The organism is Aquirufa sp. HETE-40SA, from assembly GCF_054558635.1.
This window is the reverse complement of record NZ_JBPXKN010000001.1, coordinates 922,473-1,153,158: the sequence shown is the minus strand read 5'-3', so window position 1 is coordinate 1,153,158 and position 230,686 is coordinate 922,473. Positions and strand designations below refer to the sequence as shown.

Here is a 230,686-nt window from a genome sequence, read left to right as displayed (position 1 = left end):
AGGACGTGTCCGCCTGTAAAAAGACCTACTAATAAGCGATTAATGAGGCGTTCCTGGCCAATGACCACTTTGCCCATTTCGTCAATGACGGCCTGAATTTTTTCTCTCGAGTTCATATTACTGCAATTTCTTGTACCGAATACGTTTAGGCGTGGTATCCCCTAAGCGCTTCTTACGTGATTCTTCGTATTCTGAATAATTTCCTTCAAACCAAGTCACCTGAGAATCTCCTTCAAAGGCTAAAATGTGTGTCGCTATACGGTCTAAGAACCAACGGTCGTGGGAGATGACTACCGCACAACCCGCGAAGTTTTCTAGACCTTCTTCTAAAGCACGAAGCGTATTTACGTCCAAATCGTTGGTCGGCTCATCGAGCAATAATACGTTAGCGCCCTCCTTCAGCATCATCGCTAAGTGAACACGGTTACGCTCGCCACCAGAAAGCATACCGATTTTCTTCTCTTGATCTGCTCCGTTGAAATTGAATTTGCTGACATAGGCGCGTGCGTTTGATTGCTTGCCGCCTAGCATTACCCAATCATTGCCGTCAGAAATGGTTTCAAACACCGATTTCTCTGCTATTAATTGGTTGTGTTCTTGATCGACATAGGCTAATTTAACTGTTTCACCTACCTCAAAAGTACCCGCATCAGGTTGTAATTTATCCGTAATCAGATTAAATAAGGTCGTTTTGCCCGCACCGTTTGGCCCAATAATTCCGACAATACCAGCTGGAGGTAAAGAGAAACTTAGGTTTTCGTACAATAATTTGTCGCCAAATGATTTCGAAACGCCCTGTACCTCTATTACTTTATTTCCAAGACGAGGACCTGCTGGAATGAATAATTCCAACTTGTCTTCTTTCTGTCTGTTCTCTTCTGAAAGGAGTTTTTCGTACGCTCCAATACGTGCTTTGGACTTCGCCTGACGTGCTTTTGGCGCCATACGTACCCATTCTAACTCGCGCTGCAAGGTCTTTTGACGACGAGATTCCGTCTTCTCTTCTTGCGCTAAACGGTTTTGCTTTTGCTCTAACCAAGACGAATAGTTCCCTTTCCAAGGAATACCTTCGCCTCGATCTAATTCTAAAATCCAGCCTGCCACGTTATCTAGGAAGTATCTATCGTGGGTTACAGCGATCACGGTACCTTTATATTGACGTAAATGCTGCTCTAACCAATCTACGGATTCCGCATCCAAGTGGTTAGTCGGCTCATCTAATAAAAGGACATCCGGCTCTTGTAATAATAAGCGACAAAGCGCCACACGGCGTTTTTCACCCCCTGAAAGGGTGCTCACTAAGGCCTCAGACGGTGGACAACGCAAGGCATCCATCGCTTTTTCTAAACGCGTATCTAATTCCCAGGCATTGAAATGATCTAGTTTCTCTTGGACCTCACCTTGGCGCGCTAATAATTTATCAAAATCAGCATCTGGATCCCCAAAAGCTTCATTAATCTCATCGAACTCCTTTAACAGGTTCTTGATTTCAACCACCGCCTCTTCCACGACTTCGATCACCGTTTTGTTCGGATCTAATTGCGGTTCTTGCTCTAATAAACCTACCGTATAGCCAGGTGAAAACACCACATCACCGGTGTAGGATTTGTCGATTCCTGCGATGATACGTAGTAAAGTGGACTTTCCAGAGCCATTGAGACCCAAGACGCCAATTTTTGCCCCGTAGAAAAAGGACAAGTAAATATTTTTTATGATGGTCTTTTGAGGAGGGATGACTTTCGACACACGCTCCATCGAAAAGATGATAGTTTCGTTACTCATTAAATTTTATTTTTATACAACCCACAAATATCGCAATTTTTTAAATAAATTAGAGGTGTATTAAGATTAACGATTAACATTTGAGCCAAAGCACCTGCTTGAAGCTCTTTCTTTAAAACATATGAGCCAGCCTACATCAAACAAGTTTGGATTTTGCCGTGACGGCAAAGTTTTCATCAACGCCTATTTAAGCTATCCTGAGCGCGAAATCGGTTTCGTGCGTAATTCTGAAGAGGAAGCATTAGCCTATTTTGTGAAACGTTTTGACCTTGCAGTTAGCAAGGTGAAAGGTTTGTCTGCTGAAATCGAAGCGGCGCAAAACAAAGGTTCCTTTCTAACTAAAGTTTTGCAAATGCAAACCTACCTCATCGAGTTCGATGGATTAGGAGATTTCAAACCTTTGTTAGCAGAATTAGAGAAACACGAGGCTTATTTGAAAGAATTAATTCAGGCGAATCAGGTCAAAAATCTGGAAATCAAACGTGCCTTAATTCAAGATGCCAAAGAAATTTCAGAAGAAGAGGACGTAGTGGAATCGACAGATAAGTTGATGGAGGTGAAAATGAAGTGGGTGAAGACGGGTCCAGTTGACAAACAATTTCAAGATCAACTAACGGCTGAATTCCAAGAGGTGATGGATGCTTTCTTCTTGAAGCGTCGTGCCTATTTTGAAGATAAGAACCGCCAGATAGATGAGAAAATTTTAATCTTACAAGGATTTATAGATAATGTCCACCAACTGCGTAAGGCGGAGGATATAGATGATTCCGTCGTGAAAGTGAAAGAGATTCAGAAGGAATGGAAGAATGTGTTAGGGCTACCACCTAAGAAGCAATCGATGCTTTGGAAGAATTTCAAGAAGGCAAACGATATGTTCTTCGAGAAATATAACCGCATTAAGGGAATTGATTATAAACCACGTGTAGATCCGCGTGTTTTGGAATTAACGGCTATGACTGGCGATTTGGAATTAAGATTAAAAGATCAAGTTAATATCGTTGCAACGGCCGATTTAGCTAAAGCAAACCTTGTTAAGTGGAAAGAAATATCGGCTCAAGTGAAAAACATGGATCGCTCACTTGCCGAACGTTTCCGCACGATTTGTGATAAGATCTTCGAGATGAATTATTTGCTGCGTGTGATTTCCTATCGCCACGCGAACTTAAATGAGAAGCCACGTATTGAGCAGTTGAAGATTATGATCAACCAGATGGATTACATGGCGAAGAAAGAGAAAGGCGAACTCGAATCTTTCATCGCAGAATCGGAGGCGACTCGTATGATGGAGGATAAAATTACCTTGAGTAAAATCAATACCCAGAAACGCAAAATCTCCATGAAGGAGATTTTGTTGACGGGATTTAAAGAAGAATTAGACGTATTATTGAATTCGTAATCCGAGTTCGGTAGCGAATCCAGGAAAATCGAGACCATCGAAGGTGCCAGAAGACATCATCAATAGGTTTTGGTTTTCCTGATTTTGTTTTAACAGGATTTGCTTCAGCTCTTCTTGTTCACGTACCACTACTAAGTTTGGATGATTAAAGTACGTCTGGATCGTTTCCGCTTCTATTTTATCCATTCGCTTGATGGCGCGCGCATGCTCACTTAGGTAGATGATGGCTAAATCAGCATCCGCTAAGGTCTCTTTGTATTCTGGAAGAAAAGCGGGATTCAAACTACTAAACGTATGTAATTCAAGTGCAGCCACTAATTTTCGTTGTGGAAATTGTGCTTTCAAAGCCTGAGTGGTCGCTTTCACTTTTGAAGGAGCGTGGGCAAAATCTTTGTACAGCAATTGCGTATCGGATTCACCTACCCATTCTAAACGTTTCGCCGCTCCTTTGAAGGATTGAATAGCCGTATAGAATTCCGTTTCATTGACACCTAGTCGGGTACAGATATGCAAAGCGCCTTGTAAGTTTTTTAGGGTATGTTCGCCAAAAACCTGTAAACCATATTCCTTTCCATCGTTTCCTTTCAAGAAAGTTTGGCCATTTCTAATCACGGAATCGTGTGCTTCATAACCTTCTGATTGGCAATGTGCAGGGCAAGCCTCAGCGATCGCCTCTAAGGTTTTATCTGTTTTGTCGAAGAATAAATGACCCGCTTTAGGCATTTCTTTGACTAGCTTTTCAAATGCTTGCGTATACGAATCAAAAGTCGGGTACACATTGATATGATCCCAAGCGATGCCTGAAATCAAGGCAATGTGTGGTTGATATAAAAGGAATTTGGCTCTGCGATCGATGGGGGAGGCTAAATATTCATCGCCCTCGATGATCATAATGGGAGCATCCTTAATAGAGGCCATTAGGTCAAAACCCTCGATACGAGCACCTACTAAGTAGTCGAATTTCTTGTTTAAGGTCTTTAAAACGTGCAAAATCATGGAGGTGATACTCGTTTTACCGTGGCTACCGGCGATGACAATGCGCTGTTTGTTTTTGCTTTGTTCGTAGATGAAGGAAGGATAGGATTCGATTTTTAATCCTAATTCCTGTGCTCTTAAAAGTTCTGGATTGTCCGCACGTGCGTGCATTCCTAAAACAATGGTGTCTATGTCTGCGTTTATTTTCTCTGGGAACCAACCAAAATCGGCAGGTAAAAGGCCGTTTTTCTCCAAAAGGCTTTTGGAAGGTTCGTAGATTTCATCGTCTGAGCCCGTTATTTCGTGTCCTTGAGATAAAAGAGCTAGGGCTAAGTTGTGCATCGCGGCACCACCGATGGCGATAAAATGAATTTTGGACATAATAACTTAATAGGAATTTAGCTTGCAAAGTACATACTTTTATTGCAGTTTTGCACGTTTTTCCACAAACTCGAGGTGAACTCGGGTGCATTTAAACAGAAGGATGAAAAATTACATCGATCTAATTGACCAAACCATCGAGTTTCCTACTCGTGAGTTCAATATCAATGAGAACAATGAATTGTTGTTTAACAATGTGCCTTTAATGGAAATCATTAAGCAATACGGTACCCCTTTAAAGGTTTCATATCTGCCTAAAATTTCTGAACACATCGAGAATGCGAAGCTTCTCTTTAGAAATGCGATCAAAAAATACAATTACAAGGGGAATTATACCTATTGCTATTGTACTAAATCGTCTCATTTCTCTTTCATTTTAGAGGAAGTTTTGAAGCAAAATGTACACCTAGAAACCTCGAGCGCCTTTGATATTCCTATCATTCGCGACATGTACAACCAAGGGAAAATATCTAAATCGACCTACATTCTTTGCAATGGCTATAAGCAGCCGTTATATACCCAATACATTTCGGAGTTAATCAATGACGGCTTTAATTGCATTCCTGTTTTAGATAACTTGAAAGAGATCGATTTCTACGAGAAATCGGTGACGGCAGAAAAGGTGAATATCGCCATTCGCATCGCGACAGATGAAGAGCCTGATTTCGCATTCTATACCTCTCGTTTAGGAGTTCGTTATTCGGATGTTAACACCCTTTATAACGAAAAAATCAAGCCTAATCCACGTTTTAACTTGAAGATGTTACACTTCTTCATCAACACGGGGATAAAGGATTCTGCGTATTATTGGTCAGAATTGAGCCGTTTCGTTTACAAGTATTGCGAAATGAAAAAGATCTGTCCTGAATTAGATTCGATTGATTTAGGCGGAGGCTTACCTATTCAAACTTCCTTACAATTCAATTACGATTACCAAGCGATGGTGGATGAAATCGTTGAGTCTATTTCTTGGATTTGCAATAAAAATAACATTCCGGTTCCCAATATCTTTACCGAGTTTGGATCTTATACGGTAGGTGAAAGTGGAGCTGTTTTATATGAGATTATTGACCAAAAACTACAGAACGATAAGGAGCTTTGGTATATGATTGATGGTTCATTCATTACCCAATTACCTGACTCTTGGGGAATGAATCAGAAATACATTATGCTTCCAGTGAATAATTGGGGGATGCCTTATCAAAAGGTGAACCTTGGTGGTTTGACTTGTGATTCGATGGATTTCTATAATACGGAAGCGCATAGCTCTGACTTATACTTGCCTATTTTTGAGGAGGAATCTGAGCGTCAATACGTAGGTTTCTTCCACACAGGAGCCTATCAGGAATCATTAGGTGGTTATGGCGGAATTCAACATTGTTTGATTCCAGCGCCTAAACACGTGATCATAGATCGCCTAGAAGATGGTACGATTACAACACGTCTATTCTCTGAGGAGCAAAAAAGTGAACCCATGTTAGACATACTTGGTTATCAGCAAGTTGCAAAAACAGAAAAAAAAGAAGTATCTTTAAAAAATAAATTAACTTCTGTTCAATAATGAAAAAATGGGTTCTATTATTAGCGCTTGCTAGTACGATTGTCTCTTGTTCAAGACAAGCTAATTGCGCTGCTTACGGAATGACGCGTGCGAATACTATTCCTCCCAGTCAAAGGTTTTAGTCACCGCTTTCTTCCATTGCTTACGATAAAGTGTTCTTTTATCGGAATCCATCGCTGGTTTCCAAGTATGAGCGATACCCCAATTTTTTCGTAAATCATCCAAGTTTTCCCAATATCCTACCGCAAGTCCAGCCGCATAGGCTGCGCCTAGCGCCGTCGTTTCGATTATTTTAGGGCAAATTACTTCTTCTCCAATGATGTCTGATTGAAACTGCATCAGAAGCTGATTCACTACCATCCCACCATCTACTCGCAGCGAGGCAATCGGAATTCCAGCATCTTTTTCCATGGCTTCTAAAACTTCCCATGTTTGGAAAGCCGTTGCTTCAAGTGCCGCACGGGCGATATGTGATTTGTTAATAAATCGAGTTAAACCTACTAATGCCCCGCGAGCATCTTGTTTCCAATACGGTGCATACAATCCGGAGAAAGCAGGTACGAAATAACATCCGCCATTGTCGTCCACCAGTTTAGCTAATTTCTCGATATCTGGGCTATTTTTGATGATGCCTAAATTATCGCGTAACCATTGAACTAATGCCCCAGTAATCGCCACAGATCCCTCTAAGGCATAATGTACAGGTTCATTTCCTAATTGATAGGCTACGGTTGTTAATAGGCCAAATTGGGATGGAATAGCTTTCGTTCCGGTATTCATTAACAAGAAACAGCCGGTTCCATAGGTATTTTTACCTTGGCCCGGATCGAAACACGTTTGGCCTACTAAAGCCGCCTGCTGATCACCTAAGATACCTGCTAAAGGCACGCCGCCTAAAACCCCTTTGGCTTTCGCATAGACTAAAGAACTGGATTTAATCTCCGGAAGCATCGCTTTCGGGATGCTTAATACGTTAAGGATTTCATCATCCCAAACACAGGTTTGCAAGTCCATCAATTGGGTACGGCTGGCATTGGTCACATCGGTAATGTGAATTCCACCCTCTACTCCACCTGTTAAATGCCAGGCAATGAACGAATCCATCGTGCCAAAAAGTGCATCGCCTTTCTCTGCATCGGCACGTAATCCTTCAATATTATTTAATAGCCAGCGCAGTTTTAAGCCGCTGAAATAGGTGGCTAAGGGAAGTCCAGTTTTTGCTCTGAAGCGATCCATTCCGCCGTCTTTGGCTAATTCTGCGAGCTCAGATCCTACCCGTGTATCTTGCCAAACAATCGCATTATAATACGCCTTGCCCGTTTTTTTATTCCAAACTACGGTTGTCTCCCGCTGGTTCGTGATTCCTACTGCGGCTAAATCTTTCGCGGAAAGGTTCGCTTTTCCTAGCGCAAGTCCGATGACTTCTTGGGTATTTTTCCAAATTTCCTCCGAGTCATGCTCCACCCAGCCCGCTTGGGGGTAGATTTGCTTGTGCTCTTTTTGGCCAACAGAAATGATTTCTCCTGCCTTATTAAATATGATAAAACGAGAACTCGTGGTTCCCTGATCAATCGATCCTACGTACATAGTGTATTAGTTGAGGGTCAAAATATAAGCACCTAAAACAGCTCCCGCCGCTGGTCCTAACACCGGAATCCACGCATATTCCCAGCCTGAATCTCCTTTATTGGGTATGGGTAAAATAGCGTGCATGATCCGAGGGCCTAAATCACGAGCCGGATTAATCGCATAGCCTGTTGTTCCCCCTAATCCAAGGCCAACAGCCCAGACTAAAATTCCCACCAAGAAAGGCCCCAGACCTGTTTCAATCGTGGAGAAAGTACCTAATGCAACTACAGCTAGCGCAGAGGCAAAAGCTTCAGAAATGAAATTAAAGGGGGTGTTTTTAATAGCGGGATCAGTACAAAATGAAGCACGAATCGCCCCTTTATCCTCTGTTACATCATAATGAGGTTTGTAGTGCAACCAAACTAATAATTGGCCTAACATGGCACCTAAAAGCTGAGCCCCGATAAACGTAGGGAATAAGCTCCAATCACCCGATTTTACGCAACCTGCGATGGTCACGATGGGATTTAAGTGAGCGCCAGAACTGCCGAAATAGGTAGAAACATAGATAGCGATGGTTACGGCGAAGGCCCAGGCCGCAGCAATGGCTAATAAGCCTGTGCCACTTCCTTTTGTATCTTTTAATAACATATTGGCAACAACGCCATTTCCGAGGTATAATAGGGTAGCTGTTCCAGCGAGTTCGCCGATGAAAATAGATGACATAGGTTGAGGTTCAGATTTTTGGTTTTCCAAAACTATAAAATCTTCTCAATAAAAAAATTATCTTTGATTTCAATTTGATAATTCGACGATGCGTGAAGATTATTTAACCGGGGATTCAGAATCTTTGAACCCGCAAGAAAAGGAGTTTGATAAGGCCCTGCGGCCATTGAGCTTTTTGGATTTCTCGGGTCAAGGAAAAATCGTAGACAATCTGCAGATCTTTGTAGGTGCAGCAAAAGCACGCGAAGAGGCATTAGATCACGTTTTATTACACGGTCCTCCGGGATTAGGTAAGACCACCTTGTCACACATCATCGCTAATGAATTAGGCTCTAGCTTGAAAATTTCGTCTGGGCCAGTCCTCGATAAACCTTCTGATTTAGCGGGCTTGTTAACGAATTTACAGCCATATGACGTATTATTTATTGATGAAATTCACCGTTTGAACCCTATCGTGGAGGAATACTTGTATTCTGCGATGGAGGATTACAAGATTGATATCATGTTGGATTCTGGGCCTAATGCACGCAGTATTCAAATCGGTCTAAATCCATTTACCTTGATAGGCGCGACAACAAGAGCAGGTCTTTTGACCTCTCCATTACGTGCTCGTTTTGGGATTAATGCCCGGTTAGAATATTATGACGCTGCTTTATTGACCAAAATCGTGAAGCGTTCAGCTGCTATATTAGACATGCCTATTGATGAATCCGGTGCTTATGAAATCGCCCGACGTAGCCGTGGAACGCCGCGCATTGCGAATAATTTATTGCGTCGTACGCGCGACTTCGCCCAAATGAAAGGGGATGGATCCATCGACGTGAAGATCGCAGAGATTGCCTTAAATGCATTGGATGTAGATCAAAACGGTTTAGACGAGATGGACAACCGTATTCTATTAACCATTATTGAGAAATTCAAAGGTGGTCCCGTCGGCTTGACCACGATTGCTACGGCTTGTGGTGAGGAGGCTGAAACCATTGAAGAAGTATATGAACCATTTTTAATACAAGAAGGATTCTTGAAACGTACCTCTCGAGGTCGTGAGGCTACAGAAAAAGCATATCGCCATGTGGGGATTGCTCCAAGAGCCGAAACGGGATCTTTATTTTAATCTACACCTATGTTAAAAAGAAAATTATTCATCGCAGGAATGATGCTTGTTTCTGTGTCTGCTTTGGCCCAAATGAAATACCCTCAAACAAAGAAAATCGATCACGTCGACAACTACCATGGAACGCAAGTAGCAGATCCGTATCGCTGGTTAGAAGACGATAATAGCGAAGAAACAAAAGCATGGGTGAAGGCGCAAAACGAGGTAAGTTTTGGCTATTTAAACCAAATTCCACTTCGTGAGGAGTTCAAAAAGCGTATCGAAGCGCTTAGTAATTACGAGAAAATCTCTGCACCATCTCGCAAAGGCGAATGGTATTATTTCTATAAGAATTCTGGTTTGCAGAATCAATCGGTTCTTTATCGTCAAAAAGGCTTAAACGGAAAACCAGAGCAGGTTATCGATCCAAACACCTTATCTAAAGACGGCACAACTCGTCTAACGGTATTCTCTTTAAACAAAACAGGCAAATATGCCTGTGTAGGTTTAAGTCTGAGTGGCAGTGACTGGCAAACGTATTATGTACGTGATATGGACACAGGTAAAAACCTAGCAGATGAGTTGAGTTGGGTTAAGGTAAGCGGTGTGGCATGGAAAGGCAATGGCTTCTATTACTCGCGCTATCCAGACCCTGGAAAGGGAAAAGAGTTGAGTACGAAAAACGAGAACCACCAAGTATGGTTTCACACGGTGGGCACCCCGCAATCACAAGATCAATTGATCTATGAGGATCCTAAAAACCCGCAGCGATTCCACACGGTGAGTACTTCCGATGATGAGCGCTTTGCGTTCTTGACGATTTCCGATCGCGGAAAAGGTTTAGATGGCAATGCCTTGTGGATTATGGATGCGGCTAAGAAGGAAACGAAATTCAAAGCGATAGTAGCGGAGCCAGGTAAATACGATTTTAGCATCGTGGATAACGATGGCGATGTGTTGATTTTAGAAACCAATGAAGGGGCACCGAACAAGAAAATTGTCCGCGTGGATCCAATGCGTCCAGAAAAGGCAAATTGGAAAACCATCGTTACTGAAAAGCCTGAGCCCTTACAAGGAGTAAATACCGTGGGCAAACGTTTGTTCTTGAACTATTTGAAGGATGTAACCTCTCGCGTAATTAGCTACGATTACAACGGTAAAGAATTAGGTTCGGTTAGTTTACCAGGTTTAGGAAATGCCGGTGGATTTGGCGGAGAGAAGGAGGATAAATTTACCTTCTATACGTATTCTTCGTTCAATTTCCCTCCTACGATTTACCGCTATGATTTAGCGACAAACGCTTCAACTGTGTTCCAAAAACCTACGTTAGCTTTCGATCCATCGGATTATACCGTTATTCAAAAATTCTATCCGTCGAAAGACGGTACCCAAGTACCTATGTTCATTGTGAGCAAAAAGGGGATTCAGATGAACGGCAAAAACCCAACGATTCTGTATGGTTATGGTGGATTTAATATCAGTTCTACTCCTTCCTTTTCTGCGAGTTTGATTCCTTGGTTAGAAAAAGGAGGTATCTATGTGGTGGCGAATTTACGAGGCGGTAGTGAATATGGTGAGAAATGGCACGAAGCGGGTATGAAATTGAAAAAGCAAAATGTATTTGATGATTTCATTGCGGGAGCAGAATATTTGATACGCGAAAAATACACCTCACCTGCTTATTTAGCAGCTTCAGGTCGTTCGAATGGGGGCTTATTAGTGGGTGCAGCGATTAACCAGCGTCCAGATTTGTTTGCGGCTGCATTACCTGGTGTAGGAGTGATGGATATGTTACGTTTCCAAAAATTTACCATCGGTTGGAACTGGGTCGCAGATTACGGCAGCAGCGATAATGCAGATGAATTCAAAGCTTTGCATGCCTATTCGCCCTTGCATAATATCAAGGCGATGAACTATCCTGCCACGATGGTCTTTACATCCGATCACGATGACCGTGTGGTACCAGCTCACTCCTTCAAATATGCAGCAACACTTCAAGAGAAGAATACCGCTGCTAAGCCCATGATTATTCGGATAGATACGAATAGTGGTCATGGTTCTTCTAACACAGCGAAGTTGATTGAGCTGACGGCTGACTCCTATGCCTTTGTCCTCTACAACATGGGCAAGTAATAAAATAGAAAAAGCCTGGAAATAAATCTCCAGGCTTTTTCATTTTCAAACCTTAAGCGGATTATTTTACTTCTACTCTTCTAACGGCGCCGTCGTTTCCTTGCGTAACACGTAAGAAATAAATTCCAGCACTGGCTTTCTTTAAGTCAATTTGACCTAAATAGTCGCCTTGGAAATCTTTCACAGTTTCTGTAGCAATTTCTTTTCCGTTCACATCAGAAACTGCAATCGTTACATTTCCTTTTGCAGGAGCCTTAAAACGAACATTTAATTTGCCATTGAATGGTTGATTTTGTTTTCCTGAAAGACCTTGGATAGTTTTAGATCCATTTTCTTTCATCATTTTCCGTAAACCTTTCATTTTCATTCCTGGTCCACCACCCATAGGGCCATCCATTTCAAAGGAGAATTCCTTCGGCATTCCTTCTGGACCACCTTCTCCTCGAAAGATCATCACTTTAGGCTCATTTCCATGGGCTCCCGGAGCATTAGGGGCCATTCCTGGTCCACCTTTACGAATAATCACGCGCTTGTCAGCACCACCCTGAGGTCCTCCTTCGATTCTTTCGATGATGACATTGCCTGGCTGGTCTGAAATCGTTGAATGAGATTTATTTACATCAACGCGAATGATTTTCTTCTTTCCACCAGAAGCCGTTACATTAATGTCAAGTGAATCTGACATCTTTTTCAGCTCGGCATCTGCTTGATCTAAATCACTGAATTTTTTCTCAATGACGCGTTCTTTACCGTTTTCATTGATAACAATTTTAACAGTAGCTTCTTTCTTTTCTTGTGCAAAAGCGGTTGTTGACATGCAAACGGCTAAAGCGGTAATGAATAGGTATTTCATGAAATTTGGTTTTTGATCCGGTGCAAACTTACAAAAAGCCTTCGTATCGAAAATGTTAAAGAGTGTTAATGTGATGAGTGGCTGCTTTTTATCTCTTACATTTGCATTCAATTATTGACCCTATGTCGAAACGTAAAATTCGCTTATTGATTGCCTTGATGTCTTTTGCCCTATTAGGATTAATTGGGTTTCAAGCCTATTGGTTGCGTTTTATGTTAGAAACGAAGCAGGAGAATTTTGCTAAAGATGTCCGGAATAGTCTTGAGCAAGTAGTAAGAAAACTAGAAAAGCAGGAAATTTTAGTCATTGCTGAACGTCAAAAAAGGCTTGATGCCATCGCTGCAAATCCTCCCGTTAAACCTAAAAAGAAGGTTATTCCCTCTCCCGTAACAGAAAGTGCCTCTGCAGAAGAGCATCCTATCCTGTTACCTCCCCAGCAACAAGTCGTATTTGTTCAGAAATCATTCATGTTACCAAATGGGCAATTGGCTGAGGTAACGGAAGAATATACGGTGGATGAAGATCCGGAGGAAATGCGTCAACGCCTAAAGGCACAGGCTGCTATGAATCGGATGTTTAAGCGGGAACAAATGAAAGCGCTGCAAAAAATGAGACGTAGACCTGACCGTCAGAATCAGAGTCAAGAGGATAAAAATTCTCAGTCATTGAAAAAACTGGAAAAAGAGAAATCTGAGCGGGCAGATTTAGAGAAGGTTTTGAAGAAAACTCAGCTAGCGAAAGAGGTATTTTCTGACTTTTTATTCAAGGAAAGGCCGATTCTACAACGTCTCCAACCTGCCTACTTAGATAGTTTGATTCAAAAAGAATTGCATGATAAAGGAGTTTCGCTAGGCTACTCTTTTGGCATTCAAAATTCACCTAAATCATGGATTTACACCTCATCTCCTGAAATTAAGGACCAAAAGAAAGTATTTGAAGCGGATTTATTTCCAAATGATCTTCATCCATCTAAAAACGTCCTGAAAATTTATTTTCCAGATAGTGCTGCCTTTATTTGGCAAACGATGGGTCTTAGTTTAGCCGGGTCAGGTTTGTTATTGCTCGTGATGATCGGTTGTTTTTATTTTGCGGTTTTGACCATTTTACGTCAAAAGAAACTAGCCACAGTGAAGAATGATTTCATCAATAACATGACGCACGAGTTTAAGACGCCTATCACCTCGATTTCCTTAGCTACTCAGTTGTTACAAGAGGAATTGAAGCCGGGTAAAAATGAGTCGATGTTGCGTTATTTGGGCATTATTAAAGAAGAGAATACCCGCTTAGGACAGCAGGTGGAACGCGTTTTGCAGACTGCCCAAATGGAACGCGAAGAGATCACGCTCAAACGCAAGTCTGTAGATTTGGCAGCCTTAATACATCATGTAGCCGAGATAAATGGGCCATTGCTTGATTCTGTAAATGGAAGCTTAACCTTACATATAGCGGATTTACCAGCATCTATTTCACTCGATGAGGTACATATTTCCAATGTATTAAATAATTTATTAGATAATGCGGTGAAGTATAGCCCCTCCAATCCTCAAGTCGAAATCGAAGCCCGTCCGCAGGATCAAGGCATTTTAATAGCTGTGAAAGATCATGGAATGGGAATGCCGAAAGAAGCGCTTAACAATATTTTTGATGCCTTTTACCGCGTGCCTACTGGGAATGTACACAATGTGAAGGGCTTCGGTTTAGGACTAAGCTATGTGAGAAAAATAGTCGAAGCCCACGAAGGGAAAGTGACTGTAAAAAGTAAATTAGGAGAAGGAAGTACATTTGAAATCTATTTGCCCTATGTCTAAAACGCCGGAAATTTTAGTTGCGGAGGATGATCCTAATTTGGGATTGTTATTAACCGAATTCTTGAAAAAGAAAGGATATGCTGTTTCCTGGGCCCAAAATGGGGACGAAGCGCTTGATCTTTTCGTGAAGGGAAACTTCGATTTATGTCTGTTAGACGTGATGATGCCCAAGAAAGATGGTTTTTCTTTGGCAAAAGACATCAGAGCAAACCACCAACAAGTACCCATCATTTTCTTAACGGCGAAATCGATGGAGGAAGACACCTTGCATGGCTTCAAAGTAGGGGCAGATGATTATTTGACGAAGCCATTCTCCATGGAGGTGTTGGTAGCTCGAATGGAGGCTATTCTGCGCAGAAGTCATTCAGATAAGTCTGTGCCTAGTTTAGCGGACGAAATAGCCTTAGGAAATTACACCTACACTCCGGGTAAAATGCGTTTGAGCATCGGAGAAACAGAATTAAAGTTTACACCTAAAGAGAACGAATTAATGAAGCTTTTGTGCGAGAACCTAGGTCGTCCGGTTAGTCGCAGTTATGCATTGAAATTGATTTGGGGAGACGATACGTATTTCAACGCGAGAAGTATGGACGTCTACATGACCAAACTACGCAAGATGCTAAAAGAAGACCCTCGCGTCCAGCTGTTGAATCTGCACGGCGAGGGTTTTCGATTGAGTGTAGAAGGGCTTTAGTTAATGTGCGTAAAGCCGGTATAAGGAACAAGAGCCTCTGGAATCTTGATTCCGTCAGGTCCTTGGTTGTTTTCTAAGATAGACGCTACGATACGAGGTAGGGCCAAAGCCGATCCATTCAACGTGTGGCATAAGATCGATTTTCCATCGATTTTCGTTCTCAACTTCAAGCGATTCGCTTGGAAGGTTTCGAAGTTACTGACAGAACTTACCTCTAACCAACGGTTTTGGGCGCCTGACCAAGCTTCCATGTCATAGGTTAAGGCCGAAGCAAATCCCATATCTCCACCGCATAGACGCAAGACACGGTAGTGCAATCCTAGTTTTTGAAGTAATCCCTGAACGTGTAGCGACATTTCTTCTAGAGCCGCATACGAGTTTTCTGGCTTATGGATTTGAACAATTTCGATCTTGTCAAATTGATGCAAGCGGTTTAAGCCACGCACGTGTGCACCCCAGGATCCTGCTTCACGACGGAAACAAGGCGTATGGCCCACATTTTTAATCGGTAATTCTTTCTCATTGACGATGACATCACGGTATAAGTTCGTGATAGGCACTTCAGCCGTCGGAATTAAGAATAAGCCTTCCTCTTTAGTGACATACATTTGGCCTTCTTTATCCGGCAATTGTCCTGTCCCAAAACCCGAATCTTCATTAATCAAAATCGGAGGTTGAATCTCATAATAACCCGCTTTGATTGCTTCATCTAGAAAGAAATTAATTAATGCGCGTTGTAAACGAGCCCCTTTTCCCTTGTACACAGGGAATCCAGCCCCTGTAATTTTATTGCCTAAATCGAAATCGATGATATCGTATTTCTTGATCAAATCCCAGTGTGGCTCTGCGTCTGCTGGGAGCACTGGAACAGAACCCCAGGTCAAAACGACTTCATTGTCATCCGCCGTTTTGCCTTGTGGCACAGAGCTGTGGGGAAGGTTAGGCAGAGTGACTAATAAATCGGTTAACTCTTTCTCTGCGGCTTTTGCAGCCTCTTCCATTTCCTTAATCGATGCTTTTAAGGCAGACGTTTCAGCACGCTTGCCTTCGGCTAATTCTTTTTGGCCGGATTGCATTAATGCCCCGATTTCTTTCGCTGCTGCGTTTGATTTCTCTAAAGCGGATTCAGCTTGTTGCAAAAGAGCTTTGCGTTGATCATCTTGTGCGATCAATTTCGCGACGATTTCCGCAGCATTGGCAAAATGCTTCTTTTGTAAACCGGCGATCGTGGTTTCTTGATTCGCGCGAATAAAGGGTAAGGTTAACATAGCTCGGTTTTTAGAAAAGTCCTTCGTTTAATGCGTTTAATGCGTCATTCTTGTGGGAAGCATCCACTAATAAAGAGATGTTGTGCTCCGAAGCGCCATACGAAATCATTCGAATAGGAATTTTCTTGATCGCTTCTAATACCTTAATGGCAATGCCCTCTTTATCTGCCCAGAAATTACCCACGATGCAGATAATCACCTGGTTCATATCTGGATCTTCTAATTCTGCAAATTCACGTAATTCACTCATGATCGCATCTAAATGCGTCGTTTGGTCGATGGTCACACTGACAGAAACTTCTGAAGTCGTGATCATATCCACCGGCGTTTTGTATTTTTCAAACACTTCAAATACGCGTTTCAAGAAGCCATAGGCATTCAACATACGTGTCGAGTGAATGTATATCGCAGTAATATTATCCTTCGCGGCGATCGCTTTGATTTCTACATCAGTCGATTTTTCTGATATCAAAGTTCCAAAAGCACTCGGCTCCATCGTGTTCTTCAACCGTACTGGAACTCCTTTCAATTTTGCGGGCGTAATGGTGCTCGGGTGTAGAATCTTAGCGCCAAAATACGCTAATTCTGCCGCCTCAGCGAACGAAAGCTCGCGGATAGGAAACGTGTTCTTCACAATACGTGGATCGTTATTATGCATTCCATCGATGTCCGTCCAAATCTGGACTTCCTCCGCCTGAATCGCACCTCCAATAAGCGATGCTGTATAATCCGATCCACCACGCTTCAAGTTATCCACTTCACCAGTTGGGTTGCGGCAGATGAAACCTTGCGTAACAAAGATTTGCTTATCCTTTACGGGAGCTAAAACTGCCGCTAGTTTTTGTTCGATAACCTTTAAAATGGGTTCATTGTCTTCGTCGATCACCATGAAATCCAAGGCTGGTAACAAAGCGGAGCTGATGCCCTCTTCTTGCAAAAACGCTTCAAAAATTTGGGTGGAAAGCAATTCGCCTAAAGCGACCATTTCCTTTTCCTGCTTCACCGTGTATGGAGAAGTAGCGATTAGGCTATCAATGAATTCAAATTCTTTCGCTACAATCGCTTGGCCTTGACCAAGACCCGCAGGAGTGCTATATAATTCGGTTAAGAATTGATCGTAATGCGCGCGCAATTCGCTTGCTTTTGCCTTTGCTTCTGACAGATTACCCGCATTGAGTGATTCTGAAATCGATAGCAGGGTATTCGTACTGCCAGAAAGAGCAGAAAGTACCACGATTTTGGGTTGGCCATCTTCCGTAATTAATTGACGGATCGATTTCATTCTCTCGGGTTTTCCTACGGAGGTACCTCCAAATTTCCAAACTTGCATATGTTCTCGTATTATATTCCTAACATTTTGATGGCAGTAATGGCCGCCTCATCGCCTTTATTTCCATGTTTTCCGCCTGCACGATCCATCGCTTGTTCTTGCGTATTAGGTGTTAACACCCCAAAAATCACCGGCTTGTCATATTTCAAACTCACATTCGTAATCCCATCCGCTACTGCTTGGCAGATGAAATCAAAGTGTCTCGTTTCTCCTTGAATGACGCAGCCTAGACAAATGACTGCATCAATGTTCGCCTGTTGCGCCATCTTCTGAGCGCCTAGGCTTAATTCGAAACTACCAGGTACTTTGGCACTAATAATATTTTCTTCTTTTGCCCCGTACTTCAATAGCGTATCGTATGCACCTGTATACAAGGCGTGTGTCACGTCGGTATTCCATTCAGATACGACGATGGCAAAGGTTTTACCCGAGACATCCGGTAGATTATCCGTTGTAAAATCGCTTAAGTTTTTTAATGCTGAAGACATAAAAGGGGGTTAAAAAAACAAGGGATAAAAGCTCAAGCTCTTATCCCTCATCCTATAATCTGTTCTAAAAATTATTCAGAGATAGAGCTTTCTAAGATCGCTTTGTATTTCTTCGCAGGGATCGACTCAGCCGATTGACCGTATTTCTCTACGATGATGGAATACGTATCTACTGCTTCTTTCACTTGTTTATTTGCTTCGTAAGCGTTCGCTAATTTTAACAAATAGGTAGGAGTAAAGAATTTGTTCGGCTTATGCTCCGCTGCTTTCTTGTAGTAATCGATGGCATCAGCGAAAGATTTCTTTTCTGAATACGCATCCCCGATTAACGAGTAAGCACGTGCTTGAACTAATAAATCCGAGCTTGAGAAGTTTTTCAATTTCTCGATTGACTGATCAAATTTACCTTGCTTTAATAAGGTAATACCTAAATATAGATCAGCTAAGTTTTGTGTATTTCCACCAAACTCATCTGATACTTTCGCTAAATCTTTTGCTGCAGCCGCTAAAGAATCTGATTCAAAGGCGTAAACCGCTTTATATAACTTCTTTTCGCCTTCTGCGTCTTGTGTATTGGAATACCATTGGTATCCGAAATAAGCCGCAACAGCCAGAACTACAACTCCAAGGATTGTTGCTACGCTCGTTTTATTTTTGTCTACTAATTCAGTGACTTTAGAAACTTCTTGCTGAAGCGCTTCTGGGCTCTCAATAATTTCAATCGATTCTACTTTTTCTTTCTTTGCCATAAGGGTCATTAATTCGCTTGGCAGATTGTTATAGGTGCCAAAGGACTGCAAAATTATAAAATCTCTTTCATTTTTATCCATTTAAATGGAATCTTTTGCATTTTATTTTTCAAATTTGGGGTAAATAAACCTATATGTCCTTTAATCGCCCTGACCAACTCCTTAAACTCCATGAGTCTTTTGATATTTGTATCATAGGAGGAGGTGCGACAGGTGCTGGAGTTGCGCTAGATGCCATCTTGCGTGGTTATAAAGTGCTCTTAATTGAAAAGGGAGATTTTGCTAGTCAAACTTCCTCTAAATCGACCAAATTAGTCCATGGTGGCGTGCGCTACTTAGAACAAGCGGTTCGGAATTTGGATTGGCATCAATTTAAAATGGTCTATAAAGCCTTGCACGAACGCAAGACCTTACTTCAAAATGCCCCCCATTTAGCCCATCCTCTCGGTTTATTAACCCCTTGCTATACGCGCTGGGAACGCTGGTACTATCGAATCGGGATGTGGTTATATGATAAAATCTCTGGCAGTACGAACCTAAAATCTAGCCGCGGACTAAGTAAAAAAGAGATACAATCTGAATTTCCTTCCATTGAATCTCATCATTTGAGAGGGGGTGTATTGTATTATGATGGACAATTGAATGATGCACGTTATGCCTTAGCGATTTTAAAAGAGGCAGAGCGTTTAGGGGCCTGTGTTTTGAATTACGCGCGTTTGGATTCATTTGAATTAAGTACTAAGAGTCTAAAAATAAAGAAAGTACTTTTCTCTGACCTTCGGTCAGAAACCACCTACATAATTCCGGTGAAAGCGGTTGTAAATGCCACGGGGCCCTTTACGGATTCAGTTCGGGAGCTCGCAAATCCCCGTTTGAAACCTCGAATGAAGGTGAGTCGAGGGGCACATATCGTATTGCCTATTGAGTTTTGGCAAGGAGAAACCGCCTTATTGATTCCTAAAACGGATGACGGTCGGGTTATTTTTGTGATTCCTTGGCGCGGTTCAGTGCTGGTAGGGACGACCGATGACCCAGATATTCTTTCGGATAATCCAGTGATTTCGGAGGATGAAAAGGAGTATTTAGTTTCTTATTTCAACCGCTATTCAGCTAAGAAGGCATCTATAGCGGACATCAGTGCCACATTTGTAGGCCAAAGACCCCTCTTACAAGTCCAGCTCGATTCAGCGATGAATACGGATACTAAATCTTTAGTGCGCGATCACGAGGTGGAAGTGGACGGGCGGTCTAAACTAGTCAGTATTATGGGCGGCAAGTGGACGACTTATCGCGTAATGGCCTCAGATACATTGGATGTATTGGAAAAGGAAGTTTTGCATAGTGCAGCTAAACCTTGTTTGACAAAAGACCATTCGCTTGTCTCTCTCGCTTCATTGGAGTTACCTTCCGGTGTACCAGATGATATAGTCGCACACCTAAGTGAGCTTTATGGGCCTGCGGCAGGGGAAGTTTATGCTTATGGAGCGGATCGTTTGTTACCAGGCGAACCCTATCTTAACGGGGAATTGGAATACTTAAAGAAGCACGAAATGGCGGAAAAATGGGAGGATGTTTTGGCACGTCGCTGGGGTGTTTCCTTACGAGATGAATCCTTAGCGAAGAAACTGCAGGCCACAAAAAAAGAGGCTTTCGCCTCTTAATTTTAATATTCATCTTCATTAAAGAAGAAGTCGTCTTTTGTCGGATAATCCGGCCAAATTTCTTCAATACTTTCGAATGGTTGACCATCATCCTCTAATTCTTGTAAGTTTTCTACTACTTCCAAAGGAGATCCGGTACGGATTGCGAAGTCAATTAATTCATCTTTTGACGCTGGCCAAGGAGCGTCTTCTAAGTAGGAGGCAAGTTCTAGTGTCCAATACATAATTTATAGCTAATTTTTATTTCTAAATACACGGGGGTTTTTGTTAAATCTAAACCCTTCCTAAGTGCAAAAGTAAAATAAAAATGTATTTATGAAAGATTTATTTTTTAAATTTTCATTAATTATCAAAACCTTGATTTAACCCCGCTTTTATGCTCCCATCGACCCCTGTTTCAGTAGAAGTCTGTGCTTATTCTTTATTTTCTTGTCTCGCAGCAGATCGAGCGGGGGCACAACGGGTGGAACTTTGTGCTTCCCCTTGGGAAGGTGGAACTACACCAAGTGCTGGGTTAGTGGAACAAGCGCTAAACTTGACTACGCTAGAGATTCATGCGATGGTTCGTCCTCGAGGAGGGGATTTTGTTTACGACGACTCCGAAAAGCAAACAATGCTGGCAGAGGCTCGTTCCTTAATTGCGCAAGGGGTGCATGGAATTGTGATGGGGGCGTTAAAACCCAATGGTGATTTGGATGTCGAATTTATGCGAGAGTTTCGAGAAATAGCAGGTGACCGGGAGCTGACTTGTCACCGAGCAATTGACGTAGCAAGAGATCCGATTCAAGTGATGGAGGAATTAATAGCGCTTGGGTTTAATCGAATATTAACATCGGGAGGAAAAAATAAAGCTTTGGATGGAATAGAGAATCTAGCCAAATTAGTAGCGGCCTCTAAAGGACGAATTCAAATTATGGCCGGTAGTGGTGTGAATCCGGTAAATTGTTTAGAATTCGTTCAAATCGGCGTGGATGCAATTCACCTCAGTGCGAGAACAACGCGAAATTCACAAATGGAATACAGACGTCCAGGGATTTCAATGGGTGGAGTGGCGGAGATCTCTGAGTTCGAGGTAGCCTACTCGAGTGAAGAAATCATTCGAGCGGCTATCCTTAAAATTCAAGACTTATTCAGCAAATAAATCTGTCGTTTGCCATGCCTTTTCTGGCATAGTCGAAATGTCATACAATCCTACTTCGGTCCGTCTAAATGTAGGGATTTTAAATTCTGAATCAGAAACGCTACCGTTTTTGAATTGCTCAATCATCAAAGCAAAACGTGCTTCTTCTGAATCTGCAGATGCTGGTGTAGCGGATTCTATTTCGCCATCTAATTCAACGCTATCGCCAGGATTCAAGAATACAGGAGCGGCTTTTTTCACCATTTTACGCATTCCGCCATCCATTCCACTCGAATCTTGCTCAAAACCGGCAGCGATAACTGTTAAATATAAATCGTCACCCAATTCTTCATCCGTTGAGAATCCGAATTTTACCATATCTGCCTGCGCATCTATTCGCTCATTTAGGTATTCGATAATCGCATCTTTTTCCCAAATCAACAAATCCTTTTCGCTGCTTGTAGATACGGTCACTAAGATGCGTTTAGCCCCTTTGATTTCTTGTGAATTCAATAGAGGAGAGTTCAAAGCCTCGACGATAGCTGCCTTTGCCCTTTCTTCACCCTTACCTAAAGCTGAACTCATCATTGCCTGGCCAGCATTGGTTAACACCTTTTTCACGTCCATAAAGTCCGTGTTGATATCGCCTGGTTTAGCAATTACATCTACCACTGATTTTACCGCTTTTGCTAATACGTCATCTGCTTTTGCAAAGGCGTGTTTTACCGCTAAATCCTTGTAGTGTTCTGATATTTTATCGTTCATGATCACCAAAACCGTATCGCAATACGCCTTTAGTTCTTCAATTCCGTCTCTAGCATATTGGATTTTCTCTTTTCCTTCCCAATTATAGGGGAATGAAACAACCGCCACCGTTAATAAATCGCGGTCTCTAGCGATTTCTGCTACGACTGGTGCAGCCCCAGTACCCGTTCCACCACCCATACCTGCGGTGATGAAAACCATTTTAGTTTCGTTCGAAAGAACTGCTTTGATCTTCTCTTGACTTTCTTGAGCGGCCTGTTTTCCTACCTCTGGATCCGTTCCAGCTCCTAAACCTTGTTCGCCTAATTTAATCTTCGTGCGTACTGAATTCGAAGCCAAAGCCTGTGAATCCGTATTGCAAATGATCAAATCAGCCCCTTTGATTTTTAGGTTGTCCATGTGCTTCACCGCATTGGATCCGCCACCCCCAATTCCAATCACCTTGATGATAGATTTGAAAGATGTTTCAGGTACTACTTCGATTTGATGGTTAAAAAAGGAAGGATTTTGGCTACTCATAGGTCAATTAAAATTTTCTAAGACGTAAAAATAATAGAATTCTGCTAATATTTTAATTCCCCCAACGCCATTCGTTTCCTAATTCTAACTCATGGCGCAGGTTGTGCTTTATGAAGAATTCTTTTGTAGAATAGAAGTCTAATTTCTTAGCAGGAATTTGTTCTAGATTGCCTAGCGCATACAGAAGCATGGAAGTGTATTTCACCGTATTCTCCATCTCATTTTTATTCACTAAGCTGAAATCATCACAATTTGCATGGTAGCAATCTAACACACTGCGAGTTAAGCTTCCCATCGGATCGGCCGCTGGAATTCCTTCCATCAGGAAAGTCTGGTTGTCGGAATGCAAACCTGGAGCATTTACTAATTGATTGCCAAAAGCTCCATCAATTGCCTTGATTTGATCTCCAATAGATTTCAAAATCGGCATCATTTCATCACGACCACCACCATTAAAACCACGGACATTATTGGTCATATCTAGATTAATCATATATACTATTTCATCCAGTTCTCCTAGTTTTTTAGCCCGTTCCACATAAGCCTTAGAACCTAATAATCCTTCTTCCTCTCCCATAAAGGCAACGAATTCAATCGTTCGCTTGCTACTTAATCCTAACGCTTTAAAGGTTCTTGCTACGTCTAACACGGAGAATGAGCCAATTCCATTGTCAATCGCACCAGTCGCTAAATCCCAAGAATCTAGGTGTCCACCGATGATGATTTTCTCATTCCTTAATTTCGTGCTTGTTCCTTTTAGGGTGGCTACTACGTTTCGAGCTTTAATCGGTTTGCTTACATTATGCATTTCAATTAAACTCAAAAGACCGGGTTGGTCTTTCATCCAATTTCTGATCTCTGTCCCATTTTCTAAGGAAATACAAACCGCTGGAATCGAAATTAAATTTCCGGTAACGGAAGCCGTACCCGTTAATAACACCTGACCTTTGACGGTATTTACAAATATAACTCCCATGGCTCCGTGTTGAATCGCTAAAGCGGTCTTTTCAGAGCGGTGTAAATTTTTTGTTCCTGCTGCAGCCTCTAAAAGGCCAATGTTTGCTAATACGACTTTGCCTTTCACGTCTTTGCCAATGTAATCGGCATCAAGGCCATTACCGAGGTCCACTATGGTTCCTTTTATGTTTGCATCAACGGGCGTCATTGCCAAAGATACCACGGGCACTTCTCTGAAATCATCTGATTTAGGGGGGGCAATGGATAATGTGACTGTATCGCGAGCCCAGGCTTCAACTTGAAATCCTTGAAACTTTGTATCCTTGAAACCGTATTCTTTAAGTAAGCGAAAGGCATATTCTTCCGCTTTTTTCCCCTTTTCACTTCCGGTTAACCTATGTCCTATGGTCTTGCATGCATCTCCTAAAGTGCTATACGCTTTAGAGTGCAGCTCTACTTCCTCTTTAATTTTTTTGAAAACTTCTTTCCATTCTTCCTCTCCTTCCACAGGAGTAAATGAACTAGCGAAAAGGGTCACAGACAGTGCTAATATTCCAAGGGTCAATTTTCTCATAGGTAATTTTGAATTATCACTTTAAATGTAGGCCTTTTCCAAGAAAAACGCAATTAGCCTGACCAATTTTCACGATCTAAATTTCGGTAGGTGATGGCCTCAGCTACGTGTTTCGTCTGTATTGAAGACGAATAAGCTAGGTCTGCAATGGTTCTCGCCATTTTTAAAATTCGATCGTGAGCTCTTGCGGACAACTGCAGTTTTTCTATAGCGGTTTGAAGAAGAGTGGTTGAAGAGGGATCAAGCACACAAACTTGTTTGACTTGCTCAGAATTCATTTCGGCATTTGTTTGAATTTTCGCCAAATCAACAAAGCGATCCTTTTGCGTATTCCTAGCTTTAATTATGCGTTCTCGAATAAGAGCACTTGTTTCACTTGCCTGTTCATTAAACATTTCGGTGTATTTTAAGGGGAATACTTCTAGGTGCATATCGATTCGATCTAATAAGGGCCCTGAAATACGATGGAGGTAGCGATCTACTTGAAATGGTTTGCAGGTGCATGGTTTATCTGGGTGATGAAAGTAACCACAGGGGCAGGGGTTCATGGCAGAGATCAATAGAAAATTTGCCGGAAATTCCACTGTTCCGTGTGCGCGAGAGATGGGAACTTTTCGTTCTTCTAAAGGCTGTCTTAATAGCTCTAAAACGTGCCGTTGAAATTCTGGGAGTTCATCAAGGAACAATACTCCTTGGTGGGCTAGTGAAATTTCTCCAGGTTGTGGATTCGTCCGCCCACCTATTAATGCAGGAGCAGATATACTGTGGTGCAGGGCACGAAATGGTCTTTCGGTAATCAGTGGATTTTCTGAACTTAGCTTTCCCACGATAGAGTGAATTTGGGTTGTTTCGATGATCTCGCTGAGGTTCATCGGAGGCATGATGGATGGAATACGTTTTGCCATCATTGTTTTACCTGAACCAGGAGGACCCACTAGTATCAGGTTGTGCCCACCAGCCACAGCAATTTCAATCGCTCGTTTGTCTTTTTCTTGGCCTTTTATTTGGGAGAAATCGTCTTCATACGGTAGATTAACTTGCAAAGTGCTAGGTGCTTTCACCGTTGCTTGTTTTCTTCCATGCAAGAATCGAATGGTATCGCGTAAATTGACCATTCCATAAATGTCCAAACCATCTATCAAGGCGGCCTCTACAGCATTTTCTCGAGGAAGAATGAGGGATTTGATGCCTTGTTTTTTGGCCTCGATTGCCATAGAAAGGGCACCTTTAATGGGACGAATTTCTCCTGTTAAGGAAAGTTCTCCCATAATTAAATAGTCGGCAAGTCCGATCATTTTTGTCTGTTCAGACGCTTGCAATAATCCCAAGGCAATGGGGAGGTCGTAGCCGGAGCCTTCTTTGCGAATGTCTGCTGGGGCAAGGTTGATTACTACTTTTCTACGGGGAAAAAAATAACCGATTTGCTTAATGGCGGATTCGACGCGTTGAATGGATTCTTTAATGGTGGAATCGGGAAGACCCACCAGATAACATTTGGATCCTTGTCCTACGTGGGTTTCAATGGTGATAATGGAGGCGTGAATGCCTACGAGGGCACTGCCAAAAGTCTTTGCTAACATAGTGGTCGTTTAAGACACAATGTTAGGGGGAAAGAACCGTATTAAATATCAGTTAACTGAGTACCTTGAGAATTTACCAAGAACCTGGTTTTTACACCAAAAACCAATGGCTGGTTAGTAGGAATATGGCCCGCTGGAAAATCGAATGCAATAGGGTATGAAGTTCCCAAAGTATGTTCGGCCACTAACTCAAAAGCTGTTTTTCCAATCGTTAAACTCGCTTCTTGGCAATCTGTAAAGCCGCCCACGATGAGGCCCGCTAAGTTTTGGAAAAAGCCAGCGCGTTTTAATTGCAAAAGCATTCGATCTACATGGTATAATCGTTCACCCACTTCTTCAATAAATAAGATTTTACCGTCCGTCGATCCGAAAGTGGGGGAGCCCACTAAGTGGCATAAAAGCGATAAATTTCCGCCAATGATCTCCGCGGAGGCCTCACCTAAGCGGTTCAAAGGGTGCGCCGGAGCTGATACAGAAACCACACCCTCAAATAGCGCGGTATACAAGTTTTGCAAGGCGGATTCTCCGCCTTTTTGGCAAAAATTATGAGGCATAGGACCGTGAATACTGGCAAAACCTAAGCGATCAACCTCACATAAGAGGGCAGTAATGTCAGAGAAACCAACGATCCATTTGGGATTCGATTTAAAGCCCGAAAAATTCAATGAATCTAATAAACGGGACGACCCATATCCACCTCGAATCGGGAATATGGCCTTAATCGAAGGATCGTCCAGCATTTGCTGTAAATCCGATAAACGTTCCTCATCCGTGCCGCCTAAGCCAAAATGACGAGACAAGTAATTAGGCGCATTTCGCACCCGAAGCCCCCAGCTTTCGAGCACCTCGACACCCTGTTTCCAATTTTCCGTAGGAGGGAAAGAGGCAGGGGATAAAATGGCAACTTCGTCGCCAGGCTTTAAATACGGGGGGATGATCTGGGTCATAGCGTAAATATCTGCTTTTTTTTAGGATCCTCAAGGGCTAAATTTCGTAATATTGTAAAAATTCTTTCCTATCGCACCTGCAGATTTAAATCTTGTACATCCCATTTACAACCCGCATCCGGGCTGGGCGGAGGAATTACTACACTATTATACCTTATTTACAGACGCAATTCCGGCGGGGACGAGCATTCAGATGTATTTAGTGAATGATGGAAGTAAATCCGGGATTCGCCCAGCGGATATACGTTTATTATCTGAAAAAATGAGCGGATTTACGTATATCGATTCTGAAGTGAATCAGGGAAAAGGAGGCGCATTACGCGATGCTGTTCGCCTAACCACCGGTAAATGGGTCATTTATACAGATGCGGACTATCCTTATTTGATAGAAAATGCAGTGGAGATGTATCGCCTACTTTCTTCGGATGCCGCTGATATTGTAGTGGGGGTACGCGACGAGCAATATTATGATCAATTACCCTTGAGACGCAAGGTATTTTCTCTTTCGCTGAAGCTGATGAACTATTTGTTTTTCCCACAATTGAAAGTGAAAGACACGCAATCAGGCTTGAAAGGATTTAATCAAAAGGGAAAGGAGGTTTTCTTGAAAACTCAAATTTCTGCCTTTCTTTTTGATATGGAATTTTTGGTTTTGGCCTCTAAAAATCCGACTATTCGGATTCAATGGATTTATGTTCAAGCAAGAGAGGGAATTGTGTTTTCGACTATGCGGGCTAGGACGATTTTGACCGAGTTAGTCAATTTTACCTCCATCTTATTTAGCGGAAACCGATGAAAATGCGAAAAATGATGCCGATTCTAATCACGCTGGATGTAGAAGAATGTGATATTCCGTTGGAATATGGCTTTTCAATTCCATTAGAAGAGCAGCTGGCTATTTCCAAAGAAGGTGTAGCACATTTTATGCAGATCGTAGAGGAGGCCGGAGTCCCGGTAACTATTTTCTGTACGGGAGTTTATGCTGAGAATAATCCAGATTGGATAAAGTCCCTAAATCCAATTCACGAATTAGCTTCTCACGGCTATTTTCACGGGCATTTTGATGCATCTACAGACCTTAAAAACTCCAAGGATTTATTGGAAAAATTGAGCGGAAAACCAGTGAAAGGCTTCCGAATGGCACGAATGCAATATGTGGAAGAAGGCGAGATTTTGAAGGCAGGTTATAGCTACCATTCTTCCTTAAATCCCACCTGGATACCAGGGCGCTATGATCATCGAGACCAACCGACGAAACCCTTTTTTGAAAAAGGCTTATGGAATGTGCCTGCATCGGTGAGCCCTTGGCTACGTATTCCACTTTTTTGGCTTGCTTTTAAGAACTTTCCGCTGTGGATTTATGCTATTTTAGCGAAACGAACCTTGCGCAAACAGGGCTTTTTGAACATCTATTTTCACCCGTGGGAGTTTGCTGATTTAAGTAAATATCCCTTGCCTGCACATGTGAAAAGAGGTCATAATGGACCTTTACGTGATAAATTGCGCTCTTTTTTACATCAGATGAAAGGGGAGGGAGAGTTTACAACGATAGCAAAAATGGTAAAAAATGATGAATAAGAAATCCACCTTACTGGCAATCTGGGCTTTGGCGGGTTTAGTCACAGGTGCTAAACAGTTTCTTTTAAGCGCAGTAAGTTCTCATTACAATAATTTCCAGATATTCAAGGCAAGTTTTGGGCATTTCATTCATCGGATGCCCTTGTATTTAGAATACCCTAAGGAGTATTTTGATCTCTATTTATACGGTCCTATTTTCGCCATTTTGATGGCCCCGTTTTCTTTTTTGAGTGATGGGCCTAGTCTAATTTTATGGAATGTATTGAATTCGTTAGTCCTTTTTGTATCTCTATGGCATCTACCCCTAGTGGAAAACAAGCGTGGTGCCATCACCTGGATTGTGTTGAATTCATCCATAACAGCCCTGTTGAATACCCAATTTCACGCGCTATGTTTGGCCTTAATCATTTGGTCCTATATCTGCGTAGAGAAAAAAAAATATTTCTGGGCAACGCTTTGGATCGTTTTAGGGATCTATATTAAATTATACGGTGTGGTTGGATTAGCTTTTTTCTTTTTTGCCAAAGATCGCCTCCGTTTCGCCGCCTACTTCGTTTTCTGGATGTTTTTGATTGGATTTACCCCTTTGATTCTTGGAGGATTCAATTATGGTCTATCTACTTACCGCGATTGGATGGGTATTTTAGCGCACAAAAATGAATTAAATGAAAATATACAAAATATTCGTACAGATCTTTGCGTCATGGGAATGATGCGCCGCTGGACAGGCGACCCGAATATCTCGAATGCCTGGTTTATCATTCCATCCATGGTACTAAATGCATTTTTGTTTTTCCAAACAAAGAAATGGTCTGATCCTGAATTTAGACTCCGAATATTGGCGTTCGTGCTTTTATATATTGTGTTAGCAAGTACAGGAACTGAATCACCCACCTTGTTAATGGCTTTCCCAGCCGTAGGAATTTGGTTTGTTTTAGGAGAAAAAACGAAAGAAAGCTGGGCAATGTTGATCTTTACTTTATTCATTTCAAGTTTTACACCTACCGATCTATTCCCAGCCTATATAAGGAATGAATTTATCAATCCGTTTGCCCTGATGATATTACCTTTATTCGGTGTTTGGATCTGGTTAGCTTGGGATCTATTTAAAGGAAAACAACCTCAATGATGATGTCCTGCTGGGCGGTTTTATTCAATAGCTCAATCATTTTCTGTTTCGCCATTAAAAGCTCTTTCTTTAAGGGGGCGGAATCGATTCCTAAAAATAGTTTTTTATCCTTTATATAAATCTTGGTTGTTCTAGCAGCGATTGGTTTCCCCATAATTTCTTCCCAATGTGCCACGATATAGGTCTCGTCGAATTTATTCTGCAACTTATATACACGCAAAAGGGATTCGATTGCTTCTTTCAAGCTCATATTATCCTTGCTTCGAGTGGAAGCTCTAGGACCTTTTGGATTGAATGGTGAATCGATCATGCAGGATATTTTATCTGCCAAATTTAAGCCAAATAATTAGGTTAAATCAGGAAATTCTCCGCATTATTTAATTTTTTTTTGATTTTTTTTTAATTTAATAATCCCAAAATAGTACTCTAATTCTTTCGATAAATTGAAGAAAATATCAGATTAGTACAATAGTCCTATTTCTGTGACCTGCTAGGAACCCTACAATGATTATTTAAAGGATGAAAATTATATTAGAATTCTATTACTTTTGCCTTTAACGAAAAGGAAAGCGAAAGTCAAAACTATGAAAACTACGATCGCCGCATTTTCTACAAGTTTTATTAAAAAATAATTCTTTAACCCCAAATTACCAAACTAATGAGTACACAACAACCAAAGCCAGCTGCTAAGCCAGCTGCAACCGAAAAAAAATCTGGCGGTATTTCTGCAGGTTTAATTCTAATTGTCCTATTCGCTATTGCGATTGCAATTTACACCCTTGTCATGGGAGATGGATCTCACTTTGAAGGAGGAACGAATGAAGGACACCCACTTCCAGGTGACTACTTTGGTGTAGTTTACAAAGGTGGAGTTATCGTGCCAGTTTTGATGACTTGTTTCTTAACTGCATTAACATTCTCAATTGAGCGTATGATTACTATCGGTAAAGCAAAAGGAACTGGTGAAGTAAACGCATTCGTTCGTTCTATTCAATCTTCTTTAGATAAAGACGATGTAGAAGGTGCTTTGAAAGCTTGTGATAAGCAAAAAGGATCTGTAGGTAATGTTACATTAGCTGCCATCAAAAAATACAAGGCTTTAACAACTGATAAAGGTCTTGATAAAGAGCAAAAATTAGCTGCATTGAGCAAAGAAGTGGAAGAAGCTACTTCATTAGAATTGCCAATGTTAGAGAAAAACTTAACAATCATCGCAACATTAGCATCGGTATCAACTTTGATCGGTCTATTAGGAACGGTAATTGGTATGATTAAGGCCTTCGCGTCATTAGGTAACTCAGGTGGATCAACTGACTCATCAGCGTTAGCAAATGGTATCTCTGAAGCCCTAATCAACACAGCATTAGGTATCGGTACTTCAGCGATCTGTATCATTGCATACAACGTGTTTACAGCGAAAATTGATGAGTTAACTTATAGCATCGATGAAATCGGCTTAAGTGTTAACCAAAACTACGCTACGCATCACAATTAATATTTGAACCGATTTAGGGGCCTAGCCCTTTCATTCAATTTTATTCACAGTTCAAAAAAATAATTGTTATGCCAAAAGTTAAAGCCAAAAGACAAAGTGTCTCACTCGACATGACAGCGATGTGTGATGTGGCTTTTCTTCTATTGACGTTCTTCATGTTAACCGCGAAGTTCCGTCCAGAAGAGGCAGTTACAATCACACCACCATCATCAATTTCAGAGAAACCTTTGAATGTGAAAGATGGTATGCTAATGGTTAGTGTTTCACCAGAAGGTGGAGTTTATTTGGCAACTGATGATCAAATGGCAAGAGAGTTTATGTTAGAGCGTATGGCTAATCGCTATGGTGTCGCTATAACGGCTGAAATGAAGAAGAACTTTATGTCTTCGGAAATTGTAGGCTATCCTCTTGGAGCTATGCGTCAGGTGTTAAATATGAAACCTGCAGATGCTAAAAAGCTAAGTAAGGGAATTCCAATTGACTCATCTAATAACGAGCTTTCGTATTGGGTAGGTTATGCGAAATTGTCTAATCCAGAGTTGAAAGTTGCTATTAAAGGAGATCAAAATTCTAACTACAAAGTGTTTGCTGATATCATCGGTACTTTGCAGGCTCAGAACATCAATATCTTCCAATTAGTAACTGGACCGGAAAACAAACCGAAATAAATTTTCATTTTTAATTACGAAAAGAAATGGCAGAAATAGATAGCTCCGGTGGCGGGAAGAAAGGCGGAGGAAAGAAGCGCAGTAAGAAAATGTCGACCAAAATCGACATGACACCTATGGTGGACTTAGGCTTCCTTTTGATTACTTTCTTTATGTTAACTACAACGTTAGCAAAGCCCGTTACCATGCAATTAAACATGCCTGATAAAACGGATACAAAGGAAACATCACCAGTAAAATTATCGGAAACACTTACGGTGTGTCCAGATGAGAATAAGGTGTATTATTACCAAGGTATCCCTACTGAAGCAGGTACGGTAATGCAAGTTACTAACTATTCGGAAACAGGAATTCGCAAGGTTATCGCGGATCTGAAAGCGAAAGTGGGTAATAATTTTACTATCGTGATCAAGCCAACCAAAAATGCGAAGTATCGCAATATGATTGACATGCTTGATGAATGTGCGATTACTAATAACAAGCGTTATGCTTTATTAGAAATCGATCCGGATACGGAAGCATTGATTAAACGATCAGGAAAATAAGCTTATTAAATTAATTTTAAATTAAACGAATATTATGTCACAAGTAATAAGCCAAGATGCTACTTTGGATGATATTATCTTCAAAAACAAAAACCGTGAATTCGGAGCTTTTGTTTTAAGGAAGACGTATCCTAAAGTAATGAAGCGGTCCGTATTACTAGGCTCTGCACTCTTTGTCGGTGCTCTTTTGTTAGCAGCTTTCTGGAAACAGTTAACTGCAGCAGCGGAAGATAAGACTGAGGTGACTGCTGAAGTAATGAAATTGGACAAGCCTGCTCCACCTAAAAAGGTTGAGTTGCCTCCACCGCCGCCACCGCCACCACCCAAGGAAATCCCTAAGGTGACAACGACGAAATTCTTACCTCCAGAAATCAAGCATGATGAGGAAGTAACGAAGCCAGAACCTCCCCCTGAAGAGGTAAGAGGTAATACCGCATCTGAAACGGTGAAGGGTGAATCGGAGACGTATGAACCACCAGTAGATCCAGATGCGAAAGGAGCTGAGCCTGTTGAGCCTCCTAAGCCAGCTGAAGATGAAATCTTCACGGCAGTAGAGCAACAAGCTGAATTCCCTGGAGGTCCGGGTGCATGGGGACGTTTCTTACAGAAAACGTTAAAATACCCATCTGCTGCTCAGCGTGCAAACGTAGGTGGTAGAGTATTCGTATCATTCGTTGTAAATACGGACGGTTCAGTTCAAGACGTACAAGTTTTGAAAGGAGTTGGTTTCGGATGTGATGAGGAAGCTATTCGCGTAATTAAGGCTATGCCTAAATGGAATCCAGGAAAGCAATCTGGACGCGCGGTTAGATCTCGTTTTACTCAACCGATCACGTTCGTTTTATCTGAATAAGATATAAACGCTTAACCATAGACAGACCTGCTGAATGTATTTTTAGCAGGTCTGTTTTTTTAAAGAAAATGAAAAGACCTATTGCTATTTGGATTAATGTCGGATTTCGTTTGATCGTTGCCCTAGCCTATTTTCTTTTAGGTATGTATGTGGCGTTTTTTTCGGAGTTTGATTTAGGTACTAATTTTGGTGTACCTACCATTGTTTTGTTTGGATTACTATTTATGGTCTATGGCTTGTTTCGGATTTGGAAAGCCTATACCTATTATAACGCTACCGATGAAGATGATGAAGAATACCAGAAATATTAGTTTAGCTCTACTAATCGGGCTAATTTTTTTGCAGTGCTCTACCGATAAAAAGGAGACACCTAAGGATTCAGCCACAGTTGGGGAAATTACTCTCGGGGTAGATGAGTCTTTTGAGCCTTTGATGAAGGCTGAGAAGACGGCATTCGAGGAGCAGTATAAATACGCTAAAATCAAGTATAAGTTTAGTCCTGAGAATGAAGTTATCGCAGATATGCTGAATGACAAGATTCGTGGAGTGGTGGTTACACGTGATTTGACGGCCAAAGAAAAAGAAAATTTTACGCGTAAGTCGGTTACCTACCGAAGCTTTAATATCGCAGCGGATGGCATCGCTCTTTTAGCTAATAAGTCTAATACGGATACATTAATTACCTTAGCTGATTTAAGGGATTTAATGGTAGGGGCTTCATCCAAATATACGCTTGTAGTAGACAAAGCGAATTCAAGTAATTTAAAATTTTTATTAGACAAATTAAAGATTTCGAGTTCGGAGAAATTATATGTGGTGGCCGCTGGGTCTAATCCAGAAGTCATTAAACAGGTGAAAAGTGATCCGCGATCGATAGGTATTGTAGGATCTAATTGGATTAGTGATGGGGATAATCCCACCTCGCTTGGATTTATTAGATCCGTGCATGTGATGTCTGTAGCTGAAGGTAAGGGGATGCCTTATACTCAGCCTTTTGGCTATAATTTGGCCTTAAAAAAGTACCCTTTACGTCGTGAAATCAAATATATTTTGAAAGAAGCACATCAAGGCTTAGGAACTGGCTTCTTAAATTATGTATCTGGAGATTTGGGACAACTTATTGTATTAAAGGCGGGATTAATTCCTTTGACCCGACCTATCACGATTCGTACCTATCAAATCAATCAATAGTTTATTTTTATTTTGTGTAAAGTAGGGAAAATAGAAGATTGTTTTTATTTTTGTTGTTCTTACGAATTTAAAGTTAAGTGTATAAAATTGGACATTTCGGTGTTCGAGGCCTAGGAAATTTTTTGAAAGCTATTAATTAAAATAACAAAATGAAGAAAATGAAATCGTGGATATTGGCAGTCAGTTTATTGATCACCAATTTGGCAATGGGACAAACTATCGCAGACGGATTACACTTAATCGATCGCGATCAGCCTACTAGAGCTAAACAAGTTTTTGAAGGTTTAGTGACGGCTTCTCCAACTGGGGAAAACTATTATTATTTAGGTTACTACCATTTATCTCGTAGAGATTGGGCAGGAGCTGAAGATGCTTTCAAGAAAGGCTTGGTAGCAGATCCTAAAAACTATTTGAATCAAGTAGGTTTAGCATCGATTAAAGTAGGCCAAAATAAGGTAAATGAAGCGAAAGTAGATTTTGACCGTATTTTGACTGAAACGAAATATAAGAATGGAGATGTTCTTCACCGTATCGCTGAGGCGTATTCCATGTTCTATAAATTAGGGCGCGATCCAGAATTCAATGCGAATAACAACGACCCTGCTGAGGCTATTCGTTTAATCGACTTGATGTTAGAGAAAACGAAGAAGGGTCCGAATGCAGAACAGATGATCGTTCGTGGTGATGCCTTCCTGATTAAAAATGATGGTGGCAACGCGGTTTCTTCCTATGAGCAAGCTTTATTGCAAGATCCTAGAAACGTGAAAGCCAAGGTGAAAATCGGTACCGTGTTTTTACGTGGTAAAAACTACCGTGAGACACAAACTCGTTATAAAGAGGCGATTGACTTGGATTCAAACTTTGCGCCAGCACACAAGCGTTATGGGGAGTATTTAATCGTAGGTAGCCAATATAAAAATGCTTCTCGCTATTTCAGAAAGTATCTAGAGAAAGCAGAAGCTACTCCTGAAGTTACTTTGGAAACAGCTAAATTATTGTTCTTATCTCAAGATTATGAAGGGGCGATGAAATACACGGATGAGGCAGATAAGAAAGGAGTGAAAGACAATGATATTTACCGTATGCGTGGTTATTCTCATGTTGAAATGAAGAACTACCAACAAGGGATTGATAACTTGGAAGGTATGGTTCGTTCTGGTGTGAAGCCATATTATATGGATGATCTGTATTTTGGAAAAGGATATCAGGGTCTAGGGAAAGATTCTATTGCGTTAAATTATTTAGAGCGTGCTGCACCTCTTGACACTAATAATAACGTATATAATATCATACATGATATTCGCTACAAACAAAAGCGTTATAATGATGCTGCTTCTGCTGCATTGAAGGGTATTGAGTGGAAACAAAAGAAAAACCAAACAGTAGGATCCGGAGATTACTTCAAAGCTGCGATGGATTATTACTTTGTTGCTGCATTTACACCTAAAGCGGATACCTTGAATCGCCCATTAATAGCGATGAAGTCTGATACTTTGTTTGCAAAGGCGATCTCTGTGAATGACAAATGGCCTCCATTCTATTTGAATCGTGCACGTGCTAATAACTTAATTGATTATACAGGTACGAAGTGGTTAGGAGTTCCTTATTATGAGAAATTCTTAGAAACGGTAACTAAATTAAAAGAAGAAAAATCAACTGCTTTTAAAGAAGATAAAAATCAATTATTTGAAGCTTATAAATTCTTAGGGGGATATCACTTAACGGTGACGAAAGATGATGCTAAAGTGAGAGACTATTTCACCAAAGCTCAGGAGATAAAAGCGGATGACAAAGATGTCAACGATTATTTGAATCCTGCACCAGCAGCGGCTCCTAAAAAATAAGTAAAGATTAATCATCGGAAAAAGCTGCTCATTGGGCGGCTTTTTTCATTTACGCAAACAGTATGTCATACGCAATCATTACCGGAGGAAGTAAAGGGATAGGCAAAGAAATTGCCTTGCAATTAGCAGAAAGAGGGTATAACCTGTTATTAGTAGCTCGCAATTCGTATGAGCTTCAGCAGGTAAAAGAGGAGATTCAGAAGAAGTATTCTCTAGAGGTGGATTACCTAGTGGCAGACTTAGCGGATCCTACTGCTGTCAATACGCTCTATGAATGGGTGTTAGCGAAGCAGATTGATCTACGCATTTTGGTGAATAATGCAGGCTATGGTTTAGTGGGTGAATTTGAAAAATATTCGTTTGAGGAAACCCAAAAAATGATGCAAGTTAACATGAATGCTTTGGTGGAATCGTGTTACCGTTTCTATCCAATGCTTTCAGGAAAAGGCCAAGCTTACGTATTAAATATTGCGAGCTCGACAGCCTATCAGGCGATTCCTTTGATGAGTGTTTACGCAGCCTCTAAAGTATTCGTCTTGAACTTCTCCCGTGGCTTGTTTCACGAATGGAAAGCTAAAGGAATTACCGTTACAGCCGTCAGCCCTGGTGCCACTACTACGAATTTTAATGACCGAGCGAACTTGCCTGTAAAAGCTAGCAAGGCAGCTGAAAAAGTAACGATGACTCCGGCTGTGGTGGCCAAGTTAGCGGTGGATGGCATGTTTGCGAAAAAGCAAGAAGTCATTACCGGCTTAGTTAATAAATTAGGTGCTTTCTTAGCCTGGTTAGCTCCGAAAGCCCTTTCAGAAAAAATAGCTAAAGGAATTTACGAATAGTCTTTTCTTGGCTAATTCCATCAGAGATTAGCTTTAGTATATAAGTTCCAGTAGGGAAACGGGATATATCCCAATTCAATATCCTACTGGAATTTTTTATTTCAGTAGCATCTAACATTTCCCCTTTTAGATCGAAAAGATATAGCATCGCATTTTCTGTATCATACGCTATTTCAATGGTAAGCATACGGTTAGTTGGATTCGGGTAGGCGGTAAATTCGTAAACAGCAGGCCTTTCTACCAAATAGACATTAGAGTAGGGAGAATAGCAGGCAAGATTCTTATGCATCCATTTAGCTCGAACATAGAATTCTCGCCCTTCTGTGATCTTTCGAAAACTCAAACTGTCAGTGGATCTAGTTTTGTCAATAAGCCATTCCGATATGCCTATTGAATGTGCCTTGATAAAAAAGGCCCCCATTTTTTCTAGTCTGGGGGTAGGAGGATTAGGCCTTCTTTCAAGAGTTATGATATCTGAACGATAAAAACAGCCATTTTCTTCTAAGACATTTTGATACTCTCCTGAAGGTAATAGCCCTGTAATGGTCTTATCTTCAGAGTACAAGTGGTGATCCTTCTCCCAGCCAACAAAACGTACATTGGAATCAATTGTGAGGCTAAGAAATGCGCTATCCGCTTCGCAAATGTGGCTAGTAAATGATTTATCAACAACCGAACTAGGTTGCTTTAAAATTGGTAGATTCAACTGAATGGTGTCCGTCTGGCCATCATTGCAGAAGAAGGTATAATTTCCCCCAGATAAGATGAAATCTGCTAGAGGGGATTCGTGGCGTTTCGACGCATTTAATCCAGAGGTTTTCAGCGGGCAGCCATCAATTCGAATGCGGTAGTTATTCATCAGGCAATTTGTTTCAGTGCGTGAGGTTAGATGGTGAATGATCGGCCCATTTCGTACATAATTTACCAGAGTCGTATCTTTTATATAGCAGCCTAGTGAATCTGTAACGGTTCTATATAGGAATCCATTGGAGCTATAAGGGCCTAAAAGACTTTTGGCTGTAGAGGTGTAAGAGATTTTATAGGGTGGCGTTCCATTAAAGGTTTGGGCTTCAGGTAGAATGATCGTTCTTTCACCCGTTAACGAAATAGCTAAAAGGGGTAGGAGTTTCAGACGTGGTTTGATGCGAAAGATAACGGGTGTGCGGTCGCTCTCGCAGTCGTTGATTTTGACGGAAGCGAATCGAACTAGAATAGAATCTTTTGCGCTAGTATTATGAATCGCTTTCATGACTAATGCTGTGGCCGTACTCAAGTTCGATTTAGTTAACTCTGATTCATACCAGATATTGTCTAGCCCCCCACTGGCTTGCAATGTGATGGTGACATCTGAGCAAAAGTAAGTAGCTGAGGTGTTGATGGGTGGGGATGGAATAGTGAATAGGATTGTTTTTACCCCTGTAGACAAGGGTCCTTCGCAACCTGATTTGACACAGGATGCGCGAAAAATTGAACTATCGGATGCCACGAGTGGCAAACGACTACCTTCGCCCAGCTTTGCCCCAGAGGCATTATACCAATATGTTAATGATGGAGAACAGCCGGTGGCGTTTAGAGAGAAGGGTAGGCCTGTGCAGGCTGTGACGATTTTAACAACATGCGAGGGAGCCAGGGGTAAGGTTCTTACATTTAAACTAACTTCATTCGAAGCAAGGACACAAGTTCCAGTAGGATAGGTGGTGTGTCGTACAAATGCCTTTAGCTTAGCCCCATGAAGCAAGGGTTGAGCGATAATTGAATCCACTGGTAAGCCATTGAGTGTCCAGAAATACAAAGGGGAAAGGGGGACAAGCGCCTTTTCGCAAACGCTTATACTTGAGATGATGGGTGCTTTTCTAAGCACCAAAAGCACAGAATCAGAATAGCTAATACACTTATCTAACGTTATTTTTAAACGATAATAGGTTCCTGTGGGGTGTGTAGATCCCCCCGAAAGAAAGGAATAGCGTTTAGAACGCGCATTTGTGATGCTTGTATACTTCGTATCTGTGGGTCTACGCTTTTCCCATTGAAAGGTGCTACCTGAACTGGCAACAGTGAGTCGAATGGAATCTCCTTCGCAGCTAATTTGAGAAAGGGGTTGTGTGCTGATGGTCGCACATTGGGCGATGGAAAGGAAACTAGATAAAAGGAAAAAGAGCGTTTTCATGGCTCGAAATAGAGCAGAAAACGAGGGCAAAACAAGCCGGAGAAAATCAATATCAGGAAACCGATAAATAAAAAACGCAAACCACTCACAGGGAGCGATTTGCGTTTTTATAAAGAACTAGATAAACTTAGATATCGCAGATTTTCACTGCTTGCTCTAGGGATGCCATTTTGTCTTTGCGGGCTGGAACAAATTCTTGTCCAATGTAGCCCTTGTAGCCAGTATCGTAGATCGCTCGAACGATAGAGGCGTATTGTAATTCTTGTGTTTCGTCTATTTCGTTTCGACCAGGAACGCCGCCCGTATGGTAGTGGGAGATGTATGGATGATTTTTCTTGATAGTGGCAATTACGTCCCCTTCCATGATTTGCATGTGGTAGATATCGTAGAGTAATTTAAACTTATCAGAGCCTACCATCTCACAAAGTACAGCACCCCATTCGGTGTGATCTGCTTGGTAATCTTTATGATTCAGCTTAGAATTCAATAACTCCATAGAGATGGTAACATCGTGGCGCTCTGCCGTTTTCATAATGCGCTGAAGGCCTTTCTTGCAATTCATCAAACCTTGCTCATCACTCATTCCGTTCCTATTTCCTGAGAAGGTGATCAGGTTTTTAATGCCTGCCTTCGCTGCGCGTGGAATTAAATCCTCGTAGAAAGAAACTAGGGCATCGTGGTTAGCCACTTTATTGAAAAAATTGGTTAAGCCCATCCCATCCGGGTATTTACCCCAGCCAATCGCCGCTGTCATGTCGTGTTTTTTCAAAATGTCCCATTCTTCAGGACCTGTTAATTCGATAGACGTTAAGCCAATTTTTTTAGCATTAATGACTAATTCTTCAAAAGGGATATCTTGGTAACACCAGCGACAAGCGGAGTGATTTACCTTTCCTTTTAAGTCAAGTCCTACCTGTTTGTCTGCTTCTGTGAAACGATGGCCCATCATGCCAAGGCCAGCGAATCCTGCAGAGCTTTTCAGGATGTCTCTGCGGCTGAATTTGTTTTCCATAGGTTTAAATTTAATAGGTTTATTTTAGCAATTCGGTGACGAATTTTTCGCTGAGCTCAAATAGCACGCCCGGATAAACGCCGAGCAATATACTGATAAATCCTAGACCAAAAAGGCTAAGTAATTCTAATTTATTCAAATCGGGTAAAGACCATTCGGCATTTTTTAGGTAGGTTTTTCCCAAATAGATTTTTTGGAACGTCCATAATAGATAACCAGCGCCTAATAATAAGCCCAAAGCTCCGATAACGGCAATCCCTGGATGCACAAAAGGACTAGTGAAGGCGCCCATTAAGCTGAAGAATTCCCCGATAAATCCGGAGAATCCGGGTAGGCCTAAAGAGGCAAAAATGGCAATACCTGAGATAACCGTGAAGCGAGGCATCAAGGTTACTAAACCGGAATAGGAATCGATTTCACGGTTACCGGTGCGGGAATACAAGACGCCTACGATTAAAAACAACAAGGCAGATAAAACACCATGGGAGATGATTTGGAAGATAGCTCCTTGCCACCCTTCCGCTGTAAAGGCCGCGATTCCGAGTAACACAAAACCCATGTGGGATACGGAGGAATAGGCTACTAATTTCTTTAAATCCGTCATCGCTAAGGCATTATAAGCGCCATAAATGATGGATAGGGCACCTAATCCGGCTAAAATGTTAGCTGCCATTAAGGCTTCTATTTGGAAGAAAGGAATGGTAATTCGCAGCCAACCGTAGGCTCCTATTTTTAATAATACTCCGGCTAATAAGACAGAGATAGGGGTTGGTGCTTCCACGTGCGCATCGGGTAGCCAGGTGTGCAAAGGAACCATCGGTAATTTGATCGCGAATCCGATGAATAATAGCCAAAATCCCCACTCCCGAGCGCTCATTCCAGCTAATTGCCAGCCGGAACTGATGTGAAGAATGCTGGTGATTTGGCAATTTTTAAAATCCGCTAAAGCTTGCATATCGAAGCTGTGAACTAAAGAGGACGTCGCTAACTCTTGTGAAGAAATCAATTGCTGTACGGTTTTCAATGCCTCTACATTGAAGTCTTGTTCCGGTCGAATTAAGCCATTCAATAAAGCGGTTTCGTACGGATCCACGTAGGCAACGCCCATCCCCAACATCACGATTAGGATTAAAAGGGATCCTACTAGCGTGTAAAGAAAGAATTTTAAAGAGGCATAGTTTCTGCGCGGTCCACCCCAGATACCGATCAGGAAATACATCGGTAGTAACATGAATTCAAAGAAGACGTAGAAGAGGAAGAGGTCTTTGGCCATAAAACAACCCATGATTGAGGCATTCAGTAGCAAGACCAAGGCATAATAGCCGCCTACTTTTTCCTTTATTTCAGTCGAGTTCCAAAGCGCCACCCAGGTAATCAACCCCGTTAAAAGAATCAGGGAAATGCTTAATCCATCGATTCCGAGGGTATATTTCGACATAAATTGTCCCATTGACCCGAGAGAAATTGAGAACCAATGATGCGTTTCGTTGAATTGAAATAAGCCGGATATTTTGTCGAATGCGCTGTAGATATAGCCCAAAAGCGCTAATTGTAGCGTCGAAAGACCGATGGCGATGTTTCTCGCTTGCTCCTTTAATTGACCTAGTCCAAGCACCAAAGCACCAAGCAGGGGCAATCCAATCAAGAGCGATAATAGGGGTAAATTCGTCATTTAATAAATAGCGCGTAAAGTAAAAATAGGGCAAATGTCACAATAATCATAGTCCAATAGCTTTGGACTTTAGCTGATTGCCAGCGACTTAATAGTTTTCCAGTTCCTGCACTTAGGCTGGAGCTTCCCCCTACCAAAATACCATCCACGAGATGACGGTCTACCCAAGCTAGCAGGTGGGCAATAATCACTTGCAGAGCGGCAATCCCATTCACGAAGCGCTCAATGAATTGCGTTTCGAAAATCTGTGCAGAACTGCTCTTCCATCGAATAAAGCGGAATAGGGATGGCCAAAAGCGAGGTAAAAACTGGTAATTTCCGGCCGGAATCCAGTTTCTAGTTAAATACGCTCCGGCAATTCCTACCACCCAGCTCGCCCCTGTGATGTACAACCAAATCGAAGGAATTTGGTAGATGGCTACCTCAAAATGCTCTAATAAAGCCGATGCGTGAACCTCGATTGGATTCCAAGAAATCCAGGCGAAAAGACTCGCTACAACTAGAATACAGATAGGGAGCGCAAAATCGGTAGTCGAAGGACCTTCTTTTACTGGCCCTAGAAAAATCAAATAGAACTGGCGGCTGATGTAGAAACTAGTCAATACCATCCCGATGCCTAACATACCTAAAAGTTCAAAATGTTCGTTTGTGTACAAGAATCCTGCGATATTTTCTTTGCTGTAAAAACCGCCCGTAAGAGGTAATCCCATTAATCCTGCACCGAAAATCAAATAGGCCAAAGCCGCTATTGGCGCTTTCTTGCGCAGTCCGCCCATGTCGTTTAGGCTTTGGGAATGCACTGTGTGAATGACAGCGCCCGCCGCTAAAAAGAGGCCCGCTTTAAAGATTCCATGTGTCAATAAATGGAACAGTGAAGCATCAGAACCCATTCCCATCCACATTAAACCCAGCTGGGAAATGGTGGAATAGGCCAGCGTTTTTTTGATGTCGTTTTGGAAAATGGCGAAAATCGCTCCTGAAATAAAGGAAATTGCACCAATGATACCCATAAAAAGATGGGTCTCTGGACTCGTTATATCATATACTTGTACTCCCACAAAAACGCCTGCTGCCACCATGGTAGCCGCGTGGATCAAGGCAGAGGCTGGGGTAGGGCCTTCCATCGCATCGGGTAGCCAGGACATCAAGGGGAATTGAGCTGATTTTGCGATACCCCCTGTGATAATAGCTATACCGATCAGCGTAGGAGCGATGCCATTTATGTCAGAAAATTGCCACGTATTGAAATGTAATCCGAGAGCAATTAAGCCGAACAATAAGGCAATATCTCCCAGGCGGTTAATCAAAAAGGCTTTTTTAGCTGCTTGTGTTGCTTCATTTTTTTGATGCCAAAAACTAATTAACAAATACGAACACGCCCCCACAAGTTCCCAAGCTCCATAGAAAATGAGGATGGAATCCGCTACCAAAAGCAGGGTCATCGAGCCCACAAATAGATGCAAATACACGTAATATCTACCGAGAGAGGGGTCGTCTTTTAGGTACTTTTTTGAGAATAGTTGAACGCAAAAAGACACAATCGCCACTAGTCCCAAGACTAATTGCGAGGAGGCATTCGCCCAAAAACTGGCATTTATTTCTTTTCCTCCTAGTTGAAACCAGATGTAAGCGATTTTGAAATCAACGGAAGCTTGCGCACAAAAAAAGATAACTAAAAGGCTAAATACAGCCGAGAGGGAAATCGAAAAAAGGGGTTTGGGAAAAAGAGCTACCAAAAGCGCGGAGGCCCAAGGCAACAAGAGTACTCCAAGAAACAGGAGATTTAATCCCATATACTTTGTATAGATTTAGGGACAAATATACGGATTATCCACCACTCACAGGAGGAATTAGGGCAATTTCCATCGATTCCGATAGGATAAAATCAGGTTCAGGGAAGCGATGTTCTGCTGCAAGTCGCAAAGAGGGTAGATTTTCCAAAGCCGGATGCATCGAACGCAAGGTATGTAACATTTCTTCCACGGTGACTGAGCCCTCTGTTTTGATCGAAATCTTGGACGATTTTAATAAATCTCGGCAAATACCGAACAGCAATATGTGGTAGGTTGACATCGTTTTTTGTACCTTTGAATACTTTGAACAAATATATTGGATAATCCTCAGCTTTTAGATAATCACGGTCGCGAATTGACGTATTTACGTCTCGCGGTAACGGATCGTTGCAATCTGCGCTGCACCTATTGCATGCCGGCGGATGGGATTACTTATATGCCGGAACGGGAGTTAATGAGTTGGGAGGAGATGTTTCGGTTGACTCGCATTTTGCACGAAATGGGCATTAAAAAAGTCCGCATCACCGGTGGAGAGCCTTTTGTTCGGAATGGTTTGCTGGATTTTTTAACGAATTTAGCGGGCTTGAAAGACCTAGAAATCTGTTTAACAACGAACGGCGTGTTCATCGGTGAGTATTTAGGTGCGTTGAAAAAGCTTGGTGTACGCCACATTAATTTAAGCTTGGATTCAATTGACCGGGATCGCTTTCAGCAGATAACACGTCGTGATGATTTTGCCAAAGTCTATGCAAACCTTATTCGTTTAATTGAAGCTGGTTTTCAGGTCAAGATCAATGCGGTCGTGATGCAGGGCAAAAACGAGGAAGATATTATTGCTTTGACGGAGTTTGCACGCGAACATCCAGTTTCGGTTAGATTCATCGAAGAAATGCCATTTAACGGTTCCGGACTGGTAGAAGAGAAACTATTTTGGGATCATGCCCGTATTTTAGAGCGTATCCGCTCGCAATTTCCGGACTTAAAAGTGAGACCCTTTTTGTTCGGTGAAACGGCAAATACGTATGATATTCCTGGTTTTCAAGGCAATTTGGGTATTATCGCGGCCTTTACGCGTACGTTTTGCGGAAGCTGCAATCGTATTCGCTTAACGGCTAAAGGGCAAGTCAAGACTTGCCTGTACGATGATGGCGTTTTTAATATGAAGCCGTATCTTCGTAGCGAAGTGAGCGATGAGGAGGTGAAAGCACAATTTTTGACATTATTTAAATCGCGTCCGTTGGATGGATTTGAAGCAGAAAATAAACGACAAGGAGTCATCACCGAATCGATGACGACTATTGGAGGATAAATATGAGTGAATTATCAAACCTGATTGAGAAATTTTCTAGCCTACGCGTTCTCGTGATAGGCGATTTAATGGTGGATGCCTACACTTGGGGTAAGGTAAATCGCATATCACCAGAAGCTCCGGTTCCCGTGGTGAACGTGATCAAGCGGGAATCTCGCTTAGGCGGTGCCGGTAACGTGGTTTTAAATATCGCAAGCCTTGGTGCTAAACCCTATGTTTGCTCGGTCATTGGAGATGATTCAATAGGCGAAACCTTACAAGGAATTCTAAAAGAATCGGGATTATCAATTGATGGTATTATCGTAGAAAAAGGTCGTCCTACCACTGTTAAAGAACGTGTTATTGCCGGATCTCAACAATTGATACGAGTGGATTCGGAAACAGAAGCACCTATTTCAGCTGCATCTTCTAAAGCTTTATTGGAGCAAGTGAAAGCTTGGTTACCAGAAGTCGATGTGATTCTTTTTGAGGATTATGACAAAGGAGTTTTAAGTCAGGGGCTGATTCAAGAAATTATCACACTAGCTAAATCACGCCAAATCCCAACCGTCGTTGATCCTAAGAAAAAGAATTTTTTCGCCTACAGTGGCGCTACCTTATTTAAGCCAAATTTGAACGAATTACGGGATGGTTTAGGTTTAGAGGCAGCAGCTATCGCACCGGAAGCCATCGCAAAAACAGTGGCTGATTTCAAGGCTTCCCAATCTTTTACAGGTCTATTTGTGACGATGTCCGAACGCGGTGTGTATATGGATTATGCAGCAGATCAAATTCAAATTCCTGCACACATTCGCCAAATTGCCGATGTTTCAGGCGCCGGAGATACGGTAATTTCCATTGCTGCTTGCGCATTAGCCGCTGGTGGTTCTGCTAAGCAAATTGCAGAGCTCGCAAACTTAGGCGGAGGCTTAGTCTGCGAATCGCTAGGAGTGGTTCCGATTGATGTGGAATTGCTGAAGAGGGAAGCTGGAAAGATTTAATCTTCTATGCTTCAAACTCGATTCCCAAAACCCTAAATCAATCCAATTTTATTCGTGGGTCTATGTACCATACTAAATCCGTTATATAGAACTCTCCTGAATATATTCCGAAGGAAGTTAAGCTTCTTAGTTTACTAAAAGCATCCATTGTTGTACTTTTAAAGTCGGGCTCTTTTTGTGAATTCGCATTACCTTTTCCTGAGATAAAAGGGAGTATAATCCATTTGAAAAGTTTCGGGTCTGATGGTAAATTCCAACAAGTTTCTGACTGTTTAATAAACTTCATAACATGTTCTGCATCTGTTTTTTCCATTCCTCCCATATGCCTCAAATCAGTAATTTTCCCGTTTCCATTTAATTTAAAAACGAATAAATTAAAAGTTGGTCTATTACCCCACACTTTTAGATTGTGCGAAAAGTATTCGTAAAATTCACTTTGACCGCAACCATTGAATAAAAATTCGTTTTTAGGATTTTCTTGCGCTACCGTCTTGATGCTACTAGAGATCATCAAAAGAATAATCAGTAATTTAATTGCAATGTTTGCCATAATTTTGGTTTTTGTATTTCTGATCTGTATTGTAAACGTCCCATTCATTAACTCCTAATTCTTTTAATAAATAATCATAACAGTCTTTTTCCTTTTGAAGACCTAATAAAGCTAAAATTTTTGCGTCTTTCTCATCTGTCTTGTAAAGAGTATGTAAAAAGGCAGCTATTTCACTTACATATTCGTTTAACATTTCTTGGTGATCTGTGCTTGGGAACTTATTATTGATGTAGACATGTAAAAATTCATGAATAATTACCCGAGCGATGTATTCTTTGGAGGCATTTTTCAATACTGAAACATTCAAAGTTATCACATTGCCATCTACATATGCATTGCGACCTTTTAAATTAGTATCCAAATTTGCGGTATTTTCATTAATAATTACGGAGTATTTCAATCCTCGTTTCTCAAAGTCAATTTTTTGAATTATCTCTGAAATCTTACCGTAAACGTTATTGTTCTTAAGTTCTGCCAATACCTCGTTAAAGCAAGGAGTTTTCAATTGAGATTCAATTTCTGAGTAATTGTAGTCATTAAAATCTGAACTAGCTTGATTTCCACCTCCACCTCCAAAGCTATATTCTCCATCTTCCTTGTTTCCATAATAATCTAACATAGTAACGTACAAGTAAAGCCAACCACCTTCTTGATTTAATCGGGGTGCTGATACCGTGACTTCTCCGAGCATAGTTCCCATTAAAAAATGAATCATATCGATTTCTAAAGGAGATAAATTCATCTCTCGTATTCGAGCACCTTTGCCTTTCAGTATACGGTTTTTAGATTTATGCAGAAAGCCTGATTTTAACGTTTTGCCTTCGATAGATTGGATGATGATTTCCATATCAGTTTCATTAATGCGTCGATAGGATTTGTACCAGCCGTGGCGTTTGCCACCAAGCTCGAAAGTGATAAATTCCATAAAATCGGGGGAGCCGACTTGGATGGAGGTATTTTTGACCGGGGCAGAATAAGCGGAAACGCTGTCGAAAAGTTTAATCGGGATGGCTAAATCCCAGGCAATAAAGGAAGCACGACCTAGCGGGTCTACTTCGTGTGTCCAATCCTTTAATTCATGAATTGCGGAAGAAGTGGCTGGTGCAACAATGCTTTCTTTAGTGCAAGAAAGTAGGCAAAAAAGGCCTAAAATAAGGAATAGTTGTTTTTTATAGTGGTTTTTCATCGTTCTTGGTTTTATTGAACGATGTAATCTTACGGTTATCGATGGCCAATCACTATCAGTAAACTGATAATCAACTCACATTATCAGTTTACTGATAATTACCCCACCCAAGCCGTAAACTCAATTTCCACTTTATACTGTGGAGCGATCAAAGCAGAAATTTCATAAATCCCCGTTGTCGGTTTGATGTCTTTGAAGAAGTGCGAATGAGCGCGCGCGATGTCTCCATTTTTAGACATATCCGTCGTGAAAATACGGGTACGCACTACGTCTTTTAGGGATGATCCTGCTTCTTCTAAAACCATCGAGATGCGTTCGATGATGTTATAGGTTTGGGCATATAAATCGTCAGCCGTTATTTTTTCGCCATCCACCAGGGCAACTGTGCCGGAGATTTCTAACAAGTTTCCTGTTTTAACGGCGCGGCAGTAACCGAAGGTATCTTCGAAAGGGGAACCGCTGGAGATGTTAATTCTATTGCTCATTTTCTTTACTTATGTGCGTGATTTTTTGCCAAATTTCCGGCTTTGCATGCCTTACAACCTCACCTATGACGATGACTGCTGGATTGGTCAAGCCTTCTTTAGAAGCCATAGTGGCTAATTCTGCAGCCGAAGATACGCCAATGCGTTGGTTTTTCATCGTGCCATTTTGGATAATCGCGGCGGAGATGTCGCCTTTGCCCAGACTTTGGCATAAATCCGAAATCTCTTTTAATTTATTCATGCCCATCAAGATCACTAATGTCGCGGACGATTGCAATCCTAAGGTCAGGTCGGAAGTTAAAGAACCATCCGATTTCGTACCCGTCAATACCCAAAAGCTCTCGTTCACCCCTCGAATCGTCAAGGGTATTTCAGCTAACCCCGCAGCTGCGTAAGAGGAGGAAATGCCGGGAATATAATCTGTCAATAAACCGAATTCACGAGCGTATTCGATTTCTTCTTGACCACGGCCGAAGACAAAAGGATCACCGCCTTTCAAGCGAACCACGTGTCCTAGTGCATAGGCTTTCTCTATAATTAATTTATTAATTGCATCTTGCGAATGGCTGGAACCTGCGCGCTTGCCCACATAAATCTGCTCGCAGGTAGGAGTGCAGTGTTCTAATAAGGTCTTGTCGACTAAAGCATCGTATAAAACCGCTTGCGCAGACGCGATGGCTTTAATGGCCTTTAGGGTAATCAATTCTGGATCACCTGGGCCAGCACCTACCACCGTTAATTTCGGGTGAGGTTCTAAAGATCTGAAATGGCTTAAATTTTTCATACGATTAAGAGCGGGCTACTTTGGCGGATTGTAAAAAGGCATAAGCTTGAGCGGTGTAGCGAGATGCAAAACCTGCTGATGGTTCGTTTTGATTAATCTGTAAGACTAATTCAGCGAATGATGGTGCATCCACGGCAAAATCACCAGTTGCTACAAAGTTTTCATCGAACTTCGTGATGACGGATGTTTGGGTAGGTACCGAAATCGATTTATTTAATAGGAGTGCTTTCGCTGCAGAAATATACACGCTATAGGCGTGGTAGATCGCATCCGCGTAGCGTTTATCTTCTAAAGCGGCTGCCGTCCATTCGTATTTCTCGTCCGATTCGAATAATAAGGTCGCCACTAAGTCGATCACGACACCTGCGCATTCGCCCACACCGATTTCGGTGGCGAAGTTTTCTGAAGCACCCCAGTCGATGAAATCATCGTCCACAAGCGTGCTTAAATCTGCGATAGGCTTCAATAAATCGTAGAAATACTTCTCGCCTTGGCGATCATAATAGCTGTGGAAATATTCGTCCACCTGTGCGTTTTCTTCGAAGTTATTCAATAGAGTACGCAAGACTTGGGGACCTCTTTTGGAAGGAACTTTGATCACTTTATCGGCGATTTTTCCTTCGCCATTGCCTAAAGTCGCACCGCCCAATAACACCTGCAAGGCTGGTAAAACACGTTTGTCCGCAGCTTTCAAGGAAGATCCGTGGAATCCAATCGATGCCATACTGTGTTGGCCACAGGCGTTCATGCAACCAGAAATTTTGATCTTCATCGCGCTGTCGTGGATTAAGGACGGGAATTCCTCGCTGATGACGGCCTCTAATTTTGAGGTGATATTCGTCGAATCCGAAATCGCTAAATTACAGGTGTCCGTTCCCGGGCAAGCCGTGATGTTTGCGATGGAATTTGCCCCTGGAGCTGCTAATCCATGGGCGTCTAATACGGAATAGACATAGGCCAAATTCGCAGTGGGCACATATTTCAACATCAAACCTTGGTTAATCGTAATGCGAACATCATCGCCGATATATCCAGTTAAGGCTTCAATTAGGGAACGTGAGGTCACGCTTGAAATATTACCGTTCAGGATGCGCACATAGACCGCGTGGAATCCTTTTTGCTTTTGTTCAAAGGTATTGGTCGCTAACCAAGTAGCGTATTCTTCCGTAGATGGAGTAGTCGTAGAAGCTACTAACGTAGGCGCTTCCACCTCCCATGCCGTAGCTGATGGTATGTCGAAAGAGTGATTTTTCAACGCTTTCGTTTCTGCATTCACAAGATCCATGAATGCCTCAAAACCGATTTTTTGGATCAAGAATTTCATGCGTGCCTTGTGGCGGGAATTGCGTTCGCCGTGGCGATCGAAAACACGCAAAACAGATTCGATGAACGGGATTACTTCGTTTTCAGCAAGGAATTCGTGTGCTACGTGAGCTAGCATCGGTTGTGCGCCTAAGCCACCACCCACGACTACTTTAAAACCGCGAGCTCCATCCACGATTTTGGGAATAAAACCCAAATCATGTAAATAAGCTAAGGACGTATCTTCATCCGTATTTGAAAAAGAAATCTTGATTTTACGCCCCATCTCCTGACAGATCGGGTTACGCAAAAAGTAGCGAAATGCGGTATCCGCGTGCGGGCTTACATCGAATAATTCCTTCGGGTCAATTCCTGAAGTGGGAGAGGCAGTGATGTTACGCACCGTGTTTCCGCAAGCCTCTCGTAACGTGATATCATCCTGCTCTAATTTCGCCCAAAGTTCCGGCGTGCGGTCCAGTGACACATAGTGAATTTGTATATCTTGACGTGTAGTCAAATGCAGGTTCCCGGTCGAATATTCGTCTGAAATGTCCGAAATTCGCTTCCATTGGTGGAATTGAATCTTACCATAAGGCAATTTTATGCGGATCATTTGTACCCCCTGTTGGCGTTGTCCATAGACACCTCGTGCGAGACGAAGACTTCTGAATTTCTCCTCGTGTATCTCGCCAGCCTTGAATTGAGCGATTTTTTTCGCTAAATCTAGGATGTCTTTTTCTACAACCGGGTTTTCTATCTCAGAGCGGAAACTTTGCATAATTTATTCTTGACAAGTTTATAAAGTCTATATAATATATAGATTAGATGCAAATCTACGAAAATACCTTTTATTGCCAAAGAATTTTTATATTCGTTTTCATAAATCTTAAAACGATGAAAAAACTACTGACTATTCTTTTTTGTGCACTAGCACTTAGCCTAAACGCACAGATCGGGAAAGACCCGGCTGGCGTACAAGTTGTCAAGACAAAACACTCCATTACGATCGCTGGTAAGGTGATTAATTACACCGCCACTACCGGTTATATGCATATGAAGGCAGATACGGGTAAGGTTTTGGCCAAAATCTTCTTCACATATTATTCCAAAGACGACGAAGACGGTGCTAAGCGCCCAGTCACTTTCACCTTCAACGGTGGCCCAGGTTCAGCCTCTTTGTGGTTACACATGGGTGGCGTAGGTCCTAAACGCGTTGTCTTAAAAGACGACGGAACCGCAACTGCAGCCCCTTATTCTTATATCCCTAATGAATTTTCTTGGTTAGACAAGACGGATTTAGTCTTTATTGACCCTGTTTCCACTGGCTATTCCCGCGCCGTGGGTGAACCAGCGAGCAAATACCACGGATATGTAGAAGATATCAAATCTGTAGGTGATTTCGTTCGCAACTTCTTAGGTCGTTATGACCGTTGGGCATCGCCTAAATTCCTTGCAGGCGAAAGCTATGGAACAACTCGTGCCGCCGGATTATCTAAATTCTTGCAAGATGAGCACCGCATCTATATTAATGGTGTGATTTTGATTTCTGCAGTCTTGAATTTCGGGACAAACGACTACAATGTCGGAAACGATTTACCTCGTGCTTTATACATTCCTTCTTATACAGCTGCCGCTTGGTACCACAAAAAATTAGCTCCAGCCTTACTAGCTAGACCTATCGCAGACGTTTTAAAGGAATCGGAGCAATGGGCAATAGGACCTTATGCAACAGCTTTAATCAAAGGCGGTTGGATGTCTGAGGCAGAGAAATCAGCCATTGCTGAAAAAATGGCCTATTATACGGGTCTTTCCAAAGAATTGTGTTTACAATCGAACTTGCGTCTGGAGGAAAGCCGTTTCTATAAAGCCTTGCGCCGCGCAGATGGACTTTCGATTGGTCGTTTAGATGCTCGATTTACAGGTCGTAATTTGGACGATGCTGGTGAATTCGTGGATTTTGATCCCTCGTTTGCGAATATCGATGGACCATTCACTGCCACCATCAATGACTATTTATCGAGAGAATTGAAGTTCACGGAGGAGAAAGGCTACAACGTCTTTGGCGAAGTATACCCTTGGTCCTATAAAAACGTTCAAAACAAATACCTGAACGTCGCGGAAAGTCTTCGTGATGCGATGGCCAAAAATCCGAACCTCAAAGTCTACCTCGGCTGCGGCTACTACGATTTCGCAACTCCGTACTTCACGGCGGTCTACGACATCGAGCACATGTTCTTGCGTCCCGAACAACGCTCCCGCGTAGATATTAAATACTACGAATCAGGCCACATGTACTATATCCACAAACCATCCTTGATTCAATTCAAGAAGGATATCGATTCCTTTTTCGATTCGTCGAAATAATTTGCTATTTTTGCAACCCCACGGACTCATCTAGAGGGGTGTCCGAGTGGTTTAAGGAGCACGCTTGGAAAGCGTGTGTAGGTCTCAAGCTTACCGAGGGTTCGAATCCCTTCCCCTCTACAAAGCCTCTCAGCGTTAGCTGAGGGGCTTTGTTCATATGGGGCCGAGTAATGCGCTTGTGTAGTTAATCGGCCCCATATGCACAAAGCCTGTCACCATTCGCGAAGCGAATGGTGACAGGCTTTGTGCCAGATGCCCTGTGGGCTGACAGCGGAACGAAGTGGAGCTGTCACTCCCGACTTCAAATCTATAGTGACAGGCTTTGTGCTAGATGCCCTGCGGGCTGACAACGGAACGGAGTGGAGCTGTCACTCCCTTCTTGTAAATATCAAGTAACTGATAATCTGCCTCTTTCATTTTTAATCATGCTTTATCAAACCTAGCTTGTCAAGGGATTGATGGAATTCTGTTTTGGCACGGCCATTACATAATTTAATTTCCCCTTTCATAACTACGATAGCATTTATATTGTACATTTACAGCATAAATGCTACACACATGAAAAAGGAAATGAATGAACCTGTCATTTTTGATACGCGAAAGAGTATAAGACGCGCAAGAGTTGCTGAAGCTTCTACGCCGAAATGGCGATTCGTGTCTGAGGGGATTGAATATACCTGGCAGTCTACATTAGAAAGAGTGGGTATTATCCGAATGGGGGTTCCTTATTCGGCTATTGAAGTCATTAGTAAGCGCATTAACGTTCCGGTAAAATCAGTTTTAACTATGTTTGGCCTACCTCAAACCACCTACAATAAAAAAAGAAGAGAAAAATCACTGCTGAATGGTAGAGATAGTGAAGTCATTTTACTTCTGACGGAATTAGTTGATTATGGAATCGAAGTTTTTAATCAAGAAGAGTATAAATTTCAACGTTGGATGAAAAAGCCCAATTATTCGTTGGGAAATAATACACCAGAAAGTTTATTGGACTCTAACACAGGCATTCAAGAAGTTCGAAACTGTCTGAATCGAATTGAATTTGGAAATTTTGCCTAATGAAAGTATATCGAATTGAGCGGGAAAAATACCTAGATACCATATTGTCAGGTGGAGGTGCGTCCAGAATGGAAGGTTATCGATGGAATAGCTTAAACACTTCGGTAGTTTATACCTCTGCATCTCGAGCCCTTGCTACTCTAGAAGTTTCCGTTCACATTGATCTATCTGAAGATCTGCCGACAGATCGATTTTATGTTGAATTAGAGATTCCAGACGAAATAAAAATAGTAGAACTGAATGTAAATGATTTGCCTGAAAACTGGGACTCCAAACCACCTATTTTAGAAACTCAGTTTATAGGCGACGATTTTGTTGCGCTGAAATCAGCTGCTGTCCTAAAAGTACCGAGTAGTATTGTGCCTCCGGAATTTAATTACCTTATAAATCCTGCTCATCCTGATAGTGTTAAAATCAAGGTCCTCTCAGTAGAGGCGCTGGTATTTGATGGGAGAATGGTGAAGAAATAATTAAAGTAGATTAATCCTCCCAACTATTTCATTTTTAAACTTTTAAGTTCATATTTACCTCCATAAATATAAACCTATAAGTTAACATGAAAAACCTCTTCCTCCTCCTCCTAGTATTAAATTTCTCAGCCCATGCCCAATGGGTCGAATTATTAAATGGCCGCGACTTATCTGGCTGGAAAACCAGCGAGAATCCTAATTCATTCCAAGTGCAAAACGGCGAACTCGTTGTCGCAGGTCCTCGTGGCCACTTATTCTATGATGGTCCCGTAGGCAATCACAATTTCCAAAATTTCGAAGTAAAAGCACTCATCAAAACCTATCCTGGAGCAAACTCCGGATTATACGTATGTACTGCTTTCCTTGAAAATGATTGGCCTTCTCAAGGATACGAGGTACAAGTAAATAATTCTAATACCGATTGGCGTAGAACTGCTAGCCTTTATGGCATAATAGACACCGCGGAAAAATTAGTACACGATGAAGAGTGGTTCGAATTACATGTGAAAGTGGAAGGGAAGCACATCACGACCAAAATCAACGGTAGAACTGTAGTCGATTTTGAGGAGCCGGTAGGAAGAACAGATAAAAGACGAATTCAACCTGGAACTATTGCCATTCAGGCACACGATCCGAAGAGCAGGATCGCCTATAAAAGCGTTCAGGTAAAATTGAACTAAAAAAAAGAGGAGCTTAAAAAGGCTCCTCTTTTTTATTATCTAAACTATGGATTACAAATCCACTGCTTCACCATAAGCCGCTTCTGTCGCGCCTTTGAAGGCTTCTGACATCGTCGGGTGAGGGTGAACCGTTTTCATAATCTCGTAAGCCGTGCTTTCTAACTTGCGAACTACCACCGCTTCAGCGATCAATTCCGTTACGTTGTAACCGATCATGTGAGCGCCTAATAATTCACCGTATTTGGCATCATAAATAACTTTTACGAAACCATCACGAGCGCCGGCAGCCGTTGCTTTTCCAGACGCTACGAATGGGAATTTACCCACTTTGATATCGTAACCAGCTTCAATCGCTTTTTTCTCGGTCATACCGACTGAAGAAATTTCTGGGTTGCAATACGTACAACCTGGGATGTTTGTGTAGTCCAAAGCCTCTGTCTTGTGACCAGCCATTTTCTCTGCACAAATAATCGCTTCCGCTGAGGCAACGTGTGCCAAAGCTGGACCCGGAGTAATATCTCCAATCGCGAAATAACCTGGAATATTCGTTTCGTACCAAGCATTCACTGGAATACGACCTTTGTCTACGATAATACCTACTTCTTCTAGACCAATGTTCTCTAAATTACAGATCACACCTGCTGCTGAAAGAACGATATCGCATTGAATTTCTTGGTTACCCGTTGGAGTTTTGATGCTCACTTTGCAACCTTTTCCTTTCGTATCCACTGACTCCACGCTAGATGACGTCAAGATATCGATACCCATTTTCTTGTATTGCTTCGCTAATTCTTTTGAAACATCTTCATCCTCTACGGGAACGATGTTTGGCATGAATTCTACGATGGTTACTTTCGTTCCCATCGCCGCGTATACATAGGCAAATTCAACTCCGATCGCACCAGAACCGATCACGACCATCGAATCTGGACGTTTTTCTAAGCTCATCGCCTTGCGGTATTCGATCACTTTTTCGCCATCGATTGGCACATTAGGCAATGCACGAGCGCGAGCACCCGTCGCGATCATGATATTTTTTCCTTCGTAAACGGTTTTCTTCCCGTCTGCATCAGTTACTTCGACTTTCTTACCAGGTTGGATTTTTCCAAAACCCATAATCACGTCAATCTTGTTTTTCTTCATCAAAAACTGAACGCCTTTGCTCATGCTATCCGCCACGCCACGAGAACGGGAAATAACCGCAGAGAAATCAGCTTCAGCGCCTTTTACGGTAATTCCGTAATCAGCCGCGTGCTTGATGTACTCGAAAACTTGGGCAGATTTCAAAAGGGCTTTGGTAGGAATACATCCCCAGTTTAGGCAAATACCACCTAAGGATTCTTTCTCTACAATTGCACATTTTAAACCTAATTGAGAAGCTCGGATAGCTGCTACATAACCCCCTGGGCCTGAGCCTACCACGATCAAATCGTATTGTTGCGCCATTTTATTGCTTGATTTAAATGAATGAGGCCGCAATTTAGCACAAAATCGGGTATATTTGCACTTTATTAAGTAGAAAAACACATGACTAGAGACAGGTTCAATGACCTGAAAGCCAGAATAGAGGCTTTAAGGAGGTATCTTTGACTACGATCACAAGAAATATTTAATCTCTGAACTAGAGACGGTTACCTTAGATCCCGAATTTTGGAATAATCCAGACAAGGCAGAAAGCACGATGCGCGAGATGCGTGGGCTGAAGTTTTGGACGGATGGGTTCGATAAACTCGCGAATGCGCAAGGCGATTTAGAAACCATTTGGGAATTTTACGAAATGGGTGAAGCCACCGAGGCGGAAGTGGATGCAGAAGGCGAGAAGCTGGAGGCAAACCTGGAGGCTTTGGAATTCCGCAAAATGATGTCTGACGAAGGCGATAACATGAGCGCCGTCTTAGAAATCAATGCGGGAGCAGGTGGAACCGAATCCCAAGACTGGGCCGCCATGTTATTGCGCATGTACCACATGTGGGCAGAAAAGAACGGCTTCAAAGTGCGTTTAGTGGATGAAAATCCAGGGGATGTTGCAGGAATCAAATCCGTTACCATCGAGGTGGATGGCGAATTTGCCTATGGTAATTTAAAATCTGAAAACGGTGTGCACCGCTTAGTGCGTATTTCCCCTTTCGACTCGAACGCGCGTCGTCACACGTCGTTTGCCTCGGTCTACATCTGTCCTTTAGCGGATGATACCATCGAAATTGAAATCAATCCAGCGGACATCGATTGGGATACTTTCCGTTCCGGTGGTGCAGGAGGCCAAAACGTGAACAAAGTCGAAACAGCCGTTCGTTTGACCCACAAACCTTCTGGAATCATCATCGCTTGCCAGCAAGAACGCTCGCAATTAATGAACAAAGAGGTAGCATTGCGCCTATTGAAGTCTAAATTATACCAAATCGAAATCGATAAACGCAACGCCGCGCGCGCAGAAGTGGAAGCAGGCAAGAAGAAAATCGAGTGGGGTTCGCAGATTAGATCCTATGTATTAGACGATCGTCGCGTGAAAGATCACCGCACGAATTACCAAACATCGAATACGGATGCAGTATTAGACGGGGAGATTAATGAGTTTATTAAGGCGTATTTGATGGAGAACTAGTCCAAAGTCCGGAGTCGATAGTCCGAAGTCGATAGTCACTAGTCCGGAGTCTAACGTCCGGAGGAGTTGTTAGGCTTTGTCAGACGATTCTTCTACTACCGCGGCTTCGGTTTCTGCTTCCAATGACGCTAGGTAATCTACTAGTAAATCTTTGGCATAGGAAAGAGCAAGCGCAAGGGCGTAGGATTTAATGGCATCACCCACGATTGAACCTTTTTTCTTGGAACCAGAGAAGGTCGAATATAAGAGGTAAGCGCCGGCTACTATGCCACCAGCGATTAACATCTGGTTTCCGATTTTTTTGTATTCAGTAACCGTCTCTGTTAATTTCTCCTGAATCTCAGCTGCCTGGCTTTCTAATTCTTCTCTTTTCTCTTTATTCTGACTCATTTTCGCGTGGTTTTAAGGATAAGAAAAGAACGAAACTAGCTAGGCCAATGATGCCAGCCATGATGAAATAACCGATAAAACGGCTCTCTAGAGCTTGGTTGATCCACTCAGAACCTCCTAAAAGAAGGAAAAATAGGGTAATTGCGAAACCAGCTGCCACTAAAACAAGTTTGAAAATTCGAACAAGAATCTCCTCCAGTTTTTCCTGAATATCTAACTTGATGATCTCAAATTGAGTCTTGAGATAGTCAGTAATCAATTCAACTAGACGATTGTTTTCGAACAAACCCATTTTATTTTTGCTTTAACTTCGCTTCAATCGAGTGTTGTGTGTGCGGTACTAAGCGTAAACGTTCTTTGGAAATCAACTTTCCAGAATCGATACATACGCCGTAAGTGCCGTTTTTAATGCGCATTAGTGCATTTTCTAGATTAACTGCAAACTTTTGTTGACGAACAGCTAATTGGTTTAAGTTTTCTTTTTCCGCAGTATCAGCTCCATCTTCCATTACTTTCGAGTTTCCGGAAGTTGCGTCTGTTCCTGTGTCGTTTTTCTTACTTAACGCTTCTCTTAAATATTTTAATTCTGCTTGGGTGTCTTCTAACTTCTCTTTGATAATCTGCTCAAACTCCTTTAATTCTTCGGCAGAGTATCTTTGTTTTTCTTCGTTCGCCATAATCTAAAATATGATTTTTTGTAATAGGGCACAAATATAATTAGCTCGATTGGAATAAGGTAATATAACGGATAAAATCTCAGACAATTTTTTTATTCCCTGTTTTTCAGGGGTTTAAGCCAGTCTAGGTAGCCTTTTAGGGCTAAAATAATAAAGACCAAATAGAGGGCAGCTGTTCCCCATAATTCTTTCGTGGCATACATTCCTACATAGGCGATATCGACTATAATCCAGACGAGCCAGTTTTCGATTTTACGCTGTGTCGCTAGCCAAGTGCCGTAAATGCTCATGCCAGTTAAACTCGCATCTAAAAAAGGAAAGCTGACAGACGGGAAATAGTTTACATGTAGATAGCCAGACCCCATTCCAAAAACTAAAGCTACGGCTAAACCTGCCGTAAGTTGCTGAAGTGTCGCTCTTTCCGGTTTCCAATTTTGCTCTGAGTGGGACCAAGTCCACCAGCCATAGATCGCCATTAAAATAAAGAATCCCTGCAATTCCATGTCAGAATAGAGCCCATTTTGCCAAAAAACAAATCCATAAAGTCCTGAGGCCAGGATATTGCAAATCCATGCCGAGCTTTTCTTAGCCATACTAAGAAACACACCGGCTAACGAGGCTATTATGGCTAAGATTTCGACTAGGCTCATCTTTTGTTGTTTTTCTGGTAAAAGGCACAGAAATGGGTGATGTCACATTTCGCACATTGCGGAGTTCTAGCTAAACAGATGTAGCGACCGTGCAAAATCAACCAATGGTGAGCCGTCGCGATCACCTCGTCTGGCAAATTTTTAATCAAAGCCATTTCTACTTTCAATGGAGTATTCGCGGTCTTAGGAACTAGTCCCAGTCGTTGAGATACTCGAAAAACATGGGTGTCTACCGCCATCGCGGGTTGGTTGTAAATAACCGAGGCAATAACGTTCGCGGTTTTTCTTCCCACACCCGGTAAACTTTGCAAGTCTTCCATCGTTTCAGGCACTTCGCCAGCGAATTGGTCGGTGATTTTTTGGCCTAAACCTAACAGGTGTTTGGCCTTATTATTCGGATAGGAGACGGAGCGGATATAGGAGAAAATTTCTTCTACGCTCGAATCTGCGAGAGATTTAGCGTCAGGAAAACGTTTGAAAAGGGCAGGAGTAACTTGATTGATGCGCTTATCGGTGCATTGGGCAGATAAAACCACCGCCACTAATAATTCGAAGGGGTTCGAATAATGCAATTCGGTTTCCGCCTCAGGAAATCGCGTTGAAAAATGATCCACAAACGCCTGAAATCGTTCTTTCTTTATCATTATAATCCCTTAGATATCGACCAAACCCAATTTATTACAAGCAATACAATCAAAATTACTGCCACCACTGGCTGTCGAAATTTTTCCTCTAGCCAAAGATACATCCGAAATACCCGATCACCACGCGTAAATAGGTCAAAAATGACAAGAGTGGGTAATAACATGGCTGCCCCTACGATAATTCCAAGCGGGTTTCCATGAGTGAAATCTCCCAGGATAAAGCGCGTCGTTCCGCAAGCGGGACAAGGAATTCCAGTGAGTGTTTTGAAAAAACAGGTAAAGCCGATGCCCGTCCACAAATAAATAAATCCAGCAGAGCAGGCAATCAAGATTGTTCTGTAGAGCTGCTGGCGGGTCATTAGACTAAATAGGCTTGTAATCTGGTAAAGTTTCTGGCGCGGGTTGCGTCCATAATAAAAAACCAATCGATGATTGCCCAGATCCCTATTCCCCCGCAGGTAAGTAATTTGGCAATACCTAATCCCGTATCTCCGATGAGGAATCGATCAATCCCTAAGCTGCCACCCACAATGGAGACGATCAAGCTAAGAACGGGGTCTTTAATTTGCACATGCTGTAATATAATCCATTGGGAGTCATCAAGGGCAAGCAGTTTCTCTCGAATATAGGACAATTGATGCGTTTCGAAACTCTTCCCATGTGTCATAATAAATAGGTCAACTTTAGATGCTTCCATTCGTTTGATTAGTTTTTTGCTAAAATTAGCGAGATTTTTTGAATAAAAAAGCCCCTAGTGTGCTAGGGGCTTTTTACTCTTACGAGCATGTTCGAGAATTTTCTCAAGGCTCCTTTCGGAGGGCTCAGTATAAGCCAAATTCAGCAAGTTTTGGACCTGTTTTAAACGAGTAAGTTCTTGCTTCTCGTCTTCATTTAATGTTTGCTGGAACCCTATTTCAGGCTCATAAAGGTGTTTAATCAGGTCATTCGGGGTAGAGTTTTTTGTCATAGGCAAGGTTTTGTTTCTCTAACATTTTTCGCAGGTTAATGAGCGCATAACGCATGCGCCCTAGTGCGGTATTGATACTAACGTTGGTTAAATCGGCAATTTCTTGGAAGCTTAATTCTTCGTAATGGCGCATCACGAGTACTTCGCGCTGCTCATCAGGAAGCTTTTTTATTAAGTCCTTGATATTAACGATCGAATCTTCTTTTAATTGTTTTTCCTCTGAACTTTCTTCAGAAAATTGAAAACTGTTCCAAAGGGGCGATCCATCGTCTAATACAATTTTAGGATATCGCTTCTCTTTTCGGAAGTGGTCAATGGCCATATTGTGCGCGATGCGCACAATCCAGGGAAGAAATTTGCCTTCTTCATTATACTTGCCTTGGTTGATGACGTCCAAAGCTTTGATATAGGTTTCCTGTAAAAGATCTTCCGCCACGTAGCGGTCCTTCACAATTAAATAAATGGTCGTGAATACTTTAGATTTGCTACGGTTAAGTAGCGTTTCGAACGATTTAGAATCACCTTGGATGTAGGCAGAAATTAACGCTGCATCATTAACGGGTATTTTGCTCATAAAAAAGTAAAATGGTTAATGTAGAGATTTATCTCATGCAGTAGGGTCTAAATGGGCGAATTGGTTGCTTTTGTTTGCGCAAATTAGATAAATCTTTTTTACATCCAAAATTTTAGTTGATTTTGAATAAATTTCGATCACAAAATTTGGAAGCTCATTTAAATCCTTAATTTTGGATTCCTAAACTTCAAAAAAAATGAAAAATCTACGTTTTATTATGTCAGCTTTGGCCCTGACTTGTTTGGCCTTTGTTTCTACTGCTCAAAAAGCCGCTGATTATGCGGGTGAATACACCATGAGCGATAATCCTTATGTTAAAGTCTTGAAATTAGCTGACAAAGAAGGAAAATTAATTATGTCTGCGGAAGGATTTCCTGATACAGAATTAACAGCTGGTTCTAAGCCAGACGCATTTGTTTTAGGTGGAATGGGAGGCGATATTACATTTACACGTGTAGCCGGTGCCGTAACAAAATTGAAAATTGAAGCACAAGGTCAAACTTTAGAAGGTGTTAAGGCTGGTGCTGCGGTTGCGTCTGCTTCTTCTGGTGGGATTGCTGATTATGCAGCTACCTTTAAGATGGCTGACAACGAATATGTGAAGAAAATGATTGTTGTCGCTAAAGACGGTAAATTGATGATTTCATCAGATGCTAATCCTTCTGAAGCAGCTGTTTTAACACCAGCATCTACAGCAGATACCTTTGCTACTTCATTACAAGGTTATGAGGCGGAGATCACTTTTGGCCGCGCGGCTGGAAAAGTAAAAACGATCAAATTATCAGTAGCTGGTGGTGCAGTAGTATTAACTGGAGATGTAGAGTAATTTATTCTCCATTCATAAAAAAAGGGCTTCGTTGTATAACGAAGCCCTTTTTTTATTTCAATTGTCTGCGGTAGAGTTGAATCGTATTCTCTAAGCCGTAATACAAGGCATCGCATATGAGCGCGTGTCCGATGGAGACTTCGTCCAAAGGATTTACGTTTGCTTGGAAAAAGGCTAAATTCTCTAAACTTAAATCATGACCAGCGTTAATGCCTAATCCTAATTGATGAGCCCTAAAGGCTGCTTTTCGATAAGAAGCAACCGCTTGCGTCGGATTCGTAGGGAAATCATTCGCATACGGTTCCGTGTATAATTCAATGCGATCAGTGCCTGTTGTGGCAGCGGCTTCGACCATTTCTAAAACAGGGTCCACGAAAATGGAGGTGCGAATGCCGGCTTCCTTAAAGGGAGCAATCAGTCGCTTCAATAATTCTTGGTGTTGAATGGTGTCCCAGCCGTGGTTGGAGGTGATTTGGCCTAAAGCATCAGGCACTAAGGTCACTTGCGCTGGCTTAACGGCTAATACCAATTCCACAAATGAGGCTTCCATCGGATTCCCCTCGATATTAAACTCCGTCGTCACCTTCTCTTTCAAGGCGTACACATCCGCGTAGCGAATATGACGTTCATCTGGACGCGGGTGAACCGTAATACCCTGTGCACCAAAGCGTTCGCAATCTAACGCCACCTGGATCAAATCCGGGTTATTACCACCTCGCGAGTTACGCAAGGTGGCAATTTTATTAATATTGACGCTGAGTCTAGTCATTAGATCAATTTGTGTGCCGCTAAGTATTCTGCGATTTGAACCGCATTCGTAGCTGCACCTTTACGCAAGTTATCAGCCACGATCCAAAGGTTCAAAGAGTTCTTTTGAGAATTATCGCGGCGGATACGTCCTACAAAAACCTCATCTTTTCCGTGTGCCGTGATCGGCATTGGATACACTAAGTTCTTCGGATCGTCTTGAACAATGATTCCTTCTTCTTTTTCTAAGATCGCACGAACTTCCGCTAAATCGAAATCGTTTTCGAACTCGATGTTCACCGCTTCCGAGTGTCCACCGATCGTAGGGATACGAACCGTCGTGGCAGTTACCTTGATGGAGTCGTCCATCATGATTTTGTTCGTCTCTAAAATCATCTTCATCTCCTCTTTCGTGTATCCATTTTCTAAGAAAACGTCGATTTGAGGAAGAACGTTTAAGTCGATTTTGTATGGATATACTTTCGCGTAATCCGTCTTTCCTGCGCGCTCATCGAATAATTGATCGACAGCCGCTTTACCCGTTCCTGTTACGGATTGGTATGTAGAAACGACTACACGTTTGATTTTGTATTTTTTGTGCAAGGGATTTAACACGACTACCATTTGGATGGTCGAGCAATTCGGATTTGCAATAATTTTATCGTCTGGAGTTAAAGTGCTCGCGTTGATTTCCGGAACGACTAATTTCTTAGTAGGGTCCATACGCCAAGCAGAGGAGTTGTCCACTACGGTGATGCCGGCCGCCGCAAATTTGGGAGCCATCTCTAATGAACTGCTTCCACCTGCAGAGAAAATTGCCACGTTTGGTTTCATCGAAATCGCTGTTTCGTAACCTACTACCGTGAAGTCTTGGCCCTTAAAATTTACCTTTTTACCGATCGAACGCTCGGATGCTACCGGGATTAACTCCGTAACTGGAAAATTTCTTTCCGCTAATACTTTCAAAATTTCTCCGCCTACTAGTCCAGTGGCGCCTACAACTGCAACTTTCATTCTATTTATTTTATAATGGATATGTGATTCCTACTGATACTCCTGTTTGCCCCGAAGAGCTTAATTTTAGGCCCATTTGAGCCTTACTTAATTCATTATATCGTTTTAACGCTTTGTTGAAGTGTCTATTACTCACGGTTCCGATGTAGACGTTTGCTAACGCCACGCCGCCCACCGCTGACCAGTAAAAGCCCTCTGATATGCTTCCTTTACTCAAATAAGTAGAAAAAGCGAACACAGTAGAGAAACCGGCTAACCAGCCAGAAAGTTTACGTTGACGTTTGAATTTTAAGAATTCGACGTTGACTTCTGGGTCTCTGGCCTCCATTAAGGGTATTTGTAAGGCCAAAGGATGATCAATCAACTGCCTGTCATACATAAATCTCCTCGTCCAAACCCCTTGCACCTCTTCAATGGGAATTAATTTCTTCTCCTGCGCCATAGCGCTGCCTGTGGCGATTAGTAAAAAGAAAAGTAAGCTCCTGATTTTCAAAGTAAAGCTGGGATTTTAGCCCACAAAATTAGGGCTTAAAATGGGGAATCGAAAGGAAAATTAGCGAAAATCGTACATTTTCGCCGGGCAAATGGCGATATCTAGCGGGATATCATGACTTTCAACGTCTTCAATCAGGTCCACAGGATCGGAAAGGCTGATGCCTATTTTAAGGCAATCTGGCCTGCAATTCAAAAGGTAGCGATCATAAAAGCCTTTGCCGTAGCCTACTCGGTTGCCATTTAGATCAAATGCCACTAAGGGCAAAAGGACAATATCGAAATCGGTCGGTTTGACAACGGTGCCGTCCACCGGTTCAGGAATGCCCCAATCTGAGATAGCGAATTCTGCCGCCAGTACCATTTCCATCGTGCCAGTTGCGGCCGAAATGACGCGCGGAAAAGCGAAATTTCCTTTTAGCGAATCTAAACTAATCTCATTCCGGTGGGGGATGGCTTTGAAGCTGGCGATGGTTTTGCCGGTTGTTAATAAATAAGTCAAGGTTTCGATGACGCGCTGGGAGCGCTCACGGAATTCTTTTTCTGTAAGTTCTGTGCGCTGCGCCAACACTATTTTTCGAATCTCGGCCTTCTTCATATTCAAACCTAGTTAATTGCGTTCGGAATACAAATCTTCACGTGAGATGTTCCGTATAATTTTGTATTTTTGCCTCAATTTTGCCAATTTTTTCATTTTAACCCCACACGTCTGTGAGCTTTAAGGAATACAAAAATTTAGATTACGCCGCTTTGGCAGATGAAATTCTAGATTTCTGGAACGCGAATAACATCTTTGAAAAGTCGATCTCTACCAGAGAGGGACAGCCTACGTTTACGTTTTTTGAAGGACCTCCTTCTGCGAACGGAACGCCGGGTATTCACCACGTGATGGCGCGGGCGATTAAGGATATTTTCTGCCGCTACCAAACCCTAAAAGGAAAGCAGGTAAAGCGTAAAGGGGGCTGGGACACACACGGTTTGCCGGTGGAATTACAGGTAGAGAAAGAATTAGGTATTACGAAAGAAGATATTGGCAAGACGATTTCGGTCGAAGAATATAACAAAAAGTGCCGCGAGACGGTGATGAAATTCACCGATCAATGGAATAGTTTGACGGAGAAAATGGGTTACTGGGTGGATCTTGAAAACCCCTATGTGACCTACCAAGCGAACTATATTGAGAGCGTTTGGAACTTATTGAAGCGTTTATACGATCAAGGTTTATTATACAAAGGTTATACGATTCAACCGTATTCGCCAGCGGCAGGAACGGGTCTTTCGTCCCACGAATTGAATCAACCTGGTTGCTACCGCGATGTGAAGGATACGTCCTTGACGGCGCAATTTAAGGCGATCAAGAACGCGAAATCCGAGTTTTTATTTAAGGCGTCAGGCGATACGCCAGTCTATTTATTGGCTTGGACGACTACGCCATGGACTTTGCCTTCGAACACCGCTTTGACGGCTGGAAAGAATATTGCATATGTATTGGTGAAGACCTTTAATCCGTACACCTACGTGCCGGTTAATGTGGTTTTGGCCAAAGACTTAGTCAAAAACTACTTCCAAGCAGCCGCTGAAAACGGCGACTTTGCAGCGTACGAAGCGGCAGAGAAAAAGCCACAAGCGATTCCATTTGAGATCGTTGCGACTTGCAAAGGATCTGAATTAGAGGGAGTAGAATACGAACAATTAATGCCCTATGTGCAGCCATCGGCGCCTGCGTTCCGCGTGATTTTAGGGGACTTTGTGACAACAGAAGACGGAACGGGTATGGTGCACACGGCACCAACTTTTGGAGCAGATGACTTTAGAGTGGCTGCCCAAAACAACATTCCAGCGCTTTTAATTACCGACGAAAACGGCAAAGAAGTGCCATTGGTGAATCGCCAGGGTCGTTTTGTGGCGCAGGTCACGGATTACGCTTTGGAACCCGTAAAAGAAGCTTATTTAACGGACGAAGAGAAAGAGGCAGAGCGCGTGAAGCAAGGCCGCGACAAGTATTTGTCAGTGGATGAGCGTATTGCGATTCAATTAAAGACCGAAAATAAAGCGTTTAACGTACAGAAATTTGATCACCCGTATCCACACTGCTGGAGAACGGATAAGCCGGTCTTGTATTATCCATTGGATTCTTGGTTCATCAAGACGACGGCAGTAAAAGATAAATTAATCGCCTTAAACAAGACGATTCAGTGGAAACCGGAGTCGACTGGAACGGGTCGTTTCGGGAACTGGTTAGAGAATTTAGTGGACTGGAATTTGTCTCGTTCTCGCTATTGGGGAACGCCGTTGCCTATTTGGCGGACGGAAGATGGTGCAGAGGAAATCTGTATCGGTTCGTTAGAGCAATTGAAAACGGAGATCGAGAAGGCGCAGGCTTCTGGGACTCTGACGGACGTTCAGACAAAAGGAAACGCAGCTTTTTTAAAGGCCTTAGCCGCTGGAGAAGCAGATTTGCACCGTCCATTTGTGGATGAGGTATTCTTGCTTTCAGCGACAGGAAATGTGTTAACGAGGGAATTGGATTTGATCGACGTTTGGTTCGATTCAGGTGCGATGCCGTTTGCGCAGTGGCATTATCCATTCGAAAATCAAGATGTATTTAAGCAGAGTTATCCAGCGGATTTCATCTCAGAAGGGGTGGATCAAACGCGTGGTTGGTTCTTTACGCTGCACGCGATTTCGAGCATGGTGGAAGATTCTGTGGCGTTCAAGAATGTCGTTTCGACGGGATTGGTTTTGGACAAAAACGGAAACAAGATGTCCAAACGCCTAGGCAACGCCATCGATCCATTCGAGACCTTGAAAGCCTACGGAGCAGATCCGACGCGTTGGTATATGATTACGAATGCGCAGCCTTGGGATAATTTAAAGTTTGATTTAGCTGGGATTACGGAGGTGCGCAACAAGTTCTTTGGCACACTGACGAATACCTATAATTTCTTTGCTCTTTATGCTAATCTCGATGGATTCGTTCCAGCAGGAATTAAAGAGGAGGATTTAACGGAATTAGACCGTTGGATTCTCTCTAAATTAATGAATTTGATCGCGGAGGTGGATGAGGCTTTCGAGACCTATGAGCCTACGAAGGCAGGTCGCGCGATCCAAGATTTCGTTTGTGATCACTTGTCAAACTGGTATGTTCGTTTGTCACGCCGTCGCTTCTGGAATCCGGAAACGGCGAATCAGGCGATCAACGTGGATAAACAAGCGGCTTACGAGACTTTATACCACTGTTTAGAGACGGTGGCGCAATTAATGTCGCCTATCGCGCCGTTCTACGGAGAATGGTTGTACAAGAATTTGACGGGCAAAGAATCGGTTCACTTGACGCATTTCGCGAAGGTAAATCCGAGCCTACAAAACCCGGCATTAGAAACGTCGATGGAATTAGCTCAAGGTATTTGTTCGCTGGTTCACTCGATTCGCAAGGTACACCGCCTGAAAGTGCGTCAGCCTTTAGCGCAAGTATTAGTGCCGGTATTGCAAGAGTCCGTAAGAGACCAAATCCGTCGCGTGGAAGACCTGATCAAATCAGAGGTGAACGTGAAGCAAGTCAATTATTTAAATGACGCGTCTGGGGTATTGAATAAGAAAGTGAAACCTAATTTCAAGGCTTTAGGACCAAAATTCGGGAAAGATATGAAAGTGGTCGCGGAGGCCATCACGGGAATGTCATCGGAGGATTTAGCCTCGATCGAGTCAGCTGGATCTGCTAAGATTCAAGGATTTGAGATCGCATTAGCGGACATTGAAATCTTGACAGAAGATATGCCGGGTTATTTGACGGCCAGCGAGGGTGGATTGACGATTGCGTTAGACAATACTTTAACGCCGGAATTAGTTCGCGAGGGGAACGCAAGAGAATTCGTGAATCGTATCCAAAACTTGCGTAAAGATTCTGGTTTCGATGTGACAGACAAAATAAATATCCAAGTGCAGCGTTCGGACGAAGAATGGACGGCCAGCTTGAACGAATTCAAAGCCTATATCTCGCAGGAGGTGCAAGCCTTGAGTTTGGAGTGGGTGGAATCAGCCTCAACGGAACTTACTTTTGAGGAATCTAATCTGTTCGTGAATGTCACGGTAGCCTAAAATGATGAAAAAACTCACCTGCTTACTATTCTTGCTGTGTGGGTTTTTTCGTGTTTCTGCGCAATCCGAAGAGCTGATGGTGGACGGGATGCGGGCGTATATGAAGGAGGATTTTGGCGAAGCTATTTTGGTTTTCGAGAAACTCGCTAAAGTGCAGACGCAGGAACCGGCGGTCTTTTATTATTTGGCCAAAAGCTATCTGTCCGACAAACAACTCACTTCAGCTCGTACAAATGCAGAGAAGGCGCACCTATTATCGCCCTATTCGTTCGATTATGGTCTTTTATATGGAGACTTACTTTTAGCGAACAAAGAATACAAAAAGGCGTTGGAATGCTTCGAAAAATTGCTTTCCTACGATGATCATCGCTTCGATGCGGAACCTGATATGATCCGGGTGAAGCAATTCGTCTTTTTATCAAAAGGAGATGAGGCGAAAGAAACGGCTGATAAAAATGCCTATTATTTGAAAGCGGCTGATTTAGGTCCTGTTCAAGAAGAACTTTGGGTGCGCATCATACAACTAGACTGGGAATTAAATCGAAAAGAGGCCGTGGTCGAACACGCCTTAGAGGCTTTAGACAATTACCCTCGAATGGCTCCCTGGGTGTATCCGATTTTAGGAGATGCTTACCAAGCTTTAGGAAATAATTCCGCTTCAGATGCGGCCTTCGAAAAAGCATTAGCGGCTAATCCAAAAGACGATCATGTACTGAATAATTACAGCTATTTCTTATCCATCAGAAAGGAAAAGTTAGCGTTAGCAGATTCATTATCTGCGCGGCTGGTCAAAGACCATCCGAACAACGGAACCTATTTAGATACCCGTGCTTGGGTGTTGTATGAACTTAAACGCTATCCGGAAGCGCGCATTGCAATGGAAGCTGCTTTAAAAGACAAAGAAAATGTATCGGCCACGTTGTGGGAACACTACGGAGATGTACTTTTTCGTTTGAAATTTGTAGATAAAGCGATCGAGGCGTGGAAAGAAGCTTTACGGGTAGATCCAGCTCGTGAAACTGTAGATAAAAAGATTCGATTGCGTCAAATTCCCGAAAATTGAGCTATTTTTGTTTCCAAAACTCCTCCTTATGCGGATTCTGTTTAGTCTTGTACTGCTGTTTCTTTTAGGCGCCTGCGCTCCTAAGCTTACAGTGGCTACGATTCAGACTCCTAAGGCTGACAGCATTCGGGTAGATACCATTCCAGCCGCGGTTCCAGCCCCAGCTGCTCCTATCGAAAGCGTAGATCAACAATCAGCTTCTGATGATTTGACTTTCAACTATTTGAAAGCAAAATCAAAGGTGGTTTGGAAGACGAAAGATAATTCAGATACCTATATCGTGGATATCCGGATGAAGAAGGATAGCATTATCTGGGCAAATATTTCCGTTTCGATGATCTCTGGTGCAGCCGTTTTATTTACGAAAGAACGCGTTCAATTTTACCATAAGATTAATAACGAATACACGAATCTAACCTACGATAGTTTAAGTACGAGTTTAGGATTTAAGGTCAACTATGATTTGATTCAAAATATGATTGTAGGAAACCAACCCTACAAGAAAAATAATACCCGACGCGTGGTTCGCGAGAATGAAAATTTCTTAGTGAAACAGCAAGAGGGTCACGTAGAGGTTAATAACTGGGTAGGGCCTAATCGGAAATTAAAGAAATTGTCTGTGAGTGATCTTCCATCATCCAACAAAATGACCTTAGATTATGAGGATTTTGCGAATTTGAATTCTGCAATTTTCCCCTTCTCTAGTTCAATCACCTTAGATGTAAAGAACAAAGAAAATCAGGTGAATCAGACCTTAATTACAATTAAATATTCTAAAGTGGAGTTGTTAGATACCCCTTTGGAATTCCCTTTTAAAGTACCAGCCAAACTATTAAAGCCTTGAAATACCTTTTACTATTATTTACGTTCCTATTATCCAGCTCATCTTTCGCGCAGACTGACAAGAAAGCTGCTTTAGAACAGCAGAAGAAAGATAATTTATCTAAAATTAAGGAACTTAATACGATTATCTCTAGAACTTCGAAGAAGAAAAAAGCGTCCTTAGGTAAGCTTAACGTCTTGAAAGAGCAGATCGGTGTGCAGAAAAAACAGATCACTGTCCTGGAGCAAAATCAACAAATTCTAGCAGAGGAGGCACAAAAATTACGAAATGAGGGCGATGTGTTAAAGGCAAAATTAGAGCGTTTAAAAAAGCAGTATGCCTTGATGATCTATGAGGCCCAAAAAACGTCGTCTGTCTATAATAAGATGAGCTTTCTGTTACTCTCCAATGATATTGGGCAGTTTGTTCGCCGTTTTGATTACCTACGTCATTATTCATCCAATCGCAAAAAGCAAGCAGATTTGATCTTTAAAACCCGTCAGGATTTAATGACTAAAGAGCAGAAAGTGGTTTATAAAAAGCAGGAGGAGAAAAAAGTGCTCGTAGAGAAGGAGGGGGAGAAGAAGAAGTTAGAGGTATTAAAGACTAAAGAAGATAAGGTAGTTACGGTTTTAACACAGCAAGAAAAAAAGTTAAAGACGGAACTAGAGCGTAAAAAATTAGCCGTTCGCAAATTGGATAATTTAATTGCGGGAATCGTGCAGCGAGAGATCCAAAAAAGTATTGAAAGGGAGCGCAAGCTTCGTCAAGCACGTCAGGTGAAGAAAGCAGAGGTAGTAAAACCTGCCTTACCAGAAATAAAGAAGGGGGAGGCGACGAAGATTGCGGCTGAGACAAAATCAGATACTAAATCTGAAAAGAAAGACGCACCTAAAGAAGAGAAAAAAGCGACTGTTGCAGAAGTGAAGAAGCCGAAAGCTGAGCCAGCACCCGCGGAAGAGAAGAAGATCGAAAACAACACCTATTATATGAACGCCGACGAGGCGAAACTTGCAAGTTCCTTCGCTGCTTTACGAGGTCGTATGCCGTTCCCAGTTCCGTCTGGTTTTATTTCGGATCACTTTGGGGTGCACAAACATCCACTTTTAAAGGGAGTGATGATCAATAATAATGGGATAGATATTCAAACTTCTCCTGGTTCGCCTGTACACTCCGTTTATGATGGAGTGGTGCAATCCGTTGTGAATATACCAGGCATCAATATGGTAGTGGCGATTCAGCACGGTGATTATTTTACCGTTTATAGCAAGCTTGCTAATGTTTCAGTTAGTGTGGGAACGCGCGTGAGAACAGGTCAAAGAATCGGTTCTGTTGCTTCAGATGATGATGGGACGGCAGAGATTAACTTCCAGGTTTGGAAAAATACGGTACGCCAAAACCCTGAATCCTGGCTTCGCCGCTAAAATTTGTAGCCCACTTTTAAGCTGATATTGCGTCCTTGATCATCCGCGTAATACCGGAAACGGTTGAGGTAATCTCGGTAAGCTGTATTTAGCGCATTAGTAACTCGAAGCCCTATTTCCACTTTTCCCACATTTACCCCTCCGTTCAGGTTAACCAAGAAATAGCCAGCCGGTGGTTCAGAATAGTCTGTGCCAGCCGCCACCCGGGTTTGAGTAGAAACTTGGGTAACACCCCCGCTCAAATAGGCGTTATTCTTATTAAATCCATAACGTACGGTATAGTCAAATCGATCCGCCGGAATACCTACTAAGTAGGTCGTATTGCGTGTATCAAAGGCGCGAACTAGGCTCGTTTTTTGTTGAATGGACCAATGCGCATTCACGGTGTAGGATGTCTGAAAATCAATTCCTTGAAAACGCGCATCTACTTGTTGGTAGCTAAAAATAGGGAACACACCCCGAACAGTTGTTGCGTAACGGGCAATTCCATCCACCACTTCTGGTTTCAGGTAAATAAAATTTTGGATGTGGTTCGTGTACAAACCCAACTCTATTTCCCAATTTTCTTGCTTATAATTTGTGCTCAAACTTACGTTATAGGCTGTCTCCCCCGCTAATGTAGGATCCCCTACCTCGAAGGCGCCTGCCCCATGGTGGACCCCATTCGAGTAAAGTTCATTTCCTCCCGGAGCGCGGAAAGCGCGCGAAAGGGTAAGTTGCGATTCTGTTCTGTTATTCCAATGATGCGTCAATCCTAAGCTGCCCGATAGCCCTTGGAAGGTTTGCATTTCTCGAAGAATGGTAGACGAAAAATTAGTTTGCGGTCGGTAAGTTTCGATGACCCTCCAATCATAGCGGAGGCCCGATTCAAACTCCCATTTTTCGGTCACTCGCCTTTCCATCACAAAAACGCCCTTGTTTTGTAAGCTAAAGTTGGGCAGTAAACTAGTGGTTAAGTTAGGGCTTAGCACACTTTTTCCTGAGGTTAAATTCGTTTGATCCAAGAAGGTAATCCCCGCTTTTGCTTTCCATTTTTTCGCGGTGTTGGTTTCATCGAAGAGTAATTCACCGCTCCATGTATTTAAATTGAAACGTAGGGTATTAATATTCTTACCCGCTCTCAAGACATCAAGCTCCCATCTTTCATCGGATTGGGTTGCTAGGGTGGCGATAAAACTACTATTGTTTGGAAGAGAATAATGCCCTTTTAATTTAGCTAAATCATGCCAAACATCTTGATTAGGGCGATTAATGCCTCGTATAAAATCAGTTGGAGTAAAGGCAGCTAAGGGTCTTTTTAAGGCGATTGAGCGTTCTAAGTCGGAAATATTCCCAATGTGAGATCCCTCGTAAATACCGATTACACTGTGGAAACGGCTGAAAAAGAACTCGGCTCCCCCTCTTTTAGCGGAATAACCGAGGGCACCTGAAAAATTCTCCTCTTTGATTCCTGTATTACTTAAATAATAATCAGCTGTTTGAATATTACCAGCCTCTTTAAAAGTCCCTTGCAAGCGCCAACCCCATCCCTTCAACCGAGGCAAACCACCTTCTAGCATGCCTGAAATCACCCCTTGTCTGCCATTAGTGAAATAAATGCTTTCTAGGTTACCTTTAATTCCAGCTGTGTCAGGTAGCGCGTTAGGTTCCAGGAGAATAATTCCGCCAATGGCATCCCCACCGTAGCGCAAGCCCGCAGGACCTTTAATCACTTGGATTCTTTTAGAGACGAAGGGGTCGATTTCAGGCGCATGTTCGCTACCCCAGTTTTGGCCTTCTTGTCTGACGCCTTGATTTAAAACAACAACTCTAGTTGAATGCAATCCATGGATAATGGGCTTAGAAACCGTACTTCCCGTTTGCAAACTTTGTACCCCAGGTAAGCCCTTCAGCATTTCGCCTAACGAAAGGCCATCCCGTTGCGAGCGTTCTTCAGCAGTTAATTCTGACTTTAATTGAGACGTAATTTCATGTTTATGACCTTGGACAAGAACCTCTTGTAAATGCTCATCATGCGTAGACAAAAGAAAGTCTTCTTGATGTTCATCCTCTAGGTTAATGGTGGTTTCTATAGGATCGAAACTCGCCATCTGGCAAATGATGGTGTATTTACCAGGACAAAGGTCCTTGATGACGAAAGCTCCTTTTGCATCTGATATGGTCGCTTTATTTGTTCCTTTGATATAAACATACGCCCCTGGGACTTTTTCTTTATTCTCCTTTGAAGCGACTACACCCTTTAATGTACAGCGGCAATTCGTTTGCGCGAAGTCATTGAAAGGAAGGAATGCGAGAAGAATTAAAAGGTATTTCATAAGACAAATAGGGTTTAAAGATAGGTTAAATCCACCTTTTAACCGAATCTTCTTTGACCTAAACGATTAACCCCCTTCCTCAGTCGATGAATGCCCTAATCAAGGCTATAAAAATTTTGTTTAATCTTTTTTAAATTTTTTTAAACAAATTATTTGTTTTGTTTAATCTTTTTATAAATTTGTTGAACAAAACAGATGATCAATATGACAGCTCTTGAGTTTACTTACCAAATAGGCACTTTTTCAAAGTTTTTACGCCCTTTCGCGCTTCGTTTGACGAAGGATGGAGATGATGCAAACGACCTAGTGCAAGATACTTTAGTAAAGGCTTTCACAAATCGTGACAAATACCAAGATGGTACTAACCTGAAAGCTTGGTTATTCACGATCATGAAGAACACCTTCATCACGCAATACCAACGCATGGTGCGCCGCAATACGTTCATCGATACAACTGATAATCTGCATTATATTAATTCGATGGAGTCGCTGCAAGAAAACAATGCGGTGAATTCTTTCATCAGTGAAGATATTCAATCTGCCTTAGCAAAAATTGATTCTATGTACCGCGTGCCCTTTATGTTGTATTTTGAAGGGTTTAAATACCATGAGATTGCGGAAGAATTAGACCTGCCTATCGGTACGGTTAAAAATAGAATTTTTATGGCGAGAAGGGATTTAAAAAACTATCTCCACATGTATGCTTAATGGTTAGTTAATAGGTTTTGATTAGTTTTTTGGTTAACAGAAGGAAGTTAAAAAGTCAGATTTTATCTGGCTTTTTCTTTTTAGGCATTGGGCCAAAAGAAGAATCGGTATATTTGTTAAATTAGAAGAAATTATGAAAAAAGTAGTCGTCATAGGAGCAGGTTTTTCTGGACTTTCAGCTGCAACAGAATTAGCCACGAAAGGATATGATGTCCAAATTTTGGAGAAAAATGATCATGCAGGTGGTCGCGCCCGTGTTTTTCAATCTAATGGTTTCACGTTTGATATGGGTCCATCCTGGTACTGGATGCCGGATATTTTTGAGACGTATTTTGGTCGTTTTGGTAAAAAGCCCTCTGATTATTACGATTTAGTTCGCTTGGATCCCTCTTATTCGGTGATTTTATCCGAAACTGAAACTATCGATTTGCCAGCAAATTACGCTGATTTGAAAAAACTTTTTGAATCCTACGAAGCGGGTGCTGGGGCTCAGTTAGATTCCTTCATGGAGCAAGCGGCCTATAAATACAAAGTAGGAATTCAGAATTTTGTTTGGAAACCTTCTAGAAAAATCACCGAATTTTTAAGCTTAAAATTACTAGTGGATGCTTTACGAATCGATGTGTTCACGTCATTCTATAAGCATATTCGCAAATTCTTTACATCGCCTACCTTATTGAAATTGATGGAATTCCCCATCCTATTCTTGGGCGCGATTTCTGAAAATACGCCTGCGATGTATTCGCTGATGAATTACGCTGAAATCAAATTAGGTACTTGGTATCCCATGGGAGGTATGCACCACATCGTGAAAGGGATGGTGGCATTGGCAGAAGAGAAGGGAGTAAAGATTAGCTATAATGCGGAAGTACAAGGCTTTGAGATCAAGAACGGTAAAGTTTATGGAGTTAAAACGGCACAAGGCTTAATTGTGGCAGATGCTTTCGTGGCAGGTGCAGATTACCACCACGTGGAAGAGTTGCTAGGAGATGGCTTACGTAATTATGATGAAGCTTATTGGGATAAGCGCGTTATGGCGCCTTCATCGCTACTTTTTTACCTCGGAATCTCGAAACGCTTGCCTAATCTAAAGCACCACAATTTATTTTTTGACCGTGATTTTACCGTGCATTCGCACGAAATTTATACGGATCCTTCTTGGCCATCTGATCCACTTTTTTATGCTTCAGCGCCTTCGGTTACAGATCCGTCTGTCGCGCCAGAGGGATGTGAAAATGTCTTTTTATTGATACCAGTTGCACCTGATTTGGAAGATACAGAAGAGGGAAGAGAGAAGTATTTTGAGCAATTAATGGATCGTTTAGAGGCGCATTGTGGTGTTTCCATTCGCGATTCCATTGTGTACAAGCGTTCGTATGCTCACCGAGATTTTAAGTCTGATTACCATGCTTACAAGGGGAATGCTTATGGATTAGCCAATACGCTGATGCAGACGGCGATTTTGAAACCTACATTGAAAAATAAGCACTTGGATAATATGTATTACACTGGACAATTAACGGTTCCAGGCCCGGGTGTACCTCCATCCTTGATTTCGGGGATTGTGGTAGCGACTGAAGTTGATAAAGAATTAAAAGGATAATATGGATTTATATTTACAAGTTTCTCTTGCCTCGAGTAAGTTGTTGACGAAGGCCTATTCGACGTCTTTTTCATTAGGGATTAGAACTCTTGATGAAAAAGTGCATGATGCCATTTATGCCGTTTATGGTTTTGTTCGTTTAGCTGATGAGATTGTGGATACCTTTCACGATCAAGACAAGGCAGCTTTATTACAGCGCTTTCGCGAGGATACCTACCGTGCGATGGAAGAAAAAATTAGCTTAAATCCCATTCTTCATTCCTTTCAATGGGCGGTGAATAAATTCGGAATTGAACGGGAGTTAATTGATGCATTTCTGTATTCCATGGAGTTAGATTTGACTAAAAGGGATTACAGTCCAGCCGAATATAAGCAATACATTTATGGATCAGCCGAAGTGGTGGGTTTGATGTGCTTGCGCGTTTTCTGTGATGGAAATCCAGCCGAATATGCCTCTTTGAGGGATGACGCCTGCGCCTTAGGTTCAGCCTTCCAAAAAATCAACTTCCTCCGCGACATTCGCTCCGATTATGATGAACGCGGTCGCGTTTATTTCCCAGGTGTCGATTTTACGACATTTACGGATGCCGAGAAAAAAGAAATTGAAGCGGATATTCAATTAGATTTTGATGCTGGATTGCGCGGAATTCACCGTTTGCCTGCCGTCGCACGCAAAGGCTGCTTGTTAGCCTATGAATATTATATACGACTTTTTGAAAAAATTAAATCCTTGCCTGCATCGCGAATTAAAGAAGAGCGAATTCGAGTGGCTGACTGGGAGAAGATGTTTATTTATTTCCAATTAGCCTTACGTAAGTAACGTGGAATTAGTTGCCTTGCTAGCCATTATGGCTTTTCTATACGCCTCCGTAGGACACGGTGGCGCCAGCGGCTACCTGGCTGTGATGGCACTTTTTGCTATTGCACCTCCTGTCATGAAGCAAACGGCTTTATTGCTGAACCTCGGAGTTTCGCTCATGTCCTTTATCGCCTTCTACAGACAAGGCTATTTTAAGTGGACGTTGTTTTGGCCCTTCGCGCTCGGTTCTATTCCGGCAGCTTATCTAGGCGCCAGTATTCCTTTAGCAGATTCCACGTATAAGCAGATTTTAGGGGCATGCCTTTTTTTAGCAGTTATTAGAATGTTGCTTACCTTAAAAGAGTCGGAACCGCGTAAGCTAAATCTAGGAATGGGGGTTTTAGCCGGGGCAGCGATTGGTATACTATCCGGAATGATCGGCATCGGGGGAGGAATCATACTGAGTCCACTTTTATTGCTTTTCCGTTGGGCTTCGTTAAAAGAAGCGGCAGCCGTTTCAGCCCTGTTTATTTTTGTGAATTCCGTTTCTGGTTTAGCCGGGTTGAAAACCTGGATTCCGATTGATCAATCTCAAATGATGTATTGGTTAGCGGCGTCCTTAGTTGGAGGTTTTTTAGGAGCACGTTGGGGAGCATCCATTGCTTCGAATGCAAAGGTGAAATGGATTTTGGCTTTAGTACTTGTTATTGCATCGTTAAAATTGTGGTTTGTTTAAAAGAGTATGATAGAAAACGTAAATCAGGATACGGGCTTTGGGGATAAAACCTCGGATATGGGTGGCCGAATGGTCAACAAGGACGGAACTTTTAATATCAAACGAATAGGAATCAGTGTACGAGATCGTGCTAGTGGGTACCAGAGTATGTTGACGATGCCGCGTTGGCGATTCTTAGCCATAATTTTTATCTTCTATTTCTTAATCAACTGCTTTTTTACGGCCTTATATTGGCTCGCTGGACCTTCGGGTCTAGAAGGGGTGGAGAAGGTTAAGTTTTGGGGAAGAATTAAGGAATTGTTCTTTTTTTCTACACAGACCTTTACGACGGTGGGATATGGCCGAGTGAATCCGGTAGGAGAGTTAACGAACTGGATTGCGGCAATTGAATCATTATAATCGGATTTCTTTCTTTTGCCATCGCTGCGGGTCTATTGTATGGTCGGTTTTCTCGCCCCAGGTCCTTTATTCGGTTTTCAGAAAGTATGGTTTTTGCAAATTACCGACAGGGTAAGGCCTTTATGTTTCGCTTGGTTTGCTACAAGGATGACCACTTGCTAACGAATGCGGAAGTGAAATTGAATGCTCGAATTGTGACGAAGAACCAGGGTTATCAATTCTTTAATTTGAAATTAGAGCGGAGTCACGTGGACAGTTTGGTGTTAAACTGGACGGTAGTTCATCCGATTGATGAGGATTCCCCTTTTTATGGATTGTCCCAAAAAGAAATAGTGAACCTCCAACCCGAAATTTCTGCTTATCTGACAGGATTTGATGAAGTCTATTCTAGCGTCGTTGTGGCCCGAGTGTCCTATGCGATCAAAGACTTTAAGTTTGGCTTTAGATTTTTACCCATGTATTTCAGCCGAAACCAGCGGACTGAACTAGATCTTGCTAAATTAAACTTGATCGATCAAGAATAAAAAAAGCCCCGATCACTCGGGGCTTTTCAATTTAATTTTTCGATCCAGTAACCGCTCCAGCTTTCTCTTTTGCGTTCTTGGCTTCTTGCATCGGGTTAGCCCCTCCGCTATACGTTCTGCCCTGCATCTTGAATAACTGCACCTTGGTAGGTTGAGCCGGTTCACGAGGGAATGCGTTGTCCTCTGTATCGATGTCTGCGATTTCGTAGAATGGATCTAATGTCCATTTCACTACTTTCTTCGAAGTAGGAATGATTTTCTTCGCCGTCACATCGTTCAAGCGCCAAACCTCCGCCGGGAAGCGTAACACTTCATCTGTGCCATCTTCGTAGCTCAATCGAACAATCACTGGCATGGGTAAACCACCTTTGTTCTTGAAGTTAACCACGTAGAAGTTTTTTCCCTCTGTAACTAATTTTTTCTCGTCCTCATTCAAGGACGCCATATAGTCTTGGTATTTCTTCTTGTCTGCTTCCGTAGGAGCGAAACGATCGTAGGTATTGTAGAAGTCCGTCATATCTGGATTTTCCTCCACTACCGTACGCTTGATATCTGTTTTATTGCGAATAGATGACATTGTTTTGCCTTTCGCCTCTGCTACCGCCTTATCTCCTGCCTTTTTGATCGCTGGATCTTGGGTATCTATACCGAACCATTCCACCGTCTCAATCGACTGATTCACCGGCTCCGTTCCATAGAACCAACCTCTCCAGAACCAATCTAAATCCACGCCTGACGCATCTTCTAAGGTACGGAAGAAGTCAGCTGGATAAGGTTGCTTGAATGCCCAACGGCGTGCATATTCTTTAAAGGCATAATCGAATAATTCGCGTCCCATGATCGTTTCACGAAGGATGTTCAACGCCGCAGCTGGTTTGGCATAAGCATTATTTCCAAAATCCATGATATTCTCCGAGTTCGCCATGATAGGCACTTGGTTCTTCGAATCTAAACGCATGTAGGGAACAATGCTTTGTGCCTCTCCGCGACGTGCTGGAAAGTTGCGATCCCATTCTTGCTCGGCTAAGTATTGGCAGAAGGTATTTAAACCCTCATCCATCCAAGACCATTGACGCTCGTCTGAGTTCACAATCATAGGGAAGAAGTTATGTCCTACCTCGTGGATAATTACCCCAATCATTCCGTTTTTCACATTCTCGGTGTAGGTGCCATCTGGTTCTGGACGACCGCCATTAAAGGAAATCATTGGATATTCCATTCCACCACCTGCTGTAGAGTGACAAGAAATGGCCACTGGATACGGGTAAGCGATGGTTCTCTTCGAATACGATCGAAGGGTGTGTGCCACGACCATGGTCGAATATTTACCCCAAAGTGGATTACCTTCCTTCGAATAGTACGACATTGCCCATACTTTTTTGCCTTCTACATCGACTTGCATGGCATCCCAAATGAATTTACGCGATGCCGTGAAAGCAAAGTCACGTACGTTATCAGCCTTGTAAACCCATGTTTTCTTTCCAGTAGGAACGCTTTTCTCAGCTTTGATCGCTTCGTCTTGGGTTACGATTTCCACCGGGCGAGTCGCCGTTTTTGCTTGCTCCCAACGCTTCAATTGAGTAGCTGTCAATACTTGGTTCGGGTTTAATAGTTCACCACCGGCCCCTACGACAATGTCATTAGGCGCTGTGATCGCTACTTTGTAATTCCCAAAATTCAACGTGAATTCCCCTTGGCCCATAAATTGCTTATGCTGCCAGCCATACACGTCATTGTAAACAGCTAAGCGTGGGAACCAGTGTGCGATGAAATAATTGGCAATGTTTTCTTTGCCTAATACTTCATAGCCAGAACGGCCATAATAAGCCGTGATCAAATAATTCCAATCGATGCCAAAGCTCAAGGACGCACCCGATTTCAAAGGAGTAGGTAAGTCAATACGCATCATTGTTTGGTTGATCGTGTGACGTAATGGGTTACCTTTTGCATCTTTCACGGCAGTGATTTTATAGCCGTAATCTTTCGGATCTGTTAATTCTTGGAAAGCACCTGCACTGATGCCATTCTTGATTTCCCCCGTCTTGGTTGTTTTACCTGGTGCATTTTTCTCAAATAGATTTTGGTCTAATTGAATCCATAAGTAAGGCAAATCATCCGGAGAATTATTGTAATAGGTAATCGTCTCTGATCCGATGATCTTACGGTTGATGTCGTCTAATTCGACTTTGATATCATAATCTGCGCGTTGTTGCCAGTAGTCCTTGCCTGGAGAACCACTCGCGGTTCTGTAGGAATTGGGCGTGGGCAAAGTCGATTCCAATTGCTCGAATCGGTTATTTGCGTTATACGAAGTTTGTGCTTTCGCGGGTAACAGAAGAACTGTTAGCGCTACTAAATGGAGTAGTTTTTTAAGCATGTTGAAAAGGTTATTTTTTGCAAAATAGTGATTTTTTAGGAAAAAAACAGCTGTGCTAATCTGTGCTAAATTATATTTGTAAATAATAGGATGATTATGTAGTTTTGGAACATTCAAAAAATAAAGCAGTCTATCTTATGAGCGTAATCATTGGTCAAAAAGAATATTTCAAAGGCATTGGTCAAATCAAGTTTGAAGGTGCAGAGTCAGATAACCCTTTAGCTTTCCGTTATTATGACGAGAATCGCATCGTTGCTGGTAAGAGCATGAAGGAGCATCTTCGTTTTGCCATTGCCTATTGGCATTCTTTCTGTGGCAATGGAGCAGATCCTTTTGGACCTGGTACGCACCATTATCCTTGGGATGTGGCGAGTGATGCGCGTCAGCGTGCGGCCGATAAAGCCGATGCTGCTTTTGAATTCATCACGAAGATGGGTGCTCCTTACTATTGTTTCCACGATGTGGATGCGATTGACGGGCATAATGATCCGAAGGAATTTGGTGATCGCGTGAAATTCATCACGGATATTTTTGCCAAAAAACAAGCAGAAAGCGGTGTAAAACTTTTGTGGGGAACGGCGAACTTGTTCTCAAATGAGCGTTACATGAACGGCGCATCTACGAACCCGAATTTTGAAGTAGTGGCTCACGCAGGTGCTCAATTAAAAGGTGCAATCGATGCAACCATCACCTTAGGAGGAGAAGGCTATGTGTTCTGGGGAGGTCGCGAAGGCTACATGAGCTTATTGAATACGAACATGAAATTAGAGCGCGAAAATTTCGCTCGCATGTTGCATACTTGTGTAGAATATGCACGCCGCAATGGTTTCAAAGGTAAATTTTTCATCGAACCTAAGCCTTGTGAGCCTACGAAACACCAATACGATTACGATGCGGCAACGGTGATTGGTTTCTTACGCGAGTTCGATTTATTATCGGAATTTGGCCTAAACCTAGAAGTAAACCACGCTACTTTAGCTGGACACACCTTTGCACACGAATGCCAAGTGGCTTCAGACGCTGGTATGTTAGCGTCTATCGATGCGAACCGCGGAGATACGCAAAACGGCTGGGATACGGATCAATTCCCGACGGACATTTACGAATGGGCGGAGGCGATGTCAATCATCTTGAAGCAAGGTGGATTAGCGGGTGGTGGAATTAACTTTGACGCGAAACGTCGTCGTAATTCAACCGATATGGCTGATTTATTCTATGCGCACATCGGTGGTATGGATACGATTGCTCGTTCTTTATTGATCGCTGAGAAAATCGCGAAACATGGCGAGATGGATCGCTTGAAAGCGGAGCGTTATGCGAGTTTTATCTCGGGTAAAGGAGCGGATTATGCGGCGGGTAAATTGAAATTAGAAGATTTATACAAAATCGCAATCGAGGTAGGCGAGCCTGCACAGATCTCTGGCAAGCAAGAATACTTAGAGAATTTGTTAGGCCGTTTTGTTTAAAAATACGTAATTCGGGGAATGAAAAGATGTTTTTTACTCCTTCTGTTATTTACCTCTAGATTTATAGCGACAGCAGGGTCATCCGATGATCCTGCTGTTTTTTCTACCGCTAAGCCCTGGGCTTATTGGTGGTGGCCAGGGAGTGCGGTGACCGAGAAAGGAATCACGCATAATCTGGAGAATTTTAAGAAAGCTGGTTTTGGCGGTCTCCACATCATTCCCATCTACGGGGCTAAGGGCTCAGAAGCCTTATTTCAAAATTATTTAAGTTCAGGCTGGCAAGCGAAATTCTTCTTTACTTTGAAAGAGGCGAAGCGTTTAGGACTAGGAATCGATATGACGATGGGGACGGGTTGGCCTTTGGGCGGACCTACGATCACAGAGAAAGAGGCAGCAAAAAAATACCAATTCGTGGATGGCGTATTTACGACAGGTTTAACCGGCCAAAAAGTCAAACGCGCCGCTCCCGGCGGAGAGGGACTCGTCCTCGATCACTTCGATATGAAGGCCTTTGCCAAATACAGCCACACCTTTGTTCCCCTTTTAAAGAAGTCTCATTCCCCTTTGAGAGCCATCTATAATGACTCTTACGAGGCCTATGGATCGAATTATACGCCGGATTTATTTCCCGCTTTTCAGCGATTAAACGGTTATGATCTGCGCAAACACTTCGATGTGTTAGCTAAGAAGAAGGCGGAGTCAGAAGAAGAAAATCAGATTTTTGCGGATTACCACCGGACGATGTCGACCTTGTTGCAGCGCAATTTTGTCTTGCCTTTCGATCATTGGATTAATTCCATGGGCTTTACCTCTCGAAATCAAGCACATGGTTCGCCCGGTAATTTGTTAGATATTTATTCAGCGGCAGATATTCCGGAGGCGGAGTTTTTTGGTTCGAAACCTTTCGATATCCCAGGCTACCGCGTGGATCCGGAATATGATTCCACCACATTTGGGATTCCAGATATTCGTGCGTTGAAGCTGGCGAGCTCGGCAGCGAATTTGACAGGGAAGAAATTGGTTTCGGCGGAAACGGCGACTTGGCTAGGCAATCACTTCAAAGTTTCGATCGCTCAAGTGAAGCCGGTGTTAGACCAGGTTTTTGTGGGAGGTGTGAATCATGTCTTTTTCCATGGCGCAACCTATTCTCCACCTGAGGTTGCTTGGCCGGGGTGGTTATTTTATGCGAGTACGAACTTTAATCCCCAAAGTCATTTTTGGGAGGCGATGCCCGCATTGAATAAATACATTGAAAATGTGCAGACGATGCTGCAGGCAAATCCGACGGATAGCGATGCCTTACTGTATTTCCCGATGGAGGATGTTTGGCATGCAAACAACGGATCAGGTAAATTACATACGCTGGAATTGCACGCGAATAGCCGGGAATGGTTGAAGAATACCTCTTTTGGGCAGTGGGCGGGGTTATTACAAGACAAGGGATTCTCGGTGGATTATATCTCGGATGAATTAATGTCTGATTTGGAATTGACGCCTGGTAAAACCTTTAAAACGCGCTCAGGTGGTAATTACAAAGTCTTGTTAATTCCGGCGGCACATTATATTTCGGTGGAGACCTTAGAGCGTCTGGCGAAATGGGTAAAACAAGGTTATCCAGTTTATTTCTTGGAACATTTGCCACTCCATTTGAATACGTTTCATCAGACGAAAGAGGCCAAAGAACGTTGGGAGTCTGCCCGCAGCGCCTTATTAATGCGCGTACTTTCAGACCCAGCAGATCAGCTTACTCGTTTAGGAGTTTCTACCGAGCCAATCGCTACTAAAGGATTATCTTTTATTCGAAAGAAGACTCCGAATGGCGCCGCCTATTTTATAACCAATCTACATTCTCGTTTCACCGAAGGAAAAATTTCCTTGAAGAAGCTTTCAGGTAATGTAGAGATTTGGGATCCACTAACGGATTCGAAAACCTATAGTAAAAAAGGATCAGATGTCTGGCTATCCTTAGCACCGGGTCAAAGTGTGATTATTCAGCCTGTGGCTAAAATTCCTTCTTTAGTGGTGCCACCAGCTCTTAAAGTTAAAACAGAAATCGAACCTACCAATCTGCGCGTTCAGATAGATTCTAAAACGATAGCATTGCCAGATTTCAACTATTATACCTCGCTAGATACATCGTTGGCTGCCACCCCATCTGCCAGGTATACGTTCGACTTAAAATTGTCACCCGATCAAATCGCTAACGCGAAAGTACTTCATCTAGCAGAATTGAGCGATATGGCGAAGGTTCGAATCAATGGGAAAGACATCGGGATGATCTGGTCACTTCCTTTCCAACTCGCCATTCCAGTCGGAATTTTGCAGGAGCAAAATCAAGTGGAGATAGAAGTGGTTTCGAATTCAGCGAACCGTATTCGGAAGATGGATCAAAAGGGAATGATTTGGAAGAATTTCTATGAGATCAATTTTGTGGATATTCGCTATAAGCCTTTTGATGCCTCTAAATGGGCAATCGAGGAGGGGGGAATGAAAGGCAAACTTTATTTTACGAATCGATGAATCCCTTTGTTAAAGCGATAACAGAAGCCTTACGCGATCTTGGGGATGCTGATAATGCCTTTTGGATGCGCAAATACATGCGGGAAAAATACCCTTTTCTGGGGGTGAAAAAACCAGAGCGTCACGAGGTTTTTAAGGCCTTGTACAAGCAATACGGATCTTCTGAAGATTGGTTTGAAATATCCAAAGAACTATTTGCGATGCCGGAACGCGAGTTTCAATATGTCGCCATGGAGTATGTGAAAAAGGCCAAAAAATCATGGGACTCTCGATTACCTTCTTTGTTCGAAGAATGGGTAGGCGAGGAGTCTTGGTGGGATGTGGTGGACTTTTTAGCGCCACAAATTTTAGGCCCTTATTTCCTGCAATTCCCTGCCGAAAGAGACCTTTGGATAAACAGGTGGATGAATTCTGGGAACTTCTGGTTGCAGCGCGTATGCTTAGTTTTTTCTCTAGGGTATAAAGACAAAACGGATACTGTTTTGCTGGCGAAAACCATTCAAGCACTGAGTTCTTCCAAGGAATTTTTCATCCAAAAAGCGATCGGTTGGGCGCTAAGACAATATGCGCGAACGGATGCGGAATGGGTGTTGGATTTTGTCGAGAATAATGCGTTGGCCCCGCTGAGTAAACGCGAGGCCTTGAAGCATTTGTAACTATCTCTTCTTTTTAATGATCGCCAGTTCGTGCGCCGTGTCATAATACGAGCGCAGGTTCGACCAATCGAACGTGTCCGCAATGCTTTCCACGCGGTTACGCTGGGTGATTCGATCACGCTGGGATTGCTGTACGAATTTGAACAACAGATTCGCTAATTGCTCCGCCGCTTCTTGGTACGATTGCGTCTTGCGATTCACTACGCTCACGCCCCATTGTTCGTAATCGCGCATAATCTGCATCATATAATCGCCAAAACCCGAAAGATCCGACGTCACCGTAGGTACCCCGCGCGCCATACATTCGAGTGGAGTATAACCCCAAGGCTCATAATAGCTTGGGAAAACGCCCAAATGGCAACCGCGCACGAATTGGCCATAATCTAAACCGAAAAGCGGATTCGTAGATACGATGAAGTCCGGGTGGTAGACCACTTTGACCTTATCATCAGGGTTATTCAATAGATTCGTCCGGTGTAAATTCCGAATGATATCGTCTTCTTGCTTTAATAGGTGCGTCACGACTTTAGGACGTGCCTTCGTCTTCCAGGTTTGCACCGTTCTGCGCAAACGCATCCGCCAATACTCATCCACGAAGGCATTTAAATCAGGCAACTGCAGATCGCTGGATGATGCGGAGGCCTTGAATAAATGTTCGCCCACCTGCTTCTCAATCGCGTGGCAGTTCTCTCTGATTTCATCCAAAACCGCGCGGGAATGCAATACTTCAGGGTCGATCGAATGATACGGTTGTTTTGTCACAAAGAACATCACGACTGTTTTCTTCGAACCTGCCTCTTTCATCTTGCGATTCAAAATCGCCAAGGCATCCAAGGTAATATCGTATCCCTTATTCGAATACTCGAAACGTCCGGAGGTAAATAGGTATAAGGTTTGGTCTAGGTCAAAGGGTTGGCTTTGGAAGAAGTGTCCCATCACGAAGTTCGAGATGCTCTCTTTGTATTTTGAGTGCAAGTTTTGGTGTTCGTGCAAGGCGGCAAAACGCTGGATATTTAAGCCGTTTGGCAAAATTAATTCTGGAATGCGGCCTAAGAAATACTGGCATTCTTTGGCGGTAATATCGCTGACGGTGGTTAGCACATCTGCTTTTTGGGCCGCGGCGCGCTCGAAACACGCCTGTGCCTCGATACCATAATGCTTCGCCTCTTTGTGCCAGTCGAAGTTCTCGATGACGTCATAGAAATTAGGCACATTGCCGGCTAAATAGCGGCCTAGCATCGTCGCGTGCGTGGTGAACACGGTCGAGATTTTAACCTTGTCTTTCTTCAAATCCGGCAAGCCAGTAGACGCCATCCACTCGTGGAAATGCGCCACTAGTTGCGTTTTATTTTTATTTTCTTCAGCCACCTCGGTTAATAGGAGGCGAATCATCTCCCCAAAAACAATCGTTTGGTCCACTAAATCCTCTACTCCTAAGGTCGAAATCTTGTGGTTATCCCAAATACGTCCTTTGATCGCATTGACTTCTGGTAACAAGGTTTCCAGTTCAAAAAGTACGATTTTTGGTTTTCCGGTGATCAACCAATAACCATAATGAATACCTAAACCTTTCTGGCGCAAGCTGATAATCGCACGACCCAGTGGCGTTTCATCCGTGACTGGCATAGGTTCAAATTCTGCGGAAGCCGTTTGGGGGAAATAGGGACCTAATAAGGCATAATCGTCGCCCCATTTTTCGACCATAGATGGTACTTTGGTCCTAATTACCGTGTAAATTCCACCCACCTGATTACAGGTTTCCCATGCAATTTCAAACAAATATTTTTTCTTCTCTGCTGCCATAAAAATTACATGTAGGACGCGCTTTCAATGACTTGCGTTTTCCCGTTTTTAGTAATGGTGTAATTAAATCCTTTTTGGATGGCGTATGCGCCATATTCTCCTTTTTTATTGAGGGCCAAATACCCGATTTGGAATTCCTTGTATTTATAGCGTTTAACGATGCGCATCACGGCTTCTTCACAGGCTTTTTGAGGGGACATGCCCTGTCTCATTAATTCGACAATTAAGAAAGAGCCCAAGGTCTTCATCACGAATTCCCCTAATCCTGTTGCACAAGCTCCACCTACCTCATCATCACAAAAAACGGCTCCACCAATAATAGGGGAGTCGCCTACACGACCATGCATTTTGAAAGCCAAGCCACTCGTGGTGCAAGCACCGGCGATTTCGCCCGCTTTTCCAATGCCTAATAAACCAATGGTATCGTGTCTTTCAATATTAATAACAGGCTCGTATTTGGATTCTTTCTTCCACTCTTCCCAGGCTTTTTTTGAGGTCTCCGTTAATAGATTCTCCACTTTAAATCCTTGGTCTTTAGCGAATTTTAAAGCGCCTGCGCCAGATAGCATCACATGTGGTGTTTTCTCCATCACGGCTCTCGCGACTGAAATGGGGTGCATGATGCCCTCAAGAAAGGTAACTGATCCGGCATTGCCTAAATGGTCCATGATGCAGGCATCTAAGGTAACATGGCCATCGCGGTCTGGATAACCTCCATAACCCACTGAAGTGTCGTTTGGATCTGCCTCAGGAATGCGTGCACCGGCTTCGACGCCATCGAGCGCTTTGCCTGTTTCCATCAATTTATTCCAACCTGCGATGGTCGCTTTTTCGTTTTTCCAAGTGGCAATAATCAGTGGCTCAGTAGTTTTTGCCTGGGCAGTGGCTCCTAAGCTAGCGCCTAAAAGGGTGGAGGTTTGAAGGAAGGTGCGTCTTTTCATATAGCTTTAAAGATAATTTATTTGGGCTTAATGGAACTATTTTGTAAAATTGTCTTTCTAAAATAGAAAAAAATCTTCGCATATTTCATTAATCTCCCTCTATTTCATCAATGAAAATTATTAAATCTGCTTTTCCCTTGGTAATCGCCCTGTTTTTAACCTATGCGATGAATCAAAGCTGGGGAACTATTCCTCCTATCGGTAAAATATTTAGTCCTTTCCATGGCTTTTGGATGAACGCCGAAAGTCCAGAATCAGGGGAGCCTACAGAAGAGACCTTGCAAATTGATGGCCTACATCAACCCGTTCAAGTCGTGTATGACGAAATGGGGGTGCCACACGTTTTTGCACAGGATGATCATGACCTTTATTTGGCACAAGGTTATTTGACGGCCAAAGACCGTTTATGGCAAATGGAGTTCCAAACACATTTCGCTGGAGGTCGCATTTCCGAGATCGTCGGTGAAAAAGGAATGGCATCTGATCAATTCCAACGCAGAATGGGTTCCGTTTATGGTGCGGAAAAATCCTTCGAAGGAATGAAACAAGATCCTGCTGCAAAAATGGCGCTAGAAGCCTATTCAGCTGGGGTAAATGCCTACATCGGATCTTTGTCAGAACGTCAGTTACCTTTAGAATACAAACTATTAAACTACCGTCCAGAACCTTGGACGCCTATCAAGAGCGCCTTGTTCTTGAAGAATATGTCCTTCGTATTAGCTTCAGGAACGGACGATTTGAAGATGACAAACATCTTGCGCAAATATGGCCGCGAGGTAGCAGAAGACTTATTTCCAAACTATCCTTTCCAAGAAAGCCCCATCATTCCGGTAGGCTCTCCTGTTGATTTCAAACCTGTGCCTATTCCAGCTGCACCGGCTAACTTTACAGGTTTAGGCAGCTCGATGACTACCCCAGAAAAAGATCCGAATATCGGTTCAAATAACTGGGCGGTTTCCGGAAACAAAACGGTTTCGGGTTTACCTATTTTAGCGAATGACCCGCACTTGACCTTGTCATTGCCTTCGATTTGGTACCAAATGCAATTAGTCGCTCCAGGCGTAAATGTGTATGGTTCGACCATGCCAGGAACGCCTAACGTCATCATTGGATTCAATAAAAATGTGGCTTGGGGTGTAACGAACGTGGGTTCTGACGTTTTGGACTGGTACCAAGTGAAATTCAAAGACGCCTCGAAACAGGAATATTGGCACGATGGCAAATGGAAGAAAACGACCATGCGCATCGAAACCTTTAAGATCAAAGGCAAGAAAGATATGGTCGATACCATCTTCTTCACACACCACGGTCCGGTAGTCTATTTATCACACGAAAAACCATTCCGTTCAAATATTCCGGTAGGCCACGCTTTGCGTTGGATCGCACACGAGAAGTCACAAGAATTAACGACTTTCTACCAGCTTAACCGCGCGAAAAATTACGAGGACTACAAAAAGGCCTTGACATTCTACTCAGCGCCAGCTCAAAACTTCGTTTTTGCTAGTAATGAAGGCGATATCGCTTTATGGGTGAATGGTAAGTTTCCATTGAAATCGAAATTGCAAGGAAAGTATTTATTAGACGGGACTAACGCGGCGGCTGATTGGCAAGGATTTATCCCGCAGGCCCATAATCCGCATGTGAAGAATCCGGAACGTGGATTCGTGAGTTCAGCGAATCAATTCTCAACGGACCCCTCTTATCCGTATTATTTAGGTTGGCAATATGCGCCGTCTGAGCGTGGTCGTCGCATCAATGAGCGTCTGGCGGTGATGGAAAAAATCACGATGGATTCCTTACGAGGTCTCCAAAACGACAACTTCAACATCCGTGCCCGCGAATTACTGCCTCTGCTTTTCGCTCAAGTGAAATCACCTACTGCGGTTCAATCGAAAGCATTAGCTGCCTTGAAATCTTGGAATCTAGTGAATAGCCCTGAGTCCGTGGGAGCCACTATTTTTGAAAACTGGGTAATGACTTTGCAGAACTGCCTTTGGGATGATGAATTCTCAACGGATGAAAAGGCTCCTATGAGTCGTCCATCCATGGATCGCACCATTCAATTGATTAAATCGGAACCTGCAGCCCGCTGGTGGGATGATACGAAGACGCCGGCTAAGGAGTCGATGTCTGATATCGTTATGAAGTCATTGCAAGTGAATGTGGATACCTTGGTGAAACAACACGGTCCGCAGGGTCCTGAGTGGGCATGGTACAAACACAAGCAAACCGGAGTTCGTCACTTGATCCCTGGAATGGATGCCTTATCTCGCCTAAATATCCCGATTGGTGGGGGAGGAACCATTGTCAATGCAACTACAACGAAGACGGGGCCTTCATGGCGTCTAGTGGTGGAACTTTCGAAAGAGGGCAAGCCAAAAGCATATGGCGTTTATCCGGGAGGTCAGTCGGGTAATCCGGGTAGTAGTCATTACGATGATTTAATTGATACCTGGGCCAAAGGAGAGCTAAAACCACTCTTGTACCTAGAATCACCGGATCAAAAATCGAATCGTTTACGTAAGAAAATCACTTTATCGAAATAAGCTATGAGCAAATTAATCTATAGTATCATTTTAATCGTTATAGGCGCTTTGGTGGGTATTTACCTTCCTTGGTATGCCATGGGTGTGGCTTTTGGGCTAGTGGCCTTTGTATTGAATATGCCGTTAAAGTCGAGTTTTTTGACCGGATTTGTCGCCGGCTTTTTACTTTGGGTGATATCGGCGTTTTTGCTTGATATGCAGCATCCAAGTACCTTGCCCGGCCGAATGGCTCAGGTTTTCCCTTTGAAAGGAAATGTATTTGCTTTATTTATGCTCACTGGTGTACTGGGGGGCTTGTTTAGTGGTATTTGGACTTGGGCCGGAGCCAGATTAAGACAGAATAAATAATTTTTTAGGACAAACGATACAGACCTTGTATATTTGCCGACAATCCAATTTATAAAAATAATACACGTGAAAAATTTACCTTACGCTTGGTTGGGCGTTTTAACCATCGCAATTGCTTTCTTATTTTATCAAAATTCAAACTCTGCATCTACAGGATTAGGGGCTTCGGCTGCTGATGGTAGACGTATCGTATTTGTAAACTCTGATTCGTTGTTGACGAATTATCAATTTTACAAAGACGCTCAAAAAGAGTTTGAGAACAAAGGATACCGTTTGCAAGTTGATTTAGGCCAAAAAGAGCAAGCTCTTCAAGGTGAACTGCAAGCTATTCAACAACGCGCATCTGCTATGACTCAAGCTGAATTACAAGCAGCGGATATGACATTGAAAAAGAAAGGTGCTGAATTGCAACAATATTCTCAACAAAAGCAGGCTGAGTTAGGTCAAGAGCAAGCAAAGAAAAACGAAGAGTTGTATAACAACATTCGTGATTATATCACTAAAACAAACAAGACTAATAAATATGAGTTCGTTTTAGGTTACTCTAAAGTAGGTGGCGGAATTTTATTTGCTGATCCTTCTGTAGATGTGACTACCAAAATCATCGATGGCTTGAACAAAGAGTACGCCGCAACGAAAGGCGACAAAAAAGAAGATAAATAGTAGCTTTTAGCTACATTTGGCCACGCAGCGTTTCGCTGTGTGGCTTTTTTTTATTCCAATGGCAAAAGAGAAAATCCAAAAGACTGTTGAAATCAAGAACCGTAGGGCATCCTTTGAATATGCATTCATCGATACCTTCACGGCTGGCTTGGTTTTAATGGGTACGGAAATCAAATCCATTCGCCAAGGGAAGGCTAATTTAACGGACGCCTATTGCGTATTCTTTCAAGACGAACTATTCGTTCGCAATATGCACATCTCGGCCTACGACGAAGGAACTCATTATAACCATGAGCCACTGCGCGACCGTAAATTATTATTATCCAAACGCGAGCTAGGTAAATTACAGAAGGAGTTAAAGAACGTAGGTTTGACGATTATTCCTACCCGTCTTTTTATTTCTGACAAAGGCTATGCGAAATTAAATATCGCCCTTTCTAAAGGGAAGAAGACTTTCGATAAACGAGATGATATTAAGGAGAAAGATGTGAAGCGCGATATGGATCGCTCCTTGTCTTAATTAGGCCTTATTCCTGATTTTCTTAACGATCGTTACTGCTGCCATAATCACGATGGCGAAGATCACAAATCCACCCAAACCATACATCCAGTCTAGGGTATTTTTAGCCACCACTAAGAAAACAACCGCGACTAATAGAATCGTCGCAATTTCATTATACAGTCTCAATTGGGTTCCCGACAGCACAAAATTTCCCTGTCTGAATTGAAGAATTAAATACCGGCAAACAAAATGGTAAACCGTAATGGCTACCACGAATCCTAATTTCAAATGCAACCAGCCTTGAGATCCAAAGCTACTCATCCAGGCCACATAAATCAAGGATAAACCCGTGATCCAGGTCAATAACATCGCCGGAATCATAATCGCATTTAATAGGATCTTTTCCATCTTCTCGAATTGCTTCGTTAGAATACCTTTTTCTGGTTCATCCTTCTCTTGTGCCTCAGCGTGGTAGACTAACAATCGGGGAAGGTAGAATAAGCCAGCAAACCAGCTAACAACGAATATGATATGGATGGATTTTAAGACCGTGTAGCTCATATTAGGCTTGGTAACGCTTGAACAAACTATTGACTTTCATCTGGATCACCCCAAAAATCGCTTCTTTAAAGATATTGGCAGACATCTTACTCGTTCCTTTGGTCCGATCCGTAAAGATGATAGGTACTTCTACGAGTTTGAAGCCATATTTCCAGGTAGTGAATTTCATCTCCACTTGAAAGGCATAACCGATGAATTTGATTTGGTCCAAAGGTAAGGTGGCTAAGGTATTTCTGCGGTAGCAAACGAATCCTGCCGTAGCATCTTGTACTTTCATTCCAGTTATGAAACGAACATAAAAGCCAGCGAAATAGGACATCAATACACGACTCATGGGCCAATTGACCACATTTACACCTTTGATATAGCGAGATCCGATAGACATGTCTCCGTTTCCTGCTTCTTCTTCCGGCAAGTTTTCCTCTTTTAACTCTGCGGGTGTCGCGCAGGCTTTGAACAGGTGAATTAAATCATCCGGGTTATGAGAGAAGTCCGCATCCATCTCAAAGATGAAGTCATAGCCTTTAGATAGGGCGATTTTAAAGCCCTCGATATAGGCGGTGCCTAAGCCTAATTTACCTTTTCGCTCTAGTAGGTGAATGCGTCCTTGATTTGCTATTTGAAGGCGTTTTACTTCCTGCGCTGTTCCGTCAGGAGAACCATCATCCACGATTAAGACATCAAAAACAGGATCTAAGCTCAAGACCTTCAAAAGGATAGCTTCGATGTTTTCAATCTCGTTGTAGGTGGGGATAATGACTATCCGTTTGTTCATTTAGCTATTGTTAGGATGGCGAAAGCAGTCGATCGTGTGATCGTTCACTAATCCAGCCGCCTGCATCAACGCATAACAAATGGTAGGGCCGACAAATCGGAATCCATTCTTCTTAAGAGATTTGCTCAAAAGGACAGAAATTTCTGTGCTAGCGGGTAATTCTCCGTGATGGGCAAAGTGGTTTAGGATAGGCGTATGGCCCACAAACTCCCAAATATATTGGTTAAAGCTACCAAATTTTTCCTGAATTTTAATAAAAGCCTGCGCATTCGTTCGAACGGCGCTGATTTTTAGGCGGTTTCTAATGATTAGCTCGTTTTGCATTTGTGCTTCGAGTTCTTCATTCGACCAGGTTGCAAGGGAGTGGTAGTCGAATTGCGCGAAGGCTTCTCTGAAGGCTTCGCGTCGCTTCAAAATGGTGATCCACGAGAGGCCAGCTTGAAAGCCTTCAAGGATGAGGAGCTCAAAAAGCGCGTCATCGCGGTGTTCCGGATTACCCCATTCTAGGTCGTGGTAGGTTTGGTATAATTCGTCTGAACCACACCAGCGGCAGCGTATTTTTGTGTCCATAATTCGGGTTTCTTTTTACAAAATAGGAGAATATATTTCGAATCTTTGGCCCAACAAATTGATAAAATAGAAATTGAACTAACTTTGTAGTAGCGAAAGGTTCTGCGCCGCTTCGAACGGCGTTGATTAATAGGGAATTTGGTGTAAATCCGAAACTGTCCCCGCAACTGTAAATTTTCAAAAAGCTTTTCAATCTAGGGTCACTGGCGTCGCTGGGAAGGCCGAAAAGCAAGGGAAATGAGTCAGGAGACCTGCCTTTTACTATTCTTGACCTTGTTTTACGGAGGATGATCCGAGGTCGAGCGTTCGATTACCTTTTTATTTCACAGGCCTGAAAGGGCAAAAAAACATGTTAAACGTAGTATTAGTTGCGGTAAGCTGCTTTGCGGCAGTGAGCAGTGGACAGTGGACAGTGGACAGTGGACTGTCGTCCTTGGACAGTGGACAGTCGTCCTTAGTCCGTAGTCCGGAGGGAATGAGTCCGGAGGGTTCATCCACCATTTACCATTCACTATTTAGCAGTGGACAGTGGACAGTGGGCAGTGGGCAGGGAAAAATCTCCTCTCTACAATCTACCATCTCTACTCTATACTCTCCTCTCTCTACTCTAAAAAGAGATTCCACGCTCGCGGACGTCACTATCTCCGCGCCCAAGTACCCAGAAAAACTGGCTCGCTCGGGGAAAGTGGTTTCGGTCATTTCGGCCGAAATGATCCAGGCCAATCAGGGGAAAAGTCTAGGTGAATTACTCCAGCAAAGTGTAGGTGTCGCAGTAGTAGGCGCGCGCAGCGCGCCGGGGACGAATCAGGAGATTTATGTGAGGGGTGCGAATACAGGTCATGTGCTCTTATTAATGGATGGTTTTCCTTTGAATGATCCGTCGCATATTTCATCGGTGATGGATTGGAACTTGATTTCTTTGGCAAACATCGAACGCATTGAAATCCTTAAAGGAGGCCAATCTACGCTGTATGGTTCTGATGCGATGGCTGCGGTCATCAATTTAGTGACGAAGAAAAACGCAAAAGGAATAAATGTCGTACTTCAAGGTGGTGGATTAGGGACACATCAAGAACAAATTTCTTGGTCGACAACACTGGGAAAAAACCAGATCCAATTACAGGCCCAAAATTATGCGACAGATGGTTTTTCTTCGGCTAAAATCGCCCAGGGAAAAGCGGAAGACGATGGATTTAAGCAGCAAAGTTGGGGATTGAAATGGGGTCGTGATATGGGTAAATTTGGCAATTTAGATTTCTCTCATGCGTCACAACTGTATCGTGGGAATTTAGATAATGGTCCCTTTGTCGATGACCGAGATTATACATCGGAGGCCGTAAGTCATTCGTTCAGAGCGCAATACCAGGTAAATAAATTCACAGTTCGTGCCTTTCAAGACCTGATTCACCGGGAGTTTCGCAACGATTCAACCGACGTAGCCGCGAATGCTTATTCTAAATTTAGTCTTTCGAGTTATGCAGGTTTAAATCAAGGATTGGAAGCTTTTTTGAAGATTCCAGTAAAAGAAAATGCCACTTTATTAGTAGGTTCTGAATATAGACGCCAAAAAACGGAACAAAGCGATTTTTCGATAAGCGACTATGGCCCTTATGCGTCGCCTGATTTAACGGAGAAGCAAAAGACCCAGCAGATTATGGGAACATACGCTACTTTTCAGCAGAGCTGGGGTAAATTCGGTTACGAGGTGGGGGCGCGATGGAATGCGCAGTCATCTTTTGGAAACTATTTTACCTATAATCTGAATCCGTATTGGGCTATTTCACAGACAGCGAAATTCTTTGGCAATTATTATACCAGTTTCAAAACGCCTTCAATCTATCAATTAGCCTCTCCCTATGGTAATCTAGATTTGCAACCTGAGCAGGGAAAAACGATCGAATTTGGGGTTGAAAAGAAGTTGAAAGCGTGGAAGATTCGCGCCGTAGCCTTTGAAAATCAAGTCAATCAGGGTATTGTTTTTCAGTCGATGGATGTGGAACCTTATGGTAAATACCAAAATGTGTCTCAGCAGAAAACGCAAGGAATTGAGTTTGAAATCGGGTTTCAATCTGCAAAATTCCAAGCGGATTTCAACTATACCTATTTGAAGGGAGAGATGATCGATCGCGATTCCACCTATTCTTCTTTGATTCGCCGCCCTTCGAACGCTTGGAATCTAAACATGCAAGCAAAGATTTCGAAGAAATGGTCTGCAGGATTAACGAATCAATTTGTAGGCCAAAGAACGGACTACTTCTACGACGAGTCCACCTATTCCGTTCAACCGAATCCCATGTCAGCGTATGTATGGACTGACATTTCGGTTCATTACCAAATCAATTCGAAATGGAAGGTTTCAGCTGTGTTAAAAAATGCGCTGAATCAAGAAATCATGGAGATTACGGGGTATAGTGGGCAACCGAGGAACTTACAAATTTCCCTACTGGGAAATTTGTAGAGTAGAGATTATAGAGTAGAGATTATAGAGTAGAGATAAGATTTTGAGATTTTTATCTCTACTCTATACTCTCTTATCTCTACTCTACTTTATGGCTTAAATTTCTCATACACATCCTTCCCCGACACTGGATCTTTGCCAAAAAGCTCAATATAGTTTACCGAAGTCATAAACTTTGAATCGTCTACACTGACGAATACGCGCTTTAATATTTGCATTTTTCCATTGATGGGAAACAAAGCGATGGGATTCCCAGCCGCGTCTTGCTTGACCATAAACTTGCGTTTTCTGTAGGCTAAGAAATGACCTTCGTAGGAATTAGGTGCTCCAGAGACAGCTGTGGTATATAATCCGTAGGCTAATGTGCGCTGAATAGTGGTTAGTTCCTCTTTTTGGCCTCTCTCCCCAAAACGATACCAATACGTATGCACCGGATCTTTTGCATTCAACTTTCCTGCCAATAGGTTCGCATCATAGACCACCACATTTGCATTTGTACTTCGTTGAATGAAGAACAATCGATTAGGAGAATCCGGAGGAACGGGGAAGCGGTCACCGCCTAGGCCATAAAAAGTGATGAAAAGAAGGAGGGACGCTAATTTCATTTGGGGATAATTTGAAACGCAAATAACGAAAAAAATCGCAATCTGTTTTGGGTTAAAGACGCTATAATGCATCAAATACTTTGATTTTCTAAAATTATGCGTATCTTTGTGGAGAATTTAAGGAAAAGAAGAGGGGTTTTGATCCCTCTTTTTGTTTTCATACCCTAAAGGAAGATGGATTTAACGAGTAAACTGAAAGATTGGACACTGGATTACATCGGCGAAGGCCCCTTGTTATTAGTGGATTTTTCGGTGTCTCAAGGGACGAAAAGAACTTTAATAACCATTTTAGTTGATACCATTGAAGGGGTGACAATCGATCAATGCGCTTTAATGAGCCGTAAATTAGCTCATTTCATTGAAGAGGGCGTGCTGATCGAAGAAGCCTATAATTTAGAAGTGTCTTCGCCGGGTTTGGACTTTCCATTAAGCCAAGGCTGGCAATTTCAGAAGAACATAGGCCGCAAGGTGAAGGTTTGGATGAAAAATAAAGAGGCAGAAAATGTAGAAGGGACGTTGGTTTCTAATACAGACGAAGCGGTGGAAATCTTAACAGAGAAGACCGTCAAGCATAGAAAAATCGTTGCGAAAGAGGCCACTTGGTTTCCGTTAGCAGAGGTAGATAAAATAAAAGTACAAGTGTCATTTCAATAAACAAAGAAGAGATAGCAATGAACAGTGTTGAATTAATTTCGTCATTTTCAGACTTTGCTCGGGAGAAAAACATTGACAAACCGACGATGATCGCGGTTTTGGAAGAGGTTTTTCGTACGATGATTCGCAAGAAATTCGGGGCAGACGAAAATTTTAATGTCATTATCAATGCCGAAAGCGGCGACTTAGAGATGTGGCGTAGCCGCGAGATCGTAGACGATAACTCAGAAGATATCTGGGATTTTGACAAAATACCTTTGAGCGAAGCGAAGTTAATCGAGCCCGATTTCGAAATCGGTGAAGAGGTAGCTGAGCTAGTGAAATTAGAGGATTTCGGTCGTCGTGTTGTTCAAACCGCTCGTCAAACATTGATCCAAAAGATCAAGGATATTGAAAAAGAAGGTTTGTACGAAAAATACAAAGACTTAGTAGGTGAATTAGTGACTTCAGAGGTATACCAAATCTTAGGTCGCGAATTAATCTTATTAGATAGCGAAGACAATGAATTAGTGTTGCCTAAGACGGAAATGATTTCTAAAGATCGTTTCAAGAAAGGGGAGACTATTAAGGCCATCATTCACAAAGTGGAAATGGCAAATGGTACACCACGTATCATTTTATCTCGTGTTTCTCCGGTATTCTTAGAGCGTTTATTCGAACAAGAAATTCCTGAGATCTACGATGGTACGATTACCATTCGTAAGATTGTTCGTGAACCAGGTGAGCGTGCGAAAGTGGCGGTAGAGTCATTTGATGACCGCATCGATCCAGTAGGAGCTTGCGTAGGAATGAAAGGTTCTCGTATTCACGGTATCGTTCGTGAATTACAAAACGAAAATATTGACGTGATTAACTTCACTGATAATTTAGAATTATTAGTGGCGCGTACGTTAAGCCCAGCGAAATTAAACTCAATGGCGATTGACAAAGAGCGTCGTCGTATTTCGGTTTATTTAAATTCAGATCAGGTTTCTATGGCGATTGGTCGTGGAGGTCAAAACATCAAATTAGCCGGTAAATTAGTAGGTTACGAAATCGATGTGTTCCGTGATGTACCTAAGGATGAGCTAGATGATGAGGATGTGGAATTGACAGAATTCTCTAACGAAATTGAGGCTTGGATTTTAGAGGAGCTTCACAAAATAGGTTTAGATACAGCGAAACAAGTTTTGGCCTTATCTAAAGAAGAGTTAGAGCGTAGAACGGAATTAGAAGAAGGTACGATCGATGAGATCCTAGCGGTATTGCGTTCTGAGTTTGAGTAGTTTATTAAAATAAAAAGAATTTAGTTTTTTGTAATTTTTATGGCAGAAGAAAAAACAATGCGGTTGAGCCTTGTAGCAAAGCAAATAAACGTGGGAACGTCTACGATCCTACAGTTTCTCTCTGCGAAAGGTCACAAAATTGACAATAACCCCAACGCCAAACTGAACTTTGAGCAGTTGACTTTGTTAGCGAAGGAATATGGTGCGAACCATATTTTGGAATCCTCTGTAGAGGCTCCTAAGCCAGCTCCAGCGCCAGAACCGGTAGCTGTTGCACCTACACCAGCGCCAGCTCCAGAGCCAGTGGTGGAGAAGCCAGCTCCAGTTGTGGAGGCTCCTAAAGCGTCAGAAGCACCAGCTCCAGTAGTCGAGGCTCCAGCTGAGGAAAAGCAAGTGGGATTGAAGATTTTGGGAAAAATCGAATTGGATAAAAAGGGTAATCCTGTTGCCCCTAAATCAGAAAAAGCGCCTGAACCTGTTCCAGCACCGGCTCCTAAGCCTGAGCCAGTAGCTGAAAAGCCTGCATCTGCGCCTAAACCAGTTGAACCAGCTCCAGTAGTGGAAGAGGTGGTGGAAGATATCGAGTTAATCGAAGCACGTGGAGAAACCCTGAAAGGATTAACCGTTCTAGGTAAAATAGAATTGCCTGCGGCAGGTGATCGCGGAAATAATGCGAAACACAAGCGCAAGCGTATCATCAAAGAGGAGAAAAAACCAGCCCCATCTGTTCCTGGAACAGGAGGCAAACCTGGAGATAAGAAAGATTTCAATAAGAAACCAGCTCCGGGTGCTAAACCAGCACCGAAAGGAGAATTGTCTGATAAAGACATCCAAGAGCAAATCAAAGCCACCATGGCTCGCTTGCAAGGTGCGACTAATAAGCAAAGTTTCGGAGCTGATAAGCGTCGGGAGAAGCGTAAAGGTCGTGCAGAAGCAGAAGAGGCTCGTATGATGGCAGAAGATGAGGAGGCAAAAGTATTGAAGGTGACGGAATTTATTTCGGCATCGGATTTGGCTTCCTTAATGGATGTATCCGTGAACGAGGTAATCTCGGCTTGTATGAGCTTGGGGATGTTCGTTTCGATTAACCAACGTTTGGACGCGGAAGCCATTACAGTGATCGCCGATGAGTTTGGTTTCGAAGTAAGCTTCGTTTCTGCCGAAGAGGAAATCGATGTTGCTGAAGTAGAAGTAGAGGATTCTCCAGAAGATTTATTGCCTCGTGCGCCTATCGTTACCATTATGGGTCACGTCGATCACGGTAAAACTTCCTTACTAGATTATATTCGTCGTGCCAAAGTAGCGGCAGGTGAAGCGGGTGGTATTACCCAGCACATCGGTGCCTACTCTGTAGAGACTAAATCTGGCAAGAAAGTTACTTTCCTAGATACACCAGGTCACGAAGCCTTTACTGCCATGCGTGCTCGTGGTGCAAAAGTAACCGATATCGTTATTATCGTTATTGCTGCGGATGACTCTGTCATGCCTCAGACGAAGGAAGCCATCAATCACTCAATGGTCGCTGGTGTGCCAATCGTATTCGCGTTCTCTAAAGTCGATAAAGACGGTGCCAATGCGGACAAAGTACGTGAGGAATTAGCTACCATGAATATGTTAGTAGAGGATTGGGGTGGTAAATACCAATGTCAAGAAATCTCTTCTAAGTCTGGTCTAGGTATCGATGACTTGTTAGAAAAAGTATTATTAGAAGCTGAGATGCTTGAATTAACGGCTAATCCGAACAAGAAAGCCGTAGGTTCAGTAATCGAGGCTGAATTAGATAAAGGACGTGGTTATGTAACTACCTTGTTAGTTCAGGCGGGTACATTAAACGTAGGAGACATGATGTTAGCAGGTGATAATTACGGTCGTGTAAAAGCGATGTTTGACCACCATGGTAACAAAATCAAAAAAGCAGGTCCATCTACTCCAGTTCAAGTGTTAGGTCTGAATGGTGCACCGCAAGCGGGTGATAAATTACTTTGCCTAGAGAATGAGCGTGAAGCGCGTGAAATCGCTAACAAGCGCGAGCAGATTCTTCGTGAACAAACCTTGCGTACACGTAAGCACATTACCTTGGAGGAAATTGGTCGTCGTAAGGCTATCGGAACTTTCCGTGAATTGAACGTGATTGTGAAAGGTGACGTGGATGGTTCAGTAGAGGCCCTTTCGGATTCCTTAATGAAGTTATCAACGGAAGAAGTACAGGTTCGTATTATTCACAAAGGGGTAGGGCAGGTTTCCGAATCCGATGTGGCTCTAGCGTCTACTTCAGATGCCGTTATCATCGCTTTCCAAGTTCGCCCTTCTCAAAACGCTCGCCGTTTAGCAGAAACAGAACAGATCGAAATCCGTAACTATTCGATCATCTACCAAGCGATTGACGAAATTAAGGCAGCGATGGAAGGTCTATTAGCTCCTTCATTTGAAGAAGTAATCACATCGAACATCGAAATCCGTGACGTGTTTAAGATTACCAAAATCGGTACCGTCGCTGGTTGCTACGTATTAGATGGTACGGTTAAACGTGCGAACAAGATTCGTGTCATTCGTGATTTCGTCGTGGTACACGATGGAGAAATCTCAGCTTTGAAACGTTTTAAAGATGATGTTGCGGAGGTCAAATTCGGTTACGAGTGCGGTCTATCTGTCAAAAACTTCAACGATTTAGAAGTAGGAGATATGTTAGAGTGTTATGAAATGAAGGAAGTGAAGAGAACATTAAAATAACAAAAGCCCCGGAAGGGGCTTTGTTTTTTTAATAGAGTAGAGATAAGAGAGTATAGAGTAAAGATTAAAGCACAGAGAATAATTTAGTTATCCCTTTGGGATAAATTTTTCAGGTGCTTGCTTACCATTTTCTACGATTTTAAATCGCATTTCAGTGTCTAGCTGAAAAATAACTTAAAAAGGGGAGCATTTGCTCCCCTTTTTTAATGTCCTATAAGTAAAAAACATTTCTGGATGCATCCCCGAAGGGGATACCAACTTTATTCTCTCTAATCTAAACCTCTTCCCTGCGGACTAGCGCTGTTTACTAGGTGTTGTTAAAATTTAGGACATGCTAAACTTCTGCTGAGACTTTTATCGTATTTATTAGGGAATAAATTAAATCCAAACACATAAGATAAAGTGATTTCATGGGCTCCTCCAGAAGGAGCTAGTTTGGATAAGGTGAAATCGTAGGAATATCCGATGGCGAATTTATCCTTTCTAAAGCCAATTAAACCCGTCATGGACTCCCGAGTATCCAGTTTTTCGGTACTAGGCAAAGCAATTGGAAAATTTCGATACCAAAAGCCTATTACTAAGGGTGCGATAGTTAAATACGTCCCCACATCTAATTGACTAAACATTCCCTGTTTTTTGAATTGAATGATGGGGCTAATACTTTTCTCGTAGTTTAAGGCATTCTCTGGATCATTACCTTCGTAGCTTGAATTTCCTAAAGCTATTTTGGTTCCCATTTGTACGCTTAATCTCATGTCAAGAGGTGAAATGGAATTGTTAACTAAAGATTGATTAGGTTGGTTTAGGTGGTGTGCACTGACACCAATCCAGTGTTTTCCAGAATATAACATGGATCCTACGGATAAATCAACATAGGAGGGGTTGGTGAAATTGGGTGTTTTGGGGATAATATCGTTCGATGAGGCATCAATTCCCCCAGATCCTAAATATCCGGTTAATTGATCCCCGAAAACCAAGTTTTCTGGAGATAAGCTTCTGTTAACGTAGGCTCCTTGCATTCCCATGGATAAAGAATAATTCTCTGTTAATGAGATATGATAGGCATATTGCAACGCAAAGCTACTTGTCGTTAAGGCTGAAAACTGAGAATCAGAAGTGATTAATAAGCCGAGTCCACTTTTGTATTTTTGTATACCAATATCAACGGACATAGCGGAAAATTGGTAATTGCTCGTTAAATTAGGCCATTGATTGCGGTGCATTAAATTAACGTTCACATTGTTAGAAATTCCGGCGAAGGCTGGATTCATGTTTAACGGTAATGCATAGTTCTGAGTTACCTGGGGATCTTGCGAATACCCCATAAATGGAATGAAAACAGCTAGAGTGAAAATATGCAGTAGTCTCATTTTTTGAATACCTTTCAAGGTAACTCATGAGCAGGCAATTTACGTTCAAGTCGTATGAAAAACAATTTTTGGCAATTTAAAATAATGAACAGAAAAACCTTTATCACCTTTTTATTGCTTTTCTGCTCTTGGAGTTTAACAGCACAAGATATTGTCATTCGAAATACTTGTATTACTAAATGTGCCTATTGCAGTGATTCGACTTCGGTGGATTCTACCGTTTTTGAATATACCAAGCCGCTTGCGTCGCCAACCAGTGTCAAATTTAATTGGGTGTTTCGAAAGGCGGGTTCTGATAATAGTTATTCAACAGTTCTTGGCAGTACAGATAAGCGATCAGGTAGGTTCAAATTTTGTGAAAAAGGGGATTACGCAGTTGACCTATACCTGAATGGAAGTGTTATTTATTCAAAGTATAAATTTAAGATTGGTTTTGTAGCACCGATTGTCTTGGGTCAAGATAGCACGAAGGTGGATACCACGATTTGTAAAGATGAAATAATCACTTTACGAGTTAAAAATCCGTTAGCCTCTTACTCATATTTATGGTATCCGAAAGGCGAGACGACTGATTTTATTTCGGTAAACAAGTCGGGTTGTTATTCGGTCAAAGTGACGGATGCTAACTCTGGGTGTAGTTCAGAGGGTAATTTGGAGGTTATAGTTTGCGGGGAAATTCCTCCTCCAGCATCTCCGCCTGACAATACCTGGTATTTTGGTGAAAAGGCCGGTCTCAATTTTGGTCAAGCGGGGACACCCTCTCCTAAAGCGGGTAATCCGATGCCTATTACAGCTGAAGCCATCGCTAAAATCAATGATATAAAAAATAATATACTGCTGTTCTCTGATGGGAAAAAGGTGTATGATGCGAAATTCAATGACCTTATCCCAGGTAAAAATTTAGCAGCAGAAGCTAATTCGCAAGGCTTGGTGATCATTCCCAAACCGACATGCAAAGGATGCCAATCAGAATATTATGTAATTTATACGAAGCAAAATAGTTTGAAAGAGAGGCAAATCTTTCAATCGACCATAGATTTTAAATTGAATGGGGGTAAAGGAGGGATGAGCGTGGAAGGCTCAATGCTTTCGACAACGAATACATCGACTAGAATGGTTTCAATGCCATTGGCAGAAAATGCCTCTCTATTATTTACTCAAGACCTGGGAAGTGGCAATATTCGTTCATTTAAAGTTTCGAGTACAGGAATATCTGCTCCTATTGAGAGTAAATCACCCACAGGATTTACTGCAGCTAGTCTTTCTAACCCCTCCACCATGAAAGTGAGTCCTAATAAGCAGTGGTTAGCGGTAGCAATGGCAGGGGTTACCGTGAACAAAATTGAATTATATTCAGTGGATTCACTTTCGGGAAAAGTAAAACATAAGGTGTCCATTTCGCTGGGTTCATCCACCAAACAGCAGGTGTATGGACTTGATTTTTCCAAGAACAGTAAGCTGATCTATGCCTCTTTGAAAGGAGTAGGAGTAGCGGATACGTCCTCGATTGTACAATTGGATATTTCAGCCACTGATTCTACAACCTATGAGGCGACAAGAAAAACAGTTCCGGGTTCAAAAATAGTAAAAAAAATAGGAGCTATTCAGCCGGATCCGGTGAATGGTACTGATCTTTATGTGGCGATTTTGGACCAAACTTCTTTAGGTAAGATCACAGCGATTGACGGGGTAGTAGGGACTCCATCTGGAGCCAGTTTTACTTTGAGCGGAGCGGCACTTCCAGCGGGGTCTAAAAGTAAACTTGGTTTACCCGCATCCTATTCGATTACGTCGACGGATGGAAAAGGAATTTCGATTCAGCAATCCTGCTTTGGTTTGAATTATTCCTATAAATTGACGGGAAAACTATGTGATCCAATTGAGAACACGAAAGTGATTTGGAATATTTACAAGACAACTTTAAATCCTGTAAGAAATGCAAACGGTACTATTGTGCCGCTAAATCCAGCAACTACTCAATTGTTTACTTTTACTGGCGATAGTGTTAATTATGCATTTAAGGATAATGGAACCTATGTGGTTACTGCCAAAGTTTCTAATAAGTGTGTAACTGATTCTCTATTAGACGCACAGAAATTCGAGATAGATTTACTAAAGCCATTTTATTTAGCACCAGAATTTAGTGTGATTTGCAAGAATTTGACAGAAATTAAAGCAGATACCTTGCCAGCCATTTCAGGGTTAACCTACTTTTGGAACACAAAAGAGACTACCGATAAAATTTCGGTCCCTAAACCTGGAGGGGCATTTGATTTAACCATTACGGATCCAGCAAGTGGGTGCAGTTTGACTAAATCAACGAAAGTTAATTTTTTAACTAATAGCCTGTTTGACACTCCTAAAGATTTATTTATTTGTGATGATAATGTAAATGCCGCGGCGTTTAAGGAAAATGTCACTTTTGTTGAATTGAAATTACCTGTGCCTGCCTCCAGTTTAAAATCGATTGATTGGGCTGGAATTCCAAGTGCTGCGAACCAGGATAAGGTGCAAGTTTCAAAGTCTGGTACCTATGTATGTACTATAATTGATCGAGATGATTGTGTATTAAATGTTAGCTTTATTGTCAAAGATAAATGTGCACCTATCATGCAAGTTCCTTCTGCTTTCACTCCGAATGACGATGGTAATAATGATTATTTTAGACCCGTTGGCAATTTTGAAGCTGTATCTTCTGGGACTGCTACCGTAGTAAAACCTCGAACGGTAATTGAATCGTTTGAAATCTTTAACCGCTGGGGTGAGATGATTTACTCCACTAGCGCAATAGACTCCTCTTGGCTGGGTTGGGATGGGAAAATCAACGGGATTAAAGTTCCACAAAACACCTATGCCTATCGATTAAAGTATACTTCTATCGATATTCCAGAATTAGGAGTGATGGAATTAAGGGGAACGGTGGTTATAGCCTATTAATAGGCTCTAACTTCGATACCTTTCATGAAGTTGACGAAGGCCTTATTCACCACTTGATTACCACCAGGTGTAGGGAAGTTACCAGTGAAATACCAATCACCTAAGTGGTCAGGACAAGCGACATTTAAGTTCGCTACTGTTTGGTATACAATCGAAAGTTCAGCTTTTAAACCTTTAGGACGAACGATCTCCGCAATTTTGTCTGAGATTTCTTCATCTGTGAAAGGGGCATATATGGCTTTTACAAAGTTTTCTTGCTCGGCAGTCCCAATTTCTAGCGCATTTAAGCATCGTAAATTCACCTCATCTAATATGTTCTCTAATCCGCGTTCTTGCAATAAGGCTAATGCCGCACGGAAGGCAACAAATTCCTTCATTTTCGACATATCGATACCGTAGCAATCTGGGTAGCGAATTTGAGGAGCGGAGGAAACGATAACTATTTTCTTAGGGGATAATTTATCCAATAATTTCAGGATACTTTTTTCTAATGTTGTTCCGCGAACGATGGAGTCATCAATGATGACCACTGAATCTACCTCTTTATTGATTACCTCGTAGGTCGTGTCATATACGTGTGCGACCATGTCATCACGCTGATCATCCGAGGTGATAAACGTACGCACTTTCACGTCTTTAGAGATGAGTTTTTCGACGCGTGGACGGAAGGTTAATAGCTCTTCTAATTCTTCTTCGAACAGGATGCCATCCATGATGGCTTTTTTTCTTTCTTTGGCCAAATGGTCTTCTAGGCCATCAATCATTCCAAGGAACGCCGTTTCTGCGGTGTTAGGAATGTAGGAGAATACGGTATTTTTCAGGTCATGATGCACCTCGGCTAAAATCTGAGGGATCAATAACTGCCCTAATTTCTTGCGCTCGTGGTAGATATCTGGATCGGATCCGCGAGAGAAATAGATGCGCTCGAAAGAGCATGATTTTTGTTCTAGGCGGTCGATAAATGGAACCTCTTTGACTTCGCCTTGAATATCAATAATTAAGGCATGGCCCGGTGTGATTTCTTTTATTTGATCGTAGGCGCAGTTAAAAGAAGTCTTGATGGCCTGTTTTTCAGAAGCCACTACCGCCACTTCTTCATCCACATAATAATAGGCTGGACGAATTCCGGCAGGGTCACGCGCCACGAAAGAGGCACCATAACCAGTCATTCCGACCATCGCATATCCTCCGTCAAAATCCTTGCATGAACGCTCTAAAACTCGTTTCAAGTCAATTTCTTGGGCGATGATATCGGATAATTCTGGGTTCTCGTATTGGTCTTTATACTTGCCAAATTGGCGTTGATTCTCTTCATCTAAAAAGTGGCCGATTTTTTCCATCACGGTAACCGTGTCCACTTTTTCTTTCGGGTGCTGACCTAGCGAAACTAATTTATCGAACAAATCGTCTACATTGGTCATATTGAAATTACCTGCCATTACGAGGTTACGGCTTCTCCAGTTGTTTTGACGCAACATGGGATGGCAGTTTTCGATCTCGTTTTGGCCGTGCGTTCCATAGCGTAAGTGGCCTAAAAGTACTTCGCCGGTAAAAGCCACATTTTCTTGCCACCACGCTGCGTCGTGAACGGCATCTATGCCTGTTTCTTTGGAGACTTGTTTAGCTAGTTTTTGTGCTTTAGCGAATTTCTTGTTGATTTTTCCAAAAATATCTGCCACTGCTTGCGGCTCTACTGAACGGTATCTGGAAATGTAACGGTGCCCTGGTTTTACGTTGATTTTGATGTTTGCCACCCCGGCTCCATCTTGTCCTCTGTTGACTTGCTTCTCCATCATCAGATAAAGTTTGCTCAGTCCGTAAGTAGGTGTTTTGTATTTGTCTAAGTAGTGCTGAAAAGGCTTTCGTAGGCGGATGAGGGCAATTCCGCATTCGTGCTTAATAGAATCAGACATGGAAACGTGGGGCTATTTTAAAAATCAAGTCCAAAATTAGCCAAAATAAATGACCAACAAGCTGATTTTTTTAATTTTTTATCGACTATTTCCAAAGGTTCGTTAAGACCGATGGAAACAAGATAGATGCGATCAAAATCGCTGTTAAAATTCCGTAAGAGTAGATTTCGATTGAGGATAAATCAGCCCAAAGAGTCGTTTTTTCACTAGCTTTTTTGAAATAGAGCTGGAATGGAATCTTTAAATAATAAAAGAGTGAAATCGCCGTCACTAAAATCGCAACAATCAGTAAAACGAGTAGGCCGATGGAGGTCGTCACCTCATAATTGGACCATAATAAACTGAAGTAGGTTATTTTCGCAATAAAGGTTCCGGCTGGGGGAAGCCCTACTAAAGCGATTAGTCCAGTAAGTAAGAAAAACGCGGGCAATGGCTTCGAAGTACCTAAACCCGCAAAATCAGTCACTTCGTCCGCGGCCATTTCGTCGATCAGATAGAAAACCAATAAGCTGGCAATGCTATACAAGAACCCATAGAAAAGAATCGCATCAAGCGCCTGAATGGGTTGGAAGAACCAAGCCATCGCAAGGAAACCGCCGTGCGCGATGCTGGAATAGGCGAGCAGACGCTTGGTTTTGTTTTGGCCTAAAGCCCCTAGATTTCCTACTAACAATGTCAGAATCGCCAATACCGCTAATTCATTTACAAATGAAACTGGCAAAGTGGGTAGCAGACGTATCCCCACGAAAGCAATGGCTAACTTAGGCGCGGTCGAAATCCAAGTCATCCAGGAGGCCGGTAAATTCTCCATCACATCCGGATTCCAGGGATGAAAGGGTGCCCATGACATTTTGAACAACAATCCCACCGCAAAAAGCCCTAGAGCGAATCCGCGTAAATAGGGATCGGCTACGGAAATTCCCCGAGAGAAATCCACGCTCGTGAAATCCAGTGTGCCCGTTAATCCATATAGCAATGAAATGCCATAAATGAACAAGGCTGAGGAACCTAAGCCGAATAAAACATAAGGCAAACTGGCCCGAGAGGACTCTTTTCGAAGGCTGACTAACACATAGGTACCCATCGACATAAATTCGATGGATAAGAATAGGCTTAGCGCATTCGAGCTCATGCTGCTTAACAAAGCACCGAGTAAAATGGATAGAAATCCGGTCAATTCTTCAAAGGTGAGGGATTTTTTATGAATTTGGTTCATCAAAATGAGTAGAAATCCAATCCCTAAAATAAGGGTATTGATGGCATCTGAACCTAAATTTGCCTCAAATAAACCTGCTGCAAATGATCCCGTTAATCCTAATTCAGTGCGTTGAAAACTGAGAGATAAGGCTAATAGAAGGGGAATTTGGCAGGTGAAATAACGCCATGAAGTACTAAATTTCTCCGTTTTACCGTGTAAAAATAACTCAATGAATAAGCTAAAAAGAATCGTTCCAGCTATGATCAATTCAGGAATCGCCAGGTGTAATCCGGCCGTGATGGACTGGATTCTTTCCGCGAGCTGAGTGATGTTTGAGAACGAAGACATGGATAAAATTACAGTTTTTGGCTCAAATAGTGAGCGGTTGGGTTGTTTTTCAGGCCTTTCATCTCTTCGGGAGTGCCTTGGAATGTAATATAGCCCCCGTTTTCGCCTCCTTCCGGCCCTAAATCAATGATGTGATCCGCACATTTAATGACTTCCATGTTATGCTCGATAATCACGACAGAATCCCCTTGTTCCACGAGGTCATTCATCGCCTTTAACAGCTTTTTGATGTCGTGGAAGTGAAGTCCTGTGGTGGGTTCGTCGAAAATAAATAAGGTCTTGCCCTTGTTGGGGTTCCCTTTACCTAAAAAGCTGGCCAATTTCACGCGCTGCGCTTCCCCACCAGATAGGGAGTTCGACGATTGCCCTAGTTTAATATAGCCTAAGCCCACTTGGAACAGCGGGTCAATCTTATCGGCAATCCGCAGTTGTTTCTCGCGGAAGAACTCCACCGCCTCTTCAACGGTTAAGTCTAAAATTTCCGATATATTTTTATCTTGGAATTTGACGTCCAAAATTTCCTGCTTAAAGCGGGATCCTCCACAAGATTCGCATGGCAGTTTGATGTCTGCCATGAATTGCATTTCGATGGTGATTTCCCCCTCGCCTTGGCAAACCTCGCAGCGTCCGCCTTCTACGTTGAAGGAGAAATGTGCAGGTTTGTAGCCGCGGGTTTTAGCGACTGGTAATTCGGAATACAAGGCTCTGATAGCATCGTATGCCTTAATATAGGTCACGGGATTCGAACGAGATGATTTTCCAATTGGCTGCTGGTCGACCATTTCGATGCTCGCAATTTTGTTTGTACTTCCCTTAATTTCGCGGAATCGCCCCGTCTCTTCGGTGCCTTGTTGCAATAAACGAAGCATCGCTGGATACAAAATTTTACGTATTAAGGTCGATTTCCCAGAGCCGCTGACACCTGTAACTACCGTCATGATGCCTAAAGGAATCGCGACGTCTACATTCTTTAAATTATTTTCGGAGGCTCCTGTTATTTCGATCTGAGCTAATGCTTTGCGTCTGAAATAAGGTACTTCGATTCGGTCTTCTCCAGTTAAAAAGCGCAAGGTGTGACTATCGGTTTTTTTATCTGCCAAAGCCTCTTTTAAATTCCCCTGAAAGATCAAGTTTCCACCATGACGGCCAGCTTCTGGTCCGATGTCGATGATTTGGTCCGCAGCCCGCATCACTTCCTCCTCATGCTCTACCACGATGACCGTGTTCCCCATGTTTTTTAACATCTCTAATACCGAGATTAAGCGTTCAGTATCTCGAGGGTGCAAACCGATGCTCGGTTCATCTAAAATATACATCGAACCTACCAAAGCGCTGCCTAGGGAAGTCGCTAATTTAATCCGTTGAAATTCACCACCAGAAAGGGTAGAACTAAGACGGTTTAAGGTTAAATACCCTAAACCTACGCGATCCATGTACTCGAGGCGGTTATTGATCTCGATTAAAATGCGTTTCGATACCTTTTGGTCATGTTCGTTCAGCTGCAGGTTTTCAAAGAAAGCCTTCGTTTTAGACAAAGGCCAAAGCACCAAATCGACAAGCGAGGTCCCCGCTATTTTTACATAGCTAGCATCCATCCGCAAGCGTGAACCCTGGCATTCTGGGCAATTCGTTTTGCCGCGGTAACGCGATAACATCACGCGGTATTGGATTTTATACGTCTCTTTCTCTAAGTGATCGAAGAAATTAGTCAGCCCCGCAAAATATTTATTTCCGGTCCACAATAACTTCTTTTCTGCTGAAGTTAAATCTTTATAGGGACGGTGAATAGGGAAGTCAAATTGTATTCCATTGCGCAACAAGGGGCTTAGCCACTCGCTCATACGCTCACTGCGCCAAGGTGCGATCGCACCCTCATAAATGGAAAGATCGTGATCTGGGAAAACTAAATCTGGATCTAAACCCAGTACTTTGCCATAGCCCTCACAATTTTTGCAAGCACCGTAGGGATTATTGAAGGAGAATAGGTTTAAGCTAGGTTCCTCAAAAACCATCCCATCCAATTCGAATTTATTCGAAAATACATCTCTCTTTCGACCTTCTATTTCAATCCAGCAAACACCTTCTCCTTCGAAATAGGCTGTCTGAACGGAATCTCCCACACGGAATTGAGTCTCTTCGTCGTCTTTTTTAGAGACTAAACGGTCGATCAAAATCGCTATTTCGGAAGGTTTCTTCGCCAGCTTTTGTAGTTGCGCTGGGTCTTCTATTAATTCCTCTAAAGCAATAATTTCCTCTTGGAATTTTAACCTAGAGTAGCCTTTCTGAATGAGTAATTGACATTCGTTTTCGAGACTACGCTCTATATTATGTACTAACGGGGCTAGTATAAGGACTTTCTTGCCATCGTTTTTAGCAATAAAATCCACTATCTGGGATACCGAATCTTTGCGCACCTCCTGTCCGGAGACGGGGGAAATGGTGCGGCCGATGCGGGCAAAAAGTAATTTTAAATAATCGTAAATCTCTGTGGTGGTACCTACAGTCGAACGCGGGTTCTTTGTATTCACCTTTTGTTCGATCGCGATGGCTGGCGAAACACCTTTGATGTAGTCAACGGCTGGCTTTTCCATTCGGCCTAAGAACTGACGGGCGTAGCTGTTAAGGCTTTCTACATACATTCTTTGGCCCTCCGCAAATAAAGTGTCAAAAGCTAAAGAGGACTTACCTGATCCCGACAAACCTGTAATAACAACTAATTGGTTTCGCGGAATTGCCACATCTACTCCCTTCAAATTGTGTACGCGCGCACCTTTAATGATGATATGCGTTTTCGGATCACAATTTTCGATGTTATGCTTAGACTGTGGGGTGTTCATTTTACAAAAATATCCTTTAATTTTGGTAATCAATTTAAGCCAAATGAAAAAACTACTATTATTCTTTTCGCTCCTTACTTTTGGAGGAATTTCGGAGGTCTTCGCTCAAGAACCTGTGGTTATCAAAGAGGAGGGCGCAGAAGGAGATTTAGATGCTGAAATAGATGTGCGAGAATTACCTTTTCGCCAACGATTGAATTTTGGCGGGGGTGTCAGTGGTTTAAGTTTTGGAAACCCGACCAGTATTGGAATCTCACCAATGGTAGGATATTCTTTAACGAATAACTCGATAGTGGGTGTAGGTCTGACCTATCAATATTATGCGATTGGTAATTATTCAAGCAATCTACTTGGTGAGCGGATTTTCTTTCGGCAACAAGTGCCTGCGTTAAGTCAAGTTATAGGTCAGGCCTATTTAACGGGGCAAGTGGAGAATTATACCAACATTTCAGATAATTCAGGGTCCTCTTATTCAAATCCGGTCTTGATTGGTGTTGGATTAGGCTCTAAAATAGGGTTGAATTTTAATATCATGTACGACCTAAATTATTCCCCAGGTCGCTCTCCTTATGGCTCAGCACTGGTTGTCCAAATCGGTGGATTTTTCTTTTAAAATTTAAAACAATTTTACCCCTTTATCAGTCTTGTATATCAGGTAGAATTTCTTAATTTCGAGTTCAATTTAAATTTTTATGTCAACGATAGCAGTAGAACCCTTATTGGTTGAGGATCCCAACCGTTTTGTGCTTTTCCCGATTAAGCACGATGATATTTGGCAATTTTATAAGAAGGCGGAAGCGTCTTTTTGGACAGCTGAAGAGATCGATTTATCTCAAGATTTAGCGGATTGGAAAAAGATGAACGATGGTGAGCGTCACTTCGTTTCACACGTTTTAGCATTCTTCGCTGCATCGGATGGTATCGTAAATGAAAATTTAGCGAATAACTTCTTGAAAGAAGTACAATATGCAGAGGCGAAATGTTTCTATGGTTTCCAAATTATGATGGAAAACATTCACTCAGAAACCTATTCTCTTTTAATCGACACCTATATTAATGATCCTAAAGAAAAGGACCACCTTTTACGTGCGATTGAGACAATCGATTGCGTAAAGAAGAAGGCGGACTGGGCTTTGAAGTGGATCGAATCAGATAATTTCGTAGAGCGTTTGATTTCATTCGCAGCAGTCGAAGGTATTTTCTTCTCTGGTTCATTCTGTTCTATTTTCTGGTTAAAGAAACGTGGTTTAATGCCAGGTCTTTCGTTCTCGAATGAGTTGATTTCCCGTGATGAAGGTTTACACTGTGACTTCGCGTGTTTATTGTATGCAGATCACATTAAGAATCAATTACCTCAAGAGAGGATCTACGAAATCATTTTAGATGCGGTAGAGATCGAAAAAGAATTCGTTACCGTAGCTTTACCCGTTTCATTGATTGGTATGAATGCTGAAATGATGTGTCAATACATTGATTTCGTAGCAGACCGTTTATTGGTTTCTTTGGGATGCAAGAAGCACTACAACGCGACGAATCCATTCGACTTTATGGAGATGATCTCTTTACAAGGCAAGACAAATTTCTTCGAGAAGCGTGTGGCTGAATACCAAAAATCAGGTGTCATGTCTGATAAGGATTCAATGTCTTTCTCGTTAGATGAAGATTTTTAAAATCTTTAATACATAGGAAAAGGCCTCGATGTAGATCGGGGCTTTTTTTATGGCAAACGCTTATGGCCAACGTTCCAGGATCATGGGCAACACGAGACCGATGGTGATGCCTGAGATGACTTGTATATAGGCCTTTTGTTTCCAATTAAACACGTGAATTGATAGGATGGAGGAGGTAAGGACTATGGCGACTACGACTAATTGGCCTATTTCTAGGCCGATATTGAAGGCTAAGAGGGGAGCGAAAATCGAGCTTTCTGCGCCCAGCAAGCTTTGTAAATAATTGGAGAACCCTAAGCCATGGATCAATCCAAAAAAAGCAACCACGCCGTACTTATAACGTTGCTCGGTCTGAATCAAATTACTAATTGCCGCCACTAAAATCGTACAAGGGATCAAGAATTCTACCCAAGCACTATTTACCTGGATTAGGTGAAGCGTCGCTAAAGCCAGGGTAATTGAATGTCCCAGCGTGAAGGCTGTTACTAGCCAAAGCAGCTTTTTATAATCTGTCACCACATAAACGCAAGTCAGCGAGAGGATAAACAAAAGGTGGTCTAAAGCGGCCCAATTTAGGATATGCCCTAGTCCTAAAGAAAAGTAGACAGAAAAATTGCTCACAGCTCGTTGTTTATTGGCCAAAAATAGGGATATTCAAAGAGAAAATGGTAGACTTATTCTATGAAATTTGATTACATCATTGTGGGAGCCGGTACGGCGGGTTGTGTTTTGGCGCATCGATTATCCGAAAATCCCCTTAACCAGGTGCTTTTAATCGAAGCGGGAGGTGATTTTCGAGATCCTCGTATTTCGATGCCATCAGCTTATTCCTTGTTGAATCACACCTATTTGAATTGGAATTTTTTCACTGAACCTCAGCCACATTTAGGAGGTCGTCGCTTATATCAACCACGTGGTAAAACCGTAGGGGGAAGTTCTGCGATTAATTGCATGGCCTACATTCGTGGGAATAAAGCGGATTATGACACTTGGGCTGCTTGGGGATGTGCAGGATGGTCCTATCAGGATGTCTTGCCTTATTTCAAGATGTCAGAGGATAACGAAGATTTTCAGAATGAATACCATGGCAGCGGTGGCTTGCACCGCGTGGCAAAGAATCGCCATTTGACGATTTTTGGGGATGCATTTATTGAAGGCTGCGCCACAGTGGGGATCCCTTCGAATCCAGATTTTAATGGAGCGAAACAAGTGGGAGCCGGATTGTTTCAATTCAATATACAAGATGGAGAAAGGGCCTCTGGGGCGAAGGCCTTCATTCAGCCAGCACTTTCAAGAAAAAATTTACATATTCAAACCTCTTTTCAGGTAGCATCATTGGTGTTGCAAGGAGAAAAGGTGACGGGATTGAAAGGCTATAAATTGGGCTCTAAAAAGCCCCTTGAATTCGAAGCGTCCGAAGTTATTTTATCTGCGGGGGCATTTCAAAGTCCGCAAATCTTGCAACTATCCGGCATCGGCGATACGGCAGAATTGAAAGCCCATGGAATCGACTGCCGCCTTGATCTGAAAGGCGTGGGTAAGAATTTATCTGATCACTTGTTTGTGAATATGAACGCGCAGGCTAGTACAAAGGGACAGTCCTATAATGTGGCTTTAGGGGTGAAAAACTTTGTCGATTATACCTTGCATAAAAAAGGTCCGTTATCTTCGAGCCCTTTAGAAGCGGCTGCTTTTTTTGATTCAGTCAATCAATCGGATGTCCCGGACTTGCAATTTCATTTCTCCTCTGCTTGGTCAGCGGATATGTACGATTATAGTAAAATGCCATTAAGTGACGGCTTTACTATCTTACCTACTTTATTAAAACCGAAGAGCAGAGGAACAGTGAGCCTTCGATCTGACCGTTTCGATGATGCGCCGGTTATCGATCCCCGTTATTTGTCAGCCGCTGAAGACCGAGAAACATTGAAAAGGGGAATGCGAATTGCCAGAGATATTGTATTGTCTTCGGCTTTTGATGGATTGAGAAAAGGTTCAGAATTAAATTTTCCGGCAGGGGAATGGACCGAGGAATTAATGCAAGAGCATATGGAACAAGCCACAGAATGCGTGTACCATCCGGTAGGGACCTGCAAGATGGGGACGGATGCGGAGGCGGTTTGTGATCCAGCGACTCTGCGCGTCAGAGGTTTGCAAGGTTTACGTGTGGCGGATGCATCCATCATGCCGGATGTGATTTCGGGGAATACGAATTCTGCGGTGGTGATGATTGCGGAGAAGGCGGCAGATTTAATTTTGAGTAAATAAATGATGCGAAAGCGTTTTAATTAAAAATAAACTATGAAAAAGATATTTATGCTACTTGTGCTGTTGGCACCGATGGTAGGTTTTGCCCAAAACGAAGAATCGCTTAAAGAAGCGGAATTAAACCGTTTTAAGTTGATGGTGGCGAAGGATAAGGCTGGTCTAGAGTCTGTTTTACATAAAGATTTAGTGTATTCCCATTCAAGTGGTGTTCAAGATTCGAAAGACAGTTATATCGGTTCGATTCTCACAGGAAAATCCAGTTACTTGTCCATCACACCGGAGGAATTGCAACACCGTGTATATGGGAAAACAGGGATTAATACTGGTATTATTGTAATTCAGCAGCAAGCAGCTGATGGTACGCTAACACCTTTACGACTTCGTTTCACTGATGTTTTCGTGTACGTAGACAAGCGTTGGCAAATGGTTTCTTGGCAGTCGACTAAATTAGTCCCTGCGCAAAAGCCCTAATTTTCTCGTAGATATACGCTAAATCCTCGTCTTCGATACAATAGGGGGCGAGGATGTAGATGGTATTTCCTAAAGGGCGCATCAAAATGCCTTGCCCTAAGAAGTATCGGTATATATCATCCCGGATGGAGTGTAAATAGCCGTCTGTTTCTCCCGTTTCTACTTCCATGGCCAGAATGGTGCCGTGAATTCGTACATTTTTTAGAATTGAATGATTTTTCAGCGTGGCTGCGAAAGCACGATGACGAGATTCCACACGCACAATTGACGCCCAGGTTTCTTCTTTTTCCATTAAATCCATACTCGCATTGGCCGCAGCACAGGCTAATGGATTTGCTGTGAACGAGTGTGAATGGAACATCATTTTTCGGCGATCATCCGATAGGAAGGATTGAAATATTTTTTCGCTGCAAAGGGTTAAACCCATGGCCATCATGCCGCCGGTTAGGCCTTTGGAGAAACAGACAATGTCCGGTTTTTCTGCCAAATAATCCATCGCAAACCACTTCCCCGTACGACCGAATCCGGTCATGATCTCATCTGCGATGCAGAACATCCCTTTTTCGTGTGCCAACCGAATTAATGAATCCAATGTGGATGCCTCGTACATTTTCATTCCACCAGCACCTTGAATCAAAGGCTCAAAGATGAAAGCCGCATAGTCGTCTGAGTTTAAAGAGGACATAGCAGCTAGGCAGGCTTCAGCGTCTTGAGGACTTAGAAGGAATTCCACCTCGAAAAGCATATCCTGAAACGGGTCATTGAAGGAGCTTGGAGCCCCTAAACTCATCGCCCCAAAGGTATCCCCGTGGTAGGCATCCGCAAAAGCGAGGATTTTTCTACGCTTTGTATTTCCTTGGTTGTGGAAGTATTGCAAAGCCATTTTGATGGCAACCTCCACGGCAGTGGATCCATTATCTGAGAAGAAAACGCGTTCGAAATTAGGCGGCAAATGACTCAATAAGCGTTCTGAAAGTCGAACCGCTGGTTCGTGGGTAAAGCCCGCGAAGATGACTTGTTCGAGCTGTAGGGCTTGTTCGTATACTTTTTGGGCTAAATACGGATGCCCGTGGCCGTGTGTATTCACCCACCAAGACGAAATCGCGTCAATGTATTTTTTACCCTCTGTGTCAAATAAGTGTGCGCCTTTCCCACTTGCAATCGGAATCGAAATAGGTTCGATTTGGTGTTGCGTGAAGGGGTGCCAAATGACTGCCGCATCCCGAGAAGACAAATTCGAATTAGACATGGATTTTATGAGCATACGAAGCGATTACCGCTTCATTGATTTCTGATTCTGTATGGACGCGCAAAATAAGGGGTAAACCGGTATGGTTCAAAATAAACTTTTCACCTGATCGATTTTCAGGTCCATTGAACACGATTCCGGCCATTGGAATTCCGTGTTGCTTTAAAATCTCATAGCTTAAAATCGTATGATTGATGCTGCCTAAATAGTTTTTGCTGACTAAAATGACAGGTAATTGCAGGTGTTTAATTAAGTCTAGATTCGTCTCTTGATCATTCAATGGCACCATAATTCCACCGGCTAGTTCGACGATTAGGGTCTGATCCGTAGGTATTTTAAATGCTTCAAGTTTAATGGTAATGCCATCGATTTCTGCTGCACTGTGGGGTGAAAGAGGTTGGGATAAGGCATAGGTGGAAGGATGTACGGTGGCCGATGGAACCCAGTTGTTGATCCAATAAGCATCTCCCGTGGCAAAATCCCCTGATTGAACGGGTTTCCAATAATCCGCTTTTAATCCTGCCGTTAAGATGGCAGAAACGACTGTTTTGCCAATTTCAGTCCCTATTCCGGCGACGATAAATTGTTTCATTCGAGTGTTTTTATTAGTGATTCTATTTTTTCCTTGGTGTGATTTGCACTGATTGTGATGCGTATGCGTTCTTTACCTTTCGCTACTGTGGGGAAAACGATGGGTTTGATGGCGAATTCGCTGGCAGAGGCTGCTTTTGCGCGCACGGCTTCGTTTCCGGTCACGAAAAAAGTTTGGATGGCGGTTTGGCTATCGCCCCAGGCGTCAGAATGGCAGTTTGCGCGAAAGAAAGCGATGTTTTCTTGTAGTTTTTTTCTGGCCTCGTTTTGGGAAGGTAAATAGTGCAAGGTGCTTAAAAGCGCTGAAACGTGTGCCGGCGTGGGTGCGGTGGAATAGATGAAGGGTCTAGCGAAGTTCACGAGGTATTCTTTGAGGGCTGATGACCCTAGGACTACCGCTCCTGCATTGCCCCAGGCTTTCCCGAACGTGATTACTCGAGCAAAAATGTCCTCGCAAAGCCCCAACTCATACACTAAACCTTGTCCTTCAGGACCATAAACTCCACCAGAATGCGCCTCATCCACGATGAGCTCGGCCTGGTATTTGTTTTTCAATGCAACTAATTCCGATAGTGGAGCCACATCGCCATCCATCGAATAAACCGATTCTACGACGATCCATTTCCGGGTTTTGGCGGGGTATTGATCTAAAAGATGAACTAAGTCATCTAGGTTATTGTGCTTGAAGATGCGTCGTTCTGCTTTAGAAAGACGTAAACCATCTATTAAACTCGCGTGTAAAAGTTTATCGCAAAATATGACGTCGCCTTCTTGTGGCAAGGAGGAGATCAAACCAATGTTTGCGTCGTAGCCTGAACTAAACAGCAAAGCAGCTTCTGATCCGTGAAAGGCGGCGCATTCTTTTTCGAATTGTTCAATTAAGGCAGAGTGTCCTGAAATGAGTCGAGATCCGGTAGCCCCATTTTTGCGCCATTCGCCAGGCAAAGCCTCAAAATCGCGTGCAATAGACACTTCTAGAATGGGGTCACCTGCTAATCCGAGGTAATCATTAGAGCAGAAATCCGTGCGGCCATCCAGCACGGATAATTGCCTGAATAAGCCCTCTTTACGACGGGACTCCAAAAGGTCAATAAGCTGCTGCTGAATGTTTTCCATAAATTATTGTGTTGCAAAACTACGAAATAATCGCTGTGGACGTGTATTTTATCATTTAATTGATTTTGAAGCCCAAATTTTGGCCTAAAACCTTGACAATTCCCCGCTAATACCGTAGTATTGCATGTCGATTCTGACAATTCAACGAGTAAACGTCCCTTAATTTTCTCATTTGGCAAACATTCTGACAGAGATGTCTGTTGTCAATCTTAATTAATCATTCCCCCTTTATGGAAGATAAGCCTATCAAAAGAGTAAAAAAAGCACAAGTAGAAGAATCATCATCAAACGAAAGACCTAAGCGTCAACGAATTAAGAAGAGCAACGAAGAAGCCCCTTTGTTACCTATGGGAACACAAGCGGAAGTGGAAACGGCTGCAGAAGCGCCTATCGAATACAAAGAAGTGGCTGCTCCAGAAGAATTCTTAGTAGATACGTCCTTCATTACCAGCACAGAAAACACAAAAGACGAGGTTTCTCCTACGGATGCGCCTGTCGATGTTGATAAATTACCTAAGGAAGAGGCGCCAGCACCGGTCCACCACCACAATAAACACCGTTCGAATTACAATCAAGTCATCAAGGAATTAGATGGTTTGATCGAAAACGAGGGGGTTTTAGAGATTATGCAAGAGGGCGGTTACGGATTTATGCGTTCGTCTGATTACAATTACTTGGCTTCTCCAGATGATATTTATGTGTCGCCATCTCAGATCAAAATGTTTGGTTTGAAGACGGGAGACACCATTTTAGGAAAGATTCGTCCACCTAAAGAGGGAGAGAAGTATTTCGCTTTATTAAAAGTGGAATCAGTGAATGGAAAGACGACGGATGAGATTCGTGACCGGATCAATTTTGAATATTTGACGCCTTTGTTCCCAGAGGAAAAGTTGAACTTGTCATCGACGCCGGATAATTATTCGACGCGTATATTGGACTTGTTTGCGCCTATCGGTAAGGGCCAAAGGGGTATGATTGTTGCCCAGCCTAAAACGGGTAAAACGGTTTTATTGAAAGACATCGCCAACGCGATTTCCCGTAACCACCCAGAGGTATATTTGATCATTTTATTGATCGATGAGCGTCCGGAGGAGGTAACGGATATGCAGCGTTCTGTGCGTGCAGAAGTAATTTCATCTACTTTCGATGAGCAGGCAGAGCGTCACGTAAAGGTGGCTAACCTGGTTTTAGAGAAAGCCAAAAGAATGGTGGAATGCGGCCACGATGTCGTTATACTATTAGATTCGATCACACGTCTTGCACGTGCTTACAATACGGTGGTTCCATCTTCCGGTAAGATATTATCAGGTGGTGTGGATGCCAATGCGCTACACAAGCCGAAGCGTTTCTTCGGAGCAGCGCGTAACGTCGAAAATGGCGGATCTTTAACCATCATCGCAACAGCCTTGATTGAAACGGGATCGAAAATGGACGAAGTAATCTTTGAGGAATTCAAAGGAACGGGTAACATGGAATTACAATTAGATCGCAAGTTAGCGAACCGCCGAATCTATCCATCAATCGATGTGACGGCTTCAGGAACGCGTCGCGAGGATCTATTGATGGATCCAGCCGTTCTACAGCGTGTTTGGATCTTGCGTAAGCACATGTCCGACATGAACTCGGTAGAGGCGATGGAATTCTTGCAACAGCAAATGAAAGGAACGAGGAACAATGAAGAGTTCTTGGTATCCATGAATAGATAGGATGTCAGCCAGTTTGGTTCATTGGGCACGGAAGCCCAATGAAGCGCTGCCAGACAATCGCTTAATAGCCCAGAAAAACTTTGTCGATGATGCTGCAAGCTTGATCCATCTCCGCACCGGTGATGGTGAGGGGAGGAGCTAAACGGATTTTATTGCCGTGTGTTGGTTTCGCCAATAAGCCCTTTTTCATCAGATCTAAACAGATCTCCCAAGCCACTTTGCTGTCTTCATCGGTGTCTATTTCGATAGCACAAAGAAGACCTTTCCCTCTAACGGATTTAATCAAAGCGGTTTTATCCCGCAAACTTTCTAAGAAGGTCAACAACTGCAAACCTCGTACTTTAGCATTTTCGACTAAATCTTCGTCTTCGATAATATCGATGGCTACGGTCGCGACTGCACAAGCTAATGGATTGCCGCCATACGTCGAACCATGTTCGCCTGGTTTGATGGTGAGCATAATCTCGTCGTTGCAGAGCACTGCTGAGACTGGCATAAATCCACCCGAAAGTGCTTTGCCTAACAACAAAATATCTGGATGCACTAATTCGTGGTGGCAGGCTAACCAGGCTCCTGTGCGCCCTAAACCTGTTTGGATCTCATCTGCAATGAAAAGAACCCGGTGTTTTTTGCATAAAGCAGCTGCTTTTTTCAAATACCCCGGCGACGGAATAACGACCCCAGCTTCGCCCTGAATGGGTTCCACCATAAATGCGGCCACGTGAGGGTTTTGTAATTTCTCTTCTAAAGCGGCTAAGTCATTGTAGGGAATACGACTAAAACCTGGAACAAACGGTCCGAAGTTGTGATAAGAGGATGGATCGTTCGAGGATGAAACCGCAGCGATCGTTCTCCCCCAAAAATTCCCTTCTGCAAATATAATTTCCGCTTGATTCGCCGGAACGCCTTTTACCTCATAAGCCCATTTGCGGGCTAATTTGATGGCAGATTCTCCGGCCTCCACGCCCGTATTCATTAACAGAACTTTTTCGTAGCCGAATTTCTCTGCTAATTTCTTCTCCGTCGAACCTAAAAGATTCGTATGAAAGGCACGGGAACTGAGTGTTAAACGTGATGCCTGATCCGAAATAGCTTTGACTAAACGAGGATGGCAATGTCCTTGATTTACCGCACTATAGGCAGATAGAAAATCCAGGTACTTTTTCCCCGTTACGTCATACACATGCACTCCCTCGCCGCGTTCTAAAACGACAGGCAATGGATGGTAATTATGTGCCCCAAACTCAGATTCTATATCAATGTACTCTTGTGGGGTCATAGTAATTCGTAAATTCCTGCTACCCCTTGTCCACCGCCTACGCAGGCCGTGACCATACCGTATTTTTGGTTGCGCAGGCGCATTTCGTTGAATAATTGGATGGATAATTTAGCCCCAGAACATCCCAGTGGATGGCCTAAAGCAATGGCCCCGCCGTTCACATTCACGATAGTTGGATCGATTTCGAGGGTTTTCATGACCGCCAAAGACTGCGCCGCAAACGCCTCGTTCAATTCAATTTGTTGGATATCTTTCAGCGTTAAACCCGCTTTTTTCAAGGCGATGGGAATCGCTTCTACCGGACCAATTCCCATCAAACTAGGTTCAACCCCCGCTGTCGCGTAGGAAACCATCCGAGCGATAGGCTCTAAATGTAGTTCTTTGACTAATTTCTCTGAAACGACTAAAACGAAAGCCGCTCCATCAGAAGTTTGGGACGCATTACCCGCGGTAACGGTTCCGCCCATCGCGAATGCCGGTTTTAATTTACCTAAAGCTTCGATGGTTGTATCTGCACGTGGACCCTCGTCTTGTGACACGGTCCAGCTGCGGGATTGTTTCTTACCTGATTTGGGATCGAAATAATTCTCCGTTACTTCCACGGGAACGATTTGAGACGTGAATTTTCCGGCTTTTTGTGCTTCTAATGCCTTCATATGAGAAGCAAAAGAGAACGCATCTTGCTCATCGCGCGTCACGTTGTATTTCTTACTTACTTCCTCCGCCGTCAGACCCATTCCGATGTAATAATCAGGATGTTCGTTCGCGATTCCGTAGTTCAAAACCGTTTTGTGGCCCATCATTGGTAACATCGTCATCGATTCAGTTCCGCCCGCAATGACGCAATCGGCCATTCCGGAAGCCACTTTAGCGGAGGCCAAAGCAATCGCTTCTAAACCAGAACCGCAATAACGGTTGATGATGAAACCAGGAACGTTCTTCGGTAATGATAAAAGGGAAATGTAGCGCGCCATTTGCATCCCTTGCTCGGCTTCAGGAATGGCGTTGCCCACGATCAAATCGTCGACACGTGCCGGATCTAAATTAGGCACTTGCTTCATCAAATGTTTAATGACTTCCGCCGCTAAATCATCTGGACGCATCGTTCTGAAACCTCCTCTTTTGGCTTTTGCAACTGCTGTGCGGTAACCTGCTATGATATATGCATTCATCTTCGTACGATTTAATTTCTGAGTGGTTTACCGCCACCTAATAAACTTTGGATTCTGTCCATGGTCTTTTTCTCGCCACATAGTGAAAGGAAAGCCTCTCTTTCTAGGTCGAGTAAATACGTTTCGCTCACGACTTGCGGAGCGTCTAAATCGCCACCGCAGATCGCATAGGCTAATTTATTCGCAATTAAGGCGTCGTGTTCTGAGATGTAACGTCCCATTAACATGCCTTTGATGCCTGCTTTGAATAGGGCTAAACCTTGTTTTCCCTCCACCCAGACATCGTTGCGTCTCGCTTTTTGGACATAGCCTGCGTCTGCTAAGGCCAAAGCCTCTCTTTTCGCCTCCGATATCACTTGATTGCGATTCAACACGATGCGATCCTGAGCGCGTAAATAATTCATCTCTCTAGCCTCGTGAGCTGAAGTACTCACCCGCGCCGTTGCGATATTCATAAAGGCCTCTTGCAAACGATTCAACTCCACATCGCCTGCGCGACGTGCATCGCCCATCCGCAACGCCATCTCTTTCGTTCCACCACCCGCAGGAATCAAACCGACACCCACTTCCACTAGACCCATATATAATTCCGCGTGAGCGACAATCTTGTCCGCATGTAAGTTGATCTCGCAACCACCACCCAATGCTAAAGTATGCGGCGCTACCACTACCGGAATACCAGAGTAGCGCACGCGCATCATGGTTTCTTGGAAGGTAGCGATCATCGTATTGATGTCATCAAATTTTTGTTCCATCGCGAACATGAACAACATCCCTAGATTCGCACCTGCAGAGAATGCCTCGTTTGACTCATTTCCGATCACTAAACCTTGGAAATCTTTTTCCGCCGTCGCGATTGCCTCTTGGATGCCTTCCAGCACCCCTTGGCCCATCGTGTTCATTTTCGAGTGGAATTCCAAGCCTAAAATGCCATCGCCTAAATCCACGATGTGCATATCATCATTTGATGAAACCGTCTTCGTAGGTTTTAGGATCTGCAAATTGATTTGTTTCTCTGCTCCTGCAATTGCTTGGTATTTCTTAGTCGCAATGTCGTAGAATAAACGCTTACCACCTTCCACTTTGTAGAATGAAGTATGGCCTGCGGCTACCATCTCGGTTACCCAAGCTGCCGGTGCTAGACCTTCTGTCTTCATTAATTCGATACCATTCACTACACCGATAGCATCCCAGGTTTCGAAAATTCCCATTTCCCAGCCAAAACCCGCGCAAATCGCTTGGTCAATTTTGACTAAATCATCAGCGATTTCTGGAATGCGATTCGACGCATAACGGAATCCATCGAGGATGGTTTTGCGGTAGAACTCACCGGCTAAATCTTTTCCTGCTAATAAAAGCGCGAAGCGATCAGCTAGGTTATCGATCGCTTTCGAGCGATCTAATGTTTCAAAGTTTACGCGTTCAGCCGCGCGGTACTCAAACGTATGTAGATCCAGGCTCAGGATGACCGTCTTGCCTTTTTCGTCTTTAGTCTTCTTATAAAATCCTTGACCCGTTTTATCGCCCAGCCATTTGTTTTCCATCAAACGCTGTAACATCACCGGTAGGTTGAAAATATCTTTGCTTTCGTCGTTTACGAGCGCTGCTTTCAAATTGTTCGCTACGTGAACGGTGGTGTCTAAACCGACTACATCCGAAAGACGGAAGGTGCCAGATTTAGGACGACCTACGACTTTGGACGTCAATTTATCGACTTGCTCCACTGTTAAGCCTAATTCCTCTACGACTTTCATCGTCTGCATCATCGAATAAACGCCGATGCGGTTCGCGATAAAGGCTGGCGTGTCTTTACAAAGAACGGCCGTTTTACCTAATTCGGTTTCGCCGTAGCCTAACAAGAATTCGATAATCGCTTTGTCCGTTTTAGGACCCGGAATCACTTCGAATAAACGTAGGTAGCGAGGAGGGTTGAAGAAATGGGTTCCGCAGAAATGCTTTTGGAAATCTTCACTTCTGCCTTCTGACATCAAATGAATCGGAATACCTGATGTATTCGAGGTGACTAAAGTGCCCGGCGTGCGGAACTTCTCTACCTTTTCGTAGAGCGATTGTTTGATGGCTAGGTTTTCTAAGACTACCTCCATGATCCAGTCCGCTGAACTGATTTCAGATAAGTTGTCATCGAAGTTGCCTAGCTTAATGTTATTCGCAAAGCCAGCTGCGTAGAGCGATGCGGGCTTTGCTTTTATAGTTTGTTGAAATGCTGCGTTGACGATTCGGTTGCGTACCGAAGGGTGTTCTAAACGAAGACCTTTGGCCTCTTCCTCTGGGCTCAAAGTCTGTGGTGCAATGTCCAATAGAAGGACCTGAACCCCAATATTTGCGAAATGACAGGCTATTCTGGAGCCCATAATTCCCGAGCCTAAAATGGCTACTTTTTTAATGGCACGATTCATATCTACGTTTTTAAATCTCGATGCGTAAATATAAATAAAAGGAATTATGTTATGCAAGCATACTAAATTTTATTTGCATTAAAAAAGGCGATCCCTAGGGACCGCCTTCCATGTAACGCGTAACGTAAAATTACATATAACTCTCCATCGGTTCGCAAGCGCAAACCAAGTTGCGATCTCCATAGGCGGAGTCAATGCGAGAAACCGTAGGCCAAAACTTATTCGCCTTCACATACGCCAGCGGGAATACCGCTTTCTCGCGTGAGTATGGACGATCCCAATCGCCTAATAAAACAGCCGATTGTGTGTGAGGCGCGTGCTTTAACACGTTGTTTGCTTTGTCCGCTTTGCCTTCTTCGATCTCGCGAATCTCAGCACGAATGCTCAAAAGCGCATCGCAGAAACGATCTAACTCGTCTTTGTTCTCAGACTCTGTAGGCTCGATCATTAAGGTTCCAGCTACCGGGAATGAAAGGGTAGGAGCGTGGAAACCATAATCCATTAAACGTTTCGCTATATCCTCTGCCTCTACGCCAGCGGATAATTTGAACGGACGGCAATCCACGATCATCTCGTGTGCGCAACGTCCTTGTGAACCGGTATATAGGATAGGGAATTCTTTTTCCAAACGCGCCTTGATGTAGTTCGCGTTTAAGATTGCCGTTTCTGTCGCAGTCGTTAATCCTTTGCCGCCCATCATCGCGATGTAAGCGTAAGAGATCGCCAAAATGCTAGCAGATCCCACTGGTGCCGCAGAAACCGCACCCGAAGTTCCGTCATGAACGTGACCTGGTAAGAAAGGAACTAATTGTGGCGCTACGCCGATAGGTCCCATGCCTGGGCCACCACCCCCGTGAGGGATACAGAAAGTTTTGTGCAAGTTCAAGTGACAAACGTCTGCTCCGATGCGCGCAGGGGAGGTTAAACCTACCTGTGCATTCATGTTCGCGCCGTCCATATAGACTTGACCACCATTTTCGTGAATGATTTCACAAATCTCTTGGATGGTTTCCTCGAATACCCCGTGGGTACTTGGGTAGGTCACCATTAAGCAAGAGAGGTTGTCTTTGTGTTCCAAAGCTTTGGCCTTCAAATCAGCCACGTCAATATTTCCGTTCGCATCGCAAGGGGAAACAATCACCTTCATTCCAGCCATAACAGCTGAAGCCGGGTTCGTTCCGTGTGCAGAAGACGGGATGATCGCAATGTTACGGTGGTGATCGCCACGAGATGCATGGTACGCACGAATAGTCATCAAACCAGCGTATTCGCCTTGTGCTCCCGAGTTCGGTTGCATCGACATTTTCGCGAAACCAGTGATCTCACATAGCCACTCATTTAAATCAGCAACTAATTGCTGGTAGCCTTTCGTCTGAGAAACCGGTGCAAATGGGTGAATCTTGCCTAGTTCTGGCCAAGTCACCGGAATCATTTCCGTCGTTGCATTCAATTTCATCGTACAAGAACCCAAAGAGATCATCGAATGAACCATCGATAAATCTTTTGACTCTAATGATTTCAAATAACGCAACATTCCGTGCTCGGAATGGTATTTATTGAAGACGCTGTGCGTTAAGAAAGTCGAGCTACGAGTTAACGCTGCAGGGATCGCCCAAGTAACGTTTTTCTCTGAAGTTTTCGCGCCTTTCAAAGTCTCGAAGAACGAGATAATTTCGATTACGTCAGCTTCTTGAGTCGTCTCATCCAAAGAGATGCTCGTCGTAGTCGCCGTATAACGTAAGTTGCGTTCTGCTTTTTCTGCTAAAACTCGCAAGTCCGTCGTCTGCGCTCCCGTCTGAATCGTCAGCGTATCGAAGTGGTTCGTGTTTTCTAAGGTAAATCCTAGTTTGCGTAAGTTAACCGCCAATAATTCCGTCAAGCCGTATACTTTTTCGGCGATTTTCTTCAAGCCGGTTGGGCCGTGGTAGATCGCGTAGGAAGCCGCCATGATGGAAAGCAATACCTGTGCCGTACAGATGTTAGAGGTTGCTTTTTCGCGGCGAATGTGTTGTTCACGTGTTTGAAGCGCCATACGTAAAGCACGGTTTCCTTCTGCATCCACCGAAACACCGATGATACGTCCTGGAATATTACGCTTGTATTTTTCTTTCGTTGCGAAGAAGCCGGCGTGTGGTCCACCAAAGCCCATCGGTACCCCGAAGCGCTGAGAAACACCCACGACCGCATCTGCTCCCATTTCACCTGGAGGCGTTAATAAAGTCAGGGCTAATAAATCCGCTGCAACTACTACTTGTAAGCCGTTTTCTTTCGCTGCTGCAATTAACGCGCTATAATCAAATACCTCGCCGTTCGAAGCAGGGTATTGTAACATCATTCCGTAGAAACGCGCGTCCGTCACATCGAAAGTGCGGTGGTCGCCCACGACGATTTCGATACCAATAGGTTCAGCCCGCGTTTTTAATAAGTCGATCGTTTGTGGAAGGCAAAGTTCAGAAACGAAATAAGCCTCAGCTTGATTGCGTTCTGCTGGACGTTGGCCATATAACATTGTCATGGCTTCTGCTGCCGCCGTTCCTTCATCTAAAAGGGACGCGTTCGCTAATTCCATGCCCGTTAAGTCGATGATCATCGTTTGGTAGTTCAATAACATTTCCAAACGACCTTGGGCGATTTCTGCTTGGTAAGGCGTGTAGGCCGTGTACCAAGAAGGATTTTCTAAAATGTTTCTCAAAATGACCGTCGGCACAATCGTGTCCGAGTAACCTAAACCGATGTGTGATTTGAGGATCTGGTTTTGGCCCATTACTGCTTTAAAATCACGCAAGAAAGCGAATTCTGATTTCGGCTCTGGCAAACGAAGCCCTTGAGCTAAGCGGATTTTTTCAGGAACAGTTTGTTGAATTAGTGTCTCTAAGCTGTCTACGCCGATGGTTTTTAACATGGCAGCTATATCTGCTGCTTCTGCATTGTTGTGGCGTAAAGAAAAGTCTTCCTGATAAGTGTAATTTGGGGTCATGAATGTTGATAATTTGGATTAGAAAATCGCCACAAATTTAATCTTTTTTTAGCGATTTATTTTTAGATTCTTAACTTCGCTATCTTAAATTTTGTTTCAACAAATGAAAAAAACTAACATCTACGTTTTAGGGCTATTTTTAGCGGCTAAATTAATCCCGATGAGCGCGATCGCTCAGGGAGATCCAGTTCCTTACGCGCTGTCCATCAGAGCGGATGATCTGAAAAAACACTTGACTTTTATCGCTTCGGATAGCTTGAAAGGTCGTAATACGGGTTCGGCGGAACAATTAGTGGCCGCAAACTATATTGCAGACTCCTTTAAGAAATCAGGCATTGCGCCAGTGAATGGGTCTTATTTCCAAAAAGTGGACCTAGTGAACCGTGCTTGGACGAACGTTTTTATTTCTGCCAAAGGAAAGAAATACGAATACCTAGTCGACATGATGGCGAGTGCTTTAGCGCCAGTGGCTGCTAATTCAAAATTCCCAATGGTATTTGCTGGCTTTGGAGTACAGCAAGGTGGCTACACGGATTTTGACAAATTAAATGCCAAAGGAAAAATGGTTTTAGCGTTCGAAGGCGAGGCTAAAGATGCCGCTGGCAATTACGTACTCTCTGGTTCGAAAAATCCATCTATTTTCGGGAAAGGCGATGGCTGGAAAGAAAAATTAAAGCGCGCGCAAGCGGCTGGAGCGAAAGGTTTGATCTTGATCGCGGATCGCGATACGAAAACTTTTGGCAATCAAGTACGACAACGTCAAGCGATGATGAAACGTTTTGGAAACGAGCGTATGGCCTTTGCAGATGCAGCATCTGCAGCAAACGAAGCACCTGTTTTGGTCATCTCATCGGAGGCTGCAGCTGAAATCTTAGGAACAACGGAGGCAGAACTTTTAGCTTACAAGGCTACTTTAGCGTCTGAGAAAAAATCAGTTTCGTCTAAATTCAAAGCAGCTCCCATCGAAGTAACCATCGAGAGAACAGAAAAGCCAGTCGATACCTACAATGTGGTGGGCTACTTAGAAGGTACAGATAAGAAAGAAGAATTGGTTGTTTTAACAGCTCACTACGATCACATCGGAGTATCTGCAGACGGCCAAATCAACAACGGCGCAAATGATGATGGTTCAGGAACAGTAACGGTAATGGAATTAGCGGAGGCTTTTGGTAAAGCAGCAGCGGAAGGAAAGCGTCCACGCCGTAGTATCTTATTTATGACCGTAACAGGCGAAGAAAAAGGGTTGTTAGGTTCTGAGTGGTACGCAAATCACCCTTTATTCCCATTAAAGAACACAGTTGTAGATTTAAATACAGATATGACTGGTCGTTATGATGACGAGCACAAAGGCAAGCCAGATTATATTTACGAGATCGGTTCTGATAAATTATCTTCTCAATTACGCGAGGTGTTAATCGAGCAAAACAAGAAGCACGTAGGTTTAGAATTAGACTTCCGTTTTAATGACCCGAACGATCCGAACCGTTTCTACTACCGCTCAGATCACTACAACTTTGCTAAATTCGGTATCCCAGTGGCCTTCTTCTTCAACGGAGTTCACGACGATTACCACATGCCAGGTGATGAGGTAGATAAGATTGAATTTGACCAAATCCAAAAAGTAGGTCGCCTAGTGTTCTACATGGCTTGGGAAATAGCAAATAGAGAGCAGCGATTGGTGGTGGACTCTAACAAACCATAAAGCACAAAGTTGGAATAAAAAAGGGGACCGAGGTCCCCTTTTTTATGTATTCAGAAATGTTTCATAAACGTATCCCCGCAGGAGATTCCGTCTTTATTCTCTAACTCTTTTAGAGTTCAAAGCACAAAGAATAAAGCACAAAGTTTGTATAAAAAAAGGGACCTCGGTCCCCTTTTTTATGTATTCAGAAATGTTTCATAAACGTATCCCCGCAGGGGATTCCATCTTTATTCTTTATGCTTTATGCTCTATGCTTTAATCTTATCGTTTATTCTCTATGCTTTAATCCTATCGTTTATTCTTTGTGCTTTATTCTTTAATTCCTCTAATTTTTCTCTAAAGGATATCGCGCGCATTTTTGCCTCCTGAATAAACTCATTCTCCTTCACCTCACCGATCACCGCATCCAGTTCTTCCGCATTGCCGAACATCGCTAAGCGGAACGGATCTTCGTAATCTTTTGAACGAGATCGTTCGATGCCTGCAGTTAAGAAATCAGCTGTGGCGATGGCGCGATCAATCCACGCTGGGATATTCTCGAAAGCATGCGGATTTATTTGCAATAAACCATTTAACGCATTTTCGAATTTCTGATCCGGGTATAGCGTCGCTTGTTTTTCGTAGAATTCGTGCACTTGTTTCCAACGCGTGATTTTGCCTGATTTGACATTTTCTTTCATCTCCTGGATGACGCCAGATGGAATTAATTGCCCACCTAGATTTTCCCAAACTTGAATCGCTGTGGCATTTTTTAATGTTGCTTGCAATAAATCGGAAGGAGAAGCAGATGGGTGACGCTCGGAAGTGGCTAACCATTCTTTGGCCGCGTGATAATATAATAGATCGTGGAAGATCTGATACGCTTTATGGGCCTTAGCGATGCGCGTTCTGCGTTTCGTGTTTTCGATTCCAGTTGCATAAACCGCTAAAGGATTCGAAGCGTTCGCTGGATCATTTAACCAGGCTTTGCCATCTCCACCGCCTAGCGAGTCAGAAACCCATTTCTCTAATAAGTTGATCCCTTGCAAGATTTCCGACACCGTATCTGGCGCTAAGAAATCAAATTCGAGCAACATGTCTTTGTCGGTTCTTTGGTCCCTGGCTGCGAATTTCCACGCATTGCGGGCTAGAGCGTACATGTTATATTGGAACCAATAGCCGGCGATGATCAATAATCCGCCTTCCGTATCATCGTTTCCGATTAAAGAGAAGGGTAGTGGATTGTGGATTTCGCCCGGGTAGTTTCCTTTTGAAATCAAGTTAAAAGAGGCGAATTTTGAGTTGTGTTTTAGGGCCACGGATAAGCCAGGCCAAAATCCACGTCCCGCCTGCAATTCCCCATCTGCTCCACGCGAATTATGGTTCGAACCTAGGGTAGCGCCGGCGGCCATATTACTTTGCCCTTTCACGATCGCCGCGCACAAGAACGAGTTATTGTGGTGTTGTTCGTGTGCTGGGAAAATAAGTGCGTTTAAAACTTCACAACAAGAGATGGTCGAGTTACTTCCTAAGAAGGAGTTGATCAAACGCGCGCCGTATTTCAGTTGCGAGTGGGCTGCTAAAATAAAACGAACTGCTTTTACGCCGTAGAAAATACGGCAGCCTTCGTGGATGATACCGTTCACGATTTCGCAGCCTTCGCCTATTTGGGTGGAGGCCTCTGCGTTCGAGATGATGGTTAAGTTCTTTAATTTATTCGCGCCTTTGATATAGGTATCGGTACCCATGTTGACATCCTTGATGATCCCGGTATTTTTGATGACGGTCCGGTCGCCGATTTGGCCATAGAATCCGCGTTTAGACGAGAATTCCTGAATGGTCATTTCTTTGTATTTTGCTTGCAATAAACTATCATCGCGGTCTTGGGTCCATAAGAATGCATCGGCTGGCTTCATGCCTACGAACGGAATGACTTTGCGGCCTCCATTTTCGTTGCCTAATTCCATCCAAATTCGGATGCGCTCTTCTTCGCCTTTCTTTACGATACCATTACCAAATTTCGCCGTCGCTGTGGTCGCTAATTCGTTCACTTGGAGGATCATTACCTCGTTCCCGATTTGGTAATGAGACAATAAATTCACGCGGTCGATGGCCACATTATCACCAAAATCGCAGGAGATCAAGGTACTATTATAAAGACCGACCGGCATACGCAGGTTTTTGAATTCTAGGTAGCAACTCTCTAAAATACCGATGCGATTCACACCAAAAAAACGGCAATTCTTCACCAAATACGGATTAAATCCCTCTTTCACCCACACATCTTTCCAGTTCTCCGCCTCGTTCAGGTTAGCCTCCAGGATACTGATTTCACGCGGTGCAAGAAGCCGATAAACTTCTAAGTCGAGGTTGGAGTTGCGGTGGTCGAATTCGCTTTGGCCCTCTTCTAAGAAAGCAGGCGTTACGAAATCGAATCCGAGTTTTGAAAGGGGTTTTTTATCAATTCTATTCATATTTCATAAAATTCAAGCGGCAGGTCATCCGGGTCCGCGATGAACGTAAATCGCTTTCCAGTGAATTCATCGATGCGAATGGGCTCCGAGGAAATGCCTTTTTTGGTTAATTCCCTCACTGTAAAATCCAGGTCGTTTACCTGAAAAGCCAAATGCCGTAAACCACAACTTTCGGGCCTTGACGGGCGAGCTGGAGGGTGAGGGAAAGAAAATAATTCAATCACATAGTGATCATTCAGCGCTAAATCCAATTTGTAGGAATCGCGCTCCTCACGATACACTTCTCGAATAATTTCAAGACCTAAATCCTGTGTGTAAAAAGCCTTAGATCGCGCATAATCCGAGCAGATGATGGCAATGTGGTGCACGCTATGTAATCCTAATGAACTCATTTTTTGATAGAAACAGCAATTTTAGAGTCTGCGGTTCCATAATAAAGAAACCATTTCCCTTTGTAGGGGACTAAACCTTCCACGAAACAAACTTCGTTCACTTCGCCTACTTTCTCATAGGGTCGATTAGGCCAAATAAACGGCTCATTTGTTCTCGCTATCACCTTATAAGGCTTCTGTGCATCGAACAATACTTGACCTGCGGAATAGGCGGATTTAGGGAAACGAGTCTCATTGTAATTTTCCGCATTCATACTGTTATAGATTAATACGATTCCTTCTTTACGCAGCAGCGCGTAGGGTCCAGGTTCTACTAGCCGGCTATCAAAATAGCCCGCACGAGGCTTTAAAACAGATAATCGAACTGAATTTTCTGCATTTTCCAAGATATCCCAATGACGTAAATCCTTCGAAGTCGCTAGGAATAAATCGGTATCACCGTAATACATGTAAAAGAGTCCGTTGATTTTTTTCGCCAAAATTTTTGCTCCGTTTTGAACAGAAACGATCGCCCCTGATTTAGACCAGGTATTTAAATATTTTTCTGAGGTAAATAAGGGTCCGATTTTTTCCCATGTTTTTAAATCTTTCGAAAATGCGCCACAAAGTCTCGCAAACTTTCCGTCATAAGAAGTATAGGTTAAGAAATAACCTCCATCTTCTGTTTCTACGATGCGGGGATCTTCAATGCCACCCGGCCATTCAAAACCGCGGAAAGCATCATTTGAAGGGAATAAAATGGGTTCTGGATTCTTTTTGAAATGAATACCATCTTCGCTGGTCGCTAAACCGATGCGGGAAGTGCCTAATGAGTCTTGGGCACGGTATAAGAGATGAACGAGGCCATCACGTACGATTGCCGTGGGATTTAATACGTTTTTATTTTCCCAGCCGACCATTTTGTTCGCTATCGGATCTTGAAAACGCGCTTGTAGGGAAGGTGAAAGAATTGGATTCTGGGAGTCAGCTTTTATGAATCCCGTCATCTGCCAGTTTTGGGCTGAAGCTGAAATAGCTCCACCAAGTAATATCCAAACAAGTAAGTGCTTCATATTATTTCGATTTAGAAATCTAAATTACGAAAAAAGAATGAAAGCCACCGGTAATAAAGTACAAGAAAGAAGCTCTAGTCTTTGAAGATCTTGTCTTCGATTCCTTGATTGATGAGGTAGTTCGTTAATGATAAACGAATTTGACCCGTTTTGCGCGTATTTACAGGAGCTACCGCTGTACGATTAATGTCGACTACGACACCTTTGGGAATCTTGAATTTTTTCACATCCACGGTGATATTCATTTCTGAAGGCAGACCAAAGGCTTTTTCACTCCCATAAACATAGGTAGAAAGCACTGTCCCGTTAGTGCGGGACGTAATTTGAGATTTTAAAATCAAGTCGAGGGTAGGGTCGACCCAGATTTTTGCCAAAACTATTTCGCCTGAATCATCGGTGGGTAGCAACGCGATGGATTCGGTTTTTACGCCATCGATGACCTCAAATCCAGTAAATAAAGCGTTGTAAGCAGACTTATTGCGTAGTAAGGCAGTCAAGTCGGTGAAACCTTTTTTGGGCAAAATAGCAATTCCCTTTGTGATCATCCGGAATTTTTCTGGCTGCTTAAAATAGATGGTCGCCTTTGCTGGCATAATCTTAATCAAGGGAATATCGGATTTTATCTGAGCTTCGACGCGGTAATCGCGCACCTTGTTCATCTTCGCCAACACCTGTATAACGGTCTTGTTCGCATCCTGTCCAAACATGGAAAAAGAAAGAAATAGTAAAATTACGCGAATCATGATTGGATATCTTTTCGGTGGAATGTATAAAGCGAGACGGAAATCAACACCACATTGTGTGCGACTAAAACGACGCAAGAACGTAGGATGTCAGAAACGGGCAACGGATCCTCGAAAAAGGAGCGCCAAGACGCCATGTGAGTTGTAAACAGATACGGTTTAATCGGATCGAAAACGCGAACATCCAAAGTACCTATAATAGTAAACAACAAGATAACTGACATCGTTGCCACGATAGGTCCGATCGAATTATCGGTAAAACAAGATAAGCAAATAGACAAGGAACTGACCGTAAATAGCGCTAAAAAAGCCACAGCAAATCCACCCAAATACCGCCAATTCACATCCGTTTCCTGCAAAATCACTAATCCATCTGAATTCAACACCATCATATCTCCCGTCCCAAACAATAATTTTCCTACTATTACAGACATCACACCCATCCACAAAATAACAATCAAGGTATAAATGCCTCCAGCAATGAATTTAGATAATAGCAGTTGAACGCGGGAAATCGGCTTCGTTGCTAGCATTCGAATGGTTCCCATCGCTGCTTCACCTGAAACTAAGTCGCCGGTTACCAACGCAACTAGAAGTGGAATTTGGACTAATAACATCTGCAATATGATGAAGGCAACTAAATTGCCATTCAACACGTTGCCTTCAAAAGTTAACGTCTGCTCGAAAGAGGCGGTAACAAAGGAGATAATCGACATTCCATCTGCCTTCAAGGCAAATTGAATGACGCCCACTAACACCGTAATCGCGGCTAGGCCTAAATAGGACCGTGGCTTCAGCGCAATCTTAATAATTTCGTTGTGTATGCTGTTGAATAGGATCATTGGTTCACGATTTTAATGAAATAACCCTCCAGCGTTCTTTTCGCCTCCAGGCTATATATTTCGATGTTTTTATCGACAAGAAATTTAGTTAACTGCGGAATCTCTGATTTTTCAATGGGAAATTGAACGGCTGTATCTCCTATTGTATCCCATAAAAGAGACGGCTTCCAGTCTAATAACGCATTTTTAGCCGCCTGAATCGGACTAGCTTCTAGGCGTAAAATCAGATTTTCGCCATTCATCAAATCACTCACATTTCCTTCCACAATCGATCGCCCTTTGTTTATGATGACCATTCGATTGCAGATCAGTTCGATTTCTGCCAAATTATGAGAAGACAACAATACCGTTTTATGCTGCTCATTTTTTAATCGCAAGATCAAATTCCGTATGTCAATGATGCCTTGTGGATCTAATCCAGTCGTAGGTTCGTCCAATATAATCAGATCGGGATTATGTAAAAGTGTCTGCGCAATTCCCAATCGCTGTTTCATCCCATGTGAAAAACCAGCAAATTTATCCCTCTCACGTCCACCTAAGCCCACAAAATCTAACATTTTGTAGATTTCTTGCTTGGTGGAGGGCTTTCCCGAAATGCGAGAGAAGATCTCCAGATTTCGGTAAGCGGATAAATATTTGTAGAAATCAGGTTTTTCGATAATACTTCCGATGCGGCCTAGAATGGATTCTCGGTGAGTGGAAATTGATTCACCAAAAATTTCAATCGTCCCACTGTCCGGCGTAATCAACGAATTAAGGCACCGTATGCTTGTGCTTTTACCAGCGCCATTGGGCCCTAAAAAGCCAAATACATCCCCTTTATATACACTAAAGCTGACATCATGAATGGCTTGAAAGGAACCAAATTTTTTCGAAAGGTGGCGTACCTCAATAATTTTTTCAGGCATATTTTATTAACAACCAAAAATGGGGAAAAGTTTTAGTTTTAATGAATGAATGTGAGGTGCAGAAGATTTCCTCTCACTTAGCAAAAATAACCTTCGGTTTTGCCTTGTGAAATAATAATAATTAGACCATTAACATAAGATTAACTAATAATTATTATTAAAAAAAATATAAAAAAAATTATATCGATTTGTATAATAACTAACAAAATATTTTTAATATTGTTCTCGTTAAACTTTGTCTGATAGTCTCTATTGGGCAAATGTTTAATTTTCACTCAAACCTTTTATTTATATGAAAAACAATTTCTACGTAAGCAGAGTGGTCTTTCTACTGGCTTTGATGCTCACCATGTCATTGGTGGCATTTGGCCAAGACCGAAAAGTTTCGGGAACCGTTTCAGACGCCAAAGGCGGAGGAATTCCCGGAGTATCTGTAGTGATCAAGGGTACAACTACCGGTACCACTACAGATGTTAATGGAGCTTTCTCCGTTAATGTAAAGAGCGGAAATGCCGAATTAGTAATCACTTCGGTAGGTTATGTTTCCCAATCTATCGCGGTTGGAAATCGCTCATCCATTGCCATTACACTTGTTGAGGATGTAAGTCAACTAAGTGAAGTTGTAGTAACTGGTTACACTTCTCAACGTAAAAAAGACATTACGGGAGCGGTAGCGGTAGTAAGTGCAAAAGAACTTACTGCATTACCTGCAGCATCCGTAACGCAAATGTTACAAGGACGTGCATCCGGTGTTACAGTTGGTAATGATAACTCTCCAGGTGGTGGAACGATGGTTCGTGTGCGTGGATTTGGATCTACTAACAATAACTCACCTTTATATGTTATTGATGGAGTGCCTACTCAGGGTACGCTAAACCAAATTAACCCGAATGATATTGAGTCGATGCAGGTATTGAAAGATGCGTCTGCGGCTTCTATCTATGGTGCGCGTGCGGCGAATGGTGTTGTCATCATCACAACTAAGCGTGGTGGTGAAGGCGAGCCTAAGATTAATTTTGACATGTATACAGGTACTCAACAAATTGGTAAAACGTTGAATTTGATGAATACCAAAGAGTTAGGTCAATACTATTATGAGTCACAAATTGGTGCTGGTAAAGCTCCTGGAACATCTCCTTCGGCGCAATACCGTTTCGGTGCGGATGGTTCTCAGACCATTGCGGATTATATCTATCCTAACATTTATGGAGCATTGCCTTCTAACATTACCTACACTAATGATATTGCGGATCCTAACTTAGGTAAGACTGCTTTCAACATTACAAAGGCTAACAAAGAAGGAACAGATTGGCAGCGTGAGATTTTTGGTTCTGCTAGAATCTCTAGTTATCAATTAGGAGCAACTGGTGGTTCGAAGAATGGTAAATATGCTATATCAGGAAGTTATTTCGATCAAGAGGGTATTCTGAAATATACAGGTTACAAGCGTTACTCTGTTCGTGCAAATACAGAATTCAAAAAGGGAGCCATTACCTTCGGAGAGAACGTTACTGTAGCCTATGAAGAGCGTATTGGTATTCCTTCTGGAAACAATAGTGAGTCTAACCCGATAATGTTCGCAGTTCGTATTCAACCTATCATCCCAGTGTTTGACATTACGGGTGGACCTAAAGCTTTAGGTGGTTCAAATTTATCTGACTTAAATGGTTTTGCCGGTCCACGTGGTCCTAACTTGGGTAATGCACCTAATCCTTTAGCCCGCCAATGGAGAGAGAAAGATAACCCAATAACATCAACTCGTATCTTCGGTAACGTATTCGCAGAAGTTGAAATCATGAAAGATTTAAAAGCTCGTACTAGCCTTGGATTTGAATACAACAACTATAATCAGTCTGCTTTTTTCAACCGCGATATCGAAGCAGCTGAGGCGCGTAATACAAATAGCTTAACGGTGTCAAACAGCTATGATAAAGCAGTTACTTGGTATAACACCTTGAATTACGCAAAAAAGTTAGGTGATCATGATATTAACTTATTAGTAGGTACAGAATCAGTATCTACTTATGGATTTGGTTTCAGTGCTCAGCGAAGCACCTTCGCTTTTGATGATCCATCTTATCGTTATTTGAATATGGGTTCAGCAGCAGGTCTTACCAACGCGGGATCAGGAGCAACCATTACTGCATTATTTTCTCAATTCGGAAAATTAAATTATTCGTACAAGGATTTTTTATTAGCGGACTTTACGCTACGTAGAGATGGTTCTTCTCGTTTCTCACCAGCTTACCGTTATGGAGTTTTCCCTGCATTCTCAGTGGGAGCTCGTCTATCGGAATTAGCGTTTATGAAAGAATTGACATTCTTAAACGATTTAAAAGTTCGTGGTGGATGGGGTAAAACGGGTAATCAGTTGATTCCAAACGTTTATAATGCGTACACATTGTTTACACCAGATCCGAACAACAATGCCTATGACATTGGTGGAGCGGGTAATGCAATTACCTCTGGTTTTGATATCGCGCAATTTGGTAATCCAAATGGCCGTTGGGAAACAAACACATCCACGAACATCGGTTTAGATGCAAGTTTACTAAATAACAAATTGGATATTGCTTTCGATTGGTATACACGTACCACATCCGATATGTTAACGCAAGTACCTATTCCAAGATCATCTGGAACGGCAAGTATCCCTTATGTCAATATTGGGGAAGTTAATAATACGGGTATCGATTTAAACGTATCCTATAGAGATCAAATTGGTCAATTAAGATACGCTATCTCGGGACAAATTAGCCAGTACACGAACAATGTAGTGAAGTTGAATGACGACCCTAAGGCTTCGATCTTTGGATTTACAACACGTCTACCAGCTATTTCACTAACGAGAGCTGGATTGCCTATTGCTAGTTTCTTCGGCTATGTAGTGGAAGGAGTACTTAAGAATGATGCAGAGGCTGCAGCAGCTACGCAAATTCCTGGTTACACTCGCGCTGGTGTTTTCAAATTTAAAGATATCAGTGGTCCAGATGGAGTACCTGATGGCAAAATTAATGCGTCAGATAGAACTGTTATTGGTAATCCTCACCCAGACTTTACGTATGGTTTGAACCTTAATTTAGGGTATAAAAATTGGGATTTCACTGTATTTGCTCAAGGGGTTCAAGGGAATGAAATCTTTAATTACTTGAAGTACTGGACAGACTTTAATACATTCCAAGGAAACCGTTCGACAGATATGTTGTATAACTCTTGGAAGAAACAAGGGGATGATGCTCAATTGCCTCGCTTGAATGCTAATGATACCTTCAGTCAGCAAATTTCAACTTATTTTGTTGAAGATGGTTCATACATGCGTATTAAGAACGTTCAGTTAACTTACAGTGTACCTACTAGTGTGTTAAAGAAGATCAAGTTAAGTTCGATGCAAATTTATGTTCAAGGACAAAACCTATTGACTTTAACTAAATACAAAGGTTTAGATCCAGATATCAACATTAGAAATTCAGGGGCTGATAACCAAGATATTCATATGGGTATTGATGAGGGAGCCTTCCCTGTAGCTAAATCTTACAACATAGGTTTAAGAGTAGGATTTTAATTAATTATAATTTGAAATAAATCAGATAAAAAATGAAAAAGTTAATCATATTCGCATTAGTTGCGACAGTTGGAATAAACTTTTCTTGTTCAGAGTCGTTTCTCGAGGTAGAACCTCAAGGAGCCGCATCTCTAACATCTCTGTCTAATAAAAGTGGAGTAAATGCAACCTTAATTGGGGCTTATTCTTTATTAGATGGAGTGGGTGCAGGAAATACAGGACGTCAATCCACCATTTCAAACTACGTTTTTGGTGGTATTACATCTGGTGATGCTGTAAAAGGTACTGATGCTGGTGATCAGCCAGAGCAAAGCTTTATTGAGCAATTCACTTGGTTTGCGGAAAACACCTATTTTAATGGTAAGTGGCAACACACGTACGATGGTATAGCTCGTGCGAATGAAGCAATTTTATTATCTAGAAGTGCTGAGGTGAAGGACATGACTGCCGCAGAGAAAACTCAGGTAGAAGCGGAAGCACGTTTCTTGCGTGGGCACTACCATTTCGAAGGAAAGAAGATGTGGAACATGATTCCCTATGTAGACGAAAAAACCTACAACCGGGAGGATCCTAATTCTACAAAAGTTGCAAATGATAAAGATATTTGGCCTAACATAGAGGCAGATTTCGATTTTGCTATGAAAAATCTTCCAGCGACGCAATCTCAAAAAGGAAGAGCTACGAAGTGGGCTGCTATGGCATATCTTGCCAAAGCGTATATGTTTCAAAGGAAATTTAGCTTAGCTAAGCCTCTATTGGAGGATATTTTAAATAATTCTGGTAAAAAGCTGGTTGATTACCACGACAACTACAGAAATACGACGAACAATAATGCGGAGTCTATTTTTGAAGTTCAATTTTCTGTGAACGATGGTTCTACAGGTAATAATGGTAACGCAGGAGATAACTTAAACTGGCCATATAGTGCAACTGCTCCTGGTCGTGGATGTTGCGGATTTTATCAGCCTTCACAAAACCTCGTGAATGCATTTAAAACTACCGCTGAGGGACTTCCAATGATTGGTAGTGATAAAGCAGGTCTTAAAGACACATATAATGAGGTAGATTTACCGAACGATCAAGGTGTTATTGCTTCAGCTGCTTTTACATTAGATGTATCCGCACCAGTGGATCCAAGACTAGATTGGACTGTAGGACGTCGTGGTGTAAACTTCTTAGATTGGGGTAAAATGCCAGGTTCGACATGGATTCGTGATCAAAATTATGCAGGTCCTTATACCGGAAAAAAATGGATGTATTATGTAGCAGATGAAGGAAGTTCGACTCACTCTACAAGCCGTCGTTCGGTAAATAATAATTACCGTCTTTTTAAATTGTCAATGGTAATTTTATGGTTAGCTGAGATTGAAGCAGAAGCGAATAATCTAGCGAAAGCGGAAGAATATGTAAATATGATTCGTAACCGTGCAAAAACGAGTAAAGTCCAAGACGCATCCGTAAACTATAGTGTTAATCCTTACCCAGCTGGTACCTTTGCATCTAAAGGTAAAGATTATGCGCTAAATGCTGTTTACATGGAAAATCGTTTAGAATTTGCCATGGAAGGTCACCGCTTCTTCGATTTAGTTCGTTGGGGAATTGCAGCTGATTTCTTAAACAAGATGTACATTCCTAAGGAGTCGGTATCAGGTATAGACTTAACTGGAAGAACTATTTCTAAAAGAGGTTATTTAGCTGGTAAAGCATTTGACCCGAAAAAGAATAATTATTTCCCTCTTCCAATCGATGAGATTTTAAACTCACAAAAAGGAGGGAAAGCTACTCTTAAGCAAAATGAGGGTTATTAATAGCTAGTATTTTTTTAAAAAAGTCAGGACTGAGAGGTCCTGACTTTTTTGTTTTATCGGTATATTAGCAATTGCCATAGATTTTGTTCGTCGATTTAAAGAATTGGAAAGGTCAGAAATTCGAAATAAAATTGTAAAGTTAAAGGAAACACTCTAAAATTTAATTGATGCGTCCACTGCGCTATTTAACCCCTTATTTCTTGTTTATATTAGCTTATTTCGCATTTGCAAAGAGTGGTTTCTATTGTTGGATACCCTTAGTCTATCTTTTTTTTGTGATTCCTATTTGTGAATTATTCATAGTGCCTAATTCGGATAATCTATCAGAAGAGCAGGAGAAGGCGGCTAAATCAAATCTATTTTTTGATTTGGTCTTATGGTTAACCGTTCCCATGCAATTAGGAGCCTTGTATTTGTTTTTAACTAGTTTAAATCAGGGACTTTCTATTTTTGATACGGCTGGTCGAGTGGTAACGATGGGTTTGTTGTGTGGGACTTTTGGAATTAATGCGGCGCATGAGTTAGGTCATCGGGTAACTAAATTTGAGCAATTTCTTGCCAAAGTTCTATTGCTTACCAGCCTCTATATGCACTTTTTTATTGAACACAATAAAGGACATCATAAACATGTTGCTACGTCAGAGGATCCAAGTACGGCCTTTTATAGGCAGAATTTATACGCTTTTTTGATTCAAACTTTTACAGGAACGCAACGAAAGGCTTGGCAGATCGCCATTGCAGAATCGAAAAACAAAATTTTCAATGAGATGGCCTTATTTCAGGTGATTCAATTTACTCTATTAGGACTTATTTATTATACGTTCGGAGGCTTTGTTCTTGCTTGCTTTGTGGTTGCTGCCTTTATAGGAGCAGCCCTATTAGAAACGGTGAATTACATCGAACATTATGGATTGCAACGAAAACAAGCAAAGACTTCCTATGAGCGTGTGAAACCAGCTCATAGCTGGAACAGTAATCATGTACTAGGACGCTTAACGTTGTTCGAATTGAGCAGACATAGTGATCATCATTATTTGGCCTCTAGAAAGTACCAAATTCTGCGTCACATGGACAATGCTCCCCAAATGCCTACCGGATATCCAGGAATGATATTACTCGCCCTTATTCCCCCTCTTTGGTTTAAGGTGATGCATAAACAAATGGAGGTTTATGCCATTATTCCTTAGATTTAATGACTACTTCTTATTTAATTCTTGAATAAGTGCCTTTAGTTCATTCATTTCCTTGAAATTCACCTTTTGGGTCTTAATAAAAGCAATTGCTTTTTCTGCATCAGTACCAAATACTTCTTTCAGTATTTTTTCTTTGTTTTTCAAAAGATAAACCTTTCCATCAATTGCTACGAAAACATCTTGTTCGTCTTGAAAAACCTTTGCTGCTTGTGCACCATAGGTTGCCGATGGATCATCTGTCATGACTTTGTAAGGATGAAAAAGTAAGGAGTATTTACCCTTTTCTATAACCTGAACAAATCGCTTCTTTTTAATCGTAGGCACTTCGTATTCTGAAGTAAATTCAATCAATTCACCAGAGGAAGAGGAGGAGTAAGTAAATTTGGATAATTTGTCTGGTCCATAGGAAAATTGACCTCCATCTATTTTATACTCCAAATTATTTGAATAAGCATTTAAAGCAATTTGTAGTCCCTCTACTTTAAGTCCATTATTCAAGTATAAGACACCTTTTTTAAAGTCTTCTAAATAGGCTGAACCTTTAACGCCTATGTAGGGATTTGCTGTAATGGGCATACCTGTACCATTGTCACGTAGAATAGCCATTTGACCATATGACACAATAGGAGATACTCCAAGAAGAATAAAGAGGATTAATTTTTTCATCAGTTGTTGTAGATAAAAAGACCGGATAAATCCGGTCTTTTTAATCATTAAAATTTAACTAAACAAAATTATCGAGTAATTCGAAGTTGAACTTTGTTGTAATTTGAGTTATAGCCAATCTCATCGTTTCCATCAATTTGAAGCAAAAGATCAACCGAACCGCCAACTTTACCCGTGTTGAGTACATTGACAGTTAAAGTGCCAAAACTACTACCTTTAGGGATTGTTAATTTCCCTGTCATGGTGTAGTCTTTACCACTTACTGCTGTGGTACCTGAAGCAACAGCAGAGTATATTATAATTTCGTCAGATGCTCTATGTGCACCTACAAGATTTACACGAAGGTTAACGGTACCTACCGTATTAGTTACTGTAATTCTAGGATACGTTACACCTGCTGCAGGCGCACGTTCCACGGCATCTTGAAACTCTACTACACTTCCTTCCCATTTAGGGTAGTTTTGTTCAATGCAGGAAGAGGATACAAGGACTAAGGCCAATAAGTATAATAAATATTTTTTTTTCATGATTTCAGATTTTAATAGCCTTTGTTTTGTTTAATATTAGGATTACCATCCACTTCGCGCTGAGGAAGTGCTGGCAAAATCTTGAAATCTTCAAACGGCAAATTTACCGCTGGTGTTGTCTTCACGATTGCTCTTCCATAACGTTTTAAGTCAAAGAAACGTTGACCTTCAAATGCAAACTCTTTGAATCTTTCTAAAAGAATTTCCTCTAAAAGTGCATTTCCAGCCAATTCTACTGCAGGTAAACCTCTTAAAGCTTTGAATGCATTTAATTCAGTCAAGGAAGCAGATTCATTCTTTAATTGGTAATTAGCTTCTGCTCTATTCAAGTGCATTTCTGACTTACGAATCACAGGTACATTGTCTGCATAGGCAAAACCTGATTTAGCCATAAACTTAGTACATTCGATTTGACGACCAGCACCTCTAACTGTATTACCTGTAGTATACAATTGCGCTCTAATGTCAGCATTTCTAGTTACATCCCAGTTATTGTTGTCTGTAGCTGGCGTACCAGTCTGCAAAGCATCTAAACCAAAGAATCCTCTAACTGTAGTGTTTGGAATAAAATCACCCCATCCACCTTGAGAGTTTTTGTTTGTAAGACTCAAGATAGCAGTATAAGTTGACTGTAAAGACTCGTTCACCCCAATTGATTCTTCCGCTAAAGCAAAACGTACTTCAAACATTGATTCAGGATTTACTGGAGCTCTCCATCCATTAACATAGGCAGTACCAGAGGTAACAGTACCTACGTTACTTGCTAAAGCAAGAGCAGATTCTGAAACTACCTTAGACCAATCTCCTCTATACAAAGCGACACGAGACAATAGGGCAGAAGCTGCTGCTCCAGAACCGTATTGTACGCCTCTTCCTGCAGGAACTAATTTTTTAACATCCTCTAGATCCGTATATATCTGTGCATATACTGCATCGATAGTTGATCTTGCAGTTTTACGAGTTAAGGCCTCTCCAGATGTGATTACTCCCTCTAATACAACTGGAATACCTCCTTGATCGATTACACCAGGTTGGTAGATAGCAGTAGGCATGTAAGAGAAAACTTTTACTAAGTCGAAATAGTATAAAGCTCTTAAGAACTTAGCTTCTCCTTCCCAACGAGCCTTCTGAGCCTCTGATGCACCTTCAACGTTACTAACAGCAGCTAGAATTAGGTTAGCCTCATTGATGGCACCATAACTATTCTGCCAAAATGCTGCAGTGAAATGAGATCCTGGTTGGTTATTGTTTTCACCAATTAAACGACCAGAGTTACTTGTAGTTTGTCCTACATCAGCTAATGCATCAGATACGGCTAACAAATCACGGCCGTAGTTACGCGCATTCCTTAATTTAGAGTATACTGAATTAAGCGCAGCGTTCATCGCGTCAGGCGTATTTAAAGCTCCATTTGCATCTATTGATTGTTTAGGATCTACCTGAAGTAAACTATCGCAAGAACTTAATAGGAGAGATCCTACTAAGGCAAGAGATAAGTAAAATTTAGTAATTAATTTCATATTTTTTTCCTTTTATAGATTAGAATCCGATTTGAACTCCTAGTGTATAGCTTTTAGTTAAAGGAATAGCACCTGTACCTGCTCCTGTAAACTCTGGATCATATCCTGGATAATCTGTGTAGGTCCATAAGTTAACTCCTTGAAGGTAAATGCGTGCACGAGTAAGACCGATTTTATTGATTAGGCTAGGCTGGAAGCTGTAGGCTAATGTCAATTGTGAAAGTCGAATAAAGTCAGTCTTTAATAATGCTGCATCACCTGAGTTTCTGCTTGCACCTCTCACTTCATTACCGCCATTAGTTGTTACATTTCTTGGAATATCCGTGATTTGACCAGGTTTAGTCCAAGCTCTATTGTTTACTTCACGAAGCGCATTTAAAGTTAATCTGGTTCCGTTTTCTCTCAAGAAACCGTATTGTCCATCAGAGGTAACTCCACCATATTCGTATACAAAGAAGGTAGTTAATTCTAAACCTTTATAGGAGAAGGTGTTGTTCAAACCACCAAAGATCGTAGCAAGAGTAGAACCGCGGTAAACTCTGTCTGCCGCTAAAGGCAAATAGGTAATTCTACGATTGATATCGTACCACATTGGACGACCAGTAGCCGGGTTAACACCTGCGTATTGCGCTGCAAAGAAAGCTCCTTCACCGCTTCTACCTACTGGCTGACCTACTGCAATACCAGGGTTTGCCGGTAAGAATGATAAACCATCATATAATTTCACAATTTGGTTCTTGATTTGAGAGAAGTTGAAACTAGTATTCCAACGGAAACCAGCATTATCTACGTTAACTGTTGATACTTCAACTTCAATACCTTTATTCTGAAGTTCACCTACGTTATTAGAAATACCACTGAAACCATTTGTCCAAAGAATGGGCTGGCTCAATAATAACTCCTTTGTTCTACGATCAAATAAGTCAACCGAACCCGTGATTCTGTTGTCAAAGAATCCAAAGTCCACACCAACGTTTGTTGTATTATTCGTTTCCCATCCAAGGTCTAAATTAGCAAGTGAGGAAGGTAAAATACCTGCACTTCCTGAATAGTTACCACCGCCACCGTAAAGACCTCTTGCATCGAAGTTTCCGATTTGATCATTACCAGTTAAACCGTAAGAAGCTCTTAACTTCATTTCCGAAATGAGTTTTGAATCCTTAAGGAAATCTTCTTCTGCTACACTCCATCCTAAGCGAATAGATGGGAATAAACCATATTGGTTATTCGCTCCGAATCGAGAGGATCCGTCATAACGAGCTGTAAGAGTTGCTAAATACTTCTTTTTGTAATCATAGTTAACAGAAGTAAATGCAGAAGCTCTTCTATACCCTGTCCAGAAACCCGTAATTGATTCTGGGGTAGCAGCTGATTGAATGGTTCTAAACTGGAAGGTAGGGAAACCTATACCTGCTCCAGAGATTCCTTCTCTTACTTCAGATAAATATTCTACACCTAATAGAGCAGAAATATTGTGAACTGCATTGAAAGATTTATTCCAGTTTAATGTTTGCGTCGTGATGAAACGAGTTCTCCAGTCAGACTGAACCGAACTTCTACCGATCACACCTGCTCCATCTGGAGTACGTGGATCACGGTAATTATCTCCTTGTAGTAAACGATAATCTAAACCAAATAAAGAACGGAAAGTCAGGTTATTTGCAATTTTATAGTTAGTAATTAAATTACCTACTACCGTATTTGTACGTTGCAAACCTGAGTTATATGCGTTAACTAATACGATATTCTGTCCTAATACTCCGGCAATGGCCGTATTGTAAGTGCCGTTTTCGTTGTAGATTGGATTGTGTGGTAGTACAGCAGTCGCAGAGAAAGCAGGGTTTCCTAGAAATGCACCTTCGACCGCGAATGGGACATTTTGTGTAAAGGTAGAAAGGTTAATATTGGTCTCTACGCTCAAACGCTTCGTTGCTTGATGCGTCAATGCAACTCTAACTGTTCCTCTTTCAAAGTCCACAGGCTTAAATGAGGACTCTTGGTAGTTGTATGATCCGGATAATAGGAAAGTAGTTTTATCATCTCCTCCTGAAATATTCATCTCATAGTTTTGAAGTCTACCTGTTCCCATCACTTCACGCTGCCAATCGTAATTAGGCAAAGCTAAACCAATAGCGTCTAAAGCTGGTCTAGTAAGGGTTGCCCAGTTAGATGGAAGGCGTCCCATATTACTCAATGCATTTGCTTCTGGTAAAGTATTTCCAGAATTTATAAAAGCATCTCTACGCATTCCATACCACTCAGAACCCGTAAGTACATCTAGGTACTTCATTGGTTGAGTTTCTCCAGAGAAGGCATTTAATTCAAACTTAGCCTTACCTTTCTTTCCTTTTTTAGTAGTAATGATAACTACCCCGTTAGCCGCTTGAGAACCATAGATGGCAGCAGAAGCAGCATCTTTTAAGATCTCCATAGACTCGATATCATTCGGGTTCAAGAAAGCAAGTGGGTTAGATTGGGTGAATGAAGCGTTAGAGGTGTTATTTAATTGAACACCATCTACGATAAATAAGGGTTCATTACCTGCAGTAATAGATCCCACACCACGAATACGGATATTTACCGAACCACCTGGTAGACCGTTAGACGATCTAACTTGTACCCCTGACGCACGTCCTTGTAGGGCACGGTCAAAAGATTGTAATGGTAAGTTTTGAATAGAAGATCCTTTAACAGAAGATACTGCACCCGTCACTTCACGTTTCGTTTGCGTACCGTATCCCGTTACGACCACCTCATTCAAGGCTGTGTTATCAGTTTCCAAACCCAAGTTTATGATGGATCGGCTTCCAACATTCACTTCTTGAGCAATTAGACCAACAGATCTGAATACTAACACACTTTTTCCAGTAGGAACGTTAATGGAATATTTACCATTTAAATCGGTGGTAGTACCCACAGTCGTACCTTTAACAAGAACTGATGCACCTGGTACACCCATTCGATTTTCTACAGAAGTAACTGTACCGGTAACCACACGCCCTTGTGCAAATGCAACCGCATTAGCCATCAGCAATGTGAGACCTAGGAGTAAAATTTTCCTCATATTTATTAAAATTTTGTTTATGGCCCATTATTTACGAAATCTTGGGACGTTAACTCAAGTGATTTTTTGAGTTATTCATCTCAAATGCATTAACTCGTTGAGGGATAATGCATTTAAATCAAAACTATGGGCTGTTGATTTGGTGCAAGTTAAAAGTTTTTTTATTTGAATTCCACAATTAGGTATATTTTTTTTAACATTAATTAACATGGGCTTAACGTAGACTACTTAGGAAAAACCTATGGATCAACATATCCCTTTCAGAGTTTCAATTAATTATAAAATTCACTTTAAGTCAATTCAGTTTGTTTATTTAAAAGGACATCAGCGTTTCAAGTGATGGGGGCTAAAAAACTTGAAAAAATAAAAAAGGCCATCCAAAATTCTTGGATGGCCTTTTAAAGGTGACTATTTATCTTAATTAGTTCAAGAACTCATCAAAAGTTAAACTTACATAGTACATAGTACCTACCGTAGGGTTACCCCATGCTTGTCTGTATCCATCACTATTAAACAAGTTAGATCCTCCAATTTTCATGTTAGACTTCAAAGCCTTCATTTTTAAGCTCACTTGAGCATCGAAAGTTCCGAATGCAGGCATCTTAGATAATTGGAACGTAGAAACATCTGCATTTACGAAGGAAGACTGCCAAGCAAATTCACCCTGCCATCTGTAAGACATAGAGAAACCAATGTTCTTTACAATCTCACGGTTTGCGAAGTTCAATACATAGCGATATTCAGGAGTGTTGAAAGAAGGTTGGAAACCAGTTGCAGTCAACTTCTCTAAGTCACGAAGTTTATTGTAAGAAACGTTACCACCAATAGTGTAGTTTTTAGGTAAACGGTAATCCAATCCTAATGCCCATCCATAAGATTCGATAGTCTCTGTTCTATTAACTGGCATTGAATAGATACTTCTTGTACTTGAATTCAATAGGTTAAGACCTAAAGTAGAAGCAGGGCTAGTTGCGATGTAGTTTTTGTCTTGTACCAAAACTTGACCACCTATGAAGTTTTCAAAGCTATTGAAATAACCATAAGCATCAACCAAAAGTTTGTTAGCGAACAATCCCTTGTAACCTAACTCATAAGATTTAACAATTTCGGGCTTAAATTCTTCCGCTTTAAATGGTACCAATAATGCTTTATTTGCAGTTGCTGCGTTAACAGGGACCAATTGAGCAGCAATTGTCGGTACAATCGTAGGAACTAAAGCTGCGATAGCTGCAGGAGCCTGAGCTGCCGGAATCAAGCCTTCTACCACTTGCTGAGTTATAATGCTAGTAGCTTGTGTGATAGCTAACTGAGTTGCTTGCGCAATAGAAGCTTGATAAACAGGTGAAGAAGGCTGAGTGGCAGATAAAACAGCACCACCAAATTTAGTTACTGTAGCCAGTGTATATGCTGGGTTTGTAGAAAACTTGTAACGATCTCTAAAGAAAGGTAAACCACCAATTAAACGTGCCTGAGGAGTTACCAAATCAATGAATAGATCTTGGGTTGTAGGCATACGGAATCCAGTTTGGAAAGAAGCTCTAAAGTTGTGCGCTCCTTCTGTGAATACAGCGGATACACGCGGAGAAACTTGTCCTTTAAATCTTTCTTTCTTATCGTAACGAGCAGAAGCTGTCAATCTAAGCTTATCATTGAATAATGATTTTGCACCTTGAATATAAGCACCATGCTCGTTGTTAGTGAACTCTTTACCATTATCATCTGTAGCAAAAAGAGTCTTATCAGAATTCAATTCGAATACTCTAAAGTTTGCGCCTACGACAAAATCTGCCCATTTGATTTCTTTCAATTGGTAAGAACCCTCTACGTGGTACAAGTTAGTTTTATCCACAAATTTAGCGCCTACGCCAGTTGCATTACCTGGAATAGGAAGGTTTACAACGTTATTCTTTGCAGCCTCGAATTCTGGAGTTCCAGGCATTAGTCTACCTTGGTCAGCAAATTTTCTTGCTGCGGCGTGAGCTAAAATCTCGTCTAACCCACCTGCTCTCGCTTGAGCAAATGCACCTACGTATTGTGGGAACCAAAGGGTACTCGGTTTCCATGCTTCGTTAATACCTTGAGCGGCAATACCTACGGCAAAGGCGTCACCAGAACGCTCTTGTGTAGTGTAAGCTCTTAAGAACCAGTTAGCTCCTTTCAATTCAGCTTTGATTTGGCTTAATTGGAAGTTAGCGATGGAGTAACGATCTGCACCTGTATAAACTGTAGTTCCAAAACCATAGTTACCTTGGATGATAGCTTCCACACGGTCATTGATTCGATAATGAAGGGCTGCATTAAACTTCAACGATTTAGTGCCATAATCGGCTAAATCTGATTCAGCATATCCCGTTCTTGAAAGAGCAGTTTGTGGAATTAAAGGAAGGACTGCAGCTGGTAAAGCACCCGCTTTAACCATGCTTTCAGCTGTTGAGTACATATTAACGTTAGTTTCGTCACCATATACGTTAACACCATTGTATCCTGGATTAGAAACACGCGTGCCATATGCGATTCTGTTACCATTCAATAAAGATTGGTCTCTGAAATCGTTTGCTTGCCAATCATCTGCTTTTAAATAAGATACGTTCGCTTTAAAGGCAACCTTATTGCTAAATGCCTTGGCAAATCTAGCACTGAAATCATAGAAACCTGTTTGTGCAGTGGTTCTATCTTTTTGATCCATCAAGCCAGATCTCACATTAACAGAAAGACCTTGGTACAAGAAAGGACTTTTTGAATTCATCAAAAGGATACCATTAATGGCATTAGGTCCATAAAGTGCAGAAGCGGCTCCCGGAAGCAATTCAACGCTTTCTAAATCCAATTCAGGAATACCTACAATGTTACCCACTGAGAAGTTTAAACCTGGAGCTTGATTATCCATACCATCAATCAGTTGTACCGTTCTCACGTTACCGTTGGCGTTAAAGCCTCTTGTATTAAATGATTTAAAGGTCAAAGACTGTGTACTCATTTCTACTCCTTTCAAGTTATTTAAAGCATCATAGAAGCTAGCTTGAGGGACATTGCGAATGGCAAGGATATTCATTTTTTCAACAGAGACTGGAGATCTAAGAATACTTTCTTCCACTCTTGAGGCTGAAACTACTACGTCTTGTCCTAAAACGGAGGTCTCTGTTAGTTCAACTGAAAGAGAAGACATTCCTCTTGTTATTTCGACTTCTTTCGTTCCGAAACCAACCATGGAGAAAACTAACGTAAATGGAGCATCTTGGTTAACTTTCAAGGAATACTTACCTGTTAGGTCTGAAATTGTTCCAGTTACTTTTCCCTTAACTTGGATGTTCACCCCTAGTAAAGTTTCCTTCGTGTTTGCATCTGTGACTGTACCTGAGATGGTAGTCTGAGCAAGTGAAACAGTAGATCCCAATAAAAGGAATACAACCACTGAAAGCACTGAACTCCAGATTTTTCTGGTAAAATTTTTCATATTCTGAATTTAGTAAATTGTTAATATGGTTTTTAAATAAAGTTGAATACAATCCAAATTTTTCGAAATTTAAAGGAAAATGATAACTTTCTATACTTTTTATGAAAAAAAATCTCAAAAATTGAACTTTATTGAGATAGGGCTATTTAGGACTCGTACTAAGAACTAAACGAATGAATAATGGTCGTTGAATAGGGGAATATCCTTACTAATGGATTCAAACAAGCAAATTCAATGAATAGTTGTGGCTATAGTAAGGTGTATTAAAGTCAAAATTTGGCCTCAAATTTAAAATTTATAAAAAAATAGTTAACAGCTATGTTATGTTTTCATTAAAAATTATAAAATTTGTTGTTTGAAAAATAATTTGATCATTTAGTTCCCGAATTAAATCAAGTATACCTTTGAAATTATTTTTTAATTATAAATCAAACTTTATCAAATCAAAAATTATGAAGCTAAATTTACTAAAGAATTTGCTTGCCCTGTTTGTACTCTTAATGAGTGTAAGTACAGCGATGTCTCAGGGAGTTACTACTTCTGGTATCACCGGAACTATAACTGAACCTAACGGACAACCACTTTTAGGTGCAAGCGTAGTTGTTACTCACCTCCCTTCAGGTACGCGCTATGGTGCAGTATCTAATTCGGAGGGTAAGTATTCAATTCCCGGTATGCGTGTGGGGGGGCCTTACAAGTTAGCGGCTTCCTTCATTGGATTTTCTACGAAAGAAGTAGACGGGTTGAATCTTTCTCTTGGAACGTTCTCTAACTTGAACATCACGCTTAAAGAGGACGGAAAAGTGCTTTCTGAAGTGGTAGTAAGTGCGAATCAAAACAGCTTATTCTCAAGTGAGCGTACGGGTGCAAGCACTGCCATTGACAACAGAACGCTTAACAAGCTTCCGACTATCTCAAGAAGTATTAACGACTTCACTAGATTATCTCCACAATCCAATGGGCAGTCTTTTGCAGGTCAAGATTCTAGATTAAATAACATCACTGTTGATGGTTCTTACTTTAACAACTCATTTGGATTAGGTTCTGGCTCTAACCCAGGTGGTAGAACAGGTGTATCTCCTATCTCTTTAGACGCGATCGAGCAAATTTCGGTAAACGTGGCTCCGTATGACGTGAGACAAGGTAACTTTACAGGAGCTGGTGTCAATACCGTAACTCGTTCTGGTACGAACGAATTTTCTGGTTCAGCTTATTATTTCACACGAAATAACGACAACGTAGGTAAAATTGCTGGTGAAAATCGTTTCGATCCAGGTACTTTTAATTACAATCAAGTAGGATTCCGTGTAGGAGGTCCTATTATTAAAAATAAATTATTCTTCTTTGCTTCATTTGAAGATGAGAAAGAGTCGAGACCAGGTACAACTTGGAAAGCTAATTCAGGAACTGATCCTATCACTGGTAACGTAACACGTGTTTTAGCATCTGATCTTGATGGATTAAGCTCTTATCTAAAAAGCAAGTTTAATTACGAAACAGGTCCTTACCAAGGATATGACAACTTAACAGTAGGTACTAAGTTTTTGGTTAAGTTAGACTACAATATTAATGATAAGAACAAGTTAAGTTTGAGATACAACCACTTAAATTCATCTACTGATGTGTTGATGTCTGGTTCTTCTTCTTTAGGTTTCGGTAACCGTAACTTTAGATCAGAAGCATTGAACTTCCAAAACTCTAACTATAGCATCATGGAGAACATTCGTTCTCTAGTAGCTGAATTGAATTCACGTATCGGTTCAAACGTATCCAATAATTTAATTGTTGGTTATACTTACCAAGATGAAAGCCGCGGTGAGAAGGGAACTTTCTTCCCAATGGTGGATATCTTGAACGCTGGTTCTACTTACACTTCTTTTGGATTTGAGCCTTTCACTCCGAATAACGAGTTGAGATACAAGACATTCCAAGTTCAAGATAACCTACAGATCTTCAAAGGAAACCATACATTCACGACAGGATTTAGTTATGAAAACTACCAGTCTGAAAATATTTTCTTCCCTGGTTCACAGTCTGTATATGTGTACAACTCTTTGGCTGATTTCTACAAGGATGCGGATAATTTCCTTGCTAATGGTAACAGTGTTGCCTCTGGCGTTAACTTGAGAAGATTCCAGGTTCGTTGGAATAATATTCCGGGATCAGATAAGCCAGTACAGCCTTTGGAAGTAAACTATGGTGGTGTATTCATTCAAGATGAATGGCAGGCTAGACCTAATTTGAAGCTTACGGCAGGTTTAAGAGTAGATGTTCCTATCTTCGAGCAGACTGCACTTAGAAACACAGCAATGGAAAGTTACTATTTCAGAACACCTGCTTCTGCTTATGTAAACTATAGAACAGATGCACTTCCAGAAGCTAACCTGTTGTGGTCTCCACGTGTAGGATTTAACTGGGATGTGTTTAATGATCAAAAGACTCAGGTTAGAGGTGGATCAGGTATATTTACTGGTCGTCCTGCTTATGTTTGGATTTCTAACCAAGTGGGTAACAATGGTATCTTAACAGGATTTGAGCAGTTAGACAACACGCTAGTGAGACCTTTCAACCCAGATCCTAATAAGTACAAGCCTTCTACAGTAACAGGTGCACCTGCTTCTTCATATGAGCTTGCCTTGACTGAGACGAACTTCAAGTTCCCTCAAGTTTGGAGAACAAACATCGCGGTTGATCAGCAATTACCTGGTGGTATTATCGCTACAGGTGAATTTATCTACAACCAAGATGTGAACGGGGTAGCTTACTTCAACGCTAACTTACCAGTGGCTGGTAGTCAGTTCGCAGGGAAAGACAATCGTTACAGATGGACTTCTAACCGAATCAATGCTAATATTCCGAATGCAGTAACTTTGTCTAATCAGGCAGTTGGTAACTCATGGGTAGCTTCATTCTCTTTAGAAAGACCATTTACGAATGGATTATTCTTGAAGTCAGCTTATAGCTATGGAGAATCTAAAAACACAGTGGATCCAGGATCAATTGCTTCAGGTACTTGGTTCGGAAACCCGGTGACTACGGATCCAAACAATCCTGGTCTTGCTAACTCAGCGAACTTCATGGGACACAGAGTTTTTGCTATTGCTTCTTACTCTAAAGACTTCTTTAAGATTGGAAATACGTCTGTATCTCTTTTCTGGGAAGGTAGAACACTCGGTAATGCTAGTTACGTAGTTGGAGGAGATTTAAATGGCGACGGTGGTACTGCTAACGATTTGATCTACATTCCTGCTACTAAAGCAGAAATGAACTTCCAATCATTCACAGCTAGCGGTAAGACCTTCACTCCTGCGCAGCAAGCGGATGCTTGGGAAGCGTATATTCAACAAGATGAGTACTTGAGCGCTAATAGAGGTAAATATGCTCAAAGAGGTGCCGTGATTATGCCAATGGTATTCCGTGCTGACCTTTCATTTGCTCAGCAATTGTTTACTAACATCGGTGGTAAGAGAAATACCTTGGAATTCCGTGTTGATATTCTTAACGTAGGTAATTTGATTGATGCTGACTACGGTGTAGGTAAGACTTTCAATACAACTCAGCCTCTTGTAACAGGAACACCTGTTGTTAGTGCAGATGGCAGACCTCAGTATAGAATGAGAAACCTTGGTGCTAACTTAGTTACTGAAACTTACAGAGCTACTGCTGGCGTTTCTGACGTTTGGAGAATGCAGTTTGGTTTGAGATATATCTTTAACTAATACTGAATCTAGTTAATAAAAAAAGCGTCTCGGTGATTACCGAGACGCTTTTTTTATGTGTTGATGTTAAGGGATTCTAGCCAAAATCCGGACATGATTATTCCACCGTCACACTCTTAGCTAAATTCCTCGGCTTATCCACATCTAACCCTCTCAATACTCCAATGTAGTAAGAAAGGATCTGCGTAGGAATGACAGAGATAAGTGGAGCTAATAATTCATCTACTTCAGGAACCACCATTACGTGATCAGCCATGTCGCGAATTTGGGTATCGCCTTCTGAAATGACTGCGATCACCATTCCTTTGCGTGCTTTTATCTCTTGGATGTTAGAGACGATTTTCTCGTAATAAGCATCTTTCGTTGCGATGAATAAAACCGGTAGGTTTTCGTCTACTAAAGCGATAGGTCCGTGCTTCATTTCTGCCGCTGGATAACCTTCCGCGTGGATGTAGGAAATCTCTTTTAGTTTCAAAGCGCCTTCTAGAGCCACAGGGAAATTGTATCCACGACCTAGGAATAAGAAGTCACGTGCTTCAGCGTAATGCTTCGCTACTTCTTTAATGGATTCGTGTGTTTCTAAAACGGCTTTTACCTTTTCCGGGATTAAAGCTAATTCGGCCAAATATCGGTTGTATTCTGCTTCAGTGACCGTTTTCTTCTCACGACCAATTTTGATGGCCATCATAGCTAAAACCGTTAGTTGTGCCGTAAACGCTTTCGTGCTTGCGACGCCAATTTCTGGCCCAGCGTGTGTGTACGCGCCGGAGTGAGATAAGCGGGCAATGGATGATCCTACCGCGTTCACTACCCCAAAAATAAAGGCACCCGCCTCTTTCGCTTTTTCGATGGCTACGAGCGTGTCAGCTGTTTCACCACTTTGGGAAATAGCAATTAATACATCGCCTGCTCCCACGACTGGATTTCTATATCGGAATTCTGAGGCGTATTCTACCTCTACAGGGATGCGGCAAAGGGTTTCTATCATGTATTCGGCGACTAAACCGGCGTGCCAGCTTGTGCCGCAAGCTACTATGATGATTCGTTTTGCTTGAGAGAAAACGGACATGTGCTCTTCCACGCCTGCAAGCGTCAAAGTTAAGTTTTCCATGTCCAAACGGCCACGTAAACAATCTGTTAAGCTGCCGGGTTGGTCAAAAATTTCTTTCAACATGAAATGGTCGAATCCGCCCTTTTCGATTTGGGCTAATTCCATGTCTAATTGTTGGATATAAGGCGTAATAGGCTCATTTCCTAAGTTCTTCAGAATGATCTCATCTGGAGAAATGATGGCTAATTCGTAGTCATTAACGTAGATTACCTTTTTTGTGTATTCGATAATAGGAGAAGCGTCAGAGGCTAAGAAATGCTCGCCATCGCCTACACCGATTACTAAAGGAGAACCTTTACGGGCTGCGATTAAGCGATTAGGGAAGCCTTCTTCCATGACGATGATCACATAAGCACCTACGACGCGTTTTAAAGCGATACGCATCGCCTCTTCTAGGGATGACTTGTTGTTGATTTGGATGTCTTCAATGAAGTTTACCAAAACCTCCGTATCGGTCTCACTTTTAAAAGTGTAGCCTTTTTGTACTAATTCTTGCTTTAATGAACCATAGTTCTCGATAATCCCATTATGTACTAAGGTCAATCGTCCGCTATTTGAAGTGTGTGGATGTGCATTTGCATCGGAAGGTTCTCCGTGGGTTGCCCAACGGGTGTGACCGATACCTACTGTCGCTTTTGAAATGATTTCCTCATCCCAAGCTTCCAGTTCCGCTACCCGGCCTTTTTTCTTAAATGTGTTCACCATATCACCGAATAATGCAATACCTGAACTATCATATCCACGGTATTCTAAGCGCTTTAAGCCCTTTAAAATAACGGGAAATGCTGGCTGTTTTCCGATGTAAGCTACGATTCCACACATAAAATATAAAATTTATTTTTGTATTATTTAAATAATCTACTTTTAGGGAGCTGTACCCTATTTTTATCAGTAAATATCTCATATTTGAATAATAATACCAAATTTATCGGACATATTTTACTTATTGGTTAATCAACTTAATAGGATTCTTCCGGGATGATTCCTGTGTGTCACGTTTTTTGCCTATTTTCGTTCTAAAGCTAGCCATGCTAGTCTATCATTCACTAATTATACATTTATGAAAAAAGTCCTTTTTTTAGGCCTCCTTTTTTGTGCCTCATTCTCCCTGATCTCTCAAGATTTACGCGTTGAACCACTGAATTGGTGGGTGGGAATGAAGAACCCAAATTTACAATTATTGATCAAAGGAAAAGACCTAAGTGGTGGCGTAGTTACGTCAACCAAGAAGGGATTGACGGTAAAAAAAGTAACGAATGGCGATAGCCCGAATTACTTATTTGTGGATTTAATTGTAGAGGCGGGAGCGCAGGCAGGAACGTATCCGTTGGTGATCAAAAAGAACGGAAACGTAATTCATACGATCAATTATAGCCTAGACGCGCGTGCGAAAAACTCCGCGAATCGTCCGTCTTATTCTACGAAGGATGTGATCTATTTAATTACGCCTGATCGCTTTGCGAATGGCAATCCGGGAAATGATAAAGTGGCTGGAATGCGGGAGATGTCTCTAAATAGAGCTGCCTTGTATGATCGCCATGGAGGAGATTTACGTGGGATTTTAGATCATTTGGACTACATAAAAAATATGGGTTTTACTGCTATTTGGAATATGCCTGAAGTAGAGAATGACCAAACCATGGAAAGCTATCATGGATATGGGATTACAGATCACTATAAGATTGATCGTCGTTTTGGGACGAATGAAGACTACCGTGAATTGGGGATGAAGACCCAGGCGAATGGGATGTATTTGATTAAGGATATTATATTGAATCACTGTGGAAATGGCCATTGGTGGATGGACGATAAGCCTTTCAAGGATTGGATTAATTTTGGTGGAAAATTCACCTCAACGACACACCGCCGCGAGACCGTTCAAGACCCGCATGTTTCGAAATACGATGCGAAATTGCAGACAGAAGGTTGGTTCGTTCCTGCCATGCCTGATTTGAATCAGAAAAATCCGTTTATGCAGCAATATATTATCCAAAATACCATTTGGTGGATTGAATACGCACATTTAGGCGGTCTACGCATCGATACCTACCCGTATTCAACGAAGGAATTTGCGACGATGTGGTCAGATGCTGTTTTAGCAGAATATCCGAACTTAAATATGGTAGGGGAGGAGTGGTCATCGAATCCGATTATCACCTCTTACTGGCAACGCGGAAAAGTGAACCGCGATGGCTATAAATCGTCTTTGCCAGCCTTAATGGACTTTCCTTTGCAAAATGCAATTTCAGAGGCGATGAATGAAAATGATAAAGAATGGGGTAAGGGATTGAACAAAATCTACAGCGCTATTTCGAATGATTTAGTCTACGCGGATCCAGATAATCTAGTTGTTTTCATGGATAACCACGATATGTCACGCGTTTACACGCAGGTAAAACACGATCAGGCTTTATTAAAGATGGCTATGACGTATATTTTCACCACTCGCGGGATTCCGCAGGTATTTTACGGCACAGAAATTTTGATGTCTAACCCGAAATCAAACGAGCATGGTGAGATTCGCGGGGACTTCCCAGGCGGCTGGGCTGGAGATGTGAAGAACGCCTTTACAGGAGCAAATATGACGGCCGACGAGAAGGCGACGCAGGATTTCTTCAAGAAGATGTTGAACTGGAGAAAAGGTTCTGAAGCGATTCATAAGGGCAAATTGTTGCATTTTGGACCGGAGAATTCGGGTGAAGGAAATGGCGTTTATGTGTATTTCCGATATACAGATAAGGCCAAAGTGATGGTGGTTCTAAATAAGAACGCAGATGCACGTGCCATCGACTTAAGTCATTACGAAGAAATTTTGCCAGCGGGGGCAAAGGCGCATAATGTGATGGAATCGTCTGATGTCGTTTTCGGGAAATCACTGAGCGTTCCGGGTAAAACCGCTCAGATTTTTGAAATAAAGGAATAATGAAAAAACTCGCCTTTTTTCTATTTTTCGCCAGCCCAGTATTGGCTCAAACAAAAACAGATCTGTCTGGAGCTGCTAACCTATTTGATTTAACTTTCACGACGCAGGAATTAGATACGCTTTATTCGGATGTGGTTGATAATCTGGCAAATTACAAGGCGATGCACTCAATTTCATTGAATAATAGTGTGCCTTTGAGTCTTTGGCAAAATCCGAAATTGCCCGGAATGAAATTTGATCAAACCCAGCGCCCGGTAGTGTGGCCAGCGGTGAAAGCGACGCTGCCTAAAAATCGCAATGATCTAGCTTTTTATTCCATCGATCAATTAGCGCATCTAATCAAGACCAAGCAAATCACTTCGGTCAAATTAACCTCTTTTTTTATAGAGCGAATCAAGAAACACGGAGAGACCTTGCAATGCGTGATTAGCATTCAGGAGGATTTGGCACTGGCTCAGGCGCGTCAGGCAGATCAGGATATAGCGAGTGGTAAATACCGAGGCTTATTGCATGGGATTCCATACGGTTTGAAGGATTTGTTTGCCGTTAAAGGAACAAAAACGACTTGGGGCGCCGCTCCATACAAGGATCAGGTGATCAACGAAGATGCCTACGTGTATACAAAATTGAAGGAAGCAGGGGCTGTTTTAGTCGCCAAATTCACCTTAGGCGCCCTAGCGATGGGGGATTATTGGTACGGTGGTAGAACAAAAAATCCGTGGAATCTAAGCTTTGGATCATCCGGATCTTCTGCAGGCTCCGCCTCGGCTACGGTTGCTGGATTAGTCCCTTTTGCCATCGGAACAGAAACGTGGGGTAGTATTGTTTCTCCCGCGACCACTTGTGGAGCTACGGGATTACGGCCTACTTTTGGGAGTATTTCTCGCTCAGGTGCGATGGCTTTAAGTTATTCGTTGGATAAAGTAGGACCTATCTGTCGTTCTGCGAATGACGCCGCGATCGTTTTTCATTATTTGCACGGGTCAGATGGAAAGGATTTGGCAGCTGTAAACATGCCCTTTAATTACCAGGCAAATCGCCCAGTGAAAGGAATGAAGATTGCCTATGCGAAAAATTATTTTGACAAAATCAAAGACACAACCCGTAGTGAATGGAAAGTCTTGGCTGATTTGAAGAAACAAGGTGTTCAATTAATTCCGGTCGATTTCCCAGATGAAAATGTCTACAAAGTAAACATCATGGATGTGGTAATAGGGGCTGAGTGTGCGGCGCAATTCGATGAGATGACGCGTAAAAATATCGATGATCAGCTTACCCGCCAAACCAAATACGACTGGCCTAATCAATTCAGAACCGCTCGTTTTGTTCCTGCAGTCGAATACATCAACGCCCAACGTCACCGGTATTTGTTAATGCAAGAGGTAAATAAAGTCGTTTCTCAATACGATGCGATTATTTGTCCATCACGTGGAGGCGGTAATCAATCTGCTATTACGAATTTAACGGGTCATCCGGTGGTCTGTGTTCCTACCGGTTTTGATGCGAAAAACAGTTTGCCTACGGGTATCTCATTCGTTGGTAAATTATATGATGAGGGCACTTTATTACGTATTGCTCAATTTTATCAGGATCATACTCGTTTCGAGGAAGTACATCCAGAAAAATTCTTGAATTGATTGATGTATAGTAGTTTATACATTTTTTATTTCTAATATTGGGACAAATAAACCTATAAAACTATTGAATCATGAGCATCTCCAGACGTAGCTTTTTAGAAAAAAGCGCCTTAGCATCTAGTTTTTATATAGTTCCTCGCCATGTTTTGGGAGGAAAAGGATTTTTAGCACCCAGCGATAAATTAATCGTTGCGGGTATTGGAGTAGGAGGTAAAGGGAAATCGGATTTGAAAAAATTCTATGAAAGTGGGAAAGCAGAAATTGCTTTTTTATGCGACGTAGATGATCGTCAAGCAAAGGATTCCGTTGCAGCCTATCCGAAAGCAAAATATTACAAAGATTGGCGTAAGCTAATGGAGGTGGAATCGAAAAATTTCGATGCGGTTTCTGTTTCAACGCCTGATCATAACCACGCGGTTCAAGCGATGGCAGCCATGCAACTGGGCAAACACGTGTACGTTCAAAAACCGATGACACACGATATTTATGAAGCGCGCATGCTAACGGCTGCCGCTGATAAATACAAAGTCGTGACGCAAATGGGTAACCAGGGTTCCTCTGGGGATGGTGTTCGTCAATTAGTGGAATGGTTCGATGCAGGAATTATAGGGGATGTGCATACGGTCCAAATTTGGACAAATCGTCCTATCTGGCCACAAGGGATTCCTTGGTCTACCGCGAAGCCACCGGTTCCAGCGGGATTAGACTGGGATTTATGGTTAGGAACGGCACCTTATAAGGATTATGTAGATAATTTGATTCCCGGCTCATGGAGAGGTTGGTGGGATTATGGAACAGGTGCCCTAGGTGATTTAGGTTGCCATTTAATGGAAGCTCCTTTCCGCGTTTTAGGACTTAAATATGCGTCTGATGTGCAGGCAAGTGTGGGTAGTGTCTTTACGGCTTTTGGCCAAAGAGGGGTATTCCCTGACAGCTGCCCTCCATCGAGTCATGCCACGTTAACGTTCCCGAAGACGTCTAAAACGAAAGGACCAGTAACCATGCATTGGATGGACGGTGGTATTAAACCAGAGCGCCCAGAAGAATTAGGTCCGGATGAAATGTTTGGTGATGGAAACTCAGGTATTCTATTTATCGGTACGAAAGGTAAAATGATGGCCAGCGAATATGCAGCTAATCCACGTTTATTACCTCTTTCTAGAAATCAAGAGGTGAAGGTGAAGCAAAAATTAGAACGTGTACCTGGCAGTGCAGAAGGTCACTATGCCCAGTGGGTAGAAGGTGCGATTGCTGGTTACGGAAATAAGCAAATGAGTTCTTCATTTGAAATGGCTGGACCATTAACGGAAGCGATCTTGATGGCGAATCTAGCGATTCGTGTAGCAGATATGCCTTTCCCTCGTACTACTGGAAGGGGAAATCATTATCCTGGGTCGAATACGAAATTGCTGTGGGACAATGAGAACATGCGCGTGACGAATTTCGATGCGGCAAATCAATTTGTTAAACGCACGTATCGAGAGGGTTGGAGTTTAGGCGTTTAGGCTAACCTAGTTTATCTGCGTATAAAATGACTAAAATGCCGCATGCGTACATGCGGCATTTTATTTTTCCTCTCTTTTTCAGTTTTCGCTCAGGAACCTGATTTTCACTATAAAGCCTTTTCGATCAAAGTGGACTCTGTCAGCTCAGGTGTGGAGGTGCAGAAAATTCAAGCTTTAGCAGCAGTTGAAAAAGATCCTGGGAAACAAGCCCTTCTTAAAAAAGCGTTAAAAGACTACCTCTGGCTCGATGGATTGCGCAAGAATCGCAAGGTGATTTTAGTTAATATTCCTGCAGCCCAACTGCGGGTTTTTGAAGATGTGAAGGAAGTCTTGCAGATGCGTGTGATTTTAGGTAAAAAGAAAAGTCCAACGCGTACCTTACTCAGCAAAGTAGATGAATTGACCATACATCCTTATTGGTTTGTCACACCCCGCATGGCGCGCGTAGAGCTGCTACCTAAGATTAAGCGAAATCTAGCATTTTTAGATAACAATCAGATTCAAGTATTAAATTCAAATTACCGGGTGATTGATCCCAATTCAATCGATTGGTCAGGTTTAAACAAGCATAATTTCCCTTATATTTTGCGCCAAAACAGCGGAGAAAACAATGCCTTAGGTGCTTTAAAATTCCATTTCAACAATCCCTATAGCCTCTATTTGCACGACACAGATTCGAAGAAATTGTTCAAATAGCCCCAGCGTTTTTACAGCCACGGCTGTATCCGTATAGAAAAGCCCAAAGAACTAGCTCGATTATTGCTAGGCGAAAATCACATCGCACTAGACACTGTCAAATTCAATCACCACATTAAGAACCCTAAGCCTTTGGCATTAAAAGCAAAGGAGGAATATATTCTCGTAATCTGGTATTCTCTAGTGGATTTTGACATACGAGGGGAGCTGGTGTATTTCAAAGATGTTTATCGGTAGTCGTCCTGCGGACTTAGTCATCGCTGCGCGATTTAGTCGTCCTGCGGACTTAGTCAAGTAGTCTTGTTTTACCTAGATGGTTAATTATATCGGATGCTACGAGGCTTGATTTTGATTGTGTTTCAATGGCGATGTCCGCTGCTAATCCATGCACATATACCGCTAAGCAAGCCGCATCTGCATTTTCATATCCTTGGGCGCAAAGAGCTGCCGTGATCCCTGTCAAGACATCACCAGATCCGGCTGTCGCCATTCCGTCATTTCCCGTTGTATTGACGAATTGTTGACCAGACGGAAGTGTAACCAAGGTAGGCGAGGATTTTAAAATAAGGTTAGTGGAATGAGCATGCGAAAAGGCAAAACTTTGCTGCTCACTATTTCCAGAGAATTTTTGAATACGGGCAAACTCCCCTACATGCGGTGTCAAAATATGGCGCTCATTTAACAGATTCAATAAATCTGGATGGAGCCCCAAAATACTCAGCGCATCGGCGTCGATGACTAAAGGACCCACATAGTTTAGCAAAAGATACCTCAAATTGTAGATAGCCTCCTCTGAAAAACCGATGCCAGGTCCGATTGCGATAGCATCAAAATGACTAAGGTCTAAATCAGTTATGGCGGCCGTCGTATACATGATTTCTGGATTCCCTGTTAACAAGGCAGATAAACCCTCTACTGGAATCTTAGCTGTTACTAATCCACATCCGGCATGTAAGGCTGCTCTAGCACACAGAATACCAGAACCGACCTTACCCGGACTTCCTGCAATAATAAGTACATGCCCGAACGTTTTTTTATGGCCCTTTAATAGCCGGTGTTTAGTATGGGTAGTAACCCAGTTATTGTCGATTTGATTCATAGCCTCAAGCTATTCATTTTTGACTAAGTAAACTATCTCTCATCATTAGTATAACAGGTTCTTGCTGTTTCCAAATAAAGTACACAACGATTTTGCTCAAAAGAGGGGTTTATTAGCAGCTAATGGTTGCTTTTGATCAAATTTTCAAAAGACAGTATAGCACACTTATTACTAGAAAAAATGCCAAAAAAATGTATATAATTTTAGAAAATAACAATTTTGTTATATATTTGAACACAATTTGGTAATAATTATAGTACCAATTATTAAATATATGTTTCATTTTAAAAACTAAGAAAGGAGGGCACTTAGAATTATTTAATTAAAAGATTAACCATTTTTCACATTTTCTAACAAAAAACAATTTTATGAAAAACAAATTACTAACTCAACTGCTGGGTGTATTTGCTGTATTGGTTCTGTTTCTTGGGAGTCATGCTGCAGCCGCTCAAGGAAACAAGATCACGGGTAAAGTCGTTGCTGCAAAAGATGGCGATGGCATTCCAGGTGCTTCTGTTATCGTTAAAGGTTCTAAATCTGGTGTTGCATCAGATGCCAATGGTAACTTTACTATTTCTGCTGAGAGTAACAGTGTTTTAACTGTTTCTTCAGTAGGTTTCGCTTCACAAGACGTTAAATTAGGTTCTCAAACCTCAATTACAGTTCGTTTAGCTGAAGAAAGTTCTACTTTAAATGAAGTTGTTGTAACAGGTTACGGTTCTCAATCTAAAAGAGCTATTACTGGTGCAGTAACAACAGTAGACGCAAAAGATTTACAAGCTGTTCCAGCAACTACTTTCGCTCAACAATTACAAGGTCGTGCTTCTGGTGTGACTATCGTAAATGATGCAACTCCAGGTGGTAACGCAACAGTACGTATTCGTGGTTTTGGTACAATCGGTAACAATGATCCTTTATATGTTATTGATGGAACTCCTACTGAAAACCAAGGTAATTTAAACCCAAATGACATTGAGACTATCCAAATCTTGAAAGATGCTTCTGCTTCTTCTATTTATGGTTCTCGTGCAGCGAATGGTGTTGTTATCATCACAACTAAAAAAGGAAAAACAGGTGCACCGAAAATTACTTTCAGTTCATACTATGGAACTCAAAATGTTGCGAATGATGTTCAATCATTAAATGCTAAAGAATTAGGACAATATTTATACTTAGCTGATAAATATGCTGGAAAGACACCATCCCACGGTCAATATACTTTTGGATCGAATGGTGAAGTTTCTATCCCTGATTATGTATTCCCAAGTGCTGGAAAAGCGGGTTCTGCTGGTGTAGATCCTAAATTATATTCATTAACTCCTGACAATATTTATGCAATTACTAAAGCTGCAGATACGTATTGGTGGGGTGCTATGACTCAATCTGCTCCTATCATGAACTACCAATTGAGCGCAAGCGGTGCTACAGAAAATAGCAAGTATGCTTTATCATTAGGTATGTTTAGTCAAGATGGTGTAGTTAAGTTCATTGGTTACGATCGTTATACTTTACGTTCTAACACAGAGTTTTCTGCGATAAACAAAAGATTGCGTGTAGGTGAAAACTTTACAGTAGCTATTGATAACCGTAAAGGTGGTTTCGGTAACAACGAAGAGCAAAATGCTGTTTCTGGTTCTTACAAGCACCATCCTTTATTGCCAATTTATGATATTGCTGGTAACTTCGCTGGTAGCCGTGGTGCTAACTTAGGTAACAACTCTAACCCATACGCTACTTTAGCGCGTGAGGCTGATAACAGACGTTACGGTATGAGAGCATTCGGTAACGTTTATGCTGAATTTGATATCGTTGCAGGAATTACTGCTAAAACTAGTTTTGGTATCGATGCTACAACTAGCAATGGTAAATACTTAGGACGTGCTAACCCAGAATACGTAGAAGGTAGCTTCAATAACGGTTCTACTTCTAATACAAGCTACGATTACCAATGGGTATGGCAAAATACGCTATCATACACTAAGACATTCAATGATGTTCACAAAATTGATGCTTATGTAGGTTTAGAGTCAATCAAAGCGTTTGGAGAATATTTTGGAGCAGGTCGTAATGGGTATGCTTTCGAAATTCCTTCGATTATGGGTTATTTAGATCTAGGAGATCCTACAAGAGTTTCTAACTATGGTAGCGTAGGTAATGATTATACATTATCTTCTCAATTCGGTAAATTTAACTATGCTTATGGAGACAAATATTTATTCCAAGCAATCGTTAGAAATGACGCATCGTCTAGATTCTTGTCAGCTTCTCGTAATGCACTTTTCCCTGCATTCTCTTTAGGATGGCGTTTATCAGAAGAAAGTTTCATGAAAGATCAACTTACTTTTGTTAATGACTTGAAATTACGTTTCGGTTGGGGTAAGACAGGTAACCAAAAAATTGGTAACTACAATGCTTACACTACTTACCGTTCAAACATTTTCAATGCTGGTTATCCAATCGATGGTTCTCAAACTACTCCAGCAATTGGTTATGATGCTAATGCATTTGGTAACCCTAATGCTAAGTGGGAAACTACAACTTCAACTAACTTCGGTTTAGATGCTGCTTTGTTAGACAACCATTTAACAGTTGAATTGGATGTTTGGAATCGTGTAACATCTGATATGTTATTCACAACACCTATTACTTTCACTGCAGGTGATGCTAGAGCTCCGGCTTTCAACGTAGGTCAAATGACTAACAAAGGAGTTGACTTAGGAATTAGCTACAAAAATTCAGTAGGTGATTTACGTTACGCTATTTCAGGTAACTTATCTACTTACACAAATAATGTAGATAAATTAGATGCATCTCCTAATACGCGTTTCTTCGGATATGGTTCTCGTGTTCCTGCTGTTACATTAACTCAAGCTGGTTTACCACTTTCTTCTTTCTACGGATACAAAGTTTTAGGCATCTTCCAATCTGACGAAGAAGCTAAAGCTTGGGCTCCATATGAAAATTACAATAAAGCGGGTAAATTCAAATATGCTGATATCAATGGTGATAATAAAATTACTGATGCTGACCGTACGATCATCGGTTCACCTCACCCTGAATTCACATATGGTTTAAATTTGAACTTAGGCTATAAAGCATTTGAATTAACAGTATTTGCTAACGGATCTCAAGGTAATGATATCTTTAACTATACTCGTTTCTTCTCTGATTTCAATTCATTCCAAGGAAACCGTTCTAAGCGTGCATTATATGAGGCTTGGCAACCAACTAACAAAGGTGGTACTGTGCCTATCATGGATGCTAACGACCAAGTATCAAGCCGTCCTTCAAGCTATTTCTTAGAAGATGGTTCATACTTACGTATCAAGAATGTTCAATTAACGTATAATTTACCTCGTTCTCTAGGTAAGAAATTTGGTTTAGACAATGCTCAAATTTATGTACAAGCACAAAATTTAGCAACGTTTACGAATTATTCAGGACTTAACCCTGAAATCCAAACTGGAGCTGATAATACAATTGGTTTTGATGGTGGTTATATGCCTGTATCAAGAACTTTTATTTTAGGTCTTAACCTTGGATTTTAATTAGTAATTCACTGTTATACAGTTTATTATAAAGTTTGAACATTGTTAAATTTTTAATAAAAACAAAAATATGAAACGCAATAATATTTTAAAAATGTTCTTGTCAGCTGGTATCGTGTTAGGAATTGCTACAGCATGTAGCGATGAATTCTTAACTCTTCAGCCGCAAGCTCAGTATAGCCCAGCAGCCTTGCAAACGGCTAAGGGTGTTGAAGGAGTACTTATAGGTGCTTATTCTATGCTTGATGGTCAAGGTTTAGATGGCCAAGCTCCTTGGGAGAATGATATCCAAAGCTGGGTATTTGGTGGTTTAACTTCAGATGATGCTTACAAAGGAACAGATGCGGGTGATCAACCGGAGCAATCTTTCCTTGAGACTTGGGATTTCCAAGCAACGAACGGACACATTAAGAACAAATACAGAGGTTTGTTCAAAGGTGCTGCTCGTGCTAACGATGCGATCAATACATTGAAGAGTGTAAAGGATATCTCTCCTGATCGTGCTGCTCAAATCAAAGCTGAAGCTCAATTCTTAAGAGCATTGTTTCATTTCGAAGCTAAGAAAATGTTTAAAAACATTCCTTACATTGATGATGCAATCTTTGATTTGAATGATCTTCAATCAACTAAAGTTCCAGTTGATCCTCAAGCTTGGACTAAAATTGAGAACGACTTAAAGGCTGCTGCTGCTGTATTACCAGACAAGCAATCTCAAGTGGGTCGTCCTACTAAGTGGGCTGCTAAAGCTTTATTAGCTAAGGCATACATGTTCCAAGGTTGGAATATTGCTACTGGTGCTGCTAATGCTGCTAAGTTAGGCGAAGCAAAAACAGTATTAGAAGAAATCGTTAACAGTGGTAGATTCAAATTGGTAGATCTTTACAGAGATAACCATGATGCTAGCACTCGTAACAACGCTGAATCAATTTTTGAAATTCAGTACGCTTCTTCTTCAGCTAATGCTGATGCTGCTAACGCTGGTGTGGGTCTTGCTCACCCTTATGCTTCACCTTGGGGATGTTGTGGTTTTTACCAGCCGTCTCAAAACTTGGTTAACGCACACAAGACTGAAAATGGTTTACCAATGTTAGATACATTCAATAACAGCGATGTTAAGAATGATCAAGGTGTAAAAATTGATGCTGATTACACTCCTTACGAAGGTGAATTAGATCCACGTTTAGATCATAATGTTGGTCGTAGAGGTATCCTATTTATTGATTACAAAATCCACAACTTGGATTTCATCCGTGATCAAACTTATGCAGGACCATACTCACCTAAGAAACACATTCCATCTAAAGCATTTACTGGAATCAATGGTTGGGGTAACTTAACATCTAACAACTATAGAATCTTGCGTTATAGCATGATCTTATTATGGTTAGCTGAGGTTGAGGTTGAAATCGGTAGTTTAGAGAAAGCACGTGCATTGGTTAATCAAATCAGAACTCGTGCCGCTAATCCAGCTGGTTTCGTTCAAAAAGCTACTCAAGGTGCAACTCGTGATGCATACAAGTTAGAGTTCACTGCAAGTGGTGCTCCAGTTCCAGCTGCAAATTATGTAATCAAAAATTACACAGCTCCATGGTCTGATCAAGCGGTTGCTCGTAAAGCAGTTCGTTTTGAGACACGTCTTGAATTTGCTATGGAAGGTCACCGTTTCTTTGACTTACAAAGATGGGGAATTGCAGCAGAGGTGTTGAATGCTTACAATGCTGTTGAAGCAACTAAGCGTGTATACAAGAAAGGTGCTACTTTCGTAAAAGGTAAGCACGAGTTCTTCCCTCTTCCTCAAGAGGCAATTGACCAATCTGAGAAAGATGGAAAACCAACATTAGTACAAGATCCTTCTTACAAATAGTATTTAAGGAAATTTGCTAAATTTTAAAGAACAGAGATGGCGTTTGCTGTCTCTGTTCTTTTTTTTTGCTATTTTTAGTAAATAATTCAGTCCATTTATGAAATTCAATTCCTCCTACATTAGTCTTTATTTTATTTTGTTTTGTGGTTTTTTACAAAGCTGTCAAAGTCAAGAAGATAGTTTATTTACTGAGCTCTCAGTTGATGAAACAGGTATTCAGTTTTCGAATAGAATTACTGAAAATGATACGATGAACATTCTCACATTTGAATATGTCTATAATGGGGGTGGTGTGGCATTAGGGGACTTTAATAATGATCAAAAAGTAGATATTTACTTTACTGGTAATCAGGTCGCTAATCGGTTGTACCTGAATGAAGGTGTCGATAAAAATAATCAACTGAAGTTTAAGGATGTTACTAAACAGGCTAATGTGGCTGGTGAAGGTAAATGGAATTCTGGGGTTGCTTTGGTAGATATTAATAATGATCATTTGCTTGATATTTATGTCTGTGCTACCGTTAAGAAAGTAGGAAAGGAAAGGGCTAATATTCTTTATGTTAACCAAGGATTGGATAAACAAGGTGTTCCTAGTTTTAAGAATATGGCGGAGGAATATGGTATAGCCGATACGACTCATACCACCAATGCGAATTTTTTTGATTACGATAATGATGGCGATTTAGATCTTTATGTGGTGGTCGATGAGATGGCCGATATTCATTATCCTAATATGTATCATCCTAAGGTGAAAGATGGCTCTTCTAGATTAACCGACAGATTATATCGAAATGATTATGACCCTAAAACGCGACATGCCCATTTTACAGATGTCTCCAAAGAAGAGGGTATATTGATTGAAGGTTTTGGCCTAGGAATCAATATTACAGATATTAATCAAGATGGTTGGAAAGATATCTATGTGACGAATGATTACCTCAGCAATGATTTAATGTACATTAATCAGCACAAAAATGGTAAGCATACGGGTTTTATCGACCAAGCTGATCTCTATTTTAAGCATACCTCTCATTCTGCAATGGGAAATGATGTCAATGACATCAATAATGATGGTTTAGTGGATATTATGGCGGTTGATATGATGGCTGCGGATAACTACCGTAAAAAAATGCTAACAATGGCCAATAATTATCAAACGTATCAAAATAACGACAAGTTTGGTTATGTTTATCAGTTTCCCAGAAATACGCTGCAGTTAAATCGAGGAAAAGACCCGAAAACAGGTATTCCAGCGTTTAGTGAAATCGGTCTGTTTGCGGGTGTTGCTGAAACAGATTGGAGTTGGACGCCTATGGTAACTGATTTCGATAACGATGGACTTCGGGATATGATTATAACGAATGGTTTTCCCAAAGATATTACAGAACAAGATTTCATGGTTTATCGTGCTGAAAGGGGCAATTTTGCCGAGCCAAAATACCTTTTAGAGGTGATTTCTTCTGTAAAAATTCCGAATTATGCCTTTAGAAATACGGGTAACGTAGGTTTTGAAGATGTTTCTCAAAAATGGGGAATTAAAAATCCTAGTTTTTCCAATGGAGCAGCTTATGCTGATTTAGACAATGATGGAGATTTAGATTATGTGGTTAATAATATCAATGATTCAGCCTCTGTTTACCGGAATAATGCCATGCAACTTGCACCGGATAAAAGCCATTTTCTGCGTGTTCAACTGAAGGGTTCCGATCAAAATATTCAGGGAATTGGGGCAAGCATACAAATTAAATACAATAAAAATCAGCTTCAATTTTATGAATTTACACCCTACAGGGGCTATTTGTCTACTATTGAATCTATTGCGCATTTTGGTTTAGGTGAGACAAAAGAGATAGATGAATTAAAAATTAGTTGGCCAAATGGCAAGCAACAAATTTTGAGGCATCTGAAAGCTAATCAGGTAATTACCTTAGAAGAAAAAAATGCACAATCTTATGCGCCGATTTCTGGCAACTCCACTACTTTATTCACAGAAGTTAGCGATCAATTGAACCTACTGTATCAGCACATTGAAGACGATGCGATTGATTACAATAATCAAAAATTGTTACCTCATAAATTCTCTCAACAAGGCCCTTGTCTTGCCGTAGGAGATGTTAATGGGGATTTAATCGAAGATGTGTTCATTGGCGGCTCTAGTAAGCATAAAGGTAATTTTTTAATTCAAGACAAGAATGGAAACTTCAAGTCTATGGATCTACTTTCTGGTAAGGATGGCTTTGCTAAAAGTCAAGAAGACATGGGTGCATTGCTTTTTGATGTGGATAATGATCGCGATTTAGATTTATACTTAGTAAGTGGTAGTAATGAATTACCCTTGTTGGATCCAGGTTACCAGGATCGAATATTCATCAATGATGGCAAAGGGCATTTTACAGAAAATAATTCCATTTTGCCCGCATTTGCTAAAAGTGGTTCCTGTGTGAAAGCAGTTGATTTTGACCACGATGGTGACCTTGATTTGTTTGTGGGTAATAGAGTCGAACCTGGTTTTTACCCGAGACCTGTGAGTAGCTATCTATTGAGAAACGAATTTCCAAAATTGAAATTTACGGATGTGACTAATCAGATCGCACCTGAATTAAATAAAATCGGGTTGATCTCTGATGCTTTATGGTCAGATACGGATAATGATGGATGGCAAGATTTGATTTTGGCTGGGGAATGGATGCCAATTAAAATCTTTAAAAATGAGAAAGGTAAATTCAAATCGATTCAATCGACTGGAATTGAACACAAATCGGGATGGTGGAATAGTTTAGCTGCTGGCGATTTTGACAATGATGGCGATATGGATTATGTGGCTGGGAATTTAGGCCAAAACACGTTGCATCGGGCAAGTGATGACACACCAACCAAAATATACGCGGCAGATTTCAATGGAGATGGTACTTTTGATGCCATTCCAACGGTATATTTTAAAGACCAAAAAGGAAAGAAAAAAGAATTTCCCTTCAATACGAGAGACGATTTGGCTAAACAATTTATACAGATTAGAAAAAGATTTGATAACTATGCTAAATTTTCCGTCGCAGGTATAAATGATGTGTTAACCAAGGAGGAATTGGGTAAAGCCTTGGTTTTAGAAGCTAATTGGATGAACTCTAGTTATATAGAAAATCTAGGTAAAGGGAAATTCAGAATTTTCGCCTTACCTCGATTAGCCCAAGTTTCACCTGTTTTAGCGATCCAAGTTCAAGATTTTGATGAAGATGGCAATTTGGACATGGTATTAAGTGGAAATGATTACGGCAATGAAATAAGCACAGGTCGATTAGATGCATCTAAAGGTCTGTTTTTGAAGGGTAATGGTCAAGGGAAATTTAGAGAGATTCAGTTAGGGCAAAGTGGTTTGAATTTTGACGGTGATAGTAAAGCATTGGTCAAAATCAAGTCGAGTAAAGGAAATTTGCTTTTAATGAATTCACAAAATCTCGGGCCTTTAAAAACTTACGCTTTGAATAAACGCGCTAAAGATTTTTTAGTAGATAAAGAGGAGTTTTCGGCCATACTAACATTAAAGAATGGCAAGAAAAGAAGAGAGGAATTTCCTTTAGGTAACACACACATGTCGCAAAATAGCCAAAGAATGTGGCTGAATGGCAGTATTCTGCAAGCGGAAATGTTTAATCAAAAGCTAAAACGGACGAGAAGCTTATCTAATTTGTAGTTAACAATTCTGAGTTCGGTGAAATATTCACAATGGCATTTCGAAAGGTTGTTGTCCCATCTTCTTTGACAAACAAAGCATAGCGTCCCTTGTTTGAAACTATTTAGCCTTTAGGAATACAGTAGACTTGAGTATTTTTGGGTAAAATAATATTGTTATGAAAAATAAATTAGCTGCTGCATTCGCTTTACTTCTACTTATCCATTTGAATGGGTTTGCACAAAATTCATCTACTGATTTTTTGAATAATTACTTTTTCAAACAGGTTCCATTGATTAATTACACATTCAAATTTGAATTAGCGAAAGTTATAATCGGTAATACTACATTTACCACTTATGATAATTATGAGGAAAGTAATAGGCGTAGTGGGGTAGCTAGTTTGCCTGAAATTTTAGACGTTGAAGATTTTACATTTTATGGGGTGAAGTCTAATTTTAAAATTCAAGATACTACTCGATTTAATCAGTTAGTAACCGCCAATACAAAGGAATGGTTTAATGCCAAAATGCCTAAAGTAGAGGTTTTGAAAAATAAGTTGTTGACCATTTCTTACCCCGACTCTACAGAAGAGTCTTTTTTATTAAATGTAAAACAACCTTCCATAGAGGATGACAATAATAATAAAAGAAAAGTATTACAAATGTAATTAGCCAATGAAGAGGTGAAGGCTGATGGTACTAATAATACGGCTAGGGATATTGTTTGGCGTTTTTTTGTTATTTATAATGACTGTTATTTGGCTTTAAGTAAGAAGCAATTAGAAAGACTAAAGGTTAGTATACTTTCTTCATCGGAAGGAGTTTTACTTTTAACAAATGATGGAGAAGAGGAATTAGTATCTCAGCAGAATTTTACTTACCATGAGGAAAGTAAAACATCTGGCAATGGATTGTATATTGGCAGAGATAAAGATTCATTTATGGACGCAGGTTATTATATTGATCCTGATAATATGATCTTTTTATTCAAGCTTAAACAAAACTAATTATCAAAAAAAAAGGCTTCCCAACATAAGGAAGCCTTTTTTATTAATGGAGTAGCCCCGGAAGGAATCGAACCTTCATCTTAGGTACCGGAAACCTACATTCTATCCATTGAACTACGGAGCCAGGGCTGTAAAATTACGAATACTTCTCTAAAGTCTTGACCAGGACATTGAAATCTTTTGGGTAGGGTGCTTCGACCGTGATTGGGTCGCCATTCAGTAAGTTAAAGGACAAACTGTGTGCATGCAACGCAACACGGCGCATGACTGGTAGTTCTTCTGTGTCTTTTTTCAAATGGAAATTGCGTTTCAAATCAGAAAGGTAGATCTCGGGTCCGCCGTACATCGCATCAGAAACAATAGGTGCTTTAAGGCAGGTGAGGTGGATGCGGATTTGGTGCATGCGACCGGTGATGGGCATGCATTCTACCAAGGTATATCCTCGGAATACTTTCAAAGTTCGGAACCAGGTTTCGGCGTGTTTTCCTTTGGCCCGATCGATCACCACTTTTCCGTCTTTTAAAGGCAATATGGGTAAGTTCACCAAAAAGCCATCCCAGTCCTGCATGCCCTCCACGACCGCATGGTAGCGTTTCGCCGTTTCGCGGTGCTCGAATTGCATCGAGATGTGGCGGTAGGCCTCGGGATTTTTCGCGATCACTAATGCCCCAGATGTTTCTTTGTCCAAACGGTGTCCCACCTGCGCATCAGACGAATATTCCTTCGCTAAACGCAAGATGGCAGGCGCTAGATCATCCTTCCGCTCATCCAGCGTCGAAATGCCAGAGGGCTTGTTAATCACAATAAAATCAGCATCTTCGAAAAGGATGGAATCGGTAAATTTGTATTTCATATGTTTCGCCGTTTCACGGCTTAGTCGTCAGTTGTTAGTGGGCAGTCAATAGTCACTAGTCGATAGTCCGGAGGAAATGAGTCCGCAGGGCATAATCTCTACTCTTTGCTCTATAATCTTTACTCTATTTTTATTCTTTGTGCTTTATGATCTATGCTTTAAATCTACACTCTCTACTCTCTTATCTCTAATCTAAAAATTTTGGAAAAATATCGTCATAACGATATTTTTCCAAAATTTTCCCACGGCGAATCCCCTAACCTCTCCGCACCAGGCGAATCCGCTAACGTCTCATTCGCCAGCAAAGCAAATAAAACTGCCTCTTTTGCCGCCGAAGGCATTCCTAGCTCATCGCTTTCGCAAACGCGGAAAGGAAGAAGCTCGGTTAAACGGGCCATAATCACAGGGTTTTTGCTGCCACCACCACTGACGTAAACGGTACCATCAATACCAGATGGAATATAGGTTTTCATGGCGAGGGCAATGCTTTGGGCGGTGAATTCCGTTAAGTTCGCGACTAAATCAGCTGGGCTGATGGAGGCGTGAACAATGTCTAAATTAAAGTATTCGGGGCCGGTGCTTTTAGGGAATGAATCCTTGAAAAAGCTCAGGCTCATGAGTTCGGCTAAAATTCCAGCGTCGATTTTTCCGGAAAGGGCGATGACTCCATTATCGTCATACGCTTGATTGAAATAGCGGCGAACTGCAGCGTCGATCAAGGTATTTCCTGGGCCGGTGTCAGTCACTAAAATGCCAGCTGGATCTCCCGATGCAGGCAAATAGGTAAAGTTTCCGATGCCGCCTATATTTAATAAAATCCGATGTTCCCCTTTTTTCGAGAATAAGAAATAATCACCGAACATCGCCAAAGGAGCTCCTTCTCCACCGGCTGCCACATGTTTTTGGCGGAAGTCGGAAAGGGTAATGATGCCCGTTAACAAGGCGATGTGATCTCCGTCGCCTATTTGCAAGGTCGAATGCGGGAGTTTGCCTGTTCTATCAGGTCGGTGCATGACGGTTTGGCCGTGGGAGGCAATCGCGTCTACCTCGGAAGGTTTCACACCCCAGCCAGCTAAAACTTCTAAAATGAGCGAAGCGTGCAAACGTCCAATTTGCGCGTTAAGTGTGGAAAGGGTAGGGAAATGAATGTTTTCTTTGGCAAAAACCGAACGAATCGATTCCTTGAAATCGGCCGGATAAGGGCGGGTATCGTAGTGCAAAATCTCGTACGAAGTATCCAGCCCAAAACCGGTGAAGCGAACTAAAGCTAAATCCAAACCATCCAAGGACGTACCCGACATGAGACCTAAAATGGTCCGAGTAGGGGCTTTGGAAATTTGATACAATTGTTCGATCCTAGGATTCATACTTCAAAGCTACGAATAATTCTTTTTACCATCGATTCGCCGTATATTTGTTGTTCAACATTTCAATTTATGGCATTAGACGTAATCATCGTAGGCGGCGGCATCGTGGGCCTAGCAACGGCGCATCGCTTATTAGAGGCGAGACCTGATCTTCATATCGCTTTGTTTGAGAAAGAAAGCATGGTCTCTATGCACCAAACAGGCAATAATTCTGGCGTGATTCATTCCGGATTGTATTACAAACCGGGTTCTTTGAAGGCCAAGAATTGTATTGAGGGTTACCATCAATTGATTGATTATTGCACGAAAGAGAACATTCCATTCGAATTAACGGGTAAAATCGTCGTCGCAACGACGAACGATCAGCGCGTGCAATTGGAGAATTTGTACCAAAGAGGTCAACAAAACGGCCTGGATGGATTGAAAAAAATGAGCCTAGCAGAAATGCGCGAATACGAGCCGCATGTTACGGGTGTAGAAGGGATGTTCGTTCCTCAAACGGGAATCGTGGATTACCGAGCAGTCGCTGCAAAATTAGCCGTAGGAACCCAAATCAAGGGTTGTGAAATGCACCTAGGTGAGCAAGTGATTGATATCAAGAAAGGTTTGACCTTCTCGATCGTGGAGACGACGAAGTCAGTCTACGAAGCAAAATTAGTAATCAACTGTGCCGGACTTTACTCGGATAAAGTGGCGCAGATGACCCAAAAAGAACCTCTGGACGTACGCATCGTGCCGTTCCGCGGGGAATACTTCAAGTTAAGAAAAGAGAAAGAATACTTAGTCAAGAACCTGATTTATCCGGTGCCAGATCCGAACTTCCCGTTCTTAGGCGTTCACTTCACTCGTATGATGAAAGGAGGCGTGGAGGCGGGGCCGAATGCGGTTTTGGCCTTTAAGAAAGAGGGTTACAAGAAATTAGGGATAGATGCGAAGGAGCTTTGGGAAACCTTAACCTGGCCAGGATTCCAAAAAGTAGCTATGAAATACTGGGAAACTGGTTTAGGTGAAATGTACCGAAGCTTCTCGAAAGAGGCCTTCACGAAAGCCTTACAAGTATTAATCCCAGAGATTCAAATCAACGATTTAGTCGAAGGCGGGGCGGGTGTTCGTGCTCAGGCTTGCGATAGAAATGGCGGTTTATTAGATGATTTCTCGATCGTAGAAGACGCGAAAGTAATTAATGTATTAAATGCGCCTAGTCCGGCGGCGACCTCCTCTTTAGCGATTGGAAAAACCATCTCCGAGATGGCCTTAAGTAGATTCTAAAAAATATGAAATTATTACTGAATTATTTAAAAGTATACCGCTGGCGCGTGGTGGGGGCATTAGCTTTGGCAGCCACGAACCAGATCTTCTCGTTGATGGATCCCTATATATTTAGGAAGATCATCGACGATGTGGCGGCGGTGTACCGCTCGGATACTCACACGATGGACCAGTTCGTGGCGGCGATTTGGCCTTTGGCCTTAGCGTCCGTGGGCGTGGCTTTCGTGAGCCGAGTGGCAAAAAACTTTCAGGATTATTTCATCAATACAGTTACCCAAAAAGTAGGCGCAAACCTCTATTCAGACGGCATTCGCCACTCCTTGGAGTTACCTTACGAGACGTTTGAGGACCAAAGATCGGGCGAGACCTTGGGTAAGCTCCAAAAAGTCCGCACGGACGTAGAAAAGTTGATCACGCTAGGAATTAACATTTTATTCCAATCGATCATCGCCTTGATCTTTATCTCGGTCTATGCCTTTTCGGTGCATTGGATGGTGATGCCCCTTTTCTTAATTACGGGCCCACTAATCGGTTATGTTTCGTCCGTTTTAAGTAAGAAGATTAAAGTGATTCAGATCGAAATCGTGAAGGAATCGACGGGTCTAGCCGGATCTACAACAGAATCCTTGCGCAATATCGAGCTGGTGAAATCTTTAGGTTTAGCGGAGCAAGAGATCGCCCACTTAAATGCGACGACAGAGAAAATCCTGAAGTTAGAGTTAAAGAAAGTGCGTTATGTGCGTTCGATGGCCTTTGTTCAAGGAACCTGCGTGAACTTGTTGCGTATGCTGATGGTGGTCGTGTTGATCTACTTGATCTACGAGGGAAAGATCACGATCGGTCAATTCTATTCGTTGAATATTTATTCGTTCTTCTTATTTAACCCCTTGCAAGAGATTGGGAATGTGGTGAATACCTACCGCGAGGCAGAGGTGTCTCTCCAAAATTTCGAGCAGGTATTAAGTATTCCATCGGAGAAGAAGCCTGCTAACCCGAAGGCGATTTCGTCTATTCAGGAATTGAAGTTCGATCACGTTTCTTTCAAACACCAGTCTGCCACGACGGAAGCTTTGGACGGAATTACCTTCTCCGTAAAAGGCGGCGAAACGATTGCTTTCGTGGGACCATCAGGTGCAGGAAAGTCGACCTTAGTGAAATTACTGGTTGGTCTTTATCGTCCCAAAAAAGGACAAGTATATTACAACGGCGAACCAAGTGACGCGATCGATTTCGATGTGTTGCGCAAGAAGATCGGGTTTGTTACCCAAGACACGCAATTGTTCTCCGGTTCCATTCGCGAGAACTTGTTGTTCGTAAACCCGAATGCGACGGACGCACAATGTATGGCCGTGTTAGAAAAGGCTGCCTGCCAAACTTTATTAGCCAGAGCCGACAAAGGGTTAGATTCCTTGATCGGGGAGGGTGGCGTGAAAGTGTCCGGCGGCGAGAAGCAGCGCTTGAGTATCGCGCGCGCCTTGTTGCGTGATCCTAATTTATTGGTTTTTGATGAAGCGACTTCGGCATTGGATTCTTTGACAGAAGAAGAAATTTCCGAGACGATTCGTTCTTTATCCGTTGATACGGAGCACCTTACGATCTTAATTGCCCACCGATTATCGACGGTGATGCACGCGACGCGGATCTATGTGCTAGAGAAAGGACAGATTGTAGAACAAGGCTCGCACGACGATTTAGTGGCGAGTAAAGGATTGTATTTTGCGATGTGGAGACAGCAGGTAGGAGAAAACAAATAATTAATTTTGCTTTTTCTATAATTGCCAAAGATTCTTTGGCATAATTAACCTGTCTACAAATCGAATTGCGTATATTTGTTGTTTGAAAAAATTTCTTAAACCCTATGTCATTAAATAAGTATTCACGGACATTAACTCAGGAAGTATCTAATCCCGCTGCGAAAGCGATGCTCTACGGTATCGGCTTAACAAGCGAGGATATGAACAAAGCCCAAATCGGTATCGCAAGTACGGGTTATGAGGGCAACACCTGTAACATGCACTTGAATGGCTTATCTGTTCACGTGAAAAAAGGGATCCAAGAGAATGGAATGGTTGGTTTGATCTTCCACACAATCGGGGTTTCGGACGGAATGACGAACGGAAATGACGGGATGAGCTATTCGTTGCCATCACGTGATATCATCGCAGATTCAATCGAAAATGTGGTAGGGGCACAATGGTACGATGGCGTTATCGCGGTCGTAGGTTGTGATAAGAATATGCCAGGTGCCATGATGGCGATGGCTCGTTTGAATCGCCCAGGGATGCTAGTGTATGGCGGAACGATTCGCAGCGGTTCTTACAAAGGAGAAAAATTAGACATCGTTTCGGCATTCGAAGCTTTGGGAAAAAAATATGCAGGAACCATCTCTGACGAGGATTATGAAGGCGTTATTCGCAATTCAATCCCAGGAGCAGGAGCCTGCGGTGGTATGTACACAGCGAACACGATGGCTTCTTCCATGGAAGCGATGGGCTTAGTACTACCAAATTCATCGACCTATCCAGCCACGCATGAAGGCAAGAAAGAGGAGTGTTTAGCGATAGGCGCGGCGATGAAAGTATTATTAGAGAAAAACATCTGTACGCGTGACATCATGACGCGCAAGGCATTCGAGAATGCGATGACGGTGGTGATGGCCTTAGGAGGTTCTACAAACGCGGTGCTTCACTATTTAGCGATCGCACACGCCGCTGGAATCACGTTTACGTTAGAAGATATTCAAGCTATTTCAGATCGCACGCCCTTGATCGCAGACTTAAAGCCAAGTGGTAAATACTACATGGAAGACGTGTTAGCGATCGGCGGAATGCCAGCGATTTTGAAATATTTACATAGTGTAGACTTGTTACACGGCGAATGTTTGACGGTGACAGGAAAGACGATGGCGGAGAATCTAGCGGAGGCTCCGGACTTGAATTTTGACACACAAAAAATTATTTTCCCTATCACGCAACCATTGAAACCTTCAGGTCACTTGCAGATTCTGTATGGTAATTTAGCTCCAGGCGGTGCCGTGGCGAAGATTACAGGTAAGGAAGGCGAGCGTTTCGAGGGTATTGCCAAAGTCTGTGAGCGCGAAGAAGAGGTGATCGAATACATCTCGAAAGGGGAAATCAAAGCAGGTCACGTCATCGTGATTCGCAATGAAGGACCTAAAGGTGGCCCGGGTATGCCAGAAATGTTAAAGCCTACTTCGGCCGTTATCGGTGCAGGTCTAGGAAACTCGGTAGCGATGATCACGGATGGTCGTTTCTCTGGAGGTACACACGGATTTGTAGTAGGACACGTGACGCCAGAAGCACAAGAAGGCGGTCCAATCGGCTTAGTGAAAGACGGGGACAAAATTACGATTGATGCGGTAAACAATACCTTGGTGTTGCACGTATCGGAGGAAGAATTAGCAGAACGTAAAAAGAATTGGAAGCCGATTGAGTCTCCGTTTAAGCAAGGCGTTCTACGTAAATATATTAAAAACGTATCCTCTGCTAGTCAGGGATGTGTGACGGATTTATAAGAAAATAATTTTTTTATCTATCCAGAAGGCTTAAATTGGGCTTTCTATTACATTGAGACAGAATTTTTGAAAATTGTTAACCATGGGACAAACCCAAACTCAAACCGAAGCAGCTAATCAACCTGGCCAAAAGAAATTTTTGTCAGGTGCCCAAGCTATCATGCAATCATTGGTAGAGCAGGGTGTGGATACGATTTTTGGTTACCCAGGTGGTGCCATTATGCCTACCTATGATGCGCTTTATGATTACCAAGATCGCTTAAAACATATCTTAGTACGCCACGAACAAGGTGCAGGACATGCCGCTCAAGGTTATGCTCGCATGCTAAACAAAGCGGGAGTTTGCATGGTAACTTCTGGTCCTGGGGCTACGAACCTAATCACACCTATCGCAGATGCCATGTTGGATTCTACTCCATTGGTGTGTATTGTAGGGCAAGTAAAAGGAAATTTATTAGGAACCGACGCGTTCCAAGAATGCGATTTGATCGGTATCTCGATGCCTGTGACGAAGTGGAATTACCAAGTAGTAGATGCGAATGAGATCCCTGAGATCATGGCAAAGGCCTTCTACATCGCAGAAACAGGCCGTCCTGGCCCCGTTTTAATTGATATCACACGTACGGCTCAAACAGATTTGATGACCGTGCCATTCGAATACAAACCTTGCAAGTCGATCATTTCCTACAAGCCACGCGTAGAGCCTAAAGCAGAGCACGTGGAGGCGGCAGCGAAATTAATCAATGGGGCAAAACGTCCGTATATATTAGCCGGTCATGGTATTATTATTGCTGGCGCGGAAAAAGAATTAAATGATTTTGTAGATAAAACGGGTATTCCGGTGGCGACTACTTTGTTAGGTATGTCTTCTATGGATGCTGATCACCCGCTTTATGTGGGCTGGCCGGGTATGCACGGAAATTATGGTGCAAACGTATTAACGAATTCTTGCGACGTTTTAATCGCGATTGGGATGCGTTTTGATGACCGTATTACGGGAGATTTAGCGACTTACGCGAAGCAAGCGAAAGTAGTTCATATCGAGATAGACCCTAGTGAAGTCGATAAAAATGTGAAAGCTGATGCTCCTGTCGTAGGCGATGCGAAAGCTGCTTTAAAGGCACTTTTGCCGTTAGTGAATAAAGCGGATCACAGCGAGTGGAGGGCAGAATTCAAGAAATACGACGATGAGGAGTATGAAAAAATAACCTTGAAAGACTTATTTCACGAAGGGGATAAGATCAAGATGGGTGAGGCTGTAAATCTCTTGTCTGAAAAAACCAAAGGGGAAGCCGTTGTCGTAACTGACGTAGGTCAGCACCAAATGATCACCAATCGCTATTACCGTTTCAAAAAGCGCAATTCAATTGTTACCTCAGGTGGAGCAGGAACGATGGGCTTTGCCTTGCCTGCGGCTTTTGGAGCGAAGGTAGCGGTACCAGAACGCGAAGTAGTGGCGGTCATCGGTGATGGTGGTTTCCAAATGACTTTGCAAGAACTAGGTACGATCGCGCAAAGCGGTTTGCCCGTGAAAATAATTATCTTGAATAATAACTTCTTAGGCATGGTGCGCCAATGGCAGCAATTGTTCTTTGATAACCGTTATTCATTTGTTGAATTGCAGAACCCTGATTTTATTACGATTGCGAAAGGTTTTGGCATTGCAGGTCACACCGTGTCAGATCGGGCGGAATTAAGCGATTCATTAGATACTTTATTGAATTCAGATAAGCCTTATCTGTTAGAAATCGTTTGTGAAAAAGAGGAAAATGTATTCCCCATGGTACCTGCAGGTGGCTGTGTAACGAGTGTGAGGCTAGAATAATTATGTTGACGAATTACACTATTTCCGTTTTTACGACTAATACGGTCGGTTTATTGAATCGCATCACGATTATTTTCACGCGTCGTCGAGTAAATATCGAGAGTTTAACGGTTTCAGAGACAGAGCGTAGAGGCGTATCACGTTTTACGATTGTGATTAAGCACGAAAATCGAGAATTCGTGGAGAAATTAGTTCGCCAAATCCGTAAAGTAACCGACGTTCTCGCAGTGTTTGGTTACTTAGATGACGAAATCGTATTTAACGAAATTGGCTTATTTAAGATTGCCACTCCGCTAGGAGGTACTCCAGTGGATGTGAAGACAATTAATTTAGATTGGAATGCGAAGATTGTGCATTTTGGACTGGATTATGTAGTCGTAGAAAAGAATGGCTCAGAAGAAGAAATTCAAGAGTTTTATGCCTATTTAAAGAAATGGGAAATTTTAGAATACGTTAAGTCAGGTCGAGTTGCCGTGGGTAAAACGGAGAAAGGCTTAGTGGAGTTTTTGCCGGAAGAAGGCAATTGGGAAATCGTATAATCGAACAAAGAATATAAATTAAATAACACAAAAATGGCAAAGATTAATTTCGGTGGAGTTGTTGAAGACATCGTAACAAGAGAAGAGTTTCCATTAGAGAAAGCTAGGCAAGTATTAGCAGACCAAACGATCGCCGTGATCGGATATGGAGTTCAAGGTCCTGGACAAGCGTTAAACATGAAAGACAATGGTCTGAATGTAATCGTAGGTCAACGTAAAGGTAAAACTTATGACAAAGCTGTCGCTGACGGTTGGGTTCCAGGTGTGACTTTATTTGAAATCGAAGAAGCGTTAGAAAAAGGAACGATCATTTGTTACTTACTTTCGGATGCCGCTCAAATCGAATTATGGCCTACAGTGAAGAAATATTTAACGGCTGGAAAGTCACTTTATTTCTCTCACGGTTTTGGTATCACGTACAAAGAGAAAACAGGAATCGTTCCTCCAGCAGATGTGGACGTATTCTTAGCTGCACCTAAAGGTTCAGGAACTTCATTACGTCGTTTATTCGTAGCAGGTAAAGGTTTGAACTCTTCGTTCGCTGTTTACCAAGATGCAACAGGAAAAGCGCGTGAGAAATGTATCGCGATGGCAATCGGGGTAGGTTCTGGTTATTTATTCGAAACTGATTTCTACAAAGAAGTAACGTCTGACTTAACAGGTGAGCGTGGAACTTTAATGGGAGCTATCCAAGGAATCTTCGCTGCACAATACGATGTATTACGCGCGAACGGTCACTCTCCATCTGAAGCATTCAACGAAACAGTGGAGGAATTAACGCAATCGTTAATGCCATTAGTTGCTGAGAACGGAATGGATTGGATGTATGCAAACTGTTCTACTACGGCACAACGTGGTGCATTGGATTGGTGGAAGCCTTTCCGTGACGCTACTAAGCCTGTATTTGAGCAATTATACAACTCAGTGAAAACACAAGCAGAAGCAGAGCGTTCAATTACATTGAATTCTCAACCAGATTACCGCGTGAAATTAGATGCTGAATTGAAAGAAATGGCAGATATGGAAATGTGGAGAGCCGGTGCAGCGGTACGTAGCTTACGTCCAGAAAATAACTAAATTTCCCTTTTGGGATTTGAAAGAGGGTAGATGCTTTATGTGTCTGCCCTTTTTTTGTTTCATGTTTTGTCTGTAAAATTTGATCATTCTCTTAAAAAAATGCAAAATTTTATTTTCTGACGTTGTTTTGTATTTTAGATTAATGGTCTTTTTTATACTCATTTTAAGGATTTTTAGTAGTTAATTAATCTTATTTTCATGAATATTAAGATTTTTAATCTGAACTTTGGTCTTTGGTCTTTGAGCTTTGTTTGTTCGCAAACTGAATTAGATGTAATTTCACATCGAAATAAAACACCTAAAATCAGATGAGTAACCGCATTCAAATTTTTGATACCACCTTACGTGACGGCGAACAAGTTCCCGGCTGCCAATTAAACCGAGAAGAAAAAGTAGAAGTTGCTTTACAACTCGAGTTGCTAGGAGTAGATATTATTGAAGCAGGTTTTCCCATCTCATCGCCAGGTGATTTTGCCTCGGTTCAAGCCATTTGTGATGCGGTTAAAGAACCCACAATTTGTGCCTTAACGCGTGCCAAAAAAGAAGATATCGATGCCGCAGTTGCAGCCCTCAAATCTGCACGCAAACCACGTATTCATACAGGTATCGGTTCATCAGATGTTCACATCAAACATAAATTCAATTCAACACGCGAAGAAATAATAGAACGCGGGGTTTGGGCTGTTAAGTATGCCAAATCCTTCGTAGAAGATGTCGAGTTTTTTGCAGAAGATGCCGGTAGAGCTGATTTGGCATTTTTAGCGCAGTTGACTCGTGAAGTGATTAAAGCTGGAGCAACAGTCGTGAACCTTCCAGATACAACCGGATATTTGTTACCTCATGTGATGCACGATCGTATTAAGTATTTATACGAAAACGTCGATAATATTCACCAGGCTACAATCTCGATGCATAATCATAATGATTTAGGCTTAGCTACTGCGAATACCATTGCGGGTATTCAGGCCGGTGCACGTCAAGTCGAAGTAACGATTAATGGCATAGGAGAGCGAGCTGGCAATACTTCTTTAGAGGAAGTGGCGATGATTTTGAACGTGCACAAAGATTTAGGTTTTACAACAGGTATTAAACCAAAATATTTGTACCCTACCAGTACGCTCGTTTCTAATTTAATGGGAATGCACGTGCAGCCGAACAAGGCAGTTGTAGGAGCAAATGCTTTTGCGCATTCGTCAGGTATTCATCAAGATGGTTTCCTGAAACATGCCCAAAACTATGAAATTATGAACCCCGAAGATGTGGGTGTTTCATCGTCCGCCATTTTATTAACCTCCCGCTCAGGTCGCGCTGCCTTGCGCCACCGTTTGACTCTCCTAGGTTTCGATTTTGAGAAGCCGGAATTAGATAAAATTTATACGCGCTTTTTATTAATGGCGGATGAAAGGAAGATGATTCATGATGAGGATTTAAATGAGCTCATTGGTTAATTTTAATTAAAAGCATAGAGCATAAAGAATAAAGTATAGAGTTGGTATTAAAAAAGGGAACCTAGGTTCCCTTTTTTAATTATCTTATGAAATGTGAATTAGTCAGAAGGAAACGAGTTCAAAGGAAATAGTTCCTGAATTCATCCCCGCAGGGGATCCCATCTTTATGCTTTATGCTCTATTCTTTATGCTTTAATCTATACTCTCTACTCTATACTCTATACTCTCTAATCTATCTACTGACGACTGTCCACTGTCCACTGACTACTGTCGTCGCGGCCTGCGGCCGCTACGACCTCGCCATCACAATCTTCTCCTTCTCCAGCACCTTCAGTATCCCTAAATTGACTGCTTGTTTTGTCGCTTGGAACTTTGCGAAGTCTTTGGTCTGAACAAAATAAGTCACCGAAATATCGATGGAATAAGCGCTAAATCCTTCAAAGATCACCTTCGGAGCTTTTTTCTTACACAAAGGCTCTTCTTGAATAAGTGCATCAATGCTAGCAATGGCTGATTCTATTTGAGAAGGTTTAGTATTTAATTCACAAAGAATCGTGTATTTAGCACGTCTAAAATCACGTTCGCTCATGTTTTCGAGTGATTGTGAGGTGAGCAGGCGATTAGGAACTAGGATTAGATTGCCATCCGCACCTCTGATTCGTGTGCTTCTAAATCCAATTTTTTCTATATCTCCACTGATGGACCCTATTTGAATATTATCACCTACAACAAAGGGTAAATCCAAGAAGATGGTGAATGAGGCAAATAAATTTTCTAGCGTTTCTCGCGCTGCTAAAGCTAAGGCTAAACCTCCAATTCCTAAACCGGTGATTAATGCCACTACATCTACTTCAAAAACGCGACCAAGGAAAACAAATCCAGCTGCCGTGATAATAAAGACCATGGATAGGTCGTTCAGGAAGGGAATGAATTGTTGTTTGGATTTTTGGTCTGCACCGTTCCACTTTTCTTGGGCGACTAAAATAACCACCTTCATTAAGCGGACTACTACCCAAGTAATGGTGAAAATAACGGCAGATTCGAAGGCTTTTTCAATGAGGTACAGTAGGCCAAATTTTTCCATCGGCACAATATTCCAGGCGGATGGCACGTGTAAATTTTGGACTGCAAAATACAAGAAGATCCAAAATATGAGTAGCTCAAATGGTTTTCGAATGAGTTGAACACAATCTTGAATGGAGATTGATTCTTCTGGAATAAAACGATAAACTATTTTTGAAAATGAATTAGAAAAAAAACGTCTTAATATAAAACTGATTAACATAATTCCTCCAAAAAGGATTATGTCCCATGCTGAATTATCTAAATAGATCCCATTTTTTAAATCTTCAATCATTTTATCCATAATTTTGAATTCAAATATAGCTAATATCTTAGTCGAATGTGAAATAAAATTACGACCTTTGCACACTATTATTCCCGTGAGGGAAGATTTTAATTCTATGAATTTTATTTCTTTGGATAAGCCTACAACCTTTATAAAAACGCTTCGTTATCTGCTAATCGTTTTATTTCTAATCGAGTCTCCTATAGTTTGGGCGCAAACCATTTTGAATTCTCCGTATTCTTATTTAGGCATGGGAGAGATTCAGACCGGAGATAATGCTACTCAATTGATGATGGGTGGAATCGGAGTTTCGAACTCGAATGGTATATATGCTAATACGGTTAATCCTGCGTTGTTAGCCAGAAACCGGTATACGAATTTAGAGGTAGGGGTAAATACGGAATACAAAACATTGCAAGATTATCGTCAACAACAAAAGATTTTTGGCGGTAATTATCAGTCATTGAATTTGACTTTACCTGTTACGTCACGCTGGACGATGTCCATAGCTATTCGTCCTCATTCGGCGGTGGAATATGAGACGAAATCGTTTCGCCGACTTAATTTATTAGGTGTTGATAGTTTGATATATTCTTATAAAGGAAGTGGAGGGGTCAGTAAAGTGTCGATTTCAAATGGTGTTCGATTAGGCAAGGAGTTTTATGTAGGCTTACAAATGGATTACTTGTTTGGTCAGGTAAATCGAAATGTAGCCACACAGAATTTGTCTGATGGGCAATACTATAAAGTGCAATTAGAAGATTTGACTTCTTATTCTGATTTCCAATTTAAGGCTGGTTTTGCTTATAGACACAGGTTAAAGAATGATATCTTCTTGAATTTAGGGGCTACTCTTGATTTGAGTTCTACGGTTAATGCAGATCAATTGAAGCGGTTTGCAACGTTTGATCTTTCTGGTTTAAATATTATTAATGCGGATACTTTAGATAAATCGACTGTTATTGTACAGCAAATTCCGGTAACTAAGCGTTTTGGTGTTAGTGTAGAAAAAATAGCAAATTATATGTTCGGGCTAGATTATTCGTACACTGATTGGAGTAAAGTTTCCAATAATTTAGGTCGCTCTACTTCTTTGCCTACTTCTCACAAAGTTTCTGTAGGCGGGGAATATACTCCTGATATCGAGTCTATTTCGAACTATTTCAAACGGGTTACATATAGAATGGGAGGTTCCATTGAGAAAACCCCTTATGATTTCTTAGGTAACGGGAATTATGCCATTGATAAGAACTTTAGTTTAGGAGTTGCCTTGCCGCTTCGTAATCTATCCCTTCTTAATATCGCTTATCAAGTGGGTCGTCGTGGTTTGATCACTGAAAATGGGCTGGAGGAGCAATATCACAGGATAACTTTGGGTTTAACCTTTAGTGATCTTTGGTTCCAAAAGCAGAAAATAAACTAATTCGCTCTCATGCGCAATTCGAGCCTACTCTTTTTGCTCTTGATTACCTGCGCATTTTTTTCCTGTCGCGAGAAGAACGATGATTCTAAAGCTTTTTATTTGGGGCCGAGATCTGAGTTATTTGGCATTGATATGGTTTATTCTGATTCTGCTAGAAAAGTAATTAGAATGGTGACGGATGTACAATGGACTTTAGCTACTGAAGATCGGGTTTATCCTAAAGAAGTTAAGCTTTGGTTTTATGATAAAAAGGGAAAGATTACCTCCGAAGTTCGAGGTGACTCAGCCCATTATTATCGTGTAAAAAATACCTATAAACTTATTGGTCACGTAGTTATTCACAACATTGAAAAGGAAGAAACCCTGAATACCGATGAGTTCAATTGGTTGGTTTCTGAAAAACGTATATTTACTGATAAACCGGTTCAATTAAGAACCCGATCTGAATTAGTCAATGGGGTAGGTCTTGATGCCGCCCAAGATTTTTCCACTTATTCTTTGAGACACGTACGCAATTCCGTGGTGGCAGTAGAAGGAATGCCTACGAATTAGCGACAGTCTTTTAGCGCTAGTCTCACACTGTCTACAGGATAAATCTGATTTTTGCCATCCCATTTTTCACGCATGTACGTAATCAATTCTGCAATGTCTAATGCCTGAAGTTTAGCATTAGCAGGCATAAATCCATTTCCCTTCTTTCCATTTTTAAGTAAGCAGGCCAAAACCTCTGGACTTAATTTTGTTTTCTGAATGGAGGGATACAAATCACGCAATCCTGATCCATCTGCCTGGTGGCAATTCTCACAATGTGTTTGATATAGAGCCATTCCTTCAACAGAGTATTGCTGTTGGGTGATTTCTTCCTTGGTTGAGCAAGAGAAGAAGAAAAATGCGATGAACGCGATAGCGATATAATTTTTCATATTTCAAAGTTAAAAGTCCAAAGAAAAAAGTTCAAAGAGCTGTATTTGATCTTTGCTCTTTGAACTTTGGTATTTATGTTAAAAGAACAGTAAAATCCGTTTCGGATTTTACTGTTCTTTTAAAAGTACCTCCATATCCTCCAACAAATGATTAACCTCCGTTTCCACGGTCCCATCATAGATACCTCGGACATGCCTGTTTTTGTCTACTAAAATGAAGGCGCCGCTGTGAACGAATCCACCAGCCTCGTTCGGGTCTTCTTGAGCGGAAACCATATAGCTTTTTTGGCCTAAGGTATAAATGGCAGCCTTGTCCCCTGTTAAAAAGTTCCATTTAGGGGCTTTCACTTGTAATCGTGCAGCATAATCCTGCAGGACGGAGGTGTTGTCGAAATCTGGGTCAATGCTGTGTGAAATGATTCGTACATCGTCGCGCTCTTTATAACGCTCATAAATGCGAAGCATTTGGGTTTTCATTTTAGGGCAAATAGTAGGGCAGGTGGTGAAAAAGAAATCAGCTACATACACTTTGCCTGCCACGTCTTTTTCGGTTACCAGTACTGAATCTTGATTTAGGAATTGAAAGGCAGGTATTTGGTGATATACCGTATCGCCTTTCGCATTCACCTGTTTAGGGCCCATAAAAGGTAATTTCTTCTCTTGTGAACAGGAGAAAAGAAGAACAGAAAGCAGTAAACTAAGGACGGTATTTTTGTGCTGCATTGAGTGTAGAATCTGTCAGTTTTTGTAGTTCAGTCAATTGGGTGTATTGGTTCTTGAGGTAAATCACCTTGGTGCTCACATCCATTTTTTCTAAACTATCGATGGAGAATTGGTGCATCCAATCCATCATCGATTTGTCTGCTTTGTCTAAAGAGCTAATCAGTTTGCGGATGTGTGTTGAATCTGCACCAGTAGACAAGCTGTCTAGTCGAGATTTAAGAGAAACGATTTGTTCTGTTTTGGGCATTAAAATATCATGCAATCCGAGCACTTTGGCTTGTAATTCTTCACTTAATTTTTCTTCTGCTTGAGAACAGCCTACTAAAATTAGGCTAAGAGCGATCCATTTTTTCATGCGTTTGATTGGATTAAATTTCTAACATTAGCTAATAGATCTTTGTAACCTTGTTGACCACCGATCATTTTAGCTATTTCCTCTACACGTTCTTCTTCTTTTAACTCACGAAGGTTCGAAACAGTTTTCGATCCGGCGTGATCTTTGTAGACAAACCAGTGCTTGGATCCCGCTGCTGCGATTTGGTGGAGATGGGTGATGGCAATGATTTGGTGCCCTTGACTCATTTGACTGAGCATTTGACCCATTTTGATGGCGATTTCTCCGGAAACACCGGTATCGATTTCGTCCAAAATCAACGTAGGCAAGGTTCTTTTCTTCGCCAGCAAATGCTTAATCGAAAGCATTAAGCGACTCATTTCGCCTCCTGAAGCAATTTGCTTGAATGGTTTAGGGGCTAAACCTTTGTTCGCAGAGAAAAGCAATTGAATTTTGTCAGAGCCGTTCGCAGCTAATTCTTTGGCCGTCATCTCCCAAGCTAAATTCGCATTCGGTATACCTAAGGATTGTAAAGAAACGATAAGCGAGGTGGATATCGCGTCTAAAACCGCAGAGCGAGAAGAAGATAAAGCTTCCGCCGCTAAACCCGCCAGCTTGAAATCAGCATCCACTCGCTCTCGGGCTTCAGCTAATAACGTATCCATCGAAGAAAATTGAGAAAGGCGAACATCAAGCGATTCAACCAATGTCAATAATTCCGAAACCGTGGACGCTTGGTATTTTTGCAATAAACGATTGAGCAAGTCTAACCGTTTCTGTTTTTGTTCTAATTCTATGGGATCGTAAACAAAATCTTCCGCCTCGCCTTCGACTTCAGCACCTAAATCTTTTAATTCGATCCAAATGGATTCTATGCGTGTTTTCCAGTCCGCAAAAGTGGAACCCCATTTGCTCAATGCGGTAGCTTGTTGCAAAGCAATTCTACTCTGATGTAGCGCTGAAACTTCTGAGACGCTTAGTGCCTGAGCTAAAACGGCCAGCTTTTCCTGGATTTGTTCGGCGTTTTGCAGTTTTTGTACGGCCGTGTCCAAGACTTCGTATTCGTCCTCTTTTAGCTGTGCCTTACTCAATTCATCAAATTGAAATTGGATGAAATCTAATTCTTGGGTTCCCTTAGTGGACTCTTGTTCTAGAGTGCGCAAAGCGGAAACGCTGGACGACCAGTCCGAAAATGCCGAAACATAGGCCCTTTTCAATGCTTCATTCTGCGCATAAGCGTCCACCATATCCAGCGTAAAATCAGGGTGAGACATCCACCAGGTATCTTGCTGTGAGTGAATGTCGACTAATTCATTGCCGATTCGCTTTAGTGTTTCAAGCGTAACAGGTGTGTCATTCACAAAGCTGCGTGATTTTCCTTGTGGATTGATTTCTCTGCGAATAAGGCAGGGCTCTTCAAAATCGATTTCTTCTTCCTCAAATACGGTTTGTAAATGCGGGAAATTCACAAGTGAGAATTGACCTTCGATGATACATTTTTTAGAGGCATCGAAAAGGCTTTTGCTGTCTGCTCTTTGGCCTAATAATAAGGAGATGGCTCCTAATAAGATGGATTTTCCGGCACCCGTTTCTCCTGTAATCACAGTCAAACCACCTGTCAAATGCAGGTCGAGCTGTTCGATCAACGAGTAGTTTTGGATGTGAAGGTGCTTCAACATGGGAAAGGCATCAAAGTTCGAATTTACGCAAAAAAAATTGTTCCCATTTTTATTTCGTTCATCAATCAGCTTTTTGATAATTTTTATCAATATTTTGTACCTTTGGAAAAATTTTTCGCCTACGTTATTATAACCCCTAGCAAATGAGTGTTTTAGTAAATAAGAATTCAAAAATTATTGTTCAAGGTTTCACAGGTACTGAGGGAACTTTTCACGCGGAGCAAATGATCGCGTATGGAACCCAGGTGGTAGGGGGAGTTACCCCAGGTAAAGGTGGTGCTAAGCACTTAGATCGCCCTATTTTTAATACAGTAGCGGATGCAGTTGCTTCTACAGGAGCTGATACATCAATTATTTTCGTTCCACCCGCATTTGCTGCGGATGCGATTATGGAAGCTGCGGATGCAGGAATCAAAGTCATTATTTGTATCACGGAGGGTATCCCTACGAAAGATATGATTGTGGCGAAAGAATATATCTCGAACTTCGAGACTCGATTAATCGGACCTAACTGTCCTGGCGTTATGACGGCTGACGAATGTAAAGTAGGTATCATGCCGGGCTTTATCTTCCAGAAAGGTCGTGTAGGTATCGTTTCTAAATCAGGAACATTAACGTACGAAGCGGTAGATCAATTAACAAAAGCAGGTTTAGGCCAAACAACGGCGATCGGTATCGGTGGTGACCCTATCATTGGGACAACAACGAAAGAAGCAGTTGAATTATTAATGAACGACCCAGAAACAGAAGGTATCGTGATGATCGGTGAGATTGGCGGCGGTATGGAAGCGGAAGCGGCTCGTTGGATTAAAGCAGATGGTAACCGCAAGCCAGTCGTTGGTTTTATTGCTGGCCAAACAGCTCCGAAAGGACGTCGTATGGGTCACGCAGGTGCGATCATCGGTGGTGCTGATGATACAGCAGAAGCGAAGATGAAGATCATGCAAGAGTGCGGAATCCATGTGGTTTACTCTCCAGCTGACATTGGCGAGACGATGATCAAAGCCTTATCAGCTAAGTAATTTGAATTAATTTCAAGGAATGATTCCTTTCTTATTAAAATCTGCTCATTTAATTCCCTGGAGGAAAACGATGAGCAGATTTTTTTTATGGGCTTTATTATTGCTTGCAGGGACCAGTCAGGCTGCCTGGAAGAAGGTATACTCCTTTGAACGCGATTGGTTAGTTTACCAGGAAGCTTGGAAAAGTTTCTTGCCTTACGTCTCATCGAAACATTATAATTACCATTCGAAGTCCTTGGAATTGCATCCGCAGAATTTCCCCAAAGCTTATTTGGCGATTACCCCTACAGAAAATTATCATCTCTTTTTACAAGGTGCCTTGTTTAAGGACTTGAAGAAAGGGGTGACCTTTCGATTTCCGCTGGATAGTTTAAAGCAGAAGGTTATTTTAACCGTATATTCAGAAAATTTGGAAGGTTTACCCAGTGAATTCTCTTTAGAACGCAACGAAAAAGTAGTTGAGGCAGAAAAAACTGATTTCTTTTCGCTTCAAACAAGATCGGGAGCTCCCTTCTCTAATTTCTTTTTATTGAGTATACTCTCAGTGATGGCCTGTCTGGGTCTATTATTCTCTGCTTACCCGCGTGTATTTACCTTTTTCTATCGCTATGCAGATTGGATTAGGTGGGAGGTGAAGGATGAGGTATGGATGAGACGCCCATTTGCTTTGCCTAATCTCTTGGTATTATTTACATTGAGTTTAATTACTGCCTGTTTGGCCTATTTGACGGGTTTTAAGACGGCAATAAAGGATGAGTTTTTCAGTAACGCGGATAATTTTGTAACGATTTGGCCAAGTGTTCTCTTTATTTTTTCGAAACTGTTCCTCTCTTTTTTACTGTTCATCTCTCGTTATTTTGTCAATTATTTATTTACAGATCTATTTAAATTGAAGGGCTTAGCTAATGTTCATTATTTTAAATCTCTTCAAACAAATTTGCAATTCTTTACACTTCTATTTACCGGGCTTTGCTTTTATGCTGTTTACGTAGGCCCTGCTACAGCGATTGATTTTAGACCCTTTCTATACATCGTCGATTTCTATTTTCTTTTTCGATTTATTTATTTTTTCCAAAGCTTTCAGCGAAGTTTCTCCTTCCCACGGTTGTTTCTATTTATCTACCTTCTTATCATCGAAGGTCAGATTATCTTGTTTGGTATCAGGGAATTAATTTTTCCTTCTTACATCTAAACCAACATAAAGTTCTGTAAAAAATTGTCGTATATTTGCACTCTGAATTTTAAGGCTGGTGATTTTCCGGTCAAAATTGATTGATTATGAGTAAAACTGCAACCGAAGAAACGAGTCGTTTAAAGAAAGTAATGAGTATTCTTGTTACTCAATCTGCGCCCGCTGATGCTAAATCACCTTACTTTGAAATTGAAAAAAAATATAATGTAAAGGTAGATTTTAGACCTTTCATTGAAGTACAAGGGATTGCATATAAAGATTTCAGAAAGCAAAAAATTGAAATACTACAGCATACAGCTATCATATTCACGAGCCGTCATGCGATCGATCATTTCTTTCGTATGTGTAAAGAGGCAAAGCAGGAAGTTCCTACAGATATGAAGTATTTCTGCATTACGGAACAGACGGCGAATTATTTGCAAAAATATATTGTGATTCGTAAGCGTAAGGTGTTTACTGGTACGAAGACAGCGCTAGATTTATTAGAAATTATCAAGAAACATAAGGGAGAGAAATTTTTGTTTCCGTGTTCTAATAAGCGCCAAAAAGATCTTCCAGACTACATGGGCACAAATGATTTCCAAATTACGGAAGCAGTTATGTACGAAACTGTTTCTGCTGATTTATCTGATTTAGAGAATGTATTTTATGATGTAATTGCTTTCTTCAGCCCTTCAGGAATTACTTCTTTATTTCAAAATTTTCCGGATTTCAAGCAAAATAATACCCGTTTAGCTGCTTTTGGGCCCACAACAGCACAAGCTGTAGTCGATGCAGGTTTAATTGTTGATATTCAAGCGCCCATGCCGAATGCTCCTTCAATGACGGGAGCTCTTGAACATTATATTAAGCAAGTAAATAAATAATAAAAAAGCCTCTTCAATGAGGCTTTTTTATTATTTTAGCCTACCTATTTTCATCCAACGAATGAAACGCAGCTTGAGTATCCTAAAAACGTCTTGCCATCCCCTCCTTCTTGTGGGCCTTTTATTCGTTTGTTTTTCACCCATATTTGCGCAACAAAGTCCGCAATTCAGTATTTTTTCTGCTAATTCTACTTTGATTAATCCGGCCTTTTCAGGATGGAAATCGTCTAATTATGTGGCTGTGCAATTCCGTGATCAATGGTCTGGTTATGCGTCTACCACTGATGGAGAAGGGAATTTAGGAACTACCTGGGTGTCTAGCTCATTTGGAGTTACCCCTAAGGTGGGGGTAGGTGTTTTATTTTATTCAGACAAGACCCCTTCTGGAGTATCTCAACAATCTTTTAAGGTTTTAGGAGCCTATCATTTAACGAAAGGTGAGGGCACTTTGTCCTTTGGATTTTCTGCCGGAACTCAAACTAAAACATTCGATGGTCGCTCTTTTCGTGTAAGAGATCCCAATGATCCAGTTACATCTTTATTTTCAGGTTCAACGGCAAGTCAAGCTATTCTTGATTTTGGTGTAGGAATTCTTTATTCAAAGTCTAATTGGCAAGTCGGGATTGCTGTAGATCATATAAATTCCCCTAATTTCTCCTTTAAAGGTTATTCTGTTTTAATGCCTTTAGAACAAGTCTATTCCTTAAATGGAAGCGCTGAGATTCCTTTGAATGATTACTTTGATGTTTCTCCCTATGGCCTGTTGAGAGCATATTCTGGAAATTTAGTTCCAGAAGCGGGTGCTAGAATCTATTATAATAAACTTTTTTATGTAGGATCTGGTTATAGACATGGAGATGCTGCCATGGGATTATTGGGGGTGTCCATTTTAGATAATAAATTAGATATAGGTTATTCTTTGGATTTAGCTTTATCTAATTCATTGGCCAAGAGGACACTATCTCATGAGATAGCCATCAGGTACCTAATACCTGAACGAATTAAGAAAGGTAAAGTGACTCCTATTCGTACTCCACGGTTTAGAATTTTATAGTTTATATAAAATTCTAAGAGCTAAGTTTTTTGATTAATAATAATAAATTCATTAAAAAACTTTTAAATTTGAGGGATTGTGTGAGTTGAGAATGATGAAGACAATTTTTTTACATTATTTTCGTTCACCTAATTACTATAATAATCGAATATGAATTTTCGAATTTTTGAGATTAAGTTTTTATCGGTAATTCTTTTGTTAGCTGTTCTATTTACAATGCCTAGTTGTTCTAAGAAAGCGCCTAGCAACGGTAAATCACTATCAAGTGAGAAAGGTAAGGAGAAAAAAGGTCCTCTAGGCGGTTTCTTTAGCTTTCTATCAAAAAAAGGCCCTAAGGATGATCCAGGTCTAATGTCTGGTGAGATTATCGCAACGACAAGAAAGGGTTGGAGTCAACCTTCTCCATTTGGTATGGTATTGGTGCCAGGAGGAAGTTTTATCATGGGTCAAGCCGATGAAGATGTCACGGCATCTGTCGCTAATTTTAACCGTAGGGTCACAGTAGTGCCCTTTTTCATGGATGATACCGAAATTACAAATAACGAATACCGTCAATTTACCAATTCACTTTTAAGAGATTCTGTTTCTGTCTTAGGAGAGGAGCGTATTATGTCTGATTACTATCCAGATACGACGGTTTGGAAAAAGGATTTCTCTTATCACAATGGAGACCCATTAACTGAGAATTATTTCGCTAGTCCAGCCTTTGATATGTATCCTGTTGTGGGTGTAAGCTGGAAGGCTGCTAAGTATTTTGCGCTTTGGCGTACAAAAATATTAAATGATTACCGTTCTAAAGAGGGAAAATACGCGATGCCTTCCATTCAATTACCTACGGAATCCGAATGGGAATGGGCTGCGAAGGGAGGAAAGGCTGCGGCTAAATACCCTTGGGGTAATCCCTATTTAACGAACTCTAAAGGCTGTTTGTTAGCTAATTTCAAGCCAAGACGAGGTAATTTTGATGCAGATGGCTATGCCTATACTGCACCAGCTAATGCATACACACCTAATGATTACGGCTTGTATAACATGGCAGGTAATGTTGCCGAGTGGGTACAGGATTCATATTCTGAAAATTCAACGGTACTAAACTGGGATTCAAACCCCGTTAATTTAGATGCTAAAGAGCCCCGTAAAGTAGTTAAAGGAGGATCCTGGAAGGATTTTGCTTACTATTTAGAGACAGGTTCTCGCGTTCATGAAATGGAAAGTCAAAAAAGATCATATATAGGTTTCCGTTGCTCTATGAGGTATTTAGGGAAGGCGCCTAACAAATAATTGAAAAGAGAAAATAATTAATTAACATGGAAAAATCGATTAATGTTATTGCCAGTTTTGGTGCAGCTATTGTAATTGTAGGTGCCTTATTTAAGATCTTACACTGGTCTGGTGCGAATGAGATGCTCATGGTGGGAATGTTTACCGAAGCAGCTATCTTTATTCTATTTGGAGTTATTTATTTGAAGTCTAAAGAGGAAAAACATTACGATTGGGAAAAGGTTTATCCTGAATTAGCGGGAGGCGAGGCTCGTCCTGCTGCTGCTCGTCATACAGGTGATGTTCCAGGCTTGGATTCTGAGGCGGTAGCTCACCTAACTAAGAGCTTAAAGTCATTAACAGATACAGCTAATAGTTTATCTGAAATTTCGAAGGCAACGGGTGCTACCCAGGATTTTGTGAAGTCATTAAACTCTTCAGCTGAATCTTTAGGTGGATTAAACAAATCAGTGTCTGATGCATCTCAGTCTTTATCAGCTATTACGAATTCTTCTGTAGAGGCAGCTAAGTATACACAGAATTATGCCAAGGCTGGAGCTTCTTTAGAGAAGTTGAATTCAGTTTATGAAGCAGAAATTCAAGAGGCTAGCAAGCACATGAAAGCGATTAATGGTTTCTATAGTAATGTAAATACGAGTGTAGAACATATTGCAGCTACTCAAAAAGATGCTGAATTATTTAAGGCCGAATTAGCGAAATTAAATGCAAATATTCAGTCTTTGAATCAGGTTTATGGTAGTATGTTAACGGCTATGAAAGGCTAATTATGGCAAGTTTAAAAGAAACCCCCCGGCAGAAGATGATCGGGATGATGTATTTAGTGTTAACCGCCTTGCTAGCATTGCAAGTGAGTGATGCTTTATTGCAAAAATTTGCCCTGTTGAATAGCAGTTTGGAGTTGGCAAATCAATCATCTTTGAATAAGAGTAAAGGCATGGTGCAAGGAATTGAGGAGAGAATTAAGGATCTACCCAATCCAGCAGCTTATGCAGATGTGTTGAAAAAAGCGAATGAAGTTAGAAAAACAACGGACGTTTTAGTGGGGCACATTGAAAATTTGAAAGGAAAGGTATTAGAATCAGCTGGTGGTATTGATCCAGAAACAGGTAATATCAAAAATCCGAAGGAAGAGGAAAAGATTTATGAAATAATGGTTGGTGGCACCAAACAAGGTGAAGCCTACAAGCTAATGCCTATGTTTGATAAATTCATTAAAGAATTATTAGCCGTAGCTGATCCAGGTACTAAGTTTCCTCCTTTAGCCTTAGCCGCCAAAGACGATCCTAGTGTGAGTAAGGATGCCAATCAGGCGAATAAGGATTTTGCTGAGTTAAATTTTGAGCATACGCCTGTCGCTGCGGCTTTAGCCACGTTAAGTCAAAAGCAGTCGGAAATTCGCAGATATGAAAGCGAGGTTTTAAATCAATTAGCGGCCAAAGTTGGAGCTAAGGAGATTAAGTTTGATAAAGTTTTTGCTCAAGTATCAGCGAATGCAAATACAGTGGTAGCTGGTATGGAATACCAAGCTGAAGTATTTATAGCAGCTACATCTAGCGGGTTTACCCCTCGTATGAGTTACAATGGCGCTTCTATTCAGGTTGTTGATGGTCGTGGTCAAATTAAATTCAAAACTTCAGGCGGAGGATACGATGCGAATGGACTTGCGAAGAAGACTTACACGGCCTCTGTTTCTTACATGAGTCCTGCGGGTCCTAAGACAGAAACTATTACGAAGGAATACTTTGTTTTGAAACCTACATACAATATTGAAACAGGTACTTTGCCAGCCTTATATTTAGGATGTGCTAATCGTTTAAGTGTTGCTAGTGCAGGTTTAGGAGCACTTTGGAATCCTACCTTTACGGCTGATGGCGGTGAAGCAATCGCAGGATCTAATAAAGGTAAGGTTACAGTAGTGCCGTCTTCGGCTACAGTAACTCTCAACGTAAATAACGGTGGAACACTATTAGGTAAAGAAACATTCCGTGTTCGTCGTGTACCAAGACCAGATGTGAAAGTGTTCGGAAATGGTTCTGAATTAGACGAAAAGAGAGGTGCTGCTGCGACAGGACTTCGTTCCATTGATGCTAGAGCAATTGCGGAAGAGTCATTTAAAACAACTAATCCGGAAGATGCTAATTTTAGAGTAACTCAAGTATATATAGCGCTAGCTAGAGGACAAAGAAAGGTAGATGATATGACTTTGCCGGGTTCTGGATCTATTACTAAGCTTGCACAACAAGCACAAGCAGGAGATCGTTACTACATAGAAATCAAGGAGGTTCAAAGAAAGAACTTTAAGGGATCTGTTGAGACTATTCCTTTCAATATGGTTAAAAATATTCCTTTAAATTAATCGAATGAAGATGAATTGGGTGAATAAACTTTTCTTGTGTGTATTATTAGCTGCTAACTTTACCGTTTTTGGTCAAGAGAAGCCATCTAATGTTAATTCTGCTCATCCTATCGAGGAGCAAGACATTCATTATCGTTTACGTTTATGGAGAAGAATGGATTTAAATGAGAAAGTCAATAAGCCATTTTTTTCTATTAATCACCAGATATCTAAATTTTTAGTTGATTGGGTGCGTGCAGGAATTTTAACTCCCTACAAGAGTGATTCATTAAATGTTAAATTAACGTTAGAGCAGTTTAACGATAATTTAAAAATAGAGGAGTCATTAGGAGGTGGTGGACTTTCTGAAGCAGAAAGATCTGCCGGTTTTGGGGATGAAAATGCGGCTACACCTGCAGCTAAGTCAGCTTCACCAGCCGGTGGTGGTGATGATGGATGGGGGTCTGCAGCACCAGCTAAAAAGGAGGATGCTGCTGCGCCAGCTACGGATGCTTTTGCTGAAAAGCCCGTTTCAAGTCAAGCAGATTACTATTTTGCAAAGGATTTGTCTATTATTGAAATTAGAGAAGATGCCATTATTGATCGTTTGAGATCTCGCCTTTATTTTGATATTCAATCGATTTCTTTAATCATTCCTGCTTCTAAAACGATCGCTGGATTTGATAAGCCAATAGCAAGTTTTAAATACAAGGATTTATACGAATTATTTAAAAATAATCCGGATTGTATTTGGTACAATGCACAGAATGATCTTCAGCACAAAAACATGGCTTATGCTTTTGATTTGCGATTGTTCAGCGCACGTATTGTGAAGACAGGTAATATCGAAGACAAGTTCTTATCTGATCTATTCGGTGGGGAGAGACAAAGTTTATTGCAGTCTCAAATGATCGAAAATAAACTACTTGAAATGGAGAGTAGTCTTTGGGAATACTAAGCTGTATTTCTCTTGTAATATCAATTTAAACCACCATTTGGTGGTTTTTTTGTGTAATAGATGTAACTTGCAGCGTCAATAGAATCTAATCCATATTATGTCGTATCAACGCAAGACAAAAATTGTAGCCACAGTAGGTCCCACATCAGAATCAAGAGAATCATTAATTCAATTAGCTCATGCAGGTGTTAACGTTTTTCGTTTAAATTTTTCTCATGGGACACATGAAGATCATTTAGAACGTTTAAAAACGATTCGTTCCATTTCAGAGGAGATGGGTTTGAATCTCACAATCCTTCAAGATTTACAAGGTCCTAAAATTCGTACGCAATTAGTGGAGAATAATGGGGTTCCTTTAGTTGCAGGGCAACAATTGATTTTTGCGATGGATGAAAATCTATTAGGTACATCAGAAAAAGTAGGTACCACCTATACTTCAATGTATTTAGATGTGAATCCAGGTGAGCGCATCTTAATGGATGATGGAAATTTAGAAGTTAAAGTACTTTCAGTAGATAAAGTAAAGAAAGAGGTAATCACTGAGGTGATTTATGGAGGTATTTTGAAATCAAAAAAGGGAATTAATTTACCAGGTACAAAGGTTTCTTTACCTTGTTTGACTCCTAAGGATGAGGCTGATTTGTATTTTGGTCTAGATCATGGAGTGGATTGGGTAGCGCTTTCTTTCGTTCGTAAGGCGAGTGATATTTGGGATATTAAAGAGAAAATTAAGGCATACGGTAAGAATACGCGTGTAATCGCGAAAATCGAAAAGCCAGAAGCGATTGATAATTTAGATGAGATTATTGCTGCGACGGATGCCATAATGGTAGCTCGTGGTGATTTAGGTGTGGAGATGGATGGAGCGGTTGTTCCTTATTTACAAAAGGTAATGGTGGAGAAGTGTACTGCTGCTGGTAAGCCAGTAATCGTAGCGACACAGATGCTAGAATCCATGATTACAAATCCAGTGCCTACGCGTGCTGAAACGTCTGACGTAGCGAATGCCGTATTGCAAGGAGCTTCTGCCACGATGTTAAGTGGTGAGTCGGCTTCAGGAGCTTATCCAGTGAAAGCAGTAGAAACGATGGCGCACATTCACGAAGTCGTGGAGCAACAACAAAATGAAATTGAAATTGTACAAGGAAATGAGGCAGCGATTTACTTCAAGAATCACTCGTTAAGTGCTTCTACCTCTGAAAATGTGGGATTACAAGATCGTTTAATCGCAGGTGCATGTCGTTTAGCACGTGACTCGAAAGCAAAAGCGATTTTATGTATTACGAATTCAGGTTATACGGCGTTCCGTTTGTCGGCTCACCGTCCTAAAGCAGATTTGTTTGTCTTTACTTCGAATAAAGAATTAATGTCTACGATGGGCCTATTGTGGGGGGCGCGTGTGTTCTTCTACGATCCAGGTACTGGTAACGCAGAGAAAACAGTGGCAGCGATGGTGGACAAATTAAAGCAAGATAACTTGTTGTCTAAGGGAGATATCTTCGTGACGACATTATCGGTTCCTGCGAATCAAGACAAGAAAACAAATACAGTTCAATTAGGTGTAGTAGAGTAAATCCTAGTTTTAGGACGCTCGTTTAGATTATGAAAAACAAAAGTTCTTTGCTTTCATCTAGTTTAAAAGGGCTATACACTTTCTGGGCAGGGTTCGTATTTGTTCTGATCTTTTTGTTATTATATCCGTTGATCTTTGTCTTCTTACAAAGACGATCTTGGAAAAGAGTTGCTCATCGGCTTGTCGGGCTGTGGGGGCAACTCTTTTTTCTTTTTGCGGGAATCCGCATAAAAGTGACGCATCACTTTAAGCCAGATCCGAAGCAAACCTATGTTTTCTGTGCGAATCACTTCTCCTACGTTGATATTGCGGTGGTGGTGGTGATTATTCGCCAGTATTTCTCCTTTGTGGGGAAAAATGCGATGAAGAAGATTCCACTTTTTGGCTATTTATATGCTAGTTTGAATATTTTAGTCGATCGTGCAGATAAGAATAGTCGAGCAAGTTCATTAAATCGCTCTATTCGCGCTTTGCAATCAGGAAGAAGTATTGTTATTTTCCCAGAGGGTGGGATTGTTTCAAAAAATGTCCCTTACCTCGCAAGTCCACTAAAGGACGGTGCTATTATTATGGCGATTCAACAACAAGTTCCTATTGTTCCCATGAGTTTTCATAATAACCACCAAATCATGGATGATGACACCTTACTGATGCGTCCAGGTGTTTTACATGTGGAGATTCATCCACCTATAGAGACCCTAGGTTTAACGATGGAAGATTTGTCTGTTTTACGGGAAAAAGTGTTTGAATCCATACAAAATCCTATCTTAGCGTATTACGGTTTAAAATAAGCGAATATGCGTCTTTTGCTCCTTGGTTTTTTGATGACCTTGTTTTCTTGTGGAACTGCCTCTGAGGAAGAAAGCACGTCTTTACCAAGACCTAAAGGATATCCTTTAATTGCTATCCCAACTCATCAATACCGGACGCTTGAGCCGGGCCATCCCTTTTCTTTTGAGGTTTCTCAGTGGGCAGAGGTAAAAAGAGATACGACCTATTTTGCTGAGCCGCACTGGATGTATATTTACTATCCTCGTTGGGATGCCTTTATTCAATTAACGTATAAACCTGTTCTTCAGGATTCTAAGAGGCTGCAGAAGATGATTCGGGATTCTTATATTTTGGCATCCAAACATCAAATGAAAGCTACCAGAATAGACGAAGGGTTTATAACCACCACCAGTGGACGGAAGGCAGCCGTAATCGAATTAGAAGGTGAAGTAGCCACTTCCTTCCAGTTTATTGTCACAGATAGTACTAAACATTATTTACGCGGTGCTGTCTATTTTAATACGGCGACGAAAAATGATTCATTAGCTCCGGTTATTCAGTATCTAAAAAAAGATGCTATCCACCTGATTCAGACTTTGAGATGGAAATAGGGGAGGAGAAAACGGTTTTCGTGGATGCCTTGCTTCCACTTCCCATCCCTCGGTATTTTACGTACCGGGTACCTCGGGAATGGGCGGAATTTGTTCAGCCTGGATTGCGGGTGGTGGTGCCTTTCGGAACGAAGAAAGTCCTAACCGGTGTGATTGTCACGGTTCATCACAGTCCACCTAAAGAATACCAAGCGAAATATTTATTAGAGATTTTGGACGATGTTCCCTTAGTGACATCTTCACAGATTGCCCTTTTTCAATGGGTGGCAGATTATTATATGTGCTATCCAGGGGAAGTATTTCAAGTTGCATTGCCAGCCGGCTTGAAGATTTCCAGTCAATCGAAGGTACAAGCGAATCCAGAATTTTCGAGCCCTGAGACATTGACAGATAGAGAGTTAACCATCTATGTGGAGATCCGTGATAAAGGCGCATTGACCTATGATGAGTTAGCCAAATTCGCCGAAGTCAAAAGCCCCTATCACCTCATAAAGGCCTTAGTAGGCAAAGATGCGGTGATTATTTTTGATGAATTAAAGGATCGCTATACGCCTAAAGTGCAGCGTAAAGTACGTTTGGCTGCTAGTCTTGAAGATAAATTAGCGCTCTCGGATCTAATCCAGTCGCTGGAGGAGAAACCGAAGCAGATGGCGATATTATTGCATTATTTGCAATACATCCCGGTTTTAAGAAGCCCTGAAACGAATCAAAAAGGCCTGGCGAAAAACAGTTTTAGTCAGGCTGGCTTGTCTGAAAGTTCATTGCAGACCTTGGTGAAGAATCAGGTATTTGAGCTATTTGATGTCATAGTGTCGCGTTTCGATGAGGCGGATGAAAACTTTGTCCCATCCACCTTTACTTTGAATGCGCCACAGGAAAAGGCCTATCAGTCTATTTTGAATCAATTTCAAGAGAAGGATGTCGTGTTGTTGCACGGAATCACGGGTTCGGGAAAGACAGAAATTTACATTAAGCTAATCCAGGAAGCCTTAGCAAATGGGGATCAGGTCTTGTATTTATTGCCAGAGATTGCGTTGACCACTCAGATTGTGGTCCGTTTGAAGCGGATTTTTGGGGAGCAAGTAGGGATTTACCATTCCAAATTCTCGGATAACGAGCGGGTAGAAGTATGGAAATCTATCGTGGAAGGCAAATATCCTTTTGTGGTGGGCGTACGTTCCTCGGTGTTTCTGCCGTTCAAGAATTTAGGGTTGATCATTATTGATGAGGAACACGAGACCTCGTTCAAGCAAGCGGATCCGGCGCCCCGTTACCATGCGCGGGATGTAGCAATTGTCCTGGCTCATCAGCAACAGGCGAAGGTTTTATTGGGTTCTGCGACGCCGTCAATGGAGACGTATTATCAGGCCAAACAAGATAAATATGGTCTCGTAGTCTTAAAAGAACGTTTTGGGGCGGCACAATTGCCGGCGATGCATTTGATCGACACGAAATATGCGAACCGGATGAAGCAGATGAAAGGCGGATTCTCTGTGGAATTAATAGAGGTGTTAGCAGAGAATTTGAAGCAAGGAAAGCAAAGTTTATTGTTCCAAAACCGTCGCGGCTATTCCCCTTATCTCCAATGCCAAGACTGCGATTGGATTGCGACCTGTCACCAGTGTGATGTTTCGCTAACTTACCACGCCCGCGAGCAAGAATTACGCTGCCATTATTGTGGTCACCACGAATCCTTAATTCACCGGTGTGGTGCCTGCGGTTCCGCGCAAATGAAAACCATGGGTTATGGTACGGAGAAACTCGAAGAAGAATTGCAATTGCACCTTCCAGAGGCACGTGTAGCTCGTATGGATCTAGATACGACACGTTCTAAAACGGCGTTTAATACCTTGATAACGGAAATCCAAAAGGGGCAGGTGGATGTTCTTGTAGGCACTCAAATGGTAGCGAAAGGGCTTGATTTTGAGGGTTTATCGTTAGTTGCAATCTTTGATGCAGATAAAATTATCAACTTTCCTGACTTCAGAGCACACGAAAGAGGATTCCAATTAATCACCCAGGTAGCTGGTCGTGCTGGTCGCCGTGAGGTGCAGGGCCAGGTGTACATTCAAACGAATCAACCTACGCATCGCCTGTTTACCTACATTCAGGAAGGGAATTATGAGCAATTGTACGCGGATGAGATGATCGAGCGCGAAGGCTATCATTATCCTCCCTTCACTCGTTTGATTAAGCTAGTCATGCGGCATTACGAGGCACGTAATGTGGAAACGGCGGCGAAGGATTTAGGGCAATTATTGAAGGCCAAATTTGGGAATGGTCGCGTAATAGGCCCTGAGAAACCCTTAATCGAACGGATTCGGAATCAATATGCGATGGAAATTCTGATTAAACTCGAGAAAGGAGTGGCTTTAGCGCCCTTTAAAAAGCTGCTTCGCGAAGAATTAGATACCCTCACGACAAAGCCAGCTTTCAAAGGCGTTCAAATCATTGTAGACGTAGACTGCAATTAACGCACGTGTACGACTTCTTCGTACGGAACTCTAAAACGTGGTCCCCATACTCCTTCTTCCGTTCCCTTACCCACAGAGATGATCATATTAATTTCTGCTCCTGAAGGTAGATTTAAGTGTTTCTTTACACGCTGAGCATCAAATCCTTCCATAGGACAAGATTCGAATCCTTCAGCGGCGATTGATAACATAAAGGTTTGCGCCGCTAAAGCACAGGATTTATGTACCATAACGCGTTGATCTGCCTTACCGCCAAAACGCATCATCGGTTTTCTCAAGCCCATCCAGAAACAGATGTTCCAGCGAATGAAAGTAGAAATGCCAAAGATATCATTGCGGTATAAAAGTGGAATAAGCTTACCGTAGTATTCTAGGCCCCTTTTTTGCATTTTAGTCAGTTCGCCTTCGATGGTATCGGTTACACGACTTAAGTTCCAAGCCGCTCTTTGTTTCCATAGGTCTTGACGGGTCACGAATACCACCATATGAGCGGTATCTTTTGCCGCAGATTGTCCTAAACAAAGCTGGTGGAATGCTTTCTTTTCTTCTTCGCTTTTGATCCAATAAAACTCCCAAAGCTGCATATTGCTGCTGTTAGGGGATAAAATGGAACGTTGTAAGCTTCGTTCGATGACTGCATCATCCACTTTAACGGTGGGGTCATAGCGTCTATTGGAACGTCTTTTCTGAATTATCTCTTCGAATTGTGTTGAAAGCATTTCTCTTTTTTATGCCAAATATAGCAGAAAATCCCTGCTTTTGCCTCTGATTTGCTTACCTTTGTGGTTCGAAAATATTAACCCACATTTATATGCTTAATCTTGTTTTATTTGGGCCTCCAGGGGCAGGCAAAGGCACTCAGTCCGCAAAATTAATTGCGAAATACGGTTTAATCCATTTGTCTACAGGTGATTTGTTACGAGCTGAAATTACTGCAGGTACGACTTTAGGCTTGGAAGCGAAGAAATTGATGGATCAAGGGATCTTGGTTCCTGATGCTGTTGTGATTGGAATGATCGAGAATAAATTGAACGAGAATAAGGAAGCAGCGGGATTTATTTTTGATGGTTTTCCTAGAACGGAGGCGCAAGCTCAAGCTTTGGACAACTTATTATCGGGTCATCAATTAGCGATCAATCACATGATTGCGTTAGAGGTGAGCGAAGAAGAATTAACGCAGCGTTTGTTGGAGCGTGGTAAGACTTCTGGTCGTCCAGATGATCAAAACGAGGAATTAATTCGCAAACGCGTGCAGGAATACGGCGAAAAAACAGCTCCAGTAGCTGGTTATTACGCTGCTCAAAATAAATTCTCAGGAATTAATGGTATTGGCGAAATTGAGGAGATTTTCTCTCAAATTATTGCCATTATCGAAGGATAATTAATCAAATAGAATGACAACTAACTTCATTGACTACGTTAAAATCAATCTGCGTTCCGGCCGAGGAGGTAGCGGTTCATCCCACTTTCGGAGGGAAAAACACGTTCCTAAAGGTGGTCCAGATGGTGGTGATGGCGGTCGTGGAGGTCACATATACCTAGTAGGAAGTACGCAACTTTGGACCTTGATTCACTTGAAATACCAGAAGCATATTATTGCTGATAGTGGAAATGGTGGCGAAGGTGGTCGTCGTTCCGGTGCTGAGGGCGAAGATGTATTCATCCAAGTGCCTTTAGGAACCATCGTGAAAAACGCGGAAACGAATGAGTTTATCGCGGAAGTAACGGAAGAAGGCCAAAAGATATTAGTCCTTCCCGGTGGTCGTGGAGGTCTAGGAAATCACAACTTTAAATCTTCTACGAACCAATCTCCGCGCCACGCGCAACCGGGTGAAGCTGGTCTAGATGTGTGGGTGGTGATGGAATTGAAAGTGTTAGCGGATGTAGGTTTAGTGGGCTTTCCGAATGCGGGAAAATCCACACTTTTATCGGTTCTTTCTGCTGCCACTCCAGAAATTGCAGACTATCCTTTCACCACATTAGTGCCTCAATTAGGAGTTGTCGAATACCGGGATGAAAAGTCCTTTGTGGTAGCCGATATTCCCGGAATTATCGAGGGAGCTTCTGAAGGTAAAGGTTTGGGATTGAGATTCTTACGTCATATTGAGCGTAACTCGATTTTGTGTTTCTTGATTCCATCGGATGCAGAAAACTGGGGTGAAGAATACCGAATTTTAACGGGCGAATTAGAGAAATATAATCCAGAATTATTAGGAAAACGTCGCGTGATCGTGGTCTCTAAGATGGACCTTTCGATTCCTGAAATGGAGGAGGAAATGCGCGAAAGTTTGCCTAAAGATATCCCTGTTTTATTGATTTCATCGGTGACTCAAGAAGGAATTCAAGAATTGAAGGACTTACTTTGGACGACCTTGTTAGATGAAAATAAAGATTTTGGAAAGATAAAGGAGGCTCCTGTTCTTTTAGATCTGCCAGTGGTAAATCCAATGGCGGATGAAATGATGGAAGATCCTGAAGCTTTAGACTAAATCAGCTACTTGCTGCGCCATTAAGGCGATACCTTCTTGAAAAGTTCTAGGTGCATAACCTAGGACTTTTTTTGCTTTATCGAGCACAAAGCCTGTGCGAGCTGGTCTTTTTGCCGTCTGCTGGAAGGTAGATGAATCTGCTTTTTGCAATAAAGATTTATCTAATCCATAATAATCAGCCGTCATGACTGCCATTTCATAGGGAGTCAAGAAATCAGAGCCGGAGATATTGAAAATACCTTCCACTTCATCTTTGGAAAGTAACCAGCAGCCCATTGCTAAATCCTCTGCTAGGGTAGGCGTACGGAATTGATCGGTTACGACTTGGATTGTTTTACCGTCTTCAAGTGATTTTTTTACCCAAAGTACAATATTCGAACGGCTCATATCCTGCACAATGCCATAGACTAAAACCGTACGTGCAATGCTCCATCGAATGGTAGAGTCAAATAATAATTGTTCTGCTTTCAACTTACTTTCGCCATAATAGGAGATGGGGTTTGCGATGCCCTCTTCCGTATAGGGTCCATCTGCACCGTCAAAAATAAAGTCAGTTGATAGATGGCATAAATAGCTGTTGTGCTTTTCACAAGCCTGAATGATAAAGGCCACAGCATCCACGTTTAATAAATCACAGCCTTCCTGATCTGTCTCGCAGGTGTCGACATTCGTCATCGCAGCCGTGTGAATCACTACCTCAGGTTTGAATTGGTCAAATACTGCGTTGACTTCGTCTTGAACAGTAATATCTAAAGACTCATAGCTATAACCGTCTCTCACAGGTAAACGATTAGCTCCTCTAGCAGTGGCGATTAAATCCACATTCACTTGTGTGCGTAAAAGTTCGACTAGTTTTTGGCCTAATAATCCATTAGAACCTGTGATTAATATGCGTTTTTTCATGAGCCTAATTGCTGTCTGATTTTTCGTAATAATTGGTGTGCGCCCAGATGAATGAGCTCCATCGCGACTTCTTTACCTAGGATAGCTGGATCCGAGCCTGCAGCTGAATGATAGATGTTTTCTACCCCGTCCAAGCTAAGAACGCCGGCATGCAAAGCTAATTTACCGTCTTTTACGACCGCGTGGCCATAGACTGGTACGCTACAACCGCCTTCTAAGTGCGTTAATAAATGCCTTTCAGTTAACAAGGCAGCCTCTGTAGTAGGATGGTTGCAAGCTTTGCGTACTAAAGCTTTAATGCTGGGGTCTAATGAAACGGCAGATTGAATCGCTACCGACCCCTGGCCTACTGCTGGCACAAATTGATTCAAACTCAGGTGTTGTGTGATATACGATTCCATTTCCATTCGATGGACACCGGCAAAAGCCAATAGCATCGCATCGCAATCCCCGTTTTTTAATTTCTCCAAACGTGTCTGCAGATTACCCCGCATCTCCACTGCGGTGTGTTGTGTGTAGAAATGGCTCAAAAAAGCACGTCTTCGCGTCGAAGATGTACCTATGCGCAAAGGTTCGCTAGACGCTAAGGTCTTCGCTGGATCTAAGCTTAAAACGACATCCTGAGCAGCTTCACGCTCCGTGAAGGCGATTAATTCTAGTTCTGTAGGTAAATGCGACGGCAAATCCTTCGCGGAATGCTGTGCGATATCGATTTCACCCGCACAAAGCATCGCCTCTAATTCTTCTGTAAATACTCCCTTTGATCCGATTTTAGATAGCGAGCGATCCAAAATCTGATCCCCCTTCGTCGTAATCGACACGATCTCATAACCTAAACCCTGCGTAGCAAGCAAAGCACCCACGTGGTGCGCCTGCCAAAGCGCCAAGGCCGAATTCCGTGTACCGATGCGTATCGTTTTCATATTAGGAGTTTTTCGCGTGGAAAACGCGTAATAAATGCAGAGATAAGTCTAGGTGTACCATTTTGGCTCTGGCATTGCGTTCTAAATGGTAGTGCACTTCGGATATTTTTTCGGTCATCGCCGCAATCTTATCCGTACTCAAGGTCTTGGAGAAATTATCAACAAAGGCCTTTTCTTTTTCTAATGACTTGATCAGGTTGCTCGCATCCGAAATTTGGTACAAACATTGCCTGAAAATATGGAGGCTGTAACTTAAAATACCCTTCTGGTTTTCCTTGGCTAAACCGTCGAATTGGTCCGCTAATTGTACTAATTTGGATAGATTACGGGCATAAATGGCGCGCATCCACTCGGCAAACCAGGTCGTTGTGCTGAGGTTATCTGAGTTCGATTTCTCCAAAGCCTCGGAGATATTTCCCTCGCAATTTACGGCAATTTGATGCGCTTTTTCGGCGTCAATTTCCGCTTTTTGAACTAAGTAATCGGCTAAGTCCTCTACATCTACAGCACCCACACTGACACGCTGAGTTCTAGAGATAATCGTCGTCAATAATTTATCTGGTTCCGCGCAAACCAAGATGAATAAGGTCGAACTAGGCGGTTCCTCTAGGGTCTTTAATAAGGCATTTCCGGCAGACGCATTTAACGTCTCTGGGTTCCAAAGCATCACCACCTTAAACGGCGCCTCAAACGGCTTTAAGCTAATTTTTTGTACTAATTTCCGAGTCTCCTCCACCGGAATATTTCCCTGGCGATTCCCCTCTGCACCCATGTAACCCAGCCATTCGGGCAAGGTTCTAAAGTAGGATTCTTGAATAAATTTTCGCCAATCGGGTAAATAGGCATCCGACTCCGCCTCCTTGATTTTCTTCGTGATGACGGTTGGGTATACATACACTAAATCAGGGTGAACGCCACGTTGCAATTTCTGGCAACTGGGACAAACGCCACAGGAATCGGTATCTGTTCTATTCGTGCAAAATAAATACGTAACAAAAGCATGCGCCATCGCCAGCTGTGCTCCTCCGGTAGGACCCACGAATAATTGTGCGTGCGCGATGTGTTGATTTTGCACCGCAAGCGACAAAGTTTTCTTGGTTTTATTCAGACCTGGAATGTCTTGAAATCGCATGAATAGGGCTTTTTTTAAAGAAAGAACTAATTTCGGAAAGATGTGTCCGCTTTCCAAATTTCTTCCATGCTTTGGCGTAGATTTTCGGGGATTTCCTGATTTTTCAATTGTATCCAAGCACAAGCAGCAGCGAAGGCTTTTTCGAAATCAAATGGCTTCAGCGATGGATATTCCCCAAAACTAAAGGACGGAATGTAACGCGGCGGAAAACCGATGCTTGAAAGGTTGCAATGACTTCCAATGACGGTTCCCGTATTCAGATTCGTTCCTACGCCGGTGGTGACAAAGTCACCGATGATTTGGCCTAGAGACTTTAAGCCGGTATTTCGGGGTCCCTTTAACGCATAATCGTACAGGGAAACAGTTTGGATATCATTACGTAGGTTAGAACCGTTCGTCAGAGCCCCTAAATTTGAAAAGGATCCCACAATCGAGTTGCCTACATAACCCTCATGTGCCTTATTGCTGAATGGGAAGAAGATGCAGTGGTTGATTTCGCCGCCTACCTTGCAGCCTGGGCCAATCGTGGTGTTCGGGCGAATCTTCGCCCCAATATTCGTCGTTGCGCCTGTTAGAAGTGCCGCAGGACCCTGAATCAGCGTACCTATTTGTATGTTAACGTCTTCGCCTATGTAAATGGGTCCTTTGCTGGCATCTAAGATACTTCCCTGCACCTGTGCGGAGGGATGAATGTAGATGTCTTGCGAACAGATAAATGTGTTGTTTCCGGGAGCTGGATTGTTTCCCTTGATTTCAGCCCTTAAAAATTCGGCTTGGTAGGTCAGTAAATCTTCTGGATGCTGGAGGAAAGGGAGGTGTTGTTCAATGCGATGGATGCCTTGTCCTCTTTGGGCCAAAACCAGACCTTCATATACATACGAACTATCTGCCGGGAGCTGGTCTAAAAGTTGAAAAGTAGAAGGCAACGGTAGGATAGCGCTGAGTACCTGAATGTCCGCCTGATCAGCGTTTGAAATACGTGTAGGCCACTTGCTTTCCAGGGTACTCGTACATAACCATAATTCAGCGACTTTTCGGTGCTGAGTGAGCGGTTGTAGAGCGGCCTTTAGAGCCTGGTCCTCGAATAAATGAACAGAAAGCTGCATAGGACAAATCTAGGATAAAAAAAGCCTTCTCCCAAAAGATGGAAGAAGGCTTTTCGTATAGGCGGTAGGAAAATTACTTCGCGTAACGCTTGTTGAATTTGTCCACACGTCCTGTTGTATCTAACAATACGTTCTTACCTGTATAGAATGGGTGAGATTGAGATGAAACCTCTAATTTGTATACTGGGTAAGTAGCTCCTTCGAATTCTGTTGTCTCTGTAGTAGCAACACATGAACGAGTTAAAAACTTGTAATCAGCTGATAGATCGTGAAATACAACTTCTTTGTATTCTGGGTGGATATCTTTTTTCATGATAATGGATAATAGACGATTCCCTGCCGTCCCGTTTAAATTAAGTTTTCCAAAGGGGATATTTGGACCCTACAATAAGGGATGCAAAATTACAGAATGTATTTTATTTTCCAACTATTTTCTTTAACAAAATTTTGGGGAATTTCATCCGTTTTTTTGGTGTTAAATTTTTCCAAAAAATATTTTATAGCATTTTTCTAAGGAGCAATACGGCTAATGAATTGAGGGAAGGGGGTTTGCATGTGGCATTTCAAATACGACCTTTTTTTTCTTTTTTTCAGGTCAAAAATAGTTTGCACGGAGCGTGCTTTTTTTCTAATTTTACCAAGAGCACAATCAGCCAAAGATGCTTCAATTTTTGGTTTAGGAAAGCATAAAAACAAAACCGCCACACACTCAATTTGTTAACGCAAAAAGAGTCCAAAAGCTAAGAAAAAAATTCTCTTAACGCAGGGAATCTATTGACTGCTTTTTTGTTGTTGTTAGGTTTAAACATTTATATAGAATACGAGTTTTAAATAATAATTGATAGATACACATGTACGTAGTAAAAAGAGACGGTCGTCGCGAATCAGTAAAGTTTGACAAAATCACCGCCAGAATTGAAAAGCTGAGTTACAGCTTAGATCCATTTTTTGTTCAGCCGCTAGAGGTTGCCAGAAAAGTGATCACTGGTTTGTTTGATGGCGTTAAGACAACTGAACTTGATAATTTAGCGGCTGAAACAGCTGCCTCTTTGACGACAAAACACCCAGATTATGCGGTTCTAGCGGCTCGTATCGCTGTTTCTAACTTGCACAAGAACACGTTGAAGTCCTTCTCGGCTACAATGAAGCGTTTGTTTACATACATCGATCCCAAGACAAACCAAAATGCGGCTCTTCTTTCGAAAGAAGTATATGACATCATTAAAAACAATGCGGTAGAACTAGATGAGGCAATCATCTATGACCGTGACTTTGGTTATGACTACTTCGGATTTAAGACCCTAGAGAAGTCCTATCTATTAAAGCTAGATGGTCAAATCGCAGAACGTCCTCAACACATGTTAATGCGTGTGGCGGTAGGTATCCACAAAGAAGATATTGCAGCTGCTATTGAGACCTATAATTTACTGTCTGAGCGTTGGTTCACTCACGCGACTCCGACCCTATTTAACGCAGGTACTCCGAAGCCTCAACTGTCGTCTTGTTTCTTGCTTACTATGCAGGATGATTCGATCGAAGGAATCTACGATACATTAAAGCAAACGGCTAAGATATCACAGTCTGCTGGAGGTATTGGATTAAGCATCCACAACATCCGTGCTACAGGCTCTTATATCAAGGGTACAAATGGTACTTCGAATGGTATTATCCCAATGTTACGCGTATTCAACGATACAGCTCGTTACGTGGATCAAGGGGGTGGAAAGCGTAAAGGAAGCTTTGCGATCTACTTAGAGCCATGGCACGCAGATGTGTTCGAATTCTTAGAATTGAAGAAGAACCACGGTAAAGAAGAAATGCGTGCGCGTGATTTGTTCTACGCCCTTTGGATTCCAGATTTATTCATGAAGCGTGTAGAGAATAACGAAGAGTGGTCTCTATTCTGCCCTCACGAGTGTCCAGGTTTAGCGGATACACACGGAGCTGAATTCGAAGCTTTGTATGAGAAATACGAATTAGCTGGTAAAGCTCGTACAGTTGTAAAAGCACAAGAATTATGGTTTAAGGTATTAGAATCTCAAACAGAGACAGGGACGCCATACATGTTGTTCAAAGACCACGCGAACAATAAATCAAACCAAAAGAACCTAGGTACAATCAAGTCTTCGAACTTATGTACAGAGATCATAGAGTATACAGCGAAAGACGAGGTAGCGGTTTGTAACCTAGCTTCTTTAGCCTTGCCTAAATATGTGAACGCAGATGAAAACGGTGTTTTACGTTTCGATCACAAGAAATTATACGATGTGACGAAGATTGCGACACGCAATTTGAATAAGATCATCGATGTAAACTATTACCCAGTTAAAGAGGCAGAAAACTCGAACCTACGTCACCGTCCTATCGGTTTAGGGGTTCAAGGATTAGCTGACGTGTTCATCTTGTTACGCATGCCGTTTGAATCAGCAGAAGCGCAACAACTGAACAAAGATATCTTTGAAACCATCTATTTCGCAGCGATGGAAACATCGATGGAATTAGCAAAAGTAGAAGGTCCTTATTCTACTTGGGAAGGTTCTCCTATCTCGAAAGGTGTATTCCAATTCGATATGTGGAACGTGACTCCATCTTCAGGAAACTGGGATTGGGAAGATTTACGTACGAAAGTAGTAGAGAACGGCGTGCGTAACTCTTTATTAGTTGCTCCTATGCCTACGGCTTCTACTAGCCAGATCCTTGGTAACAACGAATGTTTCGAACCATATACTTCTAATATCTACGCTCGTCGTGTATTATCGGGTGAATTTGCGATCGTTAACAAGCACTTGTTGAAAGACTTGATCAAGTTAAACTTGTGGAATGATTCCATGAAGAACAAATTGATCATCGCGAATGGATCCGTTCAAAACATTCCGGAAATTCCTCAAAACTTGAAGGATTTGTACAAAACGGTTTGGGAGATCAAGCAAAAGACTATCCTAGAAATGGCTGCAGATCGTGGAGCGTACATTTGCCAGTCTCAAAGCTTAAATATCCACATCCAAGATGTGAACTTCGGTAAATTAACTTCGATGCACTTCCACGCTTGGAAGCTAGGCTTGAAAACAGGTATGTATTACTTACGTACGAAAGCAGCAACGGATGCCATCAAGTTTACTGTGGAAAAACAAGCAGAGCCAGCTATCGAGCAAACGAATTTAGTGAACGAAACTGAATTAGTGTACTCAGAGGCAGCAGCGAAAGCTGCGGCAGCTAGCTTTGATAACAGTGCAGAACAAAATAAAGCAGATATGACTTGCTCTTTGGATAACCCAGAGGCATGTGAGGCTTGCGGATCTTGATACACACCTGCTATTAAATAATGAAAAGTCACTCAGCCCTTACTGTTGAGTGACTTTTTGCTTTTAAAAAAAGACACAGATGAAAAACATATTCATAAAATTGTTCTGGCTTGATGCCATCGTAGAATTATTGTCCCCTATCTTATTTTCGAATTTCCCGGAGATTAGATATGTGACAAAACCCTTGCTTTTGATTCTCCTGATGGGACATATCGCCATGGAAAATCCGAGGCCGGCGCTTTTCTTTACGGCCATTTTTGCTTTGCTAGGGGATGTGTTTTTAATGCTCCCAGGCGATAGCCCACTGTATTTTCAGCTAGGCTTAGGATCCTTTTTGATTATGCAGTTGAGCTATATTCGCCTATTCGCTAAACAAGCTTCTGAGGAGGCTTGGGTGCCTTTCTATGCGCGAAAGCCTTTAGCTGGTATACTTATTTATGTGTTCTCGTTTTTAGCTTTTTTAAACCCACATTTAGCGGGTGGGATGAAGATTCCGGTGACCTTGTATGCGTTTGCGCTGGGATCGATGCTGTATTTTGCCATTCGTTTACGAAATCAAATGATCGTCTGGGGCGCATTTTTATTTGTGGTATCTGATAGTGTTTTGGCTTTTGGAAAGTTTTATTTTTCTTTTCCGGGGATATCTACGGTGGTAATGAGTACTTATATTGTGGCTCAATTGCTACTAATCAGCGCTTTGTGTAAATTGCAGCTTAAGAAATAAAACATGTCGACTCAAATCACTGAATCTCTTTTATCCACATTAGGCAGCACCTTGCAAGGGTCGCTTCACACGGATACCGTGATGAAGACCTTGTATGCCACAGATGCATCAGCCTATCGGGAGATGCCTTTAGGGGTAGTGATTCCAGAGACGCAGGGGGATTTAGAGAAAATCATTCGATTTGCGGATAAGCATTCTATCCCATTAATTCCACGTACAGCTGGGACCTCATTAGCAGGTCAAGTAGTGGGTGAAGGTCTAGTGGTGGATGTATCCAAGTTTTTCTGCCGAATTTTAGAGGTGAATGAGGCAGAGTCCTATGTTTGGGTAGAACCAGGAGTAGTGCGTGATGTACTCAATGTGGAGTTGAAGAAACACGGTTTGTTTTTTGGTCCTGAGACATCTACTGCAAATCGCGCGATGATCGGAGGTATGGTAGGAAATAACTCCTGCGGTTCTAATTCCGTGGTGTATGGTTCCACGAGGGATCACGTGTTAGAGGTGGAAGGATTTCTTTCGGATGGTACGCCAGTTCATTTTAAGGCGGAAGATCCTTTTGAGACGATTAAAACACTGGAAAAAGGATCGCGCTTGCACGGTATTTATGAAAAGACCTTAGCCGCCTTGTCCGATCCGAAGCATCAGAAAAATATTATTGAAGAGTTTCCAAAGCCGAGTATACATCGCCGAAATACGGGATATGCCGTGGATATGTTATTAAATACGAAAGCTTTTGAAAAAACAGAGGCGCCTTTTAATTTCTGTTCATTGATCAGTGGGTCAGAAGGAACCTTGTGCTTTGCCACACGCATTAAGTTACATGTAGATGTGTTGCCGCCAGCTCATTTGGGTTTGGTTTGTGGACACTTTAATACGATTGATGAGGCTTTAAGAGCTAATTTAATCGCCTTGCAATTCAATCCATCTGCTTCTGAGTTGATGGATCATTATATATTAGAGTGTACGAAGGCTAATCCTGAACAACGTCAGAATCGATTCTTTGTCGAAGGGGATCCTGGAGCGATTTTGGTTGTAGAATTGCGTTCAGATTCGGCAGAAGATTTAGCTTCTCAGGCTAAAGCTTGTGAAGCAGCGATGCGCAAAGCGGGTTTAGGCTACCATTTTCCGTTCGTGACGGGAGGTGATGTGAAAAAGGTTTGGGACTTGCGTAAGGCTGGTTTGGGGCTTTTGTCTAACCTTCCTGGTGACGAGAAAGCGGTTGCTGTGATTGAAGATACGGCGGTGGATGTAAACGACTTGCCTGCCTTTATCGCCGAATTCAATGAGATTTTACAGGCCAATAATCTGTATTGCGTGCATTATGCGCACGCAGGATCAGGTGAATTGCATTTGCGTCCCATCATTAATTTGAAGACGAAGGAAGGGCACCAGCAATTCCGCCACATTGCGGAGGAGATCGCTCGATTAGTGAAGAAGTTTAAGGGTTCTCTTTCTGGAGAACATGGAGATGGTCGTTTGAGGGGGGAATTCATCCCTTGGATGGTGGGCGAGGAGAATTACCAGTTAATGCGGGAGCTGAAGTCTTGGTGGGATCCGAAAGGTGTCTTTAATCCAAACAAAATCGTGGATACGCCTCCGATGGATACCTTTTTGCGTTATGAAGCCGGACAAAAAACGCCTGAATTTAATACGGCCTTTCGCTACAAGGATCAAGATGTGTTGCAACATGCAGAGCAATGTAATGGCTCTGGCGATTGCCGCAAGACGCCTATTTCAGGTGGGACGATGTGTCCCTCTTTTATGGCGACTAGAAATGAAAAGGAAACAACTCGAGCTCGCGCGAATATTTTAAGAGAGTTTTTAACACGCTCAGAACAGCCTAATCGCTTCGCTCACGAGGAGATTAAAGAGGTAATGGATCTTTGTTTGGCTTGTAAAGGCTGTAAGGCAGAGTGTCCTTCGAACGTCGACGTTGCGAAATTAAAAATGGAGTTCTTGTACCAGTACCAAAAAGAAAAGGGTCTTCCTTTGCGTTCTTGGTTGGTAGGGAATTTTGCAAAAATATCAACTTTAGCCTCTTATGTGCCTTTCTTATATAACATGGTTATGGGCACTCCGGCCATTCGCCGCATCTCGAATGCATTAGTGGGTTTCCACCCGGATCGCACGATGCCTTTGATGGCAAAACAGACTTTGTGGTCCTGGTTAAAGGCACGTACTAGTCCAGTGCAACCGAAATCAGTTTACCTGTTCGTTGATGAGTTTACGAATTTCAATGACGCTGAAATAGGTCGCACGGCCGTTTTATTGCTAGAGCGTTTAGGTTATGAGGTAAGGACGATTCCACATCCGATTTCTGGAAGAGCCTATTTGTCCAAAGGAATGTTGGACGAAGCACGCGTATTAGCCATGCAAAATGTGCGCTTGTGGTCATCGTTAATCTCAGAAAATACGCCTTTAGTGGGTATTGAGCCGTCTGCTATTTTAACCTTCCGCGATGAATATCCTGATTTAGTCTCGGATGAATGGGTAGAAAAGGCGCAGGAATTAGCGAAAAACACCTTATTGCTAGAAGAATTTATCGCGAGAGAGGCTGATGCGAAGCGTATTACTTCGAAGGCATTTAGCTCGGAGAAGAAATTGATGAAATTACATGGCCACTGCCAGCAGAAAGCGATCTCTTCGCTGGTGGCAGCGAAGAAGGCGCTGTCCTTGCCAGAAAACTTTGAGGTACAATTAATTCCATCTGGATGTTGTGGAATGGCTGGATCATTTGGTTACGAGAAAGAGCATTATGATTTGTCCATGCAGATAGGGGAACTGGTATTGTTCCCTACCGTGCGGTCACAGCCGGTTGTGGTTGATATCGTCGCGTCGGGAACCAGCTGCCGTCATCAAATTCATGACGGCACGAAGCGGCATGCGAAGCATGCCGCGGAGATCTTGTTTGCCGCTCTAAAAGATTAGAATTTCCAACGTACGAAAGCTTCCATGGCTTCGTATTCTGCGAGGCCTAACGCATTGTAGATGGAAGCCGTTGCTCGGTTTCTTTCTTCCGCACGTTGCCAAAACTCCCTAGAATCATCTCCTTGGAAGACGACACCATCTTTTTGGGACTGGTGTTTGAAAATACCCATTCTCTTTTTAAATACTTGATCTGGTGACATAGGTACCGCCATTTCGATTTGGTCAATATCCCATTCTGCCCAGGCACCTTTATACAACCAAACCCAGCAGTTCTTCATGTATTCCCGGTGTTTCAGTCGTGTTACAGCTTCTAAAATAGCATCTAAACAAACCTTATGTGTGCCATGTGGATCGGCTAAATCGCCAGCGGCATAAATCTGTTGAGGTTGTATTTCCTCGATGAGGTCCATGACGATTTTAATATCCTTTTCCCCGATGGGTTTCTTGCGAATGGTTCCGGTTTCATAGAATGGCATTTCTAAGAAGTGTGCGTTTTCTTTTTTGATCCCCACGAAGCGACAGGTATTCTTTGCCTCTCCTTTTCGGATTAAGCCTTTGATTTCTCTCACTGCCGGAATATCAATTTCTGAATCTGGTTTATTCTTGAGGAATTTAATTGCCTCCTTGTAGATCCGGTTCGCTTTGGCGTTTGGGCTTTCGAATTTTTCGTTAAAGTCGACTACGAATTCGGCGAAACGAAGCGCCTCATCGTCCGCTACCGCGATGTTTCCGGTCGTTTGGTAAGCCACATGGACATCATGTCCTTGGTCATGCAGGCGTTGGAAAGTTCCACCCATGGAGATAATGTCGTCATCGGGGTGTGGACTAAAGATTAATACTTTTTTCTTTGCAGGGAAGGCACGTTCAGGTCGATGGGTATCGTCTGCGTTCGGTTTTCCACCTGGCCAGCCGGTGATGGTATGCTGTAAATAGTTGAAAACTTCGATGTTGATCTCATAGGCTTGTCCATACAAAGATAGAAGTTCGGATAAACCTTGCTCGTTATAATCTTTCGAAGTTAGTTTTAATACAGGCTTTTGTAAGGTCAAGGAAAGGTGGGTTACGGCCTTCTTGATCATATTGCGATCCCAAGTCACCGAGTCCACTACCCACGGAGTTTTAATCCGTGTTAACATCGAAGCTGCCGTTTCATCTAAAATGAACGATGCATTCGGATGTAATTGTAGGTAGGAAGCTGGGATATCAGAGGTTACCGGTCCTTCCACAGCTTTGGCAACACTTTCCGCTTTGTGTTCTCCCCAAGCCAGTAGAACGATCTTCTTCGACTTCATAATGCTGTCGATACCTAGCGTGATAGCTTTTTTGGGCACTTTTTGTAAGCCTCCAAAATCTGGTGAAGCATCGATCTTCGTTGCGATGTCCAATGTCATTAAACGTGTTTTCGAATTGATGGTGGAACCAGGTTCGTTAAAACCAATGTGTCCATTTCGTCCTATACCCAATAAGTAATAATCGAACCCACCTAGTCGTTCGATCTTGGCTTCGTAGTCCCGGCAAAACTCAGGAATTTTTTCTAAAGCCAAAGTTCCATCAGGTAAGTGGTAATTTGTTACCGGTATATCAATGTGATCAAAGAGTTGTTCCTTCATAAATCGAACATAACTTTGAATTGAATCAGGCTCCATTGGATGGTATTCATCCAAATTAAAGGTGATCACATCTTTGAAGCTCAAGCCTTCTTCTCGGTGAATTCTGATTAATTCTTGGTATACTTTTTTAGGCGATGAGCCGGTGGCGAGGCCTAAAATACTTGGTTTACCAGCTAGGTTATTTTTGCGAATAAGATCCGCAATTTCTTTCGCAACTGATTTAGAGGCTAAGTCAGAATCTGAAAAAATATGTGTAGGAATGCGTTCAAAGCTAATTTCTTGTTCCATGATCTTATTTTTTGGTGTTTTTAGAAGCTACGATTAATAAATCGAGAGCCAGTATTTCGAAAATACGCAAAATGGTTTTTAAGGCAGGATTGCCTTTGCCTAATTCAATGCTGTGTATGGTTTTTATCGCTACACCACTTTGTTGGCTGAGTTCTTCTTGTTTTAAGCCGATAGCATTTCGTTTTTCACGAATGATCTGTCCGAATACTTTTAGATCCATAAGTTGATAGGTTTTGGACAAATGTAAATAAAATTTAATTAATTTTCTTATATCGGAATTATATTACTGATTTTTATTTATAATGTACATTTTCCATTTATCATAATTTAACTTCAAGGCAAAAACAATTCCCGTATATTTGGGTTTTTAAACTGATGCGCAAACTCCTACTATTTATTTTTTTGCTCTTGTCTGGGTTATTACAAGCCCAAAAATCAACCATTAGTGGCTATGTAAAAGAGGCTGCAAGTGGAGAAGGACTTATTGGTGCGAGTGTTTATGTAAAAGAGCTTAAAACAGGTAACGTAACGAATACGTACGGATTTTATAGTTTAACACTTCCCTTAGGCAAGTATACTTTACTATTCTCCTCTTCTGGTTTTAAGAAGCGCGAGCAAGAGATTGTCGTAGCTGCTAAGTCTCAAGAATTGTCCGTTGAATTGGTAGCTGATTCGCAAGAATTAGCAGAAGTTATTGTCAAAGCACGCGCAAATGATGAGAACGTTAGAGGCATCGAGATGTCTGTAAATAAGGTTGATATTAAAACGATACGAAAAATTCCTGCCCTTTTAGGTGAAGTAGATTTAGTTCGTGCCATTCAATTATTACCAGGGGTTTCTACGGTGGGAGAGGGAGCTTCCGGCTTTAATGTTCGTGGTGGCGGTGTAGATCAAAATTTAGTCTTATTAGACGACGCTCCGGTATATAATTCATCCCATTTATTTGGTTTTTTCTCTGTTTTTAATCCAGATGCAGTAAAGGATGTTAAGTTGTTTAAAGGGGGTATTCCTGCCATGTATGGTGGTCGTGCTTCTTCTATTTTAGACGTAAAAATGAAGGAGGGCAATGCGAAGAAACTGGAAGTGAATGGTGGAATTGGTGTTATTTTCTCCCGTCTGTCCATAGAAGCACCTATTGTGAAAGATAAAGCCTCTTTTATCGTGGCTGCACGACGTTCGTATATTGATATTTTGGCAAAACCTTTTTTGACAGGAAATAATGCCAATGCGGCTTTTAACTTCTATGACTTGACGGCCAAAGTTAACTATACTATCAACTCTAAGAATACGGTTTTCATGTCGGGTTATTTTGGACGCGACGTTTTTGGGACCGGGTTTGGTTTTGATTGGGGAAATACGACCCTGACTACTCGTTGGAATCATGTTTTCTCGAATAAGTTATTTTTAAATGCGACAGCCTTCTACAGTAATTACGATTACATGTTAGATTCTGATATTGAAAATAAGCGCCCCAATGATTCTTTTAAATGGACATCTAACATAGAGAACCTGAGTATCAAACCAGATTTCACTTATTATGTAAGACCTGATAATACGATCAGTTTTGGAGGCCAATTGCTATCGTATGATTTTACGCCTGGAAAAGCCAATGCGACTTCGAATGGAGAGAAAAGGCAATTTGGCCAAGCTAATAAACGGGGGATCGAAGCATCTACCTACATTGGGCATGATTGGAAACTCAACTCAAGGTTGACAGTTCAATATGGAGTTCGCTATTCGCATTATGACTATAAAAGCTTGAACGGTGAATATTATGATCGTATTCCAGTTCCCATTAGCACAGAAAATCCATCGGGTTATGTATTGAAAATTAATCAAACAGATCCTGAATCTGTAGTAGCTTCTTATGGGAATTGGGAACCACGGTTTGCGTTGAATTTAACGGGGAATGAGACCACCTCTTTGAAACTAAGTTATAATCGATTGGCTCAATACATTCATTTAATGTCAAATACAGCTGCATCTACGCCATTGGATGTTTGGACATCATCCACTAATAATATAAAACCTCAGATAGTGGATCAGGTGGCTTTAGGATTCTTTAAGAATTTTGGGTCTGAAGGAAATAATTATGAATCTTCCATCGAAGTGTATTACAAAGACATGCAAAATCAGATTGATTATGCTGACCGAGCTAATTTATTTCTAAATCCCTTTTTTGAAAAAGACTTATTATTTGGCGATGGGAGAGCTTATGGAATCGAGTTTTTCTTAAAAAAGAATGTGGGAAAATTAACGGGATGGGCAAGTTATACCTTAGCAAGAACAGAACGCAAAATAGAGGGCCTAAATAATAATCAATGGTATGCAAATCGGTATGATCGAACCCATACATTAAATTTAGTAGGTCAATATTCACTTTCTGATAAATGGTCATTTGGCGCAAATTTCGCCTATATTTCTGGAGTTCCTTATACGGTTCCAGCCCAAAAATATGTTTTTGATGGCATCGCCTACCCTCAAACCATACCAGGTACACGTGGAAATATTCGTGTCCCTGATTATCATCGATTAGATATTTCTGCTACTAAGAAAAATAAGAAAGCCTTATTTGGAAAAGGTACTTCCGAGTGGGTTTTCTCCGTATACAATTTGTATAACAGGAAAAATCCTTTTTCCATTTACACTAGACCAAACGAAGATAATTCGATACAAACAGAAGCTGTTCAATTATCTATCATAGGTTCATTTGTTCCTGCCGTCACCTATAATTTTTCCTTCTAAGATGAAGCCTTATTTCATACTAGTTTTGCTGATTGCTTTAACGTCTTGTGAGGAGGTAGTTAACTTACCTAGTCCTATTTCGGATAATTACTTTGTTGTTGAAGGAAATTTGACTAATCAAAGTTCAGCTCAACAGATTATTTTGTCTCGTTCTCAAGATTACTTTGATCAAACAATTGCTCCTAAGTTAACTGGTGCTGAAGTGCTTGTAACAGATACCCTTGGAAATAGGTTTGATTTTAAAGAGAAAGTAGCCCTTAGCGGTATCTATGTATGGGAGCCGAGTGCACAGCAACCTACCTTAGGTAAAGTGGGGACCACCTTCACGTTGAATGTGAAGTGGCAGAACGAAATGATTACAGCGAAGGCTAAAATGAATCGTGTCCCACCCGTTGATTCTATTTTGTATCAATTTGACGAAGCAACAGGCCGTCAAGGAGCGAACGATAGCCCCAAGAATGGATATGATGCTCAGTTTTATGCACGTGATTTGCGCGGTTCAGGGGATTGCTATCGGGTAAAAACCTACGTGAATGGAAAGTTATTGAATGACCCGGATAATTTAACCCTTATTTATGATGCGGGTTTTCAAAAAGGGGCCTTGACGGATGGTCTTCTATTTATTTTACCCATTCGTCGCGCCATTTCCCCCCAGCTTTACTTAGAAAATGATCAGATAAAAGTGGAACTATGGTCCATTTCTGAGGACCAATTTAATTTTTATTCACAAGCTAGATTAGAGCTCAATAATGCTGGACTATTCTCGCGTCCAGCGGCTAATATTCCCACGAACATAAAAAACCTAAACGCTTCATCTAAACTAAAAGGAACAGGATGGTTTGGTGTTTCTGCTGTCAGCATGTTAGAAACAGTAGTTGATCCTAAAAAAGCACGAAAGGGTCTGAAATAAGTTATTCGAAATAAAATAACAGACTAATCGTATGTGAATTGTATTGATTTAGCCTAGAGAATGGGGAAGAACCACCTAATGGGCTGAGATATAAGTTATTCACCCCGTGAGAAAATTTCAATTCAGGATTGAATTTAAAAAATTTATAAAATTTTTCAAATCCGAAGCCATATTCTAGGGATACATCTGTCGTTTTAGCTTGAATTTGTTCCCCTGTCCTTTTCACATTCGCTTCAATACCGAGTTTAAATCCGCCTAAAATATAAATTCGATGGTTTTTTCTTCGAAGGGATCGGTACTTCAGATTTACCGGTATTTCTAACCAAGTAGATTCTCTGTAATAGGTTTTTGTGGGATTTATTCCGGTAGGTGTTACTTCATTAAACTCTATTTGGCGCTCGTACAAGGCTATATTTAATCCAGAACGAATCTCATAATGTTTGTCATACGCATAATTAATAGTGCCACCAATTTGGAATCCTGACGTCTTAGGTGAGCTGGCATTTAAGGCTAATCTGGGAGTTACATTGGATAGATTTAGGGGAGTAGCATCTAATAAAAAATTAGTAGATGCATGACTAATCATAAAACCAAAATGGACGGGTTTATTGTCATAGTATTCATCATGCAATTGCACGTATTTATTAACCTGGCTTTTCAGGGAAAAAGTAAGGCAAAGTGCTATAATTAATCCAAAGATGGTGCTTTTTTTCACGCGTTTTTTGCTTTTTTATGTCCTAAATAGATAGAACAAATTCCTCCCGTCATGGGGATCCATTGGGTATTCACAAATCCACATTCCTCATAAATTTTCAGGAAGTCTTTTCCATCTGGAAAGGCTTGAACGGATTCAGGAAGGTAGGTGTAAGCGGCCGGGTCTTTGGATATTAATTTACCTAACACGGGCAAACAAAATTTTGAATAGAAGCTATAGAGTTGCTTCATTGGGAAATTTTTAGGATTCGAAAATTCTAAAATCAAACAATGTCCACCAGGTTTTAATACACGGTACATCTCTTTCAAGCCTTTATCTAAGGTTTCATAGTTTCTTACGCCAAAACTAACGGTAATGGCATCGAAACTATTGTCCGAGAATGGAATTTTTTCGGAATCTCCTTTTTGCAAGGAAATGATGTTATCTAAGCCTAATTTCTTAATTTTTTCCACTCCAAAGGCTAACATACCCTCAGAAATGTCAATTCCAACGATTTTTTCTGGCTTAATTTTTAAGGCTTCAATGGCGAAATCTCCTGTACCAGTAGCAATATCTAAAACGGATTTGATCCCTTTGTTTTGCAATAATTTGATGGCTTTTTTTCGCCAAATAATATCAATCCCACCACTTAATAGATGATTCAGAAAATCATATTTGTGTGAGATGGAATTAAACATGTCAGCGACCTGTTCTTTTTTTCCTTTGGACTGATTCTTATAAGGGACTACCATAATTATAGGGAATTGGTTACGAACTAAACCAGTTCAATAAGCCAATGTTTCATAAAATTACCAAAAAAATCGTTTAAATCGCGCTCATATGGAAAACTGTCACCATGATCCACATGATAGCAAAGCTGATGACAAGGGAAATATTCACTAAAGAAGCAGCAAGTGGCGTATTTAGATTTAATTCATCTGAGTAGGTGATGACGGTCATTCCTACGGGTAAGATCAGACAGAGCATTAATAGATTCCTAAATCCTAAGTCAAATGGGAGGAGATAAAAGCAAATGCCACCTACTAAAAAACCCATAAAATAGCGTAGGGTCAATACTTGGAAAACGCGGAAATAGGTTTTTTTTGAGAGACGGACACTGAAGTAAATTCCCATTAAAAGTAACACAATGGCCTTATTGCCTGATGCAATGGTTGAAATGATGTCTAATGCAAAAGTGGGGAATTTGATTTCCAGTACATTAACTACCACACCAAGCACCATCGCTTGTAGCGGTGGAAGTGATAGGATTCTTTTGAAAATATGAGCAACAATATTTTCATTTTTAGGTCCTCTACTGAAATAGTTGCCCATTCCATAATTCACAATGAAATTTATTACAGAATTTCCGAGGTCAAACATGATGGCATAAGTTAAACCTTGTATTCCAAAAATACCTTCAATTAACGGATAGGCGAAAATGCCTAGGTTAAAACCAGCGCTACCGACCGTCATTACTCCTCGATTTTCTATTTCGGTTTTTTTGAATAAATGAAAAGCACTAAAGGATAAAAACATCCCAAATAACATCGCAATCAATGGTAGGTAGATGAGATCCCACGTGATATTTACCCGAATCATGGTAGAAAAAACCAATGCTGGGAACGTAGTATGCATCAGGAATTTCGATATCGATTTCCCATCGTGTTCCTGAATAAATCCCGCGCTTTTTAATGCATAACCGATGGCAATAATACAGAGAGCAGAACCAAAAACGATATTAGGATCAGTCATTTATATAGGCTTAGGAAGTGAAATGCGAAAAGTAGATCCCCTACTTATTTCGGTGGATTTTAAAATCAATTTCCCTTCATGGTAATTCTCAATAATTCGTTTCGCCAAAGTTAAACCCAAA

The 230,686-nt window shown here is 41.9% G+C and carries 187 protein-coding genes, 2 tRNA genes and 1 riboswitch (2 of these 190 only partly in view); of the genes, 97 read left to right on the top strand and 92 right to left on the bottom strand.

The genetic code is table 11. From position 1 onward, the window contains the following. Both ACRZ9O_RS05130 and ettA read right to left on the bottom strand, forming a co-directional pair. Nucleotides 1-116, bottom strand: partial view of an AAA family ATPase gene (locus tag ACRZ9O_RS05130; protein ID WP_130923778.1) — the start only. Its footprint begins 844 nt before the window's first position; 116 of the gene's 960 nt are visible here — the first part of the coding sequence; the start codon lies at nt 114-116; the stop codon falls past the left edge of the window. Between the two features lies 1 nt (nt 117). Next, nucleotides 118-1,782 (bottom strand): energy-dependent translational throttle protein EttA, encoded by a 1,665-nt coding sequence (gene ettA / locus ACRZ9O_RS05125; protein ID WP_459456994.1) that lies wholly within the window; start codon nt 1,780-1,782, stop codon nt 118-120. Nucleotides 1,783-1,903: 121 nt separating this feature from the next. Between ettA and ACRZ9O_RS05120 the strand changes: the two genes are divergently transcribed. After that, a complete protein-coding gene (locus ACRZ9O_RS05120) occupies nt 1,904-3,178 on the top strand; it encodes a DUF349 domain-containing protein (RefSeq protein WP_459456992.1) in 1,275 nt (424 codons plus the stop codon). Here the strand turns inward: ACRZ9O_RS05120 and ACRZ9O_RS05115 are convergent. Continuing rightward, entirely contained in the window at nt 3,164-4,534 is a 1,371-nt protein-coding gene (locus ACRZ9O_RS05115) for a UDP-N-acetylmuramate--L-alanine ligase (RefSeq protein ID WP_459456990.1), read from the bottom strand. The two genes, ACRZ9O_RS05120 and ACRZ9O_RS05115, sit on opposite strands and share 15 nt — an antisense overlap. Nucleotides 4,535-4,637: 103 nt before the next feature. Between ACRZ9O_RS05115 and ACRZ9O_RS05110 the strand changes: the two genes are divergently transcribed. Next, nucleotides 4,638-6,095, top strand: coding sequence for a type III PLP-dependent enzyme domain-containing protein (locus ACRZ9O_RS05110; protein ID WP_459456989.1), 1,458 nt, complete (start codon nt 4,638-4,640; stop codon nt 6,093-6,095). Nucleotides 6,096-6,191: 96 nt separating this feature from the next. Here ACRZ9O_RS05110 and glpK read toward each other — a convergent pair whose 3' ends face one another. Then, entirely contained in the window at nt 6,192-7,682 is a 1,491-nt protein-coding gene (gene glpK, locus ACRZ9O_RS05105; RefSeq protein WP_459456987.1) for a glycerol kinase GlpK, read from the bottom strand. Between the two features lie 6 nt (nt 7,683-7,688). Then, entirely contained in the window at nt 7,689-8,390 is a 702-nt protein-coding gene (locus ACRZ9O_RS05100; protein WP_459456985.1) for an MIP/aquaporin family protein, read from the bottom strand. An 88-nt stretch (nt 8,391-8,478) separates the two neighbouring features. Between ACRZ9O_RS05100 and ruvB the strand changes: the two genes are divergently transcribed. Both ruvB and ACRZ9O_RS05090 read left to right on the top strand, forming a co-directional pair. After that, complete coding sequence (ruvB, locus tag ACRZ9O_RS05095; RefSeq protein WP_459456983.1) at nt 8,479-9,504, top strand: Holliday junction branch migration DNA helicase RuvB; 1,026 nt, start codon at nt 8,479-8,481, stop codon at nt 9,502-9,504. A gap of 9 nt (nt 9,505-9,513) precedes the next feature. Further along, a complete protein-coding gene (locus ACRZ9O_RS05090) occupies nt 9,514-11,616 on the top strand; it encodes a prolyl oligopeptidase family serine peptidase (RefSeq protein ID WP_459456982.1) in 2,103 nt (700 codons plus the stop codon). A gap of 61 nt (nt 11,617-11,677) precedes the next feature. On the opposite strand, the gene ACRZ9O_RS05085 is transcribed toward ACRZ9O_RS05090, so the two are convergent. Next, on the bottom strand, nt 11,678-12,469 hold the full coding sequence (locus tag ACRZ9O_RS05085; protein WP_459456981.1) for a T9SS type A sorting domain-containing protein: 792 nt from the start codon (nt 12,467-12,469) through the stop codon (nt 11,678-11,680). A gap of 122 nt (nt 12,470-12,591) precedes the next feature. Between ACRZ9O_RS05085 and ACRZ9O_RS05080 the strand changes: the two genes are divergently transcribed. Both ACRZ9O_RS05080 and ACRZ9O_RS05075 read left to right on the top strand, forming a co-directional pair. After that, nucleotides 12,592-14,277 carry a sensor histidine kinase gene (locus tag ACRZ9O_RS05080; protein WP_459456980.1) on the top strand — a complete coding sequence of 562 codons (1,686 nt, stop codon included), beginning with the start codon at nt 12,592-12,594 and terminating at the stop codon, nt 14,275-14,277. Further along, nucleotides 14,270-14,971, top strand: coding sequence for a response regulator transcription factor (locus ACRZ9O_RS05075; protein WP_459456979.1), 702 nt, complete (start codon nt 14,270-14,272; stop codon nt 14,969-14,971). The genes ACRZ9O_RS05080 and ACRZ9O_RS05075 overlap by 8 nt, the downstream gene beginning before the upstream one ends. Here the strand turns inward: ACRZ9O_RS05075 and serS are convergent. The 4 genes from serS to ACRZ9O_RS05055 form a co-directional block, all read right to left on the bottom strand. Continuing rightward, entirely contained in the window at nt 14,968-16,239 is a 1,272-nt protein-coding gene (gene serS, locus ACRZ9O_RS05070; protein WP_459456978.1) for a serine--tRNA ligase, read from the bottom strand. The genes ACRZ9O_RS05075 and serS overlap by 4 nt on opposite strands. A 10-nt stretch (nt 16,240-16,249) precedes the next feature. Beyond that, nucleotides 16,250-17,569 carry an aspartate kinase gene (locus ACRZ9O_RS05065; protein WP_459456977.1) on the bottom strand — a complete coding sequence of 440 codons (1,320 nt, stop codon included), beginning with the start codon at nt 17,567-17,569 and terminating at the stop codon, nt 16,250-16,252. 11 nt (nt 17,570-17,580) lie between these two features. Continuing rightward, nucleotides 17,581-18,057, bottom strand: a complete 477-nt coding sequence (gene ribH, locus ACRZ9O_RS05060; protein ID WP_459456976.1) for a 6,7-dimethyl-8-ribityllumazine synthase — start codon at nt 18,055-18,057, stop codon at nt 17,581-17,583. A 71-nt stretch (nt 18,058-18,128) separates the two neighbouring features. Continuing rightward, entirely contained in the window at nt 18,129-18,806 is a 678-nt protein-coding gene (locus ACRZ9O_RS05055; RefSeq protein WP_459456975.1) for a tetratricopeptide repeat protein, read from the bottom strand. A 134-nt stretch (nt 18,807-18,940) separates the two neighbouring features. Here ACRZ9O_RS05055 and ACRZ9O_RS05050 point away from each other — a divergent pair, with 134 nt between their 5' ends. Next, the gene (locus ACRZ9O_RS05050; protein ID WP_459456974.1) at nt 18,941-20,467 is read left to right on the top strand and encodes a glycerol-3-phosphate dehydrogenase/oxidase; all 1,527 of its coding nucleotides are present in this window, start codon (nt 18,941-18,943) and stop codon (nt 20,465-20,467) included. Between the two features lie 2 nt (nt 20,468-20,469). Here the strand turns inward: ACRZ9O_RS05050 and ACRZ9O_RS05045 are convergent, their stop codons facing one another. Then, nucleotides 20,470-20,691 (bottom strand): DUF2795 domain-containing protein, encoded by a 222-nt coding sequence (locus tag ACRZ9O_RS05045; protein WP_130895915.1) that lies wholly within the window; start codon nt 20,689-20,691, stop codon nt 20,470-20,472. Between the two features lie 152 nt (nt 20,692-20,843). Here ACRZ9O_RS05045 and ACRZ9O_RS05040 point away from each other — a divergent pair, with 152 nt between their 5' ends. Continuing rightward, the gene (locus tag ACRZ9O_RS05040; RefSeq protein ID WP_459456972.1) at nt 20,844-21,608 is read left to right on the top strand and encodes a copper homeostasis protein CutC; all 765 of its coding nucleotides are present in this window, start codon (nt 20,844-20,846) and stop codon (nt 21,606-21,608) included. On the opposite strand, the gene ftsZ is transcribed toward ACRZ9O_RS05040, so the two are convergent. From ftsZ to ACRZ9O_RS05020, 4 genes are read right to left on the bottom strand one after another with little or no spacing between them, the layout of a single operon-like run. After that, nucleotides 21,594-22,871 carry a cell division protein FtsZ gene (gene ftsZ, locus ACRZ9O_RS05035; protein WP_459456970.1) on the bottom strand — a complete coding sequence of 426 codons (1,278 nt, stop codon included), beginning with the start codon at nt 22,869-22,871 and terminating at the stop codon, nt 21,594-21,596. The two genes, ACRZ9O_RS05040 and ftsZ, sit on opposite strands and share 15 nt — an antisense overlap. Before the next feature lie 52 nt (nt 22,872-22,923). Continuing rightward, the gene (locus ACRZ9O_RS05030) at nt 22,924-24,402 is read right to left on the bottom strand and encodes a M20/M25/M40 family metallo-hydrolase (RefSeq protein WP_459456968.1); all 1,479 of its coding nucleotides are present in this window, start codon (nt 24,400-24,402) and stop codon (nt 22,924-22,926) included. Nucleotides 24,403-24,455: 53 nt separating this feature from the next. Continuing rightward, the gene (locus ACRZ9O_RS05025) at nt 24,456-25,982 is read right to left on the bottom strand and encodes a YifB family Mg chelatase-like AAA ATPase (RefSeq protein ID WP_459456966.1); all 1,527 of its coding nucleotides are present in this window, start codon (nt 25,980-25,982) and stop codon (nt 24,456-24,458) included. A 41-nt stretch (nt 25,983-26,023) separates the two neighbouring features. Then, nucleotides 26,024-26,929 (bottom strand): S66 peptidase family protein, encoded by a 906-nt coding sequence (locus tag ACRZ9O_RS05020; RefSeq protein WP_459456964.1) that lies wholly within the window; start codon nt 26,927-26,929, stop codon nt 26,024-26,026. Between the two features lie 193 nt (nt 26,930-27,122). Between ACRZ9O_RS05020 and ACRZ9O_RS05015 the strand changes: the two genes are divergently transcribed. From ACRZ9O_RS05015 to ACRZ9O_RS05005, 3 genes are read left to right on the top strand one after another with little or no spacing between them, the layout of a single operon-like run. Beyond that, nucleotides 27,123-27,725 (top strand): glycosyltransferase, encoded by a 603-nt coding sequence (locus tag ACRZ9O_RS05015; protein ID WP_459456962.1) that lies wholly within the window; start codon nt 27,123-27,125, stop codon nt 27,723-27,725. 11 nt (nt 27,726-27,736) lie between these two features. After that, nucleotides 27,737-28,507 carry a polysaccharide deacetylase family protein gene (locus tag ACRZ9O_RS05010; protein WP_459456960.1) on the top strand — a complete coding sequence of 257 codons (771 nt, stop codon included), beginning with the start codon at nt 27,737-27,739 and terminating at the stop codon, nt 28,505-28,507. Continuing rightward, nucleotides 28,497-29,636 carry a glycosyltransferase family 87 protein gene (locus ACRZ9O_RS05005; protein WP_459456958.1) on the top strand — a complete coding sequence of 380 codons (1,140 nt, stop codon included), beginning with the start codon at nt 28,497-28,499 and terminating at the stop codon, nt 29,634-29,636. The genes ACRZ9O_RS05010 and ACRZ9O_RS05005 overlap by 11 nt, the downstream gene beginning before the upstream one ends. Here the strand turns inward: ACRZ9O_RS05005 and ACRZ9O_RS05000 are convergent. Continuing rightward, nucleotides 29,614-29,946, bottom strand: a complete 333-nt coding sequence (locus ACRZ9O_RS05000; RefSeq protein ID WP_459456956.1) for a DciA family protein — start codon at nt 29,944-29,946, stop codon at nt 29,614-29,616. The genes ACRZ9O_RS05005 and ACRZ9O_RS05000 overlap by 23 nt on opposite strands. Before the next feature lie 348 nt (nt 29,947-30,294). Between ACRZ9O_RS05000 and ACRZ9O_RS04995 the strand changes: the two genes are divergently transcribed. The 8 genes from ACRZ9O_RS04995 to ACRZ9O_RS04960 all read left to right on the top strand — a co-directional run bounded on the left by ACRZ9O_RS04995 (nt 30,295) and on the right by ACRZ9O_RS04960 (nt 37,068). After that, nucleotides 30,295-31,131 (top strand): MotA/TolQ/ExbB proton channel family protein, encoded by an 837-nt coding sequence (locus tag ACRZ9O_RS04995; protein ID WP_459456954.1) that lies wholly within the window; start codon nt 30,295-30,297, stop codon nt 31,129-31,131. 68 nt (nt 31,132-31,199) lie between these two features. Then, entirely contained in the window at nt 31,200-31,799 is a 600-nt protein-coding gene (locus ACRZ9O_RS04990; RefSeq protein ID WP_459456952.1) for an ExbD/TolR family protein, read from the top strand. Between the two features lie 26 nt (nt 31,800-31,825). Continuing rightward, nucleotides 31,826-32,344, top strand: a complete 519-nt coding sequence (locus ACRZ9O_RS04985; RefSeq protein WP_459456950.1) for an ExbD/TolR family protein — start codon at nt 31,826-31,828, stop codon at nt 32,342-32,344. Between the two features lie 34 nt (nt 32,345-32,378). Beyond that, nucleotides 32,379-33,197, top strand: a complete 819-nt coding sequence (locus tag ACRZ9O_RS04980; protein WP_459456948.1) for an energy transducer TonB — start codon at nt 32,379-32,381, stop codon at nt 33,195-33,197. A 68-nt stretch (nt 33,198-33,265) separates the two neighbouring features. Continuing rightward, a complete protein-coding gene (locus tag ACRZ9O_RS04975; protein WP_459456946.1) occupies nt 33,266-33,508 on the top strand; it encodes a hypothetical protein in 243 nt (80 codons plus the stop codon). 28 nt (nt 33,509-33,536) lie between these two features. Beyond that, a complete protein-coding gene (locus ACRZ9O_RS04970; RefSeq protein WP_459456944.1) occupies nt 33,537-34,388 on the top strand; it encodes a PstS family phosphate ABC transporter substrate-binding protein in 852 nt (283 codons plus the stop codon). A gap of 158 nt (nt 34,389-34,546) precedes the next feature. Continuing rightward, on the top strand, nt 34,547-36,232 hold the full coding sequence (locus ACRZ9O_RS04965) for a tetratricopeptide repeat protein (RefSeq protein WP_459456942.1): 1,686 nt from the start codon (nt 34,547-34,549) through the stop codon (nt 36,230-36,232). 62 nt (nt 36,233-36,294) lie between these two features. Then, on the top strand, nt 36,295-37,068 hold the full coding sequence (locus ACRZ9O_RS04960) for an SDR family NAD(P)-dependent oxidoreductase (RefSeq protein ID WP_459456940.1): 774 nt from the start codon (nt 36,295-36,297) through the stop codon (nt 37,066-37,068). On the opposite strand, the gene ACRZ9O_RS04955 is transcribed toward ACRZ9O_RS04960, so the two are convergent. The 5 genes from ACRZ9O_RS04955 to ACRZ9O_RS04935 all read right to left on the bottom strand — a co-directional run bounded on the left by ACRZ9O_RS04955 (nt 37,049) and on the right by ACRZ9O_RS04935 (nt 43,992). Continuing rightward, nucleotides 37,049-39,235, bottom strand: coding sequence for a T9SS type A sorting domain-containing protein (locus tag ACRZ9O_RS04955; RefSeq protein WP_459456938.1), 2,187 nt, complete (start codon nt 39,233-39,235; stop codon nt 37,049-37,051). The two genes, ACRZ9O_RS04960 and ACRZ9O_RS04955, sit on opposite strands and share 20 nt — an antisense overlap. A gap of 127 nt (nt 39,236-39,362) precedes the next feature. Next, nucleotides 39,363-40,247 carry a hydroxypyruvate isomerase family protein gene (locus tag ACRZ9O_RS04950; RefSeq protein WP_459456936.1) on the bottom strand — a complete coding sequence of 295 codons (885 nt, stop codon included), beginning with the start codon at nt 40,245-40,247 and terminating at the stop codon, nt 39,363-39,365. Between the two features lie 19 nt (nt 40,248-40,266). Next, nucleotides 40,267-41,919, bottom strand: coding sequence for a complex I subunit 4 family protein (locus ACRZ9O_RS04945; protein WP_459456934.1), 1,653 nt, complete (start codon nt 41,917-41,919; stop codon nt 40,267-40,269). Further along, entirely contained in the window at nt 41,916-43,712 is a 1,797-nt protein-coding gene (locus ACRZ9O_RS04940) for an NADH-quinone oxidoreductase subunit 5 family protein (RefSeq protein ID WP_459456932.1), read from the bottom strand. Before ACRZ9O_RS04940 ends, ACRZ9O_RS04945 begins: the two co-directional genes overlap by 4 nt. Before the next feature lie 34 nt (nt 43,713-43,746). Further along, complete coding sequence (locus ACRZ9O_RS04935; RefSeq protein WP_459456930.1) at nt 43,747-43,992, bottom strand: MoaD/ThiS family protein; 246 nt, start codon at nt 43,990-43,992, stop codon at nt 43,747-43,749. 36 nt (nt 43,993-44,028) lie between these two features. On the opposite strand from ACRZ9O_RS04935, the gene moaA reads away from it, so the two are divergent. Further along, nucleotides 44,029-45,021 (top strand): GTP 3',8-cyclase MoaA, encoded by a 993-nt coding sequence (gene moaA, locus ACRZ9O_RS04930; protein WP_459456928.1) that lies wholly within the window; start codon nt 44,029-44,031, stop codon nt 45,019-45,021. A gap of 2 nt (nt 45,022-45,023) precedes the next feature. Then, nucleotides 45,024-46,001 carry a bifunctional heptose 7-phosphate kinase/heptose 1-phosphate adenyltransferase gene (locus ACRZ9O_RS04925; RefSeq protein ID WP_459456926.1) on the top strand — a complete coding sequence of 326 codons (978 nt, stop codon included), beginning with the start codon at nt 45,024-45,026 and terminating at the stop codon, nt 45,999-46,001. A gap of 37 nt (nt 46,002-46,038) precedes the next feature. Here ACRZ9O_RS04925 and ACRZ9O_RS04920 read toward each other — a convergent pair whose 3' ends face one another. The 5 genes from ACRZ9O_RS04920 to ACRZ9O_RS04900 all read right to left on the bottom strand — a co-directional run bounded on the left by ACRZ9O_RS04920 (nt 46,039) and on the right by ACRZ9O_RS04900 (nt 51,086). Continuing rightward, complete coding sequence (locus ACRZ9O_RS04920) at nt 46,039-46,551, bottom strand: hypothetical protein (protein ID WP_459456924.1); 513 nt, start codon at nt 46,549-46,551, stop codon at nt 46,039-46,041. Then, on the bottom strand, nt 46,532-47,737 hold the full coding sequence (locus ACRZ9O_RS04915) for a hypothetical protein (RefSeq protein WP_459456923.1): 1,206 nt from the start codon (nt 47,735-47,737) through the stop codon (nt 46,532-46,534). Before ACRZ9O_RS04915 ends, ACRZ9O_RS04920 begins: the two co-directional genes overlap by 20 nt. A 98-nt stretch (nt 47,738-47,835) precedes the next feature. Then, nucleotides 47,836-48,222, bottom strand: a complete 387-nt coding sequence (locus tag ACRZ9O_RS04910) for a RidA family protein (RefSeq protein ID WP_459456921.1) — start codon at nt 48,220-48,222, stop codon at nt 47,836-47,838. Beyond that, nucleotides 48,212-49,006 carry a uroporphyrinogen-III C-methyltransferase gene (gene cobA, locus ACRZ9O_RS04905; protein WP_459456919.1) on the bottom strand — a complete coding sequence of 265 codons (795 nt, stop codon included), beginning with the start codon at nt 49,004-49,006 and terminating at the stop codon, nt 48,212-48,214. The genes ACRZ9O_RS04910 and cobA overlap by 11 nt, the downstream gene beginning before the upstream one ends. 4 nt (nt 49,007-49,010) lie before the next feature. Continuing rightward, the gene (locus tag ACRZ9O_RS04900; RefSeq protein WP_459456917.1) at nt 49,011-51,086 is read right to left on the bottom strand and encodes a nitrite reductase; all 2,076 of its coding nucleotides are present in this window, start codon (nt 51,084-51,086) and stop codon (nt 49,011-49,013) included. A 116-nt stretch (nt 51,087-51,202) separates the two neighbouring features. Here ACRZ9O_RS04900 and ACRZ9O_RS04895 point away from each other — a divergent pair, with 116 nt between their 5' ends. From ACRZ9O_RS04895 to ACRZ9O_RS04875, 5 genes are all read left to right on the top strand, one after another. Further along, a complete protein-coding gene (locus ACRZ9O_RS04895; protein WP_459456915.1) occupies nt 51,203-52,672 on the top strand; it encodes a S10 family peptidase in 1,470 nt (489 codons plus the stop codon). 32 nt (nt 52,673-52,704) lie between these two features. Beyond that, nucleotides 52,705-52,792: transfer RNA gene (locus ACRZ9O_RS04890), tRNA-Ser, on the top strand. Between the two features lie 438 nt (nt 52,793-53,230). Then, nucleotides 53,231-53,731 (top strand): type II RES/Xre toxin-antitoxin system antitoxin, encoded by a 501-nt coding sequence (gene parS, locus ACRZ9O_RS04885; protein ID WP_459456913.1) that lies wholly within the window; start codon nt 53,231-53,233, stop codon nt 53,729-53,731. Next, nucleotides 53,731-54,201, top strand: a complete 471-nt coding sequence (locus ACRZ9O_RS04880; protein ID WP_459456911.1) for an RES family NAD+ phosphorylase — start codon at nt 53,731-53,733, stop codon at nt 54,199-54,201. Before parS ends, ACRZ9O_RS04880 begins: the two co-directional genes overlap by 1 nt. A gap of 86 nt (nt 54,202-54,287) precedes the next feature. Next, nucleotides 54,288-54,881: a 3-keto-disaccharide hydrolase gene (locus ACRZ9O_RS04875; protein ID WP_459456909.1), complete on the top strand. Its 594-nt coding sequence runs from the start codon at nt 54,288-54,290 to the stop codon at nt 54,879-54,881. A 51-nt stretch (nt 54,882-54,932) separates the two neighbouring features. Here ACRZ9O_RS04875 and lpdA read toward each other — a convergent pair whose 3' ends face one another. Then, nucleotides 54,933-56,327 carry a dihydrolipoyl dehydrogenase gene (gene lpdA / locus ACRZ9O_RS04870; protein WP_459456907.1) on the bottom strand — a complete coding sequence of 465 codons (1,395 nt, stop codon included), beginning with the start codon at nt 56,325-56,327 and terminating at the stop codon, nt 54,933-54,935. A gap of 81 nt (nt 56,328-56,408) precedes the next feature. Between lpdA and prfB the strand changes: the two genes are divergently transcribed. Continuing rightward, a protein-coding gene (prfB, locus tag ACRZ9O_RS04865) for a peptide chain release factor 2 (RefSeq protein WP_459456905.1) occupies nt 56,409-57,483 on the top strand; the annotation gives its coding sequence in 2 pieces (ribosomal slippage) (nt 56,409-56,468 and nt 56,470-57,483; 1,074 coding nt in all). Between the two features lie 69 nt (nt 57,484-57,552). On the opposite strand, the gene ACRZ9O_RS04860 is transcribed toward prfB, so the two are convergent. The 8 genes from ACRZ9O_RS04860 to ACRZ9O_RS04825 form a co-directional block, all read right to left on the bottom strand. Then, entirely contained in the window at nt 57,553-57,873 is a 321-nt protein-coding gene (locus ACRZ9O_RS04860; protein WP_459456903.1) for a hypothetical protein, read from the bottom strand. Then, nucleotides 57,860-58,165, bottom strand: a complete 306-nt coding sequence (locus tag ACRZ9O_RS04855; protein WP_459456901.1) for a hypothetical protein — start codon at nt 58,163-58,165, stop codon at nt 57,860-57,862. Before ACRZ9O_RS04855 ends, ACRZ9O_RS04860 begins: the two co-directional genes overlap by 14 nt. 1 nt (nt 58,166) lies before the next feature. Continuing rightward, the gene (locus tag ACRZ9O_RS04850; protein ID WP_459456899.1) at nt 58,167-58,550 is read right to left on the bottom strand and encodes a TraR/DksA family transcriptional regulator; all 384 of its coding nucleotides are present in this window, start codon (nt 58,548-58,550) and stop codon (nt 58,167-58,169) included. Between the two features lie 92 nt (nt 58,551-58,642). Beyond that, nucleotides 58,643-59,200, bottom strand: a complete 558-nt coding sequence (gene pnuC, locus ACRZ9O_RS04845) for a nicotinamide riboside transporter PnuC (RefSeq protein ID WP_459456897.1) — start codon at nt 59,198-59,200, stop codon at nt 58,643-58,645. Continuing rightward, nucleotides 59,197-59,844 (bottom strand): endonuclease III, encoded by a 648-nt coding sequence (gene nth / locus ACRZ9O_RS04840; protein ID WP_459456895.1) that lies wholly within the window; start codon nt 59,842-59,844, stop codon nt 59,197-59,199. The genes pnuC and nth overlap by 4 nt, the downstream gene beginning before the upstream one ends. Continuing rightward, nucleotides 59,844-60,203: a DUF2752 domain-containing protein gene (locus ACRZ9O_RS04835; RefSeq protein ID WP_459456893.1), complete on the bottom strand. Its 360-nt coding sequence runs from the start codon at nt 60,201-60,203 to the stop codon at nt 59,844-59,846. Before ACRZ9O_RS04835 ends, nth begins: the two co-directional genes overlap by 1 nt. Beyond that, nucleotides 60,203-60,541, bottom strand: a complete 339-nt coding sequence (locus ACRZ9O_RS04830) for a TM2 domain-containing protein (protein WP_459456891.1) — start codon at nt 60,539-60,541, stop codon at nt 60,203-60,205. The genes ACRZ9O_RS04835 and ACRZ9O_RS04830 overlap by 1 nt, the downstream gene beginning before the upstream one ends. 244 nt (nt 60,542-60,785) lie before the next feature. After that, nucleotides 60,786-61,385 carry an RNA polymerase sigma factor gene (locus ACRZ9O_RS04825; protein WP_459456889.1) on the bottom strand — a complete coding sequence of 200 codons (600 nt, stop codon included), beginning with the start codon at nt 61,383-61,385 and terminating at the stop codon, nt 60,786-60,788. A 196-nt stretch (nt 61,386-61,581) separates the two neighbouring features. Here ACRZ9O_RS04825 and ACRZ9O_RS04820 point away from each other — a divergent pair, with 196 nt between their 5' ends. Continuing rightward, nucleotides 61,582-62,211 carry a hypothetical protein gene (locus tag ACRZ9O_RS04820; RefSeq protein ID WP_459456887.1) on the top strand — a complete coding sequence of 210 codons (630 nt, stop codon included), beginning with the start codon at nt 61,582-61,584 and terminating at the stop codon, nt 62,209-62,211. Between the two features lie 52 nt (nt 62,212-62,263). Here the strand turns inward: ACRZ9O_RS04820 and ACRZ9O_RS04815 are convergent, their stop codons facing one another. The 4 genes from ACRZ9O_RS04815 to ACRZ9O_RS04800 are packed head-to-tail and all read right to left on the bottom strand — an operon-like array spanning nt 62,264 to nt 65,062. Continuing rightward, nucleotides 62,264-62,980 (bottom strand): pyridoxine 5'-phosphate synthase, encoded by a 717-nt coding sequence (locus ACRZ9O_RS04815; RefSeq protein ID WP_459456885.1) that lies wholly within the window; start codon nt 62,978-62,980, stop codon nt 62,264-62,266. Continuing rightward, nucleotides 62,980-63,972, bottom strand: coding sequence for an aspartate-semialdehyde dehydrogenase (locus tag ACRZ9O_RS04810; protein WP_459456883.1), 993 nt, complete (start codon nt 63,970-63,972; stop codon nt 62,980-62,982). The genes ACRZ9O_RS04815 and ACRZ9O_RS04810 overlap by 1 nt, the downstream gene beginning before the upstream one ends. 10 nt (nt 63,973-63,982) lie before the next feature. Beyond that, on the bottom strand, nt 63,983-64,465 hold the full coding sequence (locus tag ACRZ9O_RS04805) for a hypothetical protein (protein WP_459456881.1): 483 nt from the start codon (nt 64,463-64,465) through the stop codon (nt 63,983-63,985). A gap of 60 nt (nt 64,466-64,525) precedes the next feature. Next, nucleotides 64,526-65,062 carry a 5-formyltetrahydrofolate cyclo-ligase gene (locus ACRZ9O_RS04800; RefSeq protein WP_459456879.1) on the bottom strand — a complete coding sequence of 179 codons (537 nt, stop codon included), beginning with the start codon at nt 65,060-65,062 and terminating at the stop codon, nt 64,526-64,528. A gap of 113 nt (nt 65,063-65,175) precedes the next feature. Between ACRZ9O_RS04800 and ileS the strand changes: the two genes are divergently transcribed. The 4 genes from ileS to ACRZ9O_RS04780 are packed head-to-tail and all read left to right on the top strand — an operon-like array spanning nt 65,176 to nt 71,872. Next, nucleotides 65,176-68,562 (top strand): isoleucine--tRNA ligase, encoded by a 3,387-nt coding sequence (gene ileS, locus ACRZ9O_RS04795; protein ID WP_459456877.1) that lies wholly within the window; start codon nt 65,176-65,178, stop codon nt 68,560-68,562. Nucleotides 68,563-68,566: 4 nt separating this feature from the next. Continuing rightward, nucleotides 68,567-69,625, top strand: coding sequence for a tetratricopeptide repeat protein (locus ACRZ9O_RS04790; RefSeq protein ID WP_459456875.1), 1,059 nt, complete (start codon nt 68,567-68,569; stop codon nt 69,623-69,625). 28 nt (nt 69,626-69,653) lie between these two features. Beyond that, the gene (locus ACRZ9O_RS04785) at nt 69,654-70,469 is read left to right on the top strand and encodes a DUF4292 domain-containing protein (protein WP_459456873.1); all 816 of its coding nucleotides are present in this window, start codon (nt 69,654-69,656) and stop codon (nt 70,467-70,469) included. Beyond that, nucleotides 70,466-71,872 carry a murein hydrolase activator EnvC family protein gene (locus tag ACRZ9O_RS04780; RefSeq protein WP_459456871.1) on the top strand — a complete coding sequence of 469 codons (1,407 nt, stop codon included), beginning with the start codon at nt 70,466-70,468 and terminating at the stop codon, nt 71,870-71,872. Before ACRZ9O_RS04785 ends, ACRZ9O_RS04780 begins: the two co-directional genes overlap by 4 nt. Here ACRZ9O_RS04780 and ACRZ9O_RS04775 read toward each other — a convergent pair. After that, nucleotides 71,869-74,187 (bottom strand): TonB-dependent receptor, encoded by a 2,319-nt coding sequence (locus tag ACRZ9O_RS04775; RefSeq protein WP_459456869.1) that lies wholly within the window; start codon nt 74,185-74,187, stop codon nt 71,869-71,871. The genes ACRZ9O_RS04780 and ACRZ9O_RS04775 overlap by 4 nt on opposite strands. 204 nt (nt 74,188-74,391) lie before the next feature. Here ACRZ9O_RS04775 and ACRZ9O_RS04770 point away from each other — a divergent pair, with 204 nt between their 5' ends. From ACRZ9O_RS04770 to ACRZ9O_RS04745, 6 genes are all read left to right on the top strand, one after another. After that, nucleotides 74,392-74,895 (top strand): RNA polymerase sigma factor, encoded by a 504-nt coding sequence (locus tag ACRZ9O_RS04770; RefSeq protein ID WP_459457042.1) that lies wholly within the window; start codon nt 74,392-74,394, stop codon nt 74,893-74,895. A 133-nt stretch (nt 74,896-75,028) separates the two neighbouring features. Continuing rightward, a complete protein-coding gene (locus tag ACRZ9O_RS04765) occupies nt 75,029-76,498 on the top strand; it encodes a phytoene desaturase family protein (protein WP_459456867.1) in 1,470 nt (489 codons plus the stop codon). Between the two features lies 1 nt (nt 76,499). Further along, nucleotides 76,500-77,318, top strand: a complete 819-nt coding sequence (locus tag ACRZ9O_RS04760; RefSeq protein WP_459456865.1) for a phytoene/squalene synthase family protein — start codon at nt 76,500-76,502, stop codon at nt 77,316-77,318. Nucleotide 77,319: 1 nt separating this feature from the next. Continuing rightward, nucleotides 77,320-78,033: a sulfite exporter TauE/SafE family protein gene (locus ACRZ9O_RS04755; protein ID WP_459456863.1), complete on the top strand. Its 714-nt coding sequence runs from the start codon at nt 77,320-77,322 to the stop codon at nt 78,031-78,033. A gap of 6 nt (nt 78,034-78,039) precedes the next feature. Continuing rightward, the gene (locus ACRZ9O_RS04750) at nt 78,040-78,432 is read left to right on the top strand and encodes an ion channel (protein ID WP_459456861.1); all 393 of its coding nucleotides are present in this window, start codon (nt 78,040-78,042) and stop codon (nt 78,430-78,432) included. Between the two features lie 35 nt (nt 78,433-78,467). Further along, nucleotides 78,468-78,956: a hypothetical protein gene (locus ACRZ9O_RS04745; RefSeq protein ID WP_459456859.1), complete on the top strand. Its 489-nt coding sequence runs from the start codon at nt 78,468-78,470 to the stop codon at nt 78,954-78,956. A gap of 31 nt (nt 78,957-78,987) precedes the next feature. On the opposite strand, the gene ACRZ9O_RS04740 is transcribed toward ACRZ9O_RS04745, so the two are convergent. Continuing rightward, a complete protein-coding gene (locus ACRZ9O_RS04740) occupies nt 78,988-81,333 on the bottom strand; it encodes a M1 family metallopeptidase (RefSeq protein WP_459456857.1) in 2,346 nt (781 codons plus the stop codon). A 137-nt stretch (nt 81,334-81,470) separates the two neighbouring features. On the opposite strand from ACRZ9O_RS04740, the gene xylA reads away from it, so the two are divergent. The 3 genes from xylA to ACRZ9O_RS04725 are packed head-to-tail and all read left to right on the top strand — an operon-like array spanning nt 81,471 to nt 85,975. Then, nucleotides 81,471-82,799, top strand: a complete 1,329-nt coding sequence (gene xylA / locus ACRZ9O_RS04735; RefSeq protein ID WP_459456855.1) for a xylose isomerase — start codon at nt 81,471-81,473, stop codon at nt 82,797-82,799. A gap of 18 nt (nt 82,800-82,817) precedes the next feature. After that, on the top strand, nt 82,818-85,319 hold the full coding sequence (locus ACRZ9O_RS04730) for a glycosyl hydrolase (RefSeq protein WP_459456853.1): 2,502 nt from the start codon (nt 82,818-82,820) through the stop codon (nt 85,317-85,319). Then, entirely contained in the window at nt 85,316-85,975 is a 660-nt protein-coding gene (locus ACRZ9O_RS04725; protein ID WP_459456851.1) for a DNA alkylation repair protein, read from the top strand. The genes ACRZ9O_RS04730 and ACRZ9O_RS04725 overlap by 4 nt, the downstream gene beginning before the upstream one ends. Here the strand turns inward: ACRZ9O_RS04725 and ACRZ9O_RS04720 are convergent, their stop codons facing one another. Further along, nucleotides 85,976-87,778, bottom strand: a complete 1,803-nt coding sequence (locus ACRZ9O_RS04720) for a glycosyltransferase (protein ID WP_459456849.1) — start codon at nt 87,776-87,778, stop codon at nt 85,976-85,978. 5 nt (nt 87,779-87,783) lie between these two features. Beyond that, nucleotides 87,784-88,719: a N(4)-(beta-N-acetylglucosaminyl)-L-asparaginase gene (locus ACRZ9O_RS04715; protein ID WP_459456847.1), complete on the bottom strand. Its 936-nt coding sequence runs from the start codon at nt 88,717-88,719 to the stop codon at nt 87,784-87,786. A gap of 110 nt (nt 88,720-88,829) precedes the next feature. On the opposite strand from ACRZ9O_RS04715, the gene ACRZ9O_RS04710 reads away from it, so the two are divergent. The 4 genes from ACRZ9O_RS04710 (at nt 88,830) to smpB (ending at nt 92,796) form a co-directional block, all read left to right on the top strand. Further along, nucleotides 88,830-91,265, top strand: coding sequence for a penicillin acylase family protein (locus ACRZ9O_RS04710; RefSeq protein WP_459456845.1), 2,436 nt, complete (start codon nt 88,830-88,832; stop codon nt 91,263-91,265). Nucleotides 91,266-91,268: 3 nt separating this feature from the next. After that, entirely contained in the window at nt 91,269-91,613 is a 345-nt protein-coding gene (locus ACRZ9O_RS04705; protein WP_459456843.1) for a hypothetical protein, read from the top strand. A gap of 66 nt (nt 91,614-91,679) precedes the next feature. Next, the gene (locus ACRZ9O_RS04700) at nt 91,680-92,276 is read left to right on the top strand and encodes an OmpH/Skp family outer membrane protein (RefSeq protein WP_459456841.1); all 597 of its coding nucleotides are present in this window, start codon (nt 91,680-91,682) and stop codon (nt 92,274-92,276) included. A 58-nt stretch (nt 92,277-92,334) separates the two neighbouring features. Beyond that, on the top strand, nt 92,335-92,796 hold the full coding sequence (smpB, locus tag ACRZ9O_RS04695) for an SsrA-binding protein SmpB (protein WP_395616945.1): 462 nt from the start codon (nt 92,335-92,337) through the stop codon (nt 92,794-92,796). On the opposite strand, the gene ACRZ9O_RS04690 is transcribed toward smpB, so the two are convergent. The 3 genes from ACRZ9O_RS04690 to ACRZ9O_RS04680 are packed head-to-tail and all read right to left on the bottom strand — an operon-like array spanning nt 92,797 to nt 94,684. Continuing rightward, a complete protein-coding gene (locus ACRZ9O_RS04690; protein ID WP_459456839.1) occupies nt 92,797-93,339 on the bottom strand; it encodes a CopD family protein in 543 nt (180 codons plus the stop codon). It lies immediately after the preceding gene. 1 nt (nt 93,340) lies between these two features. Further along, nucleotides 93,341-94,114, bottom strand: a complete 774-nt coding sequence (locus ACRZ9O_RS04685; RefSeq protein ID WP_459456837.1) for a polyprenol monophosphomannose synthase — start codon at nt 94,112-94,114, stop codon at nt 93,341-93,343. Continuing rightward, nucleotides 94,115-94,684, bottom strand: a complete 570-nt coding sequence (locus ACRZ9O_RS04680; protein WP_459456835.1) for a DNA-3-methyladenine glycosylase I — start codon at nt 94,682-94,684, stop codon at nt 94,115-94,117. An 80-nt stretch (nt 94,685-94,764) separates the two neighbouring features. Next, a riboswitch (cobalamin riboswitch) is annotated at nt 94,765-94,957 on the top strand. A 76-nt stretch (nt 94,958-95,033) separates the two neighbouring features. On the opposite strand from ACRZ9O_RS04680, the gene ACRZ9O_RS04675 reads away from it, so the two are divergent. Next, nucleotides 95,034-97,142: a TonB-dependent receptor plug domain-containing protein gene (locus tag ACRZ9O_RS04675; RefSeq protein WP_459456833.1), complete on the top strand. Its 2,109-nt coding sequence runs from the start codon at nt 95,034-95,036 to the stop codon at nt 97,140-97,142. A gap of 89 nt (nt 97,143-97,231) precedes the next feature. Here ACRZ9O_RS04675 and ACRZ9O_RS04670 read toward each other — a convergent pair whose 3' ends face one another. Continuing rightward, nucleotides 97,232-97,747, bottom strand: coding sequence for a DUF4833 domain-containing protein (locus ACRZ9O_RS04670; protein WP_459456831.1), 516 nt, complete (start codon nt 97,745-97,747; stop codon nt 97,232-97,234). Nucleotides 97,748-97,921: 174 nt separating this feature from the next. Here ACRZ9O_RS04670 and ACRZ9O_RS04665 point away from each other — a divergent pair, with 174 nt between their 5' ends. From ACRZ9O_RS04665 to infB, 3 genes are read left to right on the top strand one after another with little or no spacing between them, the layout of a single operon-like run. Beyond that, complete coding sequence (locus tag ACRZ9O_RS04665) at nt 97,922-98,401, top strand: ribosome maturation factor RimP (RefSeq protein WP_459456829.1); 480 nt, start codon at nt 97,922-97,924, stop codon at nt 98,399-98,401. A gap of 17 nt (nt 98,402-98,418) precedes the next feature. Then, nucleotides 98,419-99,666 (top strand): transcription termination factor NusA, encoded by a 1,248-nt coding sequence (nusA, locus tag ACRZ9O_RS04660; RefSeq protein WP_459456827.1) that lies wholly within the window; start codon nt 98,419-98,421, stop codon nt 99,664-99,666. A gap of 39 nt (nt 99,667-99,705) precedes the next feature. Further along, a complete protein-coding gene (gene infB / locus ACRZ9O_RS04655; protein WP_459456825.1) occupies nt 99,706-102,396 on the top strand; it encodes a translation initiation factor IF-2 in 2,691 nt (896 codons plus the stop codon). 317 nt (nt 102,397-102,713) lie between these two features. Here the strand turns inward: infB and ACRZ9O_RS04650 are convergent, their stop codons facing one another. Next, complete coding sequence (locus tag ACRZ9O_RS04650; protein ID WP_459456823.1) at nt 102,714-103,766, bottom strand: PorP/SprF family type IX secretion system membrane protein; 1,053 nt, start codon at nt 103,764-103,766, stop codon at nt 102,714-102,716. 84 nt (nt 103,767-103,850) lie between these two features. On the opposite strand from ACRZ9O_RS04650, the gene ACRZ9O_RS04645 reads away from it, so the two are divergent. Next, nucleotides 103,851-106,703, top strand: a complete 2,853-nt coding sequence (locus ACRZ9O_RS04645; RefSeq protein WP_459456821.1) for a T9SS type B sorting domain-containing protein — start codon at nt 103,851-103,853, stop codon at nt 106,701-106,703. Here the strand turns inward: ACRZ9O_RS04645 and ACRZ9O_RS04640 are convergent. The 3 genes from ACRZ9O_RS04640 to uvrA form a co-directional block, all read right to left on the bottom strand. Continuing rightward, complete coding sequence (locus ACRZ9O_RS04640) at nt 106,700-108,616, bottom strand: amidophosphoribosyltransferase (protein WP_459456819.1); 1,917 nt, start codon at nt 108,614-108,616, stop codon at nt 106,700-106,702. The genes ACRZ9O_RS04645 and ACRZ9O_RS04640 overlap by 4 nt on opposite strands. Nucleotides 108,617-108,701: 85 nt before the next feature. After that, the gene (locus ACRZ9O_RS04635; RefSeq protein WP_459456817.1) at nt 108,702-110,162 is read right to left on the bottom strand and encodes an NADH-quinone oxidoreductase subunit N; all 1,461 of its coding nucleotides are present in this window, start codon (nt 110,160-110,162) and stop codon (nt 108,702-108,704) included. An 8-nt stretch (nt 110,163-110,170) separates the two neighbouring features. After that, the gene (gene uvrA, locus ACRZ9O_RS04630; protein ID WP_459456815.1) at nt 110,171-112,999 is read right to left on the bottom strand and encodes an excinuclease ABC subunit UvrA; all 2,829 of its coding nucleotides are present in this window, start codon (nt 112,997-112,999) and stop codon (nt 110,171-110,173) included. 43 nt (nt 113,000-113,042) lie between these two features. Here uvrA and ACRZ9O_RS04625 point away from each other — a divergent pair, with 43 nt between their 5' ends. Then, nucleotides 113,043-113,612: a hypothetical protein gene (locus ACRZ9O_RS04625; protein WP_459456813.1), complete on the top strand. Its 570-nt coding sequence runs from the start codon at nt 113,043-113,045 to the stop codon at nt 113,610-113,612. 79 nt (nt 113,613-113,691) lie between these two features. Next, nucleotides 113,692-114,669 carry a ribonucleoside-diphosphate reductase small subunit gene (locus ACRZ9O_RS04620; protein WP_459456811.1) on the top strand — a complete coding sequence of 326 codons (978 nt, stop codon included), beginning with the start codon at nt 113,692-113,694 and terminating at the stop codon, nt 114,667-114,669. 60 nt (nt 114,670-114,729) lie between these two features. Here ACRZ9O_RS04620 and ACRZ9O_RS04615 read toward each other — a convergent pair whose 3' ends face one another. Further along, nucleotides 114,730-115,290 carry a HupE/UreJ family protein gene (locus ACRZ9O_RS04615; RefSeq protein ID WP_459456809.1) on the bottom strand — a complete coding sequence of 187 codons (561 nt, stop codon included), beginning with the start codon at nt 115,288-115,290 and terminating at the stop codon, nt 114,730-114,732. A 60-nt stretch (nt 115,291-115,350) separates the two neighbouring features. Between ACRZ9O_RS04615 and ACRZ9O_RS04610 the strand changes: the two genes are divergently transcribed. Beyond that, nucleotides 115,351-116,937 (top strand): GMC family oxidoreductase, encoded by a 1,587-nt coding sequence (locus tag ACRZ9O_RS04610; protein ID WP_459456807.1) that lies wholly within the window; start codon nt 115,351-115,353, stop codon nt 116,935-116,937. Between the two features lie 33 nt (nt 116,938-116,970). After that, nucleotides 116,971-117,408: a nuclear transport factor 2 family protein gene (locus ACRZ9O_RS04605; protein ID WP_459456805.1), complete on the top strand. Its 438-nt coding sequence runs from the start codon at nt 116,971-116,973 to the stop codon at nt 117,406-117,408. Here ACRZ9O_RS04605 and bioA read toward each other — a convergent pair. Genes bioA through ACRZ9O_RS04590 form a run of 3 tightly spaced genes read right to left on the bottom strand, consistent with a single transcriptional unit; the run spans nt 117,380 to nt 120,364 of the window. Beyond that, complete coding sequence (gene bioA / locus ACRZ9O_RS04600) at nt 117,380-118,657, bottom strand: adenosylmethionine--8-amino-7-oxononanoate transaminase (RefSeq protein WP_459456803.1); 1,278 nt, start codon at nt 118,655-118,657, stop codon at nt 117,380-117,382. The genes ACRZ9O_RS04605 and bioA overlap by 29 nt on opposite strands. After that, a complete protein-coding gene (gene bioD / locus ACRZ9O_RS04595; protein ID WP_459456802.1) occupies nt 118,650-119,249 on the bottom strand; it encodes a dethiobiotin synthase in 600 nt (199 codons plus the stop codon). The genes bioA and bioD overlap by 8 nt, the downstream gene beginning before the upstream one ends. Further along, nucleotides 119,246-120,364 carry an aminotransferase class I/II-fold pyridoxal phosphate-dependent enzyme gene (locus ACRZ9O_RS04590; protein ID WP_459456800.1) on the bottom strand — a complete coding sequence of 373 codons (1,119 nt, stop codon included), beginning with the start codon at nt 120,362-120,364 and terminating at the stop codon, nt 119,246-119,248. The genes bioD and ACRZ9O_RS04590 overlap by 4 nt, the downstream gene beginning before the upstream one ends. 230 nt (nt 120,365-120,594) lie before the next feature. Here ACRZ9O_RS04590 and rho point away from each other — a divergent pair, with 230 nt between their 5' ends. After that, the gene (gene rho, locus ACRZ9O_RS04585) at nt 120,595-122,070 is read left to right on the top strand and encodes a transcription termination factor Rho (protein WP_459456798.1); all 1,476 of its coding nucleotides are present in this window, start codon (nt 120,595-120,597) and stop codon (nt 122,068-122,070) included. Nucleotides 122,071-122,131: 61 nt separating this feature from the next. Here the strand turns inward: rho and rocD are convergent, their stop codons facing one another. The 4 genes from rocD to gcvP all read right to left on the bottom strand — a co-directional run bounded on the left by rocD (nt 122,132) and on the right by gcvP (nt 129,915). Beyond that, nucleotides 122,132-123,349 carry an ornithine--oxo-acid transaminase gene (gene rocD / locus ACRZ9O_RS04580; RefSeq protein WP_459456796.1) on the bottom strand — a complete coding sequence of 406 codons (1,218 nt, stop codon included), beginning with the start codon at nt 123,347-123,349 and terminating at the stop codon, nt 122,132-122,134. Beyond that, a complete protein-coding gene (locus ACRZ9O_RS04575) occupies nt 123,346-124,521 on the bottom strand; it encodes an acetyl-CoA C-acyltransferase (RefSeq protein WP_459456794.1) in 1,176 nt (391 codons plus the stop codon). The genes rocD and ACRZ9O_RS04575 overlap by 4 nt, the downstream gene beginning before the upstream one ends. Nucleotides 124,522-124,532: 11 nt before the next feature. After that, on the bottom strand, nt 124,533-126,938 hold the full coding sequence (locus ACRZ9O_RS04570; protein ID WP_459456792.1) for a 3-hydroxyacyl-CoA dehydrogenase/enoyl-CoA hydratase family protein: 2,406 nt from the start codon (nt 126,936-126,938) through the stop codon (nt 124,533-124,535). Nucleotides 126,939-127,068: 130 nt separating this feature from the next. Then, on the bottom strand, nt 127,069-129,915 hold the full coding sequence (gene gcvP / locus ACRZ9O_RS04565; RefSeq protein WP_459456790.1) for an aminomethyl-transferring glycine dehydrogenase: 2,847 nt from the start codon (nt 129,913-129,915) through the stop codon (nt 127,069-127,071). Nucleotides 129,916-130,018: 103 nt separating this feature from the next. Here gcvP and ACRZ9O_RS04560 point away from each other — a divergent pair, with 103 nt between their 5' ends. Further along, the gene (locus tag ACRZ9O_RS04560; RefSeq protein WP_459456788.1) at nt 130,019-131,617 is read left to right on the top strand and encodes a M28 family peptidase; all 1,599 of its coding nucleotides are present in this window, start codon (nt 130,019-130,021) and stop codon (nt 131,615-131,617) included. 275 nt (nt 131,618-131,892) lie between these two features. On the opposite strand, the gene ACRZ9O_RS04555 is transcribed toward ACRZ9O_RS04560, so the two are convergent. The 6 genes from ACRZ9O_RS04555 to ACRZ9O_RS04530 all read right to left on the bottom strand — a co-directional run bounded on the left by ACRZ9O_RS04555 (nt 131,893) and on the right by ACRZ9O_RS04530 (nt 138,007). Beyond that, on the bottom strand, nt 131,893-134,070 hold the full coding sequence (locus tag ACRZ9O_RS04555; protein WP_459456786.1) for a DUF4954 family protein: 2,178 nt from the start codon (nt 134,068-134,070) through the stop codon (nt 131,893-131,895). Then, nucleotides 134,067-134,462, bottom strand: a complete 396-nt coding sequence (gene gloA2, locus ACRZ9O_RS04550) for an SMU1112c/YaeR family gloxylase I-like metalloprotein (RefSeq protein WP_459456784.1) — start codon at nt 134,460-134,462, stop codon at nt 134,067-134,069. The genes ACRZ9O_RS04555 and gloA2 overlap by 4 nt, the downstream gene beginning before the upstream one ends. Then, nucleotides 134,459-135,514: a glycoside hydrolase family 130 protein gene (locus ACRZ9O_RS04545; RefSeq protein WP_459456782.1), complete on the bottom strand. Its 1,056-nt coding sequence runs from the start codon at nt 135,512-135,514 to the stop codon at nt 134,459-134,461. The genes gloA2 and ACRZ9O_RS04545 overlap by 4 nt, the downstream gene beginning before the upstream one ends. Before the next feature lie 74 nt (nt 135,515-135,588). Further along, a complete protein-coding gene (locus tag ACRZ9O_RS04540) occupies nt 135,589-136,257 on the bottom strand; it encodes a LolA family protein (protein ID WP_459456780.1) in 669 nt (222 codons plus the stop codon). Then, the gene (locus tag ACRZ9O_RS04535; RefSeq protein WP_459456778.1) at nt 136,254-137,099 is read right to left on the bottom strand and encodes an ABC transporter permease; all 846 of its coding nucleotides are present in this window, start codon (nt 137,097-137,099) and stop codon (nt 136,254-136,256) included. Before ACRZ9O_RS04535 ends, ACRZ9O_RS04540 begins: the two co-directional genes overlap by 4 nt. Continuing rightward, nucleotides 137,096-138,007, bottom strand: coding sequence for an ABC transporter ATP-binding protein (locus ACRZ9O_RS04530; protein WP_459456777.1), 912 nt, complete (start codon nt 138,005-138,007; stop codon nt 137,096-137,098). Before ACRZ9O_RS04530 ends, ACRZ9O_RS04535 begins: the two co-directional genes overlap by 4 nt. Before the next feature lie 292 nt (nt 138,008-138,299). Between ACRZ9O_RS04530 and ACRZ9O_RS04525 the strand changes: the two genes are divergently transcribed. From ACRZ9O_RS04525 to ACRZ9O_RS04515, 3 genes are all read left to right on the top strand, one after another. Next, the gene (locus ACRZ9O_RS04525; protein WP_459456775.1) at nt 138,300-141,569 is read left to right on the top strand and encodes a SusC/RagA family TonB-linked outer membrane protein; all 3,270 of its coding nucleotides are present in this window, start codon (nt 138,300-138,302) and stop codon (nt 141,567-141,569) included. A 32-nt stretch (nt 141,570-141,601) separates the two neighbouring features. Next, nucleotides 141,602-143,377, top strand: coding sequence for a RagB/SusD family nutrient uptake outer membrane protein (locus tag ACRZ9O_RS04520; protein ID WP_459456773.1), 1,776 nt, complete (start codon nt 141,602-141,604; stop codon nt 143,375-143,377). 167 nt (nt 143,378-143,544) lie between these two features. Beyond that, nucleotides 143,545-144,564, top strand: coding sequence for an alkane 1-monooxygenase (locus tag ACRZ9O_RS04515; RefSeq protein WP_459456771.1), 1,020 nt, complete (start codon nt 143,545-143,547; stop codon nt 144,562-144,564). Nucleotides 144,565-144,573: 9 nt separating this feature from the next. Here the strand turns inward: ACRZ9O_RS04515 and ACRZ9O_RS04510 are convergent, their stop codons facing one another. The 5 genes from ACRZ9O_RS04510 to ACRZ9O_RS04490 all read right to left on the bottom strand — a co-directional run bounded on the left by ACRZ9O_RS04510 (nt 144,574) and on the right by ACRZ9O_RS04490 (nt 153,801). Continuing rightward, nucleotides 144,574-145,236 (bottom strand): hypothetical protein, encoded by a 663-nt coding sequence (locus ACRZ9O_RS04510; RefSeq protein WP_459456769.1) that lies wholly within the window; start codon nt 145,234-145,236, stop codon nt 144,574-144,576. Between the two features lie 68 nt (nt 145,237-145,304). Next, nucleotides 145,305-145,763: a DUF4843 domain-containing protein gene (locus ACRZ9O_RS04505; RefSeq protein WP_459456767.1), complete on the bottom strand. Its 459-nt coding sequence runs from the start codon at nt 145,761-145,763 to the stop codon at nt 145,305-145,307. An 11-nt stretch (nt 145,764-145,774) separates the two neighbouring features. Then, nucleotides 145,775-147,283, bottom strand: a complete 1,509-nt coding sequence (locus tag ACRZ9O_RS04500; protein WP_459456765.1) for a RagB/SusD family nutrient uptake outer membrane protein — start codon at nt 147,281-147,283, stop codon at nt 145,775-145,777. Nucleotides 147,284-147,302: 19 nt separating this feature from the next. After that, entirely contained in the window at nt 147,303-150,347 is a 3,045-nt protein-coding gene (locus ACRZ9O_RS04495) for a SusC/RagA family TonB-linked outer membrane protein (protein WP_459456763.1), read from the bottom strand. Between the two features lie 421 nt (nt 150,348-150,768). After that, the gene (locus ACRZ9O_RS04490) at nt 150,769-153,801 is read right to left on the bottom strand and encodes a carboxypeptidase-like regulatory domain-containing protein (protein ID WP_459456761.1); all 3,033 of its coding nucleotides are present in this window, start codon (nt 153,799-153,801) and stop codon (nt 150,769-150,771) included. 452 nt (nt 153,802-154,253) lie between these two features. Here ACRZ9O_RS04490 and ACRZ9O_RS04485 point away from each other — a divergent pair, with 452 nt between their 5' ends. Then, on the top strand, nt 154,254-157,520 hold the full coding sequence (locus tag ACRZ9O_RS04485) for a TonB-dependent receptor (protein ID WP_459456759.1): 3,267 nt from the start codon (nt 154,254-154,256) through the stop codon (nt 157,518-157,520). Nucleotides 157,521-157,617: 97 nt separating this feature from the next. Here ACRZ9O_RS04485 and glmS read toward each other — a convergent pair whose 3' ends face one another. Further along, entirely contained in the window at nt 157,618-159,453 is a 1,836-nt protein-coding gene (gene glmS, locus ACRZ9O_RS04480; RefSeq protein WP_459456757.1) for a glutamine--fructose-6-phosphate transaminase (isomerizing), read from the bottom strand. A gap of 238 nt (nt 159,454-159,691) precedes the next feature. Between glmS and ACRZ9O_RS04475 the strand changes: the two genes are divergently transcribed. From ACRZ9O_RS04475 to ACRZ9O_RS04460, 4 genes are all read left to right on the top strand, one after another. Further along, the gene (locus ACRZ9O_RS04475; RefSeq protein WP_459456755.1) at nt 159,692-161,554 is read left to right on the top strand and encodes a glycoside hydrolase family 13 protein; all 1,863 of its coding nucleotides are present in this window, start codon (nt 159,692-159,694) and stop codon (nt 161,552-161,554) included. Continuing rightward, nucleotides 161,554-163,191 carry an amidase gene (locus tag ACRZ9O_RS04470; RefSeq protein ID WP_459456753.1) on the top strand — a complete coding sequence of 546 codons (1,638 nt, stop codon included), beginning with the start codon at nt 161,554-161,556 and terminating at the stop codon, nt 163,189-163,191. The genes ACRZ9O_RS04475 and ACRZ9O_RS04470 overlap by 1 nt, the downstream gene beginning before the upstream one ends. A 71-nt stretch (nt 163,192-163,262) precedes the next feature. Continuing rightward, nucleotides 163,263-164,696, top strand: a complete 1,434-nt coding sequence (locus tag ACRZ9O_RS04465) for a Gfo/Idh/MocA family protein (protein WP_459456751.1) — start codon at nt 163,263-163,265, stop codon at nt 164,694-164,696. 42 nt (nt 164,697-164,738) lie between these two features. Next, complete coding sequence (locus ACRZ9O_RS04460; RefSeq protein WP_459456749.1) at nt 164,739-165,392, top strand: L,D-transpeptidase family protein; 654 nt, start codon at nt 164,739-164,741, stop codon at nt 165,390-165,392. A 286-nt stretch (nt 165,393-165,678) separates the two neighbouring features. Here ACRZ9O_RS04460 and ACRZ9O_RS04455 read toward each other — a convergent pair whose 3' ends face one another. Then, nucleotides 165,679-166,491 carry an NAD(P)H-hydrate dehydratase gene (locus ACRZ9O_RS04455; protein WP_459456747.1) on the bottom strand — a complete coding sequence of 271 codons (813 nt, stop codon included), beginning with the start codon at nt 166,489-166,491 and terminating at the stop codon, nt 165,679-165,681. A gap of 368 nt (nt 166,492-166,859) precedes the next feature. Between ACRZ9O_RS04455 and ACRZ9O_RS04450 the strand changes: the two genes are divergently transcribed. The 5 genes from ACRZ9O_RS04450 to ACRZ9O_RS04430 all read left to right on the top strand — a co-directional run bounded on the left by ACRZ9O_RS04450 (nt 166,860) and on the right by ACRZ9O_RS04430 (nt 176,579). Next, nucleotides 166,860-170,039 carry a SusC/RagA family TonB-linked outer membrane protein gene (locus ACRZ9O_RS04450; RefSeq protein WP_459456745.1) on the top strand — a complete coding sequence of 1,060 codons (3,180 nt, stop codon included), beginning with the start codon at nt 166,860-166,862 and terminating at the stop codon, nt 170,037-170,039. A 70-nt stretch (nt 170,040-170,109) separates the two neighbouring features. Then, complete coding sequence (locus ACRZ9O_RS04445) at nt 170,110-171,903, top strand: RagB/SusD family nutrient uptake outer membrane protein (RefSeq protein ID WP_459456744.1); 1,794 nt, start codon at nt 170,110-170,112, stop codon at nt 171,901-171,903. A gap of 97 nt (nt 171,904-172,000) precedes the next feature. Beyond that, complete coding sequence (locus ACRZ9O_RS04440) at nt 172,001-175,591, top strand: VCBS repeat-containing protein (RefSeq protein WP_459456742.1); 3,591 nt, start codon at nt 172,001-172,003, stop codon at nt 175,589-175,591. A gap of 157 nt (nt 175,592-175,748) precedes the next feature. Next, a complete protein-coding gene (locus tag ACRZ9O_RS04435; RefSeq protein WP_459456740.1) occupies nt 175,749-176,240 on the top strand; it encodes a hypothetical protein in 492 nt (163 codons plus the stop codon). 15 nt (nt 176,241-176,255) lie between these two features. Further along, nucleotides 176,256-176,579, top strand: coding sequence for a hypothetical protein (locus tag ACRZ9O_RS04430; protein ID WP_459456738.1), 324 nt, complete (start codon nt 176,256-176,258; stop codon nt 176,577-176,579). Nucleotides 176,580-176,631: 52 nt separating this feature from the next. Here ACRZ9O_RS04430 and ACRZ9O_RS04425 read toward each other — a convergent pair. The 3 genes from ACRZ9O_RS04425 to ACRZ9O_RS04415 all read right to left on the bottom strand — a co-directional run bounded on the left by ACRZ9O_RS04425 (nt 176,632) and on the right by ACRZ9O_RS04415 (nt 178,799). Beyond that, nucleotides 176,632-176,703, bottom strand: a tRNA-Arg gene (locus ACRZ9O_RS04425). 12 nt (nt 176,704-176,715) lie between these two features. Continuing rightward, nucleotides 176,716-177,432 carry an RluA family pseudouridine synthase gene (locus ACRZ9O_RS04420; RefSeq protein ID WP_459456736.1) on the bottom strand — a complete coding sequence of 239 codons (717 nt, stop codon included), beginning with the start codon at nt 177,430-177,432 and terminating at the stop codon, nt 176,716-176,718. A 215-nt stretch (nt 177,433-177,647) separates the two neighbouring features. Then, nucleotides 177,648-178,799 (bottom strand): anhydro-N-acetylmuramic acid kinase, encoded by a 1,152-nt coding sequence (locus tag ACRZ9O_RS04415; RefSeq protein WP_459456734.1) that lies wholly within the window; start codon nt 178,797-178,799, stop codon nt 177,648-177,650. A 69-nt stretch (nt 178,800-178,868) separates the two neighbouring features. Between ACRZ9O_RS04415 and lhgO the strand changes: the two genes are divergently transcribed. The 7 genes from lhgO (at nt 178,869) to ACRZ9O_RS04380 (ending at nt 188,492) form a co-directional block, all read left to right on the top strand. After that, complete coding sequence (gene lhgO / locus ACRZ9O_RS04410; protein WP_459456732.1) at nt 178,869-180,068, top strand: L-2-hydroxyglutarate oxidase; 1,200 nt, start codon at nt 178,869-178,871, stop codon at nt 180,066-180,068. Nucleotides 180,069-180,073: 5 nt separating this feature from the next. Continuing rightward, the gene (locus ACRZ9O_RS04405; RefSeq protein WP_459456730.1) at nt 180,074-181,822 is read left to right on the top strand and encodes an ABC transporter ATP-binding protein; all 1,749 of its coding nucleotides are present in this window, start codon (nt 180,074-180,076) and stop codon (nt 181,820-181,822) included. Between the two features lie 104 nt (nt 181,823-181,926). Continuing rightward, nucleotides 181,927-183,603: a dihydroxy-acid dehydratase gene (gene ilvD / locus ACRZ9O_RS04400; RefSeq protein WP_459456728.1), complete on the top strand. Its 1,677-nt coding sequence runs from the start codon at nt 181,927-181,929 to the stop codon at nt 183,601-183,603. Nucleotides 183,604-183,685: 82 nt separating this feature from the next. Then, nucleotides 183,686-185,428 carry a biosynthetic-type acetolactate synthase large subunit gene (gene ilvB, locus ACRZ9O_RS04395; RefSeq protein WP_459456726.1) on the top strand — a complete coding sequence of 581 codons (1,743 nt, stop codon included), beginning with the start codon at nt 183,686-183,688 and terminating at the stop codon, nt 185,426-185,428. Between the two features lie 5 nt (nt 185,429-185,433). After that, the gene (gene ilvN, locus ACRZ9O_RS04390) at nt 185,434-185,967 is read left to right on the top strand and encodes an acetolactate synthase small subunit (RefSeq protein WP_459457040.1); all 534 of its coding nucleotides are present in this window, start codon (nt 185,434-185,436) and stop codon (nt 185,965-185,967) included. A 33-nt stretch (nt 185,968-186,000) separates the two neighbouring features. Continuing rightward, a complete protein-coding gene (ilvC, locus tag ACRZ9O_RS04385) occupies nt 186,001-187,044 on the top strand; it encodes a ketol-acid reductoisomerase (protein WP_130896031.1) in 1,044 nt (347 codons plus the stop codon). 308 nt (nt 187,045-187,352) lie between these two features. After that, nucleotides 187,353-188,492, top strand: a complete 1,140-nt coding sequence (locus ACRZ9O_RS04380; RefSeq protein ID WP_459456724.1) for a 2-isopropylmalate synthase — start codon at nt 187,353-187,355, stop codon at nt 188,490-188,492. Nucleotides 188,493-188,781: 289 nt separating this feature from the next. Here ACRZ9O_RS04380 and ACRZ9O_RS04375 read toward each other — a convergent pair whose 3' ends face one another. Beyond that, nucleotides 188,782-189,858 (bottom strand): mechanosensitive ion channel family protein, encoded by a 1,077-nt coding sequence (locus ACRZ9O_RS04375; protein ID WP_459456722.1) that lies wholly within the window; start codon nt 189,856-189,858, stop codon nt 188,782-188,784. A gap of 97 nt (nt 189,859-189,955) precedes the next feature. On the opposite strand from ACRZ9O_RS04375, the gene ACRZ9O_RS04370 reads away from it, so the two are divergent. Next, nucleotides 189,956-191,263: a hypothetical protein gene (locus ACRZ9O_RS04370; RefSeq protein WP_459456720.1), complete on the top strand. Its 1,308-nt coding sequence runs from the start codon at nt 189,956-189,958 to the stop codon at nt 191,261-191,263. 99 nt (nt 191,264-191,362) lie between these two features. Beyond that, nucleotides 191,363-191,815, top strand: a complete 453-nt coding sequence (lptC, locus tag ACRZ9O_RS04365; RefSeq protein ID WP_459456718.1) for an LPS export ABC transporter periplasmic protein LptC — start codon at nt 191,363-191,365, stop codon at nt 191,813-191,815. Here the strand turns inward: lptC and ACRZ9O_RS04360 are convergent. From ACRZ9O_RS04360 to recN, 4 genes are all read right to left on the bottom strand, one after another. After that, on the bottom strand, nt 191,812-192,186 hold the full coding sequence (locus ACRZ9O_RS04360) for a c-type cytochrome (protein WP_459456716.1): 375 nt from the start codon (nt 192,184-192,186) through the stop codon (nt 191,812-191,814). The two genes, lptC and ACRZ9O_RS04360, sit on opposite strands and share 4 nt — an antisense overlap. Nucleotides 192,187-192,294: 108 nt before the next feature. Then, the gene (locus ACRZ9O_RS04355) at nt 192,295-192,828 is read right to left on the bottom strand and encodes an SCO family protein (RefSeq protein ID WP_459456715.1); all 534 of its coding nucleotides are present in this window, start codon (nt 192,826-192,828) and stop codon (nt 192,295-192,297) included. Nucleotides 192,829-192,883: 55 nt separating this feature from the next. Further along, nucleotides 192,884-193,264, bottom strand: a complete 381-nt coding sequence (locus ACRZ9O_RS04350) for a hypothetical protein (protein ID WP_459456713.1) — start codon at nt 193,262-193,264, stop codon at nt 192,884-192,886. After that, complete coding sequence (recN, locus tag ACRZ9O_RS04345; protein WP_459456711.1) at nt 193,261-194,922, bottom strand: DNA repair protein RecN; 1,662 nt, start codon at nt 194,920-194,922, stop codon at nt 193,261-193,263. The genes ACRZ9O_RS04350 and recN overlap by 4 nt, the downstream gene beginning before the upstream one ends. Before the next feature lie 143 nt (nt 194,923-195,065). On the opposite strand from recN, the gene sucD reads away from it, so the two are divergent. The 12 genes from sucD to priA all read left to right on the top strand — a co-directional run bounded on the left by sucD (nt 195,066) and on the right by priA (nt 209,059). Further along, entirely contained in the window at nt 195,066-195,944 is an 879-nt protein-coding gene (gene sucD, locus ACRZ9O_RS04340) for a succinate--CoA ligase subunit alpha (RefSeq protein ID WP_459456709.1), read from the top strand. A 70-nt stretch (nt 195,945-196,014) separates the two neighbouring features. Beyond that, entirely contained in the window at nt 196,015-197,136 is a 1,122-nt protein-coding gene (locus ACRZ9O_RS04335) for a hypothetical protein (RefSeq protein ID WP_459456708.1), read from the top strand. 86 nt (nt 197,137-197,222) lie between these two features. After that, nucleotides 197,223-198,002 carry a uroporphyrinogen-III synthase gene (locus ACRZ9O_RS04330; RefSeq protein WP_459456706.1) on the top strand — a complete coding sequence of 260 codons (780 nt, stop codon included), beginning with the start codon at nt 197,223-197,225 and terminating at the stop codon, nt 198,000-198,002. A 61-nt stretch (nt 198,003-198,063) separates the two neighbouring features. Beyond that, nucleotides 198,064-199,056 carry a PorP/SprF family type IX secretion system membrane protein gene (locus ACRZ9O_RS04325; RefSeq protein ID WP_459456704.1) on the top strand — a complete coding sequence of 331 codons (993 nt, stop codon included), beginning with the start codon at nt 198,064-198,066 and terminating at the stop codon, nt 199,054-199,056. Nucleotides 199,057-199,206: 150 nt separating this feature from the next. Beyond that, nucleotides 199,207-200,337 carry a T9SS ring complex lipoprotein PorK/GldK gene (gene porK / locus ACRZ9O_RS04320; protein ID WP_459456702.1) on the top strand — a complete coding sequence of 377 codons (1,131 nt, stop codon included), beginning with the start codon at nt 199,207-199,209 and terminating at the stop codon, nt 200,335-200,337. Between the two features lie 26 nt (nt 200,338-200,363). Next, nucleotides 200,364-201,101: a type IX secretion system motor protein PorL/GldL gene (gene porL, locus ACRZ9O_RS04315; protein WP_459456700.1), complete on the top strand. Its 738-nt coding sequence runs from the start codon at nt 200,364-200,366 to the stop codon at nt 201,099-201,101. A gap of 2 nt (nt 201,102-201,103) precedes the next feature. Further along, a complete protein-coding gene (gene porM, locus ACRZ9O_RS04310) occupies nt 201,104-202,693 on the top strand; it encodes a type IX secretion system motor protein PorM/GldM (RefSeq protein ID WP_459456698.1) in 1,590 nt (529 codons plus the stop codon). A 4-nt stretch (nt 202,694-202,697) separates the two neighbouring features. Next, nucleotides 202,698-203,630: a type IX secretion system ring subunit PorN/GldN gene (gene porN, locus ACRZ9O_RS04305; protein WP_459456696.1), complete on the top strand. Its 933-nt coding sequence runs from the start codon at nt 202,698-202,700 to the stop codon at nt 203,628-203,630. 97 nt (nt 203,631-203,727) lie between these two features. Further along, nucleotides 203,728-205,203, top strand: coding sequence for a pyruvate kinase (pyk, locus tag ACRZ9O_RS04300; protein ID WP_459456694.1), 1,476 nt, complete (start codon nt 203,728-203,730; stop codon nt 205,201-205,203). A 29-nt stretch (nt 205,204-205,232) separates the two neighbouring features. Further along, nucleotides 205,233-205,994, top strand: coding sequence for a lysophospholipid acyltransferase family protein (locus tag ACRZ9O_RS04295; RefSeq protein WP_459456692.1), 762 nt, complete (start codon nt 205,233-205,235; stop codon nt 205,992-205,994). A 6-nt stretch (nt 205,995-206,000) separates the two neighbouring features. Beyond that, nucleotides 206,001-206,585 (top strand): gliding motility lipoprotein GldD, encoded by a 585-nt coding sequence (gene gldD, locus ACRZ9O_RS04290; protein ID WP_459456691.1) that lies wholly within the window; start codon nt 206,001-206,003, stop codon nt 206,583-206,585. After that, nucleotides 206,576-209,059: a replication restart helicase PriA gene (priA, locus tag ACRZ9O_RS04285; protein ID WP_459456689.1), complete on the top strand. Its 2,484-nt coding sequence runs from the start codon at nt 206,576-206,578 to the stop codon at nt 209,057-209,059. Before gldD ends, priA begins: the two co-directional genes overlap by 10 nt. Here priA and ACRZ9O_RS04280 read toward each other — a convergent pair. Further along, complete coding sequence (locus ACRZ9O_RS04280) at nt 209,056-209,778, bottom strand: nitroreductase family protein (RefSeq protein ID WP_459456688.1); 723 nt, start codon at nt 209,776-209,778, stop codon at nt 209,056-209,058. The two genes, priA and ACRZ9O_RS04280, sit on opposite strands and share 4 nt — an antisense overlap. A gap of 92 nt (nt 209,779-209,870) precedes the next feature. Between ACRZ9O_RS04280 and ACRZ9O_RS04275 the strand changes: the two genes are divergently transcribed. Then, a complete protein-coding gene (locus ACRZ9O_RS04275; RefSeq protein WP_459456686.1) occupies nt 209,871-210,440 on the top strand; it encodes an adenylate kinase in 570 nt (189 codons plus the stop codon). Nucleotides 210,441-210,453: 13 nt separating this feature from the next. Beyond that, a complete protein-coding gene (obgE, locus tag ACRZ9O_RS04270) occupies nt 210,454-211,548 on the top strand; it encodes a GTPase ObgE (protein WP_459456684.1) in 1,095 nt (364 codons plus the stop codon). Here the strand turns inward: obgE and ACRZ9O_RS04265 are convergent. The 5 genes from ACRZ9O_RS04265 to ACRZ9O_RS04245 form a co-directional block, all read right to left on the bottom strand. Then, nucleotides 211,540-212,451 carry an SDR family oxidoreductase gene (locus tag ACRZ9O_RS04265; RefSeq protein WP_459456682.1) on the bottom strand — a complete coding sequence of 304 codons (912 nt, stop codon included), beginning with the start codon at nt 212,449-212,451 and terminating at the stop codon, nt 211,540-211,542. The genes obgE and ACRZ9O_RS04265 overlap by 9 nt on opposite strands. Further along, entirely contained in the window at nt 212,448-213,374 is a 927-nt protein-coding gene (hemC, locus tag ACRZ9O_RS04260; RefSeq protein WP_459456680.1) for a hydroxymethylbilane synthase, read from the bottom strand. Before hemC ends, ACRZ9O_RS04265 begins: the two co-directional genes overlap by 4 nt. 1 nt (nt 213,375) lies before the next feature. After that, a complete protein-coding gene (locus tag ACRZ9O_RS04255; RefSeq protein ID WP_459456678.1) occupies nt 213,376-214,506 on the bottom strand; it encodes a DNA polymerase III subunit in 1,131 nt (376 codons plus the stop codon). Between the two features lie 26 nt (nt 214,507-214,532). Continuing rightward, nucleotides 214,533-215,612: a hypothetical protein gene (locus tag ACRZ9O_RS04250; protein ID WP_459456676.1), complete on the bottom strand. Its 1,080-nt coding sequence runs from the start codon at nt 215,610-215,612 to the stop codon at nt 214,533-214,535. A 73-nt stretch (nt 215,613-215,685) separates the two neighbouring features. Continuing rightward, nucleotides 215,686-215,925, bottom strand: a complete 240-nt coding sequence (locus tag ACRZ9O_RS04245; protein ID WP_130896059.1) for a type B 50S ribosomal protein L31 — start codon at nt 215,923-215,925, stop codon at nt 215,686-215,688. A gap of 538 nt (nt 215,926-216,463) precedes the next feature. Between ACRZ9O_RS04245 and ACRZ9O_RS04240 the strand changes: the two genes are divergently transcribed. The 3 genes from ACRZ9O_RS04240 to ACRZ9O_RS04230 all read left to right on the top strand — a co-directional run bounded on the left by ACRZ9O_RS04240 (nt 216,464) and on the right by ACRZ9O_RS04230 (nt 222,566). Further along, a complete protein-coding gene (locus ACRZ9O_RS04240) occupies nt 216,464-218,914 on the top strand; it encodes a ribonucleoside-diphosphate reductase subunit alpha (RefSeq protein WP_459456673.1) in 2,451 nt (816 codons plus the stop codon). A gap of 79 nt (nt 218,915-218,993) precedes the next feature. Then, on the top strand, nt 218,994-219,638 hold the full coding sequence (locus tag ACRZ9O_RS04235; RefSeq protein WP_459456671.1) for a lysoplasmalogenase: 645 nt from the start codon (nt 218,994-218,996) through the stop codon (nt 219,636-219,638). 3 nt (nt 219,639-219,641) lie between these two features. Continuing rightward, nucleotides 219,642-222,566 (top strand): FAD-binding and (Fe-S)-binding domain-containing protein, encoded by a 2,925-nt coding sequence (locus tag ACRZ9O_RS04230; protein WP_459456670.1) that lies wholly within the window; start codon nt 219,642-219,644, stop codon nt 222,564-222,566. Here ACRZ9O_RS04230 and nagB read toward each other — a convergent pair. Together nagB and ACRZ9O_RS04220 are read right to left on the bottom strand one after the other, a co-directional pair. Further along, on the bottom strand, nt 222,563-224,464 hold the full coding sequence (gene nagB / locus ACRZ9O_RS04225; RefSeq protein ID WP_459456668.1) for a glucosamine-6-phosphate deaminase: 1,902 nt from the start codon (nt 224,462-224,464) through the stop codon (nt 222,563-222,565). The genes ACRZ9O_RS04230 and nagB overlap by 4 nt on opposite strands. A 4-nt stretch (nt 224,465-224,468) precedes the next feature. Then, nucleotides 224,469-224,684, bottom strand: a complete 216-nt coding sequence (locus ACRZ9O_RS04220; RefSeq protein ID WP_459456666.1) for a helix-turn-helix domain-containing protein — start codon at nt 224,682-224,684, stop codon at nt 224,469-224,471. Nucleotides 224,685-224,839: 155 nt separating this feature from the next. Between ACRZ9O_RS04220 and ACRZ9O_RS04215 the strand changes: the two genes are divergently transcribed. Both ACRZ9O_RS04215 and ACRZ9O_RS04210 read left to right on the top strand, forming a co-directional pair. Beyond that, nucleotides 224,840-227,209, top strand: a complete 2,370-nt coding sequence (locus ACRZ9O_RS04215) for a TonB-dependent receptor (protein WP_459456664.1) — start codon at nt 224,840-224,842, stop codon at nt 227,207-227,209. Nucleotide 227,210: 1 nt separating this feature from the next. Beyond that, entirely contained in the window at nt 227,211-228,119 is a 909-nt protein-coding gene (locus tag ACRZ9O_RS04210) for a DUF4249 domain-containing protein (RefSeq protein WP_459456662.1), read from the top strand. Between the two features lies 1 nt (nt 228,120). On the opposite strand, the gene porT is transcribed toward ACRZ9O_RS04210, so the two are convergent. From porT to ACRZ9O_RS04190, 4 genes are all read right to left on the bottom strand, one after another. Further along, nucleotides 228,121-228,834, bottom strand: a complete 714-nt coding sequence (gene porT / locus ACRZ9O_RS04205; RefSeq protein WP_459456660.1) for a type IX secretion/gliding motility protein PorT/SprT — start codon at nt 228,832-228,834, stop codon at nt 228,121-228,123. Beyond that, nucleotides 228,831-229,568: a bifunctional demethylmenaquinone methyltransferase/2-methoxy-6-polyprenyl-1,4-benzoquinol methylase UbiE gene (ubiE, locus tag ACRZ9O_RS04200; protein WP_459457038.1), complete on the bottom strand. Its 738-nt coding sequence runs from the start codon at nt 229,566-229,568 to the stop codon at nt 228,831-228,833. Before ubiE ends, porT begins: the two co-directional genes overlap by 4 nt. Before the next feature lie 70 nt (nt 229,569-229,638). Beyond that, nucleotides 229,639-230,565, bottom strand: a complete 927-nt coding sequence (locus tag ACRZ9O_RS04195; protein ID WP_459456658.1) for an AEC family transporter — start codon at nt 230,563-230,565, stop codon at nt 229,639-229,641. After that, nucleotides 230,566-230,686, bottom strand: partial view of a sensor histidine kinase gene (locus ACRZ9O_RS04190; RefSeq protein ID WP_459456656.1) — the 3' portion only. 1,088 nt of this gene lie beyond the right edge of the window; only the last 121 of its 1,209 coding nucleotides appear in the window; its start codon lies beyond the right edge, outside the window; it ends in the stop codon at nt 230,566-230,568.

Coding starts and splice junctions, on each gene's coding strand:
- ACRZ9O_RS04570 (WP_459456792.1), bottom strand. CDS start 126,938: ATGAATCGTGCCATTAAAAAAGTAGCCATTTTAGGCTCGGGAATTATG.
- ACRZ9O_RS04975 (WP_459456946.1), top strand. CDS start 33,266: ATGAAAAGACCTATTGCTATTTGGATTAATGTCGGATTTCGTTTGATC.
- ACRZ9O_RS04470 (WP_459456753.1), top strand. CDS start 161,554: ATGAAAAAACTCGCCTTTTTTCTATTTTTCGCCAGCCCAGTATTGGCT.
- ACRZ9O_RS04740 (WP_459456857.1), bottom strand. CDS start 81,333: ATGCTTAAAAAACTACTCCATTTAGTAGCGCTAACAGTTCTTCTGTTA.
- ACRZ9O_RS05030 (WP_459456968.1), bottom strand. CDS start 24,402: ATGAGAAAATTGACCCTTGGAATATTAGCACTGTCTGTGACCCTTTTC.
- ACRZ9O_RS04475 (WP_459456755.1), top strand. CDS start 159,692: ATGAAAAAAGTCCTTTTTTTAGGCCTCCTTTTTTGTGCCTCATTCTCC.
- ACRZ9O_RS04920 (WP_459456924.1), bottom strand. CDS start 46,551: ATGGCAAACATTGCAATTAAATTACTGATTATTCTTTTGATGATCTCT.
- ACRZ9O_RS05100 (WP_459456985.1), bottom strand. CDS start 8,390: ATGTCATCTATTTTCATCGGCGAACTCGCTGGAACAGCTACCCTATTA.
- ACRZ9O_RS04990 (WP_459456952.1), top strand. CDS start 31,200: ATGCCAAAAGTTAAAGCCAAAAGACAAAGTGTCTCACTCGACATGACA.
- ACRZ9O_RS04950 (WP_459456936.1), bottom strand. CDS start 40,247: ATGGAAAACAAATTCAGCCGCAGAGACATCCTGAAAAGCTCTGCAGGA.
- infB (WP_459456825.1), top strand. CDS start 99,706: ATGGCAGAAGAAAAAACAATGCGGTTGAGCCTTGTAGCAAAGCAAATA.
- ribH (WP_459456976.1), bottom strand. CDS start 18,057: ATGTCTTCAGCATTAAAAAACTTAAGCGATTTTACAACGGATAATCTA.
- sucD (WP_459456709.1), top strand. CDS start 195,066: ATGAGTGTTTTAGTAAATAAGAATTCAAAAATTATTGTTCAAGGTTTC.
- glpK (WP_459456987.1), bottom strand. CDS start 7,682: ATGTACGTAGGATCGATTGATCAGGGAACCACGAGTTCTCGTTTTATC.
- ACRZ9O_RS04605 (WP_459456805.1), top strand. CDS start 116,971: ATGAAAAAGATATTTATGCTACTTGTGCTGTTGGCACCGATGGTAGGT.
- ACRZ9O_RS04350 (WP_459456713.1), bottom strand. CDS start 193,264: ATGAAAAAATGGATCGCTCTTAGCCTAATTTTAGTAGGCTGTTCTCAA.
- ACRZ9O_RS04500 (WP_459456765.1), bottom strand. CDS start 147,283: ATGAAATTAATTACTAAATTTTACTTATCTCTTGCCTTAGTAGGATCT.
- ACRZ9O_RS04275 (WP_459456686.1), top strand. CDS start 209,871: ATGCTTAATCTTGTTTTATTTGGGCCTCCAGGGGCAGGCAAAGGCACT.
- ACRZ9O_RS04880 (WP_459456911.1), top strand. CDS start 53,731: ATGAAAGTATATCGAATTGAGCGGGAAAAATACCTAGATACCATATTG.
- ACRZ9O_RS04435 (WP_459456740.1), top strand. CDS start 175,749: ATGAAAAATAAATTAGCTGCTGCATTCGCTTTACTTCTACTTATCCAT.
- ACRZ9O_RS05040 (WP_459456972.1), top strand. CDS start 20,844: ATGCTCCCATCGACCCCTGTTTCAGTAGAAGTCTGTGCTTATTCTTTA.
- ACRZ9O_RS04255 (WP_459456678.1), bottom strand. CDS start 214,506: ATGCGATTTCAAGACATTCCAGGTCTGAATAAAACCAAGAAAACTTTG.
- ACRZ9O_RS04965 (WP_459456942.1), top strand. CDS start 34,547: ATGAAATCGTGGATATTGGCAGTCAGTTTATTGATCACCAATTTGGCA.
- ACRZ9O_RS04825 (WP_459456889.1), bottom strand. CDS start 61,385: ATGAGCAAAATACCCGTTAATGATGCAGCGTTAATTTCTGCCTACATC.
- ACRZ9O_RS04375 (WP_459456722.1), bottom strand. CDS start 189,858: ATGGATAAAATGATTGAAGATTTAAAAAATGGGATCTATTTAGATAAT.
- ACRZ9O_RS04370 (WP_459456720.1), top strand. CDS start 189,956: ATGAATTTTATTTCTTTGGATAAGCCTACAACCTTTATAAAAACGCTT.
- ettA (WP_459456994.1), bottom strand. CDS start 1,782: ATGAGTAACGAAACTATCATCTTTTCGATGGAGCGTGTGTCGAAAGTC.
- ACRZ9O_RS04335 (WP_459456708.1), top strand. CDS start 196,015: ATGAGCAGATTTTTTTTATGGGCTTTATTATTGCTTGCAGGGACCAGT.
- ACRZ9O_RS04635 (WP_459456817.1), bottom strand. CDS start 110,162: ATGTCTTCGTTCTCAAACATCACTCAGCTCGCGGAAAGAATCCAGTCC.
- ACRZ9O_RS04900 (WP_459456917.1), bottom strand. CDS start 51,086: ATGCAAAGTTTCCGCTCTGAGATAGAAAACCCGGTTGTAGAAAAAGAC.
- ACRZ9O_RS04625 (WP_459456813.1), top strand. CDS start 113,043: ATGAAAAAACTACTATTATTCTTTTCGCTCCTTACTTTTGGAGGAATT.
- pyk (WP_459456694.1), top strand. CDS start 203,728: ATGTCGTATCAACGCAAGACAAAAATTGTAGCCACAGTAGGTCCCACA.
- ACRZ9O_RS04465 (WP_459456751.1), top strand. CDS start 163,263: ATGAGCATCTCCAGACGTAGCTTTTTAGAAAAAAGCGCCTTAGCATCT.
- ACRZ9O_RS04455 (WP_459456747.1), bottom strand. CDS start 166,491: ATGAATCAAATCGACAATAACTGGGTTACTACCCATACTAAACACCGG.
- bioA (WP_459456803.1), bottom strand. CDS start 118,657: ATGTCTAATTCGAATTTGTCTTCTCGGGATGCGGCAGTCATTTGGCAC.
- ACRZ9O_RS04790 (WP_459456875.1), top strand. CDS start 68,567: ATGAAAAAACTCACCTGCTTACTATTCTTGCTGTGTGGGTTTTTTCGT.
- ACRZ9O_RS04620 (WP_459456811.1), top strand. CDS start 113,692: ATGTCAACGATAGCAGTAGAACCCTTATTGGTTGAGGATCCCAACCGT.
- obgE (WP_459456684.1), top strand. CDS start 210,454: ATGACAACTAACTTCATTGACTACGTTAAAATCAATCTGCGTTCCGGC.
- ACRZ9O_RS04715 (WP_459456847.1), bottom strand. CDS start 88,719: ATGAAAAGACGCACCTTCCTTCAAACCTCCACCCTTTTAGGCGCTAGC.
- ACRZ9O_RS04680 (WP_459456835.1), bottom strand. CDS start 94,684: ATGGACACAAAAATACGCTGCCGCTGGTGTGGTTCAGACGAATTATAC.
- ACRZ9O_RS04995 (WP_459456954.1), top strand. CDS start 30,295: ATGAGTACACAACAACCAAAGCCAGCTGCTAAGCCAGCTGCAACCGAA.
- ACRZ9O_RS04495 (WP_459456763.1), bottom strand. CDS start 150,347: ATGAGGAAAATTTTACTCCTAGGTCTCACATTGCTGATGGCTAATGCG.
- ACRZ9O_RS05055 (WP_459456975.1), bottom strand. CDS start 18,806: ATGGCAAAGAAAGAAAAAGTAGAATCGATTGAAATTATTGAGAGCCCA.
- ACRZ9O_RS04545 (WP_459456782.1), bottom strand. CDS start 135,514: ATGAAGCACTTACTTGTTTGGATATTACTTGGTGGAGCTATTTCAGCT.
- ACRZ9O_RS04330 (WP_459456706.1), top strand. CDS start 197,223: ATGAGTAAAACTGCAACCGAAGAAACGAGTCGTTTAAAGAAAGTAATG.
- smpB (WP_395616945.1), top strand. CDS start 92,335: ATGGCAAAAGAGAAAATCCAAAAGACTGTTGAAATCAAGAACCGTAGG.
- ACRZ9O_RS05090 (WP_459456982.1), top strand. CDS start 9,514: ATGTTAAAAAGAAAATTATTCATCGCAGGAATGATGCTTGTTTCTGTG.
- ACRZ9O_RS04705 (WP_459456843.1), top strand. CDS start 91,269: ATGAGCAAATTAATCTATAGTATCATTTTAATCGTTATAGGCGCTTTG.
- ACRZ9O_RS05115 (WP_459456990.1), bottom strand. CDS start 4,534: ATGTCCAAAATTCATTTTATCGCCATCGGTGGTGCCGCGATGCACAAC.
- ACRZ9O_RS04460 (WP_459456749.1), top strand. CDS start 164,739: ATGCGTACATGCGGCATTTTATTTTTCCTCTCTTTTTCAGTTTTCGCT.
- ACRZ9O_RS05080 (WP_459456980.1), top strand. CDS start 12,592: ATGTCGAAACGTAAAATTCGCTTATTGATTGCCTTGATGTCTTTTGCC.
- ACRZ9O_RS04555 (WP_459456786.1), bottom strand. CDS start 134,070: ATGAATAGAATTGATAAAAAACCCCTTTCAAAACTCGGATTCGATTTC.
- ACRZ9O_RS04295 (WP_459456692.1), top strand. CDS start 205,233: ATGAAAAACAAAAGTTCTTTGCTTTCATCTAGTTTAAAAGGGCTATAC.
- ACRZ9O_RS04355 (WP_459456715.1), bottom strand. CDS start 192,828: ATGGGCCCTAAACAGGTGAATGCGAAAGGCGATACGGTATATCACCAA.
- ACRZ9O_RS05065 (WP_459456977.1), bottom strand. CDS start 17,569: ATGCAAGTTTGGAAATTTGGAGGTACCTCCGTAGGAAAACCCGAGAGA.
- ACRZ9O_RS05120 (WP_459456992.1), top strand. CDS start 1,904: ATGAGCCAGCCTACATCAAACAAGTTTGGATTTTGCCGTGACGGCAAA.
- ACRZ9O_RS04245 (WP_130896059.1), bottom strand. CDS start 215,925: ATGAAAAAAGATATCCACCCAGAATACAAAGAAGTTGTATTTCACGAT.
- ACRZ9O_RS04230 (WP_459456670.1), top strand. CDS start 219,642: ATGTCGACTCAAATCACTGAATCTCTTTTATCCACATTAGGCAGCACC.
- nth (WP_459456895.1), bottom strand. CDS start 59,844: ATGATAAAGAAAGAACGATTTCAGGCGTTTGTGGATCATTTTTCAACG.
- ACRZ9O_RS04665 (WP_459456829.1), top strand. CDS start 97,922: ATGGATTTAACGAGTAAACTGAAAGATTGGACACTGGATTACATCGGC.
- ACRZ9O_RS04815 (WP_459456885.1), bottom strand. CDS start 62,980: ATGACTAGACTCAGCGTCAATATTAATAAAATTGCCACCTTGCGTAAC.
- ACRZ9O_RS04945 (WP_459456934.1), bottom strand. CDS start 41,919: ATGACGAATTTACCCCTATTATCGCTCTTGATTGGATTGCCCCTGCTT.
- ACRZ9O_RS04850 (WP_459456899.1), bottom strand. CDS start 58,550: ATGGCGAACGAAGAAAAACAAAGATACTCTGCCGAAGAATTAAAGGAG.
- ACRZ9O_RS04855 (WP_459456901.1), bottom strand. CDS start 58,165: ATGGGTTTGTTCGAAAACAATCGTCTAGTTGAATTGATTACTGACTAT.
- ACRZ9O_RS05005 (WP_459456958.1), top strand. CDS start 28,497: ATGATGAATAAGAAATCCACCTTACTGGCAATCTGGGCTTTGGCGGGT.
- ACRZ9O_RS05050 (WP_459456974.1), top strand. CDS start 18,941: ATGTCCTTTAATCGCCCTGACCAACTCCTTAAACTCCATGAGTCTTTT.
- rocD (WP_459456796.1), bottom strand. CDS start 123,349: ATGACCCCACAAGAGTACATTGATATAGAATCTGAGTTTGGGGCACAT.
- ACRZ9O_RS04690 (WP_459456839.1), bottom strand. CDS start 93,339: ATGAGCTACACGGTCTTAAAATCCATCCATATCATATTCGTTGTTAGC.
- xylA (WP_459456855.1), top strand. CDS start 81,471: ATGAGCGTAATCATTGGTCAAAAAGAATATTTCAAAGGCATTGGTCAA.
- ACRZ9O_RS04405 (WP_459456730.1), top strand. CDS start 180,074: ATGAAATTATTACTGAATTATTTAAAAGTATACCGCTGGCGCGTGGTG.
- priA (WP_459456689.1), top strand. CDS start 206,576: ATGGAAATAGGGGAGGAGAAAACGGTTTTCGTGGATGCCTTGCTTCCA.
- gloA2 (WP_459456784.1), bottom strand. CDS start 134,462: ATGAGTTCATTAGGATTACATAGCGTGCACCACATTGCCATCATCTGC.
- ACRZ9O_RS04875 (WP_459456909.1), top strand. CDS start 54,288: ATGAAAAACCTCTTCCTCCTCCTCCTAGTATTAAATTTCTCAGCCCAT.
- ACRZ9O_RS04940 (WP_459456932.1), bottom strand. CDS start 43,712: ATGGGATTAAATCTCCTGTTTCTTGGAGTACTCTTGTTGCCTTGGGCC.
- ACRZ9O_RS04515 (WP_459456771.1), top strand. CDS start 143,545: ATGCGTCCACTGCGCTATTTAACCCCTTATTTCTTGTTTATATTAGCT.
- ACRZ9O_RS05110 (WP_459456989.1), top strand. CDS start 4,638: ATGAAAAATTACATCGATCTAATTGACCAAACCATCGAGTTTCCTACT.
- ACRZ9O_RS04830 (WP_459456891.1), bottom strand. CDS start 60,541: ATGGAAGCATCTAAAGTTGACCTATTTATTATGACACATGGGAAGAGT.
- nusA (WP_459456827.1), top strand. CDS start 98,419: ATGAACAGTGTTGAATTAATTTCGTCATTTTCAGACTTTGCTCGGGAG.
- ACRZ9O_RS04220 (WP_459456666.1), bottom strand. CDS start 224,684: ATGGATCTAAAAGTATTCGGACAGATCATTCGTGAAAAACGAAATGCT.
- ACRZ9O_RS04835 (WP_459456893.1), bottom strand. CDS start 60,203: ATGACCCGCCAGCAGCTCTACAGAACAATCTTGATTGCCTGCTCTGCT.
- ACRZ9O_RS04770 (WP_459457042.1), top strand. CDS start 74,392: ATGACAGCTCTTGAGTTTACTTACCAAATAGGCACTTTTTCAAAGTTT.
- parS (WP_459456913.1), top strand. CDS start 53,231: ATGAAAAAGGAAATGAATGAACCTGTCATTTTTGATACGCGAAAGAGT.
- gldD (WP_459456691.1), top strand. CDS start 206,001: ATGCGTCTTTTGCTCCTTGGTTTTTTGATGACCTTGTTTTCTTGTGGA.
- ACRZ9O_RS04675 (WP_459456833.1), top strand. CDS start 95,034: ATGTTAAACGTAGTATTAGTTGCGGTAAGCTGCTTTGCGGCAGTGAGC.
- ACRZ9O_RS04960 (WP_459456940.1), top strand. CDS start 36,295: ATGTCATACGCAATCATTACCGGAGGAAGTAAAGGGATAGGCAAAGAA.
- ACRZ9O_RS04725 (WP_459456851.1), top strand. CDS start 85,316: ATGAATCCCTTTGTTAAAGCGATAACAGAAGCCTTACGCGATCTTGGG.
- ACRZ9O_RS04560 (WP_459456788.1), top strand. CDS start 130,019: ATGAAAAAAACTAACATCTACGTTTTAGGGCTATTTTTAGCGGCTAAA.
- ACRZ9O_RS04750 (WP_459456861.1), top strand. CDS start 78,040: ATGATAGAAAACGTAAATCAGGATACGGGCTTTGGGGATAAAACCTCG.
- ACRZ9O_RS04490 (WP_459456761.1), bottom strand. CDS start 153,801: ATGAAAAATTTTACCAGAAAAATCTGGAGTTCAGTGCTTTCAGTGGTT.
- ACRZ9O_RS04685 (WP_459456837.1), bottom strand. CDS start 94,114: ATGAACAAACGGATAGTCATTATCCCCACCTACAACGAGATTGAAAAC.
- ACRZ9O_RS04590 (WP_459456800.1), bottom strand. CDS start 120,364: ATGGAAAACATTCAGCAGCAGCTTATTGACCTTTTGGAGTCCCGTCGT.
- ACRZ9O_RS04775 (WP_459456869.1), bottom strand. CDS start 74,187: ATGAAATACCTTTTAATTCTTCTCGCATTCCTTCCTTTCAATGACTTC.
- ACRZ9O_RS04640 (WP_459456819.1), bottom strand. CDS start 108,616: ATGTCTGATTCTATTAAGCACGAATGCGGAATTGCCCTCATCCGCCTA.
- hemC (WP_459456680.1), bottom strand. CDS start 213,374: ATGAAAACGATACGCATCGGTACACGGAATTCGGCCTTGGCGCTTTGG.
- ACRZ9O_RS04925 (WP_459456926.1), top strand. CDS start 45,024: ATGAGTGAATTATCAAACCTGATTGAGAAATTTTCTAGCCTACGCGTT.
- ACRZ9O_RS04895 (WP_459456915.1), top strand. CDS start 51,203: ATGAAAAAACTACTGACTATTCTTTTTTGTGCACTAGCACTTAGCCTA.
- recN (WP_459456711.1), bottom strand. CDS start 194,922: ATGTTGAAGCACCTTCACATCCAAAACTACTCGTTGATCGAACAGCTC.
- uvrA (WP_459456815.1), bottom strand. CDS start 112,999: ATGAACACCCCACAGTCTAAGCATAACATCGAAAATTGTGATCCGAAA.
- ACRZ9O_RS04510 (WP_459456769.1), bottom strand. CDS start 145,236: ATGAAAAAATTAATCCTCTTTATTCTTCTTGGAGTATCTCCTATTGTG.
- ruvB (WP_459456983.1), top strand. CDS start 8,479: ATGCGTGAAGATTATTTAACCGGGGATTCAGAATCTTTGAACCCGCAA.
- ACRZ9O_RS05000 (WP_459456956.1), bottom strand. CDS start 29,946: ATGATCGATTCACCATTCAATCCAAAAGGTCCTAGAGCTTCCACTCGA.
- ACRZ9O_RS05015 (WP_459456962.1), top strand. CDS start 27,123: ATGTATTTAGTGAATGATGGAAGTAAATCCGGGATTCGCCCAGCGGAT.
- ACRZ9O_RS04670 (WP_459456831.1), bottom strand. CDS start 97,747: ATGAAATTAGCGTCCCTCCTTCTTTTCATCACTTTTTATGGCCTAGGC.
- ACRZ9O_RS04730 (WP_459456853.1), top strand. CDS start 82,818: ATGAAAAGATGTTTTTTACTCCTTCTGTTATTTACCTCTAGATTTATA.
- ACRZ9O_RS04280 (WP_459456688.1), bottom strand. CDS start 209,778: ATGCTTTCAACACAATTCGAAGAGATAATTCAGAAAAGACGTTCCAAT.
- ACRZ9O_RS04985 (WP_459456950.1), top strand. CDS start 31,826: ATGGCAGAAATAGATAGCTCCGGTGGCGGGAAGAAAGGCGGAGGAAAG.
- ACRZ9O_RS04210 (WP_459456662.1), top strand. CDS start 227,211: ATGAAGCCTTATTTCATACTAGTTTTGCTGATTGCTTTAACGTCTTGT.
- ilvB (WP_459456726.1), top strand. CDS start 183,686: ATGGGACAAACCCAAACTCAAACCGAAGCAGCTAATCAACCTGGCCAA.
- ACRZ9O_RS05010 (WP_459456960.1), top strand. CDS start 27,737: ATGATGCCGATTCTAATCACGCTGGATGTAGAAGAATGTGATATTCCG.
- ftsZ (WP_459456970.1), bottom strand. CDS start 22,871: ATGAGTAGCCAAAATCCTTCCTTTTTTAACCATCAAATCGAAGTAGTA.
- ACRZ9O_RS04610 (WP_459456807.1), top strand. CDS start 115,351: ATGAAATTTGATTACATCATTGTGGGAGCCGGTACGGCGGGTTGTGTT.
- rho (WP_459456798.1), top strand. CDS start 120,595: ATGGAAGATAAGCCTATCAAAAGAGTAAAAAAAGCACAAGTAGAAGAA.
- ACRZ9O_RS04800 (WP_459456879.1), bottom strand. CDS start 65,062: ATGAAGAAGGCCGAGATTCGAAAAATAGTGTTGGCGCAGCGCACAGAA.
- porM (WP_459456698.1), top strand. CDS start 201,104: ATGGCAAGTTTAAAAGAAACCCCCCGGCAGAAGATGATCGGGATGATG.
- pnuC (WP_459456897.1), bottom strand. CDS start 59,200: ATGAGCCTAGTCGAAATCTTAGCCATAATAGCCTCGTTAGCCGGTGTG.
- ACRZ9O_RS05085 (WP_459456981.1), bottom strand. CDS start 12,469: ATGAAATACCTATTCATTACCGCTTTAGCCGTTTGCATGTCAACAACC.
- ACRZ9O_RS04360 (WP_459456716.1), bottom strand. CDS start 192,186: ATGAAAAATTATATCGCTATCGCGTTCATCGCATTTTTCTTCTTCTCT.
- ACRZ9O_RS05025 (WP_459456966.1), bottom strand. CDS start 25,982: ATGTTAGCAAAGACTTTTGGCAGTGCCCTCGTAGGCATTCACGCCTCC.
- ACRZ9O_RS04195 (WP_459456658.1), bottom strand. CDS start 230,565: ATGACTGATCCTAATATCGTTTTTGGTTCTGCTCTCTGTATTATTGCC.
- ACRZ9O_RS04575 (WP_459456794.1), bottom strand. CDS start 124,521: ATGAATGCATATATCATAGCAGGTTACCGCACAGCAGTTGCAAAAGCC.
- ACRZ9O_RS04710 (WP_459456845.1), top strand. CDS start 88,830: ATGAAAATTATTAAATCTGCTTTTCCCTTGGTAATCGCCCTGTTTTTA.
- ACRZ9O_RS05075 (WP_459456979.1), top strand. CDS start 14,270: ATGTCTAAAACGCCGGAAATTTTAGTTGCGGAGGATGATCCTAATTTG.
- ACRZ9O_RS04765 (WP_459456867.1), top strand. CDS start 75,029: ATGAAAAAAGTAGTCGTCATAGGAGCAGGTTTTTCTGGACTTTCAGCT.
- ACRZ9O_RS04915 (WP_459456923.1), bottom strand. CDS start 47,737: ATGAAAAACCACTATAAAAAACAACTATTCCTTATTTTAGGCCTTTTT.
- ACRZ9O_RS04785 (WP_459456873.1), top strand. CDS start 69,654: ATGCGGATTCTGTTTAGTCTTGTACTGCTGTTTCTTTTAGGCGCCTGC.
- porK (WP_459456702.1), top strand. CDS start 199,207: ATGAATTTTCGAATTTTTGAGATTAAGTTTTTATCGGTAATTCTTTTG.
- ACRZ9O_RS04645 (WP_459456821.1), top strand. CDS start 103,851: ATGAACAGAAAAACCTTTATCACCTTTTTATTGCTTTTCTGCTCTTGG.
- lpdA (WP_459456907.1), bottom strand. CDS start 56,327: ATGGCGCAACAATACGATTTGATCGTGGTAGGCTCAGGCCCAGGGGGT.
- ACRZ9O_RS04720 (WP_459456849.1), bottom strand. CDS start 87,778: ATGGCAGCAGAGAAGAAAAAATATTTGTTTGAAATTGCATGGGAAACC.
- ACRZ9O_RS04525 (WP_459456775.1), top strand. CDS start 138,300: ATGAAAAACAATTTCTACGTAAGCAGAGTGGTCTTTCTACTGGCTTTG.
- ACRZ9O_RS04955 (WP_459456938.1), bottom strand. CDS start 39,235: ATGAAAACGCTCTTTTTCCTTTTATCTAGTTTCCTTTCCATCGCCCAA.
- ilvC (WP_130896031.1), top strand. CDS start 186,001: ATGGCAAAGATTAATTTCGGTGGAGTTGTTGAAGACATCGTAACAAGA.
- ACRZ9O_RS04250 (WP_459456676.1), bottom strand. CDS start 215,612: ATGCAGCTTTCTGTTCATTTATTCGAGGACCAGGCTCTAAAGGCCGCT.
- ACRZ9O_RS04415 (WP_459456734.1), bottom strand. CDS start 178,799: ATGAATCCTAGGATCGAACAATTGTATCAAATTTCCAAAGCCCCTACT.
- ACRZ9O_RS04420 (WP_459456736.1), bottom strand. CDS start 177,432: ATGAAATACAAATTTACCGATTCCATCCTTTTCGAAGATGCTGATTTT.
- ACRZ9O_RS04235 (WP_459456671.1), top strand. CDS start 218,994: ATGAAAAACATATTCATAAAATTGTTCTGGCTTGATGCCATCGTAGAA.
- porN (WP_459456696.1), top strand. CDS start 202,698: ATGAAGATGAATTGGGTGAATAAACTTTTCTTGTGTGTATTATTAGCT.
- gcvP (WP_459456790.1), bottom strand. CDS start 129,915: ATGACCCCAAATTACACTTATCAGGAAGACTTTTCTTTACGCCACAAC.
- ACRZ9O_RS04935 (WP_459456930.1), bottom strand. CDS start 43,992: ATGTCAACCTACCACATATTGCTGTTCGGTATTTGCCGAGATTTATTA.
- ACRZ9O_RS05045 (WP_130895915.1), bottom strand. CDS start 20,691: ATGTATTGGACACTAGAACTTGCCTCCTACTTAGAAGACGCTCCTTGG.
- bioD (WP_459456802.1), bottom strand. CDS start 119,249: ATGAAACAATTTATCGTCGCCGGAATAGGGACTGAAATTGGCAAAACA.
- lhgO (WP_459456732.1), top strand. CDS start 178,869: ATGGCATTAGACGTAATCATCGTAGGCGGCGGCATCGTGGGCCTAGCA.
- ACRZ9O_RS04860 (WP_459456903.1), bottom strand. CDS start 57,873: ATGAGTCAGAATAAAGAGAAAAGAGAAGAATTAGAAAGCCAGGCAGCT.
- cobA (WP_459456919.1), bottom strand. CDS start 49,006: ATGAAAAATTTAAGCCATTTCAGATCTTTAGAACCTCACCCGAAATTA.
- ACRZ9O_RS04910 (WP_459456921.1), bottom strand. CDS start 48,222: ATGAGCAATAGAATTAACATCTCCAGCGGTTCCCCTTTCGAAGATACC.
- ACRZ9O_RS04650 (WP_459456823.1), bottom strand. CDS start 103,766: ATGAGACTACTGCATATTTTCACTCTAGCTGTTTTCATTCCATTTATG.
- ACRZ9O_RS04215 (WP_459456664.1), top strand. CDS start 224,840: ATGCGCAAACTCCTACTATTTATTTTTTTGCTCTTGTCTGGGTTATTA.
- ilvD (WP_459456728.1), top strand. CDS start 181,927: ATGTCATTAAATAAGTATTCACGGACATTAACTCAGGAAGTATCTAAT.
- ACRZ9O_RS04440 (WP_459456742.1), top strand. CDS start 172,001: ATGAAATTCAATTCCTCCTACATTAGTCTTTATTTTATTTTGTTTTGT.
- ACRZ9O_RS04265 (WP_459456682.1), bottom strand. CDS start 212,451: ATGAAAAAACGCATATTAATCACAGGTTCTAATGGATTATTAGGCCAA.
- porL (WP_459456700.1), top strand. CDS start 200,364: ATGGAAAAATCGATTAATGTTATTGCCAGTTTTGGTGCAGCTATTGTA.
- ACRZ9O_RS04820 (WP_459456887.1), top strand. CDS start 61,582: ATGAAAAATCTACGTTTTATTATGTCAGCTTTGGCCCTGACTTGTTTG.
- ACRZ9O_RS04540 (WP_459456780.1), bottom strand. CDS start 136,257: ATGATTCGCGTAATTTTACTATTTCTTTCTTTTTCCATGTTTGGACAG.
- serS (WP_459456978.1), bottom strand. CDS start 16,239: ATGTTAACCTTACCCTTTATTCGCGCGAATCAAGAAACCACGATCGCC.
- ACRZ9O_RS04445 (WP_459456744.1), top strand. CDS start 170,110: ATGAAACGCAATAATATTTTAAAAATGTTCTTGTCAGCTGGTATCGTG.
- ACRZ9O_RS05020 (WP_459456964.1), bottom strand. CDS start 26,929: ATGACCCAGATCATCCCCCCGTATTTAAAGCCTGGCGACGAAGTTGCC.
- ACRZ9O_RS04810 (WP_459456883.1), bottom strand. CDS start 63,972: ATGAAAGTTGCAGTTGTAGGCGCCACTGGACTAGTAGGCGGAGAAATT.
- ACRZ9O_RS04760 (WP_459456865.1), top strand. CDS start 76,500: ATGGATTTATATTTACAAGTTTCTCTTGCCTCGAGTAAGTTGTTGACG.
- ACRZ9O_RS04325 (WP_459456704.1), top strand. CDS start 198,064: ATGAAACGCAGCTTGAGTATCCTAAAAACGTCTTGCCATCCCCTCCTT.
- ACRZ9O_RS04240 (WP_459456673.1), top strand. CDS start 216,464: ATGTACGTAGTAAAAAGAGACGGTCGTCGCGAATCAGTAAAGTTTGAC.
- nagB (WP_459456668.1), bottom strand. CDS start 224,464: ATGGAACAAGAAATTAGCTTTGAACGCATTCCTACACATATTTTTTCA.
- ACRZ9O_RS04380 (WP_459456724.1), top strand. CDS start 187,353: ATGAGTAACCGCATTCAAATTTTTGATACCACCTTACGTGACGGCGAA.
- glmS (WP_459456757.1), bottom strand. CDS start 159,453: ATGTGTGGAATCGTAGCTTACATCGGAAAACAGCCAGCATTTCCCGTT.
- ACRZ9O_RS04530 (WP_459456777.1), bottom strand. CDS start 138,007: ATGCCTGAAAAAATTATTGAGGTACGCCACCTTTCGAAAAAATTTGGT.
- ACRZ9O_RS04505 (WP_459456767.1), bottom strand. CDS start 145,763: ATGAAAAAAAAATATTTATTATACTTATTGGCCTTAGTCCTTGTATCC.
- ACRZ9O_RS04980 (WP_459456948.1), top strand. CDS start 32,379: ATGTCACAAGTAATAAGCCAAGATGCTACTTTGGATGATATTATCTTC.
- ACRZ9O_RS04535 (WP_459456778.1), bottom strand. CDS start 137,099: ATGATCCTATTCAACAGCATACACAACGAAATTATTAAGATTGCGCTG.
- ACRZ9O_RS04520 (WP_459456773.1), top strand. CDS start 141,602: ATGAAAAAGTTAATCATATTCGCATTAGTTGCGACAGTTGGAATAAAC.
- ACRZ9O_RS04450 (WP_459456745.1), top strand. CDS start 166,860: ATGAAAAACAAATTACTAACTCAACTGCTGGGTGTATTTGCTGTATTG.
- ACRZ9O_RS04485 (WP_459456759.1), top strand. CDS start 154,254: ATGAAGCTAAATTTACTAAAGAATTTGCTTGCCCTGTTTGTACTCTTA.